Below are 230,686 nucleotides of genomic sequence, written 5' to 3'. Positions count from 1 at the left end.
CCTTATGCTATTTATCAATCTCAAGCCGACCAGGTAAGCTTTAATGCTGCTGCCGGTATGAAGGTGTGTGTTATCGACTCGGGCTTAGATGCCTCTAATCCTGACTTCGTTTGGAATAATATCACCGGTGACAACGATTCCGGTACCGGCAACTGGAATGAAAATGGTGGCCCACATGGCACCCATGTTGCTGGAACCATAGGGGCTGCCGATAACAATATTGGTGTGTTGGGCATGGCGCCAGGGGTCGATATGCACATTATCAAGGTGTTTAATGCTACAGGCTGGGGCTACTCCTCAGATTTAGCCCATGCAACCAATTTATGTAGTGCCGCGGGAGCTAACATCATCAGTATGAGTTTAGGTGGCGGCGGTGCTAATGCGACCGAGTCGAATGCATTCCAAACATTTGTTGATGCTGGCGGTTTAGTCGTTGCTGCGGCCGGTAACGACGGTAATAATGTGCGTTCATATCCTGCGGGATACTCATCTGTGATGATGGTGGGGGCTAACGATGCAAATAACAATATTGCCGATTTTTCACAATTCCCATCGTGTACATCGGGTCGTGGTAAGCGCGTGAGGACAGATGAAAACACCTGTGTAGAAGTGACTGCGGGTGGTGTGGATACGTTATCGACTTACCCTGCGAATATGGCGACAGCCTCTTATTTGTCGGCAGATGGTGTTGTTGTGGCGAGCAGCGCGATGGAGAACGCTGGGGCTGTCTCTGGTAATACTTACTTTATGGGGACGGCGCAAACGCCAGATCCCAGTGCCAACGGTAACATCTGTGTCATTGACCGTGGAGTGATCTCATTTCATGACAAAGTCGCGAACTGCGAAAGCTCGGGTGGTATCGGTGCGATCATTATTAACAACGAGCCCGGCATGTTATACGCCACATTAGGCACAGTTAATAACACCTCTATTGCTGCAGTCGGTGCAGCGCAAGAAGATAGGGCGGTGTTAGTTGCAGCCAATACGGCCAGCATCGATATTGGTGCTTCTGATTATGGGTTTATGAGTGGTACTTCTATGGCAACGCCTGCAGTATCGGGGATTGCTGCATTGGTATGGTCTAATCATAACCAATGTACAGGTAGTGAGATCCGTCAAGCGCTTAAAGCCACGGCACTTGATGCTGGCGCAACGGGTAAAGATGTTTACTTTGGATACGGTATAGTTCAAGCCGCTGCTGCGGATGCTTATCTAACGGCAAATGGTTGCGCCGGCGGTGGTAATGGCGGAGATAACGGCGGTGGCACTGGTGATTTCTCCATCTCTGCAACAAGTTATAAGAGTAAAGGTGTTAACAAGGTTGACTTAACCTTTAGCGGTGCAGCGGGTGCCAGTGTGGATGTTTATCGTGATGAGAGCTTGATTACAACAACGTCTGCGAGTACCACCTACACTGATACTATTAGTAGTAAGGGAGGCGGAAGCTACACTTATAAGGCATGTGATGCAGGCACTTCAACTTGCACTGCAGATGTGATTATTGTTTTCTGAGCCAGCTTTCTAAAAGCAGTTTTTAAAAACGCCTAGATCATTCTAGGCGTTTTTATTGGCTATTGATTGCTAATAATGCGAGCTAATTGTGCTCAATATCACTTAGCAGACTTAATAAAGTCGATGATTTGATCGAATGGAATATCTTGCTTTTCACCTGTGCGGCGGTTCTTATATTCGAATACACCGCTGTCGATGTTGCGATCGCCAATCACGATAACGTGTGGCAGACCGATAAGCTCCATATCGGCAAACATCACACCTGGGCGCTCTTTACGGTCGTCAAACAGCACTTCGATACCTGCATCGTTAAGGTCTTGATATAGCTGCTCAGCCATATCCTTAACGCGGTGAGATTTGTGCATGTTCATTGGCAAGATGCCCACTTTGAACGGTGCAATCGCATCTGGCCAGATAATGCCGCGATCATCGTTGTTTTGCTCAATTGCCGCCGCCACCATGCGGCTTACGCCCACACCGTAACAACCCATCAGTAAGGTTTTTGACTTGCCGTTTTCGTCTAGTACGTTAGCGCCCATCGACTCTGAGTAGTTCGTACCTAACTGGAAGATATGACCCACTTCGATGCCGCGCAGTAGTCCGATAGTGCCCTTGCCACATGGGCTCGCTTCACCTTCGATGACGTTACGTAGGTCGGCAACGGGGGCTTCCGGTAGGTCGCGCTCCCAGTTAATGCCCACATAGTGCTTACCATCTTGGTTAGCGCCAGCGGCAAAATCACTCATGATGTTAACGCTGTGGTCAATATAGACTGGAATATTAAGCCCGACAGGACCTAATGAGCCAGGGCCTGCACCAATGGCTTTACGGATATCGGCTTCATCGGCCATCTCAAATGGAGCTAATACGGTGTCAAGCTTCTCAACTTTCACTTCGTTAAGTTCATGGTCGCCACGAATGATAATGGCCACTAACGGCGCTTCTTCGGTTGCACCTTTAACAATAATGGTCTTAACGGTTTTTTCGATAGCGATGCCGTGCTGTGAGACGAGCTCTTCAATGGTTTTGGCATTAGGCGTATCGATAATGCTCATTTCAACCGTTGCTGCGCCGCGTGGCTCAGTTGGGATTGGCGCTTCTGCTTTTTCGATGTTAGCGGCGTAATCACTCTCAGTTGAGTAAGCTATTAAGTCTTCACCGCTGTTGGCTAATACGTGGAACTCATGTGACATGCTGCCACCGATAGAGCCGGTATCAGCAAGTACTGGGCGGAAAGCCAGACCCATACGGCCTAGGATGTTGCTATAGGCGGTGTACATCGCCTCATAGGTTTCATCCATGGTTTGTTGATCTAAATGGAAAGAGTAAGCGTCTTTCATCAAGAATTCACGCGAGCGCATCACACCAAAACGTGGGCGTACTTCATCGCGGAATTTAGTTTGAATTTGGTAAAGATTAAGTGGTAACTGCTTGTAAGAGTTAACTTCTTTACGAACAATGTCGGTGATCACTTCTTCATGGGTTGGGCCTAAGACGAAGTCACGGTTGTGACGGTCTTGAAAGCGCAATAGCTCAGGACCAAATTTTTCCCAACGACCGGTTTCAACCCACAGATCAGCCGGTTGTACCATGGGCATTAAGATCTCAACAGCACCTGCATTGTTCATCTCTTCACGCACAATCGCTTCAATCTTACGCAGTACACGTAAGCCTGTCGGCAACCAGCTGTAAAGACCTGATGCGTTACGACGGATCATTCCCGCACGTAGCATTAATTGATGACTTACCACCTCAGCGTTTGCTGGGGTCTCTTTTTGTGTTGACAGCAGGTACTTGCTAACTCGCATTGCCAATATCCAGTTATGTAGTGAAATAGGTCGACATTTTAGCACCCTGTGTGTTGATGTCACCTAGTTTGTTTGGGGGTTGGCAACTAAAAAGAGAGGCTAAATTCGTGACGTTAAGGCTTGTTGGCGTCTCGATTGGGGGAATTTTGAATTTCCTCTTGGGAGAGTGAGTTTTTTTTACGTAATTTCAGGAGTGTCAACAATTTATCCCACCAAATACGCAAGGTGGCAAATCCGACAACAATGGCTGCAATAATCGCTTGCAAAATGATACTTCCTGTTCCGGGATCGAGATAGGCGTATGCAGGAGTACTGAGTAGTAATATTGATGCGACTAATATGAGTCGACTGAGGTTATTGTCCATATTCTCAATTCCTGACAGGGGGAGTGAAAGGGTTACTCATTACATGTTAATGTAGTTAGCCATTGGCCTTAGGGCAAATATTTTATGGACTATAGTTATCATCATAAAGGTCATTTTTGTTAATAAATAATGGGTTATTTTATGGTTGATGTTGAAAAGGAACAGGCGTCATTTAGAGATAGTGGGGGTTTTGTTTTTTGGTATCGAGAAAACTTATATCGACAAGTGAACATCTCCTATAAAGAGGAATTTGATGCCTATATCGACAGTGGGCTGCATCAGGCGCTTGTGGAACGTGGTTATCTTGTCGAACATCAAGAAGTCAGTCTCGAAGGAGCTCATAGGGAAAATGCTTATAAAGTGTTAAAACCTCAGTTGATCCCTTTTATTTCATATCCATACGAATGGAGTTTTAGCCAGCTGCAAGATGCCGCAATATTAACGTTAGAGATCCAATTATTAGCGCTGCAATATGGATTTACCCTTAAGGATGCGAGTGCTTTTAATGTTCAATTTTATCAGGGGCGGCCCATCTTTATTGATACCTTATCTTTTTGTCGTTATAGCGCTGGACCTTGGGTCGCTTATCGTCAGTTTTGTCAGCATTTTTTAGCCCCCTTACTGCTTAAAATAAGTTGTGACTATCGCCTGGGCAGGTTGGCTGAATTGTATATCGACGGTGTACCGTTAGATTTAGCCAGTCGTTTATTACCATGGCACAGTTGGTTTCGCTTTAATGCCGTATCGCACATTCACTTGCATGCAAAATTGCAGGGTTACTATGGTGACAGTGGGGAGCGAGGCAAGCAGCGGGTAGCTCGTGTTGAGTCTCAAATGTCGGCGGCTCGCGTTAAGGCATTAATCTCTAGTTTAAAAAATGATATTGGCAAACTACGTTGGCAACCCAAAAAGACTCAATGGGCCCAATATTATGATAATACCAACTATGGCGTGGCCGCGATGCAGGGGAAGTATGATCTTGTCGAGCGCTACCTTGAACAAGGCCGTCGTGGGTTGTCTTCACTTGCCGATATTGGGGCAAATTCAGGACGTTTTAGCCGCTTAGCCGCTAACTATGCTGATCTAGTTGTGTCATTGGATATTGATGAGGCCGCGGTTGAACAACATTACCTTAAAGTCAAAGCGGACAATGATAAGGGCATACTGCCTATCGTATTAGACTTATTTAACCCATCGCCAGCAATCGGCTGGAGTAACACCGAGCGACGCTCCTTTATCCAACGAGGGAGGTTTGAAACCGTTATTGCCTTAGCGTTAATTCATCATTTGGCGATCACTAATAATGTCCCTTTAACGAAGATCATAGCGTTATTTCATTCATTGGTACTTGATTGCCTGATCATTGAGTTTGTGCCTAAAGAAGACTCTCAAGTACAACGGCTGTTAGCGACGCGCGAAGATATCTTTACTGATTATCATCAAGCAGGTTTTGAACGAGCCTTGGTAGGGCGTTTTGACATTATTCATCAAGATAATGTGCCTCACTCTACACGCACGTTATATTGTTTATCACGAGTCTCATCGGCGATGTGGTCGAACACAGAGCCGGTGTCATAACCCATGTGCTGCAGATGGCTAATTATCTTTTTATAGGCCGATCTCGGTGTTAGCGACGATGCCGTACAAGAAGGTTTTTTATTTTCAACCTCTTGATATGAAAGCCTCGGTTGATGATTATCATTAACATCTATGGAATAAAGCACTCCGCAATACAGCATTGACATAGTGCCCAGTGAATAAAAAGGAGGCGTTAACTTGGCGGCGACCTTCCAGTCTCCGGCATTACTGGCTTGTAGCCGTGCAGAAGTCACTATGAAAATAGGGTAATCATTGTCGCTCCGAGCATTGAGATCGTGGCCATCCATCCAAGTTGGCGGGGTTATGCCTAAATAGCCCAAGACGGTCGGGGCTATATCCAGTCGCTGGGATGCTTGGGTCACCACACCTGTACGGGTCTTGTTTGGGTAGCGAATGATCAGTGGCAGTGGCTTATTTATACGGTGACGCCAACCATGGTCGCTATTAAATACGAGTAGCGTGTTTTCGAGTTCACCTGAAGCCTCAAGTAAGCGATAAATATCTCGGCTATAACTATCCCACTGAAAGATGGCATTGTCGTAGTGATCGACCTGCCAAGGGAGAGGTTGGTGTTTGTCTGCTGTGAAGATGGGCTGCTCGTAAATAAAACGATTACCGTGTGGCCCCAAAAGGTGAATGTTAGCAAAGAATGGGCGTGGTGCAGTCATAAGCTGTTGTTTAAGTTGCTCCATTCTACCTTGATCAGATGATTGTGGGCGCAGTGAATGACCCTGGTTAACTTGTTTGTGAGGGGTTACCATGGATGAATCGGTCAGTAAATGCGTGAGACGCTGTTGTAATCTTTGTCCGTTTTCCTCGATGAACTGTACCGTTGCGGGCCAACTTCGCAGATAGATGTGATTAAATGAATCGCTTATAGCTGGTATATAGCGGTCATTGGCATAATCGAAGCTATTACGTAATTTTAAATCGTCAGGATCGATATAGTGCCTCATGGTGATATCGATATTAAAATAGCCAAGTTGTTTTAATATTCCCGGTAAGTGTTGAAACATGTCTTCACCCGTAAAGGTATCGGGTCTGAAAATGACTTTCGTGCGAGTAGGGTATTTACCACTGAGGAGTGATCCTATTGAGCCTGTTGTTTTCGATGAATTAGTCCAATGGTTAAAGTAGATCACACTCTCGTTAGCAATACTGTCCATGAAAGGGGTTGTTGCTCGTTCATAACCATAAACCGACATGTTATCGCTTCTTACACCATCGGCATTGAAAAATAGAATATTAGGTAACTTTTCAGTTACTTCAGTCGGTGGCAATCCTGATGCTAATGACAGAGGGGCGCGGTATGAGGCTAGCAGTGCCAGACTGGATAAGCATATCAGGATCGTGCAAAGTGCGATTGCTTTACCACTTCGTTGCGCAATAGCGTGATTGATGGCAGGCAGTTTATCGATAAAGTAGAGCATAAACAGGCTGAGAATTATCCAGTAATAACTCTTCGTTATTAAAGTTGTGGTTGAATGCGAGGCGAGGTTAAACAGGGTATAAGAAAAATTATCTAATAATAGCAATGTACAAGCCGTGAGTATGGCTGCTGGAATACTATAGGTGATGCCTATATGTATACATTTAGGTAGCTTTTTTATCGGCTTGAGTATCAAGGAGATTAAACTGGCAAGGCAAACGCAACAAAGGCTAAAGGCTACCAACGGCAGTGGCGCGGTGAACAGGATGTAAATCTGCTCTGGTAATGAGAGGTAGCTGAGCATCGATGGCTTAGTGATAAAGAACAACCATTCCATTAAATAATAGCAATAACTGCTAAGCAAAGTGATTGCGCCTAAGCCTGTATAAAACGTGAATGGATTAAGGGGATTTTTTATATTGCTTTTCTCCATATTAAATAGTCATTAGAGTCGATGTTACGTCATAAAATTGAGCATTAGCTCCTGAGTATAGTAGATTTTTCAAGCCCAATAAGGGATAGTCGTTAGTGGTATTGGCCTCGAGTCTTACGGGCATATCAAGCTGCTCGCGGCTCTTTTTATGGCAAATTTAAATAAACCCAGAGTTAGGTGATTTTTAAGTGTGTATTTGACATCAGTCGGTTAACCTGTGTTGATAAAATATCACGCATTCTATTTGCCTTAATTTCTCTAAATATTAGTAGCATCTTGCTAATAGTGCGTCTTGCTGGGTTATTCATTGCGGTGATAGAGACCTATATTAACTCATGCTTAACTATAAAAAGGATACTGAGTTTTGGACATTCGATTAGCGACCAGTGACGATTTACCGCGTTTTTTTGTTTATCTGGCCAAGCAACTTAAAGAGAATGGCGCCGATGACAGTGTGCCATTTCTACCATTGTCGGTGGCCGAGTCGCAGCTTAATGATGAGATGCGTGCCCGTTTCACACAAGGGATAGAAAAGCCGTTGCAACAAGGTGGTTGGCGTCGTCTGTTGTTGGCTTTTGATAATGAGCAGGTTGTGGGGCATATCGATATTCGTCCTCATCAAGAGCCGCATACGCCGCATCGAGTGTTACTCGGCATGGGCGTCGATAAGTCGTGTCGTGGACAGGGGCTTGGTAGCCAATTACTTAATAGCATGTTTGTGTGGGCGGCGCTGCACACCGACTGTGAGGTGATTGATTTATGGTTGCTGACGGAGAATCAGTCTGCTTACAAACTGTATCAACGTCATGACTTTATTCAATGTGCGCAGATTAATGATATGTATCGCATCGATGGTCGCTCTCTTGGGTATACCATGATGTCGCGCCGCATCTGTAGTTAACTCGGTGTTGGTCATGGGGGACAATGATGGACACATTGTATGATAATTGACTGCGTTCTCCCTTGGATGCTGAATGGTAAAAATAGCACTAATGTGCCTATTCATGCTGTTTGTCGCCATTATTGCACATCATTGGCCAACGCCTGATAACCCATTAATGAGCATCGTTAGCCAAGATCTGTTTAATGAAAATAGGCTAGCAACGGCAAGTTTAATCAAGTGTTACTCTGGGTAGTGTTTGCTTTACATTTTAGCCTCATCCAACCCAATCAATTTACATCTCTAGTGTTTTCCACTGATTTTTTCGTCAAGAGTAAATTAAACTTGTACTACCAGTGTTAAAATGACGTGGGTTTCGCTATAAAATAGTGTTTTTTTCTTTTGTTGTTTTATTACGTGTGCGAGAATGCCCGCCAAGATTGAGGTGGTTTTTCAGTCTCTAATCGCACACTAAATTTAGCGACTAAATGGCTTTATTTATCCCTGTCCCTTAGTTTCATTAAACATCAGATTAGCATCCAATATGAATTCATATTCACTCAAGAAAAAAATATTGTTATCGGTTGTACTTGCCCTTGCGGTTGTTATTGCACTGCTATCATGGCGCAGCTATTCCACCCAAAAAGCCTTGTTACTGCAAAGCAGTGTCGCTCAGGTGAGTGAATCTGGCGAGCAACAGGCGATGCGCATTAAAGAGTGGTTAGCCGATCGTCAACGTGTCATCGCATCGGTCGCGACGAAAGTTGAGGGCGATACGCTAAATGCGCTGCAACAAGCACAAGCCTCTGGCGATTTTCAGTTAACCTATTTGGGCAGTAACACTGGTGTCATGGTTGACTCCGATCCGAGTATCGACCGCACAGGGTACGATCCTCGCGCTCGTCCTTGGTATGAGCAAGCGCAACAAGCGCGCGGCGCCATTATTACCAAGCCATATTTAGATGTGGCCTTCAATGTATTAGTGGTAACCATAGCCCAGCCGACACGCAATGGTGTGGTAGGGGGCGATGTATCGATTGCCAGCTTGGTCGAAAGTGTCAACAATATGTCACTGCCGGCCAACGGTTACGCCATCATGATGCACAAAGATGGCACTGTGATAGCCCATAAAGATCCCAGTAAGTTGATGGGCAAGGTGACAGATGTCGATGATGAGTTGAGTCAGCGCTTGTCTGAAATGAGTCGTCAAACAGGGCAATTAGCGCCCGCCTATTTTGAGGCTGAAGGACGCGATAAACTGCTTTGGGCTGTTGAGATCCCCACTACCGATTGGCAGTTGGTGTTTGTTCTCGATAAAGAGACGTTAGAAGCCCCATTGAGCAACTTGATGCTAACTCAGTTAGGTTTAGCTGCACTAGCCTTAATCATCAGTGTGTTAGCTATTTCTTGGCTATTAAGTCTGTTACTGGGGCCATTAAGCCGCGTATCACAAGCGCTGTCACGTATTGCCGATGGTAATGGTGATTTAACCCAGCGCATCGAGGTGGACAGCCAAGATGAAGTGGGCGTTCTGGCCGACAGCTTTAACCGTTTTGTCAGTAGTCAGCATGAGCTAATCAGTCATATTCGTCAGCTCGCTATTGAGCTTGATGCTGACGCCGAGCAGAGCCTAGTCACTAACCAATCGAGTGTCGATGAGCTGCAACGCCAGCAGCAAGAAGTGTCTATGGTCGCCACGGCGGTCACAGAAATGTCGAGCGCGACTCATGAAATTGCCGCCAATGCTGAAAGTACCGCCGCCGCGGCGCAGCAGTCGGCGCAAAGCAGTACTCAGGGTAAAGGGTTGGTGGATCAAACCCGCACAACCATTAATGCACTGGCATCAGAAGTTGACGAGGCAACCACTGTGATTGGTGAGTTAAGTCGACACGCTCAAGCGATTTCAAGCATCTTAACCACGATTCAAGGGATCGCAGAGCAGACCAACTTATTGGCGTTAAATGCGGCGATTGAAGCGGCGCGCGCTGGTGAGCAAGGGCGAGGTTTTGCGGTAGTGGCTGACGAAGTGCGGGTGTTATCTCGCCGTACCCAAGATTCTACCGAAGAGATCTATACCACAATCGAAACCTTACAAAATACCACCAAGCAGGCGGTTAGTTTGATGGACAGCAGTAAGGGATTGGCCAATAACAGTGTCAATGATGTTAATGCGGCCGCGCAAGCACTTGAGGAGATCACTCAAGCGGTGAATGTGATTTCTGATATGGCAGGCCAAATTGCCACTGCCGCAGAAGAGCAGACGCAGGTGACCAACGAGATCACTCAAAATACGGTTGCGATAAAAGATGTTACCGATGAGATCACCTCATCAGCCAGAACCCATTTAACTCAGGCAAAAATACTCAAAGATCGGGCAACCGATTTGAGCGAGAAGGTCGCGACGTTTATTTTGTAAGCGTCAGACGACATGTCATCAATGGGGTTGCCAACGAGCGTCCGGGCATAACCTAAAAAAGCCAACCTGCATGCAGGTTGGCTTTTTGTTTGGTCGCTATTTTTACGCATACCGCTAAGGTTTAGTCTTCGTTTTAGTCTTAGTCAGCTTGCCTTGCTCTTTGAGTGACTGATGAACCTTGCCTGCAACTTAATACACGGCTATCCATCAGGCTTAGGCGCAGCTTACCGACTCACGGTTAATGTCTTGATAGAGTTCTTGATACATGAGTTCACGCATTTTGAACTTCTGGATTTTCCCCGTCACTGTCATTGGGTATTGCTCGACAAATTTGATGTACCTTGGCACCTTGAAGTAGGCTATTTTCTCGGTTAAGAAATGGCGGATCGCCGCCTCATCAATTTGAGCGCGTGGCTGCACTTTAATCCACACGCACACCTCTTCACCGTATTTGTCACTTTGCACCCCAAATACGGCCGCATCTTGTACATCGGGATGACTATAAAGCTTCTCTTCAATTTCGCGCGGGTAGATATTTTCGCCGCCGCGAATGATCATATCTTTAATCCGCCCGACAATTTTAACGTATCCTTCGCTGTCCATTTCGCCAATATCGCCAGAGTGTAACCAACCGTCATTGTCTATGGTGGCCGCGGTTTTTTCAGCATCATTCCAATAACACTGCATCACCCCGTAGCCGCGGCTGCACACTTCACCAGGCTGGCCTATAGGCACGAGTTCGCCAAATTCGTCGACTATTTTAACCTGAGTATGGGCCAGAGCGCGGCCTACCGTGGTGACCCGCTTCTCTACCGAAGAGTCGATTTCGGTCATGTTGTTAATTGGGCTGCATTCGGTTTGGCCGTAACCAATAAGCACTTGCTCCATATACATCAGGCTTTGTACTCGGCGCATCACCTCTTCGGGGCAGGTGGCGCCAGCCATGACGCCGGTGCGCAGCGAACTTAAATCAAACTGATTAAATTCTGGGTGCTCAAGCTGAGCGATAAACATGGTCGGTACCCCATGCAGGGCGGTGCACTTTTCTGCTTCAACCACCTGCAAGGTGGTGAGCGGATCGAATGAGTCGCTTGGAAATATCGCCGCCGCACCTTTGCTGATGCACGATAAGTTACCCAGCACCATCCCAAAACAGTGATATAAGGGCACTGGGATGCACAACTTGTCATCGGCGCTCAGCTGCATGGCGTTAGCCACCAACAGGCCATTGTTGAGAATATTATGATGACTCAAGGTCGCGCCTTTAGGATTGCCAGTGGTGCCTGAGGTAAATTGAATATTAATGGCATCAAAGGGCGAGAGCCCTTGCGCGACGGCATTGAGTTGTATCTTGTCAGCGCTGCTCAGTGGGCGCTTAACGTGGTCGAAATTGAGCATGCCGGGGGAGGCGTCGTGCCCCATGCGGATCACACATTCTAACGAGGGTAACTGCGCCGCGGTGAGTTGCCCCGGTTGACAGTCGTGTAACTCGGGCGCTAATTGATACAGCATCTCGAGGTAGTTACTCGACTTAAATTTTTCGGCGCAGATAATCGCGCGGCAGCCGACATTATTGAGGGCATACTGCAGCTCTTCGGGGCGATAGGCAGGATTGATGCACACCATGATGGCGCCAATTTTGGCGGTGGCAAATTGGGTTAAACACCATTCAATGTTATTGGGTGACCAGATACCAACGCGGTCGCCTGGTTGGATACCGATAGCCAGCAGGCCAGCCGCCAGTTCATTTATCTGTGCTTGATATTCTTGGTAACTCCAACGGATCCCTTGGTGATGCATCACAATGGCGAGTTTATCTGGGTAACGCTTTACGATGTCATCGAAATAGTGGCCTATGGTGCGCTCTATTAACGGCGAGCTAGTGTGGCCGTCATATTGGCTGAGGGTAAGCGGAAAAGTGTTGTTGTTTGCAAATGTCGGTACGGCAGACATGAGGCCTCCATGCATAACAGTGTTCTGAGTGATTAGGTCAACACACTACCCAATGCTGGTAAGACGCCACAAGCACATTTTGGCATTTATAGACTAAAGCACTAATAGCCTGTTAGGTGATAAATAGGGCTGCAGCTTAGTGGTGAGGTGGCGATAAAATGACCTATCAACAAGGCGTTGAATTTTGGAATATACACCCCAATTTACCTGCCGATAGGGATTATGAGGCAGTGATAAGCGCGTAGCTTGACTCTCCGATGACTTAAGTTCGCATCGGCGAGCCAAGGTGAAATTACTCTGGCGTGTCCTGCTGATCGCGGGTGGCTTTTTGGGCTGATTTTTCAGCTAGGCGCTGCGCTTTAGTGCGCCAGTGGCGGGTGTTATAAATAAATTCAGGCAGTAACTTAGTGAGCCAGGCGACCAGACGCCAGCGCTTAGTGATATAAGCTTTACGTTTGGCCGATTGCATCGCCTTTATCACCTGCCGAGCCACTTCATCCGGCGGCGAGAGCCATAAGCGACTGCGTTGCAGGGCGGCTTTATCGAGCAGTCCCAGTTGCAGATCGGTGATGGTAATGGGCAATTTGAGTCGCTGAGCATGCATACTCAGCCCTTCAAGGTAGTTGCTGGCGTAGGCTTTTGAGGCATGGTAAGCCACACTGGGGCCGCCGCGCAGGCCTGCGATAGAATTGATCGCCGCGAGCTGACCATAACCTTGTTCGGTAAACAGCCTAAAAGCAGTATTACAGACGGCGCTAAAGCCTTGTACATTGACGGTAATAATGTCGGCTTCAGGTTGCCAAGGCAGGGTGGGATCATAGCTATTGAGCCCTGTGTTGACTAATACTAAGTGTACGCTGTCAAGTTGCTGCCAGAGGGTTTCTAGGGTGGTAATGATGGCCGCGGGTTGATCAATTTGCAGCGCCTCAACCCTGACCTTGGTCGGTAAGGATTGCGCAAATTCATTAATTGAGTCAGGATCTTGAGCCAGTAGGACGAGTTCAACATCTTGTTTGGCAAGTTGTTTGGCTATTTCTTGGCTGAGTAGTGAGCTTGCGCCCACAATAATGGCAGTAGCTTGGGTCATTAGGCTATTTCGCAACAAATGGTCGTTCCATGATATGAAGATATCGATCCTAGAACAAGGTGTATCACTTAAGTGAATGACACAAACATGGGTGCTTTCACAATTCTTGGTAAGATAACTGCTTGTGAGATCAGTTATTTGTTGCAATTGAGGTTAGACATATAGACATCCAGATGTCTTGATGTATTATAAGGAGCTAGATAATGAACAAATGGTTAAAACCGCTGTTACCTGTGGCCATGGCGGCCAGTGTGCTTAGTGGCTGTGCGACGCCTAATGCCAGTGTCGAAATTCAAGGTGAAGTGTGGTTTAGAGAGCGTATCGCGCTACCTAGCGATGCGGTATTAACGGTGCAGGTGAAAGATGTCTCTAAGATGGATGCACCCGCGGTGGTATTAGCGGAATTGCAGCGCAGTGATATTACCACTCCAGCACCGTTTCAGTTTGTGATCCCAAGTGATCAGTTTGAGCCTGGGCATACTTATGCCGTCGGGGCGAAAATTAGTCATAACGATCAGCTGATGTTCATTAATACTCAGGCGTATCCTATCGATCTTGGCTCACAAGAACCCATTTCGGTATTGGTACAGCAGGTCGGCCGATAATCCTGAATGTTTGTTCAGTGCCATAAACTTTGGCACTGACAAAGCGCTAAACAGCCGTTATCGCGCCGATTTCATTATTGTGCACCTTTAAGTGTGCTTAACAAGATTGAAAGAGGCGCGCTATGCCGGTAAAAATTCCTGATAATCTGCCAGCGGCAGAGATCCTTGAATCAGAAAATATTTTCGTCATGTCTGAAACCCGGGCGGCGAATCAAGATATCAGACCCATGAAGGTGCTGATCTTAAATTTGATGCCCAACAAAATTGAAACCGAAACCCAACTGCTGCGCCTGCTGGGCAATACGCCGCTACAAGTCGATGTCGATCTGCTGCGTATTCATGACAAAGCGTCCAAGCATACTTCTATCGATCATATGAATAACTTTTATCGTGATTTTGAAGATGTGCGCCATAAAAATTACGATGGCTTAATCATTACCGGTGCCCCCCTTGGGCAGGTAGAGTTTGAAGATGTTATCTACTGGGAACATATTTGCGAGATCATCGACTGGTCTCAAGCTCATGTTACCTCGGTATTGTTTTTATGTTGGGCCGCCCATGCTGCGCTCTATCATCTATATGGTTTACAACGCCAATTGCTGGATAGAAAACGCTCTGGGGTATTTTGTCACCAACGTACGTCGATTCATTTTCCGCTGCTGCGCGGCTTCGATGAGGAGTTTTTTGCGCCCCATTCGCGCTTTGCCGAGATGAATGTTGAGCAATTAAAGCAACATCCTGAGTTGCAAGTGCTGACCGAATCGGATGAGGCGGGCGCCTATATGGTGCTCAGTCGCAGTAACCGTAATCTGTTTGTGATGGGCCACCCCGAATACCAAAAGTCGACCTTGAATGAGGAGTATCAGCGCGATTTAAACGCTGGACTTAATCCCGACATTCCGCAAAATTATTATCGCGGCGACGATCCTAGCCAAGAGCCCGTCGCTCGCTGGCATGGTCACGGTAGTCTACTGGTGAGTAATTGGCTTAACTACTATGTTTATCAGCTAACCCCCTACAATCTTGAAGATATGAGTGGCATTACGCCATGGGAATCAAGGTAAGCGTGATGACGGCCTCGATAGCAGGAGTTTGTCTGGGCGCGTATTTTGTCATTAACACTTGCCAATGCGGCTCAGAGTTATGGCTGGATTAATAGGCCAGCATGGCGGTTGACCTCGCCATTTTTAGGCGGCAACTTTCTCGTTACTGTGCTTGAGACTCAAGGCGTTACAGGCTATTTTATTTAGACCTTTGACGCGATAATATTGCAAGGCAATTGCGTCATACCGCCTCCTATAGGACGCTCATGTCGACGACTCACAAACGTGTTTTACTCTTGCTTGCCCATCCTTCCCAGCATCGCTCTGAAGTGAATCTGCCACTATTTAAGGCGGCAAGGGTCATTGATGGTGTGACCACTGTCGATCTGTATGGCGAATACCCTACCTTCGATATCGATATTGAGCGCGAGCAGCAGCGACTGATTGAGCACGATATTATTATTTTCCAATTTCCGCTGTACTGGTATTCGACCCCTGCCATTTTAAAAGAGTGGCAAGATTTAGTGCTTGAATATGGTTTTGCGTATGGCGCCGATGGCATTCAGCTTAAGGGTAAAACCTTTTTTTGCGCCCTCAGCGCTGGTGGTAAGGAAGATGCTTATCAAGCGCAAGGTTATAACCATTTCACCGTGCGCCAGTTGTTGGCCCCACTGGAGCAAACCGCCAGCTTGACTGGCATGCATTATCTAGCGCCGCTGGTGCTGTTTGGTGCCCGAACGGCTATCGAAGATGACTTTATGACGCGCCATATACGCCAGTGGCAACGCCTGTTAAAAGCCCTTGTCGAAGATAGAGTCAATTTGCATCAGGCGGCTAAGCTAGACTGTTTAAATCATCATCTGGACACCATTATCGAGGGAGAGGTGCGATGACGGGCTATTTTCTACAGGCGTTTATCTATTTAGTCGCCGCGGTGATCGCCGTGCCCTTAGCTAAACGCTTTGGTTTAGGGTCGGTACTGGGATACCTCATCGCCGGTGTGGTTATTGGCCCTGTGGTCGGGCTCGTGGGTGAAGAAGCCAGCGTTATTCAGCATTTTGCCGAGTTTGGTGTGGTGATGATGCTGTTTGTGGTGGGGTTAGAACTCGAGCCCAAAATGTTGTGGGCGATGCGCCATCGCTTAATGGGACTGGGCGGCTTGCAAGTGGTGTTGACCGCCGCTGCAGTGATGGCGGTTGCGCTCTATTTTGAGGTGCAATGGACCATCGCCTTGACCATAGGCTTAGTGTTTACCCTATCGTCGACCGCGATAGTGTTGCAAACCTTCAATGAGAAAGGGCTGGGGAAAACCGACGGCGGGCGCAGCGCATTTTCGGTGCTACTGTTGCAAGATATCGCGGTGATCCCCATGTTAGCTTTTATCCCATTATTGGCATTGCCTGAGTTGGTGGATAAAGCGCAACAGATAGCGAGCACCGCTGCGCAGCACCATCAAGAGGTGAGTCTGGTTGCTGGCTTGCCCGGTTGGGCTTACGCCTTGGTGATAACCGGGGCCATCGCCCTGTTGGTGATTGGCGGCCATTACTTGAGCCGGCCGCTGTTTCGGTTTGTTGCCAGTTCAGGCTTAAGAGAGATTTTTACCGCCACCGCGCTGATGTTGGTGATTGGCATTGCCGCCTTGATGAGTCTCGTGGGGTTATCGCCGGCTTTAGGGGCCTTTTTAGCCGGCGTAGTCTTAGCCAACAGTGAGTTCCGCCATGAGCTAGAGTCGAGTATCGAGCCTTTTAAAGGCTTGTTATTAGGCTTATTTTTTATCACCGTAGGCGCGGGAGTGAATTTTGCTTGGTTGTGGCAAGAGTTAGGGGTCATTGTCTTGATGACACTGGGCTTGATGCTGCTCAAAGTTTTAGTATTACTGCTGCTGAGCCTGCTGTTTAAGATTAGAAAAAGCGATCGCTGGCTATTTGCTCTGAGCCTTGCTCAAGCGGGGGAGTTTGGCTTCGTATTGGTGAGCTATTCAGTGCAAAATAATGTGCTACCCACCGACTTGGCCCAAACCTTATTACTGGTAGTGGCGCTGAGTATGTTCCTCACACCCGGGTTATTTATCGCCTTCGAAAAGCTCATTTTACCCCGTTACCGCGCAGCGCCAGACGCTCGAGAGGCCGATATTATTGAAGACCGAGGACCGGTGATCATTGCCGGTGTCGGCCGTTTTGGCCAGGTGGTGAACCGCTTATTGACGGCCAACGGGGTTAACACTGTAGTGCTGGATCATCAGATAAGCCAAGTGGATATTCTGCGCAGTATCAATGTGAAAAGCTATTTTGGCGATGCCACTCGCCCCGATCTGCTGCACACCGCAGGTATTGAAGAGGCCTCCTTATTAGTGGTGTCGATGGATAACCCTGAAAGTGCGACCGAGTTAGTGAAATACGTGAAACATGCTTACCCTAAAGTGAAGGTGTTAGCGCGGGCCTTCGACCGCGGTCATGCTTATATGCTGCGCCGCGCGGGCGCGGATTTTATTCAAAAGGAAACCCTTTTATCGGCGTTAGAGCTAGGTGCCGATGCGATGAAATGTTTAGGTTTTCATCCCTTTCACGTTGAGCAGCAAAAAAACACCTTCAAGCGCATCGAAAAACGCAGTTCCGATATCCTCTATCAAGCCTGGTGTGATGACAGCTCAGGTGAGCGGTTCGACAATAACTATCGTAAGTTATTTATTGAGCTGGAAGAGACCATTAAAACCGCGATGACGCGAGATAGAAGTGACAAGCACTCTAACAGTGAACGTGGCTGGACACCGCCGCCTAAAGGCTATGAAGAGGTGCTTGATGGCGATGAGCCTATCGACACCTCAGCGGCTAAAGCCGATATCACACCTTAACGGCCGCCGAGGCTGCGGGATGTTCCTTGTGCTCACTTGAGCCGCGCTGTGATTAATGGATTAATCGAGCGCGGCAAGCTGAGGTTGTAGGTGCTCGGGCAGGGCAATATGCAGCTTCTCTTGGGTGAGCGGACAGGTAAAGTCGAGAAAGCAGGCGGTTAATTGCAGGTTAGGATCACCTGCAACGGCATCGCCATGTTGCCTGTCGCCAACCACGGGATAACCTATGCTGGCCATATGGATACGGATCTGATGTTTGCGACCCGTTTCAATGGTCACCTGCACCAGCGAGCGATGATGCTGGGCATCGTATTCGATAAGCTCAGCATGCGAGCGCGCCGCTTTACCATCGACGTCGGTCTCTATCGTTTGGCGCTGCTTGGGAAACTCGCCTTTGACTATGACGCGGTATTGCTTATTCAGTGTGCGATGCTCAAATTGCGCCGCCAGTGCCGCCGTGGTGGTTTTACTGTGACCGATGATCACTAAGCCTGTGGCGGCGCGGTCGAGGCGGTGCACAATAAAAGCCGGGCGTTGAGGGGTAAGGTGGGTTTCGACAAAACGATTAATCGTGGTGTGATCGCTCCATTTTGACCCTTGGCAGAGCATGGCGTAAGGCTTATACCAAATACTGTATTGGCCTTTGTCGAGAATGAGCTGCGCATCGGCAACCGTTTGCGCCAACACCTCTGGATGATAATACAGGTGTAATTCATCACCCACTTTGAGTGCTTTTTTTGCCCGTCGTAGGCGTTGGGTATATTTGCCACGGCTTAGCCACACTGCACCTTTGACCATGGCCTGCTTAATGGTTTGCTTAGACAATCCGCTGTGCGCTGCTAAGAGGCTAACCGCATCGTCATCGGGTTGAGTAATGGTAAGGTGATATTCAGATTTGCTTGGGGTCATGAATTAGGCTATTTGATGATGGTTGTCGCTATTGTTCTGGCGAGTTTACACTATTTTCGACGGACATGAGAGGCTGACATCGGCCTGATACTGGCTTAAACGGTAGCCATGGTTGTAGTGAAATAGCAAGATAACCATTTTGGCTGCGATTGCATAATTAAGATCGCTTCACGTTTGGTGAACGCGGCAAGGTTAATTATATTTTTAGGCTGAAAATAGGTTTTAGATCAAAGCTTAGGCGCGAAATTACCTTGTTGTTAAGCTGTTAAAAACGTAATCTGAGTATAAGCATAATTTCAGGACGAAAGTGCCACCTTATCGGCCATCAGTCAGGTTCGTTAGGTGATAAAGCGACATGCTCGCACGGCATTCCTTACTCGATAGGGATTAAACCATGCATCTATCCAGATCAAAACCTATTCAACATCCTACTGTCACTGCGGTGCACATCGAACACCTAGCAGCGGTGTTAAAAGCCTTACCCGATCCAACTTTTATCTTGTCGCAAAGTGGCAAATATCTTGGCGTATTTGGCGGCAACGATTCGCGTTACTATCATGATGGTTCTACATTGGTTGGTTTATATCTACATGAACTTATCTCGGCAGATAAAGCACAGTGGTTCCTCGATAAAATAGCGCAAGCGTTACAATCTAATATCTTACTCATTGAAGAGTATGAGCTATCCAATAAAGATGTGTTAGGAGTATCAGACGATGGGCCAGAGCAGCCCATTTGGTTTGAGGGGCGTATCCAACCGCTCGACTTTACAATCGAGGGTGAGCGTGTGGTGCTGTGGGTGGCAAGCAATATTTCTAAGCGACATGAAATGGAGCAGCAACTGCGACAGTACAGCGATACCGACCAACTGACCGGGTTATTTAATCGGCGCAGGTTAGATCGTGATTTAACCCTACATTATGAGCAATGGACACGCCATGGTGTACCTTGCAGTATATTGATGCTCGATCTGGATAATTTAAAGACCATAAATGATACCTTGGGCCACCATATGGGCGACGATATCATCGTTGCCATGGCGGATATTTGCCGCGCACAAGTTAGAAAAACCGACGCGGCTTATCGTTTTGGTGGTGATGAATTTGTATTGGCCTTGCCCTGTCTGAGCGTAAAACAAGCTTTAGCATTTGCCGAGCGATTACATCAATGTGCGCTAACCGAGTTTGCACGGTTGGCGGTGCAGGGCTTGTCGGCATCGGTCAGTATTGGTGTGGCGAGCATGGCGATAAGTGATGCCGGTTATCAAGATTGTCTCAAACGCGCCGACGCCGCTTTGTACCGGGCTAAGGGAGCCGGTAAAAACTGTGTCGTGTTAACGGCGTGATAAGGATTTGCTCAAGGCGGAGCATTACCTGTTTATGTCTGATTTTCCCCCGGACGTGCTTTGACTACAGGGATTGTGATTGCCGCCAAATTACCCTAATGTGCTAATCAACTGTTTAATAACTTATTATGTGCTAATCACCAGATGTAAATTTAACGGCCTCTTCAGCCTGCACACAAGTTAAGGTGTGCGGTGATTTTTGGCTGATTTGTTGATTAACGATACTATTTTCATGAATGATATAAGGGAGACTTAGCCATGCTAGAGGCATTTAAACTCGACAACCAGGTAGCAATTGTGACCGGTGCTGGCGCTGGTATTGGCCGAGCCATTGCGCAGTTATTTGCTCAGGCCGGCGCGGCTGTGGTGGTGAGCGATCTTAAAGCGCAGGCTGCGGCCGATGTGGCACAAACCATCACCACTGCCGGAGGCAAAGCCATCGCAGTTGGGTGTGATGTCACCGATGAAACCGCCCTAACCGAGTTAGTCGACAAGGCCCTAGCCGCCTTCGGTAAAATCACCTTATTGGTTAATAATGCCGGTGGTGGCGGCCCCAAACCATTTGATATGTCGATGGATGAGTTTAACCGAGCGTATCAGCTTAACGTATTTTCAGTATTTAGATTGTGCCAGCTGTGCGCGCCTCATATGGCCGAGGCCAATGGCGGCGCTATTTTAAATATCTCTTCGATGTCGGCGGAGAATAAAAATATCAATATGGCGGCCTATGGTTCATCAAAAGCGGCGCTGAGCCACCTGACGCGTAACATCGCTTTCGATTTAGGGCCCAAGGGCATTAGGGTTAATGCCATCGCCCCTGGCGCCATTAAGACCGATGCCTTAAATAGCGTGTTAACCCCTGAAATTGAGCAGGCTATGCTGAAACATACCCCATTGGCGCGCTTAGGCGAGACTCGTGACATCGCCTATGGTGCACTTTATCTCTGTTCTGGGGCGGCCAGTTGGGTGAGTGGCCAAGTATTAACCATTAGTGGGGGCGGCGTGCAGGAGCTGGATTAGGCACTGACTCTGGCCTTGAGCCATGTGAGGATTTAGCTATCACGCGCTTTGGTGATGAGCGTGTGGTAGCGATTGATCATGAACGCCCCACAGCTTTACTGCGTATACTAACCTTAATACAAATTCACTTGTTCTCTTGTGCGCAGCGGCCTACTGTTAATCGTGATTCTAGGTATTCGCATAAGGGTTTACTCGGTGAAAAGGAGGTTAATATGGATGCACATTTACAGGCAAAAATTCATCATTGGTTAGGGCTAGATGGCGATCCCGTCAGTCACGCCGAGATCCAAGCCTTGCTCGATAGCGGTGACCATAGTGAGCTTGAGCAGCGCTTTAGTGGCCGATTGACCTTCGGCACCGCTGGGATCCGTGGTGTGGTGGGGGCCGGCCCGATGCGAATGAACCGTTTAGTGGTTCAACAAACCTCAAAAGGGGTAGCCGAATACCTTAAAGCACAGGTCAAAGATGCCCCCAGTCGTGGTGTGGTGATCGGTTTTGATGGCCGCCATGATTCCAGTCAGTTTGCCTATGATGCCGCTGCTGTGTTGACTGAAGCAGGGATAAAGGTTTATCTCACTGAAGATGTGGCTCCCACGCCATTAGTGGCGTTTGGTGTACTGCACCTTAAGGCGGCTGCGGGCATAGTGGTCACCGCGAGCCACAATCCGCCACAATACAATGGTTACAAAGTCTACTGGGGCAATGGCGCACAAATTATTCCGCCGCACGACACAGGTATTGCGGCGCGTATCGAACAGGCTGCTCAGCAGCGAGTGTCATTAATGCCGACTCAAGATGCGCTGGCAAGCGAGCTGTTGGTGATGCTCGGCGACGATTTTTATCAGGCTTACCGCAACGGCATTAAACAGGCCAAAGTATTGCAAAACCATACCCAACCCACATTAGTGAGCCTAGCTTATACCGCCATGCATGGCGTCGGCGCTGAGATGGCGGAAACTGTGCTCAAAGATGCTGGCTTTACTCAGGTGTATTCGGTGGCTGCGCAGCGTGAGCCGGATGGCGATTTCCCGACGGTGAATTTTCCTAACCCCGAAGAAGCAGGGGCCATGGATTTGGTGATGGCCGAAGCGCACCAACATAATGCCATGCTAGCGTGCGCTAACGATCCCGACGCTGACCGATTTGCGGTGGCGGTAAGAAAACCCGATGCCTCTGCCACTATGACGGCCGCTGAGGCGTATCAAATGCTCACAGGCGATCAAGTGGGGGTGTTGTTAGGGCATTATTTACTGTCTCATGCCGAAGATAATCAAAGGCTTACTTGCCGCACCATAGTTTCATCCAGTTTGTTATCTAAGGTGAGTGCGGCGATGAATGGTGTGTGCGAAACCACCTTAACCGGCTTTAAATGGTTAACCAACGTGGGCATGGCTAAGCAAACGGCAGACAACCAGTTTTTGTTTGCCTATGAGGAGGCGCTGGGCTACACCATAGGCAGCATGGTGTGGGATAAAGATGGTTTATCGGCCTTAGTGGCCTTTGCTCAATTAACCGCTGAGCTCGCCGCCCAAGGGCAAACCCTTTGGGACAGGCTCGAAGCCATCTATCGTCAGCACGGATTTTATCTTAATCAGCAGGTCAGTATTGCCCTAGATCAGAGTAAGGTGGGCGGCCCAACTATTGGTGAGCAGTTAAGGGCGTTAGCGCCTAAAACCATTGCAGGTCGAGCCGTGGTGTCAGTGGATGATATAAGCCTTGGCACGCGCTACTTTGCTGATGGTCGCGAGGAAATCATCGACTTGCCCCGCAGTGATGTGCTTATTTATCAGCTGGACGATGGCGCTAGGGTCATTGTTCGCCCATCAGGCACCGAACCTAAGGTAAAATGTTATTACGAGGTGGTCGAGTCTATGACGGCAGATGATGATTTACTAAGTGCCCAGCAGAGAGCGCAGGCTCATATGGATGATATTATCAGCGTGCATCAAGCTGAGCTATCGAAGTTGAGGTAACTGACGTGGCTGATAAATAAGGTCAGTTAATGAAGCGGGACATTAACTTAGTTGCTTAGCGTCAGTTGAAGCCACCGAAGATGAACGGTGGCTTTTATCATTTAGGCGACGGGCTAATGTCCGGCCCTTAATGCACCTAATGCAATAGCAAAACAAGACTGAAATGATCGAATAGGCCACCTAATTCAGTGGCTAATTCAATAAAGCGGCTCAATAAAGCCGTTTAATATAGTGAGGTTATCAAAAGCTATTTCAACGAAACTATCTGAGGTTTATCAAGGCTAGGCCAATAAAACGAGACAGTCATCCCTGTGAGTTAAGCCTAAGTGAATTAAGCCCAGAGCAGGGCTTAAATTACCTTTGATAATACACTTTTGTCAGGTGAATTTACCCCAGATTATGTGCTTGATGAGTTAGGTAAAATACGCTCTAAATGAAAGCAATAGGTATCGTATTGCAACTGCCAAAGTTGCTTTGACTGTTTTGGGTCAAGGTGCGCAAACGCCAAGCCAACACCATCTTCCATCCCCATTAAAAATAGACATAGCATAGTTAACTCTTCATCCGATCCCGTGGCACCAAAGCGACGAAACTGCCTGATATGGAATGCAATTAAGAACTCTCTATGAAAATCATCTAGAGCGGTAAACTCTGGGATCAGCTCCCACAATCCTTGTAAAGAGTGATAGTTGGTTTCGTAATGCCCATCGGCTCGACAACGGATTAAAATTTGATAGAAATAATCCCGCCATTGCAGTTGCATATAGGGCTCTGATTCAAAATCGAGGCACATTTGCCTAAGTGACAATAGCCACCTGTCGGCGATGAGATAAAGGATCGACTCTTTATTGGGGAAAAACTCATACAGAGACTTTATATCAATGTTTGCGTGCTGGGCGATCGCATTAGTATTTACAGCATGATAACCATACTGTTGCACCAAAGTTTGGGTACTTTGGATCACCTTTTCTAATAGCGCCAAGGTGCGCTTTTGTTTTGGCTGCTTACGTAATTGCAAGCGTGTTGGCACTGGCAATTCAATCAATGTTAAACCCCCATTAAAAAAGATACTTTATCAGAAAAATCAGACGCTTTCTAAAGTTAATCGCTGTTTTAAAAACTGAACAAAATGAAGATTTGTTATCTTTTTGTAAAAAATATTGAATTTACTGCTTGATATTTGACCATGATCCTATAGTTTATTTCAGTAATTGCTGAAATTAAATATAAGGAGAAATGATGCAATTAGTTAAAACACTGTTAGCTGCGACAACGCTTTGTTTGATGACGGGATGTGGAAGCGATGACACAGAGCAAAGCAATGATAGCCAAGTGGTTGCCGATACCATTTACCAAAACGGTTACATCTATACTGCCGATAGGAATCAATCCGTTGCACAGTCGATAGCGATAAAGGCGGGAGAGATCATCTATGTGGGCGATACTGCAGGAGTCCAAGCGTTTATTGGCGATGAGACAAAGATCAATGAGTTAGAAAATAAAATGATGTTACCTGGGCTGCATGATGCCCATATTCATCCAACCGGCATTGTCGATGTTGATATGTGCGATCTCGGTGTGGAAGAGATGGATTTAGACGGATTAGTTGCCGCACTTAATGGCTGTAAGGCGCAGTATCAATATGGCGATGATGAGCTCATATTTGCCTTGCAGTGGAACTCCTATGTTGGCAACGAGCCGACGGCGAGCTATAAGAATTTGGTTGCCGCGCTCGATGCTATCTCAACGACACAAGCGGTTTACCTTGCTGGCCCCGATGGCCACACGGGCGCCGCTAATAGCTTTGCGCTGGCAAAGGTGAAAAACGATAAGGGCGAAGTGGTTGGCTTAAATAAAGAGACTCTCAAAGGTGAATTTAGCCAATATGCGCCGTTTGTTGGTGTGGATGCGGCGGGTAACCCTAATGGTAATTTGTCGGAATCGGCGCTGCATCTCGTGGGCGTGCCTAATTTTCTCTATCCGTTGCAACAGAACCCTGAAGAGCTGCCAAAAATAGCGCAAAAGCTTAATAAGTATGGCATTACATCGGTGCAAGATGCTTGGGTTGGACCCGATGAATTAGCCCTGTATAAACAGCTCGCCGATGACGGCAACATGACTTTTAGGCTCACAGCAGCGCAAAAATACAGTGTCGCTGAGAATATCAATGCTGGTGTGGTGAACTACGCAGGCTTGATCGCTGACGTGAAAGCGGTGCGTGAAAGTGTAACAAGCTATCCCTACATCAAAGCGGATGCGGTTAAGATCATGATTGACGGAGTGCAGGAGGGAAGCCTGATTGAAGTGCCACCGACCTTACCCACATCGGTGATGATTGACGATTTTAAACAGCCCATTGTTAATTTGAGTCAACTGTCTGATGGTATTGTGACATTAGAGGGATATGTCGACTTAGAAAGTGATCAGTGTAAGGCCGTGAGAAGTCAGCCTGATGATTATAATGATACGGCTGAGGTCGCCGCGTTTATGGCGATCTACTCTTATCATCCCACTCAATGTGCCAAAGAAAAAGGCGAAACATTAGCGGCCAGCGGTGACACCTTTCTGTTTAATGAGAATCATATCGCGCCCATTAATTTCTTAAATACCTTTGTCACTGAATTGGATGCCGCTGATTTTGTGGTGCACATGCATGCGGTGGGAGATGGCGCGGTTCGCTCTGGCATCGATGCTATTGAAATCGCTAAAACCAAAAATAGTTCGAGTAATTTGCCCCATACCATAGCCCATCTTCAGGTGGTGCACCCGGACGATCAGCAACGCTTAGGTGAGCTGGGTATTTACTTGGCTTTCACTTATGGTTGGGCTATCCCTGATTACTTATATGACTTAAGTGTGATGCCATTTTTAGATGAGCTAGATAATCTTGAACCTGCCACCTTGTTCGATGAAAACAACTACTACATACAGGCGACGTATCCAACTAAGACCACAAAAGATGCGGGAGCGGTATTAATTGCCGGGAGTGATGCACCGGTTGATACCAGAGAACCAGTGCCATTTTCACATATGGCGACGGGAATGACGCGCAACGATTTTATTGGCGATGAACTCTATTCACTCAATGCCAATCAGGTGCTTAATGTGCATCAAATGATCGCCGCTTATACCATTAATGGTGCCAAGGCGCTGCGCCAAGATGACATTGTTGGCTCAATCGAAGTGGGTAAAAGAGCGGATCTGGTGATTATTGACCGTAACATTGTTGAGCTGGCTGAAAGCGACGATCCTGAGGCGATTTATGGTGTGTATGACACTCAGGTACTGACAACGGTCTTTGATGGCGAAGTGGTTTATCAAGCCGCCAGCAATGAGTAGGCAATGAGTAAGCGCTATGTTGATAAACTTTAGGGTTTTATTAACATAGCGCTTTTTTACTTATACGCTGTGCCAGTTTAAGACGGCTTAACTTTCCTTATCCCCATATATCTATATTCAGGTGACTACCCTATGATGAATCACGCAGATGTAGCGTGCAGGCATTGCAGGGTGTTTGTTGCTTGTTTATCGACAACAGCGAGTCATCACTACGCGCCAAAAGCTAAGCGTCAATGGCTAAGCCAAGGCTTAGGCTGATAAGACAGAGACAGAGACAGAGACGGGAGTTGAGATGAAAACAGTGACACGGGCGGCGCAGCAAGTGAGTGGCTTAAGCATTCGCACCACCAATGCGGCAGAGGCCGACAGTCAAACTCAAAAAATTGCGCCTATGTGGCAAGCGTTTATGGCGCAATATGGCGAGCACCTCGGCAATCAGCCGCTCTATGGGGTGTATTATGATTATCAATCGGACATGAACGGTGAGTTTAGCGTTATGGCGGCGGTGGTGAGTGAGGCATTGCCCACTTCGCTGACCAATACAGCGCTTACTAAGGTTACCTTAGCCGCTGGCAATTACCTCTGCTTTAGTGCCAAGGGCGAAATGCCTCATACTGTATTTAAGCTCTGGCAACAGATTTGGACCTATTTTGCCGCCGCAACTTGTCCTTATCAGCGCCAGTACCTGACCGATTTTGAATGTTATACCTCAGGTGAGAGTGTCGATATTTATATCGGTGTCCATGTTGAGGTGTAACTCTTCTCCGTTTATCTTGATGCGGCTCACGGTTTTGATGTTGTGCCGATGGACGCTGAGGTGCGGATTAATGAGTAAAACTTAATGACGCATCTGCAGCCGCTAGTGATGTTTGATGGGCGTTGTAATTTATGTCACGGCGCGGTGACTTTTATTATCGGGCGCGATCCACACAAACAGTTTCGATTTTGCGCTCTACAAAGCGCTGCCGCGCAGGCAATACTGGCGCAAAGTGATGCGACATTATTGCAGCATGACACTGTGTATCTATTTCAACATGATAGGGTATATATCAAGAGTGAGGCGGCGATTGAAATTGCCCAATTATTAGCGGGTCACTGGCCGCTGCTACGTTATGGGCGGTGGCTGCCTTTATGGTTACGTGATGGGATATATGATTTAGTAGCGCGCTATCGTTACCGCTTATTTGGCCAGCGCCCGCTCTGTTTGCTCCCCGATGATGACACCCAAAGCCGCTTCGTTGAGTGAAGCGGTTGTCAGTTAAATATAAGATAGGGCTTATTTCCGGTTTAGCTTAAGGCTAATAGCTGCGGTAAGAATGGGTTATCTTGCTGGGCAATTTCGCGTTGCTCCTCAAGTACCTGCTGCAGAATATCATCTCCGGTTAACGGGTTAGCGAGTACGACTCTAAACACCACCGAGGTGAGCTCAAGATTATCTGCTGGCGTGATTCGGGTGCGCGACACGAACGATTTCCCCTGTTCGCGCTGACGTTTTTGTATAAATTTAGTCAGGCCGTCGAGTAAACCGTTTATCTGGCTTACCTTGTTAAGGTCGCTATCGAGCACCGCCAGTTTAAGCAAACGCTGTACTGTAGCGGGCACATAACGGTAGGTCAGCAAGCAGAGTTCGGGTGCCGACACCAACTGAAAATCCGCTTGCTGCTTAATCAGCTCGGCAAAGTCGCGCGCCTTTTCTAGGCTATTGTTTATCAAAATCTCATAGCCGTCGCGGCCAATCACCTGCAGGCAGGCGTGCACTAACATCGCCATGCCAGGGCGAGAGCCCTCCAGTGTCTGGCTACCTAAATCTTTTGATCCTTTACGTAAAATGTATTCGGCGTGGTGCTTAATGGCATTCGCCAGCTGAGGATCTTTAAACAGCACCATGCCTGCGCCCATAGGGACATACATCTGTTTATGGGCATCGATGGTGACCGAGTCGGCGCGCTCAATTCCGGCTAGTAGGTGACGATATTTGTTGGATAATAAACTCGCGCCGCCCCATGCGGCGTCCACATGAAAATGACACTCAAGCTCTGCGGCTAAATCGGCAAGCGCGTCTAAAGGGTCGATATTGCCGGTTTCTGTGGTGCCAGCCACGCCTACAATCGCCATCACCTTGATATTACGCGCCTTGAGCTCATTCGCTGCGGCGCGCATCTTAGCCACATCGACCTTGTTATCTTTAGCGCAGGGGATTTGAATAATGTTATCGCGGCCGATACCTAAGAGATCGGCGGCTTTACCAAGCGAGTAGTGTCCACGAGTCGACACCAAAATGGCTAAGTCATCATAGCCATAATGGCGCAGCGCGCCCATTAAGCCGCTGGCGGTGACGCCGCGAAAATCCCCATCGGCTTTTAACAAGCGGTTACGGGCAATCCACAGCGCAGTAATATTCGCCACCGTGCCACCAGAGCAAAACGCCCCCAGCGAATGGTTAGCGCTGTGCATCCAATTGTCATAAAAATCATCAGCTTGTCCATATACCATATGGTGCATCATGCCCAGTACTTGGCGCTCTAACGGTGTAAAGGCTTTTGAGGTTTCAATTTTGACGAGGTTTTGATTAAGCCCCACCATCATCTTCGATAGCGGCAGCACAAAGTAGGGCAGTGCCGAGGTCATATGGCCGATAAAGCTTGGCGCCGAGGTGTGCACGCTGTGAGCAATTAAGGTTTGCATCATCTGCTCGGCGTAATCGGACACAAAGCTCGGTGATGCGGGAATTTGGTGCGCCTGAAAATCTTTCTCGATTTCAGTTAAGGGTTTTTCGACGGCGACAATATTTTCTTTTAAGAACCCCATGAGATTTTCAGAGAGATTTTTTTCAATCTGACTCAAGGTCGAGTGGGGGGCTTCTGGCAAGGTGAAAATACGCAGTAATGCTGCTTCAGAGGCCGTTGCTTGTCGTGTCTGTTTAGATGTCATCAAGGTGCATCGCTTCACTGTGACCCGCTCCCTTATTGCTGGGGCGTGGTCAGTCAAAAATGGGAGCTCACTTTACTGTAAGCTTTATAACGCATCAAGCGGAAAAGTTAAATGGCCGTTGTTTATCAGGATAAAGGGATTGAGCCGATCCCGTTATCCTTTATTTGGCTTAGCGGGTGCGATTGGTGTTATATAGCGCGGCAATGCTTACCGAGGTGGAGTATAAATTATGTTTGGCGCTGGCCAACACTTGGTTCAGCGGCATCGCCCTTGGGGTGGTAGAAAAGAGCGCGCAAAAGCCATGATTGAGTAGCACATTGGCATCATCACTGACGCATCCTGCAATGGCAATCACCGGAATGTTCAGCTTATTGGCTTCACGAGCGACGCCCATGGGCGTTTTGCCATGCAGGGTTTGGCTGTCGAGGCGACCTTCACCAGTGATCACCAGATCGGCGCCCTTGAGCGCTTCGGCCAGATCGACCGTTTTCATTACGATATCGATACCGGGTTTGAGTTCACCCTTAAGGTAAGCCAGTACCGCAAAGCCCATGCCGCCAGCAGCGCCCGCTCCCGGGGTATTACGGTGTTCGGTTAACGTGGTTTTGGATGTGATATCGGCAAAATGGGCCAGCGCATTATCGAGGCGTTCAACCATAGTGTCAGTCGCGCCTTTTTGTGGGCCAAAGATAGCCGAGGCTCCCTTATCGCCACACAGTGGGTTGTTAACATCACAGGCGACTTCGATTTGACAGCTACCTAGCAGTGGATGCAATTGGCTGATATCGATAGAGTGCAGCGCTTCAAGCCCAGCGCCACCCACATTGATGGCTTGCCCATGTTTATCGAGCAGATTCACGCCAAGGGCTTGTAGCATTCCCGCGCCCGCATCATTGGTGGCACTGCCGCCTAAACCAATAATAATATGTTTTATGCCTGCATTTAGGGCGTGACATATCAGTTCGCCAGTGCCATAGCTGGTGGTTAACTGCGGGTTGCGCTGGCCAATAGGGACATGATGTAACCCAGAAGCCGAGGCCATCTCGATAACCGCCGTTTTGGTTTTATTAACACTTGCGCCAATATTTTTGGGACCCAAAATACCGTAGCGAGCCGTGACGGGCTCGCCCAGTGGCCCGATAACGGACAGTTCAATGATCTTGCCGTTTGTCGCATCAACCATAGATTGCACTGTACCTTCGCCGCCGTCCGCGACGGGAACTTTTACATAGTCTGCATTGGGGAGCACTTGGCGAAATCCGCGTTCGATTTCGGTGGCAACTTCCATGGCGCTCAAGCTTTCTTTATACGAATCGGGCGCAATGACTATCTTCATTGAAACATCCTGTGATCTAAAAATGGGAGTGACAAGCCGTGGGCGGAAAAGGGGGCGCACATCTTGCGTGATAAGCGGCATGGGTCTCGATTAATGGTTGAGGCCCATGCCGATGATTATTGTTTACAGCAGCACAAGACTCAGTAGATACACTAAAATCATTGCGGTTACGCCTTGAATTAAGGTGGCCATTGTCTGCGCTTTATAGGCTTGCTTAACGCTCATGCGGCTAAACTGGGTGACGACCCAAAAGAAGCTGTCGTTAGCATGAGACACTGTCATGGCGCCTGCACCAATGGCCATGACGGTCAACACTCGGCCCATCTCGCTTGCTAGACCAATATCGCCAAGCATAGGCGCGACCATCGCCGAGGTGGCCACTAAGGCGACGGTGGATGAACCTTGCGCCGACTTAAGCGCCGCAGCCACAATAAAGGGCATGAAAATGCCAATGCCCAGAGCCGACAATGAACTGCCAAGGAAGCTGCCAATTTCGGTGGCTTTTAATACTGCGCCAAATGCGCCGCCAGCACCGGTGATCAGCAAAATCGGCGCAGCGACAACTAAGCCATGGCTGATCCGCTCGCTAAATTCTTTGATGCGATTATCGCTCTTAAGTAATGCCAGCGACAACATGAGGCCAATCATCAAGGCGTTCACCGGTTGACCTAAGAAAGTGAGCACAGCAAAGAGGTTAGCATCGCCTAAAGGCTGTGACGGAAACTTAGCGATAGAGCCTAAACAGATTAACAGAATCGGCACGAAGATAGGCGCAAAGGCTTTGCTTGGGCTAGGCAGTTTACCGTAAGCGGCTTTTAAGCTATCGAAATCTTCGACACTCTCTTTAAGCTCTTGTGCGCCTTCACCGTCGGGTTCTACATGGGCAAAACGGTTGGCCCACAACATGCCGGCCAAGGCGGCAACGGCCGCGACGACAATACCGACACCAATCACCAATCCAAGATTTGATTCGAGGCCTAAATTCCCCGCCGCGGCGATAGGCCCAGGTGTTGGCGGCACAAAGGTATGGGTGGCATACAGGCCGGTGGCTAAGGCGACACTCATCGACACGCTTGAGACCTTCATGCGATTGGCCATCGATTGTTTCAGCGAGTTTAAGATCACAAAGCCTGAGTCACAAAAGACCGGTATCGAGACCAAGTAACCAATGATCGACATGGTGAGGGTGGGAAAGCGTTGCCCCAGCACCTTAATGACTACATCAGCCATGGTGATAGCCGCACCACTTTTTTCTAAGATGGTGCCAATAATGGTACCTAATACAATCACTAGGCCGATATAGCCTAAGATGCCACCAAAGCCAGAGGTGATGGTTTTGGCAATATCAGCACTTGGTAGCCCGTAGGCAAATGCAGCAATAAATGACGCGAGAATAAGGGTTAAAAACGGATGTAACTTAAATTTCGACGTGGCGATAACGATAAACGCGATCACGGCGAGCAAGATCAGTACGAGGCTCATAGGGTGTCCCTGTATTTGGGTTATATTTATTTGATTGTTCGAACAATGACCCGCTTAGTCAGCGCCACCTAAAGTGAGGGCTAAGGTATTTCAGGCTGCGACTATTATCCGCACAAAAGGATAATCAAGCTTCGGCAAACTTGATGAATTTTTAAGGGATTTATAAGCTTATTTTGTGCAATTGCACATATTTTGACGCTTTGGTGTGCTAGCTATGACCATATTGCGCTTTTTTGCTTGCGGCATTTTGTTGAGTTGTTTTTATTTCACTGATACGCAAATGTCGTGATCACATGGATATGAAAGAATGCAGGCCTTCGAATGAAGGTGTAGGCATTGTTTGGCTTATAGCATTTGCCGGAATAGGTTTTTTACATCGCTGATGGTAGCGTTAACCTTTATGGCAACCAATTGCCTGCCGCATGGCTTTCGTGCAGGTGCTTCTGTGACACGGTGAGTGAAGCCCAGCTTCGCGCTTACGAACGAGAGGCATGGATGCCGAACTGGCTTTTAGACATGGACGTTGTTCAAGTACAATCCCTGTAGGCTCTGCCGTGACATCCATGTCACGGAAGGTCACAACCGCACCTACACCCGAGTTCTTAATGACCTTACTAGTGTCACTCGGACAATCAAAAGTTAAATTGTTTTTGGACAAAAATCGTTTAGTGCTTAGGCTCTAAATTATACGATTCACATTATCATTAGTAATGACGCTCTTAAGAAAGCAGGCTTCTGTTCATTAAGAGATGGATGGATCGCAGTTCACTCTCGAAACCAAGAAGCTAACCAGAAAGTTTAGGTTAGGCGTTCTAAATGAACCGCCCTCGGCTCTGGCATCCTGCTTTGCCCTACCTCCTAAATCCATTTAGTCGTGTGCGGAGCCGCATGCAGGGTGGTGTGGGGGTTGGAGGTTAGATACCTCCGGCTACCGATTAAATGCATTAGCAGACAAGACGTTTTGGATACCTGATGCCATTTACAATCCATGTTTTCTGGGTGCTATTCCATGTCGTCATATAACTTATTAGACACCCTTCACTATGGACAACACCACCCCCAGTCGTGATTGAACTTGCAGAAAGCCAAGCACTATCACCATATGACGTAATAGTTCCTTGTGTTGTTGTGGTGCTTGGCATGCTGAAAGTACCACCGCCCCATCTGAACTGAAAAGCTCTTACTCCACCGCCCATGTCCATTGCGTTAAGCGGCGGACCGCTATCCAGTATTACTTCACGAATATCCTTTCCGATGTACTTCTTCATATGAGTTGATACACAGCCCGACAGGAGAAGTAGCAGTGTGATTGCGAGTATCGTTCTCATGGTTCCACTCCGTGAATTTAACGCTTGGCTTTGCGGCGCGCAGCGTAGGTGTGTCCGCCAACAGCCACTGGTTATGTGATGGTAGCTCAATTTGGCAGCCCCTCGAACTTTGGCACTTCCCCTAACTCTCCAACCCAAGCAGCTTTGCTGGATGAAAAGATGTGCGCTGTTGGCGACATAGAGATTTCAGTGTCCAAACACCCTGCCGGAACGACGAGTAAACCTGCGATCTGAGTGCTCGGCAACGCTGAGCCACACAGTTTACAAAAACTTTTGCTATGACGAGTGCCTGGAAGCGTAAAGGAGGTCACAGCATCTACACCCGACCGCCAGACCAATTTAGCTGACTGTGAGAATAGATTTGCCGCATGAGCCGAACCCGTATCTTTTTGGCAATGCTGGCAATGACACAGGTAAAAGCTATCGAACTCACCTTTTACCTCAAAGCTCACGGTGCCACACAGACAAGAACCAATATGATCAGTCATCAGAATCCCTTCCATGGCCTGTGGATAAAACACACATAACGTTTTAGTATTTATGCGTTGCGTTGTCTGCAAGGCATAAATCGCTTATTGGACTTGGCCGCTGCCACATCCATGTATTTGGTATGCATTATGCTATAGGAGTTTGCTTTTATGTGGTAGTCGTTTTTTTGAGCTGAGGTAAGGTTATCAATTGGTCTTCTTTAGTATTTTTATATTTCATTAGCGCCTCTTGACGGCAAATACTCGTGATTAACCGTGCTTTTTAGACCATTCATACCACTAAGGCCGCAGGCCTTTGCCTCACTGATGTTCATAGCAAGGTCTTACTGAATCTACGGATACTTATCGAGCACTAATCTGTGTTTTTCACTTTTTTCTCTCGCAACTCACACCAGATGAAGTTAAATCGAAGAGACGATGAGTACAGGTGTAAGCGCGGTTTTGGCCCTTGGCGGCATGGATGCTGCCGTGGAGCGTATAGGGATATATTCACAGCGAGCCAAAAGAGCGCTTGCACACTCCCCGCCGGACAGGCGTTAGGTAGCAGCGAAGGTGTGACCTTCTAACACACCCAACAAATAAGATGCGGCCAAATGCTACTAAAGTTAATCCCCAAAATGCCAAACCTTCATTTCAAGGCCACCACACTTTGGGGCAAAACTGAGTTAGCTTTCTACTCGCCATTCACACCAAATGTAGTCAAATCGAAGAGATGAAATAATCCTGTGTAGATACAACTGCGGACGTTGATGGCAGGGATGCCATCGTCGAGCCTCCACGGATGGCTCACAACGATATCCCTATTTAAAAGCCAGTTCGACAAAATATATCCATATACAAAAGCCAGTTCGACATCCCTGTCTCTCGTTCACGAGTATATGGCTGTCGCCAAGCTCACCCTGTCTCTCGTTCGTGGGCTCGAAACTACGCTTCACTCACCGAGCCAAAAGAGCGCTTGCACATAAGGTCGTTCTTTCACATCCATGTGATCACGACATTTGCGCATCCATGCACTGCACCTGCGGCAGGCTATTAATTGCCATTAAGGCGCGTCTTCAAAGCACATCAATAAATGAAAATTCAGCATAACGCAGCTCAAGTAAACTTAAAAAAGCTAAAGCTTCATTTCAATATCCACCTTCTTCACGTTGCACGGGTTGCTAAATAATGACTTCACTGGCATGACAGCGTAAAATCACGCCTCATTATTGCTGTGCAGGCCTTGTGTCGTATCAGCCTTGTTTTGCTTAGTCACCGTTAAGATGTCAATAATTTATGCACCAAGCTCCTATCCAAGCTCCTGTAGATCAGGCTCAGCATTGTTTTACCGCGTTTAAATCGCCAATCGATAGTTATCAACTACCCGAGCGTTTTACCTTTCCGTTTTATTATGAGCCGCACCCTTTGTGCGTTTTGGCGGCAGAGGAGCTACAAGCTTATCTGAGTAGCCAAACGGATTGGCAACATAACTTTGGCTTAGGCAGCGATACCAATAATGTTATCGGTAAGATGTTTGGTGTGCTGTTAGTGCGCAACAAGAGCGGTGAGATTGGTTACTTGGCGGCATTTTCTGGCAAATTGGCTGAGCAAAACCTTATCGATGGTTTTGTGCCGCCAGTCTTTGATATGTTGACTAAAGACAGCTTCTTTCATGCTGAGCAACAGGCGATTAATCAGCTGACCTGTGAGTTAACACAGCTTGAGGCCTCGACAGAGTTATCGAGATTGAGAGAGCAGTTAGCCACATTAATGCAACAGGCTGATGATGAGCTTGAAGCGATGCGCGCGGCTATTATCGAAGGGCGCAAAGCGCGCAAATTAACGCGCGCTCAGGCGGAAGCTGAGTTAGGCCCAGAGCCGTTAGCCGCGTTAAATGTGCAATTGGGCAAAGAGAGTGTGGATGAAAAGCACCAGCTAAAAGCGATAAAGCAGCATTGGGATAGCCTCATTGCAGCGGCGAGCGCCTCGTTACAATTGTTAGAGACCGAGATTGAATCACTTAAAACGCGGCGGGCAAAGCAGTCTAACGCCTTGCAGCAAAAACTGTTCGCTCAGTATCGCTTTTTGAATCAAGCGGGTGAGCTGCAAGATCTTAATCAGATCTTTAACGATGCGCCCAATCAGCTGCCGCCAGCGGGGGCCGGTGAGTGCGCCGCGCCTAAGTTACTACAATACGCTTTTGCCCAGCAGTTAACGCCACTGGCGATAGCCGAGTTTTGGTGGGGCGCCTCACCAAAGTCAGAGGTGAAGCAACATAAGCAGTTTTATGGTGCTTGCCATGGTAAATGCCAACCGATCTTAGGCCATATGCTTAAAGGCATCGAGATGGATGACAATCCATTATTGAATAACCCGGCTGAAGGTAAAACTATCGATATCTTGTATCAAGATGAGGCGATAGCGGTGATCAACAAGCCGGCTGAGTTTTTGTCGGTGCCGGGCAAAAATATTACCGATTCAGTTTATGCGCGCATGAAGCAGTTGTTTCCCACGGCGACGGGGCCTTTGATCGTGCATCGTTTGGATATGTCGACCTCGGGCCTAATGGTTATAGCCTTAAGCAAAGAGGCCAACAGGGCGCTGGTGCAGCAGTTTATTGGCCGCACGGTTGAGAAACGCTATGTGGCGAAACTGGCGGGGATTGTCGCAGGCGAGCAGGGCGAGATTAACTTGCCACTGCGAGTCGACCTTGACGACAGGCCGCGCCAGCTGGTCTGTTTTGAACATGGTAAACAGGCGCACACCCTGTGGCAGGTCAAGGCGCGAGACGATAACCACACTTGGCTATACCTCTATCCCCAAACTGGCCGTACTCATCAGTTGCGGGTGCATTGTGCCCATGTTGATGGACTTAATCTGCCGATTATTGGTGATGATCTATACGGCACTAAAGCGGACCGATTACATTTACATGCGCAGAAGTTAGTGCTTAATCACCCTACAACACAGGTGCGGATGACCTTTGAGGCTGAGCCTGCATTTTAGGGTTAACGCATAGCGGTTAGCGCCATCAACTTGAGACCCCATCATCCTGAATCTCCCAGCCCCTGAAGCTTAGGTGCGCGAGGTGAATAGCGCTTGACCCAGATAGAGCTGCAGTAAGCCGTTAAGGTTACTCAGCTCGACGCCTGTTATCTGACTTATTTTGTCGAGCCGATAGCGCAGGGTATTGCGATGAATATACAACTGCTTAGCGCAGGCACCTTGATCGCCAAAATGGTTTAGGTAGGCGGCGAGGGTTTTTTGCAGTTGTTGGTTATTGTCTTGGTCGACCAGCTTTTGAAAAGGGGTGAGCAGTTGCTGACCGCGCCAATCCTGTTGCAGCCCAGATAACATTACCAGCAGTGCATAATCTTCAAATAGGTATTTATGGCGTGTAGGGTGCATCTGCATGCCAAATTTTAGGGTCTCTTTGGCGGTTTGGTAGGAGCGGTGAATATCTTCTGGACGAGGAAAATAATGCCCCAAGGCGATATTAAGCTGGGCGCTCATCTCTGGCGGTATACGCTTGAGCAGTTGGTCGATACGCTGGCTTTCAAGTTCGGCGCGCCACTGTTTTCCATCGAGAAAGGCGGGTTTGAGGATCACCAGTTCTGTCATCGAGGTCATGGCGATAAGGTTGCCGCGTGAGGGGGTTTCTAATAGGTTTAGTACCTGTTTCAGTAGCGATTTAGCACTCGATTCAGTGCTGTCCTCTTGCACTTGAATGACGGCCGCGACCCGGGGCATGGTTAAATCTATGCCCAAACGTTGGGCTCTGTCGCTCAGTTGCCCTAGCTGCTGATATTCGCCCTTAATCAGTTGCAGAATAAACTCTTCCTGCTGGCGGTTTTGCCATTGAGCAAGCTCGATAGAGTTGGCTTGCTCGACAATCATCTCGGCGCTCATCTTAAGCAATTTACCAAAGGCCATCAGGGTTTCGGGCTCGCCGGTAATGCCAATCACTCCGATGATCTCACCTTGGTAGTGCAGGGGTAAATTGATGCCAGGTTTTACCCCTTGTAGGCTAGCCGTGGTGCCGTGATTAATCTTAACGGTGCGATTTTGGCTAATGGCGAGCAAGGCACCTTCGTGGACAGAACCAATACGATTGTTGTCACCAGAGCCTAATATAACCCCTTGGTTATTCATCACATTAATATTGTGGCCGATAATCACCATGGTGCGATCGACAATCTGTTGTGCGAGCGGCGAGTTTAAAAGGTACACAGAATTATTACGCGGTTATGGTTTTACATGAGCTTACGGTAAATTGGTGAGTGGCACTAGATCTGCACCGCACTTTTGTTAATTGCTGTGGTGTCGGGCATAAAAAAACCCGCTAATTAAGCGGGTTTTTTATATGAAGCGATAACACTTATAGCTTATAGCTCATGCTTAACATCACCAAATGGGCGGTGTAATCATGGCTGTTGCTACCAAAGCTGACCACATTCCAAATACCATCGGGAGCGATGCTATTGCCTGGGTCATTGTCTTGATAGTTTTCCATCTTGTAATCAAGACGCAGGGCCATTTTTTCGGTGGCCTGATATTGACCATAGACATTGACGTTGTGCACTTTGGCAAAGTAATCGCCATAGTCACCGCTTATGCCTTGAGTGACTTGGGTATTACTGCTTGAATCTGAATAGGTGTAATCTACGCCTAGACGCAGTTTATTTTCTAACAGATTGTTATAGCTAAAGCCCGCACCCACCACATCGACTTGATCTTCGATTTGGCTAAACCAGTTAGCGGCACCAAAGTTGGTGCTACCTGACTGATCCGAATCGATATTTTGACGATTATAGAAAGCGTTAACCATCATGTCGTCGGTGATCAAGTAACTGGCATTGATATCGTAACTAAGATCGGTCGATTCAGTTAAGCCAATCTGGGTGTCGTTGTAATCATCCAGAGCGTAGCGTGCACCTAGATCGATAGTCAGCGCATCGATAGGCGTGTGGCTCACACGAGCCTCGACCATGCTGCGTTTGCGATCAGCTAAGTTGTACTTACGTAGTAGGTCGTTCGACTCGCTTGAAGTCCACTGTGATGCTTGATACTCAGAACCATCACGTTCGCCATAGCTGCCCTTGATCCACATATCCCAGTTGTTAAATGCACTGATATGGAACTTAGTCCAAAGTGTATTTTCATCTGTGGTTTCACGATCTTGGTAGCTACGCTCATCACGACGGTAATCGTAACCCGCATCGAGCTTCATGCCGCGGCTGATACGAAAATCAGCGCCCAATTTACCGCGATGGGTGGTAATATCATAGGGCGTGTTGTAAGCCACTTTACCGCTAGTCGAGTCGATGCTGATCTGCGTCCACTGCTCAATCTCGGTTTGATTATCACGGTCGCTGTAGTCGTAGCTGGCATTCACACGCACAGTACGATTTAAGCGCGACACCACTTTAAGATTAGCGCCACTCATATCGACCTGCGCATCCAATGACTCTGCAGGTAATTGATAACCATAGCCTGAGGTGACAAAGGCTTGATCTTGGGTCATTTGACCATAGTGAACGCGGCCACTCATCACGGTTTGCCCTAGGTGATATTGGCCTAGTAACGAGACCGTATGGGCTTCGTTGTCAGGGTCAAGCGCCATAGTGCCTTGGGTCTGCGCCCCAAAAGTTGGGTTGAACGCGTTATCAAACGTCAGTTGGCTATATTGGTTTTTAAAGCTCGAACCTGAATAGTTGAGCGCGGTAAACCAATTATCGCCTTTGAGTTTAATGCCGGCCTCAAGGTTATCAGTGGTGTGATCAACGGGTTCAGCGAGCATCATCGACTGATTAAAGAAGCTGCCAGATGCTGACTTTAGCCCGGTTTTATCTTCACGCTGATACTTGATGTAAGCGCTCCATAACTCTTCACCTTGATAGCTCAGCCCAAGTCCTGCGCGCTTACGTTTAAGCGACAACTCTTGCGGCGTTAAGCTGGCGTTAAGCTGGCTCATCTCTTGGCTTGACCCGGCGGTTTGCCAGTTATTAGGCAAGGTTAAATCGCCGCCACCAATACCTTGGTAAGGGGTCATGGCACTGTCGGTTTTGTAGGTCGCAATTTGACGATAATTCAAATTGAGGTTGTACTGGGCAACTTTGCCAGCATTCACCTCTAAACGACCATTTTCCATGCCTAAGTCTTGTGCTTCGACAGAGGCGCGGTAGCCCGATGTACCGACGTAATTCACATCGGCATCGACTTTACCGGCAAACTCGTTTTCTGCGGCAAAGGCATTGGCAGAGCGGATATCATCGCTGTCGTTATAGCCGACGCCCGCACCAACCGTGCCCGATACGCCAGTTTCAATGTCACAGCGCTTACATTCCCACTTGTCTAGCTGCACCTTGCTGGTGTTGGCCTGTTGAATATTATAGCCATCGGCGAGCACGATATTGGGCACAAACACACTGGCGTTAGCGATGAGGGCGAGCGTGACTAAATTTAAGTTAAATTTCATGTTGTCGTCTCCTTAGCGCTGAAACAGCTTGCCAGATGGATGGTTTGAACCATGGATCTGACTGTGGCAGTTTAAGCAGCTGCGACCACCGGTGAAGGCATTTGTGCCCACTTCAGAACCCAGTTCAGTGTTACCCATGTAGGCGTTACTGGCGTGACCATCGCTAGCATGACATTGCTGACATAGCTGTGGTGCACGGGTCTTGAGCATCCCTTCGTTTACGCTGCCGTGTGGGTTATGGCACGCAACGCAATCTTCAGTTACGGGTGCATGTTCCCACAGCTTTGGGCCGCGTTTTTCGGCGTGGCATGAGTAGCAGGTTTCATTGACACTTGGCTTGACCAGATCCGCATCAGACACGCTACCGTGAGGATTATGACAATCGCTACACACCATTTGATCCCATTTCATTGGGTGGCTTGAGCGTTTATGCATATCCGCTTTTTGCTTAGTGTGGCAGCTTGTACATACTTCCATTTCAGTGCTTTTTGATAGCACAGGATCTTTGGCGGTATGCACTGAGTGACATGAGGCACAAGCTACATCGGCATTGTCATGATGACCGCCATTCCATGACATACGCTTATCGTCTTGGTGGCAGCTTAAACAGACACTGTTTTGCTTTTCAGCAGACAAGCTAGAGGTAGGACCGAAATCGATCATTGGCTCTTTGCCGCCCTTGTTATGTTTACCCATTGGGCCGTGGCATGATTCACATTGCAGGCCCGCCATGGGGCTTTTGCTTGAATCAATTGCGCCATGGACACCTTTGAACAGATCCATCACTTTTTCAGACTTGCGGTGACACATTAAGCAAGAGTCGGCGCCTTTAGGTGAATAGTGACCTTCGGCGAACTTCTTGTCCAAGGTGGCTTCCACTTCATCCGGTGTCATGCTGGCGTCCCACTTGGCAGCGTAGGTTGCTTGACTGGCGCCAAACGAGAGCAGCGCAGCAGCAATCATTGCTGGTATAAAGCGGGTTAATTTATTGGTGATTTTCATAATAGACTTCCTAATTTGCACAAATGGTAGCGAAAATGGGGGAGAGGGCTCCCCCGTTTTTCATATTGAGATGAGCAAATTACATCTTCACAGCCGTGTGGTCGTCGATAACCGGTGCGTGGCAGTAGAAACAGGTTTCTAGTTGCGCGGCATCGTTAGCTTCTTGGTAGCTGGCATTAACTTTAGCGCCTTGGCCTTCGACGTGATTCTTAAACTTGTCACCGCTGTAGCTGTGACATGAGTAACACGTTGCGGCGATAGGCGTGGTGTATTGGCCTGCCTCTGTTGCTAATGCGCCTTTTTTCTTGAAGGCTTGAGTATTAAAGTCGTTATGGCATGAGCTGCAGTTCATGCCATTAATCGCGGCATAATCGCCATGGCTATGGGTTTTATGCAGTTTCATCTCTAGCGCGCCTTTGTTAGCGCCGCTTGCATAGGTGCCATCTGGCGTATGACAAGTGACACAGGCATCGACACCCGTAACGATTTCACCATTAAGCTCACGGCCTAACTGCTCTGACATGACAAAACCTGCATGATGACCTTTATGGATCTCGAAGGTTTCACCATGACAGCTTTCACAGCCAGCAAAATTAACCGAGTTGATGTGGCGTGTGCTTGGGGCTTCACCCGATAAGGTACCGTGGGTTAGCTCAGCCTTCATGCTGGTCGTTGCAGCATCTTCGGCACATTCAACAAGTTTGCCTTGTGCTGTACACATCTCTAAACCAATAATACTAAAGGCGGTATCAGTGTCAGTACCTGCTACGCCAAAAGGTAGTGGGCCAGTGTTAACAACCAATGCACCATCAACGATTTGAGCGCCGCCGTTAAGCGCACCGCTGTTAACAAGATCGATAGCGACTTTCTTTTGGCCATTTCCTGGGCTTGGGTTGTAACCCATAATGGGGAAGTTAGGCCCGACATTGGTGATGCTTTCGAGTCGTTTAACTTTAGGCAGGATACTGCTGACATCCAACGTGTTACCTGCTTCATCAGAGAAGCTGATGGTGATGTTAGCACTCATATCCGCTGGTACAGCAGTTAGGGTTGCGTTCATACCGACTAAATCGATAAGGGCACGTTTTTGAATGGCATCGGCAGTGTGAATTTCTTCAGTCCAGCTGGCATTATGACAAGCAATACAGTTGCTGTTGTCATCTTGCTGTGAATGGCCTTTGCCGGCGATAAAGTCGACATTGACGTGACAGCTAGTACAGGTTTCCATGGTAGGTACCCGTGACCAGTTACCCCATTCACTTAGCTCGTCGCTGCCTTCTTCAGGAGCCACGTGACAAGTTTGGCAGTTGTCTTGAACTATGTTATGAGCCGTTTCGGCGCTTTTATCCATCTCTTTACCGTACATTTTGGCGTTATTGTGTACGTTATGAATTAAATGGTTATAAGCAACTTGCGGCTTACCTTTTTCATCTGCCATTTCTTGGGTATGACAAGATGCACAAGTTTCTGAAGAGGTATAACTGTGGTAAATTTTTTGTCCTTTAGTGTGACATGAGTTACAGCTTTGCGTTGCGACGACATCTTTAGTATACAGCGCCTCATAGCCTTCACCTGAGAAATCTTTAGAGATTTCCGTACGAGGTACAAGTGTTTCACCATCTTGTAGCGTCGAAGCACTGGCAATAATGTTGTAGCGTTGAGTAAGCTCAGGATTATAGCCTTCTAGCGGAATTGTGAAGCTGTAGTTACCGTTCTTCAGATCTACAGGCGTTAACTTGTCTTCAGCACTTCGGGGAGAGCTATAAGTTTCTTGCCATTGGGCACTGTTACCCGCACCAGTAGCGCCCTGGGGGATAAGTTGAACCACTTTTTTTACTTCAAGATCTTTAAGACCAACAATGGGCAAATCTTCTTCGTTGGTGGCAAATACGGTCACCGTTGGGATGCCGTTGTCATAGGTGACGCTTTTCACGTCTAGGTTAAGTGTATTGATTGCTGGCGCAGCTGGACCACCAGGGTTACCTGGATTGCCGTTGTCACCATCGCTGCCGCCACAACCACTAAGAGCCATAGAGACTGCACCTGCTGCCAGAAGCAGCTTAAACTTATTATTTTGTACGTTCATCATATTTTCCCTGCATAGGTTTGGCATCGTCTTAAGTGCATGGTCAGTTTTCTGAACCGTTCTCATTATAAGTAGTGCAACCTAAGTCAATGCTGGAAATAGAAATCCCCACCGAAATCGTAACGTAACAAGCGGCTAAAATCTGCCGAACATAGTCTAATGTGTGACCGAGATCTTTCTATTTCTAAAGAGGTAGTTAGATTGGAAGCTAAAGCATGAGGGTGAACAAAAAAACAGGCGTATTACATTAGCTTAACGCAATTGTTTGCATTGTTATTATATTGTTTTACTGAAAAAACAAAGGGAGGCAAAGCCTCCCTTTGGGGTGTTATTGAAGTTAACTCATCACTTAGGGATGAATCATTATCTCAATATTAGTTACCGTGAATTGTCATGATATTTGCTGGTGTATGACATGTCTGGCAAGTCTCTGCTGCACGAGCGTTGACGTCGACCGCATTTACACCGTCTAAAATACCACCGTTGGTTTCGATGTGAGATTTGGCCGCATCATTTAGGTATTTCTGGTGGCAACTTAAGCAAGTCCCTGCATCGGATGAAACCCAAATGCCAGCTTTTTCTTTCGTGTCAAGATTTGGATAGTTCCAAACACGCTCTGGGGCGCGACCCAATTCGATGCCATCGTCTGTGTGACAAGTCTTACAATCTGTCTTCATCACAGTTTCAGAACCAACACCGGCATACTTGAGGTAGTGGCCATCTGCATGGTGCGCTTTATAAGCAAAGCTAGTCGCTTTGTCATACACGCCTGAACCTCTAACTGACTCTTTAGTTGATTTATCAGAGGTGTGACAAGTTTGGCAGTTAACGCCATTGTCGTAATGGTAAATCTCTTGGTTATGACAGCCCTGACACTTAGTTGCATCGATAATGTCACGGCGCATCGCTGCTTTAGCATCTGCTTCTACACCAGTTCCAGACCAGACAAAGCGATAAGGGTCATCTTTAACTTCCACTGAGCGTGTCTTATCAGAACACTCAGTCATCGCAATTTCAGCAACACCGTAACCGCCATTGTTAAAGCAGACTTCTATCGCAGACCACAGCTCAAATGTCTTACCTGTCGCATCGACTGGCATATCGAAATTATTGCCCACGATAGTGAAGGTCTTAGTAGTTGCGTCGTAGGTACCTTCGCTAAGCTTTACACGACGGTCGCTGTAAGATGCCTCAGTATATGCAGGGAAATCTTTATCGCTATCCCAAGCCACAACGACTCGAGTACCTTGATTGATAAATTCTCCCGCAATTGCTGCGCCATCAGCATCAAGTACTTGAACGTCGAAGCGGAACTTGCCCGCATCGGTTAAACCAATGTTACTGAAGTTAACGCTCATTGCTGTAGCATCGTTGTAGGCTTTCAGTACATCACCGTGACGTTTGAGTGCACTACCAGTTCCGCCGTAAGGTTCAGTACTATTGTGACAAGCGACACAATCAGCGCTGCCATGGTGAGCAGAAGGTTTCTCTGAGTGACAAGCAATACAAGCAGTATTGCTTAAATCAGCTTTAAACAGATCGGCATTGGCTGGTGCATTGTCACCTTCCACGTGACAAGAACTACAGTCAGCTGCCGGCTTTTGCGGGAACATCACCTTACCATAGTCATGCACAGAGCCTTTATAACCAATTATTTTGTATGGTGCTGGTACTTCGACACCATCTGCATCATAGGTGTGGCGCTCATTGCCTCTATGAATAGCATGAATCATATAGGTAAAGTCGACACTGTTACCTGATTCAGGATCGCCCGATGTGGCAGTATGACAAGAGGCACAGTTTTCGATGTTAATACGGCGGCCGCCATGTAGCTCAAGACTCTCTGGCTGGTGGCAGGTATAGCAGGTTTCGATTGAAACCACATCGCGACTCTGGATCCCTTCGGTTAAGCCTGTTGAAGGTTGCCAGTCAAAGTTTGCATTAGCTGCAAGGGGACTTAGTTCAAGCTCTAAGGTGGCACGCTGAGTGTAGTCGGCATTATAAGTGACTGCGACAGGGGTAGTCACATCAGCAATATTCTGTTGGAAGGTGTAACTATAGGTACCGTCGCCATTATCGACAAAACAGGTGTCACATTTAGCTGCTTGTTCAACATTTGCTTGGAACTGTGTTGTTGGGTTGATGTTGGTTTCGCCGTCAGGGATCCAATCTGGATTAGGCGCTTTTTCTGCGTTGATATAAGCTTGCCATTGGTAACCGCGATCGGCTTCGATTGCCTCTTCACCTTCTCCAGTAGTTTCAATAACGTGAGTTAATTGTGCAATACCAAATCGTAAGTCGTGATCTTTGGTTAATCCTAGGATAGCGACGCCATTGTCATTTTCGAGTTTAAAATCAACTGTGACGCTACCAGCATCGACAGTGGCATTAGTAAATACTGCATTAATGCTTTTAGCTGTATCGATTTTGACGCCAATAACGCCGTCTTTTCCGTCTTCACCATCTTTACCGTCGCTGCCGCAACCAGAAAGTGCTAAAGAAAGAAGCCCTGCACCTAATACAGCTTTGGTCGCCGCATTAAAATTGAACTTTTTCATCATGATTATTCCCTGCAATAGTTTTAATCATCACTATTGAGTTGTTCTGTTTTAAAAACAGGTCTCACAATTGAGAACAGTTTCTATTTATAAATTTGTAAAACACTCAATTAGTGTGTGGAATTAAATTTCCACCTCTAAGGCTATCTAAGCTGCGGCGATTTAGCAGTTGTTTTAATTGCTTTATGTGATTGAGATCTGACTATTTCTTTAGAGGTAGTCGAATTGGATTAGATAAATGGAAGATGCAGAATTAAACCCTGACAAAAAGCAAAAAATTAACAGTCCCCCTGTATATGTAAATGCCGCTGTGTGAATGCTATCGTATTGTAGTCTCTTTTTTTTACGCTTATTTTGCCGCTTGTTTTGTGGCCAACCTAGTTCACAGTTACAGCTGCAGCTATTTGATGCTTGCCATTGATTAACAAGCAATAAAAAAGGAGGGCAAGCCTCCTTTGTGGATTTAATCTCTTTTTTAGCCTGAATCAGCTAGCACACTTAATCGCTAAGGTATTGGCTTTAGCCGCTAAGGAGTTCCCTCGCGGCTAACTCATTAGACTAAATTATTACACTAGCCACCGTGGATTGAGCGCAATTGCGTGGGGGTGTGGCAGGTCGAACAGGCTTCGGCCGCTCGGGTTCTGACATCATCCACGCTAGTACCATCGAGAATCCCGCCATTGGTTTCGATATGGCTGGCGCCAGCTTCACTGAGGTATTTCTGGTGACAACTTAAACAGGTACCAGCATCTGATGATACCCAGATATCGGCTCCTGTAGTGGTGTCGCCATAGCGCCATACGCGCTCACTTGCGCGGCCCAGTGCAATACCGTTGTCGGTATGACAGGTACTGCAATCGGTTTTTAAGACAGTGCCCGATTGCACTCCGGCATATTTGAGATAGTGACCTGGCGCCTCATGAGCCTTAAAAGCATAGCTAGTGGATTTTTGGCCACCTGGATAGTCACTGTCAGAACGGGTCGTTTTATCAGCGGTATGACAAGTCTGACAATTGTAGCCGTTGTTATAGTGATGATTTTCTTGATTATGGCAGCCCTGACATTTAGCACTGTCGATAATACTGCGGCGCATGGCCGTTTGTGCGTTAGCATCGAGGCCTGAGCCTGCCCAGACAAACTGATAAGGCGGCTCTTTAACGGCAACGCTGCGGGTGTTATCGCTACAAGCTGTCATGACCACTTGGGCCACGCCATAGCCGCCATTGTTAAAGCAGACCTCAATGGTTGACCATAACTCGAAGGTTTTACCATCAGCATCAGCAGGTATATCAAAGTTGCTGCCAATAAGAGTGTAAGTCATCGTGGCGGCATTATAGGTGCCTTCAGATAAACGTATGCGGCGCTCGCGATAAGAGGCATCCTCATAAGCGGGGTAATCCTTATCGGTATCCCACGCGACCACGACTCGGGTACTTTGGTCGACAAACTCGCTGGCAATAGGTGCGCCACTGGCATCGGTTACTTGTACATCAAACGTCAGTTTACCGTTGGCATCGAGCCCGATATTACTAAAGCTGACGCCCATGGCTTCCGCGTCAACATACGCTTGTAATACGTCACCATGGCGTTTTTCCGCATTGCCTGTACCAGGGTACGTATTGGTGGCGTTATGGCAGGCCATACAGTTGGTATCAGTATGATTTTGTGAGGGCTTTTCGCTGTGACAGGCGACACATGCCGTGTTGCTCAGATCGGCTTTAAACAGATCCGCATTCGCCGGAGCGCCAGCGCCTTCAACATGGCATGAGGCACAATCTGCCGCAGGCTTTTGCGGGAAGGTGACTTTGCCATAGTCGTGTAAACTACCGCCATAACCCACAATCTTATAAGGGGCTGGTACTAATCCATCAGGGGTGCTGATTTGTCTGTCTTGCCCTCTGTGAATGGCATGGATCATGAAGGTAAAGTCGACGCTGTTACCGCTTTCAGGATCGCCTGAAGTTGATGTATGGCAACTGGCGCAGTTTTCTAATGCGATGCGTCGACCGCCATGCAGTGCCAAGCTTTCTGCCTGATGACAGGTATAACAGGTGTCGATAGTCACCACATTACGGGTTTGAATATCGTCGGTGGCGCCACTTGAGGGCTGCCAATCGTGATGGGCATTGGCCGTTGCTTGATCAAGTTTTAATTCTAACGTCACTCTATGGGTATTGTCGGCGCCATAAGTAATCGTCAGCGGCTCGGTTACATTGGCGATATTTTGTTGGAAAGTGTAGCGATAACTACCATCGAGGTTGTCGACAAGGCAATCTTCACAGTTGCTGGCGGCTTCGACATTGGCTTGATATTGTGGCGATGGGTTTAGCCCAGCAGCATCATCTGGCAGTGTGCCCGGTTGTTTCAAGGTATTAATATAGGCCTGCCATTGCAAACCCCTATCATAAACCTCACCCTCGATTGTCTCTGTGACAGGTGCCAGTTGCGCGATACCAAAACGGATATCGTAGTCTTTGTTAAGGCCCAGCACTGCAACGCCATTGGCGTTTTCTAATCTAAAGTCAACGCTGACGATACCATCGGCAATCGAGGCTTGGGTAAATTCAGCCATGATGGTCGATGTTGAATCAATATTGACACTAATAGGGCCATCTACGCCATCTTTGCCATCGTCTCCGTCACTGCCGCAACCGATTAATAACGTGCTACACGCCAGAGCGATAACGCTCCATGGGGTACCTTTTGCTTTTATATCCATAATTATGCGTTCCATAAATAGTGCGTTTCAAAAGTCACTAACAAGATGTGCACGAGGGAGTACCTAGTGCACATCGTCATTATTTGATCGGGTGAACCTTGAGTACATCGGCGCTTGCGCCCTGACCGTGACAGGTGGTGCAGCTTTCTGTTCCGGCGTTGGCATCGGCTAAGGAACCCTTAAATACGGCGCCTTGTTGCACCATATGGTTGGTAGCGCTATCACTGGCGTGGCAATCGCTGCAGATGGCGGCGGTAGGGCTGGTGTACAAATCGCCCGCGATAGCCAGTGGTTTTACGCCCGCATACAGTGGCAATGCTGCGGTTAATACGCCAGCTTGTTGGCTATGACACTGCGCACAATTACCTAAGTTTCCAGGATAGTTAATCGACTCATAACCTTCACGTTGGCCACTATGTATCCCATGCACTAGGTGCTTGTAATCGGCGGTGGCGGTAGAGGGGTTATCGGTGGCATCGGCAACCATATTAGGGTTATGACACAGCTGACATTGTCCTTCTAAATCATTGCGTGAACCGTGGAAATTAAGTTGTTGATCGCCATGACAACTCTCACAAGTGTCATTAGTGACCACGACTCGTCGACCGCTATCGCTTAGTGCTTGTGCGCTAAAGAATTGGTGGCTCGACTTGATGTTAACTTCACTGTTTGTGGTGTCACTACAGTCGCCTAATACGCCATTGGCGGCGCAAACTTTGCCTTGTATGGCTAAGGCGCCTAAATCCATCTCAGTGCCAGCTGGAACCGTGACGCCAGTAATTTGATAACTATAGTTGCCATTACTACCAGCGATGGGGGCTTCCTCTTGCAAGCGGATGGAGCGTGGCGAACGTGTCGCGTAATCGAAACTGGTTCCCCAATTAGCGTATACACGTAGATCGGCGACAAAGTTAAGATTGTTGGCACTGTCTGTATAGATCTGACCTGATGCGGGGTTACGTAAACTCAAGGTAAAGGAGACAGTGTCGCCACTGAGTGATGCTGATGTGATGCTGGCTGCAAACTGGCCTAGGGCCTCATCATTACCACCGTCGTTGTGCACATTGGCTGTCCAATCTGGGTTGTGGCAGGCGATACAGTTGGCATTGTCTGCTTGAGCCGGATGTCCTTGGCCTGCTTTAAAGTCGATATTGTTGTGGCAAGCACCGCAAGCCTCCATGGTCGGAACCCGAGCCCAATTATGGTTTTCACTTAAGGTATCATCAGCCACATGGCATGTTTGGCAGTTAGCCAAAGAACCAGGAAAGCCCGATAAGTGTTTGGTGTGTACCATCTGTGGGAAAATATTGTCAGGATTGCTGACTCTATCGGCGTTATGACAAGTGACGCAGGTTTCTATTTGGTTGTAGTTACTACCATGAAAGGCTAAGTCATTATGGCAGCTATTACAGGTAGCAATGGTCACGATATTGCGGGTGTAAGCGGGCTCTGCACTTTGCCCTGTAGTGGGGGCTTGCCAATCAAGATGTTGATTGGTCACGGGAAGGGCTGTGCCATCGGCTAGGCTATCACCGCCTATTTTTATGACGATTCGTTGAGTCGCCCCTGCTTGGTAACTAATGTCATTCATGCCATCAAATGGGGCATCGAAGGTATAGCTGTAGTCGCCATTTTTATAGTCGACATAATCCCCAGTACACCTAGCAGGGCAGTTTTGTGAGGTAAAAAACTGCCATTGTGAGCTATTGCCGGCGTTAGTGTAACCTTGGGGCAGCAACTGCGCAGCAATAAATGTTGCGCTTGCCACGCCAACCACCGGTTGATCATCTTGGTTGGTGACACGGTAGTTAACGGTGGCAATACCAGACTGCATTGTGACATCATCGATAGCGATTTGTAAGGTATCGATCGTCATTGCTGGTGGGCCGCCAGGCTCTCCGGGTTTACCGGGGGCACCATCATCACCACCACAGGCGCTGAGGATAAAAGCCACAGCTAACGTGGCAGCGTAACGGTTAAGGTAGGTCATTTTCTTCATCATCTCTTCCTTGGAAATTTGGTCGTTGGCATCAGTTAGAGTTGATAACTTAATGTCAGCCCAAAATAGTGGGCGTTGTAATCGTGGCTTAAATCGCCAAAGCTCAACACATTCGGGATACTGTCTGGTGCTAGCCCCCCATTTGCCCTGTCAGCATCTTGATATTGTTCAAAAATCCAATCGAAACGCAGCCCAAATTTGTCGCTAATTTGGTAGTTAGCAAAGGTATTGAGTGTGTGCCTAGTTGAATAGTAATTGTCATAGGGGCTGCGTAGACCTTGGATCACTTCGGTATCGTTTTGGCCATCGGCATAAGTGTAATCGATTCCTAATTTAAGCTTGTTATCTAGTAGGTTAGCGTAATTTAATCCAGCGCCGATCAGAGTTGATTTTGCGGCTGAGGTGGCATACCAGTTAGGCGCGCCAAAATTGCTACTGCCTGCTTGGTCACTATCGCGCCAATCTTGATTAACAAAGGCGTTGAGGTTGATATTGTCGTTGACGGCGTATTGTGCCGACAGATCATAGCCTTGTGTGTCTACTTTGGTGAGCCCAATAAGGGTGTCAGTGTAATCATCTTGCATCCAATGTGCGTTGGCGCTGGCAGAGAAGGCACCAGTGACGTAGCTGCCGTATAGTCCGTAACGTTGGCGCTCGCGGTCTGCCAAATAGCTTTTTCTTAACAAAGGATTGCTAGGACTTGCTGTGCTGGTGACTGGTGAGTATTCGCTACCCGTTCTATCGCTACCGCTGGCTTTGAGCCAGACTTGCCATTGGGTGGAAATGCGATAATTTATTTTGGCAAATAGCGTCGACTCTTGCAGGCTTTGCCTGTCTAAATCACTGTAATTATTGTGATCATAGTCGTAGCCTATATCGATATACGCGGCGCGATTTAGTCGATATTTAGCCGCAAGTTTGGCCTGCTGTGCGGTGCGAGCATATTCGAGGTTGTGTGCATAACCACTGAGATAGCTGTCGGTAATGATCTGGGGATAAGGATTAACTTGGCTTTTGTTGTCACGGTCACGGTAGTCATAACTGGCACGCAGTGACAATACCCGAGACAGCCTCCCCGAATAGTTGAGTTTCATCTCGGTAATATCAACTTGGCCCGCTAAATTATCCGTTGGTAGCACAGGAGAGAGGCCATTAATGGTGGCGGGCAAATAGGACTGATCTTGGGTCATACGGGTAAAGCCAACATGCATCAATACGTGCTGAGCCCCGTTGGTAAACTGACTATTTCCTGCGATGCGATACGCTTTATTATCGGGTGATACCGCATTTTGGCCAGAGTAAGCGGCACCAAAGGTTGGGGTAAAAGCCGATTGCCAACGCAGGGCTTGTTGATCATTCTTATAATGACTGAGTTGTGTTTCGATGCCAGCTAACCAATTAGCACCGTTAAGGTAAATTTTAGCGGTAACATTATCGGTCGCGTCATCAATACGCTCTGCCAGCATGGTACTGTTAGTGAGTAGATTGCCACTGGCGCGGCGCTGACCTTGGCGCTGCTCATATTGATAACCCAGTTCGGCGCGATAAAAGCTACCAGTATAGCTGGCATCTAAGTTGTAACGCTCCCGTTCTATCTGCAATGCAGTTGGCTGAATGCTGCTTTGTAGGTCCGTCATTTGTGATGTGGTCGCACCGGTTTGCCATTGTGGAGGTAAAATCCACGTATCGCCTTGGGAGCGGTAGGGGGTTAAAGCATGATTGGTGTCATATTGGGCAATACCGCGGTAGGCGGCCGATATTTTATATTGGCCCGGTTTACCTGTTGTGAGCTGAGCCGAACCATTATCGTAACCCAGTTTATCGGCGCTAAAGTGGGTTTGGTAACCCGATGGTGCCTTATGTTGTATATCCGCCTCTAGGCTTGCTACAACACCATCATTATCTGTACCGCTGGTATTGCCAAAATGGCTATCTTCGCCATCGTTATAGGCTGCACCTACACCGATAGCACCACTGGTGCCAGTTGCGGTGGTACAGCGTTTACACTCCCAAGCCTCGGTTTTAAGGTTGTCGCGGTTGACCGATGCCAGGCTATATCCTTCGCCAAGTGCCGTTGTGCTGAGGATGGCCAGTGCCAGCGTACTTAGGCGCAGCGGCAGGGGATTTCTAGTGTGGTGTGTCATTGCTCATACTCCCTGTTAACGCTGCAGCAGTTTGCCAGATGGATGATTGGAGCCGTGGACTTGGCTGTGACAATTCATACAGCTTTGGCCTGCATTAAAGGCATTAGCCGTGTTACCAAACACCGCGTTAGATGTATGGCCATCGGATGCATGACATTGCTGGCATAATTGTGGTGGTTTAGCGATTAGCATGGCTTCATTAACGCTGCCGTGCGGGGTATGGCAACTGGCACAATTGTCTGTGACGGGGGCATGCTCCCACAGCTTAGGCCCGCGTTTCTCTGCATGGCAGGCGTAGCAGTTGTCGTTAATACTCATCTGTTTGAGACTGGCATCACTGAGGCTGCCGTGTGGGTTATGGCAATCACTGCAAACCATTTGTTGCCATTGCATTGGGTGAGCGCTGCGTTTGTGCATGTCGGCTTTTTGCTGGGTATGGCAACTGGTGCACACGGCCACTTCTTGAGCGCGATCGGATATAGGGTCATGGCCAGTATGGACTTGATGGCAATCAGCACAAGCAACATCGGCGGTATCATGATGATTGCCATTCCAAGCCATGCGTTGGTCATCGTTATGGCAGCTCATACAAACACTATTTTGTTTTGCAGCCGGTACTGGAGAGTTGGCGCCGAAGGTGATCATTGGCTCTTTACCGCCTTTATTATGCTTCCCCATAGGACCATGGCATGCTTCACATTGCAGATCGGCCATAGGGGAGCCCTTGATAGTGGTGCTACCATGAACACCGTCGAATAGTGCCATCACAGTTTGGCTTTTACGGTGACAAGTTAAACAGCTATCAGCGCCTTTGGATGAGTACTGACCTTCAGCAAACTTCTTATCGAGTATCTGTTCTACCTCTTGAGCCGATTGTTCATCCGACGGGGTAGCCATTACATTGATGCTTAATAGCATCAAGATAGCGATAAAACTTCCTTGGAATAGAGGCTTTATCCCTGTTGTATCCATATTCATCATTATTCGTCCCGAGCACGTAAGCCGTTTTAATTGTTATGTTTCACGATTGGCTAAATTACCAAAGGTAAATAGTAGAATTAAAGTGTGAATGATGTGTAAATAAATAGTTATATTTCGTGCTTTTTTAGCTCGTTCTGCTAGGGAGAATGCTTAAGTGTGATGCTCGTCACAACTTTGGCTGTTGTGGATGGTAGATTTTGATATTAATGAAAATCATTATCAATCGCATAAAGGGTTTTACTCGTTGAGAGATCTGTCACATAATACAAAACACAATTGAAAACTATTATCGTTTACGGTCTCAAATGTTGATCTAGATAAAGTTATTTTAAGTGATGCTCCGTTAGAATCGGTGCTAATAAAGCTCTTTCGAGGCCTGAAAAGGTAGACATATGAAATTAAGCGAATTAAAGCCGGGCGAGAGTGCTGTTATCGCCGAAGTAGGTCAGATTAATCTGCCGTCCGTTGTTAAGCGTAAGCTGTTATCCATGGGCATAACCCCTAACACCTCATTCACTATGCTCAGACGAGCGCCATTAGGCACAGGTGTAGAATTGGCTATTCGCGGTAGTAAATTGTGTATGCGTAAAGATTTAGCAGATGTAATAGAGGTGGATGTTGCCCATGGCTAACCAATTTCATTGTGTCACAGTCGGTAACCCTAATGCGGGTAAATCGACTTTATTTAATGCGTTAACTGGCGCTAATCAGCAGGTTGGTAATTGGTCTGGTGTAACCGTTGAAAAGAAAACGGGGCAATTCACACTCAATGGAGCCGATGTTTTATTAACTGATTTACCTGGCATTTACGATCTTCTTCCGGCAGGTAGTAGCTGTGATTGCTCACTTGATGAGCAGGTTGCACAGCAGTATTTAGCCGATACTAGTATGGATGCCATTATTAATTTGGTTGATGCCACTAATATTGAGCGCCACCTTTATTTGACCGTCCAGCTGCGTGAGCTGGGTATCCCTATGGTCGTCGTTATTAATAAGATTGATGTCGCTAAGGCTCACGGTATTGACATTAACGTCACTGAAATGAGCCAGCAATTAGGTTGCCCTGTGATTGCGGTATGTTCGCGTGAAGCGGGCGATATTGAGCAAGTTAAAAGCCAAGTTGTCGATTTACTTGAAGGGAAAGTATCTGAAGCGCCTTTAGTATTGTCATACGATGATGAAATCGAGCGTGGAATTAAGGCGCTACATAGCCGTGACGCCAACCTTAGCCGTGGTCGTGCCTTAGCGATGTTGGCTAATGGCTTAGGTTGTGGCCAATGTAAAAATGGTCAAATGCTGTCTGAAGTGTCTCAGTGTTCTGAAGCATTAGCGGCACAAGGCCAAGATATCGAGATCATGATTGCAACGACCCGCTTTGATTTTGTGCAGCAGGTGTTTGATCAGTCTGTTATTAGCACCAACGTGCCTACCTTAAGCGATCGTATAGATAAAGTGGCACTACACCCTGTTGTGGGGGTCCCTGTTTTTCTATTTGTGATGTATTTAATGTTCATGTTTAGTATTAACGTGGGCAGTGCATTCATCGATTTTTTCGATATCGTCGCCGGCGCCGTATTTGTTGATCACCTCGGTGCTTTAATGAGTAGTCTCAGTCTGCCAGACTGGCTGGTGACAATTGTTGCTGGTGGTGTTGGTCAAGGTATTCAGACAGTTGCTACTTTTATTCCGGTGATTGCTGCGCTGTTTTTGGCGCTATCAGTATTGGAAGGTTCTGGTTATATGGCGCGCGCCGCGTTTGTGGTTGATGGCCTGATGCGTCGCATTGGTCTGCCAGGCAAAGCATTTGTGCCTATGATTGTAGGTTTTGGCTGCTCAGTTCCCGCCATTATGGCAACCCGTACCCTAGGCAGTGAGCGTGAGCGCATCGTGACAGGCATGATGGCACCTTTCATGTCGTGCGGTGCTCGTCTACCTGTGTACGCCTTGTTTGCCGCGGCATTTTTTGCTGAATCGGGACAAAACCTAGTCTTTTTACTTTATATCATCGGAATTATCGCCGCTGTGGGGACTGGCTTGCTGTTACGTTCTACCTTGCTTCCTGGCTCAAGTAGTGCGGTGGTGATGGAGCTACCTAATTATGAAACGCCTAAATTCAAGACGGTAATGGCCCGTACGGGCAAGCGCACCAAGAGCTTTATTAAAGGCGCAGGTAAAACCATTGTAATTGTCGTGACCTTGCTTAACTTTATTAATGCCATTGGTGTTGATGGCTCTTTTGGTCATGAAGATAGTTCTGAGTCGGTGCTCAGTGTGGCAAGCCAAAAGGTAACTCCACTGTTTTCACCTATGGGGATAGAGCAAGATAATTGGCCTGCTACAGTGGGGATCATCACTGGAATTTTTGCTAAAGAAGCTGTCGTGGGCACCTTAAATAGCCTTTACTCGACCGCAGGTAGCGATGAGGGCGCATTAACGCCATTATCTGAAAGTGTAAGTGAAGCATTGGCAACTATACCGGAAAATCTGTTTGGTATTGCGCCAGAAGATCCATTGTCTATGTCAGTAGGTGATATTTCAAACGTAGAGGTTGCAGCTGAAGAGTTGGTGGTTGATACCACGACATTCAGTGCATTACAGGCAGGATTTAGTGGCACTATTGCAGCGTTTGCTTACCTGTTATTTATTTTGTTGTATACACCCTGTGTTGCAGCAATGGGAGCGTTAGTGGGCGAGTTTGGTTCACGTTGGGCCACTTTTGCGGCGACTTGGACCTTTGCCTTAGCCTATGGCACCGCGACTGTATTTTATCAAGCGGCGACATTTGCCCAGCATCCACTCCAGTCGAGTCTTTGGATTGGTTTCTTTGTGGTGGCATTAATCAGCTTCTATCTGTGGCTGAAGCGCAAAGGAAGAAAGGCACAGACCTTGATCCCTGTGGTTAATATCGTGACCGAATAAAGCGGGCTCTGATTCAAAAAGCAGCGAATTATCGCTGCTTTTTTGTTTTTGCGATAAATGATAGGGCTTTTTGTCTATCAGCCGTTGTAACTCAACCTGATCTGTAGGAATATGCAGGTTTTCCCTAATCGGCACCGATCGACTACACTCTCGATTGGTCATAGCACTGTTGGCAAAGAGGATTTCCATGAGTCATGCGGGCACTGAAGTTCGTCCAAGTAACTTCATTCGTAATATCATAGATGAAGATTTAGCAAGCGGTAAGCACACTCAGGTGCATACCCGCTTCCCACCAGAGCCTAATGGCTACCTTCATATTGGTCATGCCAAATCGATCTGTTTAAATTTCGGTTTAGCGCAAGACTATAAAGGGCTATGTAACTTACGTTTTGATGATACTAACCCTGAGAAAGAGGATATCGATTACGTTAACTCTATTCAGGCTGACGTGCAGTGGTTAGGATTTCAGTGGGATGGGGATGTTCGTTATTCATCAAATTACTTTGATAAATTACATCAGTATGCGGTTGAATTAATCACCAAAGGTTTAGCCTACGTGTGTTTTCTTAATGGTGAACAAACACGTGAATATCGTGGCACCTTAAAAGAGCCAGGTAAAAATAGTCCTTACCGTGACACTTCAGTGGCTGAAAACCTTGAGCTGTTTGAAAAAATGCGTAAGGGTGAGTTTAAAGAAGGTGAGTGTTCGCTGCGTGCAAAGGTGGACATGGCATCACCGTTTATGTGTATGCGCGATCCTATTATTTACCGTATTCGTTTTGCCCATCATCATCAGACGGGCGACAAGTGGTGCATCTACCCAATGTACGACTTTACCCATTGTATCTCTGATGCCCTTGAAAATATCACTCACTCTTTGTGTACCTTAGAGTTTCAAGATAATCGTCGTTTGTATGACTGGGTATTAGATAATCTTGATGATTTTCAGGCGCCAAACCGGACGCGTCAATATGAATTCTCGCGCTTAAATCTTGAATATACCCTGATGTCTAAGCGTAAGCTTAATGATTTAGTGGTACGTAATTTGGTGTCGGGTTGGGATGATCCGCGTATGCCGACCATCGCGGGTCTACGTCGCCGTGGTTACACGCCTTCATCAATTCGCGAGTTTTGTCGTCGCATCGGCGTGACTAAACAAGAGAATATGGTCGAAGTGGGTATGCTTGATGCTTGTATCCGTGAAGAGTTAAACGAACACGCACCTCGTGCCATGGCGGTGATTAATCCCGTTAAGTTGGTTATTGAGAACTATCCAGCAGATCAGATTGAGCGTTTAAGCGCACCAGCCCACCCAACGATAGAGTCGATGGGACAGCGTGAGCTTGCCTTTGGCCGTGATATTTACATTGATGCCGATGATTTCCGTGAAGAGGCGAACAAAAAGTACAAACGTTTGGTGCAAGGCAAAGAGGTGCGGTTACGTAATGCTTATGTGATCAAGGCGGAACGTTGTGATAAAGACGCAGAGGGTAATGTAACTACCATCTACTGTACTTATGATAAGGATACATTGGGCAAAAACCCCGCAGATGGCCGTAAAGTCAAAGGTGTGATCCACTGGGTTGAAGCCACAACCGCAGTGAAAGCCGAGTTGCGTCTGTACGACAAGTTGTTTAGCCAGCCTAATCCAGCAGCAGCAGCAACCGTAGATGAGGTATTAAATCCTAACTCATTGGTGGTTAAGCATGGCTTGGTTGAAGCAAGTTTGGTTAATGCTCCAGCAGAAAAAGCATATCAGTTTGAGCGCGAAGGCTATTTCTGTGCTGACAGTAAAGACTCAACACCTGAGAATCTAGTGTTTAATCTAACGGTCGCACTACGAGATTCGTCAGACTAATGATGCCACACTCTCAATTATCCAATTGGGAATAGTGAACAAAAAGGCCTTAGGATATCCTAAGGCCTTTTGTTTTTATTGTTCCCCTAGAGACAAGTTATTGGTACATAGGTCCTAGTCCTAGGCTCCATAAGATGATGCTAGAGGCCATTAAGGCTACTAATAGTACAAGGCCTGCGGTGACTACAGAACTTGCGTAGATAAAGCCTTTTTCTTCTGGAATATTCATGATAATTGGCACGCCAGTGTAGAGTAAATACACTGAGTAGCTAAGCCCCGCCAATCCAACCACCATTATAAACCAAAGTGACGGATACAAGGCGGCCAGCCCTACCATAAATAGTGGTGTCGCGGTATAGGCTGCGAGTTCAAGTGCTTGGGTAAAACTTGGCATAGCATCAAAGGTTTTTGCCATCCAAAATGCTAAATAAGCTAATGCAAATACTCCAATTATGAGGCCAATGTACATGCTAATCGACATCATCAGTGCGCTGGTTTTGGTGAGAAATAGAGGATCTGAAACACCTAAGTCCCATCCTATAGAGGTTGAGGCGAAATAAGTGCAAATAGCGGGTATAAGTGCGATTAATAATACATGGCTTAAACTACTTTTGACCGCCTCGTGATTTTTTTCAATTGTGTGCCACTCTTCCTTAGGATGAGTGTATAACCCCATTAAGTGATTCAATATCATTATAGTTATCCTTGTTTAGCTTCAATCTTGTGCTCGCCAAACCTCAGACGAACCCGTAATGCCTTCTGGCCTGCAACCAATAGACCCTAGGCTCCAATCCACCACGTCACTGTGACGGGCATAGTTTATTTATTGAACATAAACCCGAACTAGTCAAGGTAACGCTGTCATGTTGGCTGTCAGAATATAGCCATAGCGCCATTTTTTGTTAAAATGGACGACTGTAGCAACTACCCTTTAGAGTCGACCATGCAAGGCTTATTAGCACCGATACAAGCGTTTTTACAATGTGAAACCCCAGATGAGTGGATTGCACAGGCGATCAAGTCTGAGCAATTGCCAGCCTTGTTGATCGATCATTGTAATTGCGAGCTTAAGGCGGCGCAGACGGCGATGTTTTTGATTCGTAAGTACGCTATCGATAAAGTCAGTGGGGATTTACTCCTGAACTGGGCTAAACCCTATGAGGAGTTTGTTTACAATAAACAGCGCTCTATTACCGATTTTTTAGCAAGAGAAGCCAAAAAGAATGAGCTTTTAGGGGAGTTAACACCTAAGGCGGGTGTAGATTATAGTGCAGATCTTATTAGCAAAATGGTGCGGCTGATTAAAGAAGAATTTCATCATTTTGAGCAGGTACTTGAGATAATGCATGCGCGAAATATTCCCTATCAAAACTTAACCGCTGGACGTTACGCTAAAGGGATGATGAAGCAGGTGCGTACCCATGAGCCTGCCACACTTATTGATAAGCTGATTGTGGGCGCCTTTATCGAGGCGCGCTCATGCGAGCGCTTTGCAAAGTTAGCCCCTCATCTCGATGACGGCTTACAAAAGTTTTATGTTTCATTGCTGCGCTCAGAAGCGCGTCATTATCAAGACTATTTGACCTTGGCTCAAGCTATTGCAACAGAGGATATTAGTGAGCGAATTGCTCATTTTGCACAGATTGAAGCCCAGTTGATCCGTGAACCAGATAATGAATTCAAATTTCATTCAGGTTGCCCAGTTTAGTCATTTAGGTGAATGATTGGGTACTCAGAATTTAGTGGCGGGGCTAGCAGCTATGCTAGCCATGATTTAGTTAAGCGGTAAACTGGCTAATGTGGTGTTGGTAGAAGTGACCGTTAATACGCTGCCTTGATCGTACCAGTCGCCGACCACAATGCGTCGCCGATCTCGCGCTAAAGAATGAATGTCAGGTCGATGGGTGTGGCCGTGGATCATCAAGATAGCACCTGTTTTATCCATTAAGTCTGTCACTGCGTGGTTTTCAACGTCCATGATAGTGTGACTTTTTTGCTGATTACTCTGTTGACTCTTATTACGTAGTCCTTTCGCGATAGCGACACGGCGTTTTTTGGGCAGCAAACCATAAATAAACTTTACCCATGGTTGATTTCTAAACCAGCGAAAGCGTTGATAAGCCTTATCTAAGGTGCACAGACTATCGCCGTGTAATAACACAGTAGCTTGTCCATACAAATCGATGCAATGTACTTCAGGCAATAGCGTCATGCCAGCTAAGGCTGCGTATTCTTTACCGAGTAAGAAATCGCGGTTGCCGTGGATAAAATAGATAGGGGTATGTGCAGAAAATCGCTTAAGTGTCGCAGCCAGTTCTAGGGCAAAAGGCTCAGCCAGATCGTCGCCCACCCACACCTCAAACAGATCGCCAAGTATGTATAAGGCATCGCAGTGGTTAGTGTGTTGCTTGAGGAAACCATAAAAAGCCGCGAGGATGTCGGGGCGATCGGCACTCAGGTGCAGATCGCCCACGAAAAGAGTGTAATTCAACAAGTGATACTCTGGTGTGATGAAAAGTGGCTTAAGAGAGGCTGATTATTCAGCAATGGTCACTTTTTCAATCACAACCGCTTCCAGTGGCACATCTTGGTGCATACCACGGTTGCCAGTGGCTACCGCTTTGATCTTGTTTACCACGTCCATGCCTTCAACTACTTTCCCAAATACACAGTAACCCCAGCCTTGCGCCGATTCAGCTTTAAAATCGAGGAAAGTGTTATCGTTGATGTTGATAAAGAACTGCGCGGTTGCTGAATGGGGATCAGATGTTCTTGCCATTGCAATGGTGCCAACGGTGTTTGACAAGCCATTGTTGGCTTCATTTTCGATAGCCTCATTCACACGTTTTTGCGTCATATCTTCGGTGAAACCACCGCCTTGCACCATAAAACCGTCAATAACACGGTGAAAGATGGTGCCGTCATAAAAGCCATCTTTTACATATTGAGTGAAATTAGCCGCGGTAACAGGGGCTTTTTCGGCATCTAATTCAATTTTGATTTCGCCGTGATTGGTTTGCATTGTGATCATTTGATTCATTCTCATCGTGTGTAACAGGATAGATAGTGCAAGATTCTAGCCTATTACACCTGCAGCATAAAGCCATTCTGTCGACTTTTCCTGTTGAGCAATACCAAGTTGCTGGGGTTTTAATCAGCAAAATGTCGATAATGTGTTGAAGGGCAAAAAACGCTGTAGATTCGCGCTATCAAGCTGGAAGCGCTGGTTTTCAGGTGATAGACTGAAGCCACTTTTTTGTTGTCAATTATTTATATAGAGAATCTCAATGTTGAAGTTATACAACAGTCTTACCCGCCAAAAAGAGGAATTCAAGCCATTACAGCCAGGTAAAGTTGGCATGTATGTCTGCGGGGTGACCATCTATGATTTATGTCATATTGGTCATGGACGTACGTTTGTTGCTTTCGACATGATAGTGAGATACCTCAGATATCGTGGTTATGAGGTTAATTTTCAGCGCAATATTACCGATGTCGATGACAAAATTATTAAACGCGCAGCAGAGAATAACGAGAGTTGTGAGTCATTAACCGAGCGTTTGATTGGTGAAATGCACCGGGATTTTGATGCGCTTAATATGAAACGCCCTGATTTTGAGCCGCGTGCAACATTACATATCCCTGAAATTGTTGAGTTAGTTGAGCGTTTGATTGAGCGTGGACATGCTTATATTGCAGCAGACGGCGATGTGCTGTTTAGTGTGTCATCATACCCAGAGTATGGCCGCTTGTCGGGACAAAACTTAGATCAGCTGCAAGCCGGCGCGCGGGTTGAAGTTGATGAAAATAAACGCGACCCGATGGATTTTGTGTTGTGGAAAATGTCTAAACCCGGTGAACCCACGTGGGAGTCGCCATGGGGACCAGGTCGTCCAGGCTGGCATATCGAGTGCTCTGCGATGAACGGTAAACACTTAGGTGAACATTTCGATATTCACGGTGGTGGTTCAGATCTACAGTTCCCACATCATGAAAATGAGATTGCTCAATCTTGTTGCGCCCATGACACACCTTATGTGAACTACTGGATGCATACCGGTATGGTGATGGTCGACAAAGAGAAGATGTCTAAATCATTAAATAACTTCTTTACCATTCGGGACGTGCTCGCTCATTACGATGCGTCGACAGTGCGTTATTTTCTGTTGTCCGGCCATTATCGCAGTCAGCTTAATTATTCTGAGGATAATCTTAAACAGGCTAAGGCAGCGTTAGAGCGTCTTTATACCGCGTTAAAGGGCTTAGATTTAACCGTCGAGGCTGCACCAGCAACAGAATTTGTGGCTAAGTTTACTGCAGCGATGGATGATGATTTCAATACGCCTGAAGCTTATTCGGTGTTGTTTGACATGGTCCGTGAGATTAATCGTCTTAAGGTCGATGACTTGGCAGCAGCGTCTGCATTAGGCGTTAGCCTGAAACAGCTTGGCGATGTGCTGGGCATTTTAGATCAAGATGTCGATGCCTTCTTTAAAGGCGAGGGCAGTGATGACGAAGTTGCGCAAATCGAAGCCTTAATTGTTGAGCGAAATCGCGCCCGTACTGAAAAAGATTGGGCGGCGGCTGATGTGGCCCGTGATGGCCTAAATGCCCTTGGCGTTATTTTAGAAGATGGTCCAGAAGGCACGACTTGGCGTAAAAAGTAATTAGTTCTGCTTGTTGAGTACAAATAAAAATGCCTGCGTGAGAGCGCAGGCATTTTTTATGCTGGTCGAAACTCGAAACTTATCTAGTCGTGATAGTTTTCCGCAGCATACAAGGTATTTTCGAGTAAGCTAGCAATGGTCATTGGGCCAACACCACCAGGCACAGGCGTAATATAACTGGCGTGCTGGGCTGCAACATCAAATTGTATATCACCGACGAGTTTACCGTCGCCTAAGCGATTAATTCCCACATCGATCACGATAGCGCCAGGTTTGATCCACTCACCAGGAATAAAGTTGGCTTTGCCTACCGCCACAATCACTAAATCGGCACCACGGATCTTATCTTCAAGATTGCGGGTAAATCGATGGCAAGTCGTGGTTGTACAGCCGGCGAGAAGCAACTCTAAAGTCATGGGTCTGCCAACAATATTAGATGCACCAACGACCACGGCATCTAAACCATAGGTATCGACTCCGGTTGATTTGATCAACGTCATAATACCCATAGGTGTACAAGAACGCAGCACAGGAATGCGCTGTGCTAGACGACCGACGTTGTAAGGATGGAAACCATCGACATCTTTATCGGGGCGAATACGTTCAATCACTTTTGACTCTTCAATGTGCTTTGGCAGCGGCAATTGTACTAAAATGCCATCTATAGCTGCATCGTCGTTACACTTATCGATTAAGGCGAGTAAATCTGCTTCAGAGGTCTCAGAGGGAAGGTCAAATGATTGTGAGAGGAAGCCAACTTCCTCACAAGCCCGTCTTTTGCTGCCAACATAGACTTGTGATGCCGGATCGGCTCCAACAAGGATCACGGCTAAGCCAGGAACACGTTGTCCAGCCTCTTTACGGGCGGTTACTTTTATAGCTAACTGAGTTCGAATGGATTGGGCGATCGCTTTGCCATCGATTATTTGGGCTGTCATGAGGGGTGGATTTCCTTTATATGGCGCGATAATAAAAACGGCGACATTTTAACAGGGGCATAGGTTGGTGTCATTGATTTAGCCGTATAACAGACCGTTTTAAAATAAGAATAATCCAGTGATGCTGGATTTAGCTAATAGCATCTTGATTATTTGGCGAAAAAGGCCTTTAGCATAGCAATAAGGCAAAATGCAGCTGTTATGGATTGAGCGGCAACGGTTTATGGTGTTAACAGTCAGCGAGAGAGCCACTTTATGTCAAACCATAATAGCCGGTTAGGTGAATTTACTAGCGTGTAGATGTTAAAGTGAGCAAGTGAATGCGCTTTTAAAAATAATCGTTGACGCTATTTAACTGAGGGGATAAGATGCGCTCCGTTCTCAGGCAGACTTAGTCAATCGGTGAACATGTAACACCTTCGGTGATTAGCGCAGCCCGGTAGCGCATCTGGTTTGGGACCAGAGGGTCAGAGGTTCGAATCCTCTATCACCGACCAAATTTTTAAGTAGCGTGTAAACGCTATTTGCCCAGTTAGGATATGAACCTAGTTCATAACGAAGCGCCCGTAGCTCAGTTGGATAGAGCATCCGCCTTCTAAGCGGATGGCCGCAGGTTCGAATCCTGCCGGGCGTACCAAACAGTGGTGATTGTAGCTCAGTTGGTAGAGCCCCGGATTGTGATTCCGGTTGTCGTGGGTTCGAGCCCCATCAGTCACCCCACTTCTTTTTAGAAGAAAATAAAAAAAGCGACCTTGAGTCGCTTTTTTTACGTCTGTAATTCGAGCTATGAGGCTCGACTATGCAGAAAACCGTGGCTATAATGTCGCGTCTTGATAAATTTCAACTATGTGCGACGACTGCCAAATTCAGTTACCAAGCCATTTTAGTCGTTTTTTTAGATCAAGAAACGAATACCTTAGTAGTTGAATATTCGACTATTACAAAAAGACGTTTGACATATTTCGAGGTAAAACAATGCAAGTTTCTGTAGAAACAACACAAGGTTTAGAACGCCGTCTAACTATTTCTGTTCCTGCTGAGCAGATCGAGAAAGCCGTTTCAGATAGTTTGAAAAATGAAGCCAAGCGTGCGCGTATTCCTGGTTTTCGACCAGGCAAAGTACCAGTAAGCGTGATCAATAAGCGTTACGGTAGTGCGATTCGTCAAGACATCACTGGTGAAGTGATGCAACGTAATTTTGTTGAAGCTATTATCGCTGAAAAGTTAAATCCTGCAGGTGCACCTACTTTCGTTCCTGGCGAAACTGACGGTGAAAACTTCCAGTTTGTGGCTACTTTCGAGATCTACCCAGAAGTAGAACTAAAAGGTCTAGATGCGATTGAAGTTGAACAACCTAAAGCAGAAGTGACTGATGCTGACGTTGATGCGATGATTGAAACCCTACGTAAGCAACATGCTACGTTTGAAGTCGTTGACCGTGCAGCGGCTGATGGCGACAAGGCGAAAATCGATTTCGTTGGTTCTATCGACGGTGAAGAGTTCGAAGGCGGTAAAGCTGAAGATTTCGAGCTGCAACTGGGTAGTAACCGCATGATCCCTGGTTTTGAATCAGGTGTTGAAGGTCACAAAGCCGGTGAAGAGTTCGACATTGAAGTAACTTTCCCTGAAGATTACCACGCTGAAAACCTGAAAGGTAAAGTTGCTAAGTTTGCAATCACCCTTAAAGAAGTTCAAGCGGCGAATCTACCAGAAGTGAACGATGAGTTTGCTAAGTTGTTTGGTGTTGCTGAAGGTGGCCTAGAGGCACTTAAGGCTGAGATCAGCAAGAACATGAGCCGTGAACTTGAACAAGCGCTAAAAGCGAATGTTAAAGAGCAAGTACTTAACGGTCTGCTTGAGCAAAATGATATCGAACTGCCAAAAGCACTTATCGACGGTGAAGTAAACGTACTGCGTCAGCAAGCGATGCAACGTTTTGGTCAGCAAGCGGCTAACATGCCTGAGCTACCAGCCGATCTATTCACTGAACAAGCTGAGCGCCGCGTAAAAGTGGGTCTACTGCTTGGTGAAGTGATTAAAGCTAACGAGCTAAAAGCTGAAGATGATCGCGTACAAGCGCTAATCGCCTCTATGGCTTCTGCATATGAAGATCCAAGTGAAGTTGTTGAGTATTACAACAACAATCCAGAGATGATGCAGAACATGCGTAACGTTGCATTAGAAGAGCAAGCCGTTGAAGCATTGTTAAAATCTGCGAAAGTGACCGAAAAAGAAGTCAATTTCGAAGAATTTATGAACAAGGCTACCGGTCGCGCATAACCTATGCTTGACTTAAATGGCTATTAGCCATTTATAATGGCTCGTATGAGGCTCCTCATGCGAGCCATTTTTATTTAGGGAAGTTAATAATGCTAAATGCACCAGAATCAGTACTGAATGCACTTGTCCCGATGGTTGTTGAACAAACGGCCAAAGGTGAACGCTCATATGATATCTATTCTCGTCTCTTAAAAGAGCGCGTGATCTTTCTTGTTGGGCAAGTTGAAGAGCACATGGCTAACCTCATTGTTGCTCAACTACTGTTTTTAGAGTCGGAAAGCCCAGACAAAGATATTTATCTTTATATTAATTCTCCAGGTGGCTCGGTCACTGCAGGTATGGCAATTTATGATACTATGCAGTTCATTAAACCGAATGTCAGCACGGTATGTATCGGTCAGGCAGCCAGCATGGGCGCATTTTTGTTAGCCGGTGGCGCCGAAGGTAAACGCCATTGTTTGCCTAACTCGCGGGTGATGATCCATCAGCCACTAGGTGGTTTCCAGGGACAGGCGTCTGATATCGCGATTCATGCGCAAGAGATCTTGGGCATTAAGAATAAATTAAATCAAATGCTGGCCGATCATACAGGTCAACCTTTGGAAGTGATTGAACGTGATACCGATCGTGATAACTTTATGAGCGCCAAAGAGGCCGAAGCCTATGGTCTGGTTGACTCTGTGTTAGATAAACGAAGCTGATAATTGTCCGTTGCTGAGCTATGATCAGTAAAGGTTGTAAGATTAATTGTGCAGTGCCTGACACTGCAAAAGAGGTAAAGTAATGGGCGACAACAAAAGCAACGGTGATAGTGGGAAACTACTGTACTGCTCTTTTTGTGGAAAGAGTCAGCATGAGGTTCGTAAGCTCATTGCTGGTCCTTCTGTGTATGTATGTGATGAGTGTGTCGAGCTTTGCAATGACATCATCCGCGAAGAGATCAGAGAGATATCACCTAAGCCTGAACAAGATAAGCTACCTACACCTCATGATCTCAGAGCACATCTTGATGATTATGTTATCGGTCAGGAAAAAGCGAAAAAAGTGTTGTCGGTTGCAGTATACAACCATTATAAGCGCTTAAAGAATGCTTCTCCTAAAGATGGTGTTGAGTTAGGAAAGAGTAACATCTTGCTGATAGGTCCTACGGGTAGCGGTAAAACCTTATTGGCCGAAACGCTAGCTCGGTTCTTGAATGTTCCGTTTACCATGGCAGACGCAACGACACTGACCGAAGCCGGTTATGTGGGTGAAGATGTTGAAAACATCATCCAGAAATTATTGCAAAAGTGCGACTACGATGTAGAAAAAGCCCAGCGTGGTATCGTCTATATCGATGAGATTGATAAGATCAGCCGTAAGTCAGATAACCCATCGATCACCCGTGATGTGTCTGGTGAAGGTGTGCAGCAAGCTTTGCTCAAGCTGATAGAAGGTACGGTTGCTGCTGTGCCTCCACAAGGCGGCCGTAAGCATCCGCAACAGGAGTTCCTACAGGTTGATACCTCAAAGATCTTATTTATCTGTGGTGGTGCATTTGCGGGCTTAGAGAAAGTAGTTGAGCAACGTTCACAAGTCGGTACCGGTATCGGTTTTGGTGCTGAAGTTAAAGGTGAATCGGATAAGGCTACTATCTCTGATATGTTGATGCAGGTTGAGCCTGAAGATTTAGTTAAATACGGTCTGATCCCAGAGTTTATTGGGCGTTTACCAGTATTAGCCACGTTAACTGAACTTGATGATGCTGCGTTAGTACAGATATTATCTGAGCCTAAAAACGCATTAACTAAGCAGTTTGCTGCGCTTTTCGAAATGGAAGGTGTTGAACTTGAGTTTAGAGAGGATGCGTTAAAAGCGATTGCGTTAAAAGCGAAGACCCGTAAAACAGGTGCACGTGGTTTACGTTCAATCGTAGAAGGTTTGTTACTCGATATCATGTACGACTTACCATCACTGGATCACGTCGTCAAAGTCGTTATCGATGAATCTGTGGTAAACGGCGAATCAGACCCCATCTTGATTTATGAGAACACTGAATCTCAAGCGGCTGTTGCCGAACAATAATTGGTCTAACAGAGCAATAAATTATGATTAAGGAGTCCGACGGGCTCCTTTTTTTATGTTTGCCATTGAAACCCATTAATCAACCCCAATATACTCCTTAATATTGTTAGCAACCGGAATCGAGCTATGACCTTAGAGCGTGAAGCGCGAATCGAACTCCCTGTACTGCCGCTGAGAGACGTGGTGGTATATCCTCATATGGTTATTCCCCTGTTTGTTGGTCGGGAAAAATCAATTCGTTGCCTAGAAGCGGCGATGGAGCAAGATAAGCAGATTATTTTAGTAGCACAACGCGATGCTGAACTAGATGAACCAACTAGTGATGATATCTTCGAGGTGGGTACAGTTGCATCAATCCTACAATTACTTAAGTTACCCGACGGCACAGTAAAAGTACTGGTTGAAGGTGGCCAACGTGCTCGCATTGATAAATATACCCAAGAAACTGAATACTTTATTGCTACTGCTGAGTATTTAGAGTCTGATCAAATTGCCGACAAAGAAGAAGAGGTCTTAGTTCGCTCTGCTATCGGTCAATTTGAAGGTTATATCAAGCTCAACAAAAAGATCCCCCCAGAGGTGTTGACCTCGCTGTCAGGTATTGATGAAGCCGCGCGCCTCGCCGATACCATGGCCGCTCATATGCCATTAAAGCTTGAAGACAAACAAACCATTCTCGAGATGGTTAATGTTTCTGAGCGACTCGAATACCTGATGGCCATGATGGAGTCTGAAATCGATCTGTTACAAGTCGAGAAGCGCATCCGTTCTCGCGTTAAAAAACAGATGGAAAAGAGTCAGCGTGAGTATTACCTCAATGAGCAGATGAAGGCGATTCAAAAGGAACTTGGTGATATCGACGAGTCCCATGATGAATTTGAAACCTTAGCGAAAAAAATCGATGAAGCCGGCATGCCTAGCGAGGCAAAAGAGAAAGCCGTTGCTGAGCTAAATAAGCTGAAGATGATGTCGCCAATGTCGGCAGAAGCCACAGTGGTACGCAGCTATGTCGATTGGATGATCTCAGTGCCTTGGAAGCAGCGCTCTAAAATTAAGCGTGACTTAGCCAAAGCACAAGATGTGCTCGATACCGACCATTTTGGCTTGGAAAAAGTCAAAGAGCGCATTTTAGAGTATCTCGCGGTGCAGAGCCGCGTTAAGCAGCTTAAAGGGCCCATTTTATGTTTAGTTGGGCCACCAGGTGTAGGTAAAACCTCGCTGGGTCAGTCCATTGCTAAAGCGACAGGCCGTAAATATGTGCGTGTTGCGCTAGGTGGTGTCCGTGATGAGGCGGAGATCCGTGGACATCGTCGTACCTACATTGGCTCAATGCCGGGGAAAGTGATTCAAAAAATGTCGAAAGTCGGCGTTAAGAATCCGCTGTTCTTGCTCGATGAGATCGATAAAATGAGCTCAGATATGCGTGGTGACCCAGCGTCAGCGTTGCTTGAAGTACTCGATCCTGAGCAAAATGCGACCTTTAGCGATCACTATTTAGAAGTGGATTACGATCTATCCGATGTGATGTTTGTTGCCACCTCTAACTCAATGAATATTCCGGGTCCGTTGCTTGACCGTATGGAGGTGATTCGTCTCTCTGGTTACACCGAAGATGAAAAACTAAACATCGCTAAACAGCACCTATTGCCTAAACAGATTGAGCGTAATGGCCTCAAAGCCAGTGAAGTGACGGTCGATGATAGTGCCATCATCGGTATTATTCGTTATTACACGCGTGAAGCTGGTGTGCGCTCGCTTGAGCGCGAGTTATCTAAGATTTGCCGTAAAGTGGTAAAGACAATCTTACTCGATAAGTCGGTTAAGCATGTCGATGTAAATCAGGAAAACTTGAAATCCTTCCTAGGTGTACAGCGCTTTGATTACGGTAAAGCAGAGTCAAATAACCAAATTGGTCAAGTAACGGGCCTTGCTTGGACCGAAGTGGGTGGTGACTTGCTCACTATTGAAGCCACCTCAGTACCCGGTAAAGGCAAGTTAACTTACACAGGTTCACTGGGTGATGTGATGCAAGAGTCGATTCAGGCCGCAATGACAGTCGTTCGCGCGCGCGCCGAACAGCTAGGCATTAACCCTGATTTTTATGAAAAGCGTGATATTCATGTGCACGTACCTGAAGGCGCGACACCTAAAGATGGTCCATCTGCAGGTGCCGCTATGTGTACGGCATTAGTGTCTAGCTTAACGGGTAACCCTGTACGGGCCGATGTGGCGATGACAGGTGAAATCACCTTGCGTGGTGAAGTCTTACCTATTGGTGGTTTAAAAGAGAAGTTACTTGCAGCCCATCGCGGCGGGACAAAACTGGTGCTTATTCCGAAAGAGAATGAGCGCGATTTAGAAGAAATTCCTGCTAATGTGATTGCCGATCTGGACATTAGACCGGTGCGTTGGGTCGATGAAGTATTGGCTTTGGCGTTAGAACGACCAATCGAAGGCTTTGAAGTTGTTAAAAATTTGGGCTAACGCAAGAAAATACTTATTTGCATTAAAAAAAATGCAAAAAGGGGCTTTCTAAAGTCTTAACCTGTGGTAGCCTAGGTCGGTGGATAGCTTTTTAGCTACAGGCCTTGGCGCTACTGGTTTTTAGCTTATTCCAATTTTATTTCTTAGGTTTTCCTATTTGGCTTGAACTTTAGGATCAAGCTTGTTATAAAAGCCACCGCAGACCGCTCTAGACAAGGATTTGGTTGCGGCGCACAAAATTAAATTCAAGGGGATGACATGAACAAATCTGAACTAATCGAGAAAATCGCATCTGGTGCTGATATTTCTAAAGCGGCAGCTGGCCGTGCTCTAGATTCTTTTATTTCTGCTGTGACAGATGGCCTAAAAGATGGCGATAAAATTTCTCTAGTTGGTTTTGGTACTTTTGAAGTTCGTCAACGTGCAGAGCGCACTGGTCGTAACCCACAAACGGGTAAAGAGATCAAGATTGCAGCGGCAAACATTCCTGCGTTCAAAGCAGGTAAAGCACTTAAAGACGCTGTAAACTAAGACATACTTAGTCAAGGTGGCCTTTGTAAACCTTACATGTCAATAAGCACTGTTTAGGCAGTGCTTTTTACCGAGTAAGTGTTTTGGTAATGCAGTTGTCATTATCATGCCGTTGGCCTAACTTACGTAATGTATAACTAGGTCTGACAATTTACATAGAAGGCGCATCCTATCGAGTGATGCGCCTTTTTATTTTAAGTAACAAGCGAGAAATCTGATGTTAGAAAAGATTCGCGAAGGCTCACAGGGCGTGATTGCAAAAAGCATTCTCGTCCTTGTAATACTATCCTTTGCATTTACTGGCGTGAGTAGCTACTTAGGATCATCATCTGAGCCTGTAGCTGCCACCGTAAACGGCGAAGAGATCAGTAACTCAGCGTTGGAGCAAGCCTATCAAAGCGAGCGTGCTCGATTAGAGCAGCAACTGGGCGAAATGTATGATGCACTTGCCAGTAATGACACTTACTTAGCAAGCGTAAAACAAAGCGTGCTAGAGCGTTTAGTTGCCGACAAGCTTATCGATCAAGCTGCTGTAGATTTAGGATTGACCGTCTCTGATGAGCAGATCAAAAATGCGATTATTAATGAACCAGCCTTTCAAACCGATGGCCAATTTGATAATGACCGTTATCTTGCGCTGATCCGTCAGCTGGGTTATCAAGTCAATAGTTTCCGTGACATGATGCGTGTCGATATGACCCGTCGTCAGTTGGTGGCCTCATTAGTCGGTTCAGAGTTTGTGCTACCAGGTGAAGTCAATTACTTAGCCAATATCCAGGCGCAGACTCGCGATATCCGTTATCACGTTGTCGATGCTACACCGCTATTTGACCAAGTCAGTATCTCTGATGAGGAAGTTGAGAGCTATTATCAAGCTAATCAACATCAATTTGTGCGCCCAGAAACTGTGTCAGTCGATTATATTGAACTGAATGTGGCCGATATGGCCAGTGGACACAGTGTTTCAGACGAAGAAGCTCAAGCCTATTATGATGAGCATCAAGCGCAGTACCTGCAGCCTGAAAAACGTCTTGCTGGACATATCTTAGTTAATTTTGGTGATGATGACGCGGCGGCTAAAGCCAAAGCCGATGCTATCTATGCTAAGTTAGAAGCTGGTGAGGATTTTGCCACCTTAGCCCAAACAGAGTCTGATGATACCTTCAGTGCTGAGCAGGGCGGGCAACTTGATTGGTTTGAACAGGGCGTTATGGATCCCGCTTTCGACAGTGCTTTATTCGCGCTAGATAAAGGTCAGTATTCTGATGTGGTAAGAACCAATTTTGGTTTCCACATCATTAAACTACTCGACGTACAAGCCGGCTCTACTGCATCATTTGATGATGTTAAACAGCAGATTGTCGTCCAGTTGACGGAAAAGAAAGCCGTAGATCAATTTTATGGTCTGCAGCAACGCTTAGCCGATGTGAGCTACGAAGTGCCAGATACCCTGTCTGAAGCCGCTCAAGAAGTGGGTGTAGCAGTTAAGACTAGTCCAGAGTTTTCACGTGATAATGCACCAGAGCCGCTTAATGCGCCTGAAGTGATTAAAGCGGCCTTTTCTGAAACGGTATTGCTCGACGGTATGAACAGCGACGTTATTGAATTAGGTCCAAACCATGTGATGGTGGTACGAGTTAAATCCCATACGCCAGCAGGAACGCTAGCCTTAGAGCAAGTTAAAGCCAGTATTGTTGAGCGCCTGAAGCAAGACAAGGCCAACGATATTGCTCGTGAGCAGGCTCAAACACTGATGACGGCAATCAAAGCCGGTGATAATACTGCTGAGCTAACGACTCAAGTGCAACTGGCGCGTTTCGATCAACGCATTGATAACGCTATTACCACTAAAGCCTTTGAAATGGCGCAGCCAGATGGTGAGCCTGTGGTAGATACCGCCGCCTTGGCCAATGGCTATGCGGTTATCGTGCTCGATAAAGTCAATGCAGCTGAGACTGTCGATGACAACTTGGCCAATGCCATTAAGCAGCGCTTAAATTCACAGTATGCTGAAAGCGATTACCGTGCTGTGATAAGCTTGTTGAAAGCACAAAGCGAAGTGGTTTACAGCCCAGCAGAATAAATTGCAACTTTAATGATAACAAGCCAGAAGAGTGATCTTCTGGCTTTTTTTATGCTGAAAAGTTATCGATGCTAGCGGTATAGATTCAGGCTTACGCTGTGTCATCGTCTCTCTGTTAACGCTATAAGGTTAGGATTTTGTTCTATTGAGTCGCTTTGCTAATAGGAATCGCGTCTTTTTGACGGTGCGAAAACTAACGAGACGAGTGCTTATTTATCGTTTACAACAATAGCGTTGATTAGAATTATATCGCTTAGAGATGGTGCGCAGATGAAGTTAGGAACGCTTAGGCGCCTAGAGGGGGTAAATAAAAAACCACGATAGGCATCGTGGTTTTTTGTTAGAGTGTTTTTTTGCTAGGTACTGTTTTTAGCTGACAGTGTTTCTAGCTTCAGATTATATTGGTTCTACGTCGAAGTTAACTTCAGGATTAACATCGGCATCATAATCAACTGACTCCACGCCGAAACCAAACAGCTTTAAGAACTCTTGTTTATATTCGCGATAATCGGTGAGCTCACAGAGATTTTCTGTGGTGACTAACGGCCATAAGTCACGGCAATGCTGCTGTATCTCCTCTTTGAGCTCCCAATCATCTAGGCGCAGACGATTGGCTTCATCAAGTTGTGGCGCCGTGCCATCCTCGCGGAATAAACGTTCTCTGAACATACGGTTAATCTGCTCTTGGCAACCTTCATGCAGGCCTTCTTCACGCATCTTTTTAAAGACCATCGCGATATACAAGGGCATGACCGGAATAGCTGAGCTGGCTTGAGTGACGACACTCTTAAGCACGGCAACATTGGCACTGCCACCGGTAGCTGATAGCTTGGCGTTAAGTTCATGTGCTGCACGGTCAAGATCCATCTTGGCTTTGCCAAGAGCGCCATGCCAATAGATAGGCCAAGTCAATTCGGTGCCGATATAGCTATAAGCAACGGTCTTACACTTGGGGGCCAATACACCGGCATCGGCTAGGGCGTTAATCCATAACTCCCAATCTTGACCACCCATAACGGTAATGGTGTCTTGGATCTCTTGCTCTGTGGCGGGCTCAACGCTGGTTTCGATAATGATATCTTTGTTGGTATCCACCGCGGTTGCGGTATAGGTTTCCCCTATAGGTTTAAGCGCTGAGCGGATTAATTCGCCGCTATCAGGCAGTTTTCGAACCGGTGAGGCCAGTGAGTAGACCACCATGTCGACTTGGCCAAGATCTTGTTTGATGATCTCAATGGCGCGTTGTTTAGCCTCATGGCTAAAAGCATCACCGTTTAAACTCTTTGAGTATAAGCCAGCTTGTTTAGCAAACTTGTCAAATGCCGCAGAGTTATACCAACCGGCGGTACCTGGTTTGGTTTCGGTTCCTGGTTTTTCAAAAAAGACGCCAAGGGTTGCAGCGCCGCTACCAAAAGCCGCTGCAATACGTGAAGATAGACCATAGCCGCTTGAAGAGCCGATAACCAGTACCTTTTTAGGGCCGTTGGCAACAGGTCCGTTTGCCTTAGTTAGGTTAATTTGCTCAAGTACATTTGCTTCACAGCCGACCGGATGAGTGGTAGTACAAATAAAGCCACGTGTTTTGGGTTTGATTATCATGTTTCTGCTTCTCTTGAAAAAGTGCCATAAGGATAATTAAAGCAAGATGAAATGGCACATGTTTTTTAATAATTAGGCATATAAGCCCTAGTGGTTGGAGCAGTTTAGCGTTTGTAGGAGAACATCGTTTGCTCTTGGATCAGCCGCTGGGTGTATTCATGTTGCGGCGAATTGAATAAATTCTCCGTGGTGGCCTTCTCCACCATTTCACCCTGATGTAACACCATAATTTTGTCGCTAAAATGGCGAATAATGTTCATGTTGTGTGATACAAAAATATAAGACAATCCCATCTCTTGCTGGAGTTTAAGCAACAGATTTAAAATTTGCGATCGCACCGATAGATCCAATGCGGTTAATGCTTCATCGGCAATAATGATTTTTGGGTCTAACATCAAGGCTCTTGCCACCGCGACTCGCTGTTTCATCCCCTCTGAAATCATATGGGGATAAAAATCGGCGTGCTCAGGCAGTAAGCCAACCTTTCTTAAGCGGTCAATCACTTGTGCACGGCGGCTGTGTTTATCTAAGTCGGTATTAAAGCGTAGCGGTTCATCGAGCAGTTCACCCACAGTTAAACTGGGATTTAATGAAGTATTGGGATCTTGGAAAATCATCCTAATTAACTTGCAACGCTGCTTAAGGTTACGGCTATCAAGGCGTTCACCTTCAAAATAAATCTCCCCCGCGCTGCGCTGCTCTGCGCCCACAAGAATGCGCGCTAGGGTACTCTTACCCGAACCCGTTTCGCCCACAATGGCCAGGGTTTCGCCGCTGTTAAGTTCAAACGATATTGGTCCAAGCGCTTGATTATATTGACGTTTAAAACCTTTGTAGCCAGCAAAAAAGGTTTTACTGAGTTGGCTAACTTTTAGTAAGGGGCTCGTCATGACTTGGCTCATTATAGTAAGGGAAATGACACGCAAAATAGCGATCTTTATGATGGCTCAATTTAGGCTGATTCACACAGTGCTTTTGCGCCTGAGGGCAACGGGGGCCAAGGCGGCAACCAATGGGTTGGTGTTGTAGTGATGGCGCCGAGCCACGCAGAGTTTGCATCATGGTTTTATGCAACTCAGGGTTAGAATAATCAGGAATATTGTCCAGTATCGCCTTGGTATAAGGGTGATATGGCTGAGCAATCACATCGGCGGTGGGGCCAGATTCCATTATTTGGCCACTGTACATGACTGATAAATGGTCACACCATTGAGATAAGTTTTCTAGCTCGTGGCTAATCAATAAAATCGATACATTATGTAATTGATTTAATTTACTCAGCAGGCGAAATATTTGCGCTTGAGTTCTGACTTCCATGGAGTTGGTCGGCTCGTCGGCGATCAGTAAGCGTGGTTGGTTGGCGACCGCAATGGCAATCATCACTTTTTGGCATTCACCGTCAGACAGCTCCCAGGCGTAGCTTGACATCACTTTTTGGGTTTCTTTAATGCCCACCTTATGTAGCCATTGCCGCGCGGTTTTACGTTTGTCTTGCTCACGTCGCCACCAAGGTAACGCCTTGTTTTCGGGCATGGCTTCGATAATTTGCACGCCGACCACTATGGTGGGGTCTAAGCTACTAATGGGATCTTGAAAAATCATCGCCATTTCGCTGCCCATTAAGGCGCGGCGTGCTTTAGTGCTCATGTCCAATAAGTTTTGACCATCCCACATCATGCGATCGGCTTGTATTGTCCAATTATGCCCAGGGATCCCCATAATGGCTTTTGCCAGTAAGGTTCGCCCCGAGCCAGATTCACCCAGTAGACCATGAATTTCACCCGGGTTAAGGGTTAAGCTTACCCGCTCTAGTGCCTTCACCCGGCCGTGGGGCGTATCGAGTTCGATGGTGAGGTTTCTAATGTCCAATAATGGCATGTTGGTTTCTCATTAATGGCGAATGGGTGAAAGTGCAGAGCGCAGACCGTCGCCAACGAGGTTAATCGCCAGTACACTGCATAAGATGGCTACGCCAGGGATGGTGACGGTCCATGGCGCCGTTAAGAGGTTATCTAACCCTTGTGCCACCATAGCGCCCCATTCAGGGCTCGGTGCTTGTGCCCCCAGATTTAAGAAACCTAAGGCGGCGATATCCAAAATAGCTGCTGAAATACCTAAGGTGGTTTGAATAATCATGGTGTCTAAAATATTCGGTAAAATCACATACCAAAAAATCTGTAGTGGGTTGGCCCCATCGAGCCTTGCGGCAGTCACATACTCTTTTTGCAGCTCTTCATGTACCGCTTGGTGGATAGCCCTGACAAATTGAGGCGTTAATGCAATACCTACCGCCCAAAATACATTGCCCAGTCCAGGTCCGGTGACAGCCACCACTAATATTGCCATTAATAACGAGGGGATAGAGAGAAGTGCGTCGAGTAAATGACTCAATATACTCGATTTTAAGCCCGTCATCATGCCCGAAATAGAGCCTATTACAAAGCCTATCACCAAGGCCGTGGCGACAATCGCCAGTGCCATGCCAAAGGTCAGGTGCGCCCCATGCAGCAACCTGCTAAAGATGTCTCTACCCAGATCGTCGGTTCCCAAAAAGTGTTCAACCGTGCCAGCAGGATCCCAAGAGGGAGGTAGCAATAAAGCTTGTGGATCCTGATGTGCGGCTGAAAATGGCGCGATAATTGGTCCAAATAATGCCAGTAATATGAGGCAGCAAATCGCCCAAAAACCGGCAAATGCAAATGGGTTGTCAGTAAACGCATTCCAGATGCGTCTCAGAGGTGAGGGGATATGGCCTACCTGATAAATTTTAATGGGCGGCATAGAGTTCTTTCCTACTGAGCGGATTGATCGCCGTATGTAACACTTCAATTAAGATACTTAAAAAGATAATGATCATTGCTACCGCTAAAATCCCCCCTTGGATCACGGTATAATCTCGCTGGTAGATCCCCGAGACTAACCAAGCACCGACCCCTGGCCAGCTAAAAATTACCTCAACTACAATCGCGTAACTGGCAAATGCTCCGAGCATCAGTCCCATATTTTTAAGTAGTGGGATAAAGGCATTGGGCAGTGCATGGCGTATCACTATGGTATAGGTTCTTAGGCCCCGAGCTTCGGCGGCTTTAATATAGGTTTTTTCCATAATCGACATCATGGCACTTCGGGTGATGCGCACCACCACAGTAAAAGGCAGTACGGCCAAGGTGACCGCGGGTAATACAATGTGTTGTAAGGCGTCGATAAACGCTGACCAAGCATATTGAGAGTCCCATAACAAGATATCTATCAGCAGAAAACCCGTCACCGGTTTTATCTCGTAAAGCAGGTTGATTTGACCGGAGATGGGTAGCCAGCCTAAGCGCACGCCAAACCACAGTGACAGACTCAGTCCCAGCCAGAAGACCGGAATTGAATAGCCAGTTAAGGTGATCGCCATAATGGTATGTTGGGTTATTTTATGTTGACTTAACGACGCTAAAACTCCTAGAGGGATCCCGAGTAGTAGTGCAATCGCACCAGCGACAAAGGCCAATTCGAAGCTGGCGCTGAGCACGGCGGTTAATTCATTAGACACCGGATTTTGCGAGGTAACAGAGATCCCTAAGTTTCCCGATAAACGCTGCTCTAAATAAGCAATAAATTGGCTGATTTGGCCTTGGTCGAGACGATAAGCTGCATTGATGCTGGCTTGTTCTTCCGTGGTGGGAGCTTGAATGCCAGTGAGGGCGACGGTGTGTTCGACCGGAAACTGTGCGGTGACACTAAACATCACCATAAACAACACCAGTGATGTCGCAAGAAATAGATTTAAGCGGCGAGCAAGATAGCGTGCCATCAGTTTGGCTCCTCAATAGCCACAATGGCCGGTGTCACCTTAGTGGTATTGGTGAAAGAGATCCCCCCAAACGGGGTTAACTTAGACTGAGTTATCCGTTTTTGTTTGACTACCATGCGGGTGGCGTGTGCAAAAGGCAACATTGGAACTTGCTCGGCAATATATTGCTCAGCCTGTTGGTATAAGGCTGTGCGCGTAACGCGAACCGTAGTCGACCTAGCCGTCTGTAGAATACGGTCAAATTCTGGTGAGCACCAACGTGAGCGGTTACTGTTAGAATTTACCGATGCGCAACTCAAAATGGGGGTGAAAAAATTGTCCGGATCGCTGTTATCGGCGTTCCATCCAATGAGTACCGAATCATAATTTTGGCCACTCAGTTTTTGGTTAAACACACTCCAATCGTAACTGACTATGTTGACCTTCACCCCAATACGCGCCAAATCGGCTTGAATTAATTCAGCGGTTTTGTGGGCATTAGGGTTATAAATTCGGGCTACCGGCATTGCCCAGATATCGATGCTTAAGTCACTGATGCCAGCATCGCTAAGTAATTTACGTGCTTTTTCCGGGTTATAGTCGATTAGGCTTTTATTGGTTGAATAGGCCCATGATAACGGGGGCAGCAGACCAACGGCTTCTACGGCCGTTTGATGGTATACCGCCCGCAGGATATTTTCTTTATCCACTGCATGGGCTAATGCTTGGCGCACCCGCACATCGTTAAAGGGAATACGTTCGGTATTAAATGCCCAAAAAGCCACATTAAAACCCGGGATGGAATCGACCTCTAAATTGGGCTTATCGATCACAACGGGTAACTCTCCAGCTTTGGGGAGTGCCGAAATGTTACAGTCACCTGTAATGAGCTTCGCCAGTCGTGTGGTACTTTTGGGGGTAATATCAAAGACCAGTTGCTCAACTTCAGGAGTTAGGCGCCAGTAATGATGGTTACGATAATAGCGAATAAAATCATTTTTGACATAGTCGACTAGCCTAAAAGGACCAGTACCAATCGCCAGTTTATCGACGAGTTCAGGTTCGCCTGCCTGCAGTTGTTGCTGCGCATACTCTTGTGACAAGATGACGGCAAACCCAGTGGCGAGGTTAGATAAAAATGAGGCGTCTTTTTGTGTCAGGTGAAAAGCAACTTGATAGTCGTTTATTTTCTCAATGTTGTCGATTAAATCAGAAAAGCCAATGCTTTGGAAAAAAGGGTAACCTGTTTTAGCCACATCATGATACGGGTGAGTGCTATCGGTAATACGGTTAAATGAGAACAGGACATCATCGGCGTTGAAATTACGCGTTGGGGTAAAGATGTTTGAGTGATGGAAACGCACCCCAGTGCGTAACGAAAAAGTGTACACGCGCTCATCGTCACTGATAGTCCAGGCGGTGGCTAAAGAGGGGACTAACTGCCCTGATGTCGCATCATAATCGACCAGTCCATCATAGAGTTGCTGTGAAGTGGCATCGATTGTGGTGCCAGAGGTTACTAATTGTGGATTGAAAGACTCTGGATTACCTTCAGAACAATAAACCAGGCCAGAAGGAACACGAGAAGGACCACAGGCTGCTAATAGGGGGATAACGCAGCAAAGAACCAATCCTAACGTGAGACGCTTAAGCAGCTCTGTCATCAGTAGATGTAATCGTTGTTTGAATGAATAATTTCATTTTAACAGTGCTACAGAGCTAGGAGCAAACTTCATCTGCGTTAAGCGAGATTTATTTATCCAATAAATTGTATTTTTTCAAAATTCCTCGCAGTTGATGGTAACTGAGACCCAGCAATTCGGCCGTTTTTTTCTGGTTGTATTGCCCCGCATCTAAGGCTTTACTGAGTAACTGCACTTCATGGGATTCGCAGTGTTCTTTAAAGTCTAACGGAAACTCAATTGCGGCAGCCTTGTGTGGTTGCGGCGCTGATTCAGGCTCAGGCTCAAGTGGGGCGACAGGCGTCGCATTGGGCTGCGGTATAGCTTGGCGCGAAGTGGTTTTTACTCTGTGCATTGGGCGGTAGGGTGAAGCAAAGGGATCAATGACGATATTATCAATCGCGGTATGCAGATCCGTATTACGATAAACGCTGCGCTCAACCACGTTTTTGAGTTCACGAATATTGCCCGGCCAATCATATTGCATTAATTGCTCGACAGCGCGGGGGGAGAAACCGTCAAACAGTTCATGTTTTAATTGCCGCGCCATGCCGATAGCAAAGTATTCTGCCAGCGGCATAATATCTTCGGGGCGATGACGCAGTGGCGGTAAGGTGATCACATCAAAGGCTAAGCGATCTAGCAGATCTGGTCTAAATTCTCCGGCTTGGGCAAGTGAAGGCAGATCTTCATTGGCGGCGCAGATTAAGCGCACATCGGTTTGTACCGTTTTACTGCCGCCCACTCGTTCAAATTCACCGTACTCAATGACTCTGAGTAGCTTCTCTTGTATGAGTCCTGAGGTGTTGGCCAATTCATCTAAAAAAAGTGTGCCGCCATCGGCGCGCTCGAAGCGACCTTCATGCTTTTTATTGGCACCGGTAAATGCACCAGCATCATGGCCAAAGAGTTCACTTTCCAGTAAGTTCTCACTCAAGGAGGAGCAGTTAAGTTTGATAAAATTGTGTTCCCAGCGCGTTGACAGGTAGTGCAATCGCTCGGCGATGAGTTCCTTACCCGTGCCACGTTCCCCAATAATAAGTACGGGTTTGGATAAGGGGGCAACTTTTGAAACGTGCTCTAGTACTTCCAATAACGCATTCGATTGGCCGATCAGATTATCTTGTTGGAATTGATTCGCCACGATAAGTTTTAGCCTTTCACACTAATAATTGGTGAAATTTATAATATGTGGCCGCGGTTACAAAATAAAGCAAAAGTTAAAATAATGTTTAAGTGTCTGTATTGTAATGAATATCAAAAGTTGGCACACTAAATGTATTATTCTTTGCGACACCAACGTTAATTTAGAGGACAGTATTATGGGCATTTTCTCTCGCTTCGCAGATATCATCAATTCTAATATCAGCGCGCTACTCGATAAGGCCGAAGATCCAGAAAAAATGGTGCGCTTGATCATCCAGGAGATGGAAGACACCTTAGTCGAAGTACGTTCAACTTCAGCTAAAGTGCTTGCAGAGAAAAAAGAGATCCTGCGTCGTATCGCCAAAGTGCAAGAGCAGGTACATGATTGGCAAGATAAAGCTGAGCTAGCGTTATCGAAAGATCGCGAAGATTTAGCCAAAGCGGCATTACTGGAAAAGCAGAAAGCCAGCGAACTGGCAGCTACGCTTGAAAAAGAGTTAATGGTCGTTGAAGAGCACATTGCTCGCCTCAAAGAGGAAGTGAATCTGCTACAAGAAAAGCTAGCCGATGCTAAAGCACGTCAAAAGACCATTATCATGCGCAAGCAGACCGCCTCTTCTCGTTTAGAAGTAAAGCGTCAGCTTGATTCAAGTAAAATTGATAATGCGATGAGCAAATTTGAGCAATATGAGCGCCGTGTCGAAGGGTTAGAGTCACAAGTTGAGTCTTACGACTTGGGTAATCAAAAGACACTTAATGATGAGTTCGCCGCTTTAGAAGCCGAAGATTCAGTCAACGCCGAGTTGGAAGCCTTAAAAGCCAAGGTTAAAGCCAGCAACGCGAAAAAACAGACGACTAAAACAACTAAATAGAAACGATTCAGAGGTGAGTTATGGATATGGATTTATTAATAGCCCCGATCATCATCTTCATGATAGTGGTGGCACCCATTTGGCTGATCCTACATTACCGTAGTAAACGCCAAGTGAGCCAAGGACTCACTGAAGAAGAGTTTACTCAGCTAAATGAGTTAATTAGCAAAGCCGATAAAATGGCCCAACGCATAGAAACCTTGGAAGCTATTTTAGACAGCGAGGCGCCACAATGGAGGCATCGAGATGAGCGCATCTAATGGACGTCCCTTATATCGCATTCCCGAATCAGGCAAAATCGCTGGGGTCTGCGCCGGCATAGCCGATTACTTTAACTTCGAAACCTGGTTAGTCAGGGTGGTGGCAGCATCGATATTTTTACTTGGGGGATCGGGCATCATCTTTATCATCTATGTGCTACTGTGGATGATATTAGATATCAAGCCTGGCAGCACAAAGAACAAACACCAGCATAAAGAGATTGAGGTTAAAAAGAAGGTCTGGCAGGCTGGCGAACCCGCTAAGGCAGCGTTACGGGATGTCAGCAGCCAATTTAGACAATTAGAGGTAAGGCTTCAACAGCTTGAACGTCATGTCACCTCTGATAGTTTCGATCTCAAACGGGAGATCAACAACCTGTAAGCTTGACTCATCATGACTTACATAAGGCATAAGGGCGGTGAATACCGCCCTTAAACATGGCTACGATTCGAATACGGATATTATAGGGGCCAAGATAGGTGCTATGAACTCACTCAATCGCTCACTTCATAAGCTATCACAACAGTCAAAATCTTTGGTCAAACGAACCACAGACAATCATGTACGCCTAGCGGTAACGGGTTTGTCTGGCGCAGGCAAAACCGCTTTTATCACCGGATTAGTGAATCAACTCCTGCACAGTGGTACCGTTGGGCAACATAATGCGTTGCCCTTGTGGCAAGTGGCGCGAGATGAGCGCCTTTATGGGGTAAAGCGCACCTTACAGCCCGATATGACCATTGCCAGTTTTGATTACGAAGGCGCCATGGCGGCCTTAACCTCTAGTGAACCTCACTGGCCAGCGTCCACGCGTAATATCAGTGAGCTGAGGTTAGCGATTAAATACCAGCCGCAAAAAGGGCTGCTGGCAAAACTGACTGACCATAGCACCTTATATGTTGATATTGTTGACTACCCAGGTGAGTGGTTACTCGATTTACCTATGTTAAAACTCACCTATCCACAGTGGTGTCAGCGTCAAAGTCTGCGTAGCAGCTTGTTGTCGCTTAGCGAGTATTATACGCCCTTTATCGACGCTTGCGCCGAGCTGCCTTTAGCATCACCGGCGCAAGAGCTGCAACTCAAACAGGTGTCGAGCCTGTATCAACAACTGCTGTGTGACAGTGTACATACCCATGGGTTTTATAATGCCCAACCTGGACGCATGTTATTGCCAGGTGAGCTGGCCGATACGCCAGTGTTAGCGTTTTTTCCTCTACTCGGCTTAAGTGAGGGGCAGTGCGATGCATTAGAAAAAAGCCCTAAAGACTCCTATTACCATGTACTTAAAAAACGTTATCACAGCTATGTAATCCAGGTTGTTAAACCCTTCTACCGCGATTACTTTGGCAAGTTTGACCGTCAATTATTATTAGTTGACTGTTTTACGCCGCTTAATCGCGGTAAAGCGCAGTTTGATGATATGAGTCAGGCGCTAGACGGCATCATGGCTAGCTTTCATTTTGGTCAATCTAACTTATTGAAAAGGCTCTTTTCTCCTCGTATTGATAAGCTGTTATTTGCTGCCAGTAAAGTGGACCATATTACCCGCGATCAGCAGGGTAATGTGTTATCGCTATTGACCCAGCTGGTTAACCGCAGTCAGCAACATGCTAAGTTTGAAGGTTGCGATGTTGAGGTGATGGCGATCAGTGCTATAAAAGCCACACAACATGGCATGGTGCAAGTTGACACTAAACAGATAGAGGTGGTTAAGGGACGCGATATGGCAAGTGGTAAAGCGGTCACTTTGTTTCCTGGCGAAGTCCCCAAGCAGCTGCCTCGCAGTGAATTTTGGCAGCAACAAGGGTTTGAATTTGTTAATTTTGCGCCGCCTCAAATCGCCAGTACTGCTAAGGATGTGCATTTTGAGCATATTCGCTTAGATCACCTATTGCAGTATTTAATTGGCGATAAGCTAACTTAGCTATCCCTGATTTACATCTTGATTGATGATAGGAACGATAATGACACACCCCTCAGATCCGATAGAAAAAAAACAGTTATTCGAGCTAGGCGATGATGATCAATCGACTCAGCCAAGGCTACAACAGGCAAGGCATTTTGATGCTGAACCTGTACACATATTATCGCCCGAGAGTGACGAGGAGCAGCTTGCACAATTATTAGATATTGACCCTAGCATTAAGCGCACCTTGATGGCGAGTAAGCGTCGCCGCTGGTCATGGTTGACTAAAAGCATGTTGCTTGGCCTTATCATCTTAGTACTGACCCAAACCGGCTTGTCCTTGTCACAAGCATGGACCGACAGCCCTTGGTTATTTGGGGTATATGCCAGTGTTCTGGCTTTGGTTATTTTGTGGGCTGGGCGGATAACCTTTAATGAATGGCGCCAACTGCAACGATTAAGGGGCGTAGAGGAGGCGCAGCAAGTGAGTGAGCGCTTAGCCCTGAGCATGCAAATTGGTGAGGCCGACCCGTTTATCGAGCGTATTTTGGCTAAATTACCCACAGATATCGACACCCAAAACTACCGTGATCATGTGCGTGATGAGCATAACGATGCCGAGCGCGTGCTGTTGTTTGAGTCGCTGGTGTTAACTGAAATCGATAAAAAAGCCAAAAAATTGGTGCATCGCTATGCCACTGAATCGGCGTTATTGTTAGCCGCAAGCCCATTAGCCGTGCTCGATATGGCGATTATTTTATGGCGTAACCAGAAGATGATCCGCGAGTTAGCCAGCTGCTATGGCATTGAACTAGGTTATTGGAGCCGCATTAAGCTCATCCGCTCGGTGATAATCAATATTATTTATGCGGGGGCCAGTGAGGTGGTGACCGATATTGGTACCCAGTTGCTATCACTGGAAGTGTCCGGCAAGGTATCGACGCGGATGGCGCAAGGGTTAGGCGGGGGATTGCTCACTGCAAGATTGGGTTATCAGGCCATGGCACTGTGTCGCCCTGTGGTATTTAGTCATGAGACCCGCCCCAAGTTAACCAAGATCCATACCGCGCTACTGAGTGAACTCAAAGATTTCTCATTAGCCGCACTCGGTAAACGCACCAACCGTAACAAAGATTTTACATCCAACTAGGGCTTAATCTGCTGCTATAACTTTACTCTCAGGCGCAAAACGAGCCAAGGTTAGTGTTTACCTTGACTTAGTCAATCAACACTTTGGAGAGAGATAATGCAACAAAAATGGCAGCAGGCGACTCAGGTTATCCACGCTGGGCATCAAAGGGATGCCATGGGCGCATTAGTCTCACCACTGTATCAAAGCGCCACCTTTGCATTCGAGAACACAGAGCAAGGTAGCGCACGGTTTGCTGGTGAGCAGCAAGGGTATATTTATACCCGCTTAGGTAATCCCACCACGGCAGAGCTTGAGCGCAAGTTAGCGATACTCGAGGGCAGCGAAGCCGCTGCCGCTACCGCATCGGGTATGGCGGCGGTATCGGCCGCATTATTAACCCATTTATGCTGTGGCGATCATTTAGTTGCCGCTAAAGCCGTTTACGGCTGTACCTTTGCCTTGATGACCACGCAGTTGAGTAAGTTTGGGATTGAAGTCACCTTGGTGGACTTTAATGATGTCGATGAAATAAAGCGCGCCATTAAGCCCACTACGAAAGTGCTGTTTTGTGAAACTCCGGTGAACCCCCATCTCGATGTGTATGACTTAACCGCGATTGCAGGTATAGCGAAGCAGCATCATCTGGTGAGTATTGTTGATAACACCTTTATGACGCCGCTGTTGCAGCAGCCCATCGCGTTGGGCATCAATATGGTGGTGCATAGCGCCACTAAATACCTTAATGGCCACGGCGATGTGATTGCCGGCATAGTGTGTGGCAGTGAGGAGATGATAGCTAAACTCAAAACAGAAATCCTCAAAGATATCGGCGCGGTATTATCACCACATGATGCCTGGCTTATCTTACGCGGGCTAAAAACCTTAGATGTTAGAGTTGCTCGTCATTGTGATAATGCCCAAGTGATTGCCGAATATCTGGATAAACACCCGCAAATTAGCCGAGTTTATTATCCTGGTTTAGCGCACCATAGTGGACATCATCTTATCGGCTCGCAGATGCGCCGAGCTGGGGGAGTGGTGGCCTTTGAACTTGATAGTGGTTTTGATGGCGCTGTTGCATTTGTGAATCGACTGAAGTTATTTACCATCGCGGTCAGTTTGGGTGACGCTGAGTCACTTATCCAGCATCCAGCTTCGATGACCCATTCACCCTATTCATTTGAGGAGCGAGTTGTGGCGGGTATTAGTGACAGTCTATTGCGTATATCGGTAGGCTTAGAGGCGGTTGAAGATATTATTAGCGATTTACGCCAAGCGTTAGAAGGGAGTTAATCCATCTGTGGCCAACTCATTATCGAGTAGGCCACAAATGTGCAAGCGGATTATGCTTAGATAGTCCAGAACAGGTGGGCAATGATATACAGTACCAACATACTGATAAAGTTGATTATTGCGCCAGCTCGCATCATCTCTGATTGCTTAATGTGGCCTGACCCATACACAATCGCATTGGGCGGCGTCGCCACTGGCAGCATAAAGGCACAAGAAGCCGCAATACCAATTAATACCGACAGCATCACAGGTGATAGTCCCAGTGCTTCAGCAATCGCGGCAAATACAGGTACCAACAAAGCAGCACTGGCGGTATTACTGGCAAACTCAGTGAGCATCACCACAAAAAATATCACCGCAAAGGTAAATAATGCCATATGGGTGTTACCAAAAATATCGGTGACCCAATGCGCCAAAAATACGCTGGTGCCTGTGGCTTTTAAAATAGCACTGAGTGTTAAGCCACCACCAAAGAGGATGAGCACGCCCCAATCTGTGGTTTTTTCTATTTTTTTCCACTGCACTAAACCTAAACCCGCCAGTAATACCACGGCACTTAACGCCACTATGGTATCGAACTGTTTGATGCCGCCTAAAGCGCCAGAGATAGGTTTACTGAAGATCCAGCAACATACGGTTGCCAAAAAGATGATAAGAGTGAGTTTACCTTGGAAATTTAATTTCTGATTATCGCTTGGGATCTCACAGACCACATTGAGATTAGGTTTCAAATAAAGATACAGCGCGATAAGCATACTCGGTAACATTAAAGCGACGGTGATCAAACCGAACTCTAACCAGTCGGCAAAGCTTAAACCCACTTGAGCCGCGGCGATAGCATTCGGTGGGCTGCCCACTAAGGTACCTATGCCACCAATATTGGCAGAGTAAGCGATACCTAGCAGCATAAAGAGGTAGGTGTTGCGATGCTCTTTAATGTCTAGCTGCTGCAAGATCCCCAGAGCCAATGGCAGCATCATCGCCGCAGTGGCGGTATTACTGATCCACATCGATAGCAGGGCGGTGATGCCGAATAACATCATACAAGCAAGGCTCAGTTTACCCTTGGAAGCCGTAAGTACTTTTTGAGCGATACGGCGATCGATACCTTGATGGTTCAGGGCTGCAGCGAGGACGAAGCCACCAAAAAACAGGTAAATAATCGGATTCGCAAAATTGCTCATTGCCGTTTTGGTTTCAAACACGCCAAACACGACCCCAAGAATAGGGATAATGATTGCCGTCACACTAATATGGATAGCCTCCGTCAGCCACAATATTGCAGCAAAAACGAGAATGGCGAGTCCAATATTAATGCTCTGTTCAAAAGGCAGAAATTGATACATCAAAATAAATAAACAGATATCGGCAAACAATATAAGCATTTTTTTATATTGTGTTGGCTTTTCAGGGATCAGCGGCTGTGCCTGCGTGGTTTCGTGAGACATTGAAGAGTCCATATACTTGTTGTTAGTACTTGTTGTTAGGCGCACAACACTATCTCAGCGCAGGATCGGCACAAAGCTTTTTATTTGTAGTTAAATTACTTTGTGTTCGAGCTCTGCGTGTGATGTAGCGCAATAAAATGGTGGCTTATGTTACCCGAATCACGTTTTAAAGTAAGGGGTAGATCACAATTTTTTTCATAGTGCATCGGTTGAATCAGATTTAATCTCGTTATGAAATAAACTGAAAGTTGTTTGTGTGACCTTGGTCACCTTGGAGGTGGGGTTTTGGTTGGTGGGGGTCACGTATTTGCGCAAGGTTTGAGTTTGTTCTATGTTTTTAAGGTGGCCAAGGAGAAAGGAATGCTGGCCATCCCCTAATGGATAATCAAGGAGTAAGTTATGAAAGCAATATTATTGGGCAGTTTGATTGCTACGACATTAGCACTGTTTCCCGCTTATGCTGCTGAAAAGGTTGAGCCAGTTCCGGTGAATACAACCGTTGAGGCACAAGCCGTTAATATCAATACGGCGACAGCAGAGCAGTTAAGCCAGCTAAAAGGGATTGGTGCAAACAAGGCGATGGCGATTATTGAATACCGCAATACACATGGTAAATTTACCGATATTAATCAATTATCTGAAGTTAAAGGTATCGGTCCTAAACTGTTAGAACAAAACCGAGCCAATATTAAATTGTAAGTCATTGAAGCTTGTTCTTATAAAAAATACCCACGCTCGTGGGTATTTGTTTATAGATTCACCACTCAATCATAAAGAATGGCTCAAAGACCGATATTCCCTTGATCGCATCCCCTGCATGATAGATAATGCCCCCGTCTTGAAGATAACACGCTTCAAGAATCTATGGTGACCCTAGGGTCCCCCCGCAATGATAACTTGTGAACTCGGCCAGGCCCGGAAGGGAGCAACCGCAGCAGGCGACTCATGTGCCGGGGTGTGGCTCTAGGGAAACCTCCAAACTAAAGTCTAATCAAAGGCTTATCTCAGAAAGACCGCAAGTGGTACACTTGGTGGTACACTCGATGAGAAATCGGTTAGCAAAAAACTCCCCCCTATTTGTTTCTAAATTTTCCTATCTTGTTTTACATTCACCGTTTTAACTTTGTTTAGTTGCGTGCGGTTATCAATTGTGAAATACCCATCAGTGTGACTTTTTATGTCTGGGCTATGCTTGGGGTATGTCTGGAAAGTCGCGTGTGTGTGAATACCAAGGCGTCCTCATTAATTGAACGCCTAGGTTCGAGTTACAGGCTTTCTTGTTGGGGAAGCTTGGTTTTTAAAAAGGCGCGCGATTTTTCTAAGGCAGATTGGATCTCCGTTTTCATCTGCTTGAGTTCGTCATAATCTTCAAAAAAGTAAGTATCGACGAGGTGCCGAATGTAGCGCACGGGCAGCTGATTGAGTGTCACGCAGCATAAATCGGCCAGATAGTCTTCAGGGAGTTCATCCATCAATCCTTCATCCGACAGCATCTCAAGTAACAGTACTTCATAATAATTTCGAATTTCTAGTTGCATGCATCTATCTCCACGATGAGGGGCTTGGCTTATATCGTTTGTCTAGTTTGCAATCATATTGGCTTAGCCGCAATCACTATTTAATGTCGCGTAATGGTTCAGTGCGTAAGCGCAAGCTAGGGGAATGCTGACAATCTATAGCAGGTAAATGAGACTAAAAAATTAGATGGTATATGGTTCAAGGTAAAACGGGAGAGTCTATATGGGGGGAGAGGGTCACGCTAACCTTAGGTTAGCGTGACGTTGCTTGTGGGTTTTATCAAATGATCACAACTGTTTGATGGCCCAGCTCATGAATTCTTTGCGCGTTGTTTCATCGGCGTGTAACCACCAGTATTGCAGCATTTGCTGAGCATGTTCAGCTTCGCTCTTATTGGTGGGCGCTGCTGTCGCGGGTAATGTCGCAGCCTCGATGGCGCTAACAGGCTTTGCTGGTACGGAACTAGCTGCCATCGTACCGCCCGTTGCAACGGCTGCAGCGACTTCAACATCTTGACCGCTGTCATCACCTAAGAGTCGACCTACAAATGAAGTTTCTGCAATATCGGTTTGTGCTACTTGATAACTGACTTTACCACCATCTGCACGCGTGATGATGACCTCGGGTGATTTAGCAAACTCTTTCGGACGTTTAATCACTTTGCCTTCGGCGGGTTGTAACTGGTAGTCATAATCGCCATCGACATTAAGAGTAATAATAAAGGGGGATGATTTAATAAAGCTTTCGCTGTCACTGAAATCATCTTGCACCATATCGTGATAACGGATAGCAATCTTGTGCGTGCCGTTATCTAGGCTTAAATCGGCCTTATGGTTAAACAAGCTGCTTTCTACTTTTTGACCATTAAGGGCTAAGTATTCAAATGCCATGGGAATGGTGAGATTGGCAGCCATTGCCGATGAGGCACCAAGCAAAGCGATTAAAGCGGTGATTGGCATTACTGATTTCATTGTTGCTCCTTAACGATTATGACTTTTATATGGGCGTTCAAACGCCTGAATGCGGTCTTCAATATAGCTAATAGCTTGTCGGCACTTACCTAAGCGACGGTGAACTAAAAGTATCTCATTTTGCAGTGCAATTTTGTCAGCACTATGACAGTTTTCAAGTTTTGATTGTAAATCTGCAATCTTTTGCTCAAATGTTTGAACCCAGTTCAGATGTTTGTTTAATTCATCATATAGCTGGTGGCTATTATGCATTACGCCAGAAGCGATCCAACTAAAACCACTATCGGCGTGCGACTGCTGGCGACGTTGTTTGGCATTCGCAATACGTGATGATTTTTGTTGCTCAGCCGATTTCACATCTAATGTGGTGGTGTTCAGCGCGCGTCGCAGTGCGGTAAATCTATCTTGGATCCCTTCACAGCTTAACGCTATGGTCGATGTCGAGATATTCCCCTTTAGTAGTTTTTCGAGCTGCGCTATTTTATTGCTAATTTGGCTGATACACGGGGCAAGCTGGGCACCGGATTGGTTAAATAAGCCATGATTAAAACGTTCGGTATCATGCAGTAGCTTACGTTGCCCTTTTGCCAGCTGGCTATCATGTTGCAGCACTTCTTGTTCTAATTGCTTAAGTTGGACTCGTAAACGATAAATTAGTTCTGAGGTGTTCATGCCCATGCGCTCCACGCCAAATTGATGGCAATCAAAATAACCACGGTGATAAATAGCGGACGGATAAATGGTACGCCAAATTTGATTGCGGTGCGAGCGCCAACAAACGAACCTAACATCATGCATAAGCCCATAGATAAGCCGATAACAATATTGACCTGTCCCAAGGCTAAAAAGACCGTTAAAGAGGTTAGGTTACTGATAAAAGTCATGGCTCGTGCTAATCCACAACTGTTAAGTACTGGTAATTGGTATTGCGAAATACTGCTGATGGTCCAAAACGCGCCGACAGCGGGGCCAGCAAAACCATCATAAAAGCCCAATGGCAACCCTTGGCGCCATTGCTTAAAGGCCGAGGGTGCGCGAGTTGGTGGTAAGTGACTGTTGCCCCCCATCACACTGGGTTTCACTAGGGTATAAATGGCAATGATGATGATAATGAGCGGCAGTAATTTTTCGAGCCATTGATTATCAATGAAATAGACTACGAAGGTGCCGATAACGGCGCCAATGAAGGTGGCTATTGCGGCATGGTACCAAAAGCGTGGCTCAAAAAAATGTTTGCGGTAATAGGTGAATGCCGCCATGGATGAACCAAAGCTGGCGGCCAATTTATTGGTTCCCAGCGCCGCGTGTGGCGGTATGCCTATGGTTAATAATGCAGGTATTGATAGCAAGCCTCCGCCACCTGCGACAGCGTCAATAAAGCCGGCAATAAAACCTGTGGCGGCTAAAATAATCCAAACGCTGGGGTCTAAAAGTAACTCCAATGTGGTTCCTACTCTATGACTTGGCGAAACGGAGGTAAGGCATCAAGCAGCGACTTTCCATAACGTTTCGTGACTAAGCGACGATCTAAGATAGTGATACGGCCATAATCTTCTTCCTTACGCAGTAATCTACCACAACTTTGGATCAATTTACGTGATGCGTCAGGTATGGTCAGTTGTAAAAACGGATTACCGCCCTTTATCTTGATATATTCTGCATGGGCTTGCTCCACAGGGGAGGTCGGCACTGCAAAGGGTAATTTGGTGATAATCAAATTGGTGAGATAATCTCCTGGCAGATCGAGCCCTTCAGAGAAGCTGCCCGTGCCGAAAATAATACTTACCTCGCCAGCATCACAGCGCTGTTTATGTTGTGTCAGCAGTTGTTGACGCGAGTCTTCCCCCTGGATCAATAATGGGCTGTCAATCTTGGGGCGGACAATATCGGCCACTTTCTCCATCTGCCAGTATGAGGCAAACAGCACTAAGGTGGCGGTTTCACCTTCGATAAGGGTCAATATCTGCTCGGCAAGCTCATCGGTATAACGGTCGTCCGTCGGTTCGGTGCGCATTTTTGGCAGGTATAAGGTCGCATTTTGCTCAAAATCAAATGGGCTATCCATGGCCAGATAACGACTACCATCGTTTATCGACAGGCCCACCTGATGGGTAAAATGATTAAAATTATTCAATGCGCGTAAAGTGGCGCTACACAGCACCACACCAGCGGCTTTTTCCCATAATAAGGATTCGAGCATAAAGCCCACTTCAATCGGTGAGACGTTACACAAGTAGTCGTGTTGTTTACCCGGAAGTTGCTCTATCCATCTGGCCATCGGTGCCCCTTTAGGGCTGTCGGTCTTGGCCATCATCTTCCACAATTTTTGCAGATTTTCTAAACGCTGCAGCATAAAGCCAGTTTCGCTCAGCAGTTGCTCGGCTTGATGCTTGGGCAGCTCACCATCTTTTATGGCTTCGTTAAGCAAGGTCAACATCTTATTGAACTGCTTGAGGGCGTTATTAGCGGCACTGGCTAAGTTTTCTGCTTGGATAACTAAAGCTTGCGGCAGCTTGCCATGTTCAAAACGGATGCGGTTTTCAGGGTTATCAAATGCAGCGTCTTGGCCGTCGCAATACTGCGCTACGGCGTTGAGCAACCCGGTTAATTCGTTAATGTGGTCTAACATCGCCTGAGCAGGGGCAATAATATGATTACTCTTAAGCTGATTTTGCAGTTTAGCTGTGGTTTTGCCGATCTTTTCTAACCAATCGACCGCGCCTCTCAGGGTCGCCTGCGCGCTGGAAAAGTCTCTGGCGACAACGGGGAGGTGATGGGCCTCGTCAATCACATAATAGAGATCTTCAGGATCGGGCAAGATCACCCCGCCGCCTAGTTCCAAGTCGGCAAAAAGCAGACTGTGGTTAGCGATTAATACATCCCAGTTATCAATATCTTCACGGGCCTTATGAAATGGGCAGTGACGATGACTGGCTAGTTGCCGATGACAGCTGTGTTTGTCGCAGGCGATTTGGCTCCAAAGATGATCGGGCAATTGTTGCGTTAGGGTATCGCGCTCGCCATTCCAACGACCTTCATGGAAATCTTTTAACAAACTTTGTAATAGGGCTATCTGGCTGTTATCGGGTTTAGTTTGCCACATGGCCATCTGCGTGCCGTCATCACTGCCAATGAGCATTTCAAGTTTGGCTAAGCAGATATAGCGTTGACGCCCCTTAACCAGGCCAAAGGTAAAGTCGAGTCCAGATTGCTGTAAAAAGAAGGGTAAATCTTTATTGAGTAACTGCTCTTGCAGCGCCACCGTTGCAGTGGCGATACAGACTTTTTTCTTGCTGGCTAAGGCTAATGGAATGGTGCCTAGAATATAAGCCAACGACTTACCAATACCCGTGCCAGCTTCGACAACAATGATGCGCCTATGTTTGTCATATTCACCTGCTAATGTTTTTGAGATCTCTGCCACAATGTAGTTTTGCTCGCGCCGAGAGCGAAAGTTGGGCAAGGCGGCCGCAATGTCTTTATAGATGGTGCGGATCTGAGTTTTAACAGTGGCAGATAACATGAAGGCACATAGCAGAGAAATACAGCTGTACATAATAACAGTAAAACAGCACAAGCGGAATATGAATAAGTTCTGAAACAGTCGATACAAGCATAAGCGACTAGCGATGTTAACAATATGGATTTGACCAGTTGTCAGCTGTGCGCTTGGCAACATAAATGAGCTGATGAGTGAGCAAGCTCATATTGTGTCGTTCACCTCATTTATTTGGATGACGAAATTAATACTATAGTTGTCGGTCCTGTATCGTTTGAATAATGAAATTGATACCATAGTTGCTGATCCTGTATCGATTACAACTGCGTTTCCATTCAAAACGCTAGCAACTGTGATCGGCAGCGAACTCTTTTACGTATAGGGCCTGCCAGTCATAGTGCACTGCGCCGCACACAAACCAACCACAGCTCGGAAATAAGTCACCATAATATGGTAAATAAACATACTAACGCAGAACGTGAAATCGAATTTGAACTCGATGCTAATCTCATTTCAACCACAGATCCCTCCAGTATAGTCACCTATGCTAATGCCGGTTTTTGTGATATTGCCGGTTATCAAGCCGATGAATTAATTGGTAAACCACATAATATTGTGCGCCATGCCGATATGCCTAAGCCCGCCTTTAAGCAGTTATGGCAAACGGTGCAATCTGGCCGCAGTTGGATGGGACTGGTGAAGAACGCCCGTAAAGGAGGCGGATTTTATTGGGTATCAGCCTTTATCACCCCCATCACCGATGCTAAGGGCAAAATTATTGAATATCAGTCTGTGCGCACTAAGCCTAACCGAGAATGGGTTAAGCGTGCAGAGGCGCTCTATAGCGAAATGAGCCAAAAAGAGACGCCATCTAAGCTATCAAGGCCACGCTTTAGTTATCGTTGGGCGCGTTATCTTGCTGCGTTAACAGCGCTTGCCAGCACCCTAGCTATGATGAGCGGCGCATCGGTACACTTAGGTGGTACGGTATCGATATTGGCGATGGCCGGGCTGTTACTCAATGAGTTTTTTCATCAACGACGTTTAGGGCAGGTGGCAACACTTGCGACGCAAGCATATGATAATCCGTTGATGGAGCTCGTCTATACCGGGCGTTATGATGAATATTCCATGATAGAGCTCGCGCTGCAAAAGCGTAAAGCCGAGGTGCGCGCGATTGTTGCCAGAGCCAGCGAAACCGCAGAGGGGATCCACGTTAGTGCTGAGCACGAGTTAGTTAATCAGCAAGAGATTAAGCATAACTTGAATAAGCAAGGGGCCGATACCGACTCTGTAGCGACAGCGGTAACCGAAATGTCCAGCTCAATTCGCGATGTGGCTGATAATGCGATGGCGGCATCACAATTAGTGGAGCAAGTGAATCAGCTTGCTGATGACGGACTCAATAATGTGCAAACCACGATAGACTCGGTGGCAGAACTGCACTCAGAATTAGCGCGTGCAAACGGCATAATTAACGATCTATCGGTGAGTAGCCAAGAGATTGAAAAGATCCTCGAAGTCATCGGCACCATAGCCGATCAGACCAATCTGCTGGCACTCAATGCGGCGATTGAAGCGGCTCGAGCAGGAGAGAGTGGCCGTGGATTTGCGGTGGTAGCCGATGAGGTTAGAGCGTTAGCTTCAAAAACCCAAGCTTCCACCGAAGAAATTCGCTCCATGATTGCTCACCTGCAAGATACCGCTGGCCAAGCCGTGATAGCGACGCAACAAGGCAGCCATTTATCGGATGTGTGTCGAGACAATGCTGTTCGTACCGGCGATGTGCTGAAACATGCCAATAGTATGTTGAGTGAGGTGGCCAGCGCGAGTCATCAAATCGCTGCCGCGGTGCATCAGCAGGCGAGTGTGACTGAAGATATTAATAGCAACATCATCTCCATTCAGCAGTTGTCATTGGCCAATATTGAGCGCAGCGATCACTCGGTAAATCGTGGTTCTGAGTTGGTGAGTCAGCTCAGCGATCTACAACGTTTGATGCAGCAATTTCAAAAGCGATAACGCGATTGATTAATCACAATCGCTTATCTTCATTATCGTCACTTCTCTTTATCAGAGTCTCTTAAATTGCAGGCCTGGTGGATTGAGGCCCGTGAGCTGAAGTTTATATGAGTGCCACCATACGCCGCTGATACAGCGGCGTTTTTATCTCTATAGCGACTGGCAATAAAACCGTATCTATCGGTTATCGCCATGGTTCTGCTTCAAGCGCTTAATGCAGTACGGCTAATGTCACCTAGCTAATTCCACGAGATTAATTCTATTTGGCTAATGTTCCATCACGAGGGGATTGCTGGCTTGGCATCGACTAAATAGCATCAGTCAAAGGCATAAAAAAACGCCGTCATGTTGATCATGACGGCGTTGGTTGGGATCAATCCAGCGGCGTGCTTACACCTTATAAATCTTAGCGGGTATGGCTTGGCGAACGGCGGCGCCAACCACCCAGTCGAGCATCACGCCCTGGCCTTCACGAGTCGGGTCGATAAGGCCGATATCGTTAATATTGACTCCATCGCTGGATTTCATTTTAACGGGTTGCTGTTTATCACCAATCCAATGAGCCCGCTCACCTAGCTCGGTATGGCCAAACCCATGCTCAAAACCTAAAGTCCCGGGCATTATCCCCTCAACGACCATTGCTAAGGCTTGGGTTTTAGCGCTTGGGGTTTCAATCACAAACAGATCGCCTGTGCTTATTGCCGCATTTTCAGCATCAATGGGGTGAATATATACAGGGTTAACCCCTTTAATCGAGGCAAGGCGCGGTGACAAATTAGACACCGAGCTATGGATGTTTGACTTGAAGTTGGTCAAGCTAAACGGCCACTGTGTTTTAGGGTATTGCTGCTCAAATGGTGTGCCATCAGCCAAGCGCTGCGGTGACCAAGTAGGACAACCTAGGTAGCGCTCGCCGGTCATGGTGTTGATTGACGTACCGACGGTTTCATTCCAAATGGCCAGTGGCTTAGCCCAGCGATGCTTCATTCTATCTTGCTGGTAAGCTTGGCTGGCGTCTTCAAAACGACCACCACGGGCAAAGATGTAACCTACCTTTCGCATCTCTTCACCTGTTAGAGTGCGGGTCATCGCCGGCATGAGTCGCTCAAGCCCTGACCAGGCAATGTCTTCGGCTTCGACGCTCGGGACGCCGCCTTTGGCATAGGCAAGGTTTGCCGCTGCTCGCAGGTAAAAATCTTCAGCGCTATGAATGGGATGCCAGTTACCTTGGCTGTCCTGTATGGCATTGTCGCCAAAACCGCCTAGCTCCATACGCTTAGCTACATCTATGATGAAGTTTTCAAAGTTAATCGCTCGACCATCGGCCGTTTTTTCTGTGCGCGGTTCAACTATGGGCCAGCGTGCGGTGACCGCTTTGGTCGGTACACCGTGCCAAGGGGTAGACATGCCCCAGCTTTCATAGGTCACAGTGTCGGGCACAATATAATCAGACAGTGCGGTAGTCTCATTGATAAAGGCATCGATAGATATAATCAGGCCTAATTGCTGTGGATCTTTCAGCTTATCGCCCAGCAGAGTATTTAGCCCGGGGACCCCATAAAGTGGGTTAGCCATGTGGTTAATCCAGGCTTTGGCTTTATAAGGGTAACCGTCGATAGCCGCCGATAAGTGCTCGGTGAGCAGCGGGGCTGAGATCGGGTACCAAGGTGCGCGAGTAGGATAAGGTGATTCTCCTGCGGCGACGCGGCGTTTATATTCGCTGGTTTTTTGGTAGGGGAATTTACTGCGAGATAAGAAAACTCCTTTAGGCTTAGTCTTGCCGTTAAATTGGGTGAAATCGTAACGTGGGCCTGCGGCCGATGTGGGGTAGCCGCCAGCTTTAGCCATGGCACCACCTTTCATATTGATATTACCAATCAGCGCGTTAAGCATTAAAATAGTAAAAGAGTTATAAAAGCCATTGGTGTGCATATTGCCGCCATGGGTATCGACTACCGCTTTGGTACCGTGGCTGGTGAACTCACGTGCTAAGGCTTCGATTTGCGCTACCGCGATGCCACACTGTTGGCTATAAAACGCTAAATCATGCTTAAAGGCTTCCTCTTTCAAGCGTTGCAATGAGGATTTCACTCGTATGTTTTTGCCATGGCTAATGACTTGCCTATCGACAAACAGTTGCGCGGCATCGTCTTGGGTGTTGACGTTGAGTTGCTCTGAGGTCGCATTAACCACCACAAAAGGATCGCTGTCAGATAACGGCTCGCCGCTGTAGCTCAGGCCGATATCGGAGGCGCGCAGGAAGCGACCATTATCGGCATGACTCTCGTCACTTATCACCAAGTGTGTCGCATTACACCAATGGGCCGTTTCGGCTTGTGCCATAGCAGCGGCGCTAGGCTGGGCCAAAAAGGGTTGGTTGTAAGCGTGATTAACGATGATCCACTGGATCATGCCCAGCACTAAAGCGGAGTCTGTTCCGGGGTTGATGGGCAGCCAATGGTTGTTATCGCCCGCGGCTAAGCTCGATGAACCTGCCGGTAAACTCGGGGCTATGATGGTGTATTTGAGCCGACCGCTAGTGCGTCCTTCGGCCAATTGCCTTGCTTGGCGTTTAAACGGGTTACCTGCTTGCGCCGGTGACATACCAATAAATAGCACGTATTCGGCGTGGTCTAAATCGGGTTTTAGATGAGCGAATTTATTCAAATCATTCATCATAGCCCCTGAGCCTGCCCGAAACGCGTAACCACAATAGGAACCATGGTGACCAAAGTTACGCGTGCCGTAACTGTTGAAGGCAAAGCGTTTTAAAATATCATCACGGCCTTCGTTACCCGCATTGGTGACCAATAGCTGGTTGGCTTTGGGGCCATATTCGGGGTTTTGTGGATCCAGCGGGGTGTGAATGTCGCGTATTTCACGCAGCCCAGTCACTTGGCCTTCACCAAACAAATCGCCGCCTTCGACCACTTCGCTGAGCAGCTGCTCATAGCTAATGGGTTGCCACTTGCCTTCGCCGCGTTTACCCACACGTTTAAGCGGTTGCGTGATACGATAATGGCTGTTGCGTATCTCTAACATGCCATTGCCGCGGGCGCAGGCGGTGGAGCGTCCCGCGAGCCCAGCTTCGCCCATCAATGAGCGATAAGCCTCTTTAACTGGCGTAGCGTAAGGGATCTGCTCATGGTGTGATAGTGGGTGGTATGGATTGCCAGCGATGCGCAAAATATCATCGGTATTATTATCGATACGTACCCGCAGGCCACATAACGACCAACAGCCAAAACACATAGATGGCGCGACTCTTTGATCTGGATTAGGCAGTAGCTTGCCATTCGCATTGAGGTGATACTCTGGCGCTAACGAGTTGCCATGGTGAATATGTTGGGTCTTTTTACCCGCGCTGCCCTCTAAGGTTCCTTTGACCGCATGATGAATGGTGTCACTGTAACCGGCAGAGAATGCACCTAATCCACCAACAGCAAAACCTGATTTTAGTAGCAGACGACGTTTATTATCCATTTTAAAATCCTTAAATATGTTGGTTATTGCTGCAGAGCTTGAGATTGGTGAACCGCAGTGGCTTTAGCGTTGATAAGCTCTGAGCCGATAAGTGCCAGCGCCAGCCATAGGCCGAATATGCCAATGATCCCAAGCCAGCCAGCGCTCCCAGCGGGCAACTGATAGGCAAAATCTCCCACATCAAAGCGAGCAATGGTTTGTACTTCCAAAATGGTTACCCAACGTATTACCCACGCACACAGTAGGCTGCTAACTACCATAGCAATGACCCCAAATGTGCGCGTGGCAAAGACGTTGAATAATAGCGCTAGACCAATACAGACAGATAAGGTGGCGGCCATTAGCGTAAGGTTGATGACCCAAACGGGGTTGGCGAACAATGAAAAGCTGGGGTTGTTTGAGGCCCAAATCGGCACTAACACTAAGGCCAAGGTCGCGCCGATAATGCTGGTACGTTGGATGATATTGCGATCGGCGCCGCTTAACGCCGGTTTTGTCGCGTTAGGCAGCAGTGTCCATGTCAGCAGGGTAAAGCCGATGGCGCCAACAAATGCGCTGGTAAACCACAGTAGTGCAGAGGCGGGTTGATGCCATAAAGGACGACTGGCGATGACTGAAATTTCGGCGCCAGTATAGATAGCAATGCTCAGCCCAGACAGCGCGGTTAGGCTGGCGGCTACAAGTAACTGTGTGTGAGTTGTTTGCCATTGCCCCAAGGTTAACAGCGCTAACTTGCGCAGCAAGGGAGACTGGCTAAACTGCCATGCGGCAATATCGCGGCGCAGATAAAGCCAGGCGGTCAGCACGCTTAACCCAGAAAATAGTGGTAAGAAAAATGAGCCTAACGACATCCAAGACCATGGCGTGACATGAAAATAGAAATGCCAAGCACGGCCCGGTTGATGTAAATCGCCGGTGAGGGCCAGCGGGCCAACAATGGCGCCAATGGCCATGGTGAGCGCGAGTGCTACACGAAAATGGTGGGTGGTTTGACGGCTAAAAACCAAGGCGACGAGAAACAAGATGGCCGCGGCGTAAGAGGCGCCAATATAGAAAAAGTATTGCACTGCCCAGGGGAGCCAGGCCACTTCTTGTGCAGGAATCAAGATTTCGGTGATGTTCATGACTATTCTCCCACAGGTTCGTAGAGGGCGGCTTGACCGTCGACATGGCTGACGAAGCGCTCATCCATCCCGATGTAAAACACGTGCGGATGGGTATTATGTTCAGGTTTTAATACCTTGATATCGTCTTTGTTTGCGGTCAGTAATTGACTGATAACACTATTGGGGTCGTTGATGTCGCCAATCACGCGAGCACCGCCCACACAAGTTTCGACACAGGCAGGAAGTAAACCCTCTTCTAATCGATGGGCGCAGAAGGTGCACTTATCGGCGGTTAGGGTGTCGTGATTGATAAAACGGGCATCATAGGGGCAGGCCTGCACACAATAGGCGCAGGCGACGCAGCGCTCGTTGTCGACCATGACGATGCCATCTTCACGTTGAAAGGTGGCTTGCACTGGGCAGACTTTAACGCAAGGTGGGTTATCGCAATGGTTACATAAACGCGGTAACATAAACGCCTTCACTTGCTGGGGCTGTTCTTTACCGTCTAGCTTGACTTGGTATTGTTTGACCGTGGTTCTGAATTGGCCTATTGGCGCCTGATTTTCTATGCTGCAACCGACGGTGCACGCTTGGCAGCCGACGCATTGACGCAGATCGATAGCCATGGCATAGCGTTTGCCTATGTGACCTTTACGATCGGCCTGTTGGTTGTTGCGGATAACTGTGCTAGCAACCGCAGTATTGATCCCTGCAACGGGAATGAGCGCCGCACCGGCAGTAATACCCGCCATGCGATTGAGAAAATGTCGTTTATCAGTATCCATATAACGCCTACTTGGGTGGGTGATAAAATATACAATGGCATTGTTCGTTATTCACATCAGTGGCGGTATTGTGGATTTCCACATACCCAGATCAATATTGATCTAGAACAAGTTATGTGACCGCTATAGGGTGATATATCTCTAATAATTAAGAAGATATAATACTTAAACAGGAGAGGATGACCTTGAGGCGACGTTTAATATCCCCATGTAAAAGAGCGCTATTTAATTGCACATTGTGGCTCGTCATGAGTGGGGTTATATGCGATGGTCTTCATTTTTCGCTGGCGGCAATGCCGAGTGATAGGATAACTAGCCAAGTCGTAGTGCAGCGCAACATTGGCATCGCTGAGGCTAGTCAGCCGGCTGCGGGGCAAGTGATCGATGTTGCGGTATTAGCCACTCGTGGTAAGGCGGCGGCGCGTAATCGCTGGCAGCCAACCATGGCGTGGTTAGAGTCGCATATTGCTGACACGCGTTTTATGTTGCATCCGCTAACGTTGGATGAAATGGCTCAAGCCGTTGAGCAGCTCAAGGTCGATTTTGTGGTCACTAACCCCGGGCAAGCGGTGCAACTTGGGCGGCAATTTGATCTCTCTTGGCTGGCAACCATGACCAGCCCCACCGATGAGAGTCAAACCAACAGCATTGGCTCGGCGCTGGTGGTGCGCGGTGACTCACCCTATTACAGTTTTGAGCAGCTTTATGGCAAGCCCGTCTCTGCCGTGGCCAGTAACGCCTTTGGTGGCTATTTAAGTTTGCGCCATCATTTAATTAGCCAGGGCTTTAATGCCAATGCGTTTTTTTCTCGTGTACGCTTTTTAGGCTTCCCCATCGATGCCAGTTTGTATCAGTTACGCGATAAGCATATTGAGGCCGCCGTGGTCCCAGCCTGTTTATTAGAAAGCATGGTGACAGATGGATTACTCGAGGCTAACTATCGGGTGATCCAGTCTCGCTCGCCGGCCCACTTTCCATGCCAAGTGACCAGTGAGCTTTATCCTAATTGGTCATTTGCCAAGACCCAGCGCGCTTCAAACGAATTAGCAAAACAGATGTCCCAAGCCCTATTGGCAATGCCCGCTGACAGCAAGGCGGCCATTGCCGCCAGAGCGTCAGGCTGGACATCGCCGGTGAGCCTGTTAACTATCGATAAGTTGTATCAAGAACTGAACATGCATCCCTTGCATCTGCCTTGGTGGCAAGAGGCGTTTATCTGGCTAGAGGATAATCAGCAGTGGGGCTGGTTGCTGTTGGTGACTTTAGTGCTGCTTAATGGCTACCACTTTTGGTTAGAGTACTGTTTTAACCGTAATAAAAAGCAGTTAGAGCAGGCGCTACACCGGCTTAAACACAATGGCGAGCTGCTCGAGCATGCCCAGCGAATAGCCATCGTGGGTGAGCTGGGCACCAGTGTCGCCCATGAAATTAATCAACCTTTGGCGGCGATAAGAAATTACACCGAAGCGGGGTTATTGCGTATCGCTAAGCAGCGTCCGCTTGAGGATCTGGTGCCTGTACTTGAAAAAATTCAACATCAGGTGGAGCGGGTCGACAGCATAGTGCGGCGGCTGCGAACCATGATAAAAAAGCATGCGGCAGAAAAGGCTTATACCGATATTAATCAACTGATTAGTGATACTATGGAGCTGCTTGATTTTCGGCTGACTAAGCTTGAGATCCCATACCGCTTGTCACTGCAGGCGTCATTGCCATTGTGTTATGTCGACCCGATAGGCTTGCAGCAAGTGTTAGTTAACCTCGTCACTAATGCCATTGATGCTTGCGTGAGTGCGCAGCACATTGATGTGACTTGGCAGCCAGAAATCGTTATTGAGAGCCATTATCAGGCTAACGTTTTAACTTTAACGGTTAGCGATAACGGCATTGGTATCTCACCAGAACACGCCGATGTGACCCAGGCTTTTGTGAGCACCAAAACACAAGGGTTAGGGTTAGGACTAGCAATTTGCCGTGATGTGATAGAAGATCATGCTGGGCAAATGAGTTTGAGCCCTATTGCGCCTCACGGCTGTAAAGTCACCATTGTTATCCCTGTGAGTGGTAAACCCCATGAATGATCGCCTGACTAACTTACCCGTGTATATTGTCGATGATGACCTGTCTGTCAGGGAGTCTTTGGCGTTTTTACTCGATGAGTATGAATTTAATGTTGCAGTGTTTACCGATGGTCAGCAATTTCTTGACAGTGTAACGGTGACGCAGCCAGGCTGCGTGATATTAGACAGTCGTATGCCTGTGCTGCGCGGTCAGCAAGTGCATCAATATTTACGCGATAATCAAAGTCCGCTGGCGGTGATCTATTTAACTGGTCATGGCGATGTGCCAATGGCCGTTGATGCGCTGCAAGCTGGGGCGGTCAACTTCTTTCAAAAACCTGTCAATGCCGATCAGCTGGTGGCAGCGATTAACCAAGCCTTGGAAACCTCAATGCAACAGCTGGATAAATTGGCCAGTATCGATGCATATCGCTCATTAACCGAGCGTGAGAAAGATATTTTGGGGTTAATTGTTGCCGGCAAACGCAATCAAAAAATTGCCGATGAGCTGTGTATTGCGATGCGAACCGTTGAAGTGCACCGCGCCAGTTTATTGAAAAAATTTGCCGCCAAAACCGTGGCAGAACTCGCCTATATTTATGGTGTGCTGCATTCGTGACAGCAGCATCGATTTACCGCTTTAATTTTGGCGCATTTAAACAATGACAGGCCACCTTACGTGACATCTCAATCTGTAACACCCAGCGCTGCCACACTTCAGCCTACCAGCTTAACCTCTGCTGCGATGCAATCGATTAAAGGCCGAATATTGACCCGCCATCATGTGGGCAACGCCCTGCATTATTACCTCAAAACCCTCGATGGCCCCATACGTGTGGTGATTAACGACAGTGAGCGAGTCTGCTTTTGTCGCACCCAAGATGTCGCTCAGCTGTTATCGCCTTTAGCGCACCTGTCTGTACGAACCGAAGCGCTGACACTAAAGACCTTTGACCATCAAGCGGTAACGGCGCTTTACTGTGGTAACAGCCAAAGCTTTCGCCAGTTAGTGAGAGAGGCGACCGACTTAGGAATAGTGCTGCACGAAGCTGATATTCGCCCTGAGCAACGCTATCTCATTGAGCGTTTTATCGCCCTAGATGTGGAGTTTATTGCTGAGTTGGTGCCAAATGAGAGTATCAAGACGGTTATCGGGCATCGAGCTCGCCGTACCGATATTGATGTCACACTTTCAATCGTGTCTTTGGACTTTGAATGCTCAATGAGTGGCGAGCTGTATAGCGTTGGCTTATATGGCAAGGATAATGATGGCGAGGCGATTGAGTTAGTTATTATGGTGGGCGATGGTGAGGGCGTTAATCCTCCATTGGATGCTAGCTACGTAACCAATATTGAATGGGTAGATAATGAAGCGGCGCTGATTATCGCGCTGATTAACTGGTTTGCTCGCTTTGATCCCGACATTATCATTGGATGGGCCGTGGTCACATTCGATTTAGCCTTACTGTATCGCAGGGCCGCTCATCATCAAATTCCGCTTAATCTGGGGCGACATCATCAGTTATTAACGTGGAAGGTGGAAGGTAAGTTTCGTCCTGAAACCTTGGTGCTTCCCGGGCGAGTGGTGCTCGATGGTATCGATTGGCTCAAGGCCGCATTTTATCAGTTTGAGAGTTATGCTTTAGACAATGTATCTCGTCAGCTGCTTGATGAAGGCAAAGCGATTGATAATGTGGCCAATCGGGGCGAGGAGATCACCGCCTTATTTGAAGAAGATAAGCTGGCGTTGGCCCATTACAACATCACAGATAGCCGCCTGGTGTGGGACATCTTTCAAAAAACATCGCTGACAGAGTTTGCCCTTGAGCGTTCAAGACTAACAGGTTTGGAGTTTGGTCGAGTAGGGGCCTCTGTCGCGGCGTTTAATCATCTCTATTTACCGCATCTGCATCGCGCCGGCTATGTAGCGCCAAGTGAGCCAGCCAGTGATGGCATAGAGAGCCCAGGCGGTTATGTGATGGATTCTATCCCCGGGCTTTATCAGCATATTTTAGTACTCGATTTTAAGAGCTTATATCCTTCTATCATCCGCACCTTTTTAATTGATCCTAAAGGGCTAATCGAAGGGCAGGCGATGAGCGATACCGATACCGTTGCAGGCTTTTTAGGCGCGCGTTTTAGCCGTAATGCGCCTATTTTACCTGACTTAGTGGCGGAGCTAGCCACTAAGCGTGAGCAGGCTAAGCTAGAGGCCAATGCCCCCTTGTCACAGGCGATAAAAATCATCATGAACTCCTTATACGGGGTATTGGGATCGCGGGGATGTGTGTTTCATGATGCAAAGTTGGCCAGCTCTATTACCCTGCGTGGGCATGAGATCATGAAACAAACCCGTCGGTGGCTCGAAGAGATGGGGTTAACGGTGATCTACGGTGACACCGACTCTACTTTTGTGCATGTAACCGATGTGAGTTCAATTGACCATATCGATGACTTTGCGCGCTCTCTGGTGACAAAAATCAATATAAAATGGCAGCAATTGCTAAAGCGTGACTATAATTTAGCCTGTTATCTCGAATTGGAGTATGAACGACACTTTGAGCAATTTTTTATGCCGACATTACGTGGTTCATCAGAAGGCTCAAAAAAACGTTATGTGGGGGCTTATACCCAGCAAAACGGTGAGCTAAAGCTGGTTTTTAAGGGCATGGAGCAGGTAAGGAGTGATTGGAGTCCATTAGCGCGGCAGATACAAGCTGAACTTTATCATCGGTTGTTTACTAAGCAAGATGTGGTCGAATACTTAAAAACTATGGTTATGGCACTGCAGAATGGCGAGTTAGACGAACTGTTAGTGTTTTCTAAGCGATTACGCCGCAACATAGAAGACTATACGGCAAAATCAGCGCCGCATGTTAAAGCGGCCACTTTGTGGTGTGAACGAAGTGGTGAATCTCGTTTTGGTAAGCGAGGGTGTAAGGTGGAGTATTTGATGACAACAAATGGGGCAGAACCAAGGCAATGTTACCAGGGTAATATTGATTACCAGTATTATCTGGATAAGCAAATCGCGCCTATTTCTGATCCCATCCTTACCATTGTTGATTCTAGTTTCACTGAGTTAACCTCAAAACAGTTAACGTTAATTTAGTTGGGTTGATTTTAATGGGGTTGACGCCTAGTGTTAATAGGGTGTTTTGGGCTTTGGTGGCTATGGTTTCATTTGCTGTTTGGGTGCAATAAAACTGCAATTTATGTGATATTCAGCTTTGAGCGACTAGCGATCTTTTGGTAGTCTAAATTTGAAAGTGGAGTGAAATAAAGCAACGGAATGTAGCATTAAAGTTAACATTAAAAGTTAGCACAGAAAAGTTAACAGCAAACTGAACATAATTAAAGGTTAAGCCAACACATGAAAAAGAGTTTAATAGCAACAGCATTAGCGGCTGTCATTTTTGTACCAGCAGCATCAGCTATCGAAATCTATAAAGACGATAAAAATGCTGTCGAAATTGGTGGTTATATTGACGCCCGAGTTATTAACACTCAAGGTGAAACAGAGGTTGTTAATGGCGCGTCACGTATTAACTTCGGTTTTACTCGTGATATGAGTGATGGCTGGAAAGCGTTCACTAAATTGGAATGGGGCGTAAATCCAGTTGGTAATAGCGATATTGTCTATAACAACCGTTTTGAATCTGTTCAGGATGAGTTTTTCTATAACCGTCTAGGTTATGTCGGCATCGCTCACGACACCTACGGTACCTTAACCATTGGTAAGCAATGGGGTGCTTGGTACGATGTGGTCTATAGCACAAACTATGGCTTTGTTTGGGATGGAAATACCGCAGGTGTATACACCTATAACAAAGATGATGGTGCTGTAAACGGTGTAGGCCGTGGTGATAAAACGGTTCAATACCGTAACGCATTTGGTGATGTCAGCTTTGCTGTACAAGCCCAGTTAAAAAATAGCAGTTTCTATACCTGTGATTCAGATAATATCTCTGAAGAAGCGTGTGAAGCACTTTGGGCAAGTGGTGACAGAGCGGCTCAGCAAGTGGAGTTTAACTACACTTATGGCGGTGCAATCACGTATGCAGCAACGGATAAATTAACTCTGACTGCCGGTGTAAACCGTGGTGAGTTTGACGTCCGTTTTGGTAATGGTGAACAAACGACGGCAGTTGATCTTATCTATGGTGCCGGTGTGACTTGGGGCAACTTCGATGATGCTGGTTTCTATGCGGCAGCCAACGTCAATAAGCAAGAAAACCATGATACCGACAATATCGGTCGCTTAATCAAAGATGCGTGGGGTGTAGAAAGTTTATTTTCTTACACCTTCGACAATGGTCTGCGTCCATTTGTATCGTACAACATCTTAGATGCTGGCGATGACTATGTTATCCAACCTAACTTCAATGCCGATCCTAACGATGTATTTAAGCGTCAGTTTGTGGTTGTTGGTTTGCATTATGTGTGGGATAACAATACTGTGCTTTATATCGAAGGTCGTAAAGATTACAGTGATTTCACCAGTGCAGATAAAGAGCAAGAAGCAAGAATGTCACTATCTGAAGATGATGGTATCGCGATCGGTATTCGCTACACACTATAAGTTGACGGTTTAACCTCGTCATCTAGATATAAAAAGCGCTTCATTATGAAGCGCTTTTTATTTGACTGCTCACTGCGTTTTTACATGACTTTTTTTGGTAGTTGTCTGGTTACTCGCTCAAAAATAGTCGTTTTGATAATGAGCAATCGCTTACCGTTTTGCTATCACTCGCATTAACGCTCTGTGCTCGATTTTTGGATCTTTTATTTTATCCGGCTATTTTACCCACTTCTTTTGTCAGTATTCCTTGCTCTAGCATTAAGGCGTTCTGAAGTAATGTTTTAGTTATTAATTCCCCAGCCCAAACTGTAACTTATTGTTTACACTTAGTCGCAAGTGATTAAGAGAAGCTTTGGTTGAAGGAGGGGGCGGAGCAATGAATAATGTAGCGTTACATAGCTTCTTCTAAACGTAAAAATATCCGCTTTATAACACACTCATGCTGACGATCGAGTGATATATTTTTTATATTTTTCAATCTGATTAAAAACAACAATGGCGTGGTTGGTCTGTACAGATATTTAATGATAATAGTCTACATGGCTTAGCTTTAAGTATGACAAAAATTACAAACCATATAGTTAGTAAGGTTTTTATTCCATTTGCTTTTTGAGTCTTTTGTAACATTCAAGTTAGAGTGTTGCTTTAGTTTAATTATCTAATTTAGTGTTTACGTGTTACTGGAGAAAGATGAGTTGATAATGCCAATTTATACCCTTGATAAATTTAGTATTATTTTGTGGGCTGCACAGGAATAACAAAGATTTACGGGTTATGATAAGAAACAGGGTTATAAAATATTTCAGTTTAAATGTGCATAAATTCAGCTTTCAGCCTTTGGTTTGTAAAAATTGAGTTTAAATTGTTGCGCAAGTGTTTCTCTTGTGGTTTCATCTTACCTAGAAATTTAACCAGTAATGTAGTTTTGGGTTATTGGATTAGATATTCGTAATAAAAAAATGAAGTCCAGGGAGAAACAACATGTATAAAAATAGCCTATTGGCTAACTCTGTGCGTTTTGCACTAGTTAGTGGCGCTGCATTAACAGCTTTTACCGCACCGGTAGTTTTTGCTGCAGATGAGACTGCTGACGTAGAACGTATCGAAGTTACCGGCTCTCGCCTTAAGCGTAATGATCTCGAAACTCCGACTCCGATCACTGTCCTGTCACGTAACGATATTCTTCAAACAGGTGCTATTAATGTTGCTGATGTTCTAAATCAATCACCAGTTGCATTTGCGGGCTCAGATCAATCAAATAGCTCTTTCTCGACAACAAGTGTTGGTTTAAATACGACAGCATTAAGAAATTTAGGCGAAGAACGAACACTCGTTTTACTTAACGGTCGACGGTTTGTATCAGGCGTATCACCCTCTAGTGGTTATGCTGTTGATTTGAACTCCATTCCAACGTCGATGGTTGAGCGTATCGAAATTTTAAAGAGTGCAGCTTCTGCTACTTATGGTTCAGATGCCGTTGCAGGTGTTGTTAACATTATTACTCGTAAAGATTTTGAAGGCGTTGACATTAATGCGCAAGCTGGAGTTTCCGGTGAGGGCGACCGAAATACAAGTACTTTCAGTTTAACGACTGGTGGTAATTGGGATGGTGGCAATGCTTGGTTGTCACTTGGTTACGATGAAGATGACGGTTTAAAATCATCAGATCGTGACTTCTCAAATCAGGATCTTGCATGGATAACTGATGATGAAGGTAATGAGGTAATTGGTCCCGTTGAATCTTCATATCCTCCACAAGGCCGCATTCAGTTTAAAGATCAAGATGGGAAAACCATTCGATTGAATGCTGATGGCACTCCTTTTAGTGGAACATTTAATCGTGCTGCTTATCGTCAGCTTGTTACTCCCTTGGAGCGTAAATATGCGGCTGCAGGGTTGACCCATGAACTTAATGACAGTATCTCTCTTTTTAGTGAATTAAACTGGAACTCGAGTAAAACAATTGGTTCTACTATCGAACCAACTCCGTTAGATGTTGTAAATGACATTTGGCTTAAAGATCGTAATGGTGTAGGCGGTATGGATGTGAATAATCCATTAATCCCTGAAGCATTGCGTTCACAGTTGATCGCTGCAGGTGTTACTAACTTAAATCAAACCACATTTGTTCGCAGAATGGTTGAACTAGGTGCTCGCTCAACAGATGTTGAACGTAATACTATTCGAGTTGCAACAGGTTTTGATTGGGCTATAAATGATTCATGGGCTAATAATACCTATTTAAGCTGGGGTAAAACGGATCAGCTACAAGAAAATGGCGGTCAGGTAAACGTAGATAGAGCCAATATGGCATTAAACGTTATCGAAGATAGTGATGGAAACCTTGTATGTGCAGATCCTTATGCTGTGTTGCAAGGGTGTGTTCCACTTAATATGTTTGGTGAAGGCACAATTACTCCTGAAGCTGCAGATTTCGTGTTTGTTCCAGCGAAAGCGGCTGGTCAGGCTGAGCAGTTTGTTCTTTCAACAACCTTCACTGGTGAATTACCACTCGAACTTCCTGGTGGCTTAATGGGATTAGCTGTTGGTGCTGAATACCGTGAAGAAACTGGCAGTTACAGCCCTGGCGACATGGCACAGATCGGTGCATCTAGCACCAATAAGTCTGAACCAACGTATGGTAAGTTAATCACTAAAGATATCTATGCAGAGGCTGCTTTTCCAATTCTAGATACTTTAGAGCTTAACCTTGCTGGACGTTATGGTGAACATAATATCACTGGTGGCGATTTTACATGGAATGCGGGTGTTAAGTTTACACCGATTGAGTCGTTGAGCCTGCGCGCTTCTGCTGCAACAGCAGTACGTACTCCAAATATTGCCGACCTGTATTCTGGTCGCGGTGAAACATTTGCTGCGGTCTCTGACCCTTGTGCTGGTGTCACTGCGACAACGGCTGGTAATGTGGCTGAAAACTGTCGTTCAATCCAAGCGATTAGCGACCGAATTGCTGCTGATGGTGCTTTTGAACCAACACAAACAGAAATTCAAGGTACAGGCGGCACTATCGGTGGTAGTCCTAATGTAGAGCCTGAAACTGCAGAAACATACAGTGTCGGTGCTATTTGGCAGGTAATTGATAGCTTATCTATTACGTTAGATTATTATAACGTTGCTATTGATGATGCGATTTCTACTACTAGTCGCTCTACTGTGATGCGCCGTTGTTTTGATGTCGCACCAGGTCAGTTTGATCCTAATTGTGCTGGCAACGCTGTACGTAATGAAGATGGTGCTTTAACAGCAGTTAATTCAGGTACTGGCAATGAAAACCAAATTGATACATCTGGTTTAGATACAGAAGTTAACTTTGCTATGGATTTAGGCCCAGGTACATTCCGTACACAATTAGTTTGGAACTACACTTTTGAATACGTAATTACTGGTATTGAAAGCGGTGAGGCAACTGACTATGTGGGTGAAGTTTTAACTCCAGAACACAGAGCTAACTTGAACTTATCTTACGGTTTAGATGATTTAGATTTGTCATGGCGCATGCGTTACTGGGATAAAGTTGTCGATTCAGTCGATGGCAATAACGTAAACTTCTATACTGGTGAAGCTCTTAGTGTAGGTAATGAAATTGATGCTGTAGTTTATCACGACATCAATGCCCGTTATAACTTCAACAATGGTGTGGAAGCATTTGTTGGTATTCGAAATCTATTTGATAAGAAGCCTCCGATGCTACCGCAAGGCACTAACAATGGCGGTACTGGTATCAATACTGCGTCAGAAGCTTATGATGTCACTGGTCGTAACTTCTATGCTGGTGTGAGTGTGAAGTTTTAATATTTCACTTACGTAAATAATAGATAAAAAAGGGCAATGGAAACATTGCCCTTTTTATTACAATTTAACTGTAAGCCATGAATCATTCATGGTTGATGTCCTCAGACTTAGATAGTTTATAGTCAAAGACTCTTATTTTACTAAAAGTCTGTTTTGCGATACTCCTCTTCTTATTCAAACCGATTTTGCGTCATGGGGTATTATGAAAAATACGTCAAAATGAATCATGGCAGTTAACTAGCTGTAATGTCTGTGCAACAAATGGGCACTCAAAATCTTTTTTGCTCTCCATTTGTTACCTTTTTGTTTCGTGTTGAGCGTTGTGTCGCGCTTTAGTTAAAGTTGCTTATTTTCAATGGTTTATGTTTGAGGTTTTTATGTCTACTAGCCTGTAAATGTAATACCTACCAAAAGGAGTTAGTTGAAAAAGCTCATCTTATGTAAATTTAGCCCTGTAATCGCCTTTTCACACAGTTCTACCGCTTTCGAAATGTTGACATCGGTCAACATTTTGTGAAATGATGCCAGCGGGTCTGCACTCTGTATAGTGTAGAGAGGGAAGATAATAACTAACAATCACAAGAGAAATACACACTTATAGCAACGTCATTCTAGCAAGATAAGCAGAAACCCATGTTGCTACTAGGTTAAACTTTTTATTTTCACTTCAAATTGGTTGGGAACTATGTCCAAGGTAAGCAATAGAACTAAAATCGCTACAGCGCTCGTAGGCGCGCTGGCCTTAGCAGGCAGTAACTTAGTGGTTGCCGATCCACTTTCTGATGTACAGAAAGCGGATGCGAGAATTCATTCTGATGCAGCAGCATCTCAAAAGAAAGTTGATAAATTCTACGATCAGGCACAAGACATGGCATTTGAATATGGCCAAGTCGCTGATACGCGTGAATCAACAAAATCATATAATGATTACGTTGCTGGTTTGGTCGCAGACCAAGAAGCGACGATGAAACTTATTCAAGAAGACATCAATGGTGTTGATAAGTTACGTCAAGGTGTTGTGCCATTAATGTTTAAAATGGTTGATGCGCTGGAGCAGTTTGTTGCTTTAGATTTGCCTTTCAATCAAGAAGTTCGTCAGGCTCGTATCGAGCGTTTACGTGAGACGCTTAATACTGCAAACGTGACGCTTGCAGAAAAATATCGCCTTATTCTTGATGCATACAATATCGAACGCGAATACGGTTCAAAGTTGAATGTTGAAACGGGTAAGTTGCAGCTTGATAGCAAAGAGATTCTAGTTGATTTCATCAACTTTGGTCGTGTTGGCTATTACGCACAAAGCCTAGACCAAAAGTCTGCGTGGATGTTCAATCCAGAGACAAAAGCATGGGATAAGCTAGAAGATAGCTATCTGCGTAACATAACTAAAGCTATTCGCCAGGCACGTGGCCAAGGCGCTCCAGATATGTTCGCGTTACCAATCCCAGCTGCGGAGGCTGCACAATAATGAAAAAGTTAATCTCTACAGCAATCGTTGCTGCAACGCTATCTTTAACAGCGGGAATGGTCAGTGCAGCTGATGCACCTAAGACGATTGATCAACTGCTTAAGCAAGTTCAAAGTGATCGCGCTAATGCCGCTCAAGTTAACAAAAAGCGTGAAGCTGAGTTTCAAGCTGAACGTGGCGATAAAGCAGCACTACTTAAACGTGAAAAAGCCGCGTTAGCTGCTGAAGAACAACGTGGTAAAGATCTAGCACAAGCCTTTGCTGATAACGAGCGTAAAATTGCTCAGTTAGAAGAAGACCGCAAAATTGCTCAAGGTGACTTGGGTGAAATGTTCGGTGTCGTTAAAGGTGAAGCCGGTGATTTTGCGGGCAAACTAATATCTTCAAACGTTAGCGCTCAGTTTCCTGGTCGTGCAGCGTTTATCTCTGAATTAGGTGCTCGTAAAGAACTACCAAAAATTGAAGAGTTAGAGAAGTTCTGGGAAGCGCAGCTGTTCGAAATGGCTGAGTCAGGTAAAGTCGTTTCATTCAATGCTGATGTCACTGGTATAGACGGTAATGTAAGCAACACTAATGTGATCCGCGTCGGTGCCTATAACCTATTAGCCGATGGCCAATATGTTGTCTATAACCCTGATCTGCGTCTTATCCAGCAGTTATCTCAACAGCCTGGTGGTGAGCAAGTTGCAAGCGTTAAAAAATTCGAAGGTCAAACGTCAGGTGTGCACAAATTGTTTGTTGACCCTGCGCGCGGTGTACTACTCAATGTATTTACACAGAAAGCCACATTAGAAGAACGCATTGAAGCGGGCGGCACGATCGGTTACATCATTATCGCACTATTGGTACTTGGTGCGCTAATTTCTATCGAACGTTTAGTTACTCTTTATATTGTTGGTGCGAAAGTTAATGCACAGCGCAAAGATATTGAAAATCCAGGTAACAACCCACTTGGTCGTGTGTTAAAGGCTTACCATGACAATAAAGATGTCGATGTTGAAACCTTAGAGCTGAAACTTGACGAAGCGATCCTCAAAGAGACGCCAGCGCTTGAAACTCGCATCTCTATCATTAAGGTTCTTGCGGCTATCGCGCCTATGATGGGTCTACTTGGTACTGTGACCGGTATGATTGCGACGTTCCAGAGCATCCAGTTATTCGGTACTGGCGATCCTAAGCTTATGGCGGGTGGTATCTCTATGGCACTAATGACTACAGTACAAGGTCTAGTTGCGGCATTACCACTAATGCTGATGCACGCGATTGTTATTGCACGCAGCAAGTCTGTTGTTCAAGTGCTTGAAGAGCAAAGTGCAGGTATCGTTGCCGAGCACGCTGAGAAGAGGAACGCGTAATGATGCTATACCTGATGGACATCTGGGATTCCGTCAGGGGCTTCATGGCCTCCGGAGGCGACGTCCTCTGGTTGGTTGCGGCAGTGCTATTTCTAATGTGGGTGTTAATGCTTGAGCGTTTTTGGTATCTCAATTTGATTGCGCCAAAAGAGCATAGCAATATTATCACCGCATGGAATAACAGAGAGGACTCTACCTCTTGGCATGCACACCGTATCCGTGAAGCTTGGGTATCCCAAGCGAAACAAGATATGAATGCTCGTATGCTGATTATCAAAACCTTAGTAGCTATCTGTCCGATGATAGGTCTGCTAGGTACCGTAACCGGTATGATACAGGTATTCGATGTGATGGCAGTTCATGGGACGAGTAACGCTCGTATGATGGCAGCTGGTATTTCAATGGCAACCATGCCGACAATGGCGGGAATGGTCGCTGCATTATCGGGAGTATTTTTCAGTACTCGCCTTGATGCAAAAATGAAGATCAGTATGGAAAAGCTAAAAGACAGCCTGCCACACCACTAGAGAGAGATTGAACATGGCACGTAAAAAGCATTCAAGTATAGAAGAAGAAGCACAGATTGATATGACACCGATGCTCGACATCGTGTTTATCATGTTGATCTTCTTTATCGTAACAACATCGTTTATTAAGCCATCAGGTCTTGACTATAACAAGCCTGAAGCTTCTCAAGCGACTACTCAGAAGTCTGCAAACATCTTTATTGGTGTGAGCAAGACAGGCGTGATTAAGATGGAAAACCGTCAGGTCGACATCGAACGTGTAACAGCCAACGTAGAGCGTATGTTAGCTGAATCACCAGAAGCGGCTGTATTGATTGAAGCAGATAAAGAAGCTGAGCATGGCCTGGTTATTAAGGTGATGGACAACGTGAAGAAAGCCGGTATCGACAAAATTTCGGTATCAGCGGGGAAAGATTAATATGCTGAGAGCAATAGTATCATTATTAATTGGTGGTGCTGTTACTTTTGCCCTGTTTGTATTCATGGCCTTCTTGGTCGGTGGCGGCGCTAAACGCGCCGACACCGCAACTGAATCTCCAGTAATTGAGATCAGTATGGATAAACAGGATACAAAAGTGCAGGATAAGCCTAGGGTAAAACCTAAGCCACCTACGCCGCCTGAGCAACCACCTTTGCCCGACACTCCGCCACCAGATAGCTCATCTGATATTGACACTAATATGTCATTTAACATGAGCGGTGTAGTGGCAGGTTCAGCAAGTACGGGCTTTAAGCTAGGCAACATGATGACTCGTGATGGTGATGCCACGCCAATTGTACGTATTGAGCCACAATACCCAATTGCAGCAGCTCGTGATGGTAAAGAAGGTTGGGTACAACTTAGCTTTACGATTAACGAACTCGGTGGTGTTGACGATATCGAAGTGATTGATGCAGACCCAAAACGTATTTTCGACAGAGAAGCTAAACGCGCACTCAGGAAGTGGAAATACAAGCCAAAGATTGTTGACGGTAAAGCACTTAAACAGCCTGGCATGACGGTTCAATTAGACTTTAAACTCGATGGAGGCAAATAGAGATGCAAAAAGTAAATACGCTTGCAGCTGCCCTATTGTTTGCTATCGGTGGTAGTTTGGCTGTTTTGCCTGTGGCACATGCCGCAGAAAAATGTCCAATTGAAAAGCGCAAGTCTAAGGCTGTTGGTCAAAACTCTGCTAAAAAAGTGCAGAAGTCTTTTGAAGCTTATCAAGAAGGCAACATTGACGAAGCGATTGCGGTATTGCTGGAAGCCAACCCGCGTGATGATTTTGATAAGGCCTATATTGCCCGTATGCTGGGTAATTTTTACGCCGAAAAGAATCAGATGGGCACTGCGATTAAGTACCTTAAAACGGCCGTAGATGCTGACATTCTTGGTGGAACCGATCATGGTGCAACACTGCGTTTATATGCAGATTTGTTAATCCAAGAGAAGAAGTTCAAAGAGTCGATTCCACAGTATTATAAGTGGATGGAGTTTACCTGTAAGGAAGATGCACAAGTGTATCGCCGTATCGGTATTGCTTACTCTGAACTTAAAGAGTGGGATAAAGTACTTCAAGTCGTTGATAAAGGTCTTTCTATCAGTGATAAGCCAGATAAAGGCTTATATCAGATGAAGCTGACTGCTTACTTCAATAAGAAAGATTATAAAAATGCCGTTAAAGTGCTCGAGACCATGGTGCCATTGTTCCAACAAGATGGTCGTCTCTGGGTACAATTAGCGCAGTTTTATTTGATAACCGAAGACTACAGCAAGTCGTTGGCCACCTATGATCTGGCTTACAAGAATGGATTTTTAGAAACCGCAGGTAATATCACCCGTTTAGCGCAGCTTTTAGCGCAAAATGGGTCACCTTACAACGCGGCTAAAATCTATGAAAAGCATTTAAAAAGCGGTCTGATTGAGCAGGATGAAAAAACGCTCTCAATCTTGGCAGGCTTTTATCATAATGCCAAAGAACTTGATAAGGCAGCGACCTATTATGGTAAAGCCGCTGCCATCAATAATGATGGTAAGTTATACCTAAAACAGGCACGTTTATTGACATTGCAAGAAGAGTACAAGCAAGCGATTCCCGTACTCAAAAACGCGCTAGCAGCGGGTGATGTGAGTGAAGGTGAGGTTGAATTTGAGTTGGCATTAGCTTATCTCGGTACTAAGCAGTATAAAGCGGCATATAATGCGTGCTTAAAAGCGGCCAAAGACGAGAAAACTCAACGTACAGCTAACAGCTATCTTGCTTACATCAAAGAAAAGGCACGTATTTATAACGTTGCGCTTTAACTTTTCTAAGTCTAAAAAGCCCCTTCATGGGGCTTTTTTTATGGGGCAAATAAATTGTCGGCTGCTTGAGGTGGCTACCTCAGTGTTTGTTTAATAAATCATTCCAGTAATTAAGGTTAGTTGCTGGTTTCATCAATATGCGGGCATAGATACAATAGGGCTAATGTTAACGCTGTAAAACTGGGCGACACTATCGTCGATGAACGATTTTCATAAGGTTAGCCTGGTCAAAGTAACTGTCTCGAGTTACCAAAATCAGAGGGGCTAATGAGTCGTGTGCTGCCAACCTCTTAGATTAATCTACTGAAAAATAACTAACTAGCAATTGCACAAAATATGAAGGAAAGCATAAAAATGAAGAAAACCATTCTCGCAATGGCTATCGCTGCGAGCACCATCCTTGTAGGTTGCTCAGAGGCACAGCAAGGCACGCAGGCCACTGTTGCAGCTAAGCAAACCACTATCAGTGGCAGCACGCAAACTGCCGAACAAGCGTATTTGGCTCTGGCTGATAACTATTTTAACGACAGCCTAAAGCTTGAGCCGATTTATGCGACTTTTGTGGGAGTTAATGATTATAACGACCAATTTGGCGGCGCATTGACTGAAACCTATTTAAAACAGCGCCATGAGTTAAACACTCGCTACTTAAAGCAGGTCAAAGTCATTGACCGAGATGCATTGTCGCCAGCGTTGCAACTGAGCTATGACATGTTTTCTTACGACAGAAATGTCGCACTTGTTTCTGAAACCTTTCCTGAGCATTTCATGCCCATGAATCAGTTTTACAGCACAGTGATCAGCATGGTGCAATTAGGCAGCGGTGAAAGTGCTCAACCGTTTAATACTGTGCAAGATTATACTAATTGGTTATCGCGTTTAGCTGGGTTCGTTGAGTGGACTAAATTGGCACAAACTCGTATGGATGAAGGCATTGCTAGTAAAGTGGTGTTGCCTCGAGTCTTAGTGGAGCGCATTATTCCGCAACTGCAAGCGCAGTTGGTCAGCCAGCCGCAGCAAAGCCTATTTTACGCGCCAATTGCGCAATTGCCGGCTTCATTTACAGCACAAGAAAAAGCACAGCTGACGCAGCAATATACCCACTTTATTGATGAGCAGTTACTACCTGCACTGAGCCAGCTCACAGACTACTTTCAGCACACTTATCTGCCGATGGCCCGCGGCAGTGACGGTTGGTGGGCACTCCCTAATGGAAAAGTCTGGTATCAACACTTAGCCAACTCACATACCACCACTACCATGTCGGTTGATGAAATTCATCAGGTTGGTCTATCTGAAGTGGCCCGTATCTTGTCTGAAATGGATAAAGTACGTCAGCAAGTGGGTTTTGAAGGCGATTTAAACGCTTTTTTTGCGTCACTGTCATCTGAGCCACAATATTTTTTCACTGATCGTCAGGGGCTTATCGATGGTTATATGGTGTTGAAAGATAAAATCAATCTTGAGCTACCTAACTACTTCAATGTGATGCCAAAAGCAGATTACATTGTTAAACCAGTAGAGCGTTTCCGTGAGCAGTCTGCTGCTGGCGCCTCCTATGATGCTCCTGCCGTTGATGGCTCGCGTCCTGGGGTATTTTATATCAACACCTTTAATTTAAAAGCCCAGCCGAAGTGGGGCATGACCACTCTCTCGCTACATGAGGCTGCTCCTGGACATCACTTTCAAATTGCTATTAAACAGGAGCTTAGTGACATTCCTCAATTCCAGCGCTTTGGCGGCTACACCGCATTTGAAGAGGGCTGGGCACTCTATGCGGAGTACTTAGGCATCGAGATGGGCATGTTTAATGATCCTTACCAATATTTTGGTAAGTTATCAGACGAGATGCTACGCGCTATGCGTTTAGTGGTCGATACTGGCCTGCACGCCAAAGGGTGGAGCCGCGAGCAAGCGATTGAGTATATGAAAGATAATTCGCCAATGGCGGAGTCAGATATTATTGCTGAGGTCGAGCGCTACATGGCCATTCCAGGTCAGGCATTATCTTACAAAGTGGGCCAGTTGAAAATTTTGGCCTTGCGCGCAGAGGCTGAACAAGCCTTAGGTGATAAGTTTGATTTAAAAGCGTTTCATGATCAAATTTTGACCTCTGGTTCACTGCCAATGGCTGTGATGGAGCAAAAAATCCACCACTGGATCGCCGCGACCAAGGCATAATCCTCTCGGCTGAACATCATCGTTCATTAAGCCCAGCAAATGTTTTATACTTGCTGGGTTTTATTTTACTTACTTTTGACACATTTTTTAGGAGCGATACATGGTACAAGCAACTGCACGTCATTTATTAGTCAGCAGCGAAGAACAATGCGAGCAATTAAAGCAGCAAATTCTGGACGGCGCTGATTTTGCTGATGTCGCCAAAGCCCATTCATCTTGCCCATCTGGCGCTCAAGGTGGTGATTTAGGTTCGTTCGGCCCAGGCATGATGGTGCGTGAATTTGACGAAGTGGTATTTAGTGCGCCATTAAATGAAGTTCAAGGTCCAGTTAAAACCCAGTTTGGTTATCACTTACTTGAAGTGACCAGCCGCGGCTAAACTGAGGCAACACGATGCTTGAGCTATATACCGACAGGTTAAAGATTAGGTCGTTGCAACGTGAGGATTGGCAAGTTTACTTGTCAATCCACCAAGATCCTAGTGTGAATCAATTTGTTCGCCGACCGGATAGTGTTGAGGTTATCGCCGATAAATTTGCATCGCGGCTAACACCTTGGGTATTTGAGTCGGGTGATTGGTTAACCTTGACTATTGAAGAGTTAACCACGGGGCAAATCGTGGGATTTACCGGTCTTTACGCCAGTAATGTCACGCTTGCCCACGCCGAAGTCGGTTATATGCTCAGCCCAGTGAGTCATGGTAAAGGTTATGCAACCGAAAGCCTCAATGCCGTGATTGACTGGGGTTGTTTACAGTATCAAATTCACAAGTTTGTCGGCGTCTGTGTTAAGGACAATCGTGCTTCTGCTCGGGTGTTAGAGAAATGTGCTTTTCAACTTGAAGGCATTTTGCGCCATAACTACAAGCTTGACGATCTTTGGGTGGATGACTGTTATTACGGTTTATTGGCTTCAGAGCGCCCACTGTAGCGTGTCATCATGCACAAGTGTTATAATCGCGCCGATTTTTTTCAAAAAGGTATACAGTGTGACCACAGTATCACAAACCCTAGCATTATTGCCAGGCGAAGAGTTTATAGAGCTCTATAAAGTATTAAAAGTACAGTCGATGACCGGCGGTGGTGGCGAAGCTAAATTCGTCATAAGCGAAGGCATGGTGACTGTCGATGGCGAAGTGGAAACTCGCAAGCGCAAGAAGGTTTCACCCGGGCAAGTGGTGAGCTTTAATGGCGAAAGCGTAATGATTGTCGCAGGCGAATAACGTCCTTAAGTAAGTGGAGTTAATAATGCAATTTCCAGATGATGATAATGGCAAAATGCTGGCCGCAATGGCGGAATCCGGTATCGATTTGAGCAAGGCGCTTGATGTTGATTTTTTCCTTGTGTTTGAAGATCAGCGTGATGCTGAGTCAGCCGCAGAAGAGTTAGCTCAATCTGAACTCGAGGGCGAAATGGAATTACACCTCAACGATGAACTCGGTAAGTGGGAGCTTATCGTGTGCATGAATATGGTGCCTGAGTACGATGCGATTGTTAGCCAAGAGCTCGAACTCAATACCTTTGCCGCCGAGTTCGGTGGTGCCACTGATGGCTGGGGCGTCATGCAGCATCAGGAAGGCGATGATGAATTTGCTGATGATGAACACCAATGCAGTGATGACTGTCAGCATTAATGCTACCGACGATTAAAGCCACTGTATACAGTGGCTTTTTTATTGCCTATTTTACTGAGACAGGTTGTTTTTAGCTGGGTCTTACTAGCACTGATTTTAGGCTGGGTTACATAAAACAATGCTAAAAAAGATAAAACTTCTTTGCCTTGTCAATGCAAACCAAGTTTAATAGCCGCAATTCTACTCTATTGATTTATAAAGCAGTCACTATGTCTTTCGAATTAACTTATGAGCTCATCGCTATTCTATTTGCCGTCGCTATTGTGGCTGGCTTTATCGATGCAATCGCCGGTGGCGGCGGACTATTGACTATTCCAGCGCTGATGTGGGCCGGGCTGCCTCCAACTGCGGCGTTAGCGACCAATAAGTTGCAGGCGTGTGGTGGTAGTTTTTTTGCCAGCCTGTATTTTATCCGTAAAGGCATGGTTAATTTAACGCAAATGAAGCTGTCTATTAGTTGTGCGTTTATCGGTTCGGCGTTGGGCACTGTTGCCGTGCAGTTAATCGATGCCTCAGTATTGCAGTTGGTATTGCCATTTTTAATGTTAACCATTGGCGGCTATTTCCTCTTTTCGAAGAAGATAAGCGAAGAGGACAAACAACAATTGCTCACCCCCACGGTGTTTGGCTTTACTGCGGCCCTAGGTGTCGGCTTTTACGATGGTTTTTTTGGGCCGGGGACTGGTAGCTTCTTTGCACTTGCCTTTGTGTCATTAGCAGGATTTGGGCTGGCAAAAGCGACTGCCCACGCTAAGGTACTTAACTTCTCAACCAATATCGCCTCACTGATTTTCTTTGCGCTCGGCGGCAAAGTAGTATGGTTACTCGGTGCATGTATGCTTGTTGGTCAAGCTCTGGGGGCCACGCTTGGTTCGCGGATGGTGATGAGTAAAGGCAGTAAAATTATTAAGCCGTTAGTGGTGACCATGTCGATCGCGATGAGCGTAAAATTATTGTCGGATCAGTACGATCTCACTGCATGGTTTTAGAATTTATTTGTATCGCAGTACATGACTGATTAATACATTAATCATTGCATCAGATAGATAAGATAAAAGTAGGCACTGTATGGCATCAAAACCCGATCGAGTAACGGCGATGTTGCAGCTTATCGAACAAGTTAAGCAGGAGCTTCCTTTAACTGAGCCGGCTCATTTTGTCTGCGGCCCAGAAGGGAGTTGTATCGGTTGCCCTAAAAAATTACTCGAGTTGGTTGATAGTGAATTATCTTATTGGGAAACCGCCATTGCCAATGGTGATATGCCGCAGCTTGGTGACATCTCCCGTTTCGGTAAACTGTGTAAAAACGTCCGGCGCGGGTTAAAACGCAGCGGAGTGTTATAGCGTAAAAATCTCATTATCGATGAGATTGATTTAGTCCCCAATTGACGCCTTAGGGTGGCGCTTACAGAGATAAACTTGATGTAAGGTCGTTGCCATCTGTCGCTGCATTTCTTACTATAACAAGCATTAGATACGTTCGTATCCTCCTCATTTTTAAACGAGAACTGATGAAATTTATCCACACCTCGGACTGGCATATCGGTCGTCAGCTACATAATCAAAGTTTGCTCGACGATCAGCGCCATGTGTTAGCGCAAATCATCGAATTAGCCAAGGCGCACCAAGTCGATGCCATCGTGGTGGCGGGTGATATTTACGATCGCTCCGTGCCGCCCGCCAACGCTGTGGCGCTGCTCGATGATGTGCTTAATCAGGTGGTCAATGAGCTAGGCATTCCGGTCATTTTAATTGCCGGCAACCATGATGGGCATGAGCGGTTAGCCTTTGCTTCGCGGCAGATGCTGAGCAGTGGTTTACATATTATTGGGCCGCTCAGTGACACAGTACGGCCGATTAAACTTGCCAGTGCAAGTGGTGATGCCCTCTTTTATCCGCTGCCCTATGTCGAGCCAGCAACGGTGCGTCATGTGCTCGATTGTGATGTGTCTAGCCATGAAGAGGCGATGGCAACACTGCTTGAGCAGGTTACAGAGCATGACAGTCAAGGGTTGCCAAAAGTAGTGATTAGCCACTGCTTCTTAGATGGCGGCAGTGAGTCAGATTCAGAGCGTCCCTTGAGTATTGGCGGCGCCGATAAAATTGCCTCACAGCTGTTTAATGATTTTAGCTATACCGCACTGGGGCATCTGCATGGCCCACAATACAAGGGCCAACCTCATATCCGTTATTCGGGCTCCATTTTGAAGTATTCCTTCAGCGAACAGCATCAACATAAATCGGTCACCTTGGTAGAACTCGATGAGGTCGGCGAGGTCAATATTGAGCTGTTGCCACTCACACCGCGTCGAGATGTACGTATTATCGAAGGTGAACTGGCGCAGTTATTAGCCGATGGTGTTAACGATCCCCAGCGAGACGATTATTTGATGGTGCGTTTATCCGATAAAAGCGCCATTTTAGATGCGATGGGCAAACTACGGACGGTGTATCCCAATGTGCTGCATCTTGAGCGGACAGGGCTGATGGCCCAAAGCGAGCAGCTTGCTATTCGCAGCGACCATATCAAAAAGGGTGAGTTAGCCATGTTTACCGATTTCTTTAGTCAAGTGGCCGGCGAGCCGATGACCGAAGAGCAGCAGCAATTAATGGCCGAGCTTCTCGACAGCTTGCATAAAGCGGAGGACTGCCAATGAGACCGTTAAGTTTGACCATGGCGGCATTTGGCCCTTTTGCTACTGAGCAAGTGATTGATTTTAAATTGCTGGGTAAAAACCCCTTATTTTTAATCAATGGCCCTACTGGTGCGGGTAAAACCACCATCTTAGACGCCATCTGTTTTGCGCTTTATGGTAAAACCACCGGTGATGAGCGCGAAGGATCGCAGATGCGCTGCGATATGGCCGATGACGAGCGCCTCACAGAGGTGAACTTTACCTTTGAACTCGGTGAGCGGCAATACCATATTCGCCGCGTACCAGAGCAACCTAGAGCCAAAAAAAGTGGCGATGGCTATACGGTACAAAAACCTGAAGCTCAGCTTACCTGTATTGAACGCGATGGCACTGAGGTGCTGTTGGTGGCAGCTAAGGTGTCGGAAGCAACTGCGCAGATAGAGCAATTAACCGGACTCGATGTGGATCAGTTTCGTCAAGTGATGGTATTGCCACAAGGTAAGTTTCGCGAGCTGCTGATGGCCGATTCTAAGGCGCGCGAAAAAATCTTCAGCCAACTGTTTCAAACTCATATTTATCGCAAGATTGAAGACAAACTCAAGCAGCAAGCCTTAGGCATTAAAAAAGAGGTTGAGGCGATGCGCAATCGCCGCGACGGAGTTTTGCAAGGCGCTGACCTTGAAAGCGATGCGGCGCTCAATGATGAGCTTAAAGCGTTGGCTCCTGAGCTTGCCAGCGCGACTGAAAAAAAGGCTAAGGTAGATAAACAAGTTCAACTGGTGAGTCAGCAACTGGAGCAGGCTAAGCAGTTAACCGATGAGTTTTCCGCGCTAGCACAGCTTAAGCTATTCGCTAGGCAGCTTGATGAGCAACAAGCACAGATCGACCAGCAGCAACAGCAGTTACTCGCCGCGCGCAATGCCAAGTTGCTGCAACCCGTTTATCAGGCGGTTGAGTCTCGCAAACAGGAGTTAACCGACGCTACCGAGCAGCAATTAAAGTCGCAGGCGCATCTGCAGCAAAGTGAGGCTTTGCTCAATCAAAGCCTTGCAGCAATAGAGACGCTCCCCGCACTAGAAACTCAGCAGCAACAGACATTAACCACTGCCGAGCAGCGCCGCACGTTATTACCGCAACTTAAACAGCTTGAGCAACTGAAGGCCCATGTGAGTGACAGCCAGCAGCAGATGACTCATGCGGAGCAGCAAGGTAAGCAAACAAAAGCACAACTGGCGCAGTTAAATGATGAAAAGCTTGCTGCCCAGGCCCAAGTGCCACAGTTAAAAGCCCATAGTCAGCAGTTACTCACCTTGCAGCAACAGATAAGTGATAATAAACATCATCTGCAATTTTATGCTCAGTGGCAGCGCGGCAGCGCTGAGGTGGAACAAATCAATGCTCGCTTAGTTAATGCAAAAGAGCGTGGCGCGCAATTAAAAGAGCAGCATCAACAGTGCCAAGTTTATAGTCAAACGTTGACGTTACGCTGGCATCAGGGCCAGGCGGCCATCCTCGCGGCAAAGTTATCAGTCGGCGAAGCGTGTCCGGTATGCGGCAGTCTTGAGCATCCACAGCCCGCACAAAGTGAGCAGGTCGTGCCTACAGATGAGGAGCGCGAAGCGGCGCAAGCTAATGAGCAGAGTGCATTAGCTGAGTTGACCAATGCACGCTCAGACTACCGTCAGCTAATAGAAAAATTAAAGGATGTTGAGCAAAGAAACCGTGAGTTAGCTGAGCAGCTACCGGGTATCGACAGCCTCACTCAAGCTGGTCTTGAAACCACGCAGGGGCAGCTTGAACAACAATTTGCAGCGGCGACGAAAGCGCAGCAACAACTGGTTGATATTGACAGCCGCCTTACATCGGTGCAGCAGCAAGAGCAGCGGCTTAATCTACAGCTTGAGCAAGAGCGCGAACAATATCGCCAACTTGAAAAACAGTTTAATGAAAGCGCAGGGCAGCTTAAGCAGTTACAGGCCGCGATACCGCAAGAGCTGACCAACTTAGCGGCACTAGAGCAAGAGATCAATAAGCTGGAGCAAACTGCAGCGCAGTTGAAGCTGCAGATTTCATCTTTGCGTGAGCAACATACTCAAGCCGAGCAGCGAGTAGCCAGCGCTGCGGCGCAACTGCAATCAGCGAATGAAACATTAGCAAGAGCACAGCAGCAACATCTGCTTGCCGTCAATGAGTTTGAACGACAGTTGCAAGCCTCTAAGTTTGACTCCTTATCCGCATTTAATCTTGCCATGCAAACAGACGAGAACATGGCGGTTTTAGAGCAGGAGATCAAGCAATATGAGCAGCGCTGTATTACTAATCAAGCTAATATTGCGCAATTAGAAACCAAACTTGCTGACAGCACACGACCCGATATCGCAGCGATAACAGACAGTAAGACACAGCTTGAAATAGCGCAGCAAAATGTGCTTAATCAGTGGCAACAACTGAGCGGCCGTATGCGACAACTGGAGCAAACTGCAGAGCAGCTCAACAGCCTAGACATGCAATCGAAAAAGCTTGAAGCCCAGTATGCGGTAGTCGGGACATTGTCCGATGTCGCCAATGGCAATACGGGTAATAAGATAAGCTTGCAGCGTTTCGTGCTCAGTGTGCTACTCGATGATGTGTTACTTGAAGCCAGTCATCGATTGCAAATGATGAGTAAGGGGCGTTATCGCTTACTTCGTAAAGAGGATAGGGCTAAAGGCAACAAAGCCTCAGGGCTCGAACTTGAGGTGGAAGATGCCTACACCGCAAAAGTACGCTCGGTGGCGACCTTAAGTGGCGGAGAAAGCTTTATGGCGGCGCTATCGATGGCGCTGGGATTATCGGATGTGGTGCAAGCCTATGCGGGCGGCATAAAGCTCGATACCCTGTTTATCGATGAAGGTTTTGGCAGTTTGGACCAAGATTCACTCGAACTGGCCATAAGAACATTAATGGATCTGCAATCGGCTGGACGAATGGTGGGGGTGATCTCCCATGTGAGTGAGATGAAAGAGCAGATTGGTAGCCGCCTCGATATCATTAAAACGGCGACGGGCAGTACCATTAAGGTTATTTTACCTTAATCTTAATTTGTTATTGCTGAAGGTAAACGTGCTGTAATGGCACGTTTTTTATAGGTAAAATGCTACTTTTAGCCTTCTGAGTCGTTAATATGGCGTTTGATCAGCTTATTTTGTGCTCTCGATCTATTTGTATCTGGCGAAAATTTTGATATAACTTGCCCTTGGCGTTCCTGCTCATGGGATAAGACCGTTTAATTGATAACCACCATAATAAAAAGTAGAGGCTAGGTTGCGAACAAATAAATTTTCTTTGGCCACTATGTCTCTATCCCGTTTGGCGGCGCTGCCGTCACCCCATAAGAAACTGTTAATGATCACGGGTGGGTTAGTCGGCATCGCACTGTTATGGCCGAGTCAGCAACAGATGCTACCGCAGCGGATCCCTGTCGCGCTTGATATTGAATCATTCGTGCAGCCAGCAGAGCAGATGCTAACTGAGACGGTTGTTGCTCGTCCTGATTACGTCAAAACCATCGTCAGCGGCGATACCTTAAGCGGCCTGTTTTTAGATGCCAATGTCGATCAACAAACCATGTATAAGGTGCTAGAAGCCGATCTCAATATTTTGGCCTTAGACACATTAAAACCGGGCAATATTATTCGATTTTGGCTCGATGACAGTGGCCAATTAACGCAACTAGAGCTGTATTTTAATGCCGCTCGTCAGGTGGTTTTTAGCCGCTACGAGGAAGGCGGCTTTAATGTTGAAGAGATCAATATTGAGGGCATTTGGCAAAATCGCTCACTGACGGGGGATATCCAAGGCTCCTTTTACCTATCGGCGCAGCGCGTTGGGCTTAACGCTGCTGACATTCAACGTATCGAATCACTACTCAAAGAAAAGCTCAACTTTGCCCGTGACTTGCGTGCCGGTGATACCTTTTCAGTATTAATGAGCGAACAGTATATTGACGGCGAAGTCACGGGAAATCGTGACATTTTAGGGGTCAACATTCAGCGTGGCCGCAGCAGTATTAATGCTTATCAAAACAGTGATGGTAACTTTTATGATGAACAAGGCCGCAGCTTAGCCAGAGCATTTCAACGTATACCATTAGACAAAAATTACCGTATTAGCTCTCGTTTTAACCGTCACCGTCACCATCCTGTCACGGGGCGCACTGCACCGCATAATGGTACCGATTTTGCCACGCCAGTGGGCACCAAAATTGTGGCCCCAGGTGATGGTATCGTGTCGTTAGTGACAGATCATCGCTATGCAGGTAAGTATGTGGTGATTGAGCATGGCAACAAATATCGCACCCGTTATCTGCACCTTTCCAAAGCCTTAGTGCATAAAGGCCAGCGAGTATCCCGGGGTCAAGTGATTGCGTTATCGGGTAAAACGGGGCGAATAACCGGTCCACACCTGCATTATGAGTTTCACGTTAATGGTCGCCCAGTCGATCCGATGAAAGCGAATATTCCCATGGCGAGTAAATTGTCCAATAAACAGATGAAGGAGTTTGCGCAGTTAGTGAAGGTGCGCAAAATGATCATGGGACAAAGCTAGTGTTCCCAAGCGTGGTAGTTGTTTCACCCTACATCTCGTTATAAAAAAGCCGCTAATATAGCGGCTTTTTTATGTCGTTACGTTGGACTCTAGTTCAAGCATGGTGAGCCACAAACGTAAATCAAACTCTAGTTGGTGGTAATCATTTTCCATATGGCAGCAGAGTTGATAAAACGCTTTATTATGATCTTTCTCCTTTAAATGCGCCAATTCATGTACCACCACCATGCGTAGCAAGGGTTCGGGGATATAACGCAACTTAGAGGAGATGCGGATCTCATTTTTGGTCTTGGTTTTGCCACCATGATTTTTAGCGATGTAACTGTGTAAACCCAAGGCCTGCTTTTTTAAGGTGATCTTGTCATCGTAGAGCACCTTATTAAGTGGTTGCGACTTTTTGAGATAACGGTTTTTAAGCGCGATAGTGTAATCGTACAGGGCTTTGTCGCTGCGGATATCGTGAATGTCGGGATAACGCTGTTGCAGGACGTTCTTGAGTCGATTTTGTGCAATAAGTGCCTCGACCTGAGTAATTATCTCGGGGCGGTAACCTTGTAGGTAATGAAGATGGGTCATGTGATCTTAGCCGAACTCATATCGGCCGGGCTAGGGTGCCCGGCGTGCTTTGGTGAATAAAGCTTGCGCGATGGCGGCAATTATTCAGGTTTGGCAAAGATACGTTGGTTATGATAAGCGTAAGCTACTTCAAAGGCATTCTTTTGGAAACGCTTAAGGTCGAGCCCATCAAAATCCACCATAGGCGGGTTGCGCTTGAGTTGCTCTTTGATGGTCACAGGTGAGATCAAGTGTACAGGTAGGCCGCACAACTGGATTGCCGCTTCCATCTTAAAACTGGTGGCACTGCCAGCAAGCTTACCTTTTTGCTCACGCTCGATTAAAACCACTTCATCGACTTTGTAGTCTTCCATCAATTTACAAAAGGCAAAATGAAACTCTTTAATCGATTCTGTTTTAGCCGAATTTGATACCGTTAATGAACGAGAACGGCATTCTGGCACGTTAAAGGTTTCACCTTCATAACTTAATAAACTGATGATGGCTTCGCCACCTTTTAACTCAACGCCACAAACTCTCATGATAAACCTAATAATAAAACTGTAATGGGGTTATTGTAACCTTAATTGGCATAATGAGCAGCAGTTGCTAAAACAAATTACGCCATAAAAATCATCTTTTGCTGTAAATCCTAGCCGTTATGCAAGGGATCCCAAAGCGTTGAGCGGCTGGTTGGCCGCTCATTTTACAAAGTGTGGTTATTCTTCAGGGGTGTCTTGCAAGGTAGACTTAGGTTTGCGCAGCATAGGCGCATCGCCAATATCGACACCTGTGATAAAGCGTTTATCGCGGTTATCTTTGGTCTTGGCTGTGGATTTTGCCTTAGCGGGTCTAGCCTTGTTTTGCGCCGCTTTTTTAGCGGTGGCCGGCTTACCTTTAGGTTTTGCTTTGAGGCCGCTAAATTTGGGTTTTAACCCTGCTATTTCGCTTAGTTCAAATGTGCGGCGTAAAAATAGCTGCACTTGTTTGAAATTGTCCCAATCTTTTGGGCCCACAAGTGATATAGCATCACCTTTAGCACCAGCACGGGCGGTACGGCCAATGCGGTGAATATACTCTTCGGCTAACTTGGGCATATCGAAGTTAATCACCAAAGAGACGTTGAGTAAGTCTAAGCCGCGTGAAGCCACATCAGTGGTGACCAAGATCTGTTGTTGACCGCGGCTGAATTGATCCATTATCTGATTACGTGCCGACTGCTTTAGCTCGCCGCTCAGTGAGGCGGTGGTAAAGCCTTCATCGGCGAGTTTTGTGGCTAGACGGTCGGTATCACTGCGGGTGGCAGTAAAGATGATCACCTGCTTATGTTGTTCTTGCTTCAGGAGCGTCAGTAACAGCTTTTCTTTGTGGCCTAAGTTATCGCACAGATAGACTTTTTGGGTAATATCTTGGTTTTCAACGTTTGAAGCCCCAATCGACACATGCACGGGCTCTTTTAGCAGTTCAGCCGCTATCTCGTTAATTTCACCATGATCTAGCGTCGCAGAGAACATCAACGTTTGACGACGTTTATGATCAGCCGCTTGGTTAATGGCGCGCAGCTGCTCGGCAAAGCCTAAGTCGAGCATTCGGTCGGCTTCGTCAAGGATAAGTAACTCAAGCCCGTTGAGGTGCAGATGACGCTGCTTAAGGTGATCGGCTAAGCGGCCTGGTGTCGCCACCACAATATGGGGATCTCTGGCGAGGGCTTTCGCTTGGTCATTAAAATTTTCGCCACCGAGAATTTTAAGCGCCTTATATTGCGTATTGGCAACCAATAGTCGTAACTGGCTGTACACTTGCGTTGCCAGCTCTCGAGTTGGCAATAAAACGAGTACGCGAGGATCGCGTTTACTCAATGCTTTGGTCGAGATAATACGCTGCATAGCGGGCAGTAAAAACGCCAAGGTCTTACCCGAGCCGGTTTTAGACGATGCCATTAGATCCTTTCCCGATAGGCCTACAGGTATCGATTGCTCTTGGATCTCGGTCGGCTTGTCGATGCCCATATGTTCTAGGCTGGTTAGTAGGCGTTTATCGAGTGAAAAATCTGAAAATTGCAAAGGTGTGCTCCAAAATATCAATAAGAGCGCATTATACATCGACTTGGGGCTTTCAGCCATTAGGATTAGTGCTTGTGGACGACGGATATCGTAATCCCGTTAAATAAGCCATTTTCGCGCGCCATGCTTTAGCCTATGATGGATGGCAGATAAGGGGTATGCCTCTAATTGATACTAGGCAGCAATGAGTAAGGGAGATAATAGATGGCGACAATCGGTATCGCGTTAGGCAGCGGCGCAGCCAAGGGCTGGGCGCATATTGGGGTGCTTAATGAATTAGCCAAAATGGGGATCAAACCAGACAAAGTCGCGGGCTGCTCTATTGGTTCAATCGTCGGTGCTGCCTATGCCCAAGATCACCTGAACGAACTGCAACAATGGGTGAGTGGTTTTTCCAGTTGGGATGTCCTTGGCTTAATGGATTTAAGCTGGCGTAAAGGTGGCTTAATTGGCGGTGAAAAGGTATTTGATGTGATGCAGCAGCATATTGGCGTGCTCGACATTGAACAGATGAAGCGTCCCTTTGCCGCCGTGGCAACTGACTTGTATAGCGGGCAGGAGATCTGGTTTCAACGCGGCAATTTACGCCATGCGGTGCGCGCCTCGTGTTCAATGCCGGGCATCTTGCCTCCGGCTCGCATTGGCGATCGTTGGTTGGTTGATGGTGCAGTGGTTAATCCTGTGCCGATATCTGTGAGTCGGGCGATGGGCGTCGATTTAGTGATTGCGGTCGATCTTTATGGCCATCGTAAGACGCGCATAGAGCAACTGCCCGTGTCGTTGTCGTCTAGCGCGCAAGCGTCGGTGCCAACCGCAGAGGAGGCAAAGGCTCAAGGACAAGATGTCGGCTTTATGGATCTGCTGGCGCGAGGCCGAGAATATGTGTCGGGATTAACCGATAAGTTTTCTCTGGGTAATCGCAATCAACCAGGGATGTTGGCTGTGATGTCACAATCGATGGATATTTTAGAGCAGCGCCATAAACGGGTACGGTTAATGGGCGATCCTCCCGAACTGCTGATCACCCCAAATGTGGCTGACATCGGCACCATGGAATTTCATCGGGCTAATGAAGCGATAGCCGCCGGAGAGCAAGCGGTGAAGCAGGTGGCTCATGTTATCACCACTATGCTGGAAGAGTTTCCGCATAAATAATCAATTTAAACGGCTATTACTTGCTTATCAGTTAAGGCGATTAAATTTGGTTGCCTAGCGTGTCAATAGACGCTATGCGGACTTGATAGTGATTCGATGATATTTAATCAGGTAAGACCTAAGGTATTTATTAGCTATCATCGGATCTCTTGCGGTATTTTGTTAAAAAACGGCCTAGTTTTTGCTTTAACAGAGTATTCGTTTAGCTGTCGTCGATATTTTGACAATGAATTCAATTAGTCATCTTCCAACAACTTCAAGTCATCAACAGGTTGCCGACGCCTATAGTGGTGCGGTTAATCATCAAACTCAAGGCGCTAATGCTCCAGCTGACAGGGTGAGCTTAGGCGAGCGAACAGGCCCAGTACAGGCAAACGGGGCGACTATCCCTCAAGAAGAAGTGTCGTTATCGCCTCGGGCGCAGCGAGCACAAAAAATTGAGGCGATGGCGGGCGACTTTTTTAGTGCTGGCGAGTTTAGTATCAATGATATCCCTAAGCTTATTCAGCGGTTACATCAAGATGGTATCTTGTCAGATAACCAGCTAAATCGCTTAAGCTCTGCAGGGTTTGAGATCCCAGAGCCCAATGAGGCGTCGCAATCACTGCTGGACTTTATTGACAGTAAGCAAGCAGGGTTAACGCAATCGGAGCCTGATAAGGCGCAGCATAAAATGCTCGATGACGCTAAAACCGTGCTGAATAACATGGACGGTATTGATGGCGCATTATACAGCCAAACCGCCGCTCGAGTATCGGCGCAGTTAACTGTGTTGATCAATGCCGATACCAATATGCCTGCCATGGAAAAAGAGCAGTGGCAAGGATTAAAATCGACCATGCAATTAGCTGCCTCGATGGGAAATTCACAACAATCGAGCGGCCAATTAAGCAGTTATTTGGCGTTATCTAAGCGGCTTACGTAACTTACCTACACTTATCCACAGTTTGTCCCGACTTTTTACATTATCTAGCCTTGTTTCGATGCTTGGTCAAGGCCACTTTTTAAGATAAGTGGCCTAGTTTGCAGTAATCTTTTGTCGCAAAATACCATCGGTAAAATCATGATCTGGATCAAGGTACTTCAAGTGACTTTGTAGCTTAATGCGCTACATATTGTGTCTTAATGTTTTCTTGGCACTATATATGGTGTCATTTTAAACGTTACTTGAGGAGATATTAAACAATGCCAGTAGTTATTAAGCGGGATGGTTACCGCACGCCTTTTGACGAAACAAGGATCAGAGATGCGGTAATTGCCGCTGCAAACTCAGCAGGTATTGATGATGTTGCCTATGCTACTCAAGTCGCGAGTCAAGTGAGCCGTGCCATGGCTGATGTGGCCGAAGTGGATATTCACGATCTGCAAGACGCCGTTGAAAACCAACTGATGGAAGGCCCCTATAAAGCCTTAGCGCGCGTGTATATCGAATATCGTCACGATAGAGATGTCCATCGAGAGCAGAGCAGTCGACTTAATCGCGATATTCGTGGCCTAGTTGAACAAAGTAATGCTGCCTTGCTTAATGAAAACGCCAATAAAGACTCAAAAGTGATCCCCACTCAGCGTGATCTGCTCGCCGGTATTGTGGCCAAGCATTATGCGACCCGCCATATTTTACCTAAAGATGTGGTGTCGGCCCATGAAGCCGGTGAGATCCATTATCATGATTTGGATTACGCGCCTTTTTTCCCGATGTTTAACTGCATGCTAATTGATTTAGCTGGCATGTTGACCCAGGGTTTTAAGATGGGCAACGCCGAAATTGAAACCCCAAAATCGATCTCTACGGCCACAGCGGTTACGGCGCAAATTATTGCTCAGGTAGCAAGCCATATTTATGGTGGCACCACCATTAACCGCATCGATGAAGTGCTGGCGCCATTTGTGGCTAAAAGCTATGACAAACATTATCAAGTGGCCTTAAAGTGGGGCATTACAGATGCTAAAGCCTTTGCCACCGCGCAGACAGAAAAAGAGTGTCACGATGCGTTTCAGTCGTTGGAATATGAGGTCAACACCTTACATACCGCCAATGGGCAAACCCCGTTTGTGACTTTTGGTTTTGGTTTAGGCACCTCGTGGGAGTCGCGATTAATTCAAGCCTCAATGATGAAAGTGCGTATGGCTGGGCTGGGTAAAAACCGTAAAACGGCCGTGTTCCCCAAACTGGTGTTTGCTATTCGAGATGGTATAAATCATAAGCAAGGTGATTGTAACTACGATATCAAGCAGTTAGCACTAAAATGTGCCACCATGCGCATGTATCCAGATATTTTAAATTATGAGCAAGTCGAAAAAGTCACTGGCTCATTTAAAACTCCAATGGGCTGTCGTAGTTTTTTAGGTACCTACGAAGAAGACGGCGAGTTGGTGCATGATGGGCGTAATAACTTGGGTGTGGTGAGCTTAAACTTGCCGCGAGTCGCCTTAGAAGCCAATGGTGATGAAGCGCGTTTCTTTGCCATTTTAGATCAACGTTTAGCCATTGCTAGACGCGCATTAGATACACGTATCGAGCGGCTCGAAGGAGTCAAGGCGCGCGTTGCCCCGATTTTATACATGGAAGGGGCATGTGGTGTACGTTTGCGCGCCGATGATGATATTAGCCAGATCTTCAAAAATGGCCGCGCATCAATTTCGTTAGGTTACATAGGGCTGCATGAAACCGTTAATGCGCTTTATGGTAATCAAATACACCTGTTTGACAGTGAGCAGCTGCGCGCCAAAGCGATTGCCATTATTGAACACCTCAAAGCGGCAACAGTGCGCTGGCGTGAAGAGTCCGGTTATGCCTTTAGCTTATACAGCACACCGAGTGAAAACCTTTGTAGCCGTTTTTGTAAGCTCGACACTAAGGCTTTTGGGGTGATTGATGGCGTGACCGACAGAGGTTACTACACCAACAGTTTCCATTTAGATGTGGAAAAAAAGGTCAATCCTTACGATAAGTTGGATTTTGAGATGCCTTATCCAGCATTGACCAACGGTGGATTTATCTGCTACGGCGAATATCCCAATATGCAGCATAATATTGAAGCACTCGAAAATGTGTGGGATTACAGTTATAGCCGAGTACCTTACTATGGTACAAATACGCCGATTGACGAGTGTTATGACTGTGGTTTTACTGGTGAATTTAGCTGTACCAGTAAGGGCTTTACCTGTCCTAAATGCGGTAATCATGAGCCTAGTAGAGTCTCTGTGACACGTCGAGTGTGCGGTTATTTAGGCAGCCCAGACGCGCGGCCATTTAACTATGGCAAACAAGAAGAGGTTAAGCGCCGGGTAAAACACCTGTAGGCGTTAAGGTGAATGTAGGCGCGCTGATGCGCGCCTTAGTGTTAATAGGCTTGAGGCATAGATGAATTACCAGCAATACTTTCCAGTCGATGTGGTCAATGGCCCAGGTACGCGAGCGACCTTGTTTGTGTCTGGTTGCGAGCATCAATGCCGCGGCTGTTATAATCAGTCGACTTGGAGCGCAGCAGCGGGTCATCTATTCGATGCCGCCATGGTTGAGCAGATCATCACGGATCTGCAAGATACCCGTATCGTGCGCCGGGGGTTATCATTATCGGGCGGCGATCCGCTTTACCCGCAAAATGTGGCCCAGATACTTGCGCTAGTAAAGCGTGTTAAGCATGAGTGTCCAGATAAAGATATTTGGCTGTGGAGCGGTTATCGCTTAGATGAATTATCGACAGCCCAGCGCCAGGTGCTGCATTATGTTGATGTGTTGGTGGACGGTAAATTTGAGCAACATCTTGCCGATCCAAGCTTAAGATTTCGTGGCAGTAGCAATCAGATGATCCACCATTTCAAGCAATAGTGATATAATGTCGGCCAAACAGATAGGCGCAGTCAGCAATCTTGCATGATTGGCCGAGTATTATCGATTTACTTTAAGGCAAGTTAATGAATTTAAAGCAAGAGTTACAGCAACTTAATGACCGACTCGACAAATGTCGTCGTAAATTAGATGCGGCAGAAAAACGCGGTGATCACGCGGTGATTTTGCAGTTTAAGCAAGAGATCAATGCTGTAACGAAACAGATTGCCCATGTTAAAAACCAACAGACTCGCTTGTTGAACAAAAAAGGTACCGATGTAAAGTCGCTGCCTTTTAGTCGCGCGCTGACTAAAGCAGAGCAAGCCGATATGGGCAAATTAAAGAAATCTGTCAAAGGATTAGTGGTTGTGCATCCAATGACTGCATTAGGGCGTGAAATGGGCTTAACCCAAGTCACAGGCTTCGCCCCGAAAGCGTTTTAATCCTCCATTGCCACTATTTGATTAGCATACGTGAGCGATATCCTATCGCTTATTGTGTGCTCGGCGTATGCTTAGCACTCTCAAATACGCTAGGGTGAAGTAATAACCGATGCAAGTACTCGGCTATTTCACTGTAAGGCAAAAACACATAAAATGCTCAGTCTGATAGTAAGGCCGCATCCTAGCCTTAGTTATTTTCTACCTCTTTTTTTGACTCGGACAGAGCGAGTAGTAAAGGTTATTTCATGTCAATTAAGTATGTCGCCACTTCAAAGTTACCTACGCCTTGGGGCGTATTCGCCATGCATGGTTTTGAAGACACAGACACTGGCAAAGAACATGTTGCACTCACTTTTGGTCAACTAGATGCCAATACCCCCATACTTGGGCGCATTCATTCAGAATGTTTAACTGGTGATGCGCTGTTTAGTTTGCGTTGCGATTGCGGTTTTCAACTACAAACGGCGATGCAAAATATTGCCGAGGCAGGCCAAGGCTTTATTTTATACCTTCGCCAAGAGGGACGAGGCATAGGCTTACTCAATAAAATCCGTGCCTATGAACTACAAGACCAAGGCGCTAACACGGTCGAAGCAAATGAGCGACTCGGTTTTGAAGCCGATATGCGCAAATATGACATGATCAAGCCGATGATGGAGAAAATTGGCGTACATCAAGTTAAATTGATGACCAATAACCCCCGTAAAGTTAAAGCAATGAAAGCGCTTGGCATTGATGTGGTTGAACGTGTTCCGCTGCAAGTGGGTAAAAATCGCTACAATGAAGCGTATTTAAAAACCAAGTCAACAGAGTTGGGACATATGATGTCTGAGTATCATTTTACTGAAGAAGCAAACGTCGTTAAGCCCCCTAAGGCTGAGTAACGTTCGCGCTTTTTTAGTGTGCCAATGCTATCAAGACACTGCGGCGATTGCGGCAGTGTCCTTGGTTGCCGCGCTTAGCTTCTTTACTCTCTGCCTGCAAAACCTGCAAAACCTGCAAAACCTGCAACATCAAAATGACAGTTGCGGTGTCGTGCTTTCATAGCACTTTTAGCTTTAGTGCCTATCTATGCGAATCGCAAGTAGGTTATTTGAGCGGGCTATCTTATGCAATAAGCTGATGATGACGGCGGTAAAGCCCGTTAATATGCCAGCTTAACTCTTTCCCCAAATCTGTGCGTTAGTACGGCCGGTATCGGCACCTTTAGCTGCACTCTTGTTGCTGCTCGCAGGGGTTGCCACTCGAGTAGATGTGCGTACCTCACTGTCCGCTTTCGGCTTAGGTAGCGGTAGCTTATTCATTTTGAGGTAAAGGTATTCCACTTTTTCTCTGGCCCAAGGCGTTTTACGTAAAAACTTAAGGCTAGATTTAATACTAGGATCATGATTAAAACAACGAATGTCGATACGTGTGCCCAGTTCTTCCCACCCATAATGGTCAACTAAATCGGTGAGAATTGTTTCGAGTTTAATGCCGTGCAGAGGATTATTTGCTTGTGTCATATTGTGCGATTGTCCATGTAAATTAGGCTGATTATATCAGTTTATATGGAGGTGGGTTGATAAAAAACCACTCGCTCCAGCTTCCCGCTTTGGCGTTATTGGGTTTTATCGGTATTAGGTTGCCTTATTGCCTTTTCGCATTGACGCATGGTTGGTGTTTTGTGCTGATAACCTATCAGTTCAGCTTAAAGGATGTGCTGTTAATGGATGTGTAGCCAAGGGGAGGCGCCAAGTTATTCATAAAAAAGGCACCCATAGGTGCCTTTATCATGGATTTAAACAGAGCCTGCAGCTTATTTGGTTTGCTGCTGGATTAGAGTCTGATAGCCACCACCATTATAAGTGTGGGTATAACCTTGCTCAATTAAACTCATTTGGGCTATATCGCTGCGACGTCCGCTACGGCAGTACAGCACCACATTGGTCGCTTTATCTATATCACGCTTAGCAAATTCAGCGGCAATACTTTCAAATGGGATGTTAATTGCATTGGCTAAATGCCCCTGGGCAAACTCTTCAGGGGTACGCACATCGACTATCATGGCGCCGTTATCTATCATCTTCCATGCGGTTTCAATGTCTTGTTCAGCCGCGATGCTAGGTGATGATAAGCCGATAGCGGCCACAAAAAGTAGCACAATCAGTGCGCCGAATCGGCTAAGTAATGTAGTGGCTTGTCCCACGTAAACTCCTTGGTATTAACTGTGTGATTTAGCGCGTTCAAGCTCGGCTTCACTCTTTACACCCAGTTTTTTCATTATCATGGCTGCAGGGCAAAACCCAGTAAAAGCGCTTTGTAATAGATTAGCGCCAACAAAGGCGGTAAGCCAGATAAAATTATGATGTACTAATGCCGTCAACGCGAGAGACAGTAACACCATAAAGCCAGCAAAAGCGAAAATACTACGTTCGATAGACATAATTAACTCCTTAATTAAGCGGCAGTATTTGCCGTTTTTTGTGGTATGCGGTGGCGCATCACTGTGTAATAGAGCACAGGGATCACTACCAGAGTCAGCAAGGTTGAGACTAAGATGCCGAAGATCAAACTGATGGCTAATCCATTAAAAATGGGATCATCCAGAATGAATAAGGCACCAATCATGGCCGCAAGGCCTGTCAACATAATGGGTTTTGCTCGGACGGCACCAGAGTGAATAACCGCCTGTTCAAAGGGCACGCCCGACTCGGTCTCCTGGTTAATAAAGTCGACCAGTAATATTGAGTTACGCACAATAATCCCGGCGAGGGCGATCATGCCGATCATTGAGGTGGCGGTAAATTGAGCTCCGAGCAGGGCATGACCCGGCATCACTCCTATGATGGTAAGCGGAATGGGAGCCATAATGATCAGCGGAACCGAGTAGGAGCGAAATTGACCCACCACTAAGAGGTAAATCGCAATCATGCCCACTGCATAGGCGATCCCCATGTCACGGAAGGTTTCGTAAGTAATTTTCCATTCGCCATCCCACAATACGGCAATGGTGTCTAAGCCTGAGGGTTGGTTGACATAATGCTGCTCAAAGCCCAAGCCTGTCTCGCTATCGATGTCGGCGGCCATCTCAAACATACCGTACAACGGGCTGTCTAGCGGCCCAGCCATATCGGCAACCACCATGATCATGGGGATCATGTTTTTATGAATAATGGGCGCATCTATGCTGCCTTTATTAATGCGCACCAATTCAGACACAGGCACTGAGTGGCCGCTTTGGGTGGTGAGTCTGAGGTTTAATACCTGCTCAAGATCCATCTTGGCGGCCTCCTCAAGCTGTAACTTAATTGGCACTGGTGTGGTTTGATTGGGTTTATGTAAGTAGCTCACCTGCTTGCCGCCAATGGAGGTGGTCACCAGATCAACGATATTGCTGTAAGGCACGCCTAATAAACTGGCCTTAGCGCGATCGATGGACACCTGCCATTTTTGTTGCATCGCAGGCAGATAGATATCGATATCGACCACATCTGGAGTTTGCTGAAACAACGCTTGCAGCTGCAGGGCGGCGGTTTCTCTGAGCGCTTCGTTTGGCCCATACACCTCGGCCAAAATAGGTGACCATACCGGTGGGCCGGGAGGGACTTCAACCACCTTCACATTGGCATTATAGTGCGCCGCAGTAGCTTGCAGTGATTCGCGCACCGCTACGGCGATGCTGTGACTGTCACGATCGCGCTCAGATTTATCGACTAAATTGACCTGAATATCACCAAGCTCCTGTGTTTGGCGTAAAAAGTAATGGCGCACTAAGCCATTAAAGTTCATCGGTGCATTGGTGCCTGCATATAGCTGGTAATTTTCGACCTCGGCCACTTGGTTAAGCTGCTGTCCTAAGGCTTTAAGTACGCGCTGAGTTTGCTCCACCGGCGTGCCTTCGGGCATATCAAGCATCACTTGAAATTCTGATTTATTATCAAAAGGCAGCATTTTGAGTACCACCAGTTGAGTCACAGGCAAAGAGATCGCAATGGCAATGAGCACCACAATCCCAGCAGCCAGACCCAGACGAGCTTTACCCGCTTGTTTACCGTGTACAAAGGGTGAGATGAGCGCCGTAAACAGCGCGACCATGCGATTGCTGCTGGAGGTGTCGCTGCTCTCCTGGTGTTGGTGAGATGTATTTAACAGTTTAGTGGCCAGCCACGGGGTAACAATAAAGGCGATCGCCAGTGAGATTAACATCCCCATACTGGCATTAATGGGGATTGGGCTCATGTAAGGCCCCATGAGTCCAGACACAAAAGCCATTGGCATTAGGGCGGCAATGACGGTGAAGGTGGCCAATATCGTAGGGCCACCGACCTCATCCACGGCAATCGGAATTAACTGGGTAAATTGCCGTTGTCCCAGCGCCATATGGCGGTGGATGTTTTCTACCACGACTATGGCATCATCCACTAAAATCCCTATTGAAAAAATAAGTGCAAACAATGAGATTCGGTTTAAGGTGAAGCCCCATGCCCAAGAGGCAAAGAGGGTGATGGCCAAGGTAATAATAATGGCAATACCGACCACGATGGCTTCGCGTAACCCCATGGCAAGAAATACCAATACCACCACAGCCGAGGTGGCAAACACCAATTTCAAGATTAAGGTGTTGGCTTTATCTCCGGCGGTCTTACCGTAGTTACGCGATACCGTCACCTCTACGTCGGCAGGAATTAACACGTTGTTGACCGCATCAACGCGAGCCAAGATCTCATTGGCAATATCAACCGCGTTCTCACCAGGTTGTTTGCCAATGGCGATAGTGACCGCAGGGTAGGTGCCTTGTTTGTCGCTGTGCCACGCGTTTTGGGTCGGGATATCGCTGCTAAGGCTAATATCGGCTATGTCGGCGAGATACACAGGTGCACTGCGGCCGGACTCATCTTGATAGACAGCGACAACCAGTTGCTCAACTTCTTGTTGGGATTGTAAAAACTGCCCGGTTTGAATCTTAATTTCTTGGTTATCTTGAATAAGTGATACCGGCATGGAGACATGGTTATTGCTGGCAAGGCTATTGCTGATCGCGTCATAGGTTAAGCCGTAAAAGCTCATTTTTGCCGGATCGATACGTACATTAAGGCTCACATTATGGCTACCAACAGTGTAAATTTCGCGGGTACCCGGAATGCGTTTTAGCTCAGTTTCGAGCCCCTTAGCCACTTGAGTTAATTGTTCGGCAGAGGTTAAGGTCGACTTTGACCAGAGGGTCAGGCTGACAATGGGCACATCATCGATACCACGTGGCTTGATCTGGGGCTCGCCGACCCCGGCTTGAGTGGCCACTTTATCCATATTGGAGTAGACCTGATTGTACAGCTTTACAATCGCCTCGTTGCGGGGAATACCCACTTCAAAAATGGCGATCAGTAAGGCGCCATCAGGTTGTGAAAACGAATACAGGGTATCTATCCCTTTTATCTGCGACAGTACCTGCTCCATTGGTAGGGTGACTAATTGTTCGACTTCACTCGGAGTTGCGCCAGGAAAAGGAATATAGACATCGGCAAAGGTAACATCTATCTGTGGCTCTTCCTCTTTAGGGGTGACGAGTACCGCGAATAGCCCCAGTAAAATGCCGAGCAATGCCAATAGCGGTGTGATGGCGCTGAGTTGAAATAGTGCGGCGACTCGCCCGGAAAAACCTAGTGAATAGGGCTTGTTTTGTTGCTTGTCGCTATCTTGATTATGTGACGGCTTCATCTTATTTACGATTCCTATTAAACGGCCAAGTCCATTACAGCGCCATATTATTGGGCTAGGTTAAGTCGGACTTGATAAGCGTCAGTCGCGATGACATCGCCTGCGGTTAAGCCTGCAAGCACTTCAAATTGATCATCTCGTTGCGCGCCTAGGCGAACTTGGGTGAGTTGGAATGTCCCTTGTTGCTCAAGGTAGACTGCACTCATCTCATTTTGATAAATAATCGCCGATTGAGGAATGGTAATAGTGTTGCGCTGGCCTGCAATAAACTTGGCTTTAACCCACATGCCCGGCATTAAGTTACTCATGCCTTCAGGTAAATCAATGCGCGTTTTATAGCTATGACTCAAAGGATCGGCAAAGGAGAATATGGTTAACTGTTGTGATATCACTTTTTGGCCGTCGCTAAGCTGCAGTTCAACGCTAGATTGGTTCCGTAGGGCGTCGATATAACGCAGTGGTACATGGGTCACGGCGCGCATGTGCTCGGTTGAAAACCCACTGAGTAAAGCTTGACCTGGGGCGACCGTTTCACCCTCTTCAACATAACGCTGAGTCAACACGCCAGCAAAAGGGGCGCTGACCACGGTATATTGCAATGACTCATTGGCTTGCACGATCCGCGCTTTGGCGGCGCTAACGGCTTGCGCGCCCGAGCGGGCGGTGGCAATGGCTTGATCCATCTGTCCCTGTGAAATCGCGCCTTGCGGAAACAGCTCTTCAAAGCGGCGACGTTGTTTTTGCGCTTCTTCATTTTGTGCGCGGGCTCGGGCGTATTCGGCTTCTGCAGCGGCGAGCTCTGCACCTTGAGACTTACTGGTGATCTCGAGTAATGGTGCGCCTTGGGGCACAATATCATTCACATCATAATAAAGCTTAATGATCCTGCCTGAGGTTTGCGCCGATACGGTGGCAGATTTTACCGCTTCAAGCTGCGCATCTAAGGTGACCCAGTGGGGTTGCTCTTTTGCGGTGACGGTTAACGTCGGCAAGGTACTAGCGGACGCTGTAACATTCAGCAGTAATGGCAGCAATGTGATTGATAATAGATGTTGAATACGCATGAGACTAACGACCTCCAAAAAATTCATAAGAAAATTCTAATGAACTTTTCAAGCTTGTGCAATCTTTTATTAGGAAAATGCGATGAAGTGTTGCGATAGGTTTACGCTTCGACTTCATCTAATACATCTAACAACTTCATGTAAGGTATTTAATGACTTATGGTATTTCAATTTGCGCTTGCACCCGTTAGGTAAATGGTACTATTCGAGATTCTATCTGCGCGATTAATCATTAAGGTAATAGGTCAGTGTCGAGACCACTCTTATTTTTTTGATGCTGGGCGTGTTGCTATCGCGATCGGAAATAGTGAACTGCCCTTGAGAAGCCTGTTTGATTTTGCCCAATTTTGAGGCCGAATCGATAGCAAATTTTTCTGCTGTCTGGCGCGCATTCTCAGTGGCAGACTGCACCATTTGCGGTTTAATGTCGTTTAACTGAGTAAAAATAAATTCGGTGCGACTATCATAATCTTGGCTCGATATCGCAATACCTTCTTTGGCTAATTCCAATAGATTGCTTTGTATGCGCAGTAATAACTCAACGCGCTGAGTGTAAAGGGAGACAGTCACTTGTGCGGCGTAGCGATAACGCACATTAGGATCGACATAGCCTTGCGCCTGTCTGTCTTGGATAGAAGGCTGTGATATTGACACTTCATCACGGCTAAAGCCCTGTTTTATCAAGAAAGCAACCACCTTATCGGTTTTGCTTTGCACATTGAGGTAGAGATTATTTAAGTCGTTATCCACCTCTGTGAAGCGGATGGGCCAAATGGCGGTATCCGCATTCACTTCCAATTCAGCCAGGCCTTTTACGGTGACGGTGCGCTCCATGGCGCGCATAGTGATGAGGCTATTGCCCACTTGGCTGCCCAGCAGATAGAGACCAATGCAGATAAACGCGCCGAGCAGGATCGTGGGGAGTGATTTTTGCATAAAAAAGCGTCCTAATTGCTTGTTGTGCTTTATAAAGCATATGCTTGTTAAGGCTTTTTATCTAGCCTATTTTTTGATCAAAATTGAGTTCGTTGCAGTTCTTGATGAGGAGGAGATATTTGACACAGTTTGTTGGTTGCGAGTAAGTATCAGCGGGGCCGTATTTTGCTCTAACGCCTTATTCCTTTTGATTAGCATGATTTTTACGCCAGAGCAGATAAAACGAGATTTTTATAACATAAAAAACCGCACAATTGTGCGGTTTTTAGGTTACCTATCAGTGATAGGTAATTACAATTTATGCTAATTACACCTTAAAACGTGTAGTTGTACTGCATTGAATAATAGGTTGCATTTGAGCGCGTCGTGGCATTGACCATACCAGTGTTTGGCCCAATAGGTAACTTGTCCGTGACTGAGCTGTTTTCAATTAAGTGGACATCTTCACCGCGCACCACGGCGATACCAAAATCGATGCTGGTGTTGGTCGATAAGGCGTAGGTCGCGCCTGCGGTATACCATTTGCGATCAGAATCTGGGATAGAGATTGAACTCAGCTCACCCACAACGCCCTCATCAGCCATAAAGCCGGCACGCAGAGTCCAAGTGTTGTTTAGACTATAAGTACCACCGACACTGAACAACCATGAGTCATCCCATGCGTAGGTCTTTAAGCTGCTTGAGCCAACAGATACTGGCCCTAACGTCCCATCTGTCACGGTTAGCTCGTGGAAATCACCCCAAGTGGTTAATTGCGCAGTATAGTGCAGCGCAAATTTATCGGTTAACTGATGAAAACCTGCCACTTGGAAAATATCGGGTAGGGGAATATTGATCTCATCAAAGGCCACAAATGCGTTGGCTTGTGGGTTGTAAATATTGATATCACCCGAGGCTTTAAAATCTGGGCTAAAGCGGTAGCTCATGCCAAAACGGTGATCGGCATTGATTTCATACACGGCGCCGATAATACCACCAAACGCCACACCATCGGCATCGACATCAACCAACTGCTGATCGATGGCGCCCGTAGGAGTCGGCAGCTTACCACCACGAGTGAGCGTGCCTTTACCGTAGATCATATCAAGGCCTGCACCGACACTAAAATGGTCATTAAAACGATATGATGCACTTAGGTTGAAGTTAAGCGTGGTGACTTCAGTCTTGCCTAATAGATCAAGCGGCGCGGGTAGCGTACCACCCACGAGTTGGGTCGATAAGTCTGAGGTATCGGTACCTGTACCGAAGTTACTGAACAGTGCCACACCGTAGGCGAATTTATCGTTTACCGGGCTAACGTAGTAAAAGTTAGGGATGATTTTGGCATCTGCCGCATCATCGACACCGCCGTAATGGATTTCGCCTAACAGAGAGTCGATATAGACATCGCTCACTGTCACTTCAACATCGGCGTAGTTCAATCCCATTGATAGTTGTTTTTTGTCAAACAGCGCCATTGCGGCTGGGTTACGCGCTAATACCGATGCATTATCGGCAATAACGGCATCACCGGCAAAGGCTCGGCCCACACCGGTTGCTGATTGTGCATTAAGTAAAAAACCAGCTGCCATAGCTTGCGAGCTCGCGAGCGTAACGGCAACGGCTAATATTGTCTTGTTAAAAGGCTTCATAAATCAATTCTCATTATTATCGGTCTCGTCTTAGTGAGTTGGCTTAGCAATCTCTCGAGATCCTTTTGTTAGTCGGGTGCATAGTAGGGGGGGCGCGATGCGCCAACAACTCCGACCAGATGAGGGTTGGATGTTATTTTTATGTGAAATTAATGGCTTAGGCGATAGTAAAAGTGGCGTAGTGTCTGAATGTCGCTCGTGACATTAGATATAGCCTGTGTTGTGGGGTTCAGCTTGTTTAACTGTCAAGTTAATAGGTTGTTAATTTGGTTGTTTGTGTCAAAAGTGACAAGTATAAAAAAAGCGTACACGTGTACGCTTTTTAGTTTGGATCAGTCATTTGCCTGAAAGCTTGATATCGATAAACCGGTTTATCGTTAGCTCCGTTTACCGCCCCAGTCTAATGTGACAATGTAATCTGCAGTAGCATAGGATCAAAGCTTGGCGCTAAATTGCTCAAACTGCTGCGTGATGGCTTTAGCTGGTTTAAACAGCAGGCTAAATACTATGCCCGCAAGAGTGGCGAACAAAAATCCAGGTAAAATCTCGTATAACTCAAATATGCCACCACTGGCTTGTTTCCATAGCACTACCGTTAGCGCACCGACTAAAATGGTGGCAACGGCACCATTACGGCTATAGTGCTTCCAAAATAGTGCGAGCAATACCACAGGGCCAAATGCGGCGCCAAATCCGGCCCAAGCGTAACTGACGAGGCCTAATACACTGCTTTCTGGGTTAAGTGCGATAACGCCGGAGACTAGCGCAATAGCCAGCACACCCACACGGCCAACGAGCATCAACTCTTTACTGCTCGCCTCTGGACGTAGCCATTTTTTATAGAAATCTTCTGTGACCACACTGGAACACACCAGTAGCTGCGAGTCGATAGTACTCATAATGGCCGACAGAATAGCGGCGATGAGCAATCCACCTATCCAAGGGTTAAAAGCGGCGTGCGCTAAATGAATGAAGACTGTTTCTGGGTTTGCTAGTGGTTCATCGGCAAAATAGAGCGAGCCAGCAAGTCCTGTAGCGAGGGCACCAATTAAGGCTACCACCATCCAACTCATGGCGATGCGGCGTGACACGACAATATCATCGGCAGTGCCGATAGCCATAAAGCGTGACAAAATATGTGGCTGGCCAAAATAACCCAGCCCCCAAGCCAGTAACGACACTAGGCCAATCACAGTAGTATCTTGATTAATCATCGACAACATGGCGGGATCAAGCTGATGTAAACCATTTTGCGTTTCGGGTTGATTGAAAATGGCCACAGGGACAAACAGTAAGGCGATAAGCATTAAACAGCCTTGGAAGAAGTCAGTCCAGCTTACGGCAAAGAAGCCCCCGACAAAGGTGTAAGCCACAATAATGGTTGAACCTATGATTAGGGCTAAGGTGTAATCTAACCCAAAGACTTTCTCAAACAGTATGGCGCCACCGACCATGCCCGATGAGGCATAAAAGGTGAAAAACACCAAAATAGTGACCGCGGAGACCAGTCTTAACATACCATGTTTATCGTCGAAGCGCTTTTCAAAAAAGTCAGGCAGGGTTAGCGCATTATCGGTAAATTGGGTATAGATACGCAGGCGCTTGGCAACAAACAGCCAGTTGAGCCACGCACCGAAGACTAAGCCGATGCCGATCCAGGCTTCTCCTAAACCACCAAGATAGACGGCGCCAGGTAAGCCTAATAGTAACCAACCTGACATGTCAGATGCGCCAACACTCAATGCCGTTACCGCTGGGCCCATAGAGCGACCCCCTAAGATATAGTCGTCAACCGAGTCGGTTGCTTTATAGGCCCATAGGCCTATGCCCATCATTAAGGCAAGATAGCCAAAAAAAGTGATTAATATGGGTAATTCAATAGTCATGCTTGTGCCATTTTATAGTTATGCTTTTTTAAGAGGTCGCTATGCTAGCAGATGTTGGCTCTGTAGCTCAATAAAGGGGGCGAATGTGATTAAGATCTAACCTATGGCAAGTAAAACTTGCCATAGGTTGTAATGATTTTAGATGAATGTTTGCTGAATTTCGCTTTTAATGTTGTCTATATCGGCGTGATGTTCTGCAACTAGCAACATGTAGGCATTGTCTGCCGTGAAGCCTTCACCCTGATAACGGTTGTTGGCAAAAGCTTGTTCTAGGATCATGCGCTCTTCAATGGGTACGATAAATAAGGTGACCTTGCCTTGCTTACCTTGCATGACTAAATGCAAACTTCTAACCCCTTGGAAGTCGCAGTAGGTACTGAAAAACACGCGTCCTGGCTGCTCAGTAAAACGAGCATTGGCAAAATTACCCAATGACGCTAACTGACTATTGATGGTGTTATAGCTGATATCCAGACTGCTTTGCATCGCTACGGTCTCATGAGCAACATGGGCTAGGGCATGTTCACCCAAATCGACCGGTCCCAGCCTAAACAGGCTAAAACTGATGCCTGCGACAAAAGCCACCGATGCCACCATCGCTAAAGTGAAGCCCATTTTGCGTCGTTGCACTTGGTGTCGATGCAACTGTTGATTCAATAGCAGTTTTGCTTCTAAACCGCTAGGGACGTCAATATTCAGCGCCGCTTCAATTTGATGGTCTAAGCGCTTTAAGTCATTGACAAACTGAGCGCGCTGACTCGATTCTCCCATAGCAGCAACAAAGTCGGCGTCACGACGCTGCGGATTTTCATAGGCCTCGCGGCGGAATTTTAGCTCATCCATTGGAGTGCCCCCTTGTTTGCGTATCATCGAGCATTTCTTTTAATTGATTGCGTGCCCTGAAGAGGCGCGTCATAACAGTATTGCGGTTAAGTTCTAATATGTTAGCAATTTCATCGCCAGTAAAACCACCGATAACCTGCAGCACCAGTGGTTCTCGGTATTCGACTTCAAGGCGAGCTATTTGCCGTCTGAGCAGATGTTGCTCCATATTGTCTTCAGTTGATAACGACACATTGTCGGCCAATTCAGATTGTTCAACATCAGAGTAGTCAAACTGTTTGCGTTCAAACCTTCGGGCATTTTCTCTGCGTAAAATAGTGATTAACCAAGCTTTAGCGGCTTTATCATCCTTAAGGGATTCGAGCGAACGCCAAGCCCTTAAAAAGGTCTCTTGGGTGATATCTTCTGCGATATGTTTGTCGCCGCAAAGCCAGTAGGCGTAGCGGTAGAGATCGCCATGGAGCGCCCTGACAAGGCTATCGTATCGTCGTTGTTTACTTAGCATGTCATTATTGACCGAGAGACTCGGTACTTTCTTTCGTTTAAAGCTAAACATTTTTACTCGCTATGTAGGCGTATGTGGTGCTTGTGTGATTAATTTTGTGGTGAACCAACTGCAATAAGGGTATTCCTGTTGTTGCGACTAACGCAAATAGCTTAGCTTGGATTTAACGATGATAAAGCACTGGAAGATGGTGTTTGCATCGTGTTTGTAACTTGTTTAATAGCATCAAGTAGGGCCGAAGTGTCGATCGCTTGTGGTACTTGGCTATAAGCTTGGCGTTGAATATTATCGATATTGTGTTTAAGAGCGGGGCTGAGCGCCGCTATCTCACTTAAGGACATAGGCTTGCCTTGTTGTAAGCTAAAGTAGTGTTGCAGCGCCAAGATGATGGTGCCCGCTTGACCTGTTTGACAGGCTTGGCACAGTGCCGTTAACCCCGTGGTTTGCTGGGGCCTCGATGATGCTGGCGAGGCGACTTTTGCTACCGATTTACCACGCTCTTTAGCCCACAGCAGCAGAGTCAGTAGCCACAGTAGTGCCAACAATGCGCTCAGATAAGGCCAAAAGCCAGCGCTGGGTTGCACTGTGGTGGCACTTGGGTTGAGCGCTACCGGGTTGGCACTGGCGGCTATCACGTTGACCGTACGCGCCGGTAGGGTGGCAAACTCTTGGGTCTGAGTGATGTAATTAAACCAAGACACGCGGATCTCGGGTAAGGTGTAGCTGCCCGCTTGAGTCGGTACTATCGCCGCCGTTTGTGTTAGTTGTGACACCACCTGTTTGTCGCGCACAAAGGTTTCTCGTTTGGGCTTTTCAGGATACATTTTAAAGCCATCGGGTAGCCCAATGGTTAATGCTGGCAGGCTGGTTTGCTCGGTATTAGAGGCCAGCAGGGTAATATTGCGGGTGATGGGCGTGCCGACCTCTATGGTATCGAGATCAGGCCAATCTTCTTTAAGTACCACCAGATCGCTCACCAACCATTGGCCGTGGTATTGGCTGGGAATCGGTAAAATCGTGATTTCACTCGGCGCCGCTTGCGCTTGCATGGGGCGGCTTTCATTAAATGAGAACATACCACCACGCCGCGAGGCTTCAATTAATACATCACCAGAAAAAGTCGCGCCCGATAAGTGTAAGGTGCCGGGTTTATCGGCCACAATGCTATAGCTGCGCTCGATGACACGATAGCGCCGCCCATCGACAATTTCGCTGCTATCACTGTCTTCGCCTAACTGCTTGAGTTGCGCCCCCTCCACATTGGGAGCGCTCAATACGCCGCGTTGCAGCTCAACGGCTAGATAGAGCTTTACCTTGTAGGTGACCAACTGACCGACATAAGCCTGCTCGGTGGAGAGCGAGCTGCGGATAAATAGGTTTTTCATCTGCGTAGGTTGACTGCCAGGCGCCGTGACCGTCAGCGTGATGGGCGAGGAGCTGACATTATCAATGGTGAGCGCGGGAATAATCAGCTGCCCTGTGCGTTTGGGGGCTAATAACACTTGCCAGCGCGTCTCTTTACGTGCATCGAAATTGACTATTTGGGTGCTGCGACTCACGCTGGTGCGTCCCACGATAAAGTCTTTTAATAGCGCCGAGGTGTCTAAGCTACCGTTGCTGATATCGTCGTCGGCCTTAATCGTCAGTACTAGGTATTCGCCCTCTATGGCAGGATTTCTGTCAACCGAGGTCTCAAGTTGAGTTAAGGCAAAAGCTGGCTGGATAAGAGTCAGAGCCAATAAGGCAAAAGTTAAAAAATATCGATTTACCACTGTTCACTTTCCTTTGATGTAATGCCCTGACGGCGGCGTTTTTCATACTCTAATAGCATCTTATTACGCAGCAGAACCTGCGGATCGTCTATGACGCCGCTTAGTGCGCGTTGCATGTCGGCTGGCAGCTCCTCGGGCGGAGCTGGCTGACTGACAGCTTGGGCCTGCGGATTATCATGAGGGGCTTTATCCGAGTCTTCATTTAGATCTGCTGCTGCATTGGAACTGTCGTTTTCGTTAGCGCTGGTATCGCTGCGCGCTTGTGCTTGTTCAGGCTGAGTCTGCTCATTATTCTCATCAGACTTGGGAGCTTGAGCGCTCATTGGTGCTTCGTTATTTGGCTCATCATCACCAGTGGCGGGAACATTATCCGGCTGTGATGACGGCTCGCTGGGCTGTTGATCAGGTTGCGGTTCACTTTGTTCACTTGCGCTCTGTTTATCGCCTGACTTGTCATCGCTTTGCTGCTGATTGCTGTCAGATCCTTCTTGCTGTTGCGTGTCTTGATTTTGTTCGCTCTGACTTTGCTGCTCACTATCAGCTTGTTGCTGCTCACTATCAGCTTGTTGCTGCGCCAGCAGTTGTTGGGCTAAGGCTAAATTATGCTGCGCATCGCTAAAGTCGTTATCTTGAGCTAGCGCCTGTTGATAGCGCTTAATAGCAGTCGCATAATCTTGCAGCTGCATTAAGCTATTGCCTTGGTTATAAAAGCCTGTTGCAGTTGTGTCTTGCTCAAACAGCTTAAGGGCTTGTTGGTAATCGCCTTCGCGATACCGAGCGGCCGCTTGCCAATGAGGATCGGAAAACAAGCTTGCCGCTTGCTGATAATTTTGGTTTTCATAGGCTTGCATTGCACGTTGGTTGTCTGTCTGCCAAGGGTGTAGCCAACTGTTGGCGTAGGCGGGCGTCGGTTGGCTGAACAACATGATGCAGCTAAGTGCTGCAATGGCGTGGCGAAAGCTTAATAGTGCTGGCAATAACAATAATAAAGCGATATATGGGCCAGCATCGAGCCACAGCTCACCTTCTAAATCGCTGGCTTTAGTTGCTGTGCTCTGGGCTAACCATAGGTTTAGCGCGCTGAGATCGCTGCCATCGGCGTGATAAGTAAATACCTTGCCGCCATTGGCGCTGGCTAATTCACTTAAATGTTGATAATCGGTTTTGGCTACCACTACTTGGTCGCTGCGATCGCGCATTAATTGTCCGTCAGGTAAACGAATTGCGGCGCCTTGTGGGCTGCCAAAGGCAAGCACTGAGAGCCGATATTGGCTGCCTTGTAAATGCGCTTTGGCTTGATTAATTTGCTCTACAGCTACCCCATCGGTGAGTAATATGATATCGCCGCGCAGATGTCCCCCTTGTTTAAGCAAAGTGGTTGCTTGGGTTAAAGCCGCAGGCAAATTAGAGCCCGGGACTGGCATAATCTCTGGCGATAGGGTGGGTAATAGATTCAACAGGGTTGCCCTGTCTCGGGTCAGTGGGCTAATGGTAAAGGCATCACCAGCATAGGCAATTAAGCCCGTTTCACCTTCGCTGAGACTGCTAATAAGATCGTTGGCTTTAAATTTAGCTTGAGTTAGGCGGTTAGGCACCAAGTCGGTGGCGTACATTGACAGTGACATATCCATCACTATCACGCGTCCTTGGTTGGTTTCAAATACCGGTAGGGTTTGCTTGGTAAAAGCAGGACCTGACAACGCGAGTACCGCGATACACCAGCTAAAACCAATCACATGTAGATGGCGTTTACCTGACTGTGTTTGGCTTGATACCAGTACCTTGGCCAAATGAGGCGCGATGTAGCGATTCCAGCTTGATACCTGGTATTGGCTACGACGGGCAAACCACAATAATAGTGCCAAGGGGAATAGGGCCAATAGCCATTCGGGGCGTAAAAAATGGATCATAAGGCTCCCCGTGATCTTAACCATGGCAGCGACTGAAATAACGGCAACTGCCACAATATCAGCAGAACACTGATAAGTAAGGCAGCGCTTAACGGATAATAAAACAACTCTGATTGAGGACGATAGGTGAGTTGATCGCTGTTGGTCGGCTCTAACTTATCGATCATTTGATAAATTTGTTCCAGTTCGGTGGCATTGCGGGCGCGAAAGTAACGTCCGTTTGTGGCGCTTGCCAGCGCCGTCAATTGCGCTTCATCAAGATCCATCGACGGGTTAACGCGCTCGTTACCAAATAGTGTACGCCGCTCCATTATCTCGGCTCCGACCCCAATGGTATAGATGGTCACGCCGCGTTTGGCGGCAATGGCAGCAGCTTGATCTGGACTAATATTGCCCGAGTTATTCGAGCCGTCGGTGAGGAGGATCAGCACCCGGTTACTTTGTTGCTGTTGGTCGAAGCGTTTAACCGCCAGGGCGATGGCTTCGCCAATGGCTGTTTGTTTTCCCACCAGGCCGATTTGGGCTTCGGCTAAAAACTGGGCTATAGAGCGGCGATCTTGTGTCAGCGGCGCTTGCAAATATGCGTGGTCGGCAAACAAAATGAGGCCCAATTTGTCACCTTTACGGCGCTGGATAAAATCACTCATAACCGCTTGCACTAAGGTAAAACGATCCACCGTTTTACCCTCGATGACCATATCTTCAATCTGCATACTGCCTGATAAATCAATGGCTAACATCAAGTCTCGCCCTTTGCTGGGCAGCTCGATAGCATCGCCAATCCACAATGGCCGCGCGGCGCTCAGCACCAACAGTGACCAAATAAGCCAATAGGGTAAGCGCCGACGCTGTGGCCGCTGCTGGCTAACCTGCGCACCGACATCGGCAACACCGGGTAGGTGTAAATGGCCACCCGTTTGATGCTGTTGGGCGCCTGAGCCTTTAAACATCAAGGGTAATGGCAGTAACAGTAATAGCCAAGGCCAGGCTAATGTGAACATGCTGCCTCCTCCGATGCGCGATGCTTGAGTGGCAGTGCCTGCTTAAGCCAGCCTATGGCAGCTTGGCGCAGTTGCTCAGCTTGAGTGGGAGTGAGAGCCTTGGACTGATAGCGTTTCGCTAATAACAGCGGCAAGTTATCGTCTATGTGAGTGACCTGCTGCTGTAGCCACTGTAACCAGGCTTCACCTTCAAGTGATGCCACCTGTTCACGGGGCAGGTAGCTCATGGCGCTGCGTTTGAGTATGGTGTTAACTTCAATAGCAAATTGTGGGTGGTTGAGCGCCAGATGGGCTAACTGCTTTAATGCTTCACGTTTCGCGGCGCGATGTCGATATTGCTTGATGAACCACCATAGGCAGACAGCCAAAATAGTAAGGCATGCGGCCAGTACCAGCCAATAACCGTAAGCGGGTGGCCAGGAATGGATAGGCTCGGGCAGTTGAATGTCTTTCATGGCAGCAAGGGCTGGATTGTTGGCCGTTTGCATCTATCTTAAGGCTCCAATCTGTTGATTCAATGGTTGTGCTGCGCTGATTGTCCGTAAACGCGCGTTAAGTTGGCGCATCATATCGATAAAACCTTGTTGCTGGGCGTGTTGGCGGGTTAGCCAACCGTTATAACTGTCTCGGTTGAGCACTAATTCTTGCGCGCCGTCTTTGACTGGCAGCTGAAACTGAGCAGGTAAAGGCAGCTCTCCTTGTCTGAGGGGATCGGTGATCAGTAAGGCGCCTATATCGCAGTGGCGAGATAACTCAGTTAATGGTTGCAGGCACTGCGGCGTGAAATGACTGCCATCACTGATGATCCAAATCAGTGAGCCGGGCTTGGCTATGCGGCGTAAACGCAGGCAGGCGCGGTAGATATGCTCAGGTTCGCTGACGTGAGATTCCATACCGTCAAGCTGTGCTTGATGAACCGTTTGCATCGCCGAGATCAATGGCAGCATGGCACTTTGACGACTACGGGGTTTGAGCTCGATATGTTGTTGCTCACAGGCTATGAGCGCACCGAGTCGATCGCCATGGCCCACGGCGCGCCAGCCTAAAGTCGCAGCCACATGAGCGGCTTGCACTGCTTGTAGCATTAGGCTTGAGCCAAAATAGAGGCTATGGCTTAAATCCAGTAGCAGCAGCACTGGCCGTTCGCGTTCTTCAACAAATAATTTAGTATGGGCTTTGCCTGTGCGAGCGGTCACGCGCCAATCTATGGTGCGCACATCGTCACCACTTTGGTAGTGCCGTACTTCGGCAAACTCCATGCCTCGGCCTCTGATGTTGCTCGCGCGGTGGCCTGCGAGAGCCGCGCGAGCTTTGCTTGGCGTTTCAGGCAGAGCGCGGGCAATGTTCTGGCACGCAAGTAGCTCTTTTTGATTGAGTGATACGCCATCGGCAAATAGCGGTAATTCACTGACTGACATTAAGGCACCGCGACTTGGTTAAGAATGTGGTTGATCACCTGATCGCAGCTGACGCCCTCAGCCTGAGCCTGATAACTGAGTAGCAATCGATGGCGTAATACGTTGGGCACCACGGCTTGTATATCTTCAGGAGAGACAAAGTCGCGCTCCATTAACCAAGCGCGGGCACGCGCACAGCGCTCGATAGCAATAGTGGCCCGTGGGCTCACGCCGTATTCTAGCCAGCTGGCGAGGGTGTCGCTGTATTGCTGCGGCTGCCTAGTTGCCATCACTATATTGACTATGTATTGCTCTAACGGCTCGGCAAGGTAGAGGCCAAGTGCGGCTTCACGGGCGGCAAAAATATCTGCTTGCGCAATTGGGCTGACACTGGGCGCATCGTGAGTTAGGGCTTCACTACGTGATAAGCGCATGATTTTAAATTCAGTTTCGGCGCTCGGGTAATCTAAGTTAAGGTGCATTAGAAATCGGTCGAGTTGCGCTTCGGGCAGAGGATAGGTGCCTTCATTTTCGAGCGGATTTTGCGTGGCCATCACTAAAAATAACTTAGGTAAAGGATAACTGTGTTTGCCAACGGTCACTTGGCCTTCTGCCATGGCTTCGAGAAGCGCCGATTGAACTTTGGCGGGCGCGCGATTGATCTCATCGGCCAAAATCAGGTTATGAAAGATGGGGCCGGCTTCAAATTCAAAGGTGCCCGTTTGCGCACGGTAGATATCGGTGCCGGTCAGATCGGCTGGTAACAGATCGGGGGTAAATTGAATGCGATGAAAATCGCCTTCAACACCATCACTGAGCGCTTTCACCGCGCGGGTTTTGGCTAAACCTGGTGGTCCTTCGACTAACAGGTGTCCATCGGCAATTAATGCGATCAGTAAATTTTCGGTAAGAACAGGCTGACCTAGAATGACATTGTCTAGGTATTCGCGTAATGCATGAAATCGACTTAAAGGCATGATGCTACTCAGTTATATTAATTTGTGTGAGCTATAGACAGCGCATATGGTAAAAAATTCAGACCGGTTTTGGCTAGTCTAAATGCGGGTCAAATTGAGCTTGTTGTGTCTATTGCAATGACATAGGCGTGAAATAAGTTAGCATGCTTAAGGGGTGAGTGACACTAATGACTAAGGGTAAACTTTTTATTAAACATTGTTAATACAGAAAATTTTTTAATTTCACTGTCTAGAAACCAAACAAGTGTTTAAAACTTTGGAATAAGAAGTTAGAATCAGATCACACTTTGATGGTCTGACCTGTTTGATTGCTTGGGTTAAAGAGCTGAATCTGTGGGTAAGGGAACAATAATAATTGCGCCATGAGAATCTATTCGAATAGGCGTGACACGAGGGCAAAAAATGAGTCATCTACAGCAAGTTAGGAATGCAAAAGGCGATCGTATTGCGATTGTGATGGGGCTTAGAACCCCGTTTGCTAAGCAAGCGAGCGCGTTTCATGGCGTATCGGCGTTGGATATGGGCAAGATGGTGGTTAACGAACTGCTTGCCCGTTCAGAGCTGGATCCCAAGGCGATTGAGCAACTGGTTTATGGGCAAGTGGTGCAGATGCCGGCAGCGCCCAATATTGCTCGTGAAATAGTGCTTGGCACAGGCATGAGCGTAGCGACCGATGCCTATAGCGTGACGCGAGCATGTGCGACCAGTTTCCAGTCGACCGTGAATGTGGCTGAATCTATCATGGCGGGCAATATCGACATCGGCATTGCTGGTGGCGCCGACTCCTCTTCAGTATTACCTATAGGTGTGTCAAAAAAACTGGCTCATGCGCTAGTGGATTTGAATAAAGCCCGTACTTTTAGCCAAAAACTGGCTATCTTTAGACGCCTTGGTTTAAAAGATTTATTACCCGTTCCGCCTGCGGTCGCCGAATACTCAACCGGCTTGTCAATGGGGCAAACGGCAGAGCAGATGGCTAAAACCTATAATATTAGCCGCGCCGATCAAGATGCGCTGGCCCATCGCTCGCACACCTTGGCGACAGAAACATGGGATTCAGGTAACTTACGCGATGAAGTGATGACTGCCCATGTGCCGCCTTATAAGTCCTTTATCGATCGGGATAATAATATTCGTCAAAATTCATCTCTAGAGTCTTATGCCAAACTGCGCCCCGCGTTTGATCGTAAACATGGCACAGTCACCGCTGCTAATAGTACGCCATTAACCGACGGCGCTTCGGCTGTGTTGCTGATGAGTGAAAGCCGTGCTAAAGCCTTAGGTTATCAGCCTATTGGCTATATCAAGAGCTACGCTTTTACCGCCATTGATGTGTGGCAAGATATGCTGATGGGCCCATCATACGCTACGCCGTTAGCCCTTAAGCGTGCCGGGATGGAACTGGAAGATTTAACCCTTATCGAGATGCACGAAGCATTTGCGGCGCAAACCCTGGCTAACATGCAGATGTTTGCGTCGAAGAAGTTTGCCGCAGAAAAGCTCGGCCGCGATCGCGCCATCGGTGAAATTGATATGAGTAAATTTAATGTGCTGGGTGGTTCACTCGCTTATGGTCATCCTTTTGCCGCCACAGGTACACGTTTGATAACCCAAGTGTGTCGTGAATTGAAACGACGTGGTGGGGGCACGGGCCTTGCCACGGCCTGCGCCGCGGGTGGTCTTGGTGCAGCAATGATTGTAGAAGTGGAGTGATCTCATGGAAAAGAGTTTTAGTTTAAATCGCCTTGAAAATGGCATTGCCGTTCTGACAATGGATGTACCTGGCGAAACAATGAATACCCTGCGCGCCGAATTTGGCCCAGAGATCTGTGAAATGTTGGCCGAGATAAAAGCGGACTCACAGATCCGTGGCATAGTGTTGGTGTCGGGCAAAAAAGATTCATTTGTGGCTGGTGCTGATATTTCTATGCTGGCTGCGTGTCAAACCGCTGAAGATGCAAGACAGCTGTCTAAACAGGGTCATGAGGTGTTTCAGGCTCTTGAGTCGCTGAATATTCCTGTGGTTGCCGCCATTCACGGTGCCTGCCTAGGTGGCGGATTAGAGTTGGCATTGGCCTGTCATCAGCGAGTGTGCAGTGACAGTAATAAAACCATGATGGGACTGCCTGAAGTACAGTTAGGCTTATTACCCGGCGGCGGCGGTACCCAGCGATTACCGCGTTTGGTGGGGATCACTACCGCGCTGGATATGATGTTGACGGGGAAGCAAATTCGCCCTAAACAAGCCTTGAAAATGGGCTTAGTGAACGATGTGGTACCAGAGTCCATTTTGTTGCAAACGGCCATAGAGATGGCGTTAGCAGGCAAAAAAATAGCGCCTAAACGTAAAGTGTCGCTGGTCAATCGTCTGCTAGAAGGCACGCCTGTTGGGCGCAATATTGTGTTCGATCAAGCGTTAAAGCAAGTTAACAAAAAGACTCAGGGTAACTATCCTGCGCCAGCTAAAATTATCGATTGCGTACGTCAAGGCATGACCAAAAGCATGGTTGTAGGCCTTGATGTCGAAGCGAGTCATTTTGGTGACTTAGTGGTGTCGGCCGAGTCGGCAGCGTTAAGAAGTATTTTCTTTGCCACCACAGAGATGAAAAAAGAGTCGGGTGCAGGTGACGTGCAACCTAAACCCGTTCATAAAGCGGTGATTTTGGGCGGCGGCTTAATGGGCGGTGGCATTGCGTCTGTGACCACGACTAAAGCTAAAATTCCGGTGCGGGTCAAAGATATCAATGAAACCGGATTAAGCAACGCATTATCCTATGCCTACAAGTTACTGGATAAAGGGGTTAAGCGCCGTCATATGACGCCGGCCGTGCGTGATAATGTCATGTCTCTGATGACCACGACCACTGAGTATACAGGCGTTAAAGATGCAGATATCGTTGTTGAAGCGGTATTTGAAGATTTAGCCTTAAAACATCAGATGGTTAAAGATATTGAGCGTGAATGTGGCGAAGAGACCATTTTTGCCTCAAATACCTCGTCATTGCCTATCTCGCAAATTGCAGAGGCGGCTGAGCGCCCTGAAAATGTGATTGGTTTACATTATTTCTCGCCAGTCGAAAAGATGCCTCTTGTCGAGGTGATTGCCCATGAAAAAACCTCGGCGCAAACGATTGCGACGACAGTGGCGTTTGCGCGTAAGCAAGGCAAGACACCGATTGTTGTGCAAGATGGCGCTGGTTTTTATGTCAACCGTATTTTAGCTTTGTACATGAATGAAGCGGCCAACTTATTGCTGGAAGGGCAAAGCGTTGACCATCTAGATAAAGCCTTAGTCAAGTTTGGTTTTCCGGTTGGGCCAATGACATTGCTTGATGAAGTCGGTATTGATGTTGGGGCTAAGATTTCGCCTATTTTGGAGAAAGAACTTGGTGAGCGTTTTAAAGCCCCCGCAGCCTTTGATAAGTTGCTTGGTGACGATCGTAAGGGTCGTAAAAATGGCAAAGGCTTCTATCAATACGGGTCTAAATCGAAAAAGAAACAGGTTGATGAGACGGTATATACTTTGTTGGGGTTAACCCCATCTGCGAGTACCGATGCCTCTGAATTGGCACAGCGCTGTGTCGTGCAGATGCTTAATGAAGCGGTGCGCTGCTTAGAAGAGGGTATTATTGCCTCAGCACGTGATGGTGATATCGGTGCGATATTTGGGATAGGTTTCCCGCCGTTTTTAGGTGGCCCTTTCCGCTATATCGATACATTAGGGGCAGACAAATTAGTAGAGCAATTAAACCGTTATGCCAATGTCCATGGTGAACGATTTAAGCCGTGCGCGACACTATTGGAAATGGCGGCTTCAGGTGCACAATTTCATCAATAAGTGAGCTTGTTGAAAAATTGACAGTAACCATATAAACCCTAATGTAAAACGACTGGGTTTTAGTTAACAATGCGGCAACATTATGCCGCGTTTTTTTTGGCTTAAGGAAAATTATTGCCTGTTTTTTGTTCGTTTGTTACCTTGGTTTCGTTATCATGGCTGTTTGCAAAACTATTGGCACAAACGTGCCAGTGTGTGATGACACAGGTGATTAGCGGTAACGGGTCAATAAGTTAACAGTTGAGGTTTTAAGTGATTGTATTGGTAAGTATTCTCACATTAAGCAGTGTGGTAATGGGAAATATGGCGTTTCGCGCAGGGCTTGGGGTTAAACGCTGGGCCTTATTGGGTTTGCTTATTGGTCCCGTTGGCTACCCCTTGTTAGCAACTCATAAGCGTTTAGCTATCAAACGTGCTCAAGGTAGAGGTGCTGCAATTATTCGCCTGTAATGTTTAGGGCTTTAGTCACTAGGGAACTATCAATAGCGAACATCACGAAAAAAAGGAGCATATATGCTCCTTTTTTCGTGATTGTGCTTGGTAACCTGTTGCTTGAAGATAATAATTAATTCCACCATCCCTTAGCTGGGATCACTTCTAAACGATTCAGGCCTGCTGGCAGTTTTACTTTTTTACGTTCTGGTTTGTCATTAAGTCCAAGAGCTTTCTTTATTAATTTTAACATAACGATTCTCCTTTAAACTTAAGCCGTTGTTGAGTTGGTGTACTTTATATTAGGAATCCCGGCAACTTGGGTCTCGGCATACTTGATGTTCGGAATCCCGGCAACTTGGGTCTCGGCATACTTGATGTTCGGAATCCCGGCTACTTGGGTCTCGGTATACTTGATGTTCGGAATCCCGGCTACTTGGGTCTCGATATACTTGATGTTCGGAATCCCGGCAACTTGGGTCTCGGCATACTTGATGTTCGGAATCCCGGCAACTTGGGTCTCGGTATACTTGATGTTCGGAATCCCGGCAACTTGGGTCTCGGTATACTTGATGTTCGGAATCGCGGCAACTTGGGTCTCGGTATACTTGATGTTCGGAATCCCGGCAACTTGGGTCTCGGTATACTTGATGTTCGGAATCCCGGCAACTTGGGTCTCGGTATACTTGATGTTCGGAATCCCGGCAACTTGGGTCTCGGCATACTTGATGTTCGGAATCCCGGCTACTTGGGTCTCGGTATACTTGATGTTCGGAATCCCGGCTACTTGGGTCTCGATATACTTGATGTTCGGAATCCCGGCAACTTGGGTCTCGGCATACTTGATGTTCGGAATCCCGGCAACTTGGGTCTCGGCATACTTGATGTTCGGAATCCCGGCAACTTGGGTCTCGGCATACTTGATGTTCGGAATCCCGGCAACTTGGGTCTCGGTATACTTGATGTTCGGAATCCCGGCAACTTGGGTTTCGGTATACTTGATGTTTGGAATCCCAGCGATTTGAGTTTTAGTGTCTCTGCTTTTATGAGAATCTGCTAACTTGTGAGTTTCTATATCGATAACATTAGTTGAATAAGTAGTTAATGATAAAGCGATGGCAGTAACAATTGAGGTAATCATAGTGTTAGTTCTCTCAGAGTAATAATTTTATTATTGCCAACAAATAGTTGACGTCTGAAAGAAGTAATGCAGGTGTTATGCCATGTTTTTAATTTATTGCCAATTAATGCACCTTTGGTTGTTTTTTAGTTGATTTTATGTGCTGTAATTTAGGGTTAAGGTACAGCTTTAGCGATAACTGAAGCTATAAATGCTCCTATGCTTTTTTAATGTTATCGATTGACTGGGCTTGCAAGTTCTCTCGCTTTAAAAGTTCACTAAAGTCATGTTCAGTAACCGCCTTGCTGAATATAAATCCTTGAATTTCCTCACACTTAAGCGCTTTTAAAATACTTAGTTGTGATGCGTCCTCAACTCCTTCGCCAACGACTGATAAGCCCATGTTGTGGGCGATGGTAATGATTGAGTCTACCATCTTTAAGTCTCTATCCGATTTATCGATATCATCGACAAATGCTTTATCGATTTTTAATGTATTTATAGGGAAGCGTTTGAGGTAAGACAGTGATGAATAGCCGGTACCAAAGTCATCTAACGCTAGGCTCACCCCCATTTTGGACAGTTGCATCATGACCTTGATGGCTTTTTCCGGATGTTTAATGACAGTGCCTTCGGTAATTTCAAGTTCTAGATTATTTGCCGGCAGTTGAGTGAGTCGTAAAATTGACTCTATGCGCTGCTGTAAATCAGGAAGTGCAAATTGTAGTGACGATAAATTGACGGCAACACGTCCATTAAACAGGCCTTGGTTGCGCCAGTTCTGCGCTGCGAAGCAAGCTTTTCGCATAACCACTTCACCAATTTCGACGATAAGCCCATTCTCTTCAGCTAATGGTATAAATTCATTAGGAGGAATTAAACCCAGAGTTGGATGGTTTAGACGAACGAGTGCTTCCATTCCCGCCATTTTACCCGATTTGAGATCGACTTTAGGTTGATAGTAAACTTCAAACAGATCCTCTTTTAGCCCTTGTCTGATCAGGTTTTCAACTTCCAACTGGCGAATAGCATTGCGGTTGAGTGATTCAGAATAAAATTGGTAACGATTACCGCCAGCTGATTTAGCATGATACATGGCGATATCGGCTTTTCGCAGCAGCGCTTGTTCATTTTGATCATCTTCAGGGTAGAGCACTATACCAATACTCACCCCAACGACGACTCTGTCCCTAGCAAGCTCAAAAGGATTTAAAAACGCATCGACTACATTATTTGCAATAACTGCACTTGACCCTATATCAGGATTATTATCGACGAGGATAGCAAATTCATCTCCCCCTAATCGGTAGATACTAGTATGGCGTGGCACATTGGCTTCAATTCTTTGTGCTACTTGAATTAGGAGTTCATCGCCTACTTGGTGTCCTAATGAATCATTGATTTTTTTGAAATTATCCAGATCGAGGATCATTAACGTATGATGTGTATCTTTTTTGACTAGATTTCCCAAAGTCACCATTAAACTAGATCGATTAGGAAGATTGGTTAATAAATCATTGTTGGTAAGTTTTCTTAGTTCTTCTTCTTGTTGTTTACGACGTGAAATATCTGAAAATACACCGACATAGTGGGAGAGTACCCCTTGCTCATCGTAAATAGCATCGACAGTGAGCTCCATTAAGAAGCTACTACCATCTCCTTTTGGTGATTCTACTTCATTACTCCAGCTGCCTTGTTGTTGCAATATAGAGCGGATCTGTTGAGAGTAACTTTCTGGATATAGATCGAATTTAAATGTTGAACCGATAAAATCATTACGGCTTGTTTCACATAAGTCACAACAGGCCTCGTTAACCTCAACAAACTTAAATTCATTGTCTAAAATGAACATCCCTTCAGAGATATTTTCGATAGCACGTTCAAATAACCTTAATTGCTCTTCAGCCTGTTTGAAGTTACTGATATTTTTGATGGTGCCTGTCATCCGCAGGGCTTTATCATCTTCATCTCGCTCAACTATCTTTGCTCTATCTAAAATCCACACCCATTGTTCATCTTTACCTTTGACACGGTATGCCGCTTCAAAATGATCGGTTTCACCGTAAAAGTGTTTGTTTAATGCTGTATTCACTCGTTCCTGATCCATGGGGTGGATATTGCTTTCTTGGCCTTGTTCACCTGAACGCTGGCCATCGCGAGGGAACTCTAATGAACCCCAAATATTAGAGCGATAAATTTGTCCTGTTTCAATATCCCAGTCCCACATCTCATCGCCACTTCCCCAGAGTGATAACTTTAAGCGTTCTTCTGATTTAGCGATTTGGCGTTGTATTTCGCGTTTTTTCAGTATCACCTTGGCGATAACACTACTAATGATTAAAAATATAGAAAAATAAATTAATTTAGCTTGAAGTGATAACCACCAAGGAGGGGTTATTTCTATTTCTAAACTTCTTACTTTTCCATTCTCATTTGTTAAAGGGTTAATTGAATGTACATTAAAAACATAATTACCAGGCGATAGATTAGTATAAGTTGCTGTATTATTTCCTTGTGACTCTACCCAGGTATCAGACAGTCCAGACATTTGGTATGCATAGTTAATGTTTTCAGCGTTACTCCCTGGTGAATTAAATTTCAACGTAAATGGGTAGTCTGAGTATTTTATTTTTATTTTTTCAGTTAACTCCATCGGCTTATTTAATATACTTCCATCAGTTGCTTGTGGAATGTTGAATATTAATAGTTCTTTAATTTTAGTTAGTGGTGCGAGTGTGTTTTTTAATGTTATTTCTAGATCGTTTTTAGATATTTTGCTAATTCCGGAAACACCACCAATAAACAATTCTTCCCCTATGATTAGCGCGGATTGAGAATTATATTCATCTTGACTACCAAACTTATCGGTAAGTATGTACTTTTCTTTTTTGTTTCTATCTAATACTACAACTTCATTAATTGATGCCGCAAATATAAAGTTATCAATAACTGATATTGAGAATATTGGCTTTTCATTTGAGAATATATTGCTAAGGGTTTGGCTTTTAAAATTAAATGACTTGATTGAATCATTTGTACCAAATAAAAGTTCGTTTTTATACTTTCCTAGGCTTACCACGAAACTACTGTTGTATATATTTCTTACATTACTTCCATCAATAGCAAATAAACCACTTTGTGTGGCAACATAAAAGAGGTTCTCTATTTCTATAATATCAAAGATAGGTTTTTCAATGTCGACGTAGATCTCTGTTATCTTATTAGATTTTAAATCAATTTTTAATAAACTTCCGTCAATTGTCCCTGCAAGTAAATTGTTTTTTACACCGTCAACTTTTAGAGAGAAAATATTCCGATTATTTATTTTTTTTATTTCATTTGTCTCTATGTCTACAGAAAGTAAACCTGTACTTGTACCTATATACAGTATTTTTTCATATATTAGTGTTGATTTTGGCCCTGCAACTTTAGTGTCAATATCAAACACTTTTTTAAAACTACGGTTAAAAATACTTATGCTTGTATCGTCTGTACTAACCGCTATATAGTTGTTTTTTTGATTGCTGGAGATTGACCATATGTTACTTTTTGATGTGTTAATATCTATTTTGGATATTGTGTTTGATAATTTTGGGATAATCATTAATCCGGAATTTTTGATAGGGATGTAAAGTGTTTTATTTCCCTTAAATATTCCATTGCTTGTTTTTTCTGTCGTTTCTCCTAATTTCTCAAACACACCATCTACTAATTCAAATACCTTGTTTTTGTTAATAGCTAGAGTTGTTCCGTTGGTGTTTTTTACAGAATCAAAAATATTTTCATTATACTTCTCTATTTCTGATGCATTATCTAAAGTGTAAGTTCCGTTTTTTTTATAAATATATAGCTTAGAATTTATGGTTTCAATGTCGTTTGTGTTTTTTGCTATTGATTTATTGTTTGAAGCTTTTAAAATATCACCATCATAATTTCTTATGTAATAGTCCCCATTAACCTTTATTGATTTTTTTACGCCATTATAACCCCCAGAGAACGCCTCTATTAAATTTAGTTTTTTGTCAATAATATAAAGGTTGTTTTCTGTACCAATTGTATAGTGTTCTCCTGATTTATTAAGAGACCAAATAGGTTTTTCGTCAATCTTCATTAATGAATCGATCTTTGAAAAACTATCTGTTTCTTTAATATACTTTACGACTCCCTTATCAGTTCCAATAAAAAGATCATTATTTATAATGATAGAACTTCGAATGAATGAGCTAGGCAGGCCAGTATTTTTGCTTGCAAAATAGTGTGTAAAGTTAATGCCATCGAAACGATTTAATCCATTTAATGTACCAATCCAAATATAACCGTCTTGATCTTCTACTACAGAAGTCACTGTAGTTTGAGATAAACCTTGTTTAACGCTATAAGTTTTACTTTTGAGTAAAATAGTGGGATTGATCGTCTCGCTGGCGAGGGATAAACCAGAAAAAGAGAGCGTTAAAAAAAGAAGTAGTATCAAATTTTTCAAAGAATTAGGCATAATTATTAGTTTGATTATTAGCCAGTAGTGCTTAGGCAGCATGTAGTTAACCTACTTTTCCAGAAAGTGAATGGTTTGTCAAAAGAACACTGAGTTTTTTGTATGTTAATCATTGTTGTTTTTATTTGACTTTGACAGTCCTGTGTCATTAGATGGGCTCAATACGCGTCTGATGCACTTTTTTATTGTGTAAAGTCAGAGGTGGATGAATGGATTATTAGTGGGAGCATTGATGTTTCAACACATCTGGTCGACTATAATAACTATTTTTATCATATACTTGCTTACGCCTTTTGTTAGAAGTGGAGATTTGGAAGTAAGTTGCGTGTATCTTATCGATTTGATCAGAATGTTGGCAGCCTAAGATAACGATTAACCCCGATGTGTTGGCTAGTTTTAATAACTAAATTTGGGTGCTTGCTGTTTAAATGAGCGCAGGTCCGTGATCATATTGTCGGAGTTGAGTGGTTCCTGATTTCGATGTTGCTCGCCCGTGGTAAACAGTACAAGGCGATCACAATGTTTGGTGCGCATTGTTTGCATCATAAATTTGATTAAGTCAGCACGAGTCAGTTGTTTTAATTGCTCGACGACGAGCTCCCGTTGATTAAATTGATAATCTTTATTACCGATACTGGACCAGTAACGTTGGCCACGGGTTTTTAAGTTGGGATCGTGTTCCATTATTTGACTAATTAAGCCTTGTTTGGTGAGTTCCCACTGGGTATTTGTTATCTGCATCACCGCATAATTAAAATCAGCGATAAACTCATCAATGGCTTCCAGCAGTTGCAGCGGCCCTGTTGTTGGTGATTGAATATAGAAAATCATGCCAGGGTAGCGATTTAGTGGTAAGTAGCCGGTACCGACCATGTAACCCAATTGACGTTTAGTACGCAGTTCATGAAAGAAGGTTGATGACATCGTGTGGTTTAGCAAGCTAAATAGTGCCATGTTTAACGTCGATGCTTGTGTCGATTGATAGTAAACGATGATACTACTATCTTGATGAGCGACAGGGACCTCTCTGATGAGGGTACCGACATTTTCAAGGTTAATCAGTTCGCGCTCAGACTCGCCGCTAGGGGATGAGACGAGTGACAAAATATGGTCGAGTCGTTTACCTAGGGCTTTAGCTTCTTTCGTTAACCAATCACCATAGACTAATCCTTCTAAATGCATTTTCTCGTAGAAGCGACTGATATGCTCATGCAGATCACCTAAGGTGAGTTTTTCTAACTCTTCAGCCATGCGAAGTGGTTCATAGCTGCGTCGTTGGAGTGTAACCGTTAAGCTGGTAAATAATTGCGAGATAGGTTTGGCACGGCTTTGATTGTACCAGCTGCGTAATACTTGCTTCTTAATTTGCTTGAAGCGTTCTTGGGTAAAATTGCGCTCTCTGGCTTTGCTGATTAATAAGGCTAGCAGCGCCTCTTGTTTGCCGGTAAATCCGGTTAGATGCAGTGTTATACCGCCCTGGTGGGGGTAAATATGATAGCTTAGCCCCGCCACTTCGGCAGGGTAAGTGTATTCTGTTAAATAATCCAACAGCATTTCAACATATAAGCGTGTCAGCGCAGCATGACGGGGAGTGGCGGTCGCTTGTTGTGAGTCTAGTGATAGGTAGATATGTCCTTTGGGGACATTAAATTCATCGTCTTTTCGATGCCAAATTCGATAGCCATTTTCTTGGCAGACAATCACAGGCACACTGTGTGGGCTTTTTTCATCTCTGGCGACTGAGTCGGCAATAATAAAAGGATTGACTTCAGGAAGGCTAAGCTCCTGCCTGATCGTGGGGTTGTACCATGGCGTTAAACGGGCTTTATCAATGGGTTTGATTTGATAGGGGGAGTGATACCACGCCGCTTGCCTGTCTGTGTCTAGTTCTGGCGAGATCAGCTGAATGCGCAGGTTATCGGGTGTCATTAATGCCAGTAGGGCTTGGGTTTCTGCGATGTTGAGCCCATCCATGCGGTAATCACCATAAACGATATCTTCCACATCATAATGGTGCATGTTAATACTGAGATGACTCGCTAAGTCGAGTGCTTTTATCTGTTCTTGGTACTTAAACGCCAGGGTTAAGAGATTAGCCCGTTCTTGGTAGCGCCACGAGGCTAAGCCACTATGTTTGATGAGGGTTAAGTATTCAAATGTCGCTTGAATGACATCATCGAGTTGCGCCAGCCCCTTATCGGTTAACTGAATACTGATGTTGTAATCTTTAAAGTTATAGCCACTAACACCGCCGCCGGCCGAGAGGTTTGCTGCCAAGTCCTGACTTTTTAAATAACTGAGTAAACTGCCTTTACCCTCGTAACCCAATAAATGGCTGATAAACGTAAGGGGTTTGCTTTTATAAAAGCAGTCAATGGCGGGCAGCGCAAAAGTAATCGCGACTCGGCGCTGCTCCTTAAGTGGCACTATGTTTATCTGTTGGCCTAATTGTGATGCTTGATAGAGCGGTGTTTCAGGATAGTGTTTATGCAAATCATGATTAACAATGGATGAAAAGTAACACTTAGCTAATTGGGCTAATGTATCAATAGGTAAGGGCGCGACTAAGCAAAGGGTCATTAAATTTGCGCTGTAGTGCTGCTGATAAAATGCCACTAATTCGTCACGTAATGTTTGTTGGCTGCCTGATAAGGTTTGTAAATTACCCACGGAAAATTTACTAAATGGATGAGCTGGATTTACCGTTTCTTTTTGCACTTGATACACACGGCGAATATCGTCTTTCAGTTTTAGGCTAAATTCAGATTCAATAGCGTGTCGCTCACGGTCAACCAAGTCGAGATTAAAGCAAGGCGCGATAAAAAACTGGCTAAAGCGGTCGAGTGACTCTTCAAAAGCGTCGGCATCGATTGAATAAAAGAAGTTGGTTTGCTCGGTTCCTGTCCATGCATTGTTACTGCCACCATGCTGGTTAATAAAAGCATGATACTCACCCGAATCTGGGTATTTTTCGGTGCCAAGAAAGAGCATGTGTTCTAAAAAGTGTGCCATACCCGGACGTGCACTAGGATCATCAAAGTGGCCCACATTCACCGCCATAGAGGCGGCACCTTGGTTGGTTTGCCAATCTTCAACTAAAAGTACCCTTAATCGATTGCTAAGTTGCACATAGCGATACTGGCGATGATCGTTGGGGCTTTGAGTGATACAAGTTGACGTTGGCAATTGAGCGGCTCCAACCTTATATGGCAACACGCTAAAAAGAGGTTGCTCGCAAAAGGGTAAATAAAACAGTAAGCCTACATAGTGGTCTCGAAAAACAACTTTGGCAAATACCTTATTGCCTATTCGACTAATTATTAACAGACTTTAGGTGTGTTACGGTTGACTTTAACGCTACAATTGCCGAGAAGAATAAAAAATATATTGTAGCGAGAAGTAGTATGCAGCTTTTTTTGATGCGTCATGGGGACGCTGGGTACAATGCACATTCCGATCGGGAACGGGTATTGACCGATGCTGGGCGCCACCAAACCGAATTAATGAGTAATTGGTTAGCCCGGCGTGTCACAGATGTTGATTTAGTCTTGGTTAGCCCCTATTTGCGCGCTCAGCAAACTTGGCAAGAAGTGAGTAAGCACTTTCCTGAACCAAGGCATTGGCAAGTACTCGATGATTTAACCCCATCAGCCGATCCACTGCGCGCGGTCGAGACTGTTTTGGCTTATGGTGAGTTGTATAAGGCCGATAATGTGCTAGTGATTGCTCACATGCCTTTGCTTGGTTATATGGTCAGTGAGTTAGTGCCCGGTATGGAGCCACCGTTATTTGCAACCTCAGGGATCACCTTAATAGACAAGCATGGTGAAAGGGCATCGCTCTCCTGGCAAAACACGCCTCACACTGTGAGTTAGTGACGTTAAAAATGGCGAGTTAGGATTCATCAGAGATATGTATTAAAAAGGACGCTTGAAGCGTCCTTTTTGCTGAGCTAATCCCATTCATGACGCTCGCCAACATCGACTAACACCAGTAGTGCGGCATCGCCGCCCCACTCTTTAGGGGCTTTATGGAATGCCTTTACATGTGGATGCTGTGCCAGCCACATGGGGATATTTTGTTTTAATACCCCAGTGCCATGTCCATGCATAACGCAGCAGCATGGGCAATGTTGTTTTATGCAAGCTTGCAGCAGGGCAGCGAGTTCTAATTTGGCCTCAGATTGGCGCATGCCATGGAGGTCTAATAACAGTTCGGGTTGATAGTCACCGCGGCGTAGCCGTTTGACTTCAAAGCTGTCGACATCATCGCGCGCCCACCGCATTGCACCTTCGGTAGGCAGGTATGGTTGGTAAGTATCTGAAAAATAGCTGTCGGCATGCAGTTCTGTGGTTTTGGCTTCCACTTCCCGCTTGGTTTTTTGTGGCGTCGAAAAATGACGCTTATCTTGTTTAAGCGGCGTTATGCCTTGGGTCAGGGCCGAAAATAGCGCCTGACCTTCATCTTTTTCTTTATTCATGGGGCTATTTTATTGAATCCGATGCCATATGAATAGAGTTCAGTTACAATGAGGTCGAACTATCTAGCTGGAGTATGTTTTGGATAAGATTTTTGTTGATGAAGCGGTAACCGAATTACGCACCATAGGTGACATGTTACGTTGGGCTGTGAGCCGTTTTAATGATGCTAACATCTATTATGGTCACGGAACCGACAACGCATGGGATGAAGCCATTGCATTAGTGTTTCATGCACTGCACCTTCCTGAAGAGATAGGCCAACAGGTCATCCATTCTAATTTGACCAGCAGCGAAAAACATAAAATTGTTGAGCTGATCATACGTCGTGTACGTGAACGTTTACCTGTTCCTTACCTGACCAATAAAGCTCATTTCGCAGGGCTTGAGTTTTATGTCGATGAGCGGGTATTAGTGCCGCGTTCTCCAATTGCCGAAATGATAGCTAATCGCTTTAGCCCTTGGCTTTATAACAAACCAGTTAACCGTATTCTTGACCTATGTACCGGCAGTGCTTGTATTGCCATCGCCTGTGCTTATGAGTTTGAAGACGCCGAGGTCGATGCACTTGATATCAGCGCCGATGCACTAGAAGTGGCACAGATTAACATTGAAACCTTAGGTGTGATGGACAGGGTGTTTCCGATCGAGTCGGATCTCTTTAGTGCTATCCCTAAAGGGCCGCAATACGATCTGATTGTTTCTAATCCGCCTTATGTCGATGCTGAAGATATTGGTGATATGCCAGATGAATACCATCATGAGCCAGAGCTAGGGTTAGCGTCGGGGCGCGATGGTCTAGATTTAACCAAGCGCATTCTAGCCAATGCCTTAGACTACCTCACTGAAGATGGCCTGTTAGTGGTTGAAGTAGGTAATTCTATGGTGCACCTTATCGAGCAATTCCCCGAAGTCCCGTTTACTTGGGTGAACTTTGAAAACGGCGGTGATGGGGTATTTGTTTTGACTCATGATCAGCTAGTTGAAAATGAATCACTGTTCGCCATCTACAAAGATAGTGAATAATAGCCATTTGTGGGTTTAGGGATAAGCCAGCCTATTGGGTAATTAACCATTAGGCTAGGCTTGAAAACGTCTAATAACATTGAGGTGAATAAAGCAGATGTCGGGAAACAGTATTGGTCAAAATTTTGTAGTGACTACATTTGGTGAAAGCCATGGTAAGGCATTGGGGTGTATTATTGACGGATGCCCTCCGGGATTGACGCTGAATGAAGCCGATATGCAACACGATCTTGACCGTCGCCGCCCGGGAACATCTCGCTATACCACTGCACGACGTGAAGCCGACGAAGTGCAAATTCTCTCGGGGGTGTTTGAAGGGAAAACCACAGGGACCTCGATTGGTTTAGTGATTCAAAATACCGATCAACGCAGTCAAGATTACTCCAACATTAAAGATCAGTTTCGTCCAGGACATGCTGATTATACCTATCAGCAAAAATATGGCCTGCGGGATTACCGCGGTGGGGGACGTTCATCGGCTCGTGAAACGGCCATGCGTGTTGCTGCTGGCGCTGTGGCTAAAAAGTATTTAAAGCAAGTGCATGGTATCGACATTCACGGTTATCTCAGCGCGTTAGGACCGATTGTGGCTGACAAAGTCGATTTAGCTCAGGTCGAGCAAAATGCGTTTTTCTTTCCTGATGCCGATAAGTTAGTCGCCCTTGATGATTACATGCGTGATTTGAAAAAGAGCGGTGATTCGATTGGCGCTAAAGTTTCAGTCGTCGCAACCAATGTTCCCGTTGGTCTGGGTGAACCGGTATTTGATCGACTCGATGCCGACATTGCCCATGCATTAATGGGGATCAACGCGGTAAAAGGCGTCGAGATTGGCGATGGATTTGAGGTGGTTAATCAAAAAGGCTCTGAGCATCGTGACTTAATGTCACCTCAAGGTTTTGCATCTAACCATGCCGGCGGCATCTTGGGAGGGATCTCCTCGGGTCAGCCGATAGTGGCCCATATAGCCATGAAACCCACATCCAGCATCAGTGTGCCGGGCGAGAGCATGACGGTACAAGGTGAAGAGTCTGAGGTGGTGACCAAAGGGCGACACGACCCTTGCGTCGGGATCCGCGCCGTGCCCATTGCCGAAGCGATGTTGGCCATTGTACTTATGGATCACCTGTTACGTCACCGTGCACAAAATGCCGATGTACACAGCGAAACCCCGGTTATTGGGATGAGATAATCTCAATCAGTGACGTAAAAGAGGGCACATAGTATGTGCCTTCTTTTGTTGTACATCAGATAATTAATGAGTTGATTGAGCCTTACACATGCAACAAGCAGATACTTTTCACTCCTTGCGCTGGATCAGCGCTTGTTATTTTTTCTTCTTCGCTATTCTCGGGGTGCTAGTCCCTTATCTTGGCGTATTTTTCGAGCATCGCGGCTTTGAGGCGCAAGAAATTGGCTTCTTATTGGCGATTTTAATGGCCACCCGAATTATCGCCCCCAATGTATGGGCCATGGTTGCCGATAAAACCGGCATGCGCGGTCAACTGGTTAAGCTCGGCGCGGGCTGCTCCGCGGTGGCGTTTTTAAGCTTTTTCTATCACGGTGGTTTTGTCTACCTTGCTATTAGTCTCAGTATTTACACCTTCTTCTGGAATGCTATTTTGGCGCAGTTAGAAGTGATCACGCTAGAAACCTTGGGCGAAAACACCAGTAAATACGGTAAAATCCGCAGTTTTGGCAGTGTCGGTTATCTGGTGTTTGTGGTCAGCGTTGGCTTTGGTATCAGCTATTTTGGCACCGAAATTCTTCCTTTTGTCGGGTTGGGTTTGTTTTTATGTCTGCTGGGCTGTTCATTGTCACTGCCTAACACTCGAGTGATGGTGGACAAACTGACTTCAGTTGAACCGCTTAAAATCGATAAGGGAATTTTTTGGTTTTTGGTGTCGGCACTGTTACTGCAAATGAGCGCCGGGCCTTTTTATGGCTTTTTTGTGCTGTATCTCAAGCAAGTTGGTTATAGCGAATCCACCGCTGGCGTGTATGTTGCGCTGGGAGTGCTGGCTGAAATTGTGATGTTTATGTTTGCGCCGCGACTCATGGGGCGTTACGGGGTGAAGACATTATTGGTGGTCAGTATTGGCTTTAGTGCTGTGCGTTGGTTATTAATGGCTTTTTGTGTTGGCAATATGTTCTGGCTTGGCGTGAGCCAACTTTTGCATGCCTTTACCTTTGGTTTAGTGCACGCGGCGTCGATTCAGTTTGTGCACCAAAAATTTGATATTCGTCACCGCAGTAAGGGCCAAGCGCTGTATGCCAGCCTAAGCTTTGGAGTGGGCGGCGCGTTGGGCACCTGGCTATGTGGTTTTATTTGGGGTGATGGTTCGCAAGCGTGGCTTAGTTGGGCGGTTGCCGCCGCGTGCGCTGGTGTATCTATGTTAGCGGTATTATGTATTCCTAGTCTTAATTCGAGTAACCCGAAGACCGCGAACGCCTAAGGTGAAAGCCAATCAAATTAGTGCAAAGTATAAAACAGGGAGAACCGTTGGATGAGTAACACATTTCGCTTGGGGGTTATCATTAACCCTCTGGCTGGACTTGGGGGCAGTGTTGCCTTAAAGGGCAGTGATGGCGTGGCGGCTGAGGCGATGGCTCGCGGCGCTGAGCCTAAGGCGCATTTGCGTATGGCTCAAGCATTAGAGGTTATTTTACCTTATCGAGATAAAGTGGAGCTGATCACCGCCTCTGGCACTATGGGCGAAGAGGTCGCGCTTAAATTGGGCTTTAACCATCAAGTGGCATATCACAGCGCAGTAGAGACAGAGGCGCGAGATACCCAAGATGCGGTCAGAGCCATACAAGCCTATGGGATAGATCTGCTGTTGTTTGCGGGTGGCGATGGTACCGCTCGGGATATCTTTGCCGTGGTTGATGAGACCTTGCCAGTGCTGGGCGTACCAGCAGGGGTCAAAATACACTCGGGCGTTTATGGTATTACCCCCCACGCTTCTGGCATGGTGATCAAGTTGCTATTAGATGGCGAGTTGGTCAGCTTAATGACGGGTGATGTGATGGATATCGACGAAGTGGCTTTTCGGCAGGGGACGGTAAAGGCGCGCCGCTTTGGTGAGATGTTGGTTCCAGCCGAGCCACGCTATATTCAAGCCGTAAAAATGGGCGGTAGAGAGGTTGATGAGTTAGTGCTTAGTGATATTGCTGCCCAAGTGATAGATCAGATGGAAGATGAGCTTTTTATCATGGGCTCTGGCAGCACTGTGGCTGCGGTTATGCAAGAGCTGGGCTTAGCGAATACGCTGCTTGGGGTCGATGTGATCGCGCACCGTCAGTTGGTTGGTAGCGATTTAACCGCCAACGAGCTGCTTGAATTGACTCAAGATAGGCAATGTAAATTGGTGATCACCCTTATTGGTGGACAAGGCCATATTTTAGGCCGAGGCAACCAACAGTTGTCGAGTCGGCTTATCCGCGCCGTTGGTAAAGACAATATTATTATCTTAGCCACAAAAACTAAACTAAAAGCACTTGAAGGACGCCCCTTAATTGTGGATAGTGGCGACCCAGAACTCGACGCCGAATTGTGCGGCTATTATAAAGTCGTCACGGGATACCGCGATTATGTCATGTATCAGGTGGCCAACCCTGATCTTGTCTCAAGATAAGTTAAGCGGCAATACACTGTTAATTGATTGGAGAAACCATGTTAGAGCAGTACGAACAAGCATTAGATCAATGGATTGCAACAAAAGTAGCGCAGGGCGATGACGATCAACTGTTTGCCAGTGGTTATTTGCAAGGCCACTTTGCCGTGGTGTTGTCGCAGTTAGAAGTTCAAGCAGAGCAAGACCATCAAGCACTAGATGACAAGATGCAGGTTTGTTTGGAAACCGCTAAAACGGAGCTCGCGCCGGCCGACTTTTTATTAGTGCAAGGCGCTTGGGATGAATTAAGCGCAAAAATTGCCAGCTTGGAAGCCCAGTGATCATGCCATGCGATTCGTTTGTGACGATAGGGTTAGTTAATCCCAAAAGCCCCACTAATGTGGGTGGCGTTATGCGCGCCGCAGGCTGTTACCGCGCCGATGCCGTCACTTATACGGGTAAACGTTATGCACTCGCAGCCAAGCATCGTGGTGAGCAATACAATACCGATACCAAAGGTGCGGGACTAACGATCCCCTTAACGGGTGTCGAATGTCTACTGGAGGGGCTTGATGTCGATACGCAAGTGATCTGCGTTGATTTAGTCGAAGGGGCTATTCCGCTGCCTGAATTTATGCACCCTAATAAAGCCATTTATCTGTTTGGCCCCGAAGATGGCACGATTGATCAGTATCTGATTGATCGCGCCAATGCGGTGGTTTATATGCCCACTGTGGGGTGCATGAACTTAGCATCGTCAGTCAATGTGCTGTTATACGACAGGTTAGCTAAAGGTGAGCCCACTGGCAGCGATGAGTTGATCCGTCAAAGTCGCGATACCAATAATCGCGTCAAAGTGAAAACCAACGCCACGTTATAAGCTAAGCTCATACTCAATCTTTGCCCTATGACCAACGTTAAACGTTAGTCATAGGGCAGCGTTCAGGTGATTTAACTTTTAGCACACGCTTAATCGTTCACCTTAATTGTTAACTTAGGCCCTATCTGTTTTATTGTAGCCATGTTGCATAGCAAGCTTATTTAGCCTTACGTAATCAATTACCGTTAATATCCGTCACACATATCTTTCAATAATATCCGCAGCTTCAGCAATCATCGTTCTTGCTTACTTACATATTTGCTTGCTTATAGCTTATATAAGTAACCTGATGTCACATCAGTGCTTTGCCTTTAATCAATTTTCTCATCCACATCCGGTTGGGATTCAACAAGCCTAGAATGGGTGTCGTGGTTGGGATCAATTCGCCGCACATTTGCGCTGCCAGCAACTCTGCCGCTAACGGGCCCGAGGTCAGACCGCGCGAGCCCAGTCCTCCTAATATAAAGAGTCCATCGTGGATCGGTGCCTGGGTATGTTGCCAATACTGCGCGCTCGATTTAGTGTGTTGCTGGGTTTGGTAGGCGTCGATGATGGCATCATAATCTGGCGCGCAGCCCATCATAGGGGCGTGATCTCGGGTCACCATACGCACTCCTACGCGGGCGCTATGGCCGCTAATATCGACATCTTTAGTCCAGTCAGTTTGGTAGCTGGTGCGTATTTTATCTAAGTTATCCAGCTGTTCGGTCACACTGTAATCAAGGTTATCGGGATCTTTAATATAGCTAGCCCCAGTGCAATGCAGTTCGTCATGGGCTGGCGTTAGGTAGCCGTGAGAGCACAGTACCGTAGTGAGCTTTTTAAGCGCAAAACGTGATGGAATATGGCTAACTTGTCCCCTAAAGCCGCTGATCGGAAGTTGTGCGGTTTGCGAAAAACCGGTTAAGTGGCGACCATTGGCCAGAACCAGGTTGGCAAATGGCCCAAACGCTTGTTGCTTATGACCCACTTGTGCATTGATGTACCACTGATTATCACGCCGCTCAATGGCGGTCACTTGGGTATTAAAGTGGCACGTCACATCACTCAGTGTGGTGGCTTTTTCTATGGCAGCGGTGGTTAGTTGCTGTGGGTTAACCCAGCCACCCAAGGGGTAATAGATAGCGTCTATGCCTATCTCTATCCCTGCGATAGCACTGGCTTGGGCGCCAGTAAGAGGCTTAGCTATGGTATCAGCCCAGGCTCTGGCGGTGATGATTTTATGCAAGCGCTTGGCACTGCGATCATCATGGCCTGTTTGCAAGACACCGCAAAAATCATGATTAATCTTGTATCCTTGCTTAACGAGGGCATTAATCCGCTGGCGACTAAACAGGTATCCTTGCAGAAAAAATTGGCTCAATGGCCCATCTTCTGGTGTCAATAGCGGATAGATTGCCCCTTGTTTATTGCCAGAGGCCTGTTGGCCTGGGGCGTTATCCATGCAAAATAGCGTCAGTGCCTGGCCGCGCTCGGCAAGTGATAAGGCCAAGCAGCCACTGGCCACGCCGCCGCCGATAATGGCGGTATTACCGTCTGTGGCACTTTTTAGCGGATTATAGGCAAAGGTTTGTTGCTGCTGGTAACGTAATGCGGCGCGCTCTTTTTTAGCAATATCCAGACTGACCGGATCGGGATGGCTAAGGAGCGTCATTTCACTGAGCGGTTCTAACGGCCACTGTAATAAACGAAAGCCGCAAAGCTGGGTGACGTTACTCAGCTGTTGCTGCACCGAGGTACTGAGTGATTCATTGGGGTAAGCCGCCAGTATTACGCTTGCGTCATCATCGGATAATCTCGCGAGCTGCCATGCTAGCGGGTGATCTAATTGAGAGGCTTGAGCTTTGCTGAACATCCACGCACCAAAGGTTTGCTCAGCAGTAGCGAGTTGTTTTAATGCTTGTACGGTTTGGTCTATGTGCACATCTATCGATAAGGCACCATTGAAGCCAATAACCCGATGACAGCCAGCCACTGCCGACATGCTGATGTCATCAAGCTGCTGTACAATGGCATCAAATGGTTGGCATTGCTGTGCAAGGGAGCTTAAATCACTCGCCTGTGCAACAAAGTAGTGCAGTCTTAATGGGCTTTGTTGAGGTGAATGGCCGATATGGCTGAGCAACTGTTTGATGACAGATTCAAGGCCAGGACCTATGATACCCAACATCATAGGTCGGTGTGCTGCAGGATAAAGGTGTGCCAAAATAGAATCAATGACACTTTTGTTTACACAAATTGGGGTTTTATTTTCAGGTTCGTTAGCCAATGATTTTACTCTGACGATGATATTAGGCATTATTTTACCTGCCTTTATGGAAAGCTGACCACTTAATTGCGTTAAAAGCGCTACTATTGGCCCAGCAAAATTGGTACTAAACGTACGGAATGGACAGTAAATAATGAAAAGAGTCGTGATCACCGGACTTGGCATAGTTTCAAGTATTGGTAATAACAAGCAAGAAGTCACCGAGTCACTTAAAGCAGGTCGTAGTGGGATCACCCACTCAGATCAGTTTGAAGAAATGAAGCTTCGTAGCCATGTTTGGGGCGACATTAAGTTAGACCCTAAAGAACATATCGATCGTAAAGCATTACGTTTTATGGGCGATGCCGCAGCTTATGCGTACATTGCCATGGAGCAAGCGATTAATGATGCAGGGCTAACAGAAGAGCAATACTCACATCATCGCGTTGGTATTATCGCAGGTACGGGCGGCGCATCATCGGCCAACCAGGTACAAGCTGCCGATACCCTGCGTGAAAAAGGCGTTAAGCGCGTTGGTCCTTACATTGTGCCACGTATTATGTCGAGCACGGCTAGCGCTTGTCTTGCTACTCCATTCAAAATTAAAGGCATGAACTATTCGATTAGTTCTGCCTGTGCTACCAGTGCGCACTGTATTGGTCATGCGGTTGAGCTTATTCAGATGGGCAAACAAGATATGGTGTTTGCTGGTGGTGCAGAAGAGGTTGATTGGACTTTGACCATGGGCTTTGACGCCATGGGCGCGCTATCGACTAAGTATAACGATTGCCCGGAAAAAGCCTCTCGTACCTATGATGCTGACCGTGATGGTTTTGTTATCTCTGGCGGTGGCGGAATCGTGGTCGTTGAAGAACTTGAGCATGCACTAGCGCGCGGTGCAAAAATTTATGCCGAAGTGGTGGGTTACGGCGCATCATCAGATGGTTATGACATGGTTGCGCCATCAGGCGAAGGTGCAGTGCGTTGTATGCAAATGGCGCTTGCCGATGTCGATACCCCTATCGATTATATCAATACCCATGGTACGTCGACACCAGTAGGTGACATGCGTGAACTAGAAGCATTAGCCGAAACCTTTGGTGATAAGCTTCCACCGATAGCTTCTACTAAGTCACTGACGGGGCATGCTCTGGGTGCAGCTGGTGTTCATGAAGCGATCTATAGTCTTATCATGATGGAAAGCGGCTTTATTGCGCCGAGCATCAATATCGATAACGTCGATGAAAAAGCTAAAGGCATGCCGATTGTGACTGAATATCGTGAGGCGGAGCTTAATACTATTATGAGTAATAGCTTTGGCTTCGGTGGCACTAATGCCACTTTAGTGATGCGCAAATATAAATAGATAATTTTTATAGTTGATGCATAGAAAAGGGAAGCGCAAGCTTCCCTTTTTTATAATTCAATCAGGCTATTGGGCGTTAAATTGCTGGCCTGTAATGTCACTAGAGTCATCACCCATTAGGTATAAGTAGGTTGGCATGAGCTCTTCTGGGGTTTTCAAGGTTTGTGGGTTTTCTGCTGGGTAGGCGTTGGCCCGCATACCTGTGCGAGTCGCCCCAGGGTTGATGCTATTGGCGCGCAGGGAAGTCCCTTGGTATTCATGGGCAATGGATTGCATCATGCCTTCGGTGGCGAATTTTGAAATAGCATATTCGCCCCAAAATGCGCGGCCCTGACGGCCAACACTGCTTGAGGTAAAAATGAGCGATGCCGATGGCGCTTTCTTCATCACGGGTAATAATGCCTTGGTCATCATGATCTCGGCAACCACGTTGACTTGCAATACATCTCTTACCGAATCGAGTGAGATATGCTCAAATGGCCCTAACACCCCTAATAAGCTGGCATTGTGCAGTAAACCATCTAGGTGGCCAAATTGCTGTTCTATGGTTTCGGCCATATCGATATAGTTTTGCTCAGTAGCGCCTTTTAAATCTAATGGCACAATAGCAGGTGTTGGGTAACCGGCTTGTTCAATTTGATCATATACGGCTTCAAGCTTTTTGACCGTTTTGCCTAATAAGATCACCGTGGCGCCATGCTCAGCGTATGCCAGTGCAGCGGCGCGTCCAATGCCATCACCTGCACCAGTAACCAATATGGTTTTATCTTTAAGTAAATCTTTTGCTGCCTGATATTCCAACATGAGTTAATTTTTCCTATTAGCGGAATTACCCGCCATTTCTATGATTTATTACAGTCAAAAACAGTTGTTTAAAACAAACGATTAAGTTACGACCTTTTCTAGTACCCCTTGTTGTGACAAAAATGTAGCTAACTCAATAATTTTACGTTAACTTGAGCTGAGATAGGGGCTGAAAAAGTCCTACGGGTCACGCAAGGAAGACTATTGTGACCAATTTTTGGGGAAAACAAAATTATTACAACAAGATTTGGGGAAAAAAGATGAAAAGACTCTTTTTGGGTGTTGCAATAGCATCCGCGTTAGGAATGACAGGTTGTAGCGAGGATAGTGTTGAGCAATTAGCGGATAAGACCGAACCGTTGACTCCTCAATCAACAATAGTATTTGATCCGGCTAATGGCGCAGTGCCGTTACCTAACGATCTGCTCTTTAGTGGTACGCTCGATGGTACCATCACTATTCCTAAAAGTTCAGATCCCGATGCGCCAAGTGAGGCGAAAGGTGATTACACTGATCCCACAATAGCGCTAGGGGCATTGGATGGTTGGTCTACCACCTCGCCAATTTCGATTAATGTTGCTCTGGCGACTAACAGTCAAGGCGAAGCGCTGACATTAGATGCCGCCTCTGTTGCTCAGCCTGGCGCGGTGCGATTGTTTGAAGCGACGGTCGGCGGGCCACTTTCAACCGATCCCGAATGCCAAGCGGCAGCTTCGGTATCGGCCTGTAAAGTGGGCGATGAGCTGCAATTTGGTATTGATTTTGTCACAACCACATCGGGTAGCACCATTGCCGTTATTCCGCTTAAACCACTTAAAGCCAATCAATCTTATATTTATGCTACCACCAATCTGGTACACGATTCAGAGGGCCGTGCGCTTGCGCCATCTTCGACTTACGGCTTGTTAAAGCTTGATATTGAAACCAAGCCGTTAGAGACACCTGAGCAGTTAATGCTACAAGGTTTAGTTAATAGTTATGAAAAAGGCATTGCCGCTGCCCACGGTGTTGACTCTTCAAGCATCAGTTATTCTGCTTTGTTTACCACTCAAGCGATCAGTGATGTCTATGAGACCACTAAGTTATTGATGTTACAAGAAGGCTCTCCATTTGCTCCTTCGATGACAATCCCCATGCCACATCCGTTAGGCCTGACCGTGGCAGAGGCTGCTGGTTTGACGGAAGCCGATGGTCCAGCTTATGTCGTATCGAGCCTTGCCGATGTTTATGTCGCACAGCTGACGTTGCCAACTTATGGGCAGTGTAACTCTGTAAGGTGTGCTGGCAGTATCGATGATGAATGGAGCGCAGGCAGGAATGGCTATTGGAAAGCATTAGGCGATAGCCCAGTCTCGGTACTGCTAGCGCTTCAATCTGGCACTATGAGTCAGCAAAACTTTGGCGCACAAGCGGTGGCACACGGTATCGATCCGAGTCAAGGATTGGCTAACCCAGCGTTGCTGGCAGGTAAAACGTGGCTGCTCGATGATGGCACTGCCGCCGATAAAGCCAAGCATTTGACTAAATTTAATCCGATCCCAGCGCCAACAGGTCGTGAGACAGTCCCTGTATTGATCTCTATGCCAAATGCAGAGAGATTAGCCGCTTTTTATACCGCACAAGGTTTACCCTTTACTGCTCCTACTGCTGGTTGGCCGACAACAATTGCCATGCATGGCTTAGGCGGGGGTAAAGAGATGTCACTTGCCTATGCCGGAAGCTATGCCGCCATGGGCGTTGCGACTATTGCTATCGATATGCCGCTGCACGGTGCGCGTTCATTTGATGCTGATGGCGATGGTACCTATGAAGTATCGGCGACAGACCCGTCATATGGTGCCGTTGTCGGGACGCCAGATGCATTTACAAATGGAAGTCCACTAGTCTTTATCAACATCGGCAGTACCTTGTCGGTCAGAGATAATTTCAGACAAGCGACTGTCGATCATTTAGGTCTTCGTGCGGCATTGACCGGATTAGCTGGCGGCCTAGCCGCTGCGCAGATGCCACAGATGTTCGACATTACTAAAATTAGCGCGCAAGGCTTGAGTCTTGGGGCGATAGTCGGTACTGACTTTGCCACCTATGCCAGCACAGGTTTAACGCACCCAGAAAATGGTGCCGATTTAAGCTATGTACATAAGCTCAATGCGGTATCGCTCGTTGCGCCAGCGGGTGGTGTTGCTGGTACCTTTATCGGTTCAGCGACTTTTGGTCCAGTACTGTTTAACAATGTTACTGCCACTGAAACGTTCCAAGCTTTAGTGGATGAAGCCAATAAGAGCACCAACTATGAACCAGGTTCGCCTGAATACGCAGCGCTTGTTCAGGCGGTATACGCACAGTTCCTGCCGACGTTTGCGTTTGCTGTACAAACAGCGGTGGATGGCATGGATCCAATTAACCACGCCGCAGCGTTAAAGGCGACAGGTTTGCCGGTTCACTTAATTGAAATTGCAGGTGATGGTAGCAACTTACCGGATCAAGTATTACCCAATAGCGTTGAGAACTTCCCTGTTTCAGGTACAGAGCCGTTAATCGCAAATCTCGGTCTTGAGTGTGTCGATACGACCACTGCTGGCTCGGGTGCGGTGCGCTTTAGTAAGGGTCATCATAGCTCTATCATCAGCCCAAGTGAGATCCCTGGTGTCACAGATGGTAAAGCGGGCGCTGCAACGGCAGAGATGCAGCAGCAAGTTGCCACTTTCGCCTTAACGGCCGGTAAGCAGCAGGCGTCTATCTTAATTCAAGATGCGTCGGTGATTCAACCGTGCCCAGTTGCCGCTCAGTAGCGATTTGAATAATTAGATAAAAAGCCCAGCATATGCTGGGTTTTTTTTATCACTGCATTTGTTATTCAAAGTAGTACTGATAGAATAACGGCCACATTTTTAGGGTAGTAATAGAGCCTCAAACGGAGTTTATTTTGGATTTTTTGTACGAGTATGGATTATTCCTTGCCAAGGCAGTCACTATCGTTATCGCCATTATCGCGGTAGTGGTGGTGATATTGGCGTCTGCGATTAAACAGAAAGCAGATAAAGGCGAATTAAAACTGACTAATTTGTCTGAAGAGTTACAGTCATTAAAGCACGATTTAAAAGAAGAGCTGCTGTCAAAGAAGCAGTTTAAGGCTTACGAAAAGCAATGTAAGGCGCAAGATAAAGCAAAAGAAAAGGCGGAAAAAAACCATGCTGATACACAGGTAGAGCCTAGGGTATTTGTCATTGACTTTAAAGGCAGTCTTGACGCCAGTGAAGTGGCATCACTGCGTGAAGAGATCAGCGCTATTTTAACCATTGCCGAAGCTGGCGATGAGGTGGTAGTGAATGTGGAAAGCGGCGGTGGTATGGTCCACGGTTACGGTTTGGCATCCAGTCAGCTTGATCGATTGCGCAGTGCAAATATCCCGCTCACTATCTGTGTGGATAAAGTCGCTGCCAGTGGTGGTTACATGATGGCGTGCGTTGCCGATAAGATTTACGCTGCACCGTTTGCTATCGTAGGCTCTATTGGTGTGGTTGCTCAAATTCCTAATTTTAATCGCTTACTGAAAAAGCACGATATCGATTATGAGCAACATACAGCGGGTGACTTTAAACGAACCTTGACTCTTTTTGGGGAAAACACCGATGAGGGACGTGAAAAGTTTCAGCAAGAACTAGAAGAAACCCATGTATTATTTAAAGGGTTTATCGCGAAATACCGCCCTAAACTTGATCTTGATAAAGTGGCGACGGGTGAGCATTGGTATGGTCAGCAAGCCATAGCATTAGGATTAATCGATGCGCTATCTACTAGCGATGATGTGATTATGAATCTGGCTAAAGATAAAACCGTAATTAAAGTGCGCTATCGATTGAAGAAAAAGTTGGCAGATAAAATTGCCCATGGTGCATCGCTCTGTGTAAATGCCATTTTTAATCGTATGGCTGAAAAAAATCAACCAATGAGTTGATCACTTCTCGGCATATTTTAAGACCCGCTTAAGGCGGGTTTTTTATTGGTTCTCTGTCTTGATCGCAATAGCGTTAATGTTTAATTGTTAAGTTTTGGTTAATACTGGTGTTCATTGCTGGTTTATTCTTATATAAATAATAAACACTAATTTAGTGCTCAGTTGATAAAGAGCCGGTAATGAATAAAAGTACGCTAACTCTATGAACTTTCCCCGACGCTTTGAAGCAACACTCATGGTTGGCGATCAACCTTACCCCGCATATGAACTTCGTAATTTACTGATGTTTGTCGCACAATATTATGGTGAAAGGCACCAGATGCGGTTATGCCAAGAGATTGGTATTGGTTTAAGTGAAGTGTCACAAATGCAATTTGTGTCGGTATGGCAGGTGGATTACGCCATGGCTTATTTAAGTCAGTTAGATGCCAATCTCGAGTTAGGGGCGAAATTAGGGGCAAGTTGTCGCTTACAGGATCTGGGCTATATCTTGCATCATTTATCGAGGTGTGCGACCTTAGGTGATTGTTTAAATTTTGTGATTTCGTCTCCGCAGTTGGTGGGCAGTGTCTCTGATACCTTACTGGGTAATGGTAAGCAAGTATTGTCATTACGCTGGTTAAATACCGCAAAAATTGCTAGAGGACACTTTAGATTACAGTTTTTAAATAGTGTTTGTTCGATGCTCGCCATCGCACGGCAACTGACTTTACAGCCGATAGTGCTGGACCAACTGTGTTTAGTCGATAAACAAGTTACTCATTCGAGCTGCGATTTTTTACCACACTATACTCAGGCCAATGTGCGATATAACAGCCCGTTTTATGAATGGTCTATTAATCGACAGCAACTCGCGCTGCCCATATGCTTTGATTTTCATGCTATCTCTTTTGAACGTAATTACGTGGCGACACCTTCTTTTATCGAGTCAATATTATGTGAGTTAAAGCGTGGCTTTCCGGATACCCCAAAACTGCAACAAATGGCCACAATACACAATGTTTCGGCACGAACCCTTAGGCGACGGTTAGCATTGGCGGGCACCAGTTATCAGAAATTGATTGACCAAGTACGTTGCCAAACCGCAATTGCGTTAATCGTGCAGGGAGATTGCAGTACGCAGGAAATAGCTGAATTGATGGGATTTGGAGAAGTCAGTCATTTTCGACAAAGCTTTAAGCATTGGTTGGGTTACCCTCCAGGGTATTTTAAGCGTCAGCTTTAGTTATCATTAGAACTGAATTGACCGAGTGTATTGCTGTAGTGAAGTAAGGCTGCCACAAGGCAGCCTTACGGTTTTAGCGTGTTACAGTGAGCAACTTGCACGAGGTAAACGATTAATCCACTGTGCAATCAAAGCACTACCTTCGGCATGAGATAGACTGCGGCCAATCTCTGGCATGCGATCGCCTGGTGTGGTGCTATGCATCCTAAAATGGAGGATTGAGGTTTCAGCGCTGCCCGGTACGATATCGTAGCTTAGCGTGCCGCCTCCATAAGCCACTGGTGATTTACAGGTACCGTGTGCATATCCACTGTCTTCGTCGTAAGCTCGCCAAAACTCAAGCTTTAGTCCGGTATTAGAGGCATTGCCTTCTGGGCGGTGACAATGAGCGCAGTTAATATCTAGGTAGCCCTTAGCTTTATGCATTAATTCGGCATCAGAGAGGCTGGTTAAATCCAACTCATCTCCGTCGTTAAATGATGGTACCTTAGCTATGCTATTTATCTCAGGTACACCTTGTAAAATGCCCGCTGACTGCCATTTTAACAACTGATTCATATTGCCATCACTATAAACATAATCTTTATTGAGGTGACGAGCTTTAGGGCCTATAGGGACAAACACTGCCTGACTGGTATCATCGGCTTTAAATTGATGACATTGCTTACATTGATTCATGCTCGGCACCACATAGTCAAAGCTTAAGTTTTCGCCTTTGTGAATGAGCTGTTTGGCTTGAATGGCACCCGCTTTAGCTAAAATCGCATCATTTTGCTCGGCGTTATACACATATGGTAAGGCTGACCAACCTGACGCGCGTCTAATCAGTAAGCGGGTCTCAACTAAGCTCTCATTATCGACCCCACGTTGAGCGGTATCAGCTGGTAGGGCAAAGGTTTTGGCTATCACGGTTCCCACGGGGAAATCCATGCTTTCGTTGGCAGAATAGCTAGCAAATAACCCCTCTGGGACGAAAACAAAACGGTACTTACTGGAATAGTCAGTAAATAGCTCGGTATTAAGATCATATGGCAGGCCCTCAGAGTTTGCTCCTGTTGTTGGATCACTCGGATCGGCAAATAAGTTGTAGTCAGATAAATTAGGGCAGTTAGAGGCTAACAGCGCGCTCCAATTGACTCCGCTATCGTTCGACTGACATAAGCTTAAATCGCCATCGCCGATTAAGTCCGCTTCACCTTCACCTATGGAGCCCCCGCCGCCGATTAAGACTCCGCCATCACAACCTGCGACGCTATCGTCAACGCCGCAACCGAAGATTTGATCACCAAAAGTGACCGTGTGGACCGGAAGGCTCACTTGAGCACAGTTCATTAATGCCGCTTGTTTACTTTCGTATAAGACATCCACAATATTGATATCGGTATTACTGTTAGCGTACAGACGGCCGAAAGAGACATCCCCATTGTTACTCGCGCAGACATTATCGCTACCATCGTCAGCAAAGGGCATCTCTTTTAGGCCTAAATAAGCGGCGCTGCCATTATTGGCTAAGAGTTCACCAAGGCCATCATAAAGTACTCCTGGAAAGGCACCATGAGTGAACAAATAAGCTTTGATGATGTCATTAATCAAGTAACCGTTGGGTTTTCTCCCGTACTCGCTGATAAAGTTATCATGCAGATAAATATTGCGTGGGGTCGCGCGCCAACCATCTTCGATAGACTGACCCGGCTGACCATAATTACCAACAAAAGTGGCCATATCAGGCTCGGCAATGAAGAAACTGGATATGGTGACCCCCAGCGTGTCATGATCCGTTATTTGATTGTTGAAAATTTCAACATCACTCGTGGATAAAATGATTATCCCTGTCCCTGGGGGAACAATGTGAACACCTGCCGGATTAGCTGAGGCGTTGGCGAAATTGGGGGTGTTGTTATCGTATATTTTGTTATTAAATATTCTGACACTTGAGCCATATCTATGGTTATTAATGGGTAAATCAAATACCAGAATGCCGCCGGTATTGCCCATGGCCTCATTATCGTAAACGTCGGCGTATTTAGAGTTTTCGATTTCAATCCCCGCAACATTTTCTTTGGCAATATTACGTCGCACAACGATATATTGAGATTGACCAACATAAATACCAGCGTCAGCACTGCCTCGCACATAGGTATCTTCAATCAGAATATTTTCACATTCAACAGGGTATAGGCCATAAGCGCCATTATTTTCGTCTAGCGCACCTTCCCAGATAGTGGCGAGGCGCCGTAGTATGATGCCATTGGTATTTTTGAGTTTAATACCATTATTTTTGGCTTCGTTAACCGATAGATCTTGGATGATAATGTTGACAGCATTTTGCACAAAAATACCGTCACCACTTATTGATTCTGAAAAGTTAAGTACGGTTTCCTCCATACCGTAACCCATAATCGTAATGTTTTTAGCATAAGCCCCATCGCCATCAACATCACCATCAAATAGCAAAGTTGACTCAATATTAAAGGTGCCTTTTGGCAGTACAATCACATCATTACTTTGTGCATTAATCAGTGCTTCTTGAATTCGGGTTGTTAGGTTATCACCTGCAGCAATCATTATTGCACCATCCGGAAAGCCTGCACTAGGATCATCGGGAATGGTGGCAGTCGGTGGCGCAGTGACTGTAGGGGTATCATCATCTTGAGAGCAGGCTGCAAGTGACATTGCGACAGCACCTGCAATGAGAGTGGTGATTAACCACTTAGGGCGGTTGTTGAACATGGTTTCTCCTCATTATTTTTCTTATAGCTGTCCTAGCTTGCCCTGACATCGTAGATATTCAATATGAGATCTGGCCAACATTTTATTAACATTTGGTGTGGTAGGCAATTTGCCCCGCAAAGAAGTGGTAACTATTATTCAGTCATCGCATTTTTACATAATTAAAATAGATGGTTAGCGGTATTTATAATCCAGCGGATCGGCTCTATTTACGGCGAGGCGAATATCAGGAGGGGGATGTGCAATTTATCTCTTTAGAGGTAGGGAGGTTTAGTCTCCCTACGATTAACCATAGCGTCAACACACGCCATAGGGTTGATCCTAAAGCGACGCGGGCTGCGTATCTAACAGCCAAGGCTGCACAAAGTCGGCAATCTGCGGTTGAGCAGCTTGGTTAGGATGGATACCATCGGCCTGCATGAGGTGAGGGTGTATGGCAATATCTGTCATAAAAAAGGGCATTAAAGTCACTTGATGCTCCTTGGCTAAGTCTTGATAAACTTGAGTAAATATTTTGGCGTAACGCGGTCCATAGTTAGGTGGTACCATGACCTCACTTAATAGCACTTTAGCGCCTGCTTGTTTACTCAGGCTGATCATTTCGGCAAGATTAGTCTTTAGCTGCTTGGGTGAAAAACCGCGCAGACCGTCGTTACCACCGAGTTCGATAAGCACCAGTTTGGGCTTAACTGATTTCAGCAGCCCTGGTAACCGACGAAGGCCGCCTGCGGAGGTTTCTCCGCTGACAGAGCCATTGACTATGGTTTTATCGGGCATTTTTTGTTGCAACAGATGCACCCAACCTTGATCTTGCTCCATACCATAACTGGCACTTAGGCTATCACCTAGTATCAAGATTGGGCTAGCATGGACAGGGGCCATATTGAGCATTAGGCCGAGGCCGAGCAGTCGCAACACAACATTTAAGCGAAGGATGAATAAGGATTTTATGTCAGACAATAGCGCTATCACGGTAAATAATCTCATTAAGTCAGTGGCTACCCAAGAGGGAGAGCTTACTATCCTCAACGGCATCAAGATGGATGTCAAGTTAGGCGAGAGTGTGGCGATCCTCGGCCCCTCGGGATCGGGTAAATCGACCTTGCTTGGGTTACTGGCGGCATTGGACTCACCGACGTCTGGCGAGATATATCTCGATGGTGTCGCATTGCACGGTCTTGATGAAGAAGGTAAAGCGAGGTTGAGGAAGGAAAAGGTTAGCTTTATTTTTCAATCGTTTATGCTAGTAGATACCCTCAATGCATTAGAAAATGTGATGTTGCCGGCAGAGTTATCAGGGGTTGAGCGTGCCCGTGAAAAGGCCGAAGCTATGCTCGAGCGCGTTGGTTTAAGTCATCGTTTAACCCATTTTCCTAACCAGTTATCGGGGGGAGAGCAACAACGTGTCGCGATTGCGCGGGCGTTTATCTGCGAGCCTAAGGTGCTGTTTGCCGATGAGCCTACGGGTAATCTCGATGGTGCCAACAGCGACAAGGTCGCTGATATGTTATTTGAACTTAACCGTGATAGTGACACGACCTTGGTTTTAGTCACCCATGATCTGCAGCTGGCTAACCGCTGTGAGCGTCAATTTATTATGCAGGCAGGAGTGTTAACTGAGCCAGATGAAACGCTGCAAACCGCTTCCCATGAGTCAGATAAGTTGGCATCGATGGAGGCAAGTTAATGGAGATGCGCATTGCATGGAAGTTATTTAAGCGTGAGCTGTTTCAGGGCCAACTTCTGCTGATCATCTTAGCCATTACCCTAGCAGTATTATCAGTCACAGGGCTAGCACGGGTAAGCGAGCGATTACAAATTGCCATCAATGGGCAGGCGTCTAAATTTATTGCCGCCGACCGTATTATCAATTCGCCAACGCCCATCGACAGCGAGATTTTAGCTATAGCAGATACCCTAGGGCTCGCGCACGCTCAGAGCATGCAGTTTAATTCCATGGTGTTTGCTAACGATAATTTTCAGCTGGTTACCGTCCGTGCGGTAGATTCAAATTACCCGTTAAAAGGTCAAATCGAGTTAATTGATGGCGTGACCAATACCTTACCGCAAGCAGACACCTTATGGTATGAGACGCGTCTGGGTGGCATATTAAGTTACCCCAGCTCACTTGAGATTGGTAATGCCGAATTTCACCTGGGCGCCGAGATAGCGCGTCTACCCGATGCGGGTTTTAATCCTTTTGCTTCGTCACCTGTGGTATTGATGCGTCTCGAGGACGTGGGGAAAACGGGGGTGATTCAACCAGGCAGCCGAGTCAGTTATATTCATCAGTTTGCGGGCGATGCCGATAAGCTAACCTCATTTGAAGAGGCCGTTAAACCGCTGCTTAACAACAGCCAACGCTGGGTCGATGTGCAATCGGGGGATTCTCCCATTGCCAGTGCGGTTAAACGGGCGGAGCGTTTTTTACTCTTGGCCAGTTTACTGGGTATCGCACTTGCCTGCGCCGCTATTGGTATTGCGGCTCAGCGCTATTGTCAGCGCCATTTTGACGTCGTCGCTATGCTTAAAACCTTCGGCGCATCGAGCCAGCAAATTCGCGTGTTATTTGGCGTGCATCTCTTACTTGTCACCAGTTTAGGCATTATTTTAGGGCTACTTGGTGGGCTCGCGCTTGATGCAATGTTAACCGCTTATTTACCTCAAGCGATTGCCGACTATGACGCACCCTTGGCTCGGCCGCTTTTATTGGGCGTAGCAACCGGGCTTATTTCGGCGTTTATGTTTTCGGCTTATCCGCTGATGCGCTTGTTATCGATTCCGCCATTAAGGGTGCTGCAGCGGCAGCTTGAAGGCGTGCAGTTTGGCATGTGGTTACACCTAGTTTTGAGTGTCGGTGCCATGGCCTTGTTAGGTTATTTGTATTCGCAAAGCCTTGCGCTGACCATGACAGTTGTTGCTGGTGTATTGTTGTTAGGAATACTGCTGAGTCTCTTTGGTTTTGTGCTTATCAGGGCTGGTCACAGCGTAGGCATGAAAACTACCAATCCTATGCAATTGGCATTAGCAGGTCTGCGCCGTCGAGCAAAACAGAATGCGGTACAACTGGTGGGCTTTAGTAGTGCGTTAGTACTCTTGTTGACTATCATTGCGTTGCGTCAAGACCTGCTCAATGAGTGGCAACAGCAGCTGCCAGAGGGGTCACCTAATTACTTTTTAGTCAATATTGCTCCTGATGAGCAGCAAGCCCTTAATGAGTACTTTAGTCAAAATGCGATAAAGGCTACCGATATTTATCCGGTGATCCGTGGACGTTTGGTGCAGATCAATGGCGAAGACTTGATTTCATCGGCTCAAGCCGATGCGGGCGATCAAGGCCGGGTGGGAATATCCAGAGAGCTCAACCTGACCTGGCGTGATAATTTACCTCCTAATAACGATCTGTTATCGGGCACATTTAACCAAGACAGTGATGAGGTATCAATTGAGTCTGGCGTCGCAGAACGCTTGGGCGTTGATTTAGGTGATGCATTAACTTTTGAAATAGATAATCAAAGGTTCACGGTGAACATTGCCAGTATACGTGCGGTGCACTGGGAAACCTTACAGCCCAACTTTTTTATGATTTTCACCCAAGAGGCGTTAGCGCCTTTTGCGTATACCTCCATGGCTAGCTTTTATCTTGAAGACAGTCAAAAGCATCTGGTACTTGAGTTGATTAAACGCTTTCCAACCGTGTCGATTATTGATGTGGGCGCCATGGTTAAGCAGTTGCGTGAGATCATCGACCAAGTGTCGTTATCGCTCACCTTAGTGCTGGTTCTGGTATTGCTCGCCAGTAGTTTAGTGATGGTGGCGCAAACGGAAGCGGGCATGGCAACGCGCCAACGCGAACTTGCCGTGTTAAGGACGTTTGGCGCATCGGGCTGGTTATTGCGCATGGCGACCGCACTAGAATTTGCCTTATTGGGGCTGATAGCCGGGGTGATGGCTGTGGTTGTGGCCGAATTCACCTTGTATCTGTTAAAGACCCAAGTGTTTGAGCTTGTTGTGTATATGCATTGGGATTGGTGGATATTAGCGCCACTGTCTGGCGCCGTAATTGTGGCTTTGTTAGGCACCTGGCGTTGCCGTCAATTACTGCAAAAGTCGTGTGGTGAGTTACTCAAAGCTTGAGCATAAAAATAGAGGCCGGTGATTCCGTCAGGGATCGCTGGCCTCTTGTGTCAGCGCGGTAGCTTAGACACTGTCATCTATACCGTTAATCATGTTGTATTAATGCGGTTAGTGCCTCGGGTAGTTGTGGGTATGTAAACTGATAACCCGCTGCTAATGCACGATTAGGGTAGACATATTGCCCCTCGAGTAGCAATTGTGAAAGCTCACCTAAAGCAATATTCAGCGCCATAGCAGGCATAGGTAAAAAAGTGGGTCGATGCAGCACTTTGCCTAATGCTTTAGTAAAGTCTTTATTACTCACCGGATTGGGCGCCGTGCCGTTAAAAATGCCACTACACTTATCATTGCGGAGTAAGAAAAGGATGAGTTCCACTAAATCCGCTTGATGTATCCAGCTCATCCCTTGCTTGCCTGAGCCGATAATGCCTCCACCGCCCATTTTAAAGGGCAGTAACATCTTTTTCAGCGCGCCGCCGTCAAGGCCTAGCACTAAACCAATGCGTACAATACAAACCCGTGTGCAGTCAGCGGCTTCCAGTGCTAATTCCTCCCAGTGTGAACAGACTCGATGGGCAAAATCAGTAGAATGGCTAGCTTCATGCTGCTGAGTTAACTCAAAACTCTCATCAATTAAGGTGTGAACATCATGATTACCGTAGATCCCAATCGCCGAACCACTAATAAACACCGACGGCGGATGTTGACTGGCGTTAAACAGTTGGCTGAGCCGTGCGGTGATATCCCAACGGCTGTGACAAATTTTCTGTTTTTGCTCTAAGGTCCAACGCTTGTCGGCAATTGGCTCGCCCGCAAGGTTAATCACTGCATCGAATCCGTCTAGCGAGGATAACGCACTGAGGTTGCCAAGGAGCCGATGTTGATGGCCCAGCTCGAGATGTGCTTTACCCGCGGAGCGGGTCAATATGGTGATGTCATTATCGGCGCTTAATGCCTTAACGAGTTGCCGCCCGATAAAGCCCGTGCCTCCCGTGATGAGTATTTTCATGGTTGCTCCACTTTTTTGTGCGTTATCAAAAATATACACTAACTATTATCGTTAGGATCATATTATTGCTAATAATTTAATCGGCGCTAATATCTAGGCAATGACGCAAGGTTGTTAAGAACAAGGTATTGGTGCCCGTTTGAGCTGCACTGTCGGGATAACCTGAGTGTTTGGGTTAGAGTGTATGAGTGACTATGATATTTAATGGCTAATTAAGTCATTATGTTGTTTGCTAAAGCGGTGATCCACAGTTTCTGCTAAGGTGTTGGTTGCAATCAAAGTAATGATTTATTTAATCATAGTGCGATAATTTAATTCACTATGGTGAAACCAAGGTTGAATGATTTGGTTTGAAGTAAGTGGTGTTAGTCGATAAATGAAGATAGCGTTAGGTGACCATTTGCAGTGTGGTGGTATCTTAATACAATTCACACTTTATCATTTTATAGTTTATTTATAAGGATATTATGTAGATGGCTCGATTTGAAAACCAAGGCGTCGCATTTAAAGGTTTTGCCATTATGGCCTTTATAGTGGTGATTTTAGCTGGTATGAAGGCGGCTAGCCCGATAGTGGTACCATTTGTATTATCGGCTTTTATTGCGGCTATCTGTAATCCTGCAATTAATGGGATGACCCGACTTAAGATCCCTAGGGCGATTGCGATTTTCTTTATGATGGTATTTATCGTACTGATGGGACTTTGGATGGCTTCACTAGTAGGCAGTTCTATCAACGAGTTTTCACGTCAGTTACCGCAATATCGTGACCAGTTAGTCGAACAATTCGCCTGGATTTTGACGAAATTACAAACGTTAAATATTGAGTTATCACGTGAGCAGATCTTGGCTTATTTTGATCCAGGTGCCGCTCTGTCAATGACCAGCAATATGTTGTCTAGTGTGGGCGGGGTGATGGCTAATCTGTTTTTGATCATCCTAACCGTCGTCTTTATGTGGTCTGAAGCGGAAAGTTTACCTAAAAAATTACACTTCGCCTTGGATGATCCTGACATGCGCTTAAAGCAGATCGATAAATTTCTGCATTCAGTCAATCAATATATGGTGATTAAAACCCTAGTTAGCCTAGGGACAGGTATCATAGTTGGCATAGGCTTGACTGTGATTGGCGTGGATTACGCATTACTGTGGGCGGTGGTGGCGTTTCTGTTTAACTATATTCCCAATATTGGCTCGATTATCGCGGCTATTCCTGCTGTATTGCTAGCGTTTATTCAGGTTGGACCTGCCGCCGCTGGCGGAACAGCATTGCTCTATTTAGCAACCAATATGGTGATGGGCAATGTAGTGGAACCTAAATATATGGGTCGAGGGTTAGGCTTATCGACCTTGGTTGTTTTTTTATCATTAATTTTTTGGGGATGGCTATTAGGTTCGGTTGGCATGTTGTTATCTGTGCCGCTGACGATGATTGTCAAGATTGCCCTAGAGTCGAGTGAGAGTGGTGGCTGGTTAGCTGTATTATTGGCCGATAAGGTCGATGAGGTGGCTGATATCGCTGATATCGCTACCGATGAATCAGTGGCTGACAATGATAGTCAGGCTTAATTAATAGGTTATAAAATTTAATGCAATTATTTGTACAAGCATTGCAACACGCTACTTTTGGTGATGATGCAGAGCGCCTTTTTCATGGCCGTGGTGGTATGTTTACTGGGTGTGAGCACCTATGTTTAGATTGGTTTCCTCCGGTATTACTTTTAACCAGTTTTAAGGCCATCGATGATGAGGAAATTAAGGTATTAACAACGGCAATCTCTCAGCGCTGGCACCAACTTAAAGGGCAAGAGGCCCTTAACTTGGTATTTCAACACCGTTGTGGCGGTCAGACAGAAACCCAACTGCTTCAAGGTGAAGTCCCTGAACCCCATTATGTTACTGAGAATGAGGCACAGTTTCAGGTTCACCTGTTAAGAGGGCAGAATCACGGTTTATTTCTCGATATGCGAGCGGGTAGGGCCTGGGTGAAGCAACACGCTAAGCAGCGGAAAGTACTTAATCTATTCGCTTATACCTGTGGCTTTTCAGTGATGGCACTGCAAGGTGGTGCCGATGAAGTGGTTAATATCGACATGAGTAAGGGCGCGTTGAGTATTGGTAAGCAAAACCATCTGCGTAACGGTTTTGCTCATGGCGCCCGCTTTTTAGGCCATGACATTTTTAAATCATGGGGCAAACTAACTAAATTTGGGCCTTATGATCTGATTATTGCCGATCCGCCGAGTAATCAGCGTGGCAGTTTTGTTGCAACAAAAGACTACGCCAGATTATTAAGGCGTCTTCCCAGCCTCTTATCTGAAGAGGGAGATATTTTGCTGTGTCTAAATGCACCTGAACTGGATATCGATTTTTTGATGCAACAGGTGGCAGAACATAGTCCTAGCTTAGCGTTTATTGAGCAGTTGGCTAACCCTGAAGTGTATTGCGATAAAGATCCCAATAAAGCCCTTAAAGTGCTGCGTTATCAGCATAAGAAGGATAGCGCCCTAACATAATTATTGAATAGGAGATTTTACTTATTCAAGACTATGGCGTAGCGTCATAGTCTTGCTCTCAATATCACTTATGCTTTTGACTAAAAATATAGTTATTATGTGGGCTAAAAACGTATGTCAATCTGAAAGTCTTTCAGGTTTTGTCGATATCTTCTGTGTGAAGTGGTTTTTTAACCTTTAAGTGGTAACGCTTTTGAAAGTTTTCTGTAAGTCGGCGTTTTTTGATGTTAGTATGCACGCCATAGTTTGCTGAGAGGCAGATTAATACCCAAGGCAAAATGCGTTCATAAAGCATGCCTGTATCCTACAATACTATCTGGAGTCGTTATGGAAGCATATGATTACGAAAGCGCATATTACCAAGTTCAAGATGAAGTGATGGAATCACTGCCTGTTGAAATGGATGAAGAAACGTTTTTGGATAAGGGATTATGTTAATGGCTAACGCCATAACTGAGTCAGCGTTATCCTATCCACAATGTGCATAAGGCCGATTTCAGATAAAAATAGCAATCATCAGGTTGCTATTTTTTTGCTTTTTATCAATAACCTAATTTAAATTACCTTTCTCAGGTAATATCTCAACTATTACCCAGCGGTTATCCATTTTATGTAATCTAATAGTACGGTCATCTATCCATTGCTGCCCGTCTTTTTGGCCGAAGAACTTCACTATGACCGTAATGTCTTTGGTGAATTTACGAAAAAAATCGATATCAATCTCTTCTATTTCTAGCGTGACATTTGTCATTGATAGATTGAGTACATGGCGTTGTACCGCTGAAGCGATATAGTAATGCTGCAGGACTTGCTGCATTGGCTCATCGACATATTGCAGCGCTTGTTCTACATTCCTATCGACATAGATGGCGTTGAAAAATCCCAATGACACCTGCTCCGGGGTTTGTATTCCCTTCATCGGATCGCTACCCTGACTGCAACCAGCAAGTAAAACCATCACCAAAAAAAGTAAGTTTCTCATAAAGTTTATATAGGTAAGTTTGTTAAATAGTATCGCGACTCTGCATTGACTTGGCAAGGGGTAGAGCTACTCGCCGTTACCTGTGTGTAGGTTAGATCTACGAACAGATTTGGATGTCGATAAATTGACCAGTCGTTTTCTCTACAAGGGAGCAAAGCTACCAAGGTTAAGTGTCATCATCAAGGTGTACAGTCGATAAGAATACACGTTAACCTGCCGCGGTACCAATTTTAAGGCCTGTTGCCACAAATTGCTTGACTATGGCGCAGCAATCAGGCATATCTTAATGAATAACTTATTGCGGTTATCCACAGAATCTGTGGACAACTATGTTGAAGACTAGATGCATAACTTTTAAGTCGTTGAACTTAATTGATAATAACTATTGGTTAAATTTTGACGCATTGTGATTTTGATTGAGTTATTTGTCCTTTTCTAATATTTTTTTATTTCCAATAATAAAAAAGCCTGTCGATTGACAGGCTTTTTTGTGGGTAACGACTTACCTTGGGATCATGGCTTAACTTTGTGAAGCTTGAATCGCGGTCAGTGCGATGGTGTAGACGATATCATCGACTAATGCACCACGTGAAAGGTCGTTAACCGGCTTGCGCATACCTTGCAGCATAGGACCGATACTAATCAAGTCAGCACTTCGCTGTACGGCTTTGTAAGTGGTGTTACCGGTATTTAGGTCTGGGAACACAAATACAGTCGCTTGACCAGCTACAGGGCTGTTTGGTGCTTTAGAGCGGGCCACATTAGGCATAACTGCTGCGTCATATTGCAGTGGTCCGTCGATGATCAGATCGGGACGCTTCTCTTTGGCGATACGTGTTGCTTCACGCACTTTGTCTACATCAGATCCTGTGCCCGAGCTACCCGTTGAGTAGCTGATCATTGCCACGCGAGGCTCAATACCGAATGCTGCTGCGCTTTCCGCTGACTGAATGGCGATATCGGCCAGTTGCTCTGCATTTGGATCTGGATTAATCGCACAGTCACCGTACACCAGCACTTGATCTGGCATCAACATAAAGAAGATAGAAGAGACTAAGCTTGAACCCGGCGCGGTTTTAATTAACTGCAGCGGTGGGCGAATAGTGTTTGCTGTGGTGTTAACGGCACCCGAAACGATACCGTCAACTTCACCTTGGGCTAACATCATAGTCCCAAGAACCATGTTGTCTTCAAGCTGTTCACGCGCGACGACTTCAGTCAGCCCCTTGTGACGACGAAGATCGAGCATAGGCTCAACATAACGCTCGCGCACGGATTCTGGCTCAACAATTTCAACGCCATCGCCCAGTGTAACGCCTTGTTGGTTGGCGATACGCAAGATCTCTTCGCGATTACCTAGTAGTACACAACGAGCGATACCGCGCTGTGCACAAATGGCAGCCGCTTCGATGGTTCTAGGTTCGTCGCCCTCGGGTAATACCACGGTTTTAGCCGCAGCACGCGCCATTTCAGTGAGTTTGTAACGGAAAGCCGGTGGTGAGAGTCTGTGTTCGCGAGGTGAGTTTTCGGTCACACTCTCTACCCAGTTTTGGTCGATATGGCTAGCCACATACTCTTGTACCTGTTCGATACGCACGGCGTCATCGACAGGCACTTCATGATCAAAACGTTGAATATTAAGTGATGTTTGCCATGTGTTAGTGTCGATAAGGAACACAGGCAAACCCGTTTCAAAGGCTTGCTCACACAATGCCATAATCTCAGGCTCTGGCTCATAGCTACCCGTGAGCAGCAGTGCGCCAACCTTGACCCCGTTCATTGCTGCTAGGCAAGCCGATACAATCACATCTGAGCGATCGCCCGAGGTGACTAACAATGAGTCGGTTTTAATGTGGGTGACCATGTTAGGAATACTGCGCGCGCAGAAGGTTACTTTGCGCAAGCGGCGGGTATGCATTTCGCCAGCGTTAATGATGCGCGCGCGTAAGTGCTTAGCCAGATCCGATGCCCGTGGCGCGACCAGATCTAAGTTGTAAGGTACGCTGCCTAGAATACGCAGTTTACTCTTACCTGGCAGTTGGAACATGCTTGCTGGATCGGGGCGCTGCACATCTTGATGGTCAAATACTTCAGACAGATCAGGGCGAGCACGACCTTCATCATCAACAGGTGCGCCGATCTTGTTGATAATCGCGCCGATAATGCGTTTGTTTTTAATGCCGCCCCAAGCGTTGAATGCAATTTCAAGGCGGTTCATCAGTGCCGTTGGGGTTTCATTTCCCGGCGCTGCGACGAAAATAATATCCGCATCAAGTGCTTTGGCAATCTGATAGTTGATGTCGTCAGAGAACGGATGGTTTCGGGTTTGCACTAAACCTTCGACAATCAATGTTTCACTGGCATCGGCACATTCAGTAGCACGCGCAATGATCTGTTCCATTAACACATCGGTTTGATCGTTGCGGATCAGGTTTTCAGCGTGAGCCATATCGAACGGCTCAAGCGGGTTTACTGTAGGCGACTTACTTAAAATAGTGGTCGAACGTTCAGGGCCTGTATCGGTTGGACGCTGCTGAGCGATAGGCTTAAAAAAACGCACCTTGACGCCGTGGCGCTCTAACGCACGAACCATACCGAGACTGATAGACGTTAAGCCTACACCAGTGCCGTTAGGTATGAGCATGATATTACGAGACATAAATACCTCTAGTTACCCTGCAAGTTAACACTTGCAGGTCAATTTACGCTTAGGCGAGACGGGTTAATCCCGACTCACTATTATTTATTGAGCAGTGATACCGCGTCTTCGGCGATAACCCACTCTTCATTGGTTGGAATAACCATGGCGATTGGGCTATTGTCAGTGGTTATCCGACCTTGGTTGCCAAAACGTGCTGCGGTGTTACGTTCTTTATCCACTTCGAAATTGAAGATAGAAAGTAAGTTAAGCACTTTTTCACGGATAAGATCGGAGTTTTCACCAATACCGCCGGTAAAGACCAATGCGTCTAGGCGGCCGAGTGGCACAGTATAAGAGGCGATATACTTGGCTAAACGATAGCAGAAAATTTCCAATGCCAGTGTCGCGCCTTTATGGCCATTTTGATAACCTTCTTCGATGCCACGGCAGTCATTGGTCAGTTCAGAAATGCCCAGTAGGCCACTTTGCTTGTTCATCAAGTTGTTGACTTCATCTGCAGTGTAGCCAAGTTGATGAATTAGGTGATATACGATAGAAGGGTCCATATCACCACAACGTGTGCCCATCACTAAGCCTTCAAGCGGTGTTAAGCCCATTGAGGTATCAACACTCTTACCGCCTTTAATCGCTGTAACAGATGCACCGTTGCCTAAGTGGGCGCAGATAACATTGGTGTCGCTCAGTTCTGTACCTAAGGCTTTCGCCGCTTCACGGCTAACGAATAGGTGACTGGTACCATGTGCGCCATAACGACGGATACCGTGCTCACGGTATAGTTTATATGGCAGTGCATAGATGTATGCATGTTCAGGCATGGTTTGGTGGAAAGCAGTATCAAATACAGCAACTTGTGGTAGCTCAGGGAAAGATGCTTGTGCAGCGCGAATACCGATCAGGTGAGCAGGGTTGTGCAGCGGTGCAAATACTGCGCTGTCCTCAACCCCCTTAAGCACGGTTTCATCAATAATGACTGACTGAGTGTATTTCTCGCCGCCATGAACGATACGGTGACCAATCGCTTGGATCTTTTCTGCAATTTGCGGATGTTCACCCAATATTTTGGTTACGATGAACTCAACTGCTTCACGGTGAGCGGTAAAAGCGCCTAATTTGGCTTCAGATTTAGCGCCGTTAACCTTCCACTTAATACGTGAGTCTTCAAGACCAAAGCACTCTGCTAAGCCAGAGATCTGGTCATCACCTGTGAGGGCATCAATAATAGCAAACTTCAATGAAGAACTGCCGCAGTTAAGTACCAATACCAGTTTATTTGACATGTTTAAAACCTTTTGCAAAGTAGATGAATCGGGTGCGTTCACCAAAATGTAATGGCTGCATTAATATGTAGTGCAAACCACGTGTTTTGCCCATTAATGGGGCTGATAAACTACCTTAAGCCAGTCGTGAGTACTTGGGACTCTTAAACCGATTGTGCTATGGTAAAGGCAGTGTCTCAAAGTTTAGGTGTCATCATTGACAGTAAAAGTGTTTAAGACCTTAGGGGACGGTCGTCGTTATATGAAAACGTGGCCCATGGTCAAACAACTTAGTTTTTATTTCCCAGAGTATCGCGTTGTCAGGGCGACTCAACTGGCGTTACGCTTGATGCCGTTGTTAGCCATTATTGCTGCTGGCAGTCAACTTTATCTCTATGGTTGGGCTTTTTTACCGCAAGCCATTACCATTGCGTTGTTTTTTATCAGTTTACCTATCCAAGGTTTATTTTGGCTCGGCTGGCGAGCCACGCATCCGTTACCGTTAAGCTTGCTCGATTGGTGTAATAATTTATCAATCAAACTGCAAAGCATGGGTGTTGCTTGTGCCCCTTTAGGGGCAAAAGCATGTTATCTCGATATGGCGGTGATTTTAAAAATGGCCTTTGAACGTCTCGATAACAGTTACTGGGAAAATCTATAGTGATTAATAAACTGCATTGATCCCAGCATCTAAAAAAATCTGTTTTATCTGTTCCATTGTGTCGCGACTCGGGGGCGAAATATGGCTCAGTTGATACTCTTCACCTAAGGCTTCCCATTTGTGTTTACCGAGTTCGTGATAGGGCAATAACTCAACCTTTTCAACGTTACTCATGGGTTTAATAAACTCAGCGAGGCTTTTAGCTGAGTCAATATCATCAGTAAATCCACCGACAACCACATAGCGTATCCATGTTTTTTGTTGGCGTTTTTGAAGGTACTGCGCAAATTGCAGGGTGCGATGATTACTGACTTGGGTTAATTCGATGTGCTTGGCATCATCAATATGTTTGATATCCAGTAGCACTAAATCTGTGTTATCGAGCAGCTCGTCAATAACAGGGGTGTATTTACGGACAAAGCCGTTTGTGTCCAAACAGGTGTGGATACCTTGGGTTTTACAGGCATGGAAGAGGGCGGCAACAAACTCGGCTTGCAGTATGGCTTCACCACCGCTGGCGGTTACCCCACCACCGCTCGATTCGAGAAACGGGCGATAGCTAATGATCTGTTCCATTAGCTCATCGACCTCGACTTCACGACCACCATGCAGATCCCACGTATCACGGTTATGGCAGTATTGGCAGCGCATTAAACAGCCCTGCATAAAGGCAATAAACCTTATGCCTGGACCATCAACTGTACCAAAGGATTCGAGCGAATGAATCCGGCCTTTTACTGTCATTACGACTCCTAAGTAAAGTAGGCTGTGCTAAATTAGCCGCACAGCCTATCTTAAATTCACCAAAAATCCACCGTTAATACTAGGGATTGCCTAGTTTTACATCCCTTTAGTGAAAGTACGTGTAATAACGTCCTGTTGCTGCTCTGGCGTTAGGGCATTAAAGCGCACAGCGTAACCAGAAACACGGATAGTTAGCTGTGGGTACTTATCAGGATTAACGATGGCATCTTCCAGCATTTCGCGGTTCATTACGTTCACGTTGAGGTGCTGACCACCTTCACGAGAATCGTTATGGGCAAAATAGCCATCCATCAGCGCAGCTAGGTTAGTGCGGCGACCATCATCATCTTTACCTAGTGCATTTGGCACGATAGAGAAGGTATAAGAGATACCGTCTTGAGCGTGAGCAAAGGGCAGTTTAGCCACCGAGGTTAATGAAGCGACAGCGCCTTTCTCGTCACGGCCATGCATTGGGTTTGCACCTGGTGCAAACGGCGCACCTGCTTGACGGCCATCGGGTGTCGTGCCTGTTTTCTTACCATAAACCACGTTTGAGGTGATGGTGAGAATTGACTGTGTTGGAATCGCATCGCGGTACATTTTCATGTCACGGATTTTCGCCATGAAGCGCTCAACCAGTTCAGTAGCTAAGTCATCAACGCGTGCATCATTGTTACCAAATTTAGGGTAATCGCCTTCAATGTCGAAATCGATTGCAATGCCGTGCTCGTCACGAATAGGCTTCACTTTGGCAAATTTGATAGCTGACAATGAATCGGCTGCGATAGAAAGGCCCGCGATACCACACGCCATAGTGCGACGAACATCTCTGTCATGTAGTGCCATTAGGGCCGCTTCATAAGAGTACTTATCGTGCATAAAGTGAATGGCATTAAGCGCTGATACATATTGCTTAGCCAACCAATCCATCATGACATCTAAACGTCCCATCACGTCATCAAACTCAAGCACTTCGTCAGTAATAGGCTCAAACTTAGGACCGATTTGGGTCTTGAGTTTTTCATCCATACCGCCGTTGATAGCGTAAAGCATGGTTTTAGCTAGGTTGGCACGTGCGCCGAAGAACTGCATGTGTTTACCCACAACCATAGGGCTAACACAACAAGCAATAGCGTAATCATCAGACTGGAAGTCTGGACGCATCAGATCATCGTTTTCATACTGAATAGAGCTAGTATCGATCGACACCTTAGCACAGTACTTTTTAAAGGTCAGAGGCAGTTTTTCTGACCAAAGCACAGTGATATTTGGCTCTGGGCTTGGGCCCATGTTGTATAACGTATGTAAGAAACGGAAGCTTGATTTGGTCACCAAAGTGCGGCCGTCTAGTCCCATACCAGCGATAGACTCGGTCGCCCAGATTGGATCGCCAGAGAATAGCTCATCGTATTCTGGGGTGCGTAAGAAGCGAACCATACGCAGTTTCATCACGAAATGGTCAACCATTTCTTGCGCTTGTTCTTCGGTGATCAGGCCATTTTTAAGGTCTCGCTCGATATAAATATCAAGGAAGGTCGAAGTACGACCCAGTGACATAGCAGCACCGTTTTGGCTTTTCACTGCCGCAAGGTAACCAAAGTATGTCCATTGAATCGCTTCTTTGGCGTTGGTTGCAGGGCGTGAAATATCAAAACCATAGCTAGCTGCCATCTGCTTCATCTGGCCAAGGGCTTTATGCTGCTCTGCAATCTCTTCGCGCAGTTGCATTGTGGCAGTCAAGTCTTCACCGGCTTCAAATTTTTCTTGTAGCGAGCTAAATTGGGCAAACTTGTCTTGCATCAGATAGTCGATACCGTAGAGCGCGATACGACGGTAGTCACCGATAATACGACCACGGCCATAGGCATCGGGTAATCCGGTAAGGATCCCAGACTTACGACAGCGCATGATCTCTGGGGTGTAGATGTCGAATACACCTTGGTTATGAGTTTTACGTAGCTCTGAATAGATATATTTGATGTTTGGATCTAATTCACGACCGTAGGCAGCGCAAGAGCTTTCTACCATACGGATACCGCCGTTTGGCAACATAGCGCGCTTAAGAGGCGCTTCAGTCTGTAGGCCAACGATGGTTTCTAATTCTTTAGTGATATAACCCGCTTCGTGAGAGGTGATAGTTGATACCTTATCGGTATCAAAATCAACAGGGGCATGGGTGCGGTTTTCTAGCTTAATGCCTTCCATGACCTTGTCCCATAATTTTAGGGTCGCCTCGGTTGGGCCAGCTAGGAATGACTCATCGCCTTCATATGGGGTGTAGTTCGCTTGAATAAAGTCACGTACATTTACTGCAGACTTCCAATCACCAGGAGTAAAACCTTCCCACGCTTTGGTGAACAGCTCAGTTTTTTCGGTCATCGTACTAATACCTTTTGTATTGAGATAAAGGTTATTGGGTAGCGGGTTAACTTTGATTACAAAGATTGCGATACACCAATAGCTAAGTCTTAACAGCTCCCCTCAATGTGTAGCCCTGATGATGGGAACTGATTATCGATTCGTGTTAACGAGTCGATTAAATTCTATACTTTAGATGGCCGATAAGATGACGCGATACAGTTTTATCGGCGATCATTAAATTGGTAAGACCAATTTACCTGATGGATATTAGCATATCCACCTACTAGCTGCATTAGATTCGCTAGAGATAAAGGCAAAACTGTTACCGACCTATCATTTTTACCTGCATTGTCTAATTGCATCTCATCTCAAAGTCGGTTATTTAGACTTAAATTAGCGTCACCATTAGCCAATAACAATCCCGCTAGCGTATGAGATTGCGGTTTTGACTGTGATAATGACGACCAGAAATGAGAGAGCGTTAAACCATCATAAGTATAGAAGAGAAGTCACAAAGAGGGCGTTATCACCCACTTTGTGACGCAGTCTTAAAGTAGGGCTGGGATCCCTTGGATCATGCCTACTGCCAGCATTGCCGCAAGGCAGATAACAAACGCCAGTCCTGGGATAATTAATCGGTCGGCAACGCTTAATGTTTTAGCGCGCTCTTTGTCACCAATCAGGCCATTGTTGTCTAAGAACATGGTCAATGCCCATGCAAGCACGGGGTTGGCCACAAACGATGCAAAAATACAGATCCCGGCCGCTTGGCTACTTTGGGTGTCTTTTACCATCTGCATACCCGCTTCGAGTAGTGGTAAAAATACGCCCACAAGTAACGCAATTGACATCACCGGGCGCCATACCGTTACATCCATTGGATAGCCCAGAACTGCCACTATGATACAAAGTGTGCCCAGTAAAATGGCTCCAGCAGGAATAGGGCGTTTAGCAATGGCTGCGGGGATCATGTAAGTGCCCCATGATGAGGTGATGTTACCGCCGCCCACAGCTGTCCCCACAATTTGACGTAAAGAGCAGGTGGTCATGGTGTCATCAACATCCATGAGTACCTTTTCAGTACCTTTAGGGTAATTAAGTTCTTGGAAAATACGGTGACCTAAGAAGTCTGGCGACCACATGGCAACAGCGAGAATCGCAAAGGGCAGTGAGGCGATAAAATGCGCCGCATTCGGCAAGCCTAGTTGCCAACCGTATTCGGTTGAACCCCACCAGTAAGCCGGGTTCAAGTTAGGGATGCCAGGTTCAGTGACAAACTGCAGATCTAGCCCTGCTCCCAGCCCGAATGCTAGAGCAATCGCGGCAATTGAGCACAGTGGAATAGCCAGCCATCGTTTACCTACTTTAGCGAGATAGGCATATAAGATCACATTCACCAGCAAAATAAAGAAGGCCACATAGCCTAAGCTGTAATCGAGCGCATGCTTGGATTGTAAACCGCCGGCCCAATCGAACAATGAGCTAATTTGACTCTTGGCGCCCATAAATCCGAGGAACACCAATAAGCCACCGGCCACCCCACTGGAGGTGAGGTTAACCAACCGTGATCCGCCCTTAAAGTAACTGAGGATAAGACCAAAGATCCCAAGCAAAATAGCCAGCGCAAGGGGATGAGCTCCTGCTAAGGCAATAGCGCCAATTAGTGGGATCATCGGACCATGGTTACCGCCAAGGTTGGCGCGAGGATTGATAAAACCGGAACTGATAATACAGAAGAGTAACGCGGGGATGAGCATTTCTACTCGAACAACTTGAATGGCAAACTCGGCACCTAAATTAACGTGTTCCCATTTTTCGGTCAGGCCAGCGGCCCAAGCTGCCATTACCGCAGAGTACATAACGGTAATGCCGATAGTACCAGCGATGGCGGGAACAAGGTCTTCCCATTCAAAGCGAAAATCTCGACCTGGTAAGTTAAGTCCCCAACGCCTTGGTTTCATGATTTGTAATTCATGATCTAAGTATTCTTCACGAGTATTAAACTCAGACGCGGGACGATGAAGCGCTTTGTAAGACTGCTCTGAGGCTTCCATTTCTTCGTGTTTGACGGTTTCTGACATAATTTCTCATTCTCCGAAAAGAACATAGTGATTCATCAAAATTGATGATGGCTGCAACTGAATCCCTAATAAGTTAGTCAAGTGGTGCAGGCATTTATGCCGTCTGTGATACTCGATTAACTTGGCCGCTACTGTAAATGAAATGAAAACGCTCCATTTTAGAGTGAGCAGATGCGTCCCTTACTTGCCTAAAATTGGTCTGACCAATTTACCTTAAAAATCTTAACACAGCCAAATAAGGCTGACATTAAGTATCAATAAAGTTGAAACTAAAGATTAGATGAATTGGGAGCAACTTAACAACTTACACCACGAAGTAGCCGATTTTTTCTAATTAGGCACGCATATTGCGCTGCTGCTTGGCTCTCATTAACCAGGAGTTTTGTGAAGCGCCTCGCTGGTTTTGAGTTTGCTTGACCTGCCTCTCTTTGCGGCGTGATTTGATATGCTTGTATGGCGCAAAGATTGGTTTAGTGAGGGTCGGGTCACGCTTTATGCGGTTAGGACGAGCCAGCAATAGACAGAATTAAGCTTTGGTTATCTGTCTTTGAGCACTTCATCTTTCATTGGCGTCTTCTGCCTATTACCTCTGTTGTTTTTATGTAGCTAATCTAATTAATACAGTAGGTTAACCACTATTTTGCGGCTTGTGTACCACTGAGTTATTTGTAGGGGATTTACATCATTTATATTGATACTAACGTTCATTATTATCAGATTTTCTTCTGCTTAATTTAAGGCTAGCTTATCCATATCTAATGAACCTCTTACTTAATTTATGATGGAGTACAGAATGTTATTAAGTAAATGCGCCAGATATCAGCCTCGATATTTTGGTATGAAGGAGGGGCAGTGATGTCACCTTCTTCGATGAATAGCCAACAAGAGCAGCCCCACTTGGCTCAACACTCCAGCGCAGAGGCACCCAGTGGCTCGATGAGTATGTATTTAGATGCCGAGCATTATGGGTTGTCAAAAGTCAATAAATCTCACGGCCAGTCCATCGGCTTAGCAGCCTTCGCTGGAGCTTTTATTGCATTAGCCTTTGTGTTTTATATCACGGTGACAACCGGGGCTAGCGGTTCGTGGGGCCTAGTTAGGCTTGCGGGCGGGTTAGCCTTCAGCTTGGGCTTAATGTTGGTGGTGATCTGTGGCGGTGAGCTGTTTACCAGTACCGTACTCAGCACCGTGGCGTGGGCACAAAAACTGGTAAGCACCAAAGCGCTACTTATCTGTTGGCTGCGAGTTTATGTTGGCAATGTATTGGGCGCCCTCTTGATGCTAGGGCTGGTATTTGCTGGTGGCATGCATCAACTCGATGGCGGCTTATGGGGCGTGAACGCACTCAATATTGCGCAGCACAAATTGCATTATGGTTGGGGGCAAGCCTTTGTGCTGGGGGTGTTGTGTAACATGTTGGTTTGCCTTGGTGTATGGATGACCTTCGCCAGCAAAGATGCACTGACTAAAGCCATTTTATTAATGTTGCCGGTGGCCATGTTTGTCAGCAGTGGCTTTGAACACAGCATCGCCAATCTGTTTATGGTGCCCCTTGGAATTGCTATTGCCCATTTTGCCGATGCGAGCTTTTTTGCTAGCGCCGGGATCAGTGCGACGCAGTATAGCGATTTAACCATTGCCCACTTTATCTTACATAACCTGATCCCCGTGACGCTTGGCAACATAGTCGGCGGCGGATTATTGGTGGGTTTAGGCTACTGGCTGATTGAGAAACAGCTTCAAGTTGCCACTGTACTGCATATTGCACCGCCACCACTGGCCGAGTGTATTACCCCTTTAGCCGCTCAAAAATCAGTTACGCAAGCGCCATCTTCCTTGACTGAATCAGTTCACCAATCGGCGAGCCATGATGCTTATATTCAAACAAATCCGTTATCAGTAGCTTCTTCTGGAGAGTTATCAATGCCTAAATCAATTCAAAAACTTAATATTAGCGATATTATGAACACCACGCCTTTTACCTTAACACCTGAGTTATCAGTCTATGAAGGCCTTAAGCGCTTATGTGATGCCAATGAACGGGGCGCACCGGTTATTGATGAGCAGCAAAGGTTACTGGGGTTTATTTCACAGCAAGATTTATTGCGTAGCCTATGGTCAGAAGAATATGTGCGCGGCATTCCCTATAAAGTGGCTGACTTGATGCAAACCCAAGTGCTAACCGTAGCCCCTAATGATGCCGTCGCTGATGTGATTGAACTTATGGTAGTCGACAGAAATAAATTATTCCCAGTCAGCCAAATGGGGGTACTCACCGGTAGTACGTTTGCCAGTTATGAGGAGCGTTTAAGGCATGCATACGCCAATAAACCCAGTTGTTTTCCTGTGGTGGAAGCGGGTCAACTGCTCGGCGTGATTAGTCGTGAAGCGCTGGCAGCGAAAGTATGTGCAGTCTATGCGTGAGCAATGAGCTGTCAATTAGGGTATCGCTAGTCAATCATCATTAATCGCTAAGCAATGGGGCTGAACGCCCCATTTGCTTATATCTGGGTATTATTTAAGTTTTCTTGCTGCGCTGGCGGTGTTTACTCAGTCGCCGCGCTTCGGTTATCACGCAGTCTCTTAATGGGTTGTCACCAGAGTCACTGCGCCATATAAAAGAGAGGTGGCGTTGCATATTGAGCTGCGGCGTTGAGAGGATCACCAACTCGCCAGCGGCAACCTCTTTCTCAACATCTAAAAAGGGTAAGCTACTTAAGTAAGTCCCATTTTTTACCAGTGCTTTAAGTAACGAGACATGCTCATACTCCTTCCATACATTTAATTTCTCAATTATTCCGTGTATCGCGCCTTCAAAAATACGCCGTGTACCAGCGCCTTGTTCACGCAACACCCACTTCGCCTGCTCTAATTGCGATAGGCTGGTGGTTTTATTACTGGCATAAGGGTGATGCGGAGACGCTACCACCACTAAATGATCGTCCAGCCATTGTTCTTGATATAACCGTGCATCGTCATTACGCCCTTCAATAATGCCGAAGTCATACTCATAATTGAGCAGACCATCGATCACATTGTCAGTATTTTCAACGGTAAGTTCGATCCTCAGCTCGGGGAAATCAGTATCGATTTTACTGATAAGCTCGGGTAAAAGATGCTCCGCCGCGGTCTGGCTAGAGCATAATCGGAAGCGCCCGCTAATAAGGTGTTGTTCATGAAGGCCTAATTCGATTTGCTGCGCATCTTGTAGCAGTCTTCTCGCTCTAGGGCGTAACCAGTTGCCCCAGTGACTAAGCGTGAGTCGGTTACCTTGTCGAATAAACAGTGGCCGACCCAAAAGATTTTCTAATTGTCCCAGTGACATACTGACGGCTGATTGAGTCATCGACAGTTTTCTTGCGGCGGCGCTGACACTTTCTAAGCTGGCAACGGCATCAAAAACCATGATTTGTTTGAGTGAATACTTCATCACGGCTAGCAGGTCTCCTAACGGAAAAAATAATGAATTTAAAGTATCAATTTTATTGATGGTTGCTTGCCTGTGATTGTAGGAGCGTCAGGCAAGGGATACAAGTAAGTTGTTGATCTATTTGAGCAGACCTAGATGCGCTTCACTTTTTTGGCGGGACTGTGCGTTAACGCACTTGTTAGCAGCACTTATAGCAGGTGAGCCCTGTCTCAATGGCTAAAAAGGCCACCTTACTCACCGCTTATCGAGAGGATAAAACATCAGACTAGGGCGCTCGCGGCTGATGTGAGTCCATTGTAGCGTGAAATTTTGCCATCCTCCCCGCGGCGTTGATGATTAGGGCTAGCCCATGTTATTGGTTTTGTCTAGAATCGGGCACTTGGTTTATTTCTCGTGTACTCCTTATGGTTTCATTGTCGAAAATGGCATTGGCATTAACCCTTGGCTATCTGCTGTTATGGTGCGCTGGCCCCTTATTATTAAAAGATGCTGGTACATGGGTAGGGTTACCCTTGTGGTTTTGGTTTTCCTGTATTGCTGCGCCTCTGCTGTTGATTTTGGTACTGGTGTTAGTGATGAGTGTGGTTGCTGATGATTAATCTACTGCCAGTATTAGGCTACTTATTACTGAGCCTAGTGATCACTCGTTGGTGGAGCCATAGGCAAAATCAAACCAATGGTGAGCTTTATCAAGATAAAGCAAAACGGTTTTTTATTGGTGGCGCCTTTTTGAATGGTCCCTTGCTGGCGCTCACACTCGTGGCAACCTACACCAGTGCCAGTTCATTTATTGGCGGCCCTGGGGCGGCTTACAAAATGGGCTTAGGCTGGGTATGGCTGGCATTAATTCAAGTGCCTGTCGCCATTTTAACCTTAGGGGTGTTGGGCCCTAAGTTTTTGCGCCAGCGCGCCGCGCAGCATGCTACCTTAATCGAATGGCTCGATAGCCGCTACCACAGTCCCTGGCTTAGCCGAATAGCGGTACTCAGTCTGGTGACGGGCTTTATTGCAATGATCGCGGTGCAATTTATTGGCGGCGCCCGCTTATTTGCAGGTGTTAGCGGCATCAGTTATGAGCTGGGCTTAGGGCTATTTGTGGTCACGGTGTTGGCCTATACCTTAACCGGCGGCTTTCGTGCCGTCGTCATGACCGATGCGCTGCAGGGCATGGTCATGTTAGCTGGATTGTTACTGCTGTTGGTGGTGATATTGTTACAGGCGCCATTGCCTGAGCTGATGCAGCGGGTTAGTGATTATTCGCCGGCCATGTTAACTCCGCACGGGGTCAATGATGCTCTTGGTTGGCCGATGATGTTGTCATTTTGGGTGTTGATCTGTTTTGGCACTATGGGATTACCTCATACCCTAGTCAGGTTATTGGCGGTTAAAGATCGCGCGTCATTGAAGCGAGGCATAATATGGGGTACGGTGATCTGTTTCTTGATGACCCTATTGCCCCATTTGTGCGGTGTACTCGGACGGGCGCTTTACCCTGATTTATCAGTACCCGATGACATTATGCCGACCTTGATTGCTGGGTTATTTCATCCGTTTTGGGCTGGGGTATTGCTGGCAGCCCCCATTGCGGCGGTAATGTCGTCGGTGGACTCTATGCTATTGCAATCGGCGGTGAGCCTGATTCGTGATGGTGCGCTTAAACGCTACCCCAGTTTAAGTTCAAGCGCGCAGGTGCGTTTGACGCGCATCGCCATAACCCTTATTACCTTGGTGGCCACCTATTGGGCGCTGTCGCCGCCCAAAATGATAGTGTGGATCAATTTAGCCGCCTTTGGTGCCCTGCAGGCAGTGTTTTTATGGCCGATTATTGCTGGCGTCTTTTGGCCAAGCATTAATGGCAGCAGCGCGCTGGTGGCTATGGTCTCGGGCTTAGGTTGTTATTTATTGCTGCAATGGAGCGCACCCTTTATGTGGCAGATCCACCCAATTGTACCGGCTTTGGTGGTCTCATTAGCAGCGATGTTGCTGAGCCATATGATCCAGCGGCGTCCATCGCGTCAGGCCGGTGCTCATCTGTAACCATCAACATCGTTCGTCGCTGATTTTTGACTTGAACATCCGCTTGATGCTTGTCATCAAGCGGCTTTTTGCTGTTTGTCGTACGTTTAAGTGAGCACAGTAATGCGCAGACGAGGTGAGGCTTGCAGCTAACTTAGTCGCAAAAATGCTGCGTCAGTGTAAATGATGGGTGAATTAGTTTATATTTGCGTGCAGATTGTCTCATCATAATAAGAATCATGGTCGTAACATGCACTCACAAACTACTCAAGAATCCTCTGTTGTCGCAACGTCGCTCACCCGCTGGCAGATGCCAGATACCTTAGTTATTATTTTCTTTGTCGCCCTAGCCGCCATGGCATTGACCTATTTAGTGCCAGTGGGCTCATTTGACACCCAAGAGATTGTTTATGTAAGCGATGGTGTTGAGAAAAGCCGCAGTGTGGTTGATCCAAGTTCATTTCAATATCAACGCGATGACAGTGGTCATGCGGTGATGCAACCCGTGGCGCTGTTTGAAGGCGGCGGTGGGGTGGGCTTTTTTAATTTCGCGTTTGAAGGCTTAGCCTCGGGGTCTAAGTGGGGCACTGCCATTGGCGTCATCATGTTTATGTTAGTCATTGGCGGTGCTTTTGGGGTCGTGATGGAAACCGGTACCATAGACAATGGTATCTTGCGCTTAATCGACAAAACTCAAGGTAATGAAAACCTGTTTATCCCCGCATTATTTACCCTATTCTCGCTGGGCGGCGCGGTCTTTGGCATGGGGGAGGAAGCCATTGCCTTTGCGATTATTATCTGCCCGTTAATGATCCGCTTAGGCTTTGATGGCATCACCACGGTTATGGTGACATATGTGGCGACCCAAATTGGTTTTGCCAGTTCGTGGATGAACCCGTTTAGTGTGGCCATCGCTCAAGGTATCGCCGGCGTGCCGGTGTTGTCGGGTGCTGGCATTCGTGGGCTGATGTGGGCCGGTTTTACGCTGATGGGGATCATCTTTACCATGCGTTATGGCGCTAAGATCCGCGCCACACCAAGTTTGTCATACAGTTATCAAAGCGATCAATATTTCCGTGATCATCAGTCTCATGCCAGCCTAGACTCGCGCTTTAATTGGGGCGATATCCTAGTGCTCAGCAGCATCTTAGTGACTGTGGTGTGGGTGATATGGGGCGTGGTGGCCAATGGGTGGTTTATTCCTGAAATCGCCAGTCAGTTTTTTACGATGGGGATCGCCGTGGGGGTGATTGCCGTGGTGTTTGGGCTCAATGACATGACTATTAACCAAGTTGCCAGCAGTTTTAAGCAGGGCGCGGCGACCATGTTAGAGCCGGCAATTTTGGTGGGCTGTGCCTCGGGGATCTTAATTTTACTGGGCGGCGGCGATCCGACCTCGCCCAGTGTGCTCAATACCTTGCTTAGTGGCGCTGGCAGTATTATTGGTCAGCTGCCCGCGGCGTTATCGGCGTGGTTCATGTTGTTATTCCAAGCGGTATTTAATTTTTTTGTTACCTCGGGTTCGGGTCAAGCGGCCTTGACTATGCCCTTGATGGCGCCATTAGCCGATATTGTGGGGGTGAGCAGGCAAGTGGCGGTACTGGCCTTTCAACTGGGCGATGGATTTACCAATGTGTTGGTGCCCACATCGGCGTCATTAATGGCGACATTAGGTGTGTGCCGAGTCGATTGGGGTATATGGCTTAAGTTTATTTGGCGTTTTATGTTGGGCTTGTTTGTCGTATCGAGTCTATTGGTTATCGCGGCGCATTATTTAGGTTTTGTTTAGCTTATCGTGTACATGATGAGTCAGAGGCTGGCGTATTAAACTTGTCTTGCGCGATAAAAAACGGCATCCAAGGATGCCGTTTTTAATAGGTGATATTGATGTTAGAACTTCACTTCACCTTCAACAAACCATTCGCGTCCACGTGCATTGTAAACCGAGCGGTCATAATGTGGCCAAGAGGTGGCCGTTGGATCGAAGTTAGGACCGGCATCAAATAGATTAACAACACCGGCTTTCACCTTAATCGCATCGCTAATGTTGTAACCTGCAGTCAGGTTCCACTTCGTTTGTGACGCCACTTCATATGCGCTTTCTTCAAACGCTTCGCCGTCATCGATAGCTGATTGCTTAAACGATTTGTAGTACATACCGTGCATACGCGCCGTGTGATAAGCACCCAGTGTCGCTTCGAAATCATCAACAAACCAACCTAAAACAAGGTTAGCGCGGTACTGGGGGAGGCCGCCATTTTCGATATCGTCTTCGATAGGATCGGTTGGTGAGATCTGACCTTCCGACAGCAGAATATAGCTACCGTTAAAGTTAAGTTTTAGTTCACCAAATTGCTCAAGATCCCAGCCATAGCCCGCAGTAACATCAATACCACGTACTTTTTGGAAGGCGAGGTTTTGGGCAACGGCGTTGATATGGGTGATTTTGCCGCTTTCATCACGGGTGATCATATCTGCATATTGCTCATATTCACGCGCCGCCTTGCTTGGGCTGATATCGCTGACCATGTCATCGAGTTTCCACTCCCATAGGTCGAAAGAAGCATTAAGCGTATCGCCGCCCCATACCGCGCCAATGTTAGCGGTATAACCGGTTTCAGCTTCGAGATCTTTATTAGAGCCTGTGGTCATATCGATGTGCAGTTCTTTACACACTTCATTCAGTGCTGGGTCATTGTCATACGCTTGGCCAGGGGTGCCGCCCATCGCTTGACACTGCTTGAAGTCGATAACCGATGAGAAAGCCTCGGTAGGATCGCCATAAACACGGTGCATATCGGGGGCGCGGAACACACTAGAGACCGAACCACGCACTAAGAGTTCGCGTAGTGGGCGATATTCAACGGCGATCTGTGGTGACAAGTTACTGCCAAAATCATCGTAATCATCGTAACGCAGCGCCGCGTTGATGGTGACCACATCAGATACAGGTAAGCTAAGCTCGGCGTAGGTTGCCCAGTATGAGCGCTCGCCCGCACCTGATGAGCCACCTTTGTTTAACACATTGCCTTTTTTCGACTCAGAGTCGGCATCGCTTTGATAATCTTGCTCTGAGTACTCAGCACCAAAGGCAAACATAGCGTCACCAGCAGGCATTTCAAACGCCATGCCTGAGATATTGGCTTGAATGTTTTTCTGGGTCGACTGGGCTGTTTCAAATGGCGTATAAGATGCGTTAGCCACATCGCTACCACTCATTTTTTTAAATAATGAATTACCGTTATCTCCAGCAGTCAGATAGTTATACATGCCAAGCTCAGTCGCTAAACCTTGGCCAAGCACGTCGACATTAGTGCGGCCGTAGTTTATCGATGCATCCCAGTTATATTCGTCGGCTAACATGCCCTCAAGACCAGTAGTAAAGAAGTAGTTACGTGTCTTGGTTTCACCGCCGCGGCTACCAAATTCAGTCAGGCGGCGGGCGTAAAAGTATTCGCCGTTTTCTGCATTGGCAAAGTCGCCGCCAAGGGCTAATGTTTTGTCGGCAAATGTTTTACTTTGGCCAGCGCCTGTGACAGTGAGGCTATTACCATCGACTGTGATGCCATATTCATCACCAATGGCCATAGGTTCGATATTGGTTACCGATTTGGCTTCAGCAAAATCGAGACGGCCAACAAAAGAGATATCATCGGCTATCTCATAGTTAAAATTAGTCGAGCTGATAAAGCGCGTGCTTTCTGGTTGTAGATCGCGCCATTGTGAACGGTCAAAGCCACATAGGCTTCCAGCCATAGTAAAGCCGGCGTCAGTGCACTCTTGTGCCGTTAGTACCCTTTGTCCTGTTGGAACCGTCTTATCGTCACGAGCGATAGCGGCAATGCGTGCGCCGTACGAACTGTATGCCGAATAGGGACTGTAAGGGACCTTATCCGTGTGCAGGCCAAAATTATCACGGTCGGTTGCTTTAAGCTGCTGGTTATCGGTAAATTCAATAAAGCTTGATACGTTACCGCGATCAGAAGAGGCTCCTAACGACAAGGCAATACGGTCACTGCCGCCACCACCGTTACTGGTATCGCCGTGGCGATACTTGATGGCAACGCCTTCAAAGTCTTTCTTCAAGATGATGTTAATGACGCCACCGACGGCATCGGCACCGTAAATAGCCGAACCACCCGATTGTAAAATTTCGATACGTTGTACCGCTTCCATCGGCAGGTTAGCCGTGTCAACGAAGTTATCAGTACCGCCTGCAGGTTTCGGGTATTGGTTCAGGCGTTTACCATTGATAAGCGTTAAGGTCCGGTTTGCGCCAGCACCACGTAAACTGATTGATGACGCTGCAGGGGTAAAACCATGCACAGATTGTGTGGTCATCGCACCAGTTGTTGATGTTAGGCTTTCTAACGCATCTTGAATATTAGTGAAACCCTGTTTGGCCATTTCGTCGGCACTCATTACCGTAACCGGTGTGGCGGTTTCCATATCGGTACGCTTAATGCGTGAACCTGTTACTTCGATTCGTTCAACGCTACTATCTTCATTGGCCGCATAGGCTACAGATGTTCCAAGTGCGGCGGCAGTGGCACCACTTATTAATGCAAAACGCACAGCTTTAGCCAATATAGAATTAGGCTGCATTTTGATTCTCCCTGAGAATATTGTTATTGATTTGATTTTTTGTTAAGTAAAAGGTTTTTAATAGTTTTCTTATATAAATCGCTTCTACTTATGGGGATATAATCATAGCCAAATAACAACTGCAACATACGGGTTACAGCAATCGAAGAGAGTGTTGTTAACGTATTGAGCTCAGTTCATTAACTATTGGTTTTTTTAATATAAACATTTCAGCTTTTATTGTCTGATTAATGTCATATAATAATATTTTTTGTGAGCTTTGCTGATATAGATTACTTTGCTACTGCTCTGACGGGCATCTTTACCATGCTGTTTTATATAGATTTTGGTTGTGATTTTGTTGCAGTTGTTGCGGTAAAAAAGTTGTTTTACATATAATTTTTTTTGAATTAAATGCTTTCATAGCTAACACCTTAATATTAACTGTTCTTTAGATGAGTTCTGCGGGTAACAATTTAATGACATTGTGTTACTAAGTCATGGTTTTCAATATATTGATGCAAGATTTATTATATTGAATTATGGGTAAGGCTCATCTCTAGTAAGCCATTTTAACACTTTTTATATTATGGTTAGACCGTTTAATTGTCGTAGCAGACGGTCATTACTTAACCGCCTGCATGCTGTAAAAACGTACATAGCGATAAATAACATAGCTGACGACGATGCTAGCAATCATTAATTCAACAATGGCTGTTGTTTTTATGCCCATGGCTAATTCAGTTTGACCAAATTCATTAATAATCCAGTGATACACTTTAAATAATGCGGTAGCACCAATCACAAGTGGAAAGGTAAATGCCGCATAACCTGGTGAAAATGGCAGGGTGAGGAGTTTCACCAGCGCCATGTACACTAGGCTGGTCATTAATAATGCGATACCTAGTAATAATGCCACTAATATGGTTGACGGATGCTCAGTGATGCTAAGGTAACCCGCCAAAGACAAGCTGGCAGGGGCTGCCATGATCGCCATCGTTGGCTTAGCCGCATCGTCAATTTCACCACAAAAAATCAGTCGGTATAACATCACGGGCAATAAAAATAAGTAACAACCAATCCCAAATTTAAGCAGTGCTTGGGCAAGCCATTGGTAGTCAGTGCCACTGTAGCTTACTGCCGCCACAATGATGCCAATAGGGGGGACAAACCAGCTCGGCACCATGTGATTGAGCTGAAATTCACGTGCGCGATGATAGAGAAACACGCATAAAAAGACTAAGTGTAATACGATAGCCGTTAGCCACAGTCCTTGACCAAGTTGAAGCTTAAACTGGCTAACACTGTTAGATACCACCATCAAAGCCATGGCGAAAGTGGGTAACACACTGCCGATAACGGGGTGTGCTAATTCCTCTTTCAATATTTGAGGGTGAAGCAAAAATTTAGCCACAAGCGCCAGTAAGAGCACGCTGGCTATCGCCGCGCCCACGGTTTGTCCTGTGCCATTAAGCTGAGGTAACAAGGTATCCCAAGCCCAACCTAGGCTGGCGATAGCGAGGGCTAAGCCACCCAAAGGGCTGGGTAAGCGGGATGCACCGTGATACACAGAATGAATTTTTTGTCTCATCTTATCCCCCTTACTTGTTGAGTAAATAGCTTGAGCAAATTGCTTGAGCATTTAGTTATCTGACTACTCTTCATGCGCTAACTATCATGGTATTCACGAGCAAAAAATAGTGTCCGTTTTGTCAGTAACATCATTGTAGGAAGATGAGTGGCATAAGAATAGTTGATTTATTTTAATTGTTGATTAAGTAATGCTTAACCTTATGAGCATACCTAATAAAAAACCAGTCCGAATGGACTGGTTTAATCAAAAGCAATTAAATAAGTAACTTGTTAATCAATGTTTTACACACATTAAACAGATCACTGCACGTTTTCAGCGTCACCAAATTGACCTTGGAACAAGACTGAAGATAAGTATCGCTCGGCTGCTGAAGGTAAAATCACCACGATGTTTTTGCCTTCAAATTCAGGCAGCGCCGCAATGCGATTAGCGGCAACTACGGCGGCACCCGATGAAATTCCCACTAAGATGCCTTCTTCTTTCATGAGTCGCTGCGCCATTTCAATCGCATCTTCATTGCTGACAGCTTCTACGCGGTCAACCACTTCTAAATCTAGGTTACCGGGAATGAAGCCCGCGCCAATACCCTGAATTTTGTGTGGCCCAGGTTGAATGGTTTGGCCTGCTAAGGTTTGGGCAATAACGGGTGAGTCGACTGGCTCAACCGCCACTGACGTGATCGCTTTACCTTGTACATTTTTGATGTAACGGCTGATACCTGTGATGGTCCCACCGGTGCCAACACCGGCCACGACAACATCGACTTCACCGTCGGTGTCGTTCCAGATCTCAGGTCCAGTGGTTTTCTCATGGATCTCTGGGTTAGCTGGGTTATCGAACTGGCCTAAAATAAGGTATTTTTCAGGTGCTGATTGACGAATTTCTTCGGCTTTGTCGATAGCGCCTTTCATTCCTTTAGCGCCTTCGGTTAATACCAGGTTGGCACCCAAGGCTTTTAATAATTTACGACGCTCAAGACTCATAGTATTGGGCATGGTCAATGTTAATTTGTAGCCGCGAGCAGCTGCAACGTAGGCTAATGCAATCCCAGTGTTACCTGAGGTGGGTTCTACCAGCTCGATATCCGAAGTCAGTAAGCCTTTTTTTTCTGCATCCCAAATCATGTTTGCGCCGATGCGACATTTAACACTGAAACTAGGGTTACGTGCTTCTATTTTTGCGAGGACATAGCCCTTGCTGACACGATTGAGACGAACAAGAGGGGTATGGCCAATAGTATGTGAATTATCTTCGAAAATGTGACTCATGGGTTGCTTGCTCCTTTATTTATACCGTTAAATCATAGTGTTCTTTTGCCAGTTTAGAAATGATAGTTTCGTCTTCTTTATTCTTTTTAGTTATTAATAGAGTCATATTTATCATTAATTACCCCAGTGTAACGCAGCCCATTAGTCGCTAGCAATATCAGAGGTGGAATGATGACGCCTCATGGCTCGTTTTCATTGGGTAATGGAAGGAAAGCCATTAATCATTGATCTTAGCTATTTTTTGTTCACTATAGATAACTTAATTTATCCCATGGAGCGGATGTGTGAACCCTGATAGAGCCCTTAAAAATCGAGACAAAGATCCAAAAACCATTGTCACGCCGCTGGCATTTACTATTGCCCCTAGTGTGCTGTATACGCCTTTGGCATCTCCATTAAAACGGGGATTGGCAATGATTATTGATGGACTATTAATCACAGTATTAGCCGAACAGGCCGGGGCAGTATTTATCTTGCTGGTGGGATTAACCTTATTGATCGAGCGCAAAAGCCATCAGCTAGGGCGCGCCCTGAAATGGCTGTTATATGCCGCCATGCTGCTGATGACCATTTGGGTGACCAGTGATAACCTGATTGAATTTAAACAAGATGCAAATAGCGATGTCCAGCAGCAAGATAGCACAGATGTGAGTACTGACAAGGTTGGGCTGGCATCACTTAAATTATTGCCCGACATCTTAAGCTTAACCCTGTGTGAAAGCCGACTTTGTGCCGATAAGCAGTTAGCTCAATTGAGTAGTAAGCTCGCCACGACAAGCCTTAGCGAGGCCGACAAGCAGCAGATGTTATTGGATATCCTCTCTGAGCTAGAGTTGCCGCCAGCGGACAAGGCTGATTTATCCCATATGGTCACAGAGATGTTTGCCTCGAATATTGAGATTGCCAGTGATAGCGCTACACCTGCCATTGTTAAAGGTGCTGCCGAGGCAACAACATCATCAATATCAGCCACACCAGAACCTAGCTTTACGCAGAGCAGTGGCGATAAAGGCGAGCCCATTATAGATGATACCGGCAGCATCGCTTTGCCTACTGACACCAACCGTAGCGAGTCCGATAGCACTGACCGCGCGCCTTACAGTCTGCTGGCGTGGGCTAAGGGGCTGCTTAACGATTTAGGTTTAGGTTTTGGCTGGGCCGCGTTTTATTTCACTGTGTTCACTGCCTGGTTCGATGGCCAAACCTTGGGCAAAAAGTTGCTCAATATTCGGGTGATCCAGCTCGATGGCACTGGCATTTCACTCTGGGATGCCTTTGGGCGATATGGCGGTTATGGCGCGGGATTTGCCACAGGGCTGTTAGGGTTTATACAAATTTTTTGGGATGCCAATCGCCAGGCGATCCAAGATAAAATATCGGCAACTGTGGTGATCGATCTATCTAAAAAAAGGCTAAATCCCCCCGAGACTACCATGGTTAGTGCTGTGGCTGAGTCTACTTAATCGCTAAATCAGCTTTAATCTATGGTATAGGGCTTAATGGCAAAGGGCGCCGCGTTGTAGCAGCGCCCTTTATGCGTCAGGTAAAAGGCGGGCGGTTACTCGGGGGCGATAAGGTTATTTTTATAGGCAGCCCGATATTTGTCGACCCACATAGAGGTCGCGCCGCAGATGGCCACTGGCATCACGATAAAGTTAACAATGGGGATCATTGAAAACAAGGTGACCGATGCCCCAAAGCTGAAACTGCTGCCCTTAGTTTGATTGAGGGCAAATTTCATATCCTCAAACGGCACCTTGTGGTTATCAAACGGATAATCACAATATTGAATCGCCATCATCCACGCACTAAACATAAACCACAGAATGGGGGCGGCGGTTTGGCCAATAAATGGCACCCAAAACAAAATTAAAAACACCAATGCCCGCGGTAAATAATATTTCAACTTAATCCATTCTCGGCCCATGATGCGGGGCAAGTCTTTGATGAGATCAACCGTGGTGCCGGTATTCAGGTCTTTACCCGTTAAGTACTGCTCGACTTTTTCGGCCAATAACCCATTAAAAGGGGCGGCGAGCCAGTTCATCACCGAACTAAACACAAAAGAGAGCACCACCAGTAGGGTGAGTACCGCCAGTGGCCAGAGTAAGAAGTTAAGCCACGTTAAATAGTCGGGTAATTGGCTGGTGACCCAAGTAAACATCTGCTCCAGTTGCCCAATGGCAACATAGATCACCGCCGAAAATAATAGCAAGTTGATGGTCAGCGGGATAAAGACAAAACGTCTTAATCCAGGCTGCTTTATGAGCCGAAAACCATCGATAAAATAGTTGACGCCACTCTTGGGCGTTGAGCGGGTTTGTTGATTCATTGTGCTAAATACCACCGTTAACTGAATTAGCCACGATTGTGTGTCAGCAAAGCGCGAAAAACAAGAGCGAAATGAGCCGCTAAGCGATAAAAAACGTTACAAAATGCGCCGTGCTTTGCTAAAGTGGCAGCCAATATTCGCCGGAGTTTTTCAGGCTCCATCAATAAAGACGACCCGCTGGCTCAATGAGACTCAAACAGATAAAACTTGCTGGATTTAAGTCGTTTGTCGATGTTACTAAAATCCCTTTTAACCAACCGCTAAGTGCTATTATCGGCCCCAACGGCTGCGGTAAATCCAATGTCATTGACGCGGTGCGTTGGGTGTTAGGTGAGAGCTCGGCCAAACATCTGCGCGGCGACTCGATGGCCGATGTTATTTTTAATGGCTCCTCGGCCCGTAGGCCCGTTTCCGTCGCCAGCGTTGAGTTACTGTTTGACAATCAACAGGGGCGCTTAGCTGGGCAGTACGCCAGTTATCAAGAGGTCGCGGTTAAACGCCAAGTTAGCCGTGATGGTGATTCGGCGTATTTTCTCAACGGGCAAAAGTGTCGTCGTAAAGACATTACCGACCTGTTTATGGGCACCGGGCTTGGGCCGCGCAGCTACGCCATTATTGAGCAGGGGACTATCTCGCGGCTTATCGAATCTAAGCCGCAAGAGCTTAGAGTGTTTATTGAAGAGGCGGCGGGGATCTCGCGTTACAAAGAGCGCCGTCGTGAAACCGAAAATCGCATACGCCATACCCGTGAAAACCTAGAGCGCTTAGGTGATATTCGCCAAGAGCTAGGTCGTCAAATTGATAAATTGGCCGAGCAAGCCCAAGCGGCTAAACAATATCGTGCCCTAAAACAGACCGAGCGTACCCAAGATGCAGAGCTGAGCGTCTGTCGTTTTGTTGAGTTGCAAGCCCAGTTTGATAAGCTCAGCAGTGACATTGTTAGTCAAGAGCTGAAAAAAAGTGAGCTCGACGCCGCGAAAGAGGCCCTGCAAAGTGAGCATACTCAGCTTAAGGTGCAACTCGATGAACTCGATCAACAAGAGCATCGTCAGGTAGAAGATTTTTATCTAACCGGCACCCATATCGCCAAACTCGAACAATCTCTAAAACATCGTCAGCAGCAAGATGCCCACTTGCATCAACGGGTTGAAGATACCCAAGCTAAGCTGATGCAAACTCAGGGTCAGTTGAGTGAGTTAGATGATCGCCGCGAGCAACTAAGCCAACATCACCAAGCAGCAATCGATGCATACCAACAGTTGTCGATGCAACTTGAGGTGTTTGATGAGCAGCTCGTCGAAGCCGAACAAGCATTTGAGCAAGATAGCGAGGCACAAGTGCTCGCCACACAAGCGCAAAATCAGCACCAGTTAGCCTATAAAGTGGCGCAAACGGAACTGAGCCACAGTCAAAGTAACTTGGCACAAAAGAGAACTCAAAAAGCGGCTTTAGTCACTCAGCTTGCCAAACTCAATCAAGATAACGCCAAGATCCAGCTGCAGCAATTACAAGCTCAGCGCGATGATTTACAAGCGCAATCTAAACGGCTTAACCAGAGTAATCAGCAGTTAAATAGCCAATTAAATGAGCTAGAACAACAAGATAAACGTCTCACGCAGCAGATAGATGCGCTCTCAGAGTCCTTAGCCGAGGAGCGAGGTCGTTTCAATGTCGTCAATCGTTTACTGCCCAGTGAAGATACCCATGATGGCAGTGCCCTATGGCAAACCCTTAACGTGACTCCCGGATGGGAAGTGGCCATCGACTTGGCGCTCGAAGGGGTGCTGACCCAAAAAGTGGACGCCGCATCTGGTCATGGGTTTGTCACCACTGAATCCCATGACTGGGTGGGTGTTAGCGCCGCCGTTAACTTGACCCCTTGGTTGGCGCACTTGCGCTGGGCGAACGATTTAAGTAGCGCACAAGCCTTGCTGCCCAGTATCGAGCAACATGAACGTATCGTGACAGCCGATGGCTACCTAATCGGTCATGGGTTTATATTGCAAAAAAGCGAACAGGGCAGTGCTTTAATTCAGCTTAAAATGGAAAAAGAGGCATTAACGGCCAGTATTTCAAGCAGCGAAGCGACCTTAAACACCTTTCGCCAGCAGTCGCAGCTGTGTGCTAGCGAACTGCTAACCTGCCGCACTCGTTGCAAGGATGGCGCGGTTCAAATGCAGCAAATGCAATTGAGTCTTGAGCGATTACATAGCCAAATTGATGCTGCTGAGCAGCGCATAGCCCATGCCCGTGAGCAGCATAGTCAGCTTGAGATGCAGCTCAGTGAACTAGAACTGACTTTAGCGGCCGATGAGCAGCGCTGCCTAGGCTTAAGTGAGCGCTTAAGCTTCGATGAGTCCCGTGCTAGCGACCTGATTAAGCAAAGCGAACTGCGTGCTCGGGCGCAGCAAGAAAGTAGCGCCCAACTTAAACGATTAAAGCAGCAGCGCGCCGACTGCGCTCGCCAGTGCAGTCAGAGCCAAACCGCGCTGCAAACATTGCAAACTGATCTAGCGCTCAATCAACAACAAATACAACAGCTGCAACAACAGATCGGTGAACTGTCAGCTGCATCGGCCGCCCTAAGCCAGCAACTTGGTGGGAGCGACCAAGCAATAAGCGATCACAGCGTGCAGCAGATGCAGCAGCAACTGAACGCAGAGCTGGAAATACAACAAGCTAAGCAGCAAGCATTGACCGCATTACGTGCGCAGCAAGCGCAATTACAAACTCAGATCGATGAGATAGTAACTAAGCAAAAACAACTATTTGGTAATATCGAACACTTGACTCAGGCTATCAGCACGCTAAAGTTACGACGCGAAGGCATAAAGGGACAGGCCGATAGCCAACGGGCCTTGCTGACAGAACATGAGATTAATCTCGAGGCGGTTAAAGCCACACTCGATGCAGCAACCACTGTCGGACAGCGTCAAAAAGCCTTAGAGCAGGTTCGAGTCCGTATTACTCAGTTAGGCGCCATCAACTTGGCTGCAATTGAAGAGTATGAGCAACAAAGTGAGCGTAAACACTATTTAGACAGCCAAGATGCCGACTTAAATAAGGCGCTTAACAGTTTAGAAGAAGCGATCCGCAAGATTGATAAAGAAACCAAAACCCGCTTTAAAGAGACATTTGATAAGGTTAATCAAGATTTAGGGTTATTGTTTCCTAAGGTGTTTGGTGGTGGCAGTGCGCAGCTAGCATTGACCGATGACGATTTGCTTGAAACCGGAGTGACCATTATGGCGCGTCCACCAGGCAAAAAGAATAGTACAATTCACCTGCTTTCTGGTGGAGAAAAAGCGCTAACCGCTTTATCATTGGTATTTGCAATTTTTAGGCTCAATCCGGCGCCTTTTTGTATGTTGGATGAGGTCGATGCGCCACTCGATGACGCTAATGTCGACAGATTCTGTCGTTTAGTTAAAGAGATGTCTCAAAGCGTACAATTTGTTTATATTAGTCACAATAAGATCACCATGGAATTGGCGGATCAATTAATAGGTGTCACTATGCATGAACCAGGGGTATCACGCATAGTTGCCGTCGATATTGATGAAGCGGTGGCGTTAGCCGACGCAGGATAATTTTGGGAAAACAGGGTAATCAATGGAAAATTTGCAACTGGTATTGTCCGTGTTAGGAGCGATAGCCATTATCGCGGTACTTGTGCATGGTTTTTGGTCCATTAGACGGCAGCAGCCTAAGTCATTAAAGTCTGGAACCATGGCGGAAATGTACACAGATAAAAATCGTGATCGCGAAGGCTTTGACGCCGACGGTATTGGCGCCGTGCGTGTACGAAAACTGAGCCCTGAAGAAGTACCTGCGCGTGCTATGGGTGATGCTGCGGCGATAAACCCGGGTGTTCACAGTGTTGATGCGCCAACGGAGACCTCAAGTCGTGACAGTGAAGCTGACTTTACCTTGTCTGACGAGCCCCACGCCAAAGTGACTCGCCCTCGCCAAGAACCCGTCACGGCTGGACGCGATGCAGGCCATAAAGATGTAGGCCACAAAATTGAACCAAGTATCGGTAGCAACGAGCAACACAGTCCAGAGACAGTAGAACAAATGGAGTTAGGTTTAGGGCAAACACCGGCTCAAAGTTCATTTTTTGATGATGTTCAACCGCTCGATGAAACACCGCAAGTTGCCGAGCCTACAGAACCGCTAGCAGCGTCATCGGCGCAAGCTGAGATTAAGGATGAGCCACTGGGCGAACCACAAGATGTGCTGGTACTGCATGTTGTGGCCAACGAAGGCGAAACGTTACAGGGTGCCGAGTTACTGCCGAGCTTATTAACCCTCAACTTTAAATTTGGCGACATGGATATTTTCCATCGCCATGAGGATAACGCTGGAACAGGTAAGGTATTATTTTCGTTGGCTAATATGGTTAAGCCTGGTGTGTTTAACCCCGATGAAATGGAGCAGTTTACCACTCAAGGTATCGTGTTATTTATGACACTACCTTGTTATGGCGACCCACTGATGAACTTTTCAATTATGCTGAATTCGGCGCACCAATTGGCCGATGATTTAGGCGGCAAGGTACTCGACGGTGGCCGCAGCTTATGGAGTGAGCAAACTAAACAGTCATACCTACAACGCATCCGTGCCCAAGCGTAAATTGAAGCATATATATTGAAAATAGAGGCCGCAGATGCGGCCTCTATTGCTTAATCTGGACGAGAAACCATGCAAGCCATACAAGACGAAATTCAACAACTCACCGCCGAACTTAATCTTCACAATTACCGTTATTATGTCGACGACGCGCCGTCTATTCCCGATGCCGAATATGACCGCCTTATGCGCCGCTTACAGAGTTTAGAAGCGCAATACCCTGAGTTTGCCTTAATGGATTCACCGACCCAACGTGTAGGCGGTGCCGCGCTAGCAAAGTTTGACCAAGTGACACATTTAAAGCCGATGCTTAGCCTAGACAATGTGTTTAGTGATACCGAATTTAATGCTTTTTATAAACGTGTGAGCGATAAAACCATCACGGCGCCCGCATTTTGCTGTGAGCCCAAACTCGATGGTTTGGCGGTCAGTATTTTATATCGCAATGGGCTATATGAACGCGCCGCCACCCGCGGCGATGGCACCGTGGGCGAAGACATTACCGAAAATGTGCGCACCATTAAATCGATACCATTGCGCCTGCGTGGTGATGATTTTCCGCCATTGTTAGAGGTACGCGGCGAAGTATTTATGCCTAAAGCCGCGTTTGAAGCGGTCAATAATAAGGCGCGCCAAAAGGGTGAAAAGCTGTTTGTTAATCCGCGTAACGCTGCAGCTGGCAGCTTGCGTCAACTCGACAGTAAAATTACCGCCAGCCGCGCATTAGCCTTTTATGCCTATGCGCTCGGAGTCGTCGAACCTGAATCTTGGCCCTTGGCAGACAATCATTATGAGCAGTTAATGCAGCTTAAAGCTTGGGGGCTGCCCGTAAGCGCCGAAGTGAAAGTGTGCAAGGATATCCCTGCTATTTTTGCCTATTATCAAGATATTATGGCGCGCCGAGCCGACTTAGCTTATGAAATTGATGGGGTAGTGCTTAAGGTCAACGATATCGCGCAGCAAAAGCAGCTTGGCTTTGTGGCCAAAGCGCCGCGCTGGGCAACCGCCTATAAATTCCCCGCCCAAGAGGAGTTAACGGTACTCGAAGGGGTTGACTTTCAGGTCGGGCGCACTGGCGCAGTGACCCCGGTAGCGCGGTTAAAACCTGTGTTTGTGGGTGGGGTGACGGTGTCGAACGCCACCTTGCATAATGCCGACGAGATCGCACGTCTTGGGGTGAAAATTGGCGACAGTGTCATTATTCGCCGTGCTGGCGATGTGATCCCGCAAATTGTGGCTGTAGTAAGTGATAAGCGTCCCGATGATGCACAAGACATTGTTTTTCCTATGGCTTGCCCTGTGTGTGGCAGTGATGTGGAGCGTATCGAAGGTGAAGCTGTGGCCCGTTGCAGTGGCGGCCTGTTTTGTGAAGCGCAGCGTAAAGAGGCGATTAAGCACTTTGCCTCACGCAAGGCATTAAACATCGATGGCATGGGCGATAAAGTGGTCGAGCAGATGATCGATAAAGAGCTTATCGAAAGCCCTGCGGACCTATTTAAGCTGAGCGCATCATCATTGACCATGCTAGATCGCATGGGGCTTAAGTCAGCCACCAAGTTAGTCGCAGCCATTGAAGCGGCGAAACAAACTACCTTTGCCCGTTTTCTCTATTCATTAGGGATCCGCGAGGTAGGTGAGGCCACCGCAGCTAATTTGGCCCATTATTTTAAAACCCTCGATAAGTTGATTCAGGCTGATGCCGAGACCTTTATGAAGGTCGATGATGTCGGAGTGATTGTGGCGCAGCATCTGGTGCACTTTTTTGCCCAGCCCCATAACCTTGAAGTGGTCGAGCGACTGCTAGAGGCGGGCGTGACTTGGCCTGCAATCGAAGAGGTCGCCGCCGATGAACAACCACTAAAAGGGCAAACTTGGGTGTTAACTGGCACCTTAAATCTGCTTAATCGTAACGATGCCAAGGCGCAATTACAGGCTCTTGGCGCCAAAGTGGCAGGCAGTGTGTCGAAAAATACCGACTGCTTAGTAGCTGGAGAAGCCGCTGGTTCAAAGCTAATTAAGGCGCAGGAGTTAGGGGTGAAGGTGATCGGTGAAGATGAGTTATTAGCCTTACTCAATGGGTAGCCCAAACATCTAAGTCACTCGGCTGGCAGATAATATTATCGGGTATCTGTCAGCTTATTATTGTCTACCGCTTATGCGTTAGCGCTGTCACTGCCAGTATCACACTTCTTGCAATGCCGCTAAGGGTTGGCTCATTACGGAGATGCACGTTTGAATTTTGGTCACATCAACTGGATTGATGACAATGGGCACTTTAAACCGCCTATCATGCTTTACCTGATCTTGGCGTTTATCGCTCGAGGTTGGTGTGTGTTTATCGCCTCGCTGACCCAAGCCAGTGACAGGGCGGCCTTGGTGGCGTTGATCTATCCGCAAAAGTCTGATTTTCTGTTGGCATTAGCCGCCGGTGCCGGGGCATTAATACTGTATGCATTGGTGATAGCCGAGCGTAAACGCGCTCCTTGCTGGGCTCGTCCTTTATTCAATCAATTGAAGTGGTTGTTGGTGTTGCTATTGATGATTGATGGTGGCTTGTTACTACAACGCTTAATACATAATCACTTTTTGTACACATGGCACTTTGGTCTGGACGCGCTCTTTTTGTTTTGGAGTCTGTTGTATATCGCCAGTTCCAAACATCTGCGTTATTACCTTAATGACTGGCGAGCTGACGCTAACGTGGCCCATATCGATAGCGGGAAGTGAACTGACTTTGCTGGCTTGAGGATTTAAGGTATTTTATGGTTACCATTATTTTTAATAAAGATACTTTATGATTCATTCAGTTGCCGTTGTCGGTTGTGGTTGGTTTGGCTTACCCTTAGCCCAAGCGTTGGTGGAAAAAGGTCTGTCTGTGCGTGGCTCTAAACGGGATGCAGCTCAAGCATTAGCATTAAAAGAGCAAGGCATTGATGGGTTTGCATTAGATCTTGACGCGCAGCAGCCTGTTGATGGTGGGCAGTTAGCTAAACTTCACGCCG

General features: G+C 46.6%; 170 protein-coding genes, 3 tRNA genes and 1 other RNA gene (2 of these 174 only partly in view). 95 read left to right on the top strand and 79 right to left on the bottom strand.

Features of this window, described 5'->3' with window-relative positions; genetic code table 11:
* Positions 1 to 1,512, top strand: the 3' portion of a protein-coding gene (locus AC5YBX_RS11515; RefSeq protein ID WP_494521370.1) for a S8 family serine peptidase. The gene continues 321 nt to the left of window position 1, outside the view; the window shows 1,512 of its 1,833 coding nt (coding positions 322-1,833); its start codon lies beyond the left edge, outside the window; the stop codon is at positions 1,510 to 1,512.
* Positions 1,513 to 1,610: 98 nt separating this feature from the next.
* On the opposite strand, the gene AC5YBX_RS11510 is transcribed toward AC5YBX_RS11515, so the two are convergent.
* Together AC5YBX_RS11510 and AC5YBX_RS11505 are read right to left on the bottom strand one after the other, a co-directional pair.
* On the bottom strand, positions 1,611 to 3,320 hold the full coding sequence (locus tag AC5YBX_RS11510; protein WP_494523716.1) for a proline--tRNA ligase: 1,710 nt from the start codon (positions 3,318 to 3,320) through the stop codon (positions 1,611 to 1,613).
* A gap of 113 nt (positions 3,321 to 3,433) precedes the next feature.
* Positions 3,434 to 3,685 (bottom strand): hypothetical protein, encoded by a 252-nt coding sequence (locus AC5YBX_RS11505; protein ID WP_494523715.1) that lies wholly within the window; start codon positions 3,683 to 3,685, stop codon positions 3,434 to 3,436.
* Between the two features lie 141 nt (positions 3,686 to 3,826).
* Here AC5YBX_RS11505 and AC5YBX_RS11500 point away from each other — a divergent pair, with 141 nt between their 5' ends.
* Entirely contained in the window at positions 3,827 to 5,263 is a 1,437-nt protein-coding gene (locus AC5YBX_RS11500) for a class I SAM-dependent methyltransferase (RefSeq protein WP_494523714.1), read from the top strand.
* Here the strand turns inward: AC5YBX_RS11500 and AC5YBX_RS11495 are convergent.
* Positions 5,188 to 7,050 (bottom strand): sulfatase-like hydrolase/transferase, encoded by a 1,863-nt coding sequence (locus tag AC5YBX_RS11495; protein ID WP_494523713.1) that lies wholly within the window; start codon positions 7,048 to 7,050, stop codon positions 5,188 to 5,190. The two genes, AC5YBX_RS11500 and AC5YBX_RS11495, sit on opposite strands and share 76 nt — an antisense overlap.
* A 460-nt stretch (positions 7,051 to 7,510) precedes the next feature.
* Here AC5YBX_RS11495 and AC5YBX_RS11490 point away from each other — a divergent pair, with 460 nt between their 5' ends.
* From AC5YBX_RS11490 to AC5YBX_RS11480, 3 genes are all read left to right on the top strand, one after another.
* Positions 7,511 to 8,047, top strand: coding sequence for a GNAT family N-acetyltransferase (locus AC5YBX_RS11490; protein ID WP_494523712.1), 537 nt, complete (start codon positions 7,511 to 7,513; stop codon positions 8,045 to 8,047).
* Positions 8,048 to 8,120: 73 nt separating this feature from the next.
* On the top strand, positions 8,121 to 8,282 hold the full coding sequence (locus tag AC5YBX_RS11485) for a hypothetical protein (RefSeq protein WP_494523711.1): 162 nt from the start codon (positions 8,121 to 8,123) through the stop codon (positions 8,280 to 8,282).
* 288 nt (positions 8,283 to 8,570) lie between these two features.
* Positions 8,571 to 10,442, top strand: a complete 1,872-nt coding sequence (locus AC5YBX_RS11480; RefSeq protein ID WP_494523710.1) for a methyl-accepting chemotaxis protein — start codon at positions 8,571 to 8,573, stop codon at positions 10,440 to 10,442.
* Positions 10,443 to 10,655: 213 nt separating this feature from the next.
* On the opposite strand, the gene AC5YBX_RS11475 is transcribed toward AC5YBX_RS11480, so the two are convergent.
* Positions 10,656 to 12,395: an AMP-binding protein gene (locus AC5YBX_RS11475; protein ID WP_494523709.1), complete on the bottom strand. Its 1,740-nt coding sequence runs from the start codon at positions 12,393 to 12,395 to the stop codon at positions 10,656 to 10,658.
* A gap of 292 nt (positions 12,396 to 12,687) precedes the next feature.
* The gene (locus tag AC5YBX_RS11470) at positions 12,688 to 13,482 is read right to left on the bottom strand and encodes an SDR family NAD(P)-dependent oxidoreductase (RefSeq protein ID WP_494521374.1); all 795 of its coding nucleotides are present in this window, start codon (positions 13,480 to 13,482) and stop codon (positions 12,688 to 12,690) included.
* 203 nt (positions 13,483 to 13,685) lie between these two features.
* On the opposite strand from AC5YBX_RS11470, the gene AC5YBX_RS11465 reads away from it, so the two are divergent.
* The 4 genes from AC5YBX_RS11465 to AC5YBX_RS11450 all read left to right on the top strand — a co-directional run bounded on the left by AC5YBX_RS11465 (position 13,686) and on the right by AC5YBX_RS11450 (position 17,981).
* Positions 13,686 to 14,087 carry a YbaY family lipoprotein gene (locus AC5YBX_RS11465; RefSeq protein ID WP_494523708.1) on the top strand — a complete coding sequence of 134 codons (402 nt, stop codon included), beginning with the start codon at positions 13,686 to 13,688 and terminating at the stop codon, positions 14,085 to 14,087.
* A 122-nt stretch (positions 14,088 to 14,209) separates the two neighbouring features.
* Entirely contained in the window at positions 14,210 to 15,151 is a 942-nt protein-coding gene (gene metA, locus AC5YBX_RS11460) for a homoserine O-succinyltransferase MetA (protein ID WP_494521376.1), read from the top strand.
* A gap of 245 nt (positions 15,152 to 15,396) precedes the next feature.
* Entirely contained in the window at positions 15,397 to 16,023 is a 627-nt protein-coding gene (locus AC5YBX_RS11455) for an NAD(P)H-dependent oxidoreductase (RefSeq protein ID WP_494521377.1), read from the top strand.
* The gene (locus AC5YBX_RS11450) at positions 16,020 to 17,981 is read left to right on the top strand and encodes a monovalent cation:proton antiporter-2 (CPA2) family protein (RefSeq protein WP_494521378.1); all 1,962 of its coding nucleotides are present in this window, start codon (positions 16,020 to 16,022) and stop codon (positions 17,979 to 17,981) included. The genes AC5YBX_RS11455 and AC5YBX_RS11450 overlap by 4 nt, the downstream gene beginning before the upstream one ends.
* 60 nt (positions 17,982 to 18,041) lie before the next feature.
* Here AC5YBX_RS11450 and AC5YBX_RS11445 read toward each other — a convergent pair whose 3' ends face one another.
* Positions 18,042 to 18,890: an RluA family pseudouridine synthase gene (locus AC5YBX_RS11445; RefSeq protein ID WP_494523707.1), complete on the bottom strand. Its 849-nt coding sequence runs from the start codon at positions 18,888 to 18,890 to the stop codon at positions 18,042 to 18,044.
* 394 nt (positions 18,891 to 19,284) lie between these two features.
* Here AC5YBX_RS11445 and AC5YBX_RS11440 point away from each other — a divergent pair, with 394 nt between their 5' ends.
* From AC5YBX_RS11440 to AC5YBX_RS11430, 3 genes are all read left to right on the top strand, one after another.
* On the top strand, positions 19,285 to 20,235 hold the full coding sequence (locus AC5YBX_RS11440; protein WP_494523706.1) for a GGDEF domain-containing protein: 951 nt from the start codon (positions 19,285 to 19,287) through the stop codon (positions 20,233 to 20,235).
* Positions 20,236 to 20,493: 258 nt separating this feature from the next.
* On the top strand, positions 20,494 to 21,255 hold the full coding sequence (hdhA, locus tag AC5YBX_RS11435; RefSeq protein WP_494521381.1) for a 7-alpha-hydroxysteroid dehydrogenase: 762 nt from the start codon (positions 20,494 to 20,496) through the stop codon (positions 21,253 to 21,255).
* A 212-nt stretch (positions 21,256 to 21,467) separates the two neighbouring features.
* Complete coding sequence (locus tag AC5YBX_RS11430) at positions 21,468 to 23,228, top strand: phospho-sugar mutase (protein ID WP_494523705.1); 1,761 nt, start codon at positions 21,468 to 21,470, stop codon at positions 23,226 to 23,228.
* Between the two features lie 397 nt (positions 23,229 to 23,625).
* Here AC5YBX_RS11430 and AC5YBX_RS11425 read toward each other — a convergent pair whose 3' ends face one another.
* Positions 23,626 to 24,273 (bottom strand): TetR/AcrR family transcriptional regulator, encoded by a 648-nt coding sequence (locus AC5YBX_RS11425; RefSeq protein WP_475514343.1) that lies wholly within the window; start codon positions 24,271 to 24,273, stop codon positions 23,626 to 23,628.
* 194 nt (positions 24,274 to 24,467) lie between these two features.
* Here AC5YBX_RS11425 and AC5YBX_RS11420 point away from each other — a divergent pair, with 194 nt between their 5' ends.
* From AC5YBX_RS11420 to AC5YBX_RS11410, 3 genes are all read left to right on the top strand, one after another.
* On the top strand, positions 24,468 to 26,567 hold the full coding sequence (locus tag AC5YBX_RS11420; protein WP_494523704.1) for an amidohydrolase: 2,100 nt from the start codon (positions 24,468 to 24,470) through the stop codon (positions 26,565 to 26,567).
* 292 nt (positions 26,568 to 26,859) lie between these two features.
* On the top strand, positions 26,860 to 27,324 hold the full coding sequence (locus AC5YBX_RS11415) for a GyrI-like domain-containing protein (protein ID WP_494521384.1): 465 nt from the start codon (positions 26,860 to 26,862) through the stop codon (positions 27,322 to 27,324).
* A gap of 84 nt (positions 27,325 to 27,408) precedes the next feature.
* Positions 27,409 to 27,813, top strand: coding sequence for a thiol-disulfide oxidoreductase DCC family protein (locus tag AC5YBX_RS11410; RefSeq protein ID WP_494521385.1), 405 nt, complete (start codon positions 27,409 to 27,411; stop codon positions 27,811 to 27,813).
* A gap of 41 nt (positions 27,814 to 27,854) precedes the next feature.
* Here AC5YBX_RS11410 and panP read toward each other — a convergent pair whose 3' ends face one another.
* From panP to AC5YBX_RS11390, 4 genes are all read right to left on the bottom strand, one after another.
* Positions 27,855 to 29,498 (bottom strand): pyridoxal-dependent aspartate 1-decarboxylase PanP, encoded by a 1,644-nt coding sequence (gene panP / locus AC5YBX_RS11405; protein ID WP_494524816.1) that lies wholly within the window; start codon positions 29,496 to 29,498, stop codon positions 27,855 to 27,857.
* Between the two features lie 169 nt (positions 29,499 to 29,667).
* On the bottom strand, positions 29,668 to 30,834 hold the full coding sequence (locus AC5YBX_RS11400; RefSeq protein WP_494521386.1) for a glycerate kinase: 1,167 nt from the start codon (positions 30,832 to 30,834) through the stop codon (positions 29,668 to 29,670).
* Positions 30,835 to 30,957: 123 nt separating this feature from the next.
* Positions 30,958 to 32,316 (bottom strand): GntP family permease, encoded by a 1,359-nt coding sequence (locus AC5YBX_RS11395; RefSeq protein ID WP_494521387.1) that lies wholly within the window; start codon positions 32,314 to 32,316, stop codon positions 30,958 to 30,960.
* Positions 32,317 to 33,730: 1,414 nt separating this feature from the next.
* On the bottom strand, positions 33,731 to 34,132 hold the full coding sequence (locus AC5YBX_RS11390; protein ID WP_494523703.1) for a GFA family protein: 402 nt from the start codon (positions 34,130 to 34,132) through the stop codon (positions 33,731 to 33,733).
* Between the two features lie 1,275 nt (positions 34,133 to 35,407).
* Between AC5YBX_RS11390 and AC5YBX_RS11385 the strand changes: the two genes are divergently transcribed.
* A complete protein-coding gene (locus AC5YBX_RS11385) occupies positions 35,408 to 37,117 on the top strand; it encodes an RluA family pseudouridine synthase (protein WP_494521389.1) in 1,710 nt (569 codons plus the stop codon).
* Between the two features lie 69 nt (positions 37,118 to 37,186).
* On the opposite strand, the gene AC5YBX_RS11380 is transcribed toward AC5YBX_RS11385, so the two are convergent.
* The 9 genes from AC5YBX_RS11380 to AC5YBX_RS11340 all read right to left on the bottom strand — a co-directional run bounded on the left by AC5YBX_RS11380 (position 37,187) and on the right by AC5YBX_RS11340 (position 54,015).
* The gene (locus AC5YBX_RS11380; protein ID WP_494521390.1) at positions 37,187 to 38,341 is read right to left on the bottom strand and encodes a sugar diacid recognition domain-containing protein; all 1,155 of its coding nucleotides are present in this window, start codon (positions 38,339 to 38,341) and stop codon (positions 37,187 to 37,189) included.
* A gap of 148 nt (positions 38,342 to 38,489) precedes the next feature.
* On the bottom strand, positions 38,490 to 40,589 hold the full coding sequence (locus AC5YBX_RS11375; protein ID WP_494521391.1) for an MtrB/PioB family decaheme-associated outer membrane protein: 2,100 nt from the start codon (positions 40,587 to 40,589) through the stop codon (positions 38,490 to 38,492).
* A 12-nt stretch (positions 40,590 to 40,601) separates the two neighbouring features.
* On the bottom strand, positions 40,602 to 41,552 hold the full coding sequence (locus AC5YBX_RS11370; RefSeq protein WP_494524815.1) for a DmsE family decaheme c-type cytochrome: 951 nt from the start codon (positions 41,550 to 41,552) through the stop codon (positions 40,602 to 40,604).
* 118 nt (positions 41,553 to 41,670) lie between these two features.
* Entirely contained in the window at positions 41,671 to 43,680 is a 2,010-nt protein-coding gene (locus AC5YBX_RS11365) for an OmcA/MtrC family decaheme c-type cytochrome (RefSeq protein ID WP_494523702.1), read from the bottom strand.
* Positions 43,681 to 44,051: 371 nt separating this feature from the next.
* On the bottom strand, positions 44,052 to 46,238 hold the full coding sequence (locus AC5YBX_RS11360; RefSeq protein WP_494523701.1) for an OmcA/MtrC family decaheme c-type cytochrome: 2,187 nt from the start codon (positions 46,236 to 46,238) through the stop codon (positions 44,052 to 44,054).
* Positions 46,239 to 46,806: 568 nt separating this feature from the next.
* On the bottom strand, positions 46,807 to 48,954 hold the full coding sequence (locus AC5YBX_RS11355) for an OmcA/MtrC family decaheme c-type cytochrome (RefSeq protein WP_494523700.1): 2,148 nt from the start codon (positions 48,952 to 48,954) through the stop codon (positions 46,807 to 46,809).
* Between the two features lie 79 nt (positions 48,955 to 49,033).
* On the bottom strand, positions 49,034 to 50,956 hold the full coding sequence (locus AC5YBX_RS11350; protein ID WP_494523699.1) for an OmcA/MtrC family decaheme c-type cytochrome: 1,923 nt from the start codon (positions 50,954 to 50,956) through the stop codon (positions 49,034 to 49,036).
* Positions 50,957 to 50,988: 32 nt separating this feature from the next.
* Positions 50,989 to 53,097, bottom strand: a complete 2,109-nt coding sequence (locus AC5YBX_RS11345; RefSeq protein ID WP_494523698.1) for an MtrB/PioB family decaheme-associated outer membrane protein — start codon at positions 53,095 to 53,097, stop codon at positions 50,989 to 50,991.
* A gap of 15 nt (positions 53,098 to 53,112) precedes the next feature.
* Complete coding sequence (locus AC5YBX_RS11340; RefSeq protein ID WP_494524814.1) at positions 53,113 to 54,015, bottom strand: DmsE family decaheme c-type cytochrome; 903 nt, start codon at positions 54,013 to 54,015, stop codon at positions 53,113 to 53,115.
* 455 nt (positions 54,016 to 54,470) lie between these two features.
* Between AC5YBX_RS11340 and AC5YBX_RS11335 the strand changes: the two genes are divergently transcribed.
* The 3 genes from AC5YBX_RS11335 to glnS all read left to right on the top strand — a co-directional run bounded on the left by AC5YBX_RS11335 (position 54,471) and on the right by glnS (position 58,855).
* Positions 54,471 to 54,710 carry a FeoA family protein gene (locus tag AC5YBX_RS11335; protein WP_494523697.1) on the top strand — a complete coding sequence of 80 codons (240 nt, stop codon included), beginning with the start codon at positions 54,471 to 54,473 and terminating at the stop codon, positions 54,708 to 54,710.
* Entirely contained in the window at positions 54,703 to 56,997 is a 2,295-nt protein-coding gene (feoB, locus tag AC5YBX_RS11330; protein ID WP_494523696.1) for a Fe(2+) transporter permease subunit FeoB, read from the top strand. Before AC5YBX_RS11335 ends, feoB begins: the two co-directional genes overlap by 8 nt.
* 187 nt (positions 56,998 to 57,184) lie before the next feature.
* A complete protein-coding gene (glnS, locus tag AC5YBX_RS11325) occupies positions 57,185 to 58,855 on the top strand; it encodes a glutamine--tRNA ligase (protein ID WP_494523695.1) in 1,671 nt (556 codons plus the stop codon).
* 97 nt (positions 58,856 to 58,952) lie between these two features.
* Here glnS and AC5YBX_RS11320 read toward each other — a convergent pair whose 3' ends face one another.
* A complete protein-coding gene (locus AC5YBX_RS11320) occupies positions 58,953 to 59,549 on the bottom strand; it encodes a Yip1 family protein (protein WP_494521400.1) in 597 nt (198 codons plus the stop codon).
* A 249-nt stretch (positions 59,550 to 59,798) separates the two neighbouring features.
* Between AC5YBX_RS11320 and miaE the strand changes: the two genes are divergently transcribed.
* Positions 59,799 to 60,563: a tRNA isopentenyl-2-thiomethyl-A-37 hydroxylase MiaE gene (gene miaE / locus AC5YBX_RS11315; protein WP_494521401.1), complete on the top strand. Its 765-nt coding sequence runs from the start codon at positions 59,799 to 59,801 to the stop codon at positions 60,561 to 60,563.
* 66 nt (positions 60,564 to 60,629) lie between these two features.
* Here miaE and AC5YBX_RS11310 read toward each other — a convergent pair whose 3' ends face one another.
* Positions 60,630 to 61,346, bottom strand: coding sequence for a UDP-2,3-diacylglucosamine diphosphatase (locus AC5YBX_RS11310; RefSeq protein ID WP_494521402.1), 717 nt, complete (start codon positions 61,344 to 61,346; stop codon positions 60,630 to 60,632).
* 45 nt (positions 61,347 to 61,391) lie between these two features.
* Positions 61,392 to 61,886, bottom strand: coding sequence for a peptidylprolyl isomerase (locus AC5YBX_RS11305; RefSeq protein WP_494521403.1), 495 nt, complete (start codon positions 61,884 to 61,886; stop codon positions 61,392 to 61,394).
* Positions 61,887 to 62,142: 256 nt separating this feature from the next.
* On the opposite strand from AC5YBX_RS11305, the gene cysS reads away from it, so the two are divergent.
* Positions 62,143 to 63,522, top strand: coding sequence for a cysteine--tRNA ligase (gene cysS, locus AC5YBX_RS11300; RefSeq protein ID WP_494521404.1), 1,380 nt, complete (start codon positions 62,143 to 62,145; stop codon positions 63,520 to 63,522).
* Between the two features lie 83 nt (positions 63,523 to 63,605).
* Here cysS and folD read toward each other — a convergent pair whose 3' ends face one another.
* Positions 63,606 to 64,460: a bifunctional methylenetetrahydrofolate dehydrogenase/methenyltetrahydrofolate cyclohydrolase FolD gene (gene folD / locus AC5YBX_RS11295; protein WP_494521405.1), complete on the bottom strand. Its 855-nt coding sequence runs from the start codon at positions 64,458 to 64,460 to the stop codon at positions 63,606 to 63,608.
* A 420-nt stretch (positions 64,461 to 64,880) separates the two neighbouring features.
* On the opposite strand from folD, the gene AC5YBX_RS11290 reads away from it, so the two are divergent.
* The 9 genes from AC5YBX_RS11290 (at position 64,881) to AC5YBX_RS11250 (ending at position 73,902) form a co-directional block, all read left to right on the top strand.
* Positions 64,881 to 64,957, top strand: a tRNA-Pro gene (locus tag AC5YBX_RS11290).
* Between the two features lie 63 nt (positions 64,958 to 65,020).
* Positions 65,021 to 65,097 (top strand) — tRNA-Arg (locus AC5YBX_RS11285).
* Between the two features lie 7 nt (positions 65,098 to 65,104).
* Positions 65,105 to 65,180, top strand: a tRNA-His gene (locus AC5YBX_RS11280).
* A gap of 255 nt (positions 65,181 to 65,435) precedes the next feature.
* Entirely contained in the window at positions 65,436 to 66,740 is a 1,305-nt protein-coding gene (gene tig, locus AC5YBX_RS11275) for a trigger factor (protein ID WP_494521406.1), read from the top strand.
* Positions 66,741 to 66,829: 89 nt separating this feature from the next.
* Positions 66,830 to 67,441 carry an ATP-dependent Clp endopeptidase proteolytic subunit ClpP gene (gene clpP / locus AC5YBX_RS11270; RefSeq protein ID WP_110456621.1) on the top strand — a complete coding sequence of 204 codons (612 nt, stop codon included), beginning with the start codon at positions 66,830 to 66,832 and terminating at the stop codon, positions 67,439 to 67,441.
* 82 nt (positions 67,442 to 67,523) lie between these two features.
* Entirely contained in the window at positions 67,524 to 68,804 is a 1,281-nt protein-coding gene (gene clpX, locus AC5YBX_RS11265) for an ATP-dependent protease ATP-binding subunit ClpX (protein WP_494521407.1), read from the top strand.
* A 126-nt stretch (positions 68,805 to 68,930) separates the two neighbouring features.
* The gene (gene lon / locus AC5YBX_RS11260) at positions 68,931 to 71,288 is read left to right on the top strand and encodes an endopeptidase La (RefSeq protein ID WP_494521408.1); all 2,358 of its coding nucleotides are present in this window, start codon (positions 68,931 to 68,933) and stop codon (positions 71,286 to 71,288) included.
* Positions 71,289 to 71,546: 258 nt separating this feature from the next.
* The gene (locus tag AC5YBX_RS11255) at positions 71,547 to 71,819 is read left to right on the top strand and encodes an HU family DNA-binding protein (RefSeq protein ID WP_011866302.1); all 273 of its coding nucleotides are present in this window, start codon (positions 71,547 to 71,549) and stop codon (positions 71,817 to 71,819) included.
* A gap of 217 nt (positions 71,820 to 72,036) precedes the next feature.
* Complete coding sequence (locus AC5YBX_RS11250) at positions 72,037 to 73,902, top strand: SurA N-terminal domain-containing protein (RefSeq protein ID WP_494523694.1); 1,866 nt, start codon at positions 72,037 to 72,039, stop codon at positions 73,900 to 73,902.
* 396 nt (positions 73,903 to 74,298) lie between these two features.
* Here the strand turns inward: AC5YBX_RS11250 and fabV are convergent, their stop codons facing one another.
* The 7 genes from fabV to pspF form a co-directional block, all read right to left on the bottom strand.
* Positions 74,299 to 75,501: an enoyl-ACP reductase FabV gene (fabV, locus tag AC5YBX_RS11245; RefSeq protein ID WP_494523693.1), complete on the bottom strand. Its 1,203-nt coding sequence runs from the start codon at positions 75,499 to 75,501 to the stop codon at positions 74,299 to 74,301.
* Positions 75,502 to 75,605: 104 nt separating this feature from the next.
* On the bottom strand, positions 75,606 to 76,391 hold the full coding sequence (locus AC5YBX_RS11240) for a peptide ABC transporter ATP-binding protein (protein ID WP_494521411.1): 786 nt from the start codon (positions 76,389 to 76,391) through the stop codon (positions 75,606 to 75,608).
* The gene (locus tag AC5YBX_RS11235; protein ID WP_494523692.1) at positions 76,366 to 77,379 is read right to left on the bottom strand and encodes an oligopeptide/dipeptide ABC transporter ATP-binding protein; all 1,014 of its coding nucleotides are present in this window, start codon (positions 77,377 to 77,379) and stop codon (positions 76,366 to 76,368) included. The genes AC5YBX_RS11240 and AC5YBX_RS11235 overlap by 26 nt, the downstream gene beginning before the upstream one ends.
* A gap of 12 nt (positions 77,380 to 77,391) precedes the next feature.
* A complete protein-coding gene (locus AC5YBX_RS11230; protein ID WP_494521412.1) occupies positions 77,392 to 78,282 on the bottom strand; it encodes an ABC transporter permease subunit in 891 nt (296 codons plus the stop codon).
* The gene (locus tag AC5YBX_RS11225; RefSeq protein WP_494521413.1) at positions 78,269 to 79,300 is read right to left on the bottom strand and encodes an ABC transporter permease; all 1,032 of its coding nucleotides are present in this window, start codon (positions 79,298 to 79,300) and stop codon (positions 78,269 to 78,271) included. The genes AC5YBX_RS11230 and AC5YBX_RS11225 overlap by 14 nt, the downstream gene beginning before the upstream one ends.
* Positions 79,300 to 80,943, bottom strand: coding sequence for an ABC transporter substrate-binding protein (locus AC5YBX_RS11220; protein WP_494523691.1), 1,644 nt, complete (start codon positions 80,941 to 80,943; stop codon positions 79,300 to 79,302). The genes AC5YBX_RS11225 and AC5YBX_RS11220 overlap by 1 nt, the downstream gene beginning before the upstream one ends.
* Positions 80,944 to 81,031: 88 nt before the next feature.
* Positions 81,032 to 82,105, bottom strand: coding sequence for a phage shock protein operon transcriptional activator (gene pspF, locus AC5YBX_RS11215; protein ID WP_494521415.1), 1,074 nt, complete (start codon positions 82,103 to 82,105; stop codon positions 81,032 to 81,034).
* Between the two features lie 178 nt (positions 82,106 to 82,283).
* On the opposite strand from pspF, the gene pspA reads away from it, so the two are divergent.
* From pspA to megL, 6 genes are all read left to right on the top strand, one after another.
* Entirely contained in the window at positions 82,284 to 82,979 is a 696-nt protein-coding gene (pspA, locus tag AC5YBX_RS11210) for a phage shock protein PspA (RefSeq protein ID WP_494521611.1), read from the top strand.
* Positions 82,980 to 82,999: 20 nt separating this feature from the next.
* A complete protein-coding gene (gene pspB, locus AC5YBX_RS11205) occupies positions 83,000 to 83,239 on the top strand; it encodes an envelope stress response membrane protein PspB (protein WP_110456720.1) in 240 nt (79 codons plus the stop codon).
* Entirely contained in the window at positions 83,226 to 83,621 is a 396-nt protein-coding gene (pspC, locus tag AC5YBX_RS11200; RefSeq protein WP_475514302.1) for an envelope stress response membrane protein PspC, read from the top strand. The genes pspB and pspC overlap by 14 nt, the downstream gene beginning before the upstream one ends.
* Before the next feature lie 103 nt (positions 83,622 to 83,724).
* On the top strand, positions 83,725 to 85,167 hold the full coding sequence (locus AC5YBX_RS11195; protein WP_494521416.1) for a YcjX family GTP-binding protein: 1,443 nt from the start codon (positions 83,725 to 83,727) through the stop codon (positions 85,165 to 85,167).
* Positions 85,168 to 85,207: 40 nt separating this feature from the next.
* Positions 85,208 to 86,299 carry a YcjF family protein gene (locus AC5YBX_RS11190; RefSeq protein WP_494521417.1) on the top strand — a complete coding sequence of 364 codons (1,092 nt, stop codon included), beginning with the start codon at positions 85,208 to 85,210 and terminating at the stop codon, positions 86,297 to 86,299.
* A gap of 96 nt (positions 86,300 to 86,395) precedes the next feature.
* Entirely contained in the window at positions 86,396 to 87,574 is a 1,179-nt protein-coding gene (megL, locus tag AC5YBX_RS11185; RefSeq protein WP_494521418.1) for a methionine gamma-lyase, read from the top strand.
* A 56-nt stretch (positions 87,575 to 87,630) separates the two neighbouring features.
* Here the strand turns inward: megL and AC5YBX_RS11180 are convergent, their stop codons facing one another.
* Positions 87,631 to 89,022, bottom strand: coding sequence for an SLC13 family permease (locus AC5YBX_RS11180; RefSeq protein WP_494523690.1), 1,392 nt, complete (start codon positions 89,020 to 89,022; stop codon positions 87,631 to 87,633).
* Between the two features lie 399 nt (positions 89,023 to 89,421).
* Here AC5YBX_RS11180 and AC5YBX_RS11175 point away from each other — a divergent pair, with 399 nt between their 5' ends.
* Positions 89,422 to 89,721, top strand: coding sequence for a ComEA family DNA-binding protein (locus AC5YBX_RS11175; protein WP_494521420.1), 300 nt, complete (start codon positions 89,422 to 89,424; stop codon positions 89,719 to 89,721).
* A gap of 174 nt (positions 89,722 to 89,895) precedes the next feature.
* An RNA gene (gene ffs / locus AC5YBX_RS11170) (signal recognition particle sRNA small type) lies at positions 89,896 to 89,992 on the top strand.
* Positions 89,993 to 90,287: 295 nt separating this feature from the next.
* Here the strand turns inward: ffs and AC5YBX_RS11165 are convergent.
* From AC5YBX_RS11165 to dinG, 5 genes are all read right to left on the bottom strand, one after another.
* A complete protein-coding gene (locus AC5YBX_RS11165; protein WP_494521421.1) occupies positions 90,288 to 90,560 on the bottom strand; it encodes a late competence development ComFB family protein in 273 nt (90 codons plus the stop codon).
* Positions 90,561 to 90,827: 267 nt separating this feature from the next.
* Positions 90,828 to 91,511 carry a DUF2057 domain-containing protein gene (locus tag AC5YBX_RS11160; protein ID WP_494521422.1) on the bottom strand — a complete coding sequence of 228 codons (684 nt, stop codon included), beginning with the start codon at positions 91,509 to 91,511 and terminating at the stop codon, positions 90,828 to 90,830.
* Between the two features lie 9 nt (positions 91,512 to 91,520).
* On the bottom strand, positions 91,521 to 92,183 hold the full coding sequence (locus AC5YBX_RS11155) for a primosomal replication protein (protein WP_494521423.1): 663 nt from the start codon (positions 92,181 to 92,183) through the stop codon (positions 91,521 to 91,523).
* Positions 92,180 to 92,953 carry a sulfite exporter TauE/SafE family protein gene (locus tag AC5YBX_RS11150; protein WP_494523689.1) on the bottom strand — a complete coding sequence of 258 codons (774 nt, stop codon included), beginning with the start codon at positions 92,951 to 92,953 and terminating at the stop codon, positions 92,180 to 92,182. Before AC5YBX_RS11150 ends, AC5YBX_RS11155 begins: the two co-directional genes overlap by 4 nt.
* A gap of 8 nt (positions 92,954 to 92,961) precedes the next feature.
* The gene (gene dinG, locus AC5YBX_RS11145; RefSeq protein ID WP_494523688.1) at positions 92,962 to 95,034 is read right to left on the bottom strand and encodes an ATP-dependent DNA helicase DinG; all 2,073 of its coding nucleotides are present in this window, start codon (positions 95,032 to 95,034) and stop codon (positions 92,962 to 92,964) included.
* A 426-nt stretch (positions 95,035 to 95,460) separates the two neighbouring features.
* Between dinG and AC5YBX_RS11140 the strand changes: the two genes are divergently transcribed.
* Positions 95,461 to 97,032, top strand: a complete 1,572-nt coding sequence (locus tag AC5YBX_RS11140) for a methyl-accepting chemotaxis protein (RefSeq protein WP_494521426.1) — start codon at positions 95,461 to 95,463, stop codon at positions 97,030 to 97,032.
* Between the two features lie 390 nt (positions 97,033 to 97,422).
* On the opposite strand, the gene AC5YBX_RS11135 is transcribed toward AC5YBX_RS11140, so the two are convergent.
* Genes AC5YBX_RS11135 through dsrO form a run of 3 tightly spaced genes read right to left on the bottom strand, consistent with a single transcriptional unit; the run spans position 97,423 to position 102,409 of the window.
* Positions 97,423 to 100,515 (bottom strand): tetrathionate reductase subunit A, encoded by a 3,093-nt coding sequence (locus tag AC5YBX_RS11135; protein WP_494523687.1) that lies wholly within the window; start codon positions 100,513 to 100,515, stop codon positions 97,423 to 97,425.
* A 23-nt stretch (positions 100,516 to 100,538) separates the two neighbouring features.
* On the bottom strand, positions 100,539 to 101,639 hold the full coding sequence (gene nrfD / locus AC5YBX_RS11130) for an NrfD/PsrC family molybdoenzyme membrane anchor subunit (RefSeq protein WP_494523686.1): 1,101 nt from the start codon (positions 101,637 to 101,639) through the stop codon (positions 100,539 to 100,541).
* 2 nt (positions 101,640 to 101,641) lie between these two features.
* Positions 101,642 to 102,409 (bottom strand): sulfate reduction electron transfer complex DsrMKJOP subunit DsrO, encoded by a 768-nt coding sequence (gene dsrO / locus AC5YBX_RS11125; RefSeq protein WP_494523685.1) that lies wholly within the window; start codon positions 102,407 to 102,409, stop codon positions 101,642 to 101,644.
* Between the two features lie 248 nt (positions 102,410 to 102,657).
* Here dsrO and AC5YBX_RS11120 point away from each other — a divergent pair, with 248 nt between their 5' ends.
* The 21 genes from AC5YBX_RS11120 (at position 102,658) to AC5YBX_RS11020 (ending at position 129,539) form a co-directional block, all read left to right on the top strand.
* Positions 102,658 to 104,490, top strand: a complete 1,833-nt coding sequence (locus AC5YBX_RS11120) for a sensor histidine kinase (RefSeq protein ID WP_494523684.1) — start codon at positions 102,658 to 102,660, stop codon at positions 104,488 to 104,490.
* Positions 104,483 to 105,088, top strand: a complete 606-nt coding sequence (locus AC5YBX_RS11115; protein ID WP_494521431.1) for a response regulator transcription factor — start codon at positions 104,483 to 104,485, stop codon at positions 105,086 to 105,088. The genes AC5YBX_RS11120 and AC5YBX_RS11115 overlap by 8 nt, the downstream gene beginning before the upstream one ends.
* A gap of 126 nt (positions 105,089 to 105,214) precedes the next feature.
* On the top strand, positions 105,215 to 107,581 hold the full coding sequence (locus AC5YBX_RS11110) for a DNA polymerase II (protein WP_494521612.1): 2,367 nt from the start codon (positions 105,215 to 105,217) through the stop codon (positions 107,579 to 107,581).
* A gap of 261 nt (positions 107,582 to 107,842) precedes the next feature.
* On the top strand, positions 107,843 to 109,051 hold the full coding sequence (locus tag AC5YBX_RS11105) for a porin (protein WP_494521432.1): 1,209 nt from the start codon (positions 107,843 to 107,845) through the stop codon (positions 109,049 to 109,051).
* A gap of 981 nt (positions 109,052 to 110,032) precedes the next feature.
* On the top strand, positions 110,033 to 112,864 hold the full coding sequence (locus AC5YBX_RS11100; protein ID WP_475514279.1) for a TonB-dependent receptor: 2,832 nt from the start codon (positions 110,033 to 110,035) through the stop codon (positions 112,862 to 112,864).
* Positions 112,865 to 113,549: 685 nt separating this feature from the next.
* Positions 113,550 to 114,332, top strand: coding sequence for a DUF3450 domain-containing protein (locus tag AC5YBX_RS11095; RefSeq protein WP_494521433.1), 783 nt, complete (start codon positions 113,550 to 113,552; stop codon positions 114,330 to 114,332).
* Positions 114,332 to 115,687: a MotA/TolQ/ExbB proton channel family protein gene (locus tag AC5YBX_RS11090; protein ID WP_494521434.1), complete on the top strand. Its 1,356-nt coding sequence runs from the start codon at positions 114,332 to 114,334 to the stop codon at positions 115,685 to 115,687. The genes AC5YBX_RS11095 and AC5YBX_RS11090 overlap by 1 nt, the downstream gene beginning before the upstream one ends.
* Complete coding sequence (locus AC5YBX_RS11085) at positions 115,687 to 116,214, top strand: MotA/TolQ/ExbB proton channel family protein (RefSeq protein WP_475514276.1); 528 nt, start codon at positions 115,687 to 115,689, stop codon at positions 116,212 to 116,214. Before AC5YBX_RS11090 ends, AC5YBX_RS11085 begins: the two co-directional genes overlap by 1 nt.
* Before the next feature lie 13 nt (positions 116,215 to 116,227).
* Positions 116,228 to 116,632: an ExbD/TolR family protein gene (locus tag AC5YBX_RS11080; protein ID WP_110456699.1), complete on the top strand. Its 405-nt coding sequence runs from the start codon at positions 116,228 to 116,230 to the stop codon at positions 116,630 to 116,632.
* A gap of 1 nt (position 116,633) precedes the next feature.
* Positions 116,634 to 117,251, top strand: a complete 618-nt coding sequence (locus tag AC5YBX_RS11075; RefSeq protein WP_110456698.1) for an energy transducer TonB — start codon at positions 116,634 to 116,636, stop codon at positions 117,249 to 117,251.
* A 2-nt stretch (positions 117,252 to 117,253) separates the two neighbouring features.
* Positions 117,254 to 118,501, top strand: coding sequence for a tetratricopeptide repeat protein (locus AC5YBX_RS11070; protein ID WP_475514275.1), 1,248 nt, complete (start codon positions 117,254 to 117,256; stop codon positions 118,499 to 118,501).
* Between the two features lie 354 nt (positions 118,502 to 118,855).
* Positions 118,856 to 120,682 (top strand): DUF885 domain-containing protein, encoded by a 1,827-nt coding sequence (locus AC5YBX_RS11065; RefSeq protein WP_494521435.1) that lies wholly within the window; start codon positions 118,856 to 118,858, stop codon positions 120,680 to 120,682.
* 100 nt (positions 120,683 to 120,782) lie between these two features.
* A complete protein-coding gene (locus tag AC5YBX_RS11060) occupies positions 120,783 to 121,061 on the top strand; it encodes a peptidylprolyl isomerase (protein ID WP_475514273.1) in 279 nt (92 codons plus the stop codon).
* A gap of 14 nt (positions 121,062 to 121,075) precedes the next feature.
* Complete coding sequence (locus tag AC5YBX_RS11055; protein WP_494523683.1) at positions 121,076 to 121,612, top strand: GNAT family N-acetyltransferase; 537 nt, start codon at positions 121,076 to 121,078, stop codon at positions 121,610 to 121,612.
* A gap of 58 nt (positions 121,613 to 121,670) precedes the next feature.
* Positions 121,671 to 121,904, top strand: a complete 234-nt coding sequence (locus AC5YBX_RS11050) for an RNA-binding S4 domain-containing protein (protein ID WP_494521437.1) — start codon at positions 121,671 to 121,673, stop codon at positions 121,902 to 121,904.
* Between the two features lie 25 nt (positions 121,905 to 121,929).
* Positions 121,930 to 122,316 (top strand): ribonuclease E inhibitor RraB, encoded by a 387-nt coding sequence (locus tag AC5YBX_RS11045; RefSeq protein ID WP_494521438.1) that lies wholly within the window; start codon positions 121,930 to 121,932, stop codon positions 122,314 to 122,316.
* A gap of 209 nt (positions 122,317 to 122,525) precedes the next feature.
* A complete protein-coding gene (locus AC5YBX_RS11040; protein ID WP_494521439.1) occupies positions 122,526 to 123,305 on the top strand; it encodes a TSUP family transporter in 780 nt (259 codons plus the stop codon).
* Positions 123,306 to 123,384: 79 nt separating this feature from the next.
* Positions 123,385 to 123,660 (top strand): hypothetical protein, encoded by a 276-nt coding sequence (locus tag AC5YBX_RS11035; protein WP_494523682.1) that lies wholly within the window; start codon positions 123,385 to 123,387, stop codon positions 123,658 to 123,660.
* A 167-nt stretch (positions 123,661 to 123,827) separates the two neighbouring features.
* On the top strand, positions 123,828 to 124,973 hold the full coding sequence (locus AC5YBX_RS11030; protein WP_494523681.1) for an exonuclease SbcCD subunit D: 1,146 nt from the start codon (positions 123,828 to 123,830) through the stop codon (positions 124,971 to 124,973).
* Positions 124,970 to 128,026, top strand: coding sequence for an AAA family ATPase (locus AC5YBX_RS11025; RefSeq protein WP_494523680.1), 3,057 nt, complete (start codon positions 124,970 to 124,972; stop codon positions 128,024 to 128,026). The genes AC5YBX_RS11030 and AC5YBX_RS11025 overlap by 4 nt, the downstream gene beginning before the upstream one ends.
* A gap of 259 nt (positions 128,027 to 128,285) precedes the next feature.
* On the top strand, positions 128,286 to 129,539 hold the full coding sequence (locus AC5YBX_RS11020) for a peptidoglycan DD-metalloendopeptidase family protein (protein ID WP_475514265.1): 1,254 nt from the start codon (positions 128,286 to 128,288) through the stop codon (positions 129,537 to 129,539).
* A gap of 69 nt (positions 129,540 to 129,608) precedes the next feature.
* Here AC5YBX_RS11020 and AC5YBX_RS11015 read toward each other — a convergent pair whose 3' ends face one another.
* The 3 genes from AC5YBX_RS11015 to AC5YBX_RS11005 all read right to left on the bottom strand — a co-directional run bounded on the left by AC5YBX_RS11015 (position 129,609) and on the right by AC5YBX_RS11005 (position 132,157).
* The gene (locus AC5YBX_RS11015; protein ID WP_475514264.1) at positions 129,609 to 130,115 is read right to left on the bottom strand and encodes a M48 metallopeptidase family protein; all 507 of its coding nucleotides are present in this window, start codon (positions 130,113 to 130,115) and stop codon (positions 129,609 to 129,611) included.
* Positions 130,116 to 130,195: 80 nt separating this feature from the next.
* A complete protein-coding gene (locus AC5YBX_RS11010; protein WP_110456136.1) occupies positions 130,196 to 130,636 on the bottom strand; it encodes a DUF3010 family protein in 441 nt (146 codons plus the stop codon).
* A gap of 177 nt (positions 130,637 to 130,813) precedes the next feature.
* The gene (locus tag AC5YBX_RS11005; RefSeq protein ID WP_494523679.1) at positions 130,814 to 132,157 is read right to left on the bottom strand and encodes a DEAD/DEAH box helicase; all 1,344 of its coding nucleotides are present in this window, start codon (positions 132,155 to 132,157) and stop codon (positions 130,814 to 130,816) included.
* Between the two features lie 204 nt (positions 132,158 to 132,361).
* Between AC5YBX_RS11005 and rssA the strand changes: the two genes are divergently transcribed.
* The 6 genes from rssA to ribA all read left to right on the top strand — a co-directional run bounded on the left by rssA (position 132,362) and on the right by ribA (position 138,471).
* Entirely contained in the window at positions 132,362 to 133,312 is a 951-nt protein-coding gene (rssA, locus tag AC5YBX_RS11000) for a patatin-like phospholipase RssA (RefSeq protein ID WP_494523678.1), read from the top strand.
* 226 nt (positions 133,313 to 133,538) lie between these two features.
* On the top strand, positions 133,539 to 134,237 hold the full coding sequence (locus AC5YBX_RS10995; RefSeq protein ID WP_475514261.1) for a hypothetical protein: 699 nt from the start codon (positions 133,539 to 133,541) through the stop codon (positions 134,235 to 134,237).
* A 260-nt stretch (positions 134,238 to 134,497) separates the two neighbouring features.
* Positions 134,498 to 136,615, top strand: a complete 2,118-nt coding sequence (gene nrdD, locus AC5YBX_RS10990; protein ID WP_494523677.1) for an anaerobic ribonucleoside-triphosphate reductase — start codon at positions 134,498 to 134,500, stop codon at positions 136,613 to 136,615.
* A 61-nt stretch (positions 136,616 to 136,676) separates the two neighbouring features.
* Complete coding sequence (gene nrdG / locus AC5YBX_RS10985) at positions 136,677 to 137,144, top strand: anaerobic ribonucleoside-triphosphate reductase-activating protein (RefSeq protein ID WP_494523676.1); 468 nt, start codon at positions 136,677 to 136,679, stop codon at positions 137,142 to 137,144.
* Between the two features lie 86 nt (positions 137,145 to 137,230).
* Positions 137,231 to 137,587: a YibL family ribosome-associated protein gene (locus AC5YBX_RS10980; protein ID WP_494523675.1), complete on the top strand. Its 357-nt coding sequence runs from the start codon at positions 137,231 to 137,233 to the stop codon at positions 137,585 to 137,587.
* A gap of 245 nt (positions 137,588 to 137,832) precedes the next feature.
* Positions 137,833 to 138,471 (top strand): GTP cyclohydrolase II, encoded by a 639-nt coding sequence (gene ribA / locus AC5YBX_RS10975; RefSeq protein WP_494523674.1) that lies wholly within the window; start codon positions 137,833 to 137,835, stop codon positions 138,469 to 138,471.
* Between the two features lie 273 nt (positions 138,472 to 138,744).
* Here ribA and AC5YBX_RS10970 read toward each other — a convergent pair whose 3' ends face one another.
* The 16 genes from AC5YBX_RS10970 to AC5YBX_RS10895 all read right to left on the bottom strand — a co-directional run bounded on the left by AC5YBX_RS10970 (position 138,745) and on the right by AC5YBX_RS10895 (position 157,206).
* Positions 138,745 to 139,092 (bottom strand): VF530 family protein, encoded by a 348-nt coding sequence (locus AC5YBX_RS10970; protein ID WP_494523673.1) that lies wholly within the window; start codon positions 139,090 to 139,092, stop codon positions 138,745 to 138,747.
* 293 nt (positions 139,093 to 139,385) lie between these two features.
* Positions 139,386 to 139,736: a rhodanese-like domain-containing protein gene (locus tag AC5YBX_RS10965; RefSeq protein ID WP_494524813.1), complete on the bottom strand. Its 351-nt coding sequence runs from the start codon at positions 139,734 to 139,736 to the stop codon at positions 139,386 to 139,388.
* Between the two features lie 54 nt (positions 139,737 to 139,790).
* Entirely contained in the window at positions 139,791 to 140,012 is a 222-nt protein-coding gene (locus AC5YBX_RS10960) for a YgaP family membrane protein (RefSeq protein ID WP_475514254.1), read from the bottom strand.
* A 14-nt stretch (positions 140,013 to 140,026) separates the two neighbouring features.
* Positions 140,027 to 143,284 (bottom strand): efflux RND transporter permease subunit, encoded by a 3,258-nt coding sequence (locus tag AC5YBX_RS10955; protein ID WP_494523672.1) that lies wholly within the window; start codon positions 143,282 to 143,284, stop codon positions 140,027 to 140,029.
* Between the two features lie 47 nt (positions 143,285 to 143,331).
* Positions 143,332 to 144,348: an efflux RND transporter periplasmic adaptor subunit gene (locus tag AC5YBX_RS10950; RefSeq protein ID WP_494523671.1), complete on the bottom strand. Its 1,017-nt coding sequence runs from the start codon at positions 144,346 to 144,348 to the stop codon at positions 143,332 to 143,334.
* Positions 144,349 to 144,573: 225 nt separating this feature from the next.
* On the bottom strand, positions 144,574 to 145,284 hold the full coding sequence (locus AC5YBX_RS10945) for an SIMPL domain-containing protein (RefSeq protein WP_494521453.1): 711 nt from the start codon (positions 145,282 to 145,284) through the stop codon (positions 144,574 to 144,576).
* A 314-nt stretch (positions 145,285 to 145,598) separates the two neighbouring features.
* Positions 145,599 to 146,915, bottom strand: a complete 1,317-nt coding sequence (locus tag AC5YBX_RS10940) for an OmpP1/FadL family transporter (RefSeq protein WP_494523670.1) — start codon at positions 146,913 to 146,915, stop codon at positions 145,599 to 145,601.
* Between the two features lie 434 nt (positions 146,916 to 147,349).
* A complete protein-coding gene (gene putP / locus AC5YBX_RS10935) occupies positions 147,350 to 148,801 on the bottom strand; it encodes a sodium/proline symporter PutP (RefSeq protein WP_494521455.1) in 1,452 nt (483 codons plus the stop codon).
* A gap of 138 nt (positions 148,802 to 148,939) precedes the next feature.
* Positions 148,940 to 149,644 carry a DUF3379 domain-containing protein gene (locus AC5YBX_RS10930; RefSeq protein WP_494521456.1) on the bottom strand — a complete coding sequence of 235 codons (705 nt, stop codon included), beginning with the start codon at positions 149,642 to 149,644 and terminating at the stop codon, positions 148,940 to 148,942.
* Positions 149,637 to 150,200, bottom strand: coding sequence for a sigma-70 family RNA polymerase sigma factor (locus AC5YBX_RS10925; RefSeq protein WP_494521457.1), 564 nt, complete (start codon positions 150,198 to 150,200; stop codon positions 149,637 to 149,639). Before AC5YBX_RS10925 ends, AC5YBX_RS10930 begins: the two co-directional genes overlap by 8 nt.
* A gap of 101 nt (positions 150,201 to 150,301) precedes the next feature.
* A complete protein-coding gene (locus AC5YBX_RS10920; protein WP_494523669.1) occupies positions 150,302 to 151,921 on the bottom strand; it encodes a BatD family protein in 1,620 nt (539 codons plus the stop codon).
* Positions 151,915 to 153,831: a vWA domain-containing protein gene (locus tag AC5YBX_RS10915; RefSeq protein ID WP_494523668.1), complete on the bottom strand. Its 1,917-nt coding sequence runs from the start codon at positions 153,829 to 153,831 to the stop codon at positions 151,915 to 151,917. Before AC5YBX_RS10915 ends, AC5YBX_RS10920 begins: the two co-directional genes overlap by 7 nt.
* Positions 153,828 to 154,832 (bottom strand): vWA domain-containing protein, encoded by a 1,005-nt coding sequence (locus AC5YBX_RS10910; protein ID WP_475514245.1) that lies wholly within the window; start codon positions 154,830 to 154,832, stop codon positions 153,828 to 153,830. The genes AC5YBX_RS10915 and AC5YBX_RS10910 overlap by 4 nt, the downstream gene beginning before the upstream one ends.
* The gene (locus tag AC5YBX_RS10905) at positions 154,820 to 155,320 is read right to left on the bottom strand and encodes a DUF4381 domain-containing protein (protein WP_494523667.1); all 501 of its coding nucleotides are present in this window, start codon (positions 155,318 to 155,320) and stop codon (positions 154,820 to 154,822) included. The genes AC5YBX_RS10910 and AC5YBX_RS10905 overlap by 13 nt, the downstream gene beginning before the upstream one ends.
* The gene (locus AC5YBX_RS10900) at positions 155,321 to 156,250 is read right to left on the bottom strand and encodes a DUF58 domain-containing protein (protein ID WP_494523666.1); all 930 of its coding nucleotides are present in this window, start codon (positions 156,248 to 156,250) and stop codon (positions 155,321 to 155,323) included.
* A complete protein-coding gene (locus tag AC5YBX_RS10895) occupies positions 156,250 to 157,206 on the bottom strand; it encodes an AAA family ATPase (protein ID WP_494523665.1) in 957 nt (318 codons plus the stop codon). The genes AC5YBX_RS10900 and AC5YBX_RS10895 overlap by 1 nt, the downstream gene beginning before the upstream one ends.
* 402 nt (positions 157,207 to 157,608) lie before the next feature.
* Here AC5YBX_RS10895 and fadI point away from each other — a divergent pair, with 402 nt between their 5' ends.
* From fadI to AC5YBX_RS10880, 3 genes are all read left to right on the top strand, one after another.
* The gene (gene fadI / locus AC5YBX_RS10890; protein ID WP_494523664.1) at positions 157,609 to 158,919 is read left to right on the top strand and encodes an acetyl-CoA C-acyltransferase FadI; all 1,311 of its coding nucleotides are present in this window, start codon (positions 157,609 to 157,611) and stop codon (positions 158,917 to 158,919) included.
* 4 nt (positions 158,920 to 158,923) lie between these two features.
* Complete coding sequence (gene fadJ, locus AC5YBX_RS10885) at positions 158,924 to 161,044, top strand: fatty acid oxidation complex subunit alpha FadJ (RefSeq protein WP_494523663.1); 2,121 nt, start codon at positions 158,924 to 158,926, stop codon at positions 161,042 to 161,044.
* Positions 161,045 to 161,338: 294 nt separating this feature from the next.
* On the top strand, positions 161,339 to 161,494 hold the full coding sequence (locus tag AC5YBX_RS10880) for a hypothetical protein (RefSeq protein WP_494521465.1): 156 nt from the start codon (positions 161,339 to 161,341) through the stop codon (positions 161,492 to 161,494).
* 253 nt (positions 161,495 to 161,747) lie between these two features.
* Here AC5YBX_RS10880 and AC5YBX_RS10875 read toward each other — a convergent pair whose 3' ends face one another.
* From AC5YBX_RS10875 to AC5YBX_RS10865, 3 genes are all read right to left on the bottom strand, one after another.
* Positions 161,748 to 162,617 (bottom strand): hypothetical protein, encoded by an 870-nt coding sequence (locus AC5YBX_RS10875; RefSeq protein WP_494523662.1) that lies wholly within the window; start codon positions 162,615 to 162,617, stop codon positions 161,748 to 161,750.
* Positions 162,618 to 162,813: 196 nt separating this feature from the next.
* Complete coding sequence (locus AC5YBX_RS10870; RefSeq protein WP_494523661.1) at positions 162,814 to 167,130, bottom strand: EAL domain-containing protein; 4,317 nt, start codon at positions 167,128 to 167,130, stop codon at positions 162,814 to 162,816.
* A 354-nt stretch (positions 167,131 to 167,484) separates the two neighbouring features.
* Positions 167,485 to 170,274, bottom strand: a complete 2,790-nt coding sequence (locus AC5YBX_RS10865) for an insulinase family protein (protein ID WP_494523660.1) — start codon at positions 170,272 to 170,274, stop codon at positions 167,485 to 167,487.
* Positions 170,275 to 170,492: 218 nt separating this feature from the next.
* On the opposite strand from AC5YBX_RS10865, the gene sixA reads away from it, so the two are divergent.
* Positions 170,493 to 170,963: a phosphohistidine phosphatase SixA gene (gene sixA / locus AC5YBX_RS10860; protein ID WP_494523659.1), complete on the top strand. Its 471-nt coding sequence runs from the start codon at positions 170,493 to 170,495 to the stop codon at positions 170,961 to 170,963.
* Positions 170,964 to 171,040: 77 nt separating this feature from the next.
* Here the strand turns inward: sixA and smrB are convergent, their stop codons facing one another.
* Positions 171,041 to 171,568 (bottom strand): endonuclease SmrB, encoded by a 528-nt coding sequence (gene smrB, locus AC5YBX_RS10855; protein ID WP_494523658.1) that lies wholly within the window; start codon positions 171,566 to 171,568, stop codon positions 171,041 to 171,043.
* Positions 171,569 to 171,647: 79 nt separating this feature from the next.
* On the opposite strand from smrB, the gene prmB reads away from it, so the two are divergent.
* The 6 genes from prmB to AC5YBX_RS10825 all read left to right on the top strand — a co-directional run bounded on the left by prmB (position 171,648) and on the right by AC5YBX_RS10825 (position 177,089).
* Complete coding sequence (gene prmB, locus AC5YBX_RS10850) at positions 171,648 to 172,592, top strand: 50S ribosomal protein L3 N(5)-glutamine methyltransferase (protein ID WP_494521471.1); 945 nt, start codon at positions 171,648 to 171,650, stop codon at positions 172,590 to 172,592.
* Positions 172,593 to 172,689: 97 nt separating this feature from the next.
* Positions 172,690 to 173,784 (top strand): chorismate synthase, encoded by a 1,095-nt coding sequence (gene aroC / locus AC5YBX_RS10845; RefSeq protein ID WP_475514236.1) that lies wholly within the window; start codon positions 172,690 to 172,692, stop codon positions 173,782 to 173,784.
* 88 nt (positions 173,785 to 173,872) lie between these two features.
* Entirely contained in the window at positions 173,873 to 175,048 is a 1,176-nt protein-coding gene (locus AC5YBX_RS10840; protein WP_494523657.1) for an MFS transporter, read from the top strand.
* Positions 175,049 to 175,099: 51 nt separating this feature from the next.
* Positions 175,100 to 176,230, top strand: coding sequence for an ATP-NAD kinase family protein (locus tag AC5YBX_RS10835; protein ID WP_494523656.1), 1,131 nt, complete (start codon positions 175,100 to 175,102; stop codon positions 176,228 to 176,230).
* 38 nt (positions 176,231 to 176,268) lie between these two features.
* Entirely contained in the window at positions 176,269 to 176,550 is a 282-nt protein-coding gene (locus tag AC5YBX_RS10830; protein ID WP_475514233.1) for a YfcL family protein, read from the top strand.
* Between the two features lie 2 nt (positions 176,551 to 176,552).
* Positions 176,553 to 177,089 carry a TrmH family RNA methyltransferase gene (locus tag AC5YBX_RS10825; protein ID WP_494524812.1) on the top strand — a complete coding sequence of 179 codons (537 nt, stop codon included), beginning with the start codon at positions 176,553 to 176,555 and terminating at the stop codon, positions 177,087 to 177,089.
* A gap of 292 nt (positions 177,090 to 177,381) precedes the next feature.
* Here the strand turns inward: AC5YBX_RS10825 and mnmC1 are convergent, their stop codons facing one another.
* A complete protein-coding gene (gene mnmC1, locus AC5YBX_RS10820) occupies positions 177,382 to 179,388 on the bottom strand; it encodes an FAD-dependent 5-carboxymethylaminomethyl-2-thiouridine(34) oxidoreductase MnmC1 (RefSeq protein WP_494523655.1) in 2,007 nt (668 codons plus the stop codon).
* Positions 179,389 to 179,491: 103 nt separating this feature from the next.
* Here mnmC1 and fabB point away from each other — a divergent pair, with 103 nt between their 5' ends.
* Positions 179,492 to 180,703, top strand: a complete 1,212-nt coding sequence (gene fabB, locus AC5YBX_RS10815) for a beta-ketoacyl-ACP synthase I (RefSeq protein ID WP_475514231.1) — start codon at positions 179,492 to 179,494, stop codon at positions 180,701 to 180,703.
* 66 nt (positions 180,704 to 180,769) lie between these two features.
* Here the strand turns inward: fabB and AC5YBX_RS10810 are convergent, their stop codons facing one another.
* Positions 180,770 to 181,507, bottom strand: a complete 738-nt coding sequence (locus AC5YBX_RS10810; protein ID WP_494521475.1) for a YciK family oxidoreductase — start codon at positions 181,505 to 181,507, stop codon at positions 180,770 to 180,772.
* A gap of 260 nt (positions 181,508 to 181,767) precedes the next feature.
* On the opposite strand from AC5YBX_RS10810, the gene AC5YBX_RS10805 reads away from it, so the two are divergent.
* From AC5YBX_RS10805 to AC5YBX_RS10795, 3 genes are all read left to right on the top strand, one after another.
* A complete protein-coding gene (locus AC5YBX_RS10805) occupies positions 181,768 to 184,299 on the top strand; it encodes a VolA/Pla-1 family phospholipase (protein ID WP_494523654.1) in 2,532 nt (843 codons plus the stop codon).
* A gap of 134 nt (positions 184,300 to 184,433) precedes the next feature.
* Positions 184,434 to 185,465, top strand: a complete 1,032-nt coding sequence (gene sohB / locus AC5YBX_RS10800) for a protease SohB (protein WP_494523653.1) — start codon at positions 184,434 to 184,436, stop codon at positions 185,463 to 185,465.
* A 202-nt stretch (positions 185,466 to 185,667) separates the two neighbouring features.
* Positions 185,668 to 186,690 carry an AraC family transcriptional regulator gene (locus tag AC5YBX_RS10795; protein ID WP_494523652.1) on the top strand — a complete coding sequence of 341 codons (1,023 nt, stop codon included), beginning with the start codon at positions 185,668 to 185,670 and terminating at the stop codon, positions 186,688 to 186,690.
* Positions 186,691 to 186,771: 81 nt separating this feature from the next.
* Here AC5YBX_RS10795 and AC5YBX_RS10790 read toward each other — a convergent pair whose 3' ends face one another.
* Both AC5YBX_RS10790 and AC5YBX_RS10785 read right to left on the bottom strand, forming a co-directional pair.
* On the bottom strand, positions 186,772 to 189,420 hold the full coding sequence (locus AC5YBX_RS10790; protein ID WP_494521479.1) for a parallel beta-helix domain-containing protein: 2,649 nt from the start codon (positions 189,418 to 189,420) through the stop codon (positions 186,772 to 186,774).
* Positions 189,421 to 189,741: 321 nt separating this feature from the next.
* The gene (locus AC5YBX_RS10785; protein WP_494523651.1) at positions 189,742 to 190,311 is read right to left on the bottom strand and encodes an arylesterase; all 570 of its coding nucleotides are present in this window, start codon (positions 190,309 to 190,311) and stop codon (positions 189,742 to 189,744) included.
* A gap of 58 nt (positions 190,312 to 190,369) precedes the next feature.
* Here AC5YBX_RS10785 and AC5YBX_RS10780 point away from each other — a divergent pair, with 58 nt between their 5' ends.
* Both AC5YBX_RS10780 and AC5YBX_RS10775 read left to right on the top strand, forming a co-directional pair.
* Entirely contained in the window at positions 190,370 to 191,107 is a 738-nt protein-coding gene (locus AC5YBX_RS10780; RefSeq protein ID WP_494521481.1) for an ABC transporter ATP-binding protein, read from the top strand.
* A complete protein-coding gene (locus AC5YBX_RS10775; RefSeq protein WP_494521482.1) occupies positions 191,107 to 193,557 on the top strand; it encodes an ABC transporter permease in 2,451 nt (816 codons plus the stop codon). The genes AC5YBX_RS10780 and AC5YBX_RS10775 overlap by 1 nt, the downstream gene beginning before the upstream one ends.
* An 85-nt stretch (positions 193,558 to 193,642) precedes the next feature.
* Here AC5YBX_RS10775 and AC5YBX_RS10770 read toward each other — a convergent pair whose 3' ends face one another.
* Entirely contained in the window at positions 193,643 to 194,566 is a 924-nt protein-coding gene (locus AC5YBX_RS10770) for a TIGR01777 family oxidoreductase (RefSeq protein WP_494523650.1), read from the bottom strand.
* Positions 194,567 to 195,039: 473 nt separating this feature from the next.
* Between AC5YBX_RS10770 and AC5YBX_RS10765 the strand changes: the two genes are divergently transcribed.
* Together AC5YBX_RS10765 and AC5YBX_RS10760 are read left to right on the top strand one after the other, a co-directional pair.
* Positions 195,040 to 196,134, top strand: coding sequence for an AI-2E family transporter (locus AC5YBX_RS10765; RefSeq protein WP_494521484.1), 1,095 nt, complete (start codon positions 195,040 to 195,042; stop codon positions 196,132 to 196,134).
* A 20-nt stretch (positions 196,135 to 196,154) separates the two neighbouring features.
* A complete protein-coding gene (locus AC5YBX_RS10760) occupies positions 196,155 to 197,081 on the top strand; it encodes a class I SAM-dependent methyltransferase (RefSeq protein WP_494523649.1) in 927 nt (308 codons plus the stop codon).
* 550 nt (positions 197,082 to 197,631) lie between these two features.
* On the opposite strand, the gene AC5YBX_RS10755 is transcribed toward AC5YBX_RS10760, so the two are convergent.
* The 3 genes from AC5YBX_RS10755 to ackA form a co-directional block, all read right to left on the bottom strand.
* Complete coding sequence (locus AC5YBX_RS10755) at positions 197,632 to 198,063, bottom strand: nuclear transport factor 2 family protein (protein ID WP_494523648.1); 432 nt, start codon at positions 198,061 to 198,063, stop codon at positions 197,632 to 197,634.
* A 520-nt stretch (positions 198,064 to 198,583) separates the two neighbouring features.
* Positions 198,584 to 200,722 (bottom strand): phosphate acetyltransferase, encoded by a 2,139-nt coding sequence (gene pta / locus AC5YBX_RS10750; RefSeq protein ID WP_494523647.1) that lies wholly within the window; start codon positions 200,720 to 200,722, stop codon positions 198,584 to 198,586.
* A gap of 80 nt (positions 200,723 to 200,802) precedes the next feature.
* Positions 200,803 to 202,002 carry an acetate kinase gene (ackA, locus tag AC5YBX_RS10745; protein ID WP_494521488.1) on the bottom strand — a complete coding sequence of 400 codons (1,200 nt, stop codon included), beginning with the start codon at positions 202,000 to 202,002 and terminating at the stop codon, positions 200,803 to 200,805.
* A gap of 196 nt (positions 202,003 to 202,198) precedes the next feature.
* Between ackA and yfbV the strand changes: the two genes are divergently transcribed.
* The gene (yfbV, locus tag AC5YBX_RS10740) at positions 202,199 to 202,642 is read left to right on the top strand and encodes a terminus macrodomain insulation protein YfbV (protein WP_494521489.1); all 444 of its coding nucleotides are present in this window, start codon (positions 202,199 to 202,201) and stop codon (positions 202,640 to 202,642) included.
* Between the two features lie 3 nt (positions 202,643 to 202,645).
* Here the strand turns inward: yfbV and pflA are convergent, their stop codons facing one another.
* The 3 genes from pflA to AC5YBX_RS10725 form a co-directional block, all read right to left on the bottom strand.
* Positions 202,646 to 203,386 (bottom strand): pyruvate formate lyase 1-activating protein, encoded by a 741-nt coding sequence (gene pflA, locus AC5YBX_RS10735; RefSeq protein ID WP_494521490.1) that lies wholly within the window; start codon positions 203,384 to 203,386, stop codon positions 202,646 to 202,648.
* A 96-nt stretch (positions 203,387 to 203,482) separates the two neighbouring features.
* Positions 203,483 to 205,765 (bottom strand): formate C-acetyltransferase, encoded by a 2,283-nt coding sequence (gene pflB, locus AC5YBX_RS10730; protein ID WP_494521491.1) that lies wholly within the window; start codon positions 205,763 to 205,765, stop codon positions 203,483 to 203,485.
* Between the two features lie 530 nt (positions 205,766 to 206,295).
* Positions 206,296 to 207,828, bottom strand: coding sequence for a DUF3360 family protein (locus AC5YBX_RS10725; RefSeq protein ID WP_494521492.1), 1,533 nt, complete (start codon positions 207,826 to 207,828; stop codon positions 206,296 to 206,298).
* Between the two features lie 855 nt (positions 207,829 to 208,683).
* Between AC5YBX_RS10725 and focA the strand changes: the two genes are divergently transcribed.
* The gene (focA, locus tag AC5YBX_RS10720; protein WP_494521493.1) at positions 208,684 to 210,252 is read left to right on the top strand and encodes a formate transporter FocA; all 1,569 of its coding nucleotides are present in this window, start codon (positions 208,684 to 208,686) and stop codon (positions 210,250 to 210,252) included.
* 94 nt (positions 210,253 to 210,346) lie between these two features.
* On the opposite strand, the gene AC5YBX_RS10715 is transcribed toward focA, so the two are convergent.
* On the bottom strand, positions 210,347 to 211,258 hold the full coding sequence (locus tag AC5YBX_RS10715; RefSeq protein ID WP_494521613.1) for a LysR family transcriptional regulator: 912 nt from the start codon (positions 211,256 to 211,258) through the stop codon (positions 210,347 to 210,349).
* A gap of 422 nt (positions 211,259 to 211,680) precedes the next feature.
* On the opposite strand from AC5YBX_RS10715, the gene AC5YBX_RS10710 reads away from it, so the two are divergent.
* The 3 genes from AC5YBX_RS10710 to yfcC all read left to right on the top strand — a co-directional run bounded on the left by AC5YBX_RS10710 (position 211,681) and on the right by yfcC (position 215,063).
* Positions 211,681 to 211,857, top strand: a complete 177-nt coding sequence (locus AC5YBX_RS10710; protein ID WP_494521494.1) for a DUF997 family protein — start codon at positions 211,681 to 211,683, stop codon at positions 211,855 to 211,857.
* Positions 211,850 to 213,295, top strand: a complete 1,446-nt coding sequence (gene panF, locus AC5YBX_RS10705; RefSeq protein WP_494521495.1) for a sodium/pantothenate symporter — start codon at positions 211,850 to 211,852, stop codon at positions 213,293 to 213,295. The genes AC5YBX_RS10710 and panF overlap by 8 nt, the downstream gene beginning before the upstream one ends.
* A 229-nt stretch (positions 213,296 to 213,524) precedes the next feature.
* Positions 213,525 to 215,063: a putative basic amino acid antiporter YfcC gene (gene yfcC, locus AC5YBX_RS10700; protein WP_494523646.1), complete on the top strand. Its 1,539-nt coding sequence runs from the start codon at positions 213,525 to 213,527 to the stop codon at positions 215,061 to 215,063.
* A gap of 101 nt (positions 215,064 to 215,164) precedes the next feature.
* On the opposite strand, the gene AC5YBX_RS10695 is transcribed toward yfcC, so the two are convergent.
* From AC5YBX_RS10695 to cysK, 3 genes are all read right to left on the bottom strand, one after another.
* Positions 215,165 to 217,879 carry a TonB-dependent receptor plug domain-containing protein gene (locus tag AC5YBX_RS10695; RefSeq protein WP_494523645.1) on the bottom strand — a complete coding sequence of 905 codons (2,715 nt, stop codon included), beginning with the start codon at positions 217,877 to 217,879 and terminating at the stop codon, positions 215,165 to 215,167.
* Positions 217,880 to 218,483: 604 nt separating this feature from the next.
* Complete coding sequence (locus AC5YBX_RS10690; protein WP_494521498.1) at positions 218,484 to 219,449, bottom strand: TDT family transporter; 966 nt, start codon at positions 219,447 to 219,449, stop codon at positions 218,484 to 218,486.
* Between the two features lie 302 nt (positions 219,450 to 219,751).
* Positions 219,752 to 220,720: a cysteine synthase A gene (cysK, locus tag AC5YBX_RS10685; protein ID WP_494521499.1), complete on the bottom strand. Its 969-nt coding sequence runs from the start codon at positions 220,718 to 220,720 to the stop codon at positions 219,752 to 219,754.
* Positions 220,721 to 221,004: 284 nt separating this feature from the next.
* On the opposite strand from cysK, the gene AC5YBX_RS10680 reads away from it, so the two are divergent.
* Entirely contained in the window at positions 221,005 to 222,183 is a 1,179-nt protein-coding gene (locus AC5YBX_RS10680; protein ID WP_494523644.1) for an RDD family protein, read from the top strand.
* Positions 222,184 to 222,278: 95 nt separating this feature from the next.
* Here AC5YBX_RS10680 and cysZ read toward each other — a convergent pair whose 3' ends face one another.
* Positions 222,279 to 223,052 (bottom strand): sulfate transporter CysZ, encoded by a 774-nt coding sequence (gene cysZ / locus AC5YBX_RS10675; RefSeq protein WP_494521501.1) that lies wholly within the window; start codon positions 223,050 to 223,052, stop codon positions 222,279 to 222,281.
* A gap of 185 nt (positions 223,053 to 223,237) precedes the next feature.
* Between cysZ and AC5YBX_RS10670 the strand changes: the two genes are divergently transcribed.
* From AC5YBX_RS10670 to AC5YBX_RS10650, 5 genes are all read left to right on the top strand, one after another.
* Positions 223,238 to 226,642, top strand: coding sequence for a chromosome segregation protein SMC (locus AC5YBX_RS10670; RefSeq protein ID WP_494523643.1), 3,405 nt, complete (start codon positions 223,238 to 223,240; stop codon positions 226,640 to 226,642).
* 22 nt (positions 226,643 to 226,664) lie between these two features.
* Positions 226,665 to 227,687: a cell division protein ZipA gene (gene zipA, locus AC5YBX_RS10665; protein ID WP_494521503.1), complete on the top strand. Its 1,023-nt coding sequence runs from the start codon at positions 226,665 to 226,667 to the stop codon at positions 227,685 to 227,687.
* 69 nt (positions 227,688 to 227,756) lie between these two features.
* Positions 227,757 to 229,766, top strand: coding sequence for an NAD-dependent DNA ligase LigA (gene ligA / locus AC5YBX_RS10660; RefSeq protein ID WP_475514208.1), 2,010 nt, complete (start codon positions 227,757 to 227,759; stop codon positions 229,764 to 229,766).
* A 150-nt stretch (positions 229,767 to 229,916) separates the two neighbouring features.
* A complete protein-coding gene (locus AC5YBX_RS10655) occupies positions 229,917 to 230,411 on the top strand; it encodes a DUF2919 domain-containing protein (protein ID WP_475514207.1) in 495 nt (164 codons plus the stop codon).
* A 67-nt stretch (positions 230,412 to 230,478) separates the two neighbouring features.
* Positions 230,479 to 230,686, top strand: the start of a protein-coding gene (locus tag AC5YBX_RS10650; protein WP_475514206.1) for a Rossmann-fold NAD(P)-binding domain-containing protein. 605 nt of this gene lie beyond the right edge of the window; only the first 208 of its 813 coding nucleotides appear in the window; it begins with the start codon at positions 230,479 to 230,481; the stop codon falls past the right edge of the window.

This window comes from Shewanella sp. 492 (assembly GCF_059338445.1).
This window is presented reverse-complemented; position numbering and strand designations above follow the sequence as displayed.

Coding starts and splice junctions, on each gene's coding strand:
- AC5YBX_RS10930 (WP_494521456.1), bottom strand. CDS start 149,644: ATGGATGAGCTAAAATTCCGCCGCGAGGCCTATGAAAATCCGCAGCGT.
- AC5YBX_RS11395 (WP_494521387.1), bottom strand. CDS start 32,316: ATGAGCCTCGTACTGATCTTGCTCGCCGTGATCGCGTTTATCGTTATC.
- AC5YBX_RS11135 (WP_494523687.1), bottom strand. CDS start 100,515: ATGGATAATAAACGTCGTCTGCTACTAAAATCAGGTTTTGCTGTTGGT.
- AC5YBX_RS11025 (WP_494523680.1), top strand. CDS start 124,970: ATGAGACCGTTAAGTTTGACCATGGCGGCATTTGGCCCTTTTGCTACT.
- fabB (WP_475514231.1), top strand. CDS start 179,492: ATGAAAAGAGTCGTGATCACCGGACTTGGCATAGTTTCAAGTATTGGT.
- nrdG (WP_494523676.1), top strand. CDS start 136,677: ATGAATTACCAGCAATACTTTCCAGTCGATGTGGTCAATGGCCCAGGT.
- AC5YBX_RS10765 (WP_494521484.1), top strand. CDS start 195,040: ATGGCTCGATTTGAAAACCAAGGCGTCGCATTTAAAGGTTTTGCCATT.
- miaE (WP_494521401.1), top strand. CDS start 59,799: ATGCAAGGCTTATTAGCACCGATACAAGCGTTTTTACAATGTGAAACC.
- AC5YBX_RS10805 (WP_494523654.1), top strand. CDS start 181,768: ATGAAAAGACTCTTTTTGGGTGTTGCAATAGCATCCGCGTTAGGAATG.
- AC5YBX_RS11225 (WP_494521413.1), bottom strand. CDS start 79,300: ATGGCACGCTATCTTGCTCGCCGCTTAAATCTATTTCTTGCGACATCA.
- AC5YBX_RS10915 (WP_494523668.1), bottom strand. CDS start 153,831: ATGATCCATTTTTTACGCCCCGAATGGCTATTGGCCCTATTCCCCTTG.
- AC5YBX_RS10950 (WP_494523671.1), bottom strand. CDS start 144,348: ATGCGTATTCAACATCTATTATCAATCACATTGCTGCCATTACTGCTG.
- AC5YBX_RS10960 (WP_475514254.1), bottom strand. CDS start 140,012: ATGTCTATCGAACGTAGTATTTTCGCTTTTGCTGGCTTTATGGTGTTA.
- AC5YBX_RS11470 (WP_494521374.1), bottom strand. CDS start 13,482: ATGACCCAAGCTACTGCCATTATTGTGGGCGCAAGCTCACTACTCAGC.
- AC5YBX_RS11480 (WP_494523710.1), top strand. CDS start 8,571: ATGAATTCATATTCACTCAAGAAAAAAATATTGTTATCGGTTGTACTT.
- AC5YBX_RS11475 (WP_494523709.1), bottom strand. CDS start 12,395: ATGTCTGCCGTACCGACATTTGCAAACAACAACACTTTTCCGCTTACC.
- AC5YBX_RS11055 (WP_494523683.1), top strand. CDS start 121,076: ATGCTTGAGCTATATACCGACAGGTTAAAGATTAGGTCGTTGCAACGT.
- AC5YBX_RS11450 (WP_494521378.1), top strand. CDS start 16,020: ATGACGGGCTATTTTCTACAGGCGTTTATCTATTTAGTCGCCGCGGTG.
- AC5YBX_RS11035 (WP_494523682.1), top strand. CDS start 123,385: ATGGCATCAAAACCCGATCGAGTAACGGCGATGTTGCAGCTTATCGAA.
- dsrO (WP_494523685.1), bottom strand. CDS start 102,409: ATGGATACTGATAAACGACATTTTCTCAATCGCATGGCGGGTATTACT.
- pspB (WP_110456720.1), top strand. CDS start 83,000: ATGGATATGGATTTATTAATAGCCCCGATCATCATCTTCATGATAGTG.
- AC5YBX_RS11230 (WP_494521412.1), bottom strand. CDS start 78,282: ATGCCGCCCATTAAAATTTATCAGGTAGGCCATATCCCCTCACCTCTG.
- AC5YBX_RS11010 (WP_110456136.1), bottom strand. CDS start 130,636: ATGAGAGTTTGTGGCGTTGAGTTAAAAGGTGGCGAAGCCATCATCAGT.
- AC5YBX_RS10795 (WP_494523652.1), top strand. CDS start 185,668: ATGAACTTTCCCCGACGCTTTGAAGCAACACTCATGGTTGGCGATCAA.
- AC5YBX_RS10710 (WP_494521494.1), top strand. CDS start 211,681: ATGGCATTGGCATTAACCCTTGGCTATCTGCTGTTATGGTGCGCTGGC.
- AC5YBX_RS10835 (WP_494523656.1), top strand. CDS start 175,100: ATGAGTAACACATTTCGCTTGGGGGTTATCATTAACCCTCTGGCTGGA.
- AC5YBX_RS11500 (WP_494523714.1), top strand. CDS start 3,827: ATGGTTGATGTTGAAAAGGAACAGGCGTCATTTAGAGATAGTGGGGGT.
- ligA (WP_475514208.1), top strand. CDS start 227,757: ATGCAAGCCATACAAGACGAAATTCAACAACTCACCGCCGAACTTAAT.
- AC5YBX_RS10840 (WP_494523657.1), top strand. CDS start 173,873: ATGCAACAAGCAGATACTTTTCACTCCTTGCGCTGGATCAGCGCTTGT.
- AC5YBX_RS11415 (WP_494521384.1), top strand. CDS start 26,860: ATGAAAACAGTGACACGGGCGGCGCAGCAAGTGAGTGGCTTAAGCATT.
- AC5YBX_RS10925 (WP_494521457.1), bottom strand. CDS start 150,200: ATGTTTAGCTTTAAACGAAAGAAAGTACCGAGTCTCTCGGTCAATAAT.
- AC5YBX_RS10755 (WP_494523648.1), bottom strand. CDS start 198,063: ATGAGAAACTTACTTTTTTTGGTGATGGTTTTACTTGCTGGTTGCAGT.
- hdhA (WP_494521381.1), top strand. CDS start 20,494: ATGCTAGAGGCATTTAAACTCGACAACCAGGTAGCAATTGTGACCGGT.
- AC5YBX_RS10810 (WP_494521475.1), bottom strand. CDS start 181,507: ATGTTGGAATATCAGGCAGCAAAAGATTTACTTAAAGATAAAACCATA.
- panP (WP_494524816.1), bottom strand. CDS start 29,498: ATGACATCTAAACAGACACGACAAGCAACGGCCTCTGAAGCAGCATTA.
- AC5YBX_RS11070 (WP_475514275.1), top strand. CDS start 117,254: ATGCAAAAAGTAAATACGCTTGCAGCTGCCCTATTGTTTGCTATCGGT.
- cysZ (WP_494521501.1), bottom strand. CDS start 223,052: ATGAATCAACAAACCCGCTCAACGCCCAAGAGTGGCGTCAACTATTTT.
- lon (WP_494521408.1), top strand. CDS start 68,931: ATGACCTTAGAGCGTGAAGCGCGAATCGAACTCCCTGTACTGCCGCTG.
- AC5YBX_RS11110 (WP_494521612.1), top strand. CDS start 105,215: ATGCAATCGATTAAAGGCCGAATATTGACCCGCCATCATGTGGGCAAC.
- AC5YBX_RS11350 (WP_494523699.1), bottom strand. CDS start 50,956: ATGATGAAGAAAATGACCTACCTTAACCGTTACGCTGCCACGTTAGCT.
- AC5YBX_RS11390 (WP_494523703.1), bottom strand. CDS start 34,132: ATGACTGATCATATTGGTTCTTGTCTGTGTGGCACCGTGAGCTTTGAG.
- mnmC1 (WP_494523655.1), bottom strand. CDS start 179,388: ATGCCTAATATCATCGTCAGAGTAAAATCATTGGCTAACGAACCTGAA.
- AC5YBX_RS10695 (WP_494523645.1), bottom strand. CDS start 217,879: ATGCAGCCTAATTCTATATTGGCTAAAGCTGTGCGTTTTGCATTAATA.
- ribA (WP_494523674.1), top strand. CDS start 137,833: ATGTCAATTAAGTATGTCGCCACTTCAAAGTTACCTACGCCTTGGGGC.
- AC5YBX_RS10940 (WP_494523670.1), bottom strand. CDS start 146,915: ATGAAGCCTTTTAACAAGACAATATTAGCCGTTGCCGTTACGCTCGCG.
- AC5YBX_RS11085 (WP_475514276.1), top strand. CDS start 115,687: ATGATGCTATACCTGATGGACATCTGGGATTCCGTCAGGGGCTTCATG.
- pflB (WP_494521491.1), bottom strand. CDS start 205,765: ATGACCGAAAAAACTGAGCTGTTCACCAAAGCGTGGGAAGGTTTTACT.
- AC5YBX_RS11040 (WP_494521439.1), top strand. CDS start 122,526: ATGTCTTTCGAATTAACTTATGAGCTCATCGCTATTCTATTTGCCGTC.
- AC5YBX_RS11370 (WP_494524815.1), bottom strand. CDS start 41,552: ATGATTGCTGCTGCGCTGCTCTCGTTTGGCGCCAGTCAAGCAACCTAC.
- AC5YBX_RS11180 (WP_494523690.1), bottom strand. CDS start 89,022: ATGTCTCACGAAACCACGCAGGCACAGCCGCTGATCCCTGAAAAGCCA.
- AC5YBX_RS11335 (WP_494523697.1), top strand. CDS start 54,471: ATGAAATTAAGCGAATTAAAGCCGGGCGAGAGTGCTGTTATCGCCGAA.
- pta (WP_494523647.1), bottom strand. CDS start 200,722: ATGTCTCGTAATATCATGCTCATACCTAACGGCACTGGTGTAGGCTTA.
- AC5YBX_RS11485 (WP_494523711.1), top strand. CDS start 8,121: ATGGTAAAAATAGCACTAATGTGCCTATTCATGCTGTTTGTCGCCATT.
- panF (WP_494521495.1), top strand. CDS start 211,850: ATGATTAATCTACTGCCAGTATTAGGCTACTTATTACTGAGCCTAGTG.
- AC5YBX_RS11360 (WP_494523701.1), bottom strand. CDS start 46,238: ATGATGAAAAAGTTCAATTTTAATGCGGCGACCAAAGCTGTATTAGGT.
- sixA (WP_494523659.1), top strand. CDS start 170,493: ATGCAGCTTTTTTTGATGCGTCATGGGGACGCTGGGTACAATGCACAT.
- feoB (WP_494523696.1), top strand. CDS start 54,703: ATGGCTAACCAATTTCATTGTGTCACAGTCGGTAACCCTAATGCGGGT.
- AC5YBX_RS10955 (WP_494523672.1), bottom strand. CDS start 143,284: ATGAAGCCGTCACATAATCAAGATAGCGACAAGCAACAAAACAAGCCC.
- AC5YBX_RS11015 (WP_475514264.1), bottom strand. CDS start 130,115: ATGACCCATCTTCATTACCTACAAGGTTACCGCCCCGAGATAATTACT.
- focA (WP_494521493.1), top strand. CDS start 208,684: ATGTCACCTTCTTCGATGAATAGCCAACAAGAGCAGCCCCACTTGGCT.
- AC5YBX_RS10830 (WP_475514233.1), top strand. CDS start 176,269: ATGTTAGAGCAGTACGAACAAGCATTAGATCAATGGATTGCAACAAAA.
- AC5YBX_RS11320 (WP_494521400.1), bottom strand. CDS start 59,549: ATGATATTGAATCACTTAATGGGGTTATACACTCATCCTAAGGAAGAG.
- AC5YBX_RS10780 (WP_494521481.1), top strand. CDS start 190,370: ATGTCAGACAATAGCGCTATCACGGTAAATAATCTCATTAAGTCAGTG.
- AC5YBX_RS10905 (WP_494523667.1), bottom strand. CDS start 155,320: ATGCAAACGGCCAACAATCCAGCCCTTGCTGCCATGAAAGACATTCAA.
- AC5YBX_RS11115 (WP_494521431.1), top strand. CDS start 104,483: ATGAATGATCGCCTGACTAACTTACCCGTGTATATTGTCGATGATGAC.
- AC5YBX_RS10775 (WP_494521482.1), top strand. CDS start 191,107: ATGGAGATGCGCATTGCATGGAAGTTATTTAAGCGTGAGCTGTTTCAG.
- smrB (WP_494523658.1), bottom strand. CDS start 171,568: ATGAATAAAGAAAAAGATGAAGGTCAGGCGCTATTTTCGGCCCTGACC.
- tig (WP_494521406.1), top strand. CDS start 65,436: ATGCAAGTTTCTGTAGAAACAACACAAGGTTTAGAACGCCGTCTAACT.
- AC5YBX_RS11385 (WP_494521389.1), top strand. CDS start 35,408: ATGCACCAAGCTCCTATCCAAGCTCCTGTAGATCAGGCTCAGCATTGT.
- AC5YBX_RS11340 (WP_494524814.1), bottom strand. CDS start 54,015: ATGCTATTAAGCATCAATGTAATGGCTACCCCGTCGGATGAACAATCG.
- AC5YBX_RS10760 (WP_494523649.1), top strand. CDS start 196,155: ATGCAATTATTTGTACAAGCATTGCAACACGCTACTTTTGGTGATGAT.
- fadI (WP_494523664.1), top strand. CDS start 157,609: ATGAGTCATCTACAGCAAGTTAGGAATGCAAAAGGCGATCGTATTGCG.
- megL (WP_494521418.1), top strand. CDS start 86,396: ATGCAACAAAAATGGCAGCAGGCGACTCAGGTTATCCACGCTGGGCAT.
- clpX (WP_494521407.1), top strand. CDS start 67,524: ATGGGCGACAACAAAAGCAACGGTGATAGTGGGAAACTACTGTACTGC.
- pspA (WP_494521611.1), top strand. CDS start 82,284: ATGGGCATTTTCTCTCGCTTCGCAGATATCATCAATTCTAATATCAGC.
- AC5YBX_RS11305 (WP_494521403.1), bottom strand. CDS start 61,886: ATGATCACAATGCAAACCAATCACGGCGAAATCAAAATTGAATTAGAT.
- AC5YBX_RS11505 (WP_494523715.1), bottom strand. CDS start 3,685: ATGGACAATAACCTCAGTCGACTCATATTAGTCGCATCAATATTACTA.
- AC5YBX_RS11400 (WP_494521386.1), bottom strand. CDS start 30,834: ATGAAGATAGTCATTGCGCCCGATTCGTATAAAGAAAGCTTGAGCGCC.
- zipA (WP_494521503.1), top strand. CDS start 226,665: ATGGAAAATTTGCAACTGGTATTGTCCGTGTTAGGAGCGATAGCCATT.
- AC5YBX_RS11345 (WP_494523698.1), bottom strand. CDS start 53,097: ATGACACACCACACTAGAAATCCCCTGCCGCTGCGCCTAAGTACGCTG.
- AC5YBX_RS11045 (WP_494521438.1), top strand. CDS start 121,930: ATGCAATTTCCAGATGATGATAATGGCAAAATGCTGGCCGCAATGGCG.
- AC5YBX_RS10980 (WP_494523675.1), top strand. CDS start 137,231: ATGAATTTAAAGCAAGAGTTACAGCAACTTAATGACCGACTCGACAAA.
- nrfD (WP_494523686.1), bottom strand. CDS start 101,639: ATGAACATCACCGAAATCTTGATTCCTGCACAAGAAGTGGCCTGGCTC.
- aroC (WP_475514236.1), top strand. CDS start 172,690: ATGTCGGGAAACAGTATTGGTCAAAATTTTGTAGTGACTACATTTGGT.
- clpP (WP_110456621.1), top strand. CDS start 66,830: ATGCTAAATGCACCAGAATCAGTACTGAATGCACTTGTCCCGATGGTT.
- AC5YBX_RS11105 (WP_494521432.1), top strand. CDS start 107,843: ATGAAAAAGAGTTTAATAGCAACAGCATTAGCGGCTGTCATTTTTGTA.
- AC5YBX_RS11140 (WP_494521426.1), top strand. CDS start 95,461: ATGGTAAATAAACATACTAACGCAGAACGTGAAATCGAATTTGAACTC.
- AC5YBX_RS11175 (WP_494521420.1), top strand. CDS start 89,422: ATGAAAGCAATATTATTGGGCAGTTTGATTGCTACGACATTAGCACTG.
- AC5YBX_RS10690 (WP_494521498.1), bottom strand. CDS start 219,449: ATGAGACAAAAAATTCATTCTGTGTATCACGGTGCATCCCGCTTACCC.
- AC5YBX_RS11445 (WP_494523707.1), bottom strand. CDS start 18,890: ATGACCCCAAGCAAATCTGAATATCACCTTACCATTACTCAACCCGAT.
- AC5YBX_RS11220 (WP_494523691.1), bottom strand. CDS start 80,943: ATGACAGAGCTGCTTAAGCGTCTCACGTTAGGATTGGTTCTTTGCTGC.
- AC5YBX_RS11420 (WP_494523704.1), top strand. CDS start 24,468: ATGCAATTAGTTAAAACACTGTTAGCTGCGACAACGCTTTGTTTGATG.
- AC5YBX_RS10785 (WP_494523651.1), bottom strand. CDS start 190,311: ATGCTCAATATGGCCCCTGTCCATGCTAGCCCAATCTTGATACTAGGT.
- AC5YBX_RS11080 (WP_110456699.1), top strand. CDS start 116,228: ATGGCACGTAAAAAGCATTCAAGTATAGAAGAAGAAGCACAGATTGAT.
- metA (WP_494521376.1), top strand. CDS start 14,210: ATGCCGGTAAAAATTCCTGATAATCTGCCAGCGGCAGAGATCCTTGAA.
- AC5YBX_RS10945 (WP_494521453.1), bottom strand. CDS start 145,284: ATGCAAAAATCACTCCCCACGATCCTGCTCGGCGCGTTTATCTGCATT.
- AC5YBX_RS11510 (WP_494523716.1), bottom strand. CDS start 3,320: ATGCGAGTTAGCAAGTACCTGCTGTCAACACAAAAAGAGACCCCAGCA.
- cysK (WP_494521499.1), bottom strand. CDS start 220,720: ATGAGTCACATTTTCGAAGATAATTCACATACTATTGGCCATACCCCT.
- fabV (WP_494523693.1), bottom strand. CDS start 75,501: ATGATAATCAAACCCAAAACACGTGGCTTTATTTGTACTACCACTCAT.
- AC5YBX_RS11410 (WP_494521385.1), top strand. CDS start 27,409: ATGACGCATCTGCAGCCGCTAGTGATGTTTGATGGGCGTTGTAATTTA.
- AC5YBX_RS11250 (WP_494523694.1), top strand. CDS start 72,037: ATGTTAGAAAAGATTCGCGAAGGCTCACAGGGCGTGATTGCAAAAAGC.
- putP (WP_494521455.1), bottom strand. CDS start 148,801: ATGACTATTGAATTACCCATATTAATCACTTTTTTTGGCTATCTTGCC.
- AC5YBX_RS11255 (WP_011866302.1), top strand. CDS start 71,547: ATGAACAAATCTGAACTAATCGAGAAAATCGCATCTGGTGCTGATATT.
- AC5YBX_RS10725 (WP_494521492.1), bottom strand. CDS start 207,828: ATGTCAGAAACCGTCAAACACGAAGAAATGGAAGCCTCAGAGCAGTCT.
- glnS (WP_494523695.1), top strand. CDS start 57,185: ATGAGTCATGCGGGCACTGAAGTTCGTCCAAGTAACTTCATTCGTAAT.
- AC5YBX_RS10900 (WP_494523666.1), bottom strand. CDS start 156,250: ATGTCAGTCAGTGAATTACCGCTATTTGCCGATGGCGTATCACTCAAT.
- AC5YBX_RS11030 (WP_494523681.1), top strand. CDS start 123,828: ATGAAATTTATCCACACCTCGGACTGGCATATCGGTCGTCAGCTACAT.
- ackA (WP_494521488.1), bottom strand. CDS start 202,002: ATGTCAAATAAACTGGTATTGGTACTTAACTGCGGCAGTTCTTCATTG.
- cysS (WP_494521404.1), top strand. CDS start 62,143: ATGTTGAAGTTATACAACAGTCTTACCCGCCAAAAAGAGGAATTCAAG.
- AC5YBX_RS11120 (WP_494523684.1), top strand. CDS start 102,658: ATGAGTGGGGTTATATGCGATGGTCTTCATTTTTCGCTGGCGGCAATG.
- rssA (WP_494523678.1), top strand. CDS start 132,362: ATGGCGACAATCGGTATCGCGTTAGGCAGCGGCGCAGCCAAGGGCTGG.
- AC5YBX_RS11365 (WP_494523702.1), bottom strand. CDS start 43,680: ATGATGAACGTACAAAATAATAAGTTTAAGCTGCTTCTGGCAGCAGGT.
- AC5YBX_RS10875 (WP_494523662.1), bottom strand. CDS start 162,617: ATGATTACCTCAATTGTTACTGCCATCGCTTTATCATTAACTACTTAT.
- yfcC (WP_494523646.1), top strand. CDS start 213,525: ATGCACTCACAAACTACTCAAGAATCCTCTGTTGTCGCAACGTCGCTC.
- dinG (WP_494523688.1), bottom strand. CDS start 95,034: ATGTTATCTGCCACTGTTAAAACTCAGATCCGCACCATCTATAAAGAC.
- AC5YBX_RS11495 (WP_494523713.1), bottom strand. CDS start 7,050: ATGGAATGGTTGTTCTTTATCACTAAGCCATCGATGCTCAGCTACCTC.
- AC5YBX_RS11195 (WP_494521416.1), top strand. CDS start 83,725: ATGAACTCACTCAATCGCTCACTTCATAAGCTATCACAACAGTCAAAA.
- AC5YBX_RS10670 (WP_494523643.1), top strand. CDS start 223,238: ATGAGACTCAAACAGATAAAACTTGCTGGATTTAAGTCGTTTGTCGAT.
- AC5YBX_RS10970 (WP_494523673.1), bottom strand. CDS start 139,092: ATGACACAAGCAAATAATCCTCTGCACGGCATTAAACTCGAAACAATT.
- AC5YBX_RS10770 (WP_494523650.1), bottom strand. CDS start 194,566: ATGAAAATACTCATCACGGGAGGCACGGGCTTTATCGGGCGGCAACTC.
- AC5YBX_RS11065 (WP_494521435.1), top strand. CDS start 118,856: ATGAAGAAAACCATTCTCGCAATGGCTATCGCTGCGAGCACCATCCTT.
- fadJ (WP_494523663.1), top strand. CDS start 158,924: ATGGAAAAGAGTTTTAGTTTAAATCGCCTTGAAAATGGCATTGCCGTT.
- AC5YBX_RS11075 (WP_110456698.1), top strand. CDS start 116,634: ATGCTGAGAGCAATAGTATCATTATTAATTGGTGGTGCTGTTACTTTT.
- AC5YBX_RS11455 (WP_494521377.1), top strand. CDS start 15,397: ATGTCGACGACTCACAAACGTGTTTTACTCTTGCTTGCCCATCCTTCC.
- pspC (WP_475514302.1), top strand. CDS start 83,226: ATGAGCGCATCTAATGGACGTCCCTTATATCGCATTCCCGAATCAGGC.
- AC5YBX_RS10790 (WP_494521479.1), bottom strand. CDS start 189,420: ATGTTCAACAACCGCCCTAAGTGGTTAATCACCACTCTCATTGCAGGT.
- AC5YBX_RS11095 (WP_494521433.1), top strand. CDS start 113,550: ATGTCCAAGGTAAGCAATAGAACTAAAATCGCTACAGCGCTCGTAGGC.
- AC5YBX_RS11440 (WP_494523706.1), top strand. CDS start 19,285: ATGCATCTATCCAGATCAAAACCTATTCAACATCCTACTGTCACTGCG.
- AC5YBX_RS11235 (WP_494523692.1), bottom strand. CDS start 77,379: ATGCCATTATTGGACATTAGAAACCTCACCATCGAACTCGATACGCCC.
- AC5YBX_RS11240 (WP_494521411.1), bottom strand. CDS start 76,391: ATGACGAGCCCCTTACTAAAAGTTAGCCAACTCAGTAAAACCTTTTTT.
- AC5YBX_RS11160 (WP_494521422.1), bottom strand. CDS start 91,511: ATGAAATCAGTAATGCCAATCACCGCTTTAATCGCTTTGCTTGGTGCC.
- AC5YBX_RS11100 (WP_475514279.1), top strand. CDS start 110,033: ATGTATAAAAATAGCCTATTGGCTAACTCTGTGCGTTTTGCACTAGTT.
- AC5YBX_RS10880 (WP_494521465.1), top strand. CDS start 161,339: ATGGGAAATATGGCGTTTCGCGCAGGGCTTGGGGTTAAACGCTGGGCC.
- folD (WP_494521405.1), bottom strand. CDS start 64,460: ATGACAGCCCAAATAATCGATGGCAAAGCGATCGCCCAATCCATTCGA.
- AC5YBX_RS11060 (WP_475514273.1), top strand. CDS start 120,783: ATGGTACAAGCAACTGCACGTCATTTATTAGTCAGCAGCGAAGAACAA.
- nrdD (WP_494523677.1), top strand. CDS start 134,498: ATGCCAGTAGTTATTAAGCGGGATGGTTACCGCACGCCTTTTGACGAA.
- AC5YBX_RS10715 (WP_494521613.1), bottom strand. CDS start 211,258: ATGAAGTATTCACTCAAACAAATCATGGTTTTTGATGCCGTTGCCAGC.
- AC5YBX_RS10995 (WP_475514261.1), top strand. CDS start 133,539: ATGAATTCAATTAGTCATCTTCCAACAACTTCAAGTCATCAACAGGTT.
- AC5YBX_RS11430 (WP_494523705.1), top strand. CDS start 21,468: ATGGATGCACATTTACAGGCAAAAATTCATCATTGGTTAGGGCTAGAT.
- AC5YBX_RS10870 (WP_494523661.1), bottom strand. CDS start 167,130: ATGCTGCCTAAGCACTACTGGCTAATAATCAAACTAATAATTATGCCT.
- AC5YBX_RS10895 (WP_494523665.1), bottom strand. CDS start 157,206: ATGCCTTTAAGTCGATTTCATGCATTACGCGAATACCTAGACAATGTC.
- AC5YBX_RS11155 (WP_494521423.1), bottom strand. CDS start 92,183: ATGAACACCTCAGAACTAATTTATCGTTTACGAGTCCAACTTAAGCAA.
- AC5YBX_RS11020 (WP_475514265.1), top strand. CDS start 128,286: ATGTCTCTATCCCGTTTGGCGGCGCTGCCGTCACCCCATAAGAAACTG.
- pflA (WP_494521490.1), bottom strand. CDS start 203,386: ATGACAGTAAAAGGCCGGATTCATTCGCTCGAATCCTTTGGTACAGTT.
- AC5YBX_RS10910 (WP_475514245.1), bottom strand. CDS start 154,832: ATGTTCACATTAGCCTGGCCTTGGCTATTACTGTTACTGCCATTACCC.
- AC5YBX_RS11375 (WP_494521391.1), bottom strand. CDS start 40,589: ATGAAATTTAACTTAAATTTAGTCACGCTCGCCCTCATCGCTAACGCC.
- AC5YBX_RS11090 (WP_494521434.1), top strand. CDS start 114,332: ATGAAAAAGTTAATCTCTACAGCAATCGTTGCTGCAACGCTATCTTTA.
- AC5YBX_RS10825 (WP_494524812.1), top strand. CDS start 176,553: ATGCCATGCGATTCGTTTGTGACGATAGGGTTAGTTAATCCCAAAAGC.
- AC5YBX_RS11165 (WP_494521421.1), bottom strand. CDS start 90,560: ATGCAACTAGAAATTCGAAATTATTATGAAGTACTGTTACTTGAGATG.
- AC5YBX_RS11465 (WP_494523708.1), top strand. CDS start 13,686: ATGAACAAATGGTTAAAACCGCTGTTACCTGTGGCCATGGCGGCCAGT.
- AC5YBX_RS11355 (WP_494523700.1), bottom strand. CDS start 48,954: ATGGATATAAAAGCAAAAGGTACCCCATGGAGCGTTATCGCTCTGGCG.
- AC5YBX_RS11190 (WP_494521417.1), top strand. CDS start 85,208: ATGACACACCCCTCAGATCCGATAGAAAAAAAACAGTTATTCGAGCTA.